At 52.4% G+C, this 216,879-nt stretch carries 184 protein-coding genes, 3 tRNA genes, 1 other RNA gene and 4 pseudogenes (1 of these 192 cut by a window edge); 94 read left to right on the forward strand and 98 right to left on the reverse strand.

What is annotated here, in order from left to right; genetic code table 11:
- A protein-coding gene (locus V7775_RS11705; RefSeq protein ID WP_335752082.1) for a GntR family transcriptional regulator crosses the window boundary here: on the reverse strand, positions 1-561 show its 5' portion. 108 nt of this gene lie to the left of the window's left edge; the window shows 561 of its 669 coding nt (coding positions 1-561); the start codon lies at positions 559-561; its stop codon lies beyond the left edge, outside the window.
- Between the two features lie 322 nt (positions 562-883).
- On the opposite strand from V7775_RS11705, the gene V7775_RS11710 reads away from it, so the two are divergent.
- The 5 genes from V7775_RS11710 to V7775_RS11730 all read left to right on the forward strand — a co-directional run bounded on the left by V7775_RS11710 (position 884) and on the right by V7775_RS11730 (position 5,128).
- Positions 884-1,858, forward strand: a complete 975-nt coding sequence (locus V7775_RS11710; protein WP_335752083.1) for a TRAP transporter substrate-binding protein — start codon at positions 884-886, stop codon at positions 1,856-1,858.
- Between the two features lie 80 nt (positions 1,859-1,938).
- A complete protein-coding gene (locus V7775_RS11715; RefSeq protein WP_335752084.1) occupies positions 1,939-2,472 on the forward strand; it encodes a TRAP transporter small permease in 534 nt (177 codons plus the stop codon).
- A gap of 2 nt (positions 2,473-2,474) precedes the next feature.
- Positions 2,475-3,758 carry a TRAP transporter large permease gene (locus V7775_RS11720; RefSeq protein ID WP_335752085.1) on the forward strand — a complete coding sequence of 428 codons (1,284 nt, stop codon included), beginning with the start codon at positions 2,475-2,477 and terminating at the stop codon, positions 3,756-3,758.
- Between the two features lie 43 nt (positions 3,759-3,801).
- Positions 3,802-4,227: a GlcG/HbpS family heme-binding protein gene (locus tag V7775_RS11725; RefSeq protein WP_335752086.1), complete on the forward strand. Its 426-nt coding sequence runs from the start codon at positions 3,802-3,804 to the stop codon at positions 4,225-4,227.
- A gap of 22 nt (positions 4,228-4,249) precedes the next feature.
- The gene (locus V7775_RS11730) at positions 4,250-5,128 is read left to right on the forward strand and encodes an NAD(P)-dependent oxidoreductase (protein ID WP_335752087.1); all 879 of its coding nucleotides are present in this window, start codon (positions 4,250-4,252) and stop codon (positions 5,126-5,128) included.
- Positions 5,129-5,661: 533 nt separating this feature from the next.
- On the opposite strand, the gene V7775_RS11735 is transcribed toward V7775_RS11730, so the two are convergent.
- Positions 5,662-7,431 carry a helix-turn-helix transcriptional regulator gene (locus V7775_RS11735; protein ID WP_335752088.1) on the reverse strand — a complete coding sequence of 590 codons (1,770 nt, stop codon included), beginning with the start codon at positions 7,429-7,431 and terminating at the stop codon, positions 5,662-5,664.
- 306 nt (positions 7,432-7,737) lie between these two features.
- Between V7775_RS11735 and V7775_RS11740 the strand changes: the two genes are divergently transcribed.
- The 3 genes from V7775_RS11740 (at position 7,738) to V7775_RS11750 (ending at position 9,938) form a co-directional block, all read left to right on the forward strand.
- Positions 7,738-8,055, forward strand: a complete 318-nt coding sequence (locus tag V7775_RS11740; RefSeq protein ID WP_335752089.1) for a hypothetical protein — start codon at positions 7,738-7,740, stop codon at positions 8,053-8,055.
- 28 nt (positions 8,056-8,083) lie between these two features.
- Positions 8,084-8,398, forward strand: a complete 315-nt coding sequence (locus V7775_RS11745) for a hypothetical protein (RefSeq protein ID WP_335752090.1) — start codon at positions 8,084-8,086, stop codon at positions 8,396-8,398.
- A gap of 1,249 nt (positions 8,399-9,647) precedes the next feature.
- A complete protein-coding gene (locus tag V7775_RS11750) occupies positions 9,648-9,938 on the forward strand; it encodes an ABC transporter permease subunit (RefSeq protein ID WP_335752091.1) in 291 nt (96 codons plus the stop codon).
- Positions 9,939-10,024: 86 nt separating this feature from the next.
- On the opposite strand, the gene V7775_RS11755 is transcribed toward V7775_RS11750, so the two are convergent.
- Together V7775_RS11755 and V7775_RS11760 are read right to left on the reverse strand one after the other, a co-directional pair.
- Positions 10,025-10,663 carry a VOC family protein gene (locus V7775_RS11755; RefSeq protein WP_335752092.1) on the reverse strand — a complete coding sequence of 213 codons (639 nt, stop codon included), beginning with the start codon at positions 10,661-10,663 and terminating at the stop codon, positions 10,025-10,027.
- Between the two features lie 12 nt (positions 10,664-10,675).
- Positions 10,676-11,164, reverse strand: coding sequence for a PLP-dependent transferase (locus tag V7775_RS11760; RefSeq protein ID WP_335752262.1), 489 nt, complete (start codon positions 11,162-11,164; stop codon positions 10,676-10,678).
- Between the two features lie 337 nt (positions 11,165-11,501).
- Between V7775_RS11760 and V7775_RS11765 the strand changes: the two genes are divergently transcribed.
- Both V7775_RS11765 and V7775_RS11770 read left to right on the forward strand, forming a co-directional pair.
- A complete protein-coding gene (locus V7775_RS11765) occupies positions 11,502-13,814 on the forward strand; it encodes a molybdopterin-dependent oxidoreductase (protein WP_335752093.1) in 2,313 nt (770 codons plus the stop codon).
- An 11-nt stretch (positions 13,815-13,825) separates the two neighbouring features.
- Positions 13,826-14,611, forward strand: coding sequence for an IclR family transcriptional regulator (locus tag V7775_RS11770; protein ID WP_335752094.1), 786 nt, complete (start codon positions 13,826-13,828; stop codon positions 14,609-14,611).
- A gap of 2 nt (positions 14,612-14,613) precedes the next feature.
- On the opposite strand, the gene V7775_RS11775 is transcribed toward V7775_RS11770, so the two are convergent.
- Entirely contained in the window at positions 14,614-15,015 is a 402-nt protein-coding gene (locus V7775_RS11775) for a rhodanese-like domain-containing protein (protein ID WP_335752095.1), read from the reverse strand.
- A 116-nt stretch (positions 15,016-15,131) separates the two neighbouring features.
- Here V7775_RS11775 and V7775_RS11780 point away from each other — a divergent pair, with 116 nt between their 5' ends.
- The 7 genes and pseudogenes from V7775_RS11780 (at position 15,132) to V7775_RS11810 (ending at position 23,166) form a co-directional block, all read left to right on the forward strand.
- Entirely contained in the window at positions 15,132-16,406 is a 1,275-nt protein-coding gene (locus V7775_RS11780) for an NAD(P)/FAD-dependent oxidoreductase (protein WP_335752096.1), read from the forward strand.
- Positions 16,407-16,409: 3 nt separating this feature from the next.
- Positions 16,410-18,119 (forward strand): hydantoinase/oxoprolinase family protein, encoded by a 1,710-nt coding sequence (locus tag V7775_RS11785; protein WP_335752097.1) that lies wholly within the window; start codon positions 16,410-16,412, stop codon positions 18,117-18,119.
- Positions 18,120-18,137: 18 nt separating this feature from the next.
- Entirely contained in the window at positions 18,138-18,494 is a 357-nt protein-coding gene (locus tag V7775_RS11790) for a hypothetical protein (protein WP_335752098.1), read from the forward strand.
- Positions 18,494-20,140 (forward strand): hydantoinase B/oxoprolinase family protein, encoded by a 1,647-nt coding sequence (locus V7775_RS11795; protein ID WP_335752099.1) that lies wholly within the window; start codon positions 18,494-18,496, stop codon positions 20,138-20,140. The genes V7775_RS11790 and V7775_RS11795 overlap by 1 nt, the downstream gene beginning before the upstream one ends.
- Positions 20,141-20,144: 4 nt before the next feature.
- Positions 20,145-20,894, forward strand: coding sequence for an SDR family NAD(P)-dependent oxidoreductase (locus tag V7775_RS11800; RefSeq protein WP_335752100.1), 750 nt, complete (start codon positions 20,145-20,147; stop codon positions 20,892-20,894).
- A gap of 11 nt (positions 20,895-20,905) precedes the next feature.
- Positions 20,906-22,819: pseudogene (locus tag V7775_RS11805) on the forward strand (AMP-binding protein).
- On the forward strand, positions 22,816-23,166 hold the full coding sequence (locus V7775_RS11810; protein WP_335752101.1) for a RidA family protein: 351 nt from the start codon (positions 22,816-22,818) through the stop codon (positions 23,164-23,166). Before V7775_RS11805 ends, V7775_RS11810 begins: the two are co-directional and overlap by 4 nt.
- A gap of 549 nt (positions 23,167-23,715) precedes the next feature.
- Here the strand turns inward: V7775_RS11810 and V7775_RS11815 are convergent.
- The 4 genes from V7775_RS11815 to V7775_RS11830 all read right to left on the reverse strand — a co-directional run bounded on the left by V7775_RS11815 (position 23,716) and on the right by V7775_RS11830 (position 27,370).
- Entirely contained in the window at positions 23,716-24,165 is a 450-nt protein-coding gene (locus V7775_RS11815; RefSeq protein ID WP_335752102.1) for a hypothetical protein, read from the reverse strand.
- The gene (locus V7775_RS11820) at positions 24,162-24,626 is read right to left on the reverse strand and encodes a hypothetical protein (RefSeq protein WP_335752103.1); all 465 of its coding nucleotides are present in this window, start codon (positions 24,624-24,626) and stop codon (positions 24,162-24,164) included. The genes V7775_RS11815 and V7775_RS11820 overlap by 4 nt, the downstream gene beginning before the upstream one ends.
- 678 nt (positions 24,627-25,304) lie before the next feature.
- Positions 25,305-26,192, reverse strand: coding sequence for a DMT family transporter (locus V7775_RS11825; RefSeq protein WP_335752104.1), 888 nt, complete (start codon positions 26,190-26,192; stop codon positions 25,305-25,307).
- Between the two features lie 524 nt (positions 26,193-26,716).
- On the reverse strand, positions 26,717-27,370 hold the full coding sequence (locus tag V7775_RS11830) for a DUF2461 domain-containing protein (protein WP_335752105.1): 654 nt from the start codon (positions 27,368-27,370) through the stop codon (positions 26,717-26,719).
- 529 nt (positions 27,371-27,899) lie between these two features.
- Between V7775_RS11830 and V7775_RS11835 the strand changes: the two genes are divergently transcribed.
- Positions 27,900-31,850, forward strand: coding sequence for a DUF2891 family protein (locus V7775_RS11835; RefSeq protein ID WP_335752106.1), 3,951 nt, complete (start codon positions 27,900-27,902; stop codon positions 31,848-31,850).
- 375 nt (positions 31,851-32,225) lie between these two features.
- On the opposite strand, the gene V7775_RS11840 is transcribed toward V7775_RS11835, so the two are convergent.
- From V7775_RS11840 to V7775_RS11890, 11 genes are all read right to left on the reverse strand, one after another.
- Positions 32,226-32,414 carry a hypothetical protein gene (locus V7775_RS11840; RefSeq protein ID WP_335752107.1) on the reverse strand — a complete coding sequence of 63 codons (189 nt, stop codon included), beginning with the start codon at positions 32,412-32,414 and terminating at the stop codon, positions 32,226-32,228.
- A 273-nt stretch (positions 32,415-32,687) separates the two neighbouring features.
- A complete protein-coding gene (locus tag V7775_RS11845) occupies positions 32,688-33,806 on the reverse strand; it encodes an alanine racemase (protein WP_335752108.1) in 1,119 nt (372 codons plus the stop codon).
- 2 nt (positions 33,807-33,808) lie between these two features.
- Positions 33,809-34,963 (reverse strand): amidohydrolase, encoded by a 1,155-nt coding sequence (locus V7775_RS11850; protein ID WP_335752109.1) that lies wholly within the window; start codon positions 34,961-34,963, stop codon positions 33,809-33,811.
- A 51-nt stretch (positions 34,964-35,014) separates the two neighbouring features.
- Positions 35,015-36,307: an ArgE/DapE family deacylase gene (locus V7775_RS11855; protein ID WP_335752110.1), complete on the reverse strand. Its 1,293-nt coding sequence runs from the start codon at positions 36,305-36,307 to the stop codon at positions 35,015-35,017.
- 8 nt (positions 36,308-36,315) lie between these two features.
- Positions 36,316-36,969 (reverse strand): 3-oxoacid CoA-transferase subunit B, encoded by a 654-nt coding sequence (locus tag V7775_RS11860; protein ID WP_443070118.1) that lies wholly within the window; start codon positions 36,967-36,969, stop codon positions 36,316-36,318.
- A complete protein-coding gene (locus V7775_RS11865) occupies positions 36,956-37,648 on the reverse strand; it encodes a CoA transferase subunit A (RefSeq protein ID WP_335752112.1) in 693 nt (230 codons plus the stop codon). The genes V7775_RS11860 and V7775_RS11865 overlap by 14 nt, the downstream gene beginning before the upstream one ends.
- Positions 37,645-39,000 (reverse strand): aminotransferase family protein, encoded by a 1,356-nt coding sequence (locus V7775_RS11870; protein WP_335752113.1) that lies wholly within the window; start codon positions 38,998-39,000, stop codon positions 37,645-37,647. Before V7775_RS11870 ends, V7775_RS11865 begins: the two co-directional genes overlap by 4 nt.
- Positions 38,997-39,767: an amino acid ABC transporter ATP-binding protein gene (locus V7775_RS11875; protein ID WP_335752114.1), complete on the reverse strand. Its 771-nt coding sequence runs from the start codon at positions 39,765-39,767 to the stop codon at positions 38,997-38,999. The genes V7775_RS11870 and V7775_RS11875 overlap by 4 nt, the downstream gene beginning before the upstream one ends.
- A gap of 15 nt (positions 39,768-39,782) precedes the next feature.
- Positions 39,783-40,439, reverse strand: coding sequence for an amino acid ABC transporter permease (locus tag V7775_RS11880; protein ID WP_335752115.1), 657 nt, complete (start codon positions 40,437-40,439; stop codon positions 39,783-39,785).
- An 18-nt stretch (positions 40,440-40,457) separates the two neighbouring features.
- The gene (locus V7775_RS11885) at positions 40,458-41,105 is read right to left on the reverse strand and encodes an amino acid ABC transporter permease (RefSeq protein ID WP_335752116.1); all 648 of its coding nucleotides are present in this window, start codon (positions 41,103-41,105) and stop codon (positions 40,458-40,460) included.
- A 117-nt stretch (positions 41,106-41,222) separates the two neighbouring features.
- The gene (locus V7775_RS11890) at positions 41,223-41,996 is read right to left on the reverse strand and encodes a transporter substrate-binding domain-containing protein (protein WP_335752117.1); all 774 of its coding nucleotides are present in this window, start codon (positions 41,994-41,996) and stop codon (positions 41,223-41,225) included.
- Between the two features lie 140 nt (positions 41,997-42,136).
- Here V7775_RS11890 and V7775_RS11895 point away from each other — a divergent pair, with 140 nt between their 5' ends.
- The 7 genes from V7775_RS11895 (at position 42,137) to V7775_RS11920 (ending at position 47,655) form a co-directional block, all read left to right on the forward strand.
- On the forward strand, positions 42,137-43,102 hold the full coding sequence (locus V7775_RS11895; protein WP_335752118.1) for a LysR family transcriptional regulator: 966 nt from the start codon (positions 42,137-42,139) through the stop codon (positions 43,100-43,102).
- A 469-nt stretch (positions 43,103-43,571) separates the two neighbouring features.
- Positions 43,572-43,739 (forward strand): transposase, encoded by a 168-nt coding sequence (locus V7775_RS24760; protein WP_443070121.1) that lies wholly within the window; start codon positions 43,572-43,574, stop codon positions 43,737-43,739.
- Between the two features lie 853 nt (positions 43,740-44,592).
- Positions 44,593-44,877 (forward strand): hypothetical protein, encoded by a 285-nt coding sequence (locus tag V7775_RS11900; RefSeq protein ID WP_335752119.1) that lies wholly within the window; start codon positions 44,593-44,595, stop codon positions 44,875-44,877.
- Positions 44,878-44,973: 96 nt separating this feature from the next.
- Positions 44,974-45,342 carry a hypothetical protein gene (locus V7775_RS11905; RefSeq protein WP_335752120.1) on the forward strand — a complete coding sequence of 123 codons (369 nt, stop codon included), beginning with the start codon at positions 44,974-44,976 and terminating at the stop codon, positions 45,340-45,342.
- The gene (locus tag V7775_RS11910; protein WP_335752121.1) at positions 45,339-46,547 is read left to right on the forward strand and encodes a hypothetical protein; all 1,209 of its coding nucleotides are present in this window, start codon (positions 45,339-45,341) and stop codon (positions 46,545-46,547) included. Before V7775_RS11905 ends, V7775_RS11910 begins: the two co-directional genes overlap by 4 nt.
- A gap of 26 nt (positions 46,548-46,573) precedes the next feature.
- Positions 46,574-47,341, forward strand: a complete 768-nt coding sequence (locus V7775_RS11915; protein WP_335752122.1) for a hypothetical protein — start codon at positions 46,574-46,576, stop codon at positions 47,339-47,341.
- A gap of 29 nt (positions 47,342-47,370) precedes the next feature.
- Positions 47,371-47,655 (forward strand): formate/nitrite transporter family protein, encoded by a 285-nt coding sequence (locus V7775_RS11920; RefSeq protein ID WP_335752123.1) that lies wholly within the window; start codon positions 47,371-47,373, stop codon positions 47,653-47,655.
- Between the two features lie 39 nt (positions 47,656-47,694).
- Here the strand turns inward: V7775_RS11920 and V7775_RS11925 are convergent, their stop codons facing one another.
- Complete coding sequence (locus V7775_RS11925; RefSeq protein WP_335752124.1) at positions 47,695-48,108, reverse strand: c-type cytochrome; 414 nt, start codon at positions 48,106-48,108, stop codon at positions 47,695-47,697.
- Between the two features lie 230 nt (positions 48,109-48,338).
- Here V7775_RS11925 and V7775_RS11930 point away from each other — a divergent pair, with 230 nt between their 5' ends.
- Complete coding sequence (locus V7775_RS11930) at positions 48,339-48,740, forward strand: STAS/SEC14 domain-containing protein (protein WP_335752125.1); 402 nt, start codon at positions 48,339-48,341, stop codon at positions 48,738-48,740.
- A gap of 168 nt (positions 48,741-48,908) precedes the next feature.
- On the forward strand, positions 48,909-49,316 hold the full coding sequence (locus V7775_RS11935) for a universal stress protein (protein ID WP_335752126.1): 408 nt from the start codon (positions 48,909-48,911) through the stop codon (positions 49,314-49,316).
- Between the two features lie 351 nt (positions 49,317-49,667).
- Here V7775_RS11935 and V7775_RS11940 read toward each other — a convergent pair.
- Positions 49,668-50,298 (reverse strand): annotated as a pseudogene (locus V7775_RS11940) (tyrosine-type recombinase/integrase).
- Positions 50,299-50,534: 236 nt separating this feature from the next.
- On the reverse strand, positions 50,535-51,269 hold the full coding sequence (locus V7775_RS11945) for an alpha/beta fold hydrolase (protein WP_335752127.1): 735 nt from the start codon (positions 51,267-51,269) through the stop codon (positions 50,535-50,537).
- Between the two features lie 99 nt (positions 51,270-51,368).
- Between V7775_RS11945 and V7775_RS11950 the strand changes: the two genes are divergently transcribed.
- Positions 51,369-52,400 (forward strand): helix-turn-helix domain-containing protein, encoded by a 1,032-nt coding sequence (locus tag V7775_RS11950; protein WP_335752128.1) that lies wholly within the window; start codon positions 51,369-51,371, stop codon positions 52,398-52,400.
- Positions 52,401-52,585: 185 nt separating this feature from the next.
- Here V7775_RS11950 and V7775_RS11955 read toward each other — a convergent pair whose 3' ends face one another.
- The 5 genes from V7775_RS11955 to V7775_RS11975 form a co-directional block, all read right to left on the reverse strand.
- On the reverse strand, positions 52,586-53,278 hold the full coding sequence (locus V7775_RS11955; RefSeq protein ID WP_335752129.1) for a D-lyxose/D-mannose family sugar isomerase: 693 nt from the start codon (positions 53,276-53,278) through the stop codon (positions 52,586-52,588).
- Between the two features lie 149 nt (positions 53,279-53,427).
- Entirely contained in the window at positions 53,428-54,063 is a 636-nt protein-coding gene (locus tag V7775_RS11960) for an HAD family hydrolase (protein ID WP_335752130.1), read from the reverse strand.
- 19 nt (positions 54,064-54,082) lie between these two features.
- Positions 54,083-55,144, reverse strand: coding sequence for an ABC transporter ATP-binding protein (locus V7775_RS11965; protein ID WP_335752131.1), 1,062 nt, complete (start codon positions 55,142-55,144; stop codon positions 54,083-54,085).
- 27 nt (positions 55,145-55,171) lie between these two features.
- Positions 55,172-57,334, reverse strand: a complete 2,163-nt coding sequence (locus V7775_RS11970) for an ABC transporter permease (RefSeq protein ID WP_335752132.1) — start codon at positions 57,332-57,334, stop codon at positions 55,172-55,174.
- 94 nt (positions 57,335-57,428) lie between these two features.
- Positions 57,429-58,448: an ABC transporter substrate-binding protein gene (locus tag V7775_RS11975; protein ID WP_335752133.1), complete on the reverse strand. Its 1,020-nt coding sequence runs from the start codon at positions 58,446-58,448 to the stop codon at positions 57,429-57,431.
- 237 nt (positions 58,449-58,685) lie between these two features.
- Between V7775_RS11975 and V7775_RS11980 the strand changes: the two genes are divergently transcribed.
- Positions 58,686-59,414: a response regulator transcription factor gene (locus V7775_RS11980; protein WP_335752134.1), complete on the forward strand. Its 729-nt coding sequence runs from the start codon at positions 58,686-58,688 to the stop codon at positions 59,412-59,414.
- Complete coding sequence (locus V7775_RS11985; protein WP_335752135.1) at positions 59,411-61,930, forward strand: ATP-binding protein; 2,520 nt, start codon at positions 59,411-59,413, stop codon at positions 61,928-61,930. Before V7775_RS11980 ends, V7775_RS11985 begins: the two co-directional genes overlap by 4 nt.
- A gap of 443 nt (positions 61,931-62,373) precedes the next feature.
- Here the strand turns inward: V7775_RS11985 and V7775_RS11990 are convergent, their stop codons facing one another.
- Both V7775_RS11990 and V7775_RS11995 read right to left on the reverse strand, forming a co-directional pair.
- On the reverse strand, positions 62,374-63,318 hold the full coding sequence (locus V7775_RS11990; RefSeq protein WP_335752136.1) for a retron St85 family RNA-directed DNA polymerase: 945 nt from the start codon (positions 63,316-63,318) through the stop codon (positions 62,374-62,376).
- Positions 63,305-64,276 carry a retron St85 family effector protein gene (locus tag V7775_RS11995; protein WP_335752137.1) on the reverse strand — a complete coding sequence of 324 codons (972 nt, stop codon included), beginning with the start codon at positions 64,274-64,276 and terminating at the stop codon, positions 63,305-63,307. The genes V7775_RS11990 and V7775_RS11995 overlap by 14 nt, the downstream gene beginning before the upstream one ends.
- Before the next feature lie 480 nt (positions 64,277-64,756).
- Here V7775_RS11995 and V7775_RS12000 point away from each other — a divergent pair, with 480 nt between their 5' ends.
- The gene (locus V7775_RS12000; RefSeq protein WP_335752138.1) at positions 64,757-65,881 is read left to right on the forward strand and encodes a hypothetical protein; all 1,125 of its coding nucleotides are present in this window, start codon (positions 64,757-64,759) and stop codon (positions 65,879-65,881) included.
- A gap of 278 nt (positions 65,882-66,159) precedes the next feature.
- Here V7775_RS12000 and V7775_RS12005 read toward each other — a convergent pair whose 3' ends face one another.
- Genes V7775_RS12005 through V7775_RS12015 form a run of 3 tightly spaced genes read right to left on the reverse strand, consistent with a single transcriptional unit; the run spans position 66,160 to position 66,952 of the window.
- Positions 66,160-66,384 carry a GDCCVxC domain-containing (seleno)protein gene (locus V7775_RS12005; protein ID WP_335752139.1) on the reverse strand — a complete coding sequence of 75 codons (225 nt, stop codon included), beginning with the start codon at positions 66,382-66,384 and terminating at the stop codon, positions 66,160-66,162.
- The gene (gene merF, locus V7775_RS12010) at positions 66,360-66,569 is read right to left on the reverse strand and encodes a mercury resistance system transport protein MerF (protein ID WP_335752140.1); all 210 of its coding nucleotides are present in this window, start codon (positions 66,567-66,569) and stop codon (positions 66,360-66,362) included. The genes V7775_RS12005 and merF overlap by 25 nt, the downstream gene beginning before the upstream one ends.
- Positions 66,566-66,952, reverse strand: coding sequence for a mercuric transporter MerT family protein (locus V7775_RS12015; RefSeq protein ID WP_335752141.1), 387 nt, complete (start codon positions 66,950-66,952; stop codon positions 66,566-66,568). Before V7775_RS12015 ends, merF begins: the two co-directional genes overlap by 4 nt.
- Before the next feature lie 42 nt (positions 66,953-66,994).
- On the opposite strand from V7775_RS12015, the gene V7775_RS12020 reads away from it, so the two are divergent.
- The 3 genes from V7775_RS12020 (at position 66,995) to V7775_RS12030 (ending at position 70,484) form a co-directional block, all read left to right on the forward strand.
- Positions 66,995-67,399 (forward strand): MerR family transcriptional regulator, encoded by a 405-nt coding sequence (locus V7775_RS12020; protein ID WP_335752142.1) that lies wholly within the window; start codon positions 66,995-66,997, stop codon positions 67,397-67,399.
- Between the two features lie 1,523 nt (positions 67,400-68,922).
- A complete protein-coding gene (locus tag V7775_RS12025; protein WP_335752143.1) occupies positions 68,923-69,825 on the forward strand; it encodes an oxidoreductase in 903 nt (300 codons plus the stop codon).
- Positions 69,826-69,923: 98 nt separating this feature from the next.
- Complete coding sequence (locus tag V7775_RS12030) at positions 69,924-70,484, forward strand: hypothetical protein (protein ID WP_335752144.1); 561 nt, start codon at positions 69,924-69,926, stop codon at positions 70,482-70,484.
- A 383-nt stretch (positions 70,485-70,867) separates the two neighbouring features.
- Here V7775_RS12030 and V7775_RS12035 read toward each other — a convergent pair whose 3' ends face one another.
- The 4 genes and pseudogenes from V7775_RS12035 to V7775_RS12050 all read right to left on the reverse strand — a co-directional run.
- The gene (locus V7775_RS12035) at positions 70,868-72,838 is read right to left on the reverse strand and encodes a DUF262 domain-containing protein (protein ID WP_335752145.1); all 1,971 of its coding nucleotides are present in this window, start codon (positions 72,836-72,838) and stop codon (positions 70,868-70,870) included.
- 481 nt (positions 72,839-73,319) lie between these two features.
- Positions 73,320-75,431, reverse strand: a complete 2,112-nt coding sequence (locus tag V7775_RS12040; protein WP_335752146.1) for a peroxidase family protein — start codon at positions 75,429-75,431, stop codon at positions 73,320-73,322.
- A 281-nt stretch (positions 75,432-75,712) separates the two neighbouring features.
- The gene (locus V7775_RS12045) at positions 75,713-77,062 is read right to left on the reverse strand and encodes an IS1380 family transposase (RefSeq protein WP_335752147.1); all 1,350 of its coding nucleotides are present in this window, start codon (positions 77,060-77,062) and stop codon (positions 75,713-75,715) included.
- A 488-nt stretch (positions 77,063-77,550) separates the two neighbouring features.
- Positions 77,551-77,688, reverse strand: a pseudogene (locus V7775_RS12050) (IS3 family transposase); the annotation flags it as partial.
- 396 nt (positions 77,689-78,084) lie between these two features.
- On the opposite strand from V7775_RS12050, the gene V7775_RS12055 reads away from it, so the two are divergent.
- The 7 genes from V7775_RS12055 to V7775_RS12085 all read left to right on the forward strand — a co-directional run bounded on the left by V7775_RS12055 (position 78,085) and on the right by V7775_RS12085 (position 88,965).
- On the forward strand, positions 78,085-81,336 hold the full coding sequence (locus V7775_RS12055) for a calcium-binding protein (protein ID WP_335752148.1): 3,252 nt from the start codon (positions 78,085-78,087) through the stop codon (positions 81,334-81,336).
- 749 nt (positions 81,337-82,085) lie between these two features.
- Positions 82,086-83,093, forward strand: coding sequence for a BMP family protein (locus V7775_RS12060; protein ID WP_443070119.1), 1,008 nt, complete (start codon positions 82,086-82,088; stop codon positions 83,091-83,093).
- Between the two features lie 6 nt (positions 83,094-83,099).
- Positions 83,100-84,641, forward strand: a complete 1,542-nt coding sequence (locus tag V7775_RS12065) for an ABC transporter ATP-binding protein (RefSeq protein WP_335752149.1) — start codon at positions 83,100-83,102, stop codon at positions 84,639-84,641.
- A complete protein-coding gene (locus V7775_RS12070) occupies positions 84,631-85,680 on the forward strand; it encodes an ABC transporter permease (RefSeq protein WP_335752150.1) in 1,050 nt (349 codons plus the stop codon). The genes V7775_RS12065 and V7775_RS12070 overlap by 11 nt, the downstream gene beginning before the upstream one ends.
- A 4-nt stretch (positions 85,681-85,684) precedes the next feature.
- Positions 85,685-86,629, forward strand: coding sequence for an ABC transporter permease (locus tag V7775_RS12075; protein ID WP_335752151.1), 945 nt, complete (start codon positions 85,685-85,687; stop codon positions 86,627-86,629).
- Positions 86,629-87,912 (forward strand): amidohydrolase family protein, encoded by a 1,284-nt coding sequence (locus tag V7775_RS12080; RefSeq protein WP_335752152.1) that lies wholly within the window; start codon positions 86,629-86,631, stop codon positions 87,910-87,912. Before V7775_RS12075 ends, V7775_RS12080 begins: the two co-directional genes overlap by 1 nt.
- 231 nt (positions 87,913-88,143) lie before the next feature.
- Entirely contained in the window at positions 88,144-88,965 is an 822-nt protein-coding gene (locus V7775_RS12085; protein ID WP_335752153.1) for a DUF6635 family protein, read from the forward strand.
- 281 nt (positions 88,966-89,246) lie between these two features.
- Here V7775_RS12085 and V7775_RS12090 read toward each other — a convergent pair whose 3' ends face one another.
- From V7775_RS12090 to V7775_RS12110, 5 genes are all read right to left on the reverse strand, one after another.
- Positions 89,247-89,453, reverse strand: coding sequence for a hypothetical protein (locus V7775_RS12090; protein ID WP_335752154.1), 207 nt, complete (start codon positions 89,451-89,453; stop codon positions 89,247-89,249).
- A gap of 116 nt (positions 89,454-89,569) precedes the next feature.
- Positions 89,570-90,406 (reverse strand): site-specific integrase, encoded by an 837-nt coding sequence (locus tag V7775_RS12095; RefSeq protein ID WP_335752155.1) that lies wholly within the window; start codon positions 90,404-90,406, stop codon positions 89,570-89,572.
- Between the two features lie 65 nt (positions 90,407-90,471).
- Positions 90,472-90,762 (reverse strand): hypothetical protein, encoded by a 291-nt coding sequence (locus V7775_RS12100; RefSeq protein WP_335752156.1) that lies wholly within the window; start codon positions 90,760-90,762, stop codon positions 90,472-90,474.
- Positions 90,763-91,393: 631 nt separating this feature from the next.
- A tRNA-Asn gene (locus V7775_RS12105) sits at positions 91,394-91,468 on the reverse strand.
- Between the two features lie 78 nt (positions 91,469-91,546).
- Complete coding sequence (locus tag V7775_RS12110) at positions 91,547-92,458, reverse strand: MBL fold metallo-hydrolase (RefSeq protein WP_335752157.1); 912 nt, start codon at positions 92,456-92,458, stop codon at positions 91,547-91,549.
- A 44-nt stretch (positions 92,459-92,502) separates the two neighbouring features.
- Here V7775_RS12110 and V7775_RS12115 point away from each other — a divergent pair, with 44 nt between their 5' ends.
- Both V7775_RS12115 and V7775_RS12120 read left to right on the forward strand, forming a co-directional pair.
- Positions 92,503-93,822: an ATP-binding protein gene (locus V7775_RS12115; protein WP_335752158.1), complete on the forward strand. Its 1,320-nt coding sequence runs from the start codon at positions 92,503-92,505 to the stop codon at positions 93,820-93,822.
- A gap of 74 nt (positions 93,823-93,896) precedes the next feature.
- A complete protein-coding gene (locus tag V7775_RS12120; RefSeq protein ID WP_335752159.1) occupies positions 93,897-94,349 on the forward strand; it encodes a DUF4442 domain-containing protein in 453 nt (150 codons plus the stop codon).
- A 39-nt stretch (positions 94,350-94,388) separates the two neighbouring features.
- Here V7775_RS12120 and V7775_RS12125 read toward each other — a convergent pair whose 3' ends face one another.
- Together V7775_RS12125 and V7775_RS12130 are read right to left on the reverse strand one after the other, a co-directional pair.
- Positions 94,389-95,174, reverse strand: coding sequence for an ATP-grasp domain-containing protein (locus tag V7775_RS12125; RefSeq protein ID WP_335752160.1), 786 nt, complete (start codon positions 95,172-95,174; stop codon positions 94,389-94,391).
- A 241-nt stretch (positions 95,175-95,415) separates the two neighbouring features.
- Positions 95,416-95,492 (reverse strand) — tRNA-Ile (locus V7775_RS12130).
- Between the two features lie 115 nt (positions 95,493-95,607).
- On the opposite strand from V7775_RS12130, the gene purM reads away from it, so the two are divergent.
- Genes purM through rnd form a run of 3 tightly spaced genes read left to right on the forward strand, consistent with a single transcriptional unit; the run spans position 95,608 to position 98,465 of the window.
- Positions 95,608-96,654 (forward strand): phosphoribosylformylglycinamidine cyclo-ligase, encoded by a 1,047-nt coding sequence (purM, locus tag V7775_RS12135; RefSeq protein ID WP_335752161.1) that lies wholly within the window; start codon positions 95,608-95,610, stop codon positions 96,652-96,654.
- Positions 96,654-97,250, forward strand: coding sequence for a phosphoribosylglycinamide formyltransferase (gene purN, locus V7775_RS12140; protein WP_335752162.1), 597 nt, complete (start codon positions 96,654-96,656; stop codon positions 97,248-97,250). Before purM ends, purN begins: the two co-directional genes overlap by 1 nt.
- A gap of 57 nt (positions 97,251-97,307) precedes the next feature.
- Positions 97,308-98,465, forward strand: coding sequence for a ribonuclease D (gene rnd / locus V7775_RS12145; protein WP_335752163.1), 1,158 nt, complete (start codon positions 97,308-97,310; stop codon positions 98,463-98,465).
- A 55-nt stretch (positions 98,466-98,520) separates the two neighbouring features.
- Here the strand turns inward: rnd and V7775_RS12150 are convergent, their stop codons facing one another.
- A complete protein-coding gene (locus tag V7775_RS12150) occupies positions 98,521-99,081 on the reverse strand; it encodes a hypothetical protein (RefSeq protein WP_335752164.1) in 561 nt (186 codons plus the stop codon).
- 95 nt (positions 99,082-99,176) lie between these two features.
- On the opposite strand from V7775_RS12150, the gene V7775_RS12155 reads away from it, so the two are divergent.
- Positions 99,177-99,587, forward strand: a complete 411-nt coding sequence (locus V7775_RS12155; RefSeq protein ID WP_335752165.1) for a SufE family protein — start codon at positions 99,177-99,179, stop codon at positions 99,585-99,587.
- An 18-nt stretch (positions 99,588-99,605) separates the two neighbouring features.
- Here the strand turns inward: V7775_RS12155 and V7775_RS12160 are convergent, their stop codons facing one another.
- The 5 genes from V7775_RS12160 to bmt all read right to left on the reverse strand — a co-directional run bounded on the left by V7775_RS12160 (position 99,606) and on the right by bmt (position 102,737).
- A complete protein-coding gene (locus tag V7775_RS12160; protein WP_335752166.1) occupies positions 99,606-100,241 on the reverse strand; it encodes a DUF1638 domain-containing protein in 636 nt (211 codons plus the stop codon).
- Positions 100,225-100,548: a YbjQ family protein gene (locus V7775_RS12165; protein WP_335752167.1), complete on the reverse strand. Its 324-nt coding sequence runs from the start codon at positions 100,546-100,548 to the stop codon at positions 100,225-100,227. Before V7775_RS12165 ends, V7775_RS12160 begins: the two co-directional genes overlap by 17 nt.
- Positions 100,548-100,763 (reverse strand): hypothetical protein, encoded by a 216-nt coding sequence (locus tag V7775_RS12170; protein ID WP_335752168.1) that lies wholly within the window; start codon positions 100,761-100,763, stop codon positions 100,548-100,550. Before V7775_RS12170 ends, V7775_RS12165 begins: the two co-directional genes overlap by 1 nt.
- A gap of 96 nt (positions 100,764-100,859) precedes the next feature.
- A complete protein-coding gene (locus V7775_RS12175; RefSeq protein ID WP_335752169.1) occupies positions 100,860-101,558 on the reverse strand; it encodes a corrinoid protein in 699 nt (232 codons plus the stop codon).
- Between the two features lie 165 nt (positions 101,559-101,723).
- Complete coding sequence (bmt, locus tag V7775_RS12180) at positions 101,724-102,737, reverse strand: betaine--homocysteine S-methyltransferase (RefSeq protein ID WP_335752170.1); 1,014 nt, start codon at positions 102,735-102,737, stop codon at positions 101,724-101,726.
- 217 nt (positions 102,738-102,954) lie between these two features.
- Here bmt and purC point away from each other — a divergent pair, with 217 nt between their 5' ends.
- From purC to V7775_RS12205, 5 genes are read left to right on the forward strand one after another with little or no spacing between them, the layout of a single operon-like run.
- Complete coding sequence (gene purC, locus V7775_RS12185) at positions 102,955-103,716, forward strand: phosphoribosylaminoimidazolesuccinocarboxamide synthase (RefSeq protein ID WP_335752171.1); 762 nt, start codon at positions 102,955-102,957, stop codon at positions 103,714-103,716.
- 24 nt (positions 103,717-103,740) lie between these two features.
- Entirely contained in the window at positions 103,741-103,971 is a 231-nt protein-coding gene (gene purS / locus V7775_RS12190; RefSeq protein WP_335752172.1) for a phosphoribosylformylglycinamidine synthase subunit PurS, read from the forward strand.
- Positions 103,971-104,639 (forward strand): phosphoribosylformylglycinamidine synthase subunit PurQ, encoded by a 669-nt coding sequence (gene purQ / locus V7775_RS12195; RefSeq protein ID WP_335752173.1) that lies wholly within the window; start codon positions 103,971-103,973, stop codon positions 104,637-104,639. Before purS ends, purQ begins: the two co-directional genes overlap by 1 nt.
- A 34-nt stretch (positions 104,640-104,673) precedes the next feature.
- A complete protein-coding gene (locus tag V7775_RS12200; protein WP_335752174.1) occupies positions 104,674-106,446 on the forward strand; it encodes an ATP-binding protein in 1,773 nt (590 codons plus the stop codon).
- Between the two features lie 3 nt (positions 106,447-106,449).
- Positions 106,450-107,784 (forward strand): sigma-54-dependent transcriptional regulator, encoded by a 1,335-nt coding sequence (locus V7775_RS12205; protein WP_335752175.1) that lies wholly within the window; start codon positions 106,450-106,452, stop codon positions 107,782-107,784.
- 78 nt (positions 107,785-107,862) lie between these two features.
- On the opposite strand, the gene V7775_RS12210 is transcribed toward V7775_RS12205, so the two are convergent.
- Complete coding sequence (locus tag V7775_RS12210; protein WP_335752176.1) at positions 107,863-108,159, reverse strand: hypothetical protein; 297 nt, start codon at positions 108,157-108,159, stop codon at positions 107,863-107,865.
- A 570-nt stretch (positions 108,160-108,729) separates the two neighbouring features.
- Between V7775_RS12210 and V7775_RS12215 the strand changes: the two genes are divergently transcribed.
- Entirely contained in the window at positions 108,730-111,714 is a 2,985-nt protein-coding gene (locus V7775_RS12215) for an Rne/Rng family ribonuclease (protein ID WP_335752177.1), read from the forward strand.
- A 63-nt stretch (positions 111,715-111,777) separates the two neighbouring features.
- On the opposite strand, the gene V7775_RS12220 is transcribed toward V7775_RS12215, so the two are convergent.
- The gene (locus tag V7775_RS12220; protein WP_335752178.1) at positions 111,778-112,023 is read right to left on the reverse strand and encodes a sulfurtransferase TusA family protein; all 246 of its coding nucleotides are present in this window, start codon (positions 112,021-112,023) and stop codon (positions 111,778-111,780) included.
- Positions 112,024-112,095: 72 nt separating this feature from the next.
- On the opposite strand from V7775_RS12220, the gene V7775_RS12225 reads away from it, so the two are divergent.
- The 4 genes from V7775_RS12225 (at position 112,096) to V7775_RS12240 (ending at position 116,475) form a co-directional block, all read left to right on the forward strand.
- Positions 112,096-112,848 (forward strand): cytochrome c biogenesis CcdA family protein, encoded by a 753-nt coding sequence (locus V7775_RS12225; RefSeq protein ID WP_335752179.1) that lies wholly within the window; start codon positions 112,096-112,098, stop codon positions 112,846-112,848.
- Positions 112,849-112,918: 70 nt separating this feature from the next.
- Positions 112,919-114,151: a hypothetical protein gene (locus V7775_RS12230; RefSeq protein WP_335752180.1), complete on the forward strand. Its 1,233-nt coding sequence runs from the start codon at positions 112,919-112,921 to the stop codon at positions 114,149-114,151.
- Positions 114,148-115,500 carry a cytochrome P450 gene (locus V7775_RS12235; protein ID WP_335752181.1) on the forward strand — a complete coding sequence of 451 codons (1,353 nt, stop codon included), beginning with the start codon at positions 114,148-114,150 and terminating at the stop codon, positions 115,498-115,500. Before V7775_RS12230 ends, V7775_RS12235 begins: the two co-directional genes overlap by 4 nt.
- A gap of 81 nt (positions 115,501-115,581) precedes the next feature.
- Positions 115,582-116,475, forward strand: coding sequence for a fructose bisphosphate aldolase (locus tag V7775_RS12240; RefSeq protein WP_335752182.1), 894 nt, complete (start codon positions 115,582-115,584; stop codon positions 116,473-116,475).
- 66 nt (positions 116,476-116,541) lie between these two features.
- Here V7775_RS12240 and V7775_RS12245 read toward each other — a convergent pair whose 3' ends face one another.
- The 8 genes from V7775_RS12245 to V7775_RS12280 form a co-directional block, all read right to left on the reverse strand.
- The gene (locus V7775_RS12245) at positions 116,542-116,775 is read right to left on the reverse strand and encodes a ribbon-helix-helix domain-containing protein (RefSeq protein WP_335752183.1); all 234 of its coding nucleotides are present in this window, start codon (positions 116,773-116,775) and stop codon (positions 116,542-116,544) included.
- Positions 116,772-116,948: a DUF4169 family protein gene (locus tag V7775_RS12250; protein ID WP_335752184.1), complete on the reverse strand. Its 177-nt coding sequence runs from the start codon at positions 116,946-116,948 to the stop codon at positions 116,772-116,774. Before V7775_RS12250 ends, V7775_RS12245 begins: the two co-directional genes overlap by 4 nt.
- Positions 116,945-118,336, reverse strand: coding sequence for a class II fumarate hydratase (fumC, locus tag V7775_RS12255; RefSeq protein ID WP_335752185.1), 1,392 nt, complete (start codon positions 118,334-118,336; stop codon positions 116,945-116,947). Before fumC ends, V7775_RS12250 begins: the two co-directional genes overlap by 4 nt.
- Before the next feature lie 64 nt (positions 118,337-118,400).
- Positions 118,401-118,889 (reverse strand): SspB family protein, encoded by a 489-nt coding sequence (locus V7775_RS12260; RefSeq protein ID WP_335752186.1) that lies wholly within the window; start codon positions 118,887-118,889, stop codon positions 118,401-118,403.
- Between the two features lie 68 nt (positions 118,890-118,957).
- A complete protein-coding gene (gene chrA, locus V7775_RS12265) occupies positions 118,958-120,202 on the reverse strand; it encodes a chromate efflux transporter (protein ID WP_335752187.1) in 1,245 nt (414 codons plus the stop codon).
- Entirely contained in the window at positions 120,199-121,014 is an 816-nt protein-coding gene (locus tag V7775_RS12270; protein WP_335752188.1) for a sulfurtransferase/chromate resistance protein, read from the reverse strand. The genes chrA and V7775_RS12270 overlap by 4 nt, the downstream gene beginning before the upstream one ends.
- A 159-nt stretch (positions 121,015-121,173) precedes the next feature.
- Positions 121,174-121,523, reverse strand: a transfer-messenger RNA (tmRNA) gene (ssrA, locus tag V7775_RS12275).
- 152 nt (positions 121,524-121,675) lie between these two features.
- Positions 121,676-122,407: a FadR/GntR family transcriptional regulator gene (locus tag V7775_RS12280; RefSeq protein WP_335752189.1), complete on the reverse strand. Its 732-nt coding sequence runs from the start codon at positions 122,405-122,407 to the stop codon at positions 121,676-121,678.
- A gap of 160 nt (positions 122,408-122,567) precedes the next feature.
- Between V7775_RS12280 and V7775_RS12285 the strand changes: the two genes are divergently transcribed.
- The 17 genes from V7775_RS12285 to V7775_RS12360 all read left to right on the forward strand — a co-directional run bounded on the left by V7775_RS12285 (position 122,568) and on the right by V7775_RS12360 (position 139,216).
- Positions 122,568-123,077: a DinB family protein gene (locus V7775_RS12285; protein ID WP_335752190.1), complete on the forward strand. Its 510-nt coding sequence runs from the start codon at positions 122,568-122,570 to the stop codon at positions 123,075-123,077.
- Between the two features lie 96 nt (positions 123,078-123,173).
- Complete coding sequence (gene acuI / locus V7775_RS12290; protein WP_335752191.1) at positions 123,174-124,160, forward strand: acryloyl-CoA reductase; 987 nt, start codon at positions 123,174-123,176, stop codon at positions 124,158-124,160.
- Positions 124,157-124,645 carry a hypothetical protein gene (locus V7775_RS12295; protein ID WP_335752192.1) on the forward strand — a complete coding sequence of 163 codons (489 nt, stop codon included), beginning with the start codon at positions 124,157-124,159 and terminating at the stop codon, positions 124,643-124,645. The genes acuI and V7775_RS12295 overlap by 4 nt, the downstream gene beginning before the upstream one ends.
- 156 nt (positions 124,646-124,801) lie before the next feature.
- The gene (locus V7775_RS12300; protein ID WP_335752193.1) at positions 124,802-126,025 is read left to right on the forward strand and encodes an aminotransferase class V-fold PLP-dependent enzyme; all 1,224 of its coding nucleotides are present in this window, start codon (positions 124,802-124,804) and stop codon (positions 126,023-126,025) included.
- 67 nt (positions 126,026-126,092) lie between these two features.
- Positions 126,093-127,517, forward strand: coding sequence for a cryptochrome/photolyase family protein (locus tag V7775_RS12305; RefSeq protein WP_335752194.1), 1,425 nt, complete (start codon positions 126,093-126,095; stop codon positions 127,515-127,517).
- A 168-nt stretch (positions 127,518-127,685) separates the two neighbouring features.
- Entirely contained in the window at positions 127,686-128,126 is a 441-nt protein-coding gene (locus V7775_RS12310) for a TrgA family protein (RefSeq protein ID WP_335752195.1), read from the forward strand.
- Positions 128,127-128,129: 3 nt separating this feature from the next.
- The gene (locus tag V7775_RS12315) at positions 128,130-129,236 is read left to right on the forward strand and encodes an NUDIX domain-containing protein (protein ID WP_335752196.1); all 1,107 of its coding nucleotides are present in this window, start codon (positions 128,130-128,132) and stop codon (positions 129,234-129,236) included.
- A gap of 45 nt (positions 129,237-129,281) precedes the next feature.
- Positions 129,282-130,316, forward strand: coding sequence for a cysteine synthase A (locus V7775_RS12320; protein ID WP_335752197.1), 1,035 nt, complete (start codon positions 129,282-129,284; stop codon positions 130,314-130,316).
- Positions 130,313-132,751, forward strand: coding sequence for a DUF3772 domain-containing protein (locus tag V7775_RS12325; protein ID WP_335752198.1), 2,439 nt, complete (start codon positions 130,313-130,315; stop codon positions 132,749-132,751). Before V7775_RS12320 ends, V7775_RS12325 begins: the two co-directional genes overlap by 4 nt.
- Entirely contained in the window at positions 132,748-133,467 is a 720-nt protein-coding gene (locus V7775_RS12330) for an alanyl-tRNA editing protein (RefSeq protein WP_335752199.1), read from the forward strand. The genes V7775_RS12325 and V7775_RS12330 overlap by 4 nt, the downstream gene beginning before the upstream one ends.
- A gap of 70 nt (positions 133,468-133,537) precedes the next feature.
- A tRNA-Ser gene (locus tag V7775_RS12335) sits at positions 133,538-133,627 on the forward strand.
- A gap of 217 nt (positions 133,628-133,844) precedes the next feature.
- Positions 133,845-134,042 (forward strand): hypothetical protein, encoded by a 198-nt coding sequence (locus tag V7775_RS12340; protein WP_335752200.1) that lies wholly within the window; start codon positions 133,845-133,847, stop codon positions 134,040-134,042.
- A gap of 337 nt (positions 134,043-134,379) precedes the next feature.
- The gene (locus V7775_RS24765) at positions 134,380-134,688 is read left to right on the forward strand and encodes a helix-turn-helix transcriptional regulator (protein ID WP_443070120.1); all 309 of its coding nucleotides are present in this window, start codon (positions 134,380-134,382) and stop codon (positions 134,686-134,688) included.
- A 726-nt stretch (positions 134,689-135,414) separates the two neighbouring features.
- Positions 135,415-135,645, forward strand: coding sequence for a hypothetical protein (locus V7775_RS12345; RefSeq protein ID WP_335752201.1), 231 nt, complete (start codon positions 135,415-135,417; stop codon positions 135,643-135,645).
- 126 nt (positions 135,646-135,771) lie between these two features.
- The gene (locus V7775_RS12350) at positions 135,772-136,569 is read left to right on the forward strand and encodes a hypothetical protein (protein WP_335752202.1); all 798 of its coding nucleotides are present in this window, start codon (positions 135,772-135,774) and stop codon (positions 136,567-136,569) included.
- A gap of 138 nt (positions 136,570-136,707) precedes the next feature.
- On the forward strand, positions 136,708-137,814 hold the full coding sequence (locus tag V7775_RS12355; protein WP_335752203.1) for a calcium-binding protein: 1,107 nt from the start codon (positions 136,708-136,710) through the stop codon (positions 137,812-137,814).
- Between the two features lie 175 nt (positions 137,815-137,989).
- Positions 137,990-139,216 carry a calcium-binding protein gene (locus V7775_RS12360; protein WP_335752204.1) on the forward strand — a complete coding sequence of 409 codons (1,227 nt, stop codon included), beginning with the start codon at positions 137,990-137,992 and terminating at the stop codon, positions 139,214-139,216.
- A 263-nt stretch (positions 139,217-139,479) separates the two neighbouring features.
- On the opposite strand, the pseudogene V7775_RS12365 reads toward V7775_RS12360, so the two are convergent.
- Together V7775_RS12365 and V7775_RS12370 are read right to left on the reverse strand one after the other, a co-directional pair.
- Positions 139,480-140,304, reverse strand: a pseudogene (locus tag V7775_RS12365) (IS30 family transposase); the annotation flags it as partial.
- 90 nt (positions 140,305-140,394) lie between these two features.
- Positions 140,395-140,841 carry a universal stress protein gene (locus tag V7775_RS12370; RefSeq protein ID WP_335752206.1) on the reverse strand — a complete coding sequence of 149 codons (447 nt, stop codon included), beginning with the start codon at positions 140,839-140,841 and terminating at the stop codon, positions 140,395-140,397.
- A gap of 154 nt (positions 140,842-140,995) precedes the next feature.
- On the opposite strand from V7775_RS12370, the gene V7775_RS12375 reads away from it, so the two are divergent.
- Positions 140,996-142,540, forward strand: a complete 1,545-nt coding sequence (locus tag V7775_RS12375) for a PAS domain S-box protein (RefSeq protein ID WP_335752207.1) — start codon at positions 140,996-140,998, stop codon at positions 142,538-142,540.
- 5 nt (positions 142,541-142,545) lie between these two features.
- Here the strand turns inward: V7775_RS12375 and V7775_RS12380 are convergent, their stop codons facing one another.
- Positions 142,546-143,292 (reverse strand): response regulator, encoded by a 747-nt coding sequence (locus tag V7775_RS12380; protein WP_335752208.1) that lies wholly within the window; start codon positions 143,290-143,292, stop codon positions 142,546-142,548.
- 164 nt (positions 143,293-143,456) lie between these two features.
- On the opposite strand from V7775_RS12380, the gene V7775_RS12385 reads away from it, so the two are divergent.
- The 3 genes from V7775_RS12385 to V7775_RS12395 all read left to right on the forward strand — a co-directional run bounded on the left by V7775_RS12385 (position 143,457) and on the right by V7775_RS12395 (position 146,207).
- A complete protein-coding gene (locus V7775_RS12385; protein ID WP_335752209.1) occupies positions 143,457-144,134 on the forward strand; it encodes a helix-turn-helix domain-containing protein in 678 nt (225 codons plus the stop codon).
- Between the two features lie 190 nt (positions 144,135-144,324).
- The gene (locus V7775_RS12390) at positions 144,325-145,164 is read left to right on the forward strand and encodes a universal stress protein (RefSeq protein ID WP_335752210.1); all 840 of its coding nucleotides are present in this window, start codon (positions 144,325-144,327) and stop codon (positions 145,162-145,164) included.
- Positions 145,165-145,361: 197 nt separating this feature from the next.
- Entirely contained in the window at positions 145,362-146,207 is an 846-nt protein-coding gene (locus tag V7775_RS12395; protein ID WP_335752211.1) for a universal stress protein, read from the forward strand.
- Between the two features lie 214 nt (positions 146,208-146,421).
- Here V7775_RS12395 and V7775_RS12400 read toward each other — a convergent pair whose 3' ends face one another.
- Entirely contained in the window at positions 146,422-146,613 is a 192-nt protein-coding gene (locus V7775_RS12400) for a hypothetical protein (protein WP_335752212.1), read from the reverse strand.
- A 450-nt stretch (positions 146,614-147,063) separates the two neighbouring features.
- On the opposite strand from V7775_RS12400, the gene aroQ reads away from it, so the two are divergent.
- On the forward strand, positions 147,064-147,504 hold the full coding sequence (aroQ, locus tag V7775_RS12405; RefSeq protein ID WP_335752213.1) for a type II 3-dehydroquinate dehydratase: 441 nt from the start codon (positions 147,064-147,066) through the stop codon (positions 147,502-147,504).
- Positions 147,501-148,274, forward strand: coding sequence for a LuxR family transcriptional regulator (locus V7775_RS12410; RefSeq protein ID WP_335752214.1), 774 nt, complete (start codon positions 147,501-147,503; stop codon positions 148,272-148,274). The genes aroQ and V7775_RS12410 overlap by 4 nt, the downstream gene beginning before the upstream one ends.
- A 269-nt stretch (positions 148,275-148,543) precedes the next feature.
- Here V7775_RS12410 and V7775_RS12415 read toward each other — a convergent pair whose 3' ends face one another.
- Positions 148,544-149,404 (reverse strand): LysR substrate-binding domain-containing protein, encoded by an 861-nt coding sequence (locus V7775_RS12415; RefSeq protein ID WP_335752215.1) that lies wholly within the window; start codon positions 149,402-149,404, stop codon positions 148,544-148,546.
- A 108-nt stretch (positions 149,405-149,512) separates the two neighbouring features.
- Here V7775_RS12415 and V7775_RS12420 point away from each other — a divergent pair, with 108 nt between their 5' ends.
- On the forward strand, positions 149,513-149,743 hold the full coding sequence (locus tag V7775_RS12420; RefSeq protein WP_335752216.1) for a DUF6552 family protein: 231 nt from the start codon (positions 149,513-149,515) through the stop codon (positions 149,741-149,743).
- 56 nt (positions 149,744-149,799) lie between these two features.
- Here the strand turns inward: V7775_RS12420 and tsf are convergent, their stop codons facing one another.
- From tsf to V7775_RS12445, 5 genes are all read right to left on the reverse strand, one after another.
- The gene (tsf, locus tag V7775_RS12425; protein WP_335752217.1) at positions 149,800-150,675 is read right to left on the reverse strand and encodes a translation elongation factor Ts; all 876 of its coding nucleotides are present in this window, start codon (positions 150,673-150,675) and stop codon (positions 149,800-149,802) included.
- 79 nt (positions 150,676-150,754) lie between these two features.
- Positions 150,755-151,540: a 30S ribosomal protein S2 gene (rpsB, locus tag V7775_RS12430; RefSeq protein ID WP_335752218.1), complete on the reverse strand. Its 786-nt coding sequence runs from the start codon at positions 151,538-151,540 to the stop codon at positions 150,755-150,757.
- Between the two features lie 226 nt (positions 151,541-151,766).
- Positions 151,767-152,600 (reverse strand): lysophospholipid acyltransferase family protein, encoded by an 834-nt coding sequence (locus V7775_RS12435; RefSeq protein ID WP_335752219.1) that lies wholly within the window; start codon positions 152,598-152,600, stop codon positions 151,767-151,769.
- Positions 152,597-153,361, reverse strand: a complete 765-nt coding sequence (locus tag V7775_RS12440; RefSeq protein ID WP_335752220.1) for a GNAT family N-acetyltransferase — start codon at positions 153,359-153,361, stop codon at positions 152,597-152,599. The genes V7775_RS12435 and V7775_RS12440 overlap by 4 nt, the downstream gene beginning before the upstream one ends.
- Positions 153,362-153,517: 156 nt before the next feature.
- On the reverse strand, positions 153,518-153,700 hold the full coding sequence (locus V7775_RS12445) for a DUF3553 domain-containing protein (RefSeq protein ID WP_335752221.1): 183 nt from the start codon (positions 153,698-153,700) through the stop codon (positions 153,518-153,520).
- Positions 153,701-153,828: 128 nt separating this feature from the next.
- Between V7775_RS12445 and V7775_RS12450 the strand changes: the two genes are divergently transcribed.
- Positions 153,829-154,326, forward strand: a complete 498-nt coding sequence (locus V7775_RS12450) for a histidine phosphotransferase family protein (protein ID WP_335752222.1) — start codon at positions 153,829-153,831, stop codon at positions 154,324-154,326.
- On the opposite strand, the gene V7775_RS12455 is transcribed toward V7775_RS12450, so the two are convergent.
- From V7775_RS12455 to V7775_RS12525, 15 genes are all read right to left on the reverse strand, one after another.
- Positions 154,323-155,588, reverse strand: a complete 1,266-nt coding sequence (locus V7775_RS12455) for a glutamate-5-semialdehyde dehydrogenase (RefSeq protein ID WP_335752223.1) — start codon at positions 155,586-155,588, stop codon at positions 154,323-154,325. The two genes, V7775_RS12450 and V7775_RS12455, sit on opposite strands and share 4 nt — an antisense overlap.
- An 11-nt stretch (positions 155,589-155,599) precedes the next feature.
- A complete protein-coding gene (gene proB, locus V7775_RS12460; RefSeq protein WP_335752224.1) occupies positions 155,600-156,706 on the reverse strand; it encodes a glutamate 5-kinase in 1,107 nt (368 codons plus the stop codon).
- Positions 156,694-157,728 carry a GTPase ObgE gene (gene obgE, locus V7775_RS12465; protein WP_335752225.1) on the reverse strand — a complete coding sequence of 345 codons (1,035 nt, stop codon included), beginning with the start codon at positions 157,726-157,728 and terminating at the stop codon, positions 156,694-156,696. Before obgE ends, proB begins: the two co-directional genes overlap by 13 nt.
- 16 nt (positions 157,729-157,744) lie before the next feature.
- The gene (locus V7775_RS12470) at positions 157,745-158,278 is read right to left on the reverse strand and encodes a GNAT family N-acetyltransferase (protein ID WP_335752226.1); all 534 of its coding nucleotides are present in this window, start codon (positions 158,276-158,278) and stop codon (positions 157,745-157,747) included.
- 3 nt (positions 158,279-158,281) lie between these two features.
- Complete coding sequence (locus V7775_RS12475; RefSeq protein WP_335752227.1) at positions 158,282-158,884, reverse strand: LysE family translocator; 603 nt, start codon at positions 158,882-158,884, stop codon at positions 158,282-158,284.
- Positions 158,885-159,084: 200 nt separating this feature from the next.
- The gene (gene rpmA / locus V7775_RS12480; protein ID WP_335752228.1) at positions 159,085-159,354 is read right to left on the reverse strand and encodes a 50S ribosomal protein L27; all 270 of its coding nucleotides are present in this window, start codon (positions 159,352-159,354) and stop codon (positions 159,085-159,087) included.
- A gap of 11 nt (positions 159,355-159,365) precedes the next feature.
- Positions 159,366-160,076, reverse strand: coding sequence for a 50S ribosomal protein L21 (locus tag V7775_RS12485; protein WP_335752229.1), 711 nt, complete (start codon positions 160,074-160,076; stop codon positions 159,366-159,368).
- A gap of 444 nt (positions 160,077-160,520) precedes the next feature.
- A complete protein-coding gene (locus V7775_RS12490; protein WP_335752230.1) occupies positions 160,521-161,150 on the reverse strand; it encodes an imm11 family protein in 630 nt (209 codons plus the stop codon).
- A 279-nt stretch (positions 161,151-161,429) separates the two neighbouring features.
- Positions 161,430-162,239 (reverse strand): DUF2059 domain-containing protein, encoded by an 810-nt coding sequence (locus V7775_RS12495; protein WP_335752231.1) that lies wholly within the window; start codon positions 162,237-162,239, stop codon positions 161,430-161,432.
- Positions 162,240-163,082: a DUF2059 domain-containing protein gene (locus V7775_RS12500; RefSeq protein ID WP_335752232.1), complete on the reverse strand. Its 843-nt coding sequence runs from the start codon at positions 163,080-163,082 to the stop codon at positions 162,240-162,242. It abuts the gene before it with no gap.
- A gap of 442 nt (positions 163,083-163,524) precedes the next feature.
- Positions 163,525-178,593 (reverse strand): beta strand repeat-containing protein, encoded by a 15,069-nt coding sequence (locus V7775_RS12505; RefSeq protein WP_335752233.1) that lies wholly within the window; start codon positions 178,591-178,593, stop codon positions 163,525-163,527.
- 1,428 nt (positions 178,594-180,021) lie between these two features.
- Positions 180,022-180,432: a thioredoxin family protein gene (locus tag V7775_RS12510; protein WP_335752234.1), complete on the reverse strand. Its 411-nt coding sequence runs from the start codon at positions 180,430-180,432 to the stop codon at positions 180,022-180,024.
- Between the two features lie 16 nt (positions 180,433-180,448).
- Positions 180,449-181,162 carry a cytochrome c biogenesis CcdA family protein gene (locus V7775_RS12515; RefSeq protein ID WP_335752235.1) on the reverse strand — a complete coding sequence of 238 codons (714 nt, stop codon included), beginning with the start codon at positions 181,160-181,162 and terminating at the stop codon, positions 180,449-180,451.
- A gap of 114 nt (positions 181,163-181,276) precedes the next feature.
- Positions 181,277-182,014: an RlmE family RNA methyltransferase gene (locus V7775_RS12520; RefSeq protein ID WP_335752236.1), complete on the reverse strand. Its 738-nt coding sequence runs from the start codon at positions 182,012-182,014 to the stop codon at positions 181,277-181,279.
- A complete protein-coding gene (locus V7775_RS12525; RefSeq protein WP_335752237.1) occupies positions 182,014-183,135 on the reverse strand; it encodes a Ppx/GppA phosphatase family protein in 1,122 nt (373 codons plus the stop codon). Before V7775_RS12525 ends, V7775_RS12520 begins: the two co-directional genes overlap by 1 nt.
- Before the next feature lie 265 nt (positions 183,136-183,400).
- Between V7775_RS12525 and V7775_RS12530 the strand changes: the two genes are divergently transcribed.
- The 5 genes from V7775_RS12530 (at position 183,401) to V7775_RS12550 (ending at position 187,049) form a co-directional block, all read left to right on the forward strand.
- Positions 183,401-183,697 carry a virulence factor gene (locus V7775_RS12530; protein ID WP_335752238.1) on the forward strand — a complete coding sequence of 99 codons (297 nt, stop codon included), beginning with the start codon at positions 183,401-183,403 and terminating at the stop codon, positions 183,695-183,697.
- Positions 183,698-183,732: 35 nt separating this feature from the next.
- The gene (locus V7775_RS12535; protein WP_335752239.1) at positions 183,733-184,656 is read left to right on the forward strand and encodes a methylenetetrahydrofolate reductase; all 924 of its coding nucleotides are present in this window, start codon (positions 183,733-183,735) and stop codon (positions 184,654-184,656) included.
- A gap of 13 nt (positions 184,657-184,669) precedes the next feature.
- Complete coding sequence (locus tag V7775_RS12540) at positions 184,670-185,749, forward strand: methyltetrahydrofolate cobalamin methyltransferase (protein ID WP_335752240.1); 1,080 nt, start codon at positions 184,670-184,672, stop codon at positions 185,747-185,749.
- 408 nt (positions 185,750-186,157) lie between these two features.
- Positions 186,158-186,664, forward strand: a complete 507-nt coding sequence (locus tag V7775_RS12545) for a calcium-binding protein (RefSeq protein ID WP_335752241.1) — start codon at positions 186,158-186,160, stop codon at positions 186,662-186,664.
- On the forward strand, positions 186,633-187,049 hold the full coding sequence (locus V7775_RS12550) for a M10 family metallopeptidase C-terminal domain-containing protein (protein ID WP_335752242.1): 417 nt from the start codon (positions 186,633-186,635) through the stop codon (positions 187,047-187,049). The genes V7775_RS12545 and V7775_RS12550 overlap by 32 nt, the downstream gene beginning before the upstream one ends.
- A gap of 36 nt (positions 187,050-187,085) precedes the next feature.
- Here V7775_RS12550 and V7775_RS12555 read toward each other — a convergent pair whose 3' ends face one another.
- Positions 187,086-188,207 carry a glycosyltransferase family 61 protein gene (locus V7775_RS12555; RefSeq protein ID WP_335752243.1) on the reverse strand — a complete coding sequence of 374 codons (1,122 nt, stop codon included), beginning with the start codon at positions 188,205-188,207 and terminating at the stop codon, positions 187,086-187,088.
- On the opposite strand from V7775_RS12555, the gene V7775_RS12560 reads away from it, so the two are divergent.
- Positions 188,202-189,242, forward strand: a complete 1,041-nt coding sequence (locus V7775_RS12560; RefSeq protein WP_335752244.1) for a hypothetical protein — start codon at positions 188,202-188,204, stop codon at positions 189,240-189,242. The two genes, V7775_RS12555 and V7775_RS12560, sit on opposite strands and share 6 nt — an antisense overlap.
- A gap of 587 nt (positions 189,243-189,829) precedes the next feature.
- Positions 189,830-193,975, forward strand: a complete 4,146-nt coding sequence (locus V7775_RS12565) for a beta strand repeat-containing protein (protein ID WP_335752245.1) — start codon at positions 189,830-189,832, stop codon at positions 193,973-193,975.
- Between the two features lie 108 nt (positions 193,976-194,083).
- Here V7775_RS12565 and V7775_RS12570 read toward each other — a convergent pair whose 3' ends face one another.
- Positions 194,084-199,294: a S8 family serine peptidase gene (locus V7775_RS12570; RefSeq protein ID WP_335752246.1), complete on the reverse strand. Its 5,211-nt coding sequence runs from the start codon at positions 199,292-199,294 to the stop codon at positions 194,084-194,086.
- A gap of 558 nt (positions 199,295-199,852) precedes the next feature.
- Here V7775_RS12570 and V7775_RS12575 point away from each other — a divergent pair.
- Together V7775_RS12575 and V7775_RS12580 are read left to right on the forward strand one after the other, a co-directional pair.
- Complete coding sequence (locus V7775_RS12575; protein WP_335752247.1) at positions 199,853-202,036, forward strand: dehydrogenase E1 component subunit alpha/beta; 2,184 nt, start codon at positions 199,853-199,855, stop codon at positions 202,034-202,036.
- Positions 202,033-203,064, forward strand: a complete 1,032-nt coding sequence (locus tag V7775_RS12580) for an ACP S-malonyltransferase (RefSeq protein WP_335752248.1) — start codon at positions 202,033-202,035, stop codon at positions 203,062-203,064. Before V7775_RS12575 ends, V7775_RS12580 begins: the two co-directional genes overlap by 4 nt.
- On the opposite strand, the gene phoB is transcribed toward V7775_RS12580, so the two are convergent.
- The 10 genes from phoB to V7775_RS12630 form a co-directional block, all read right to left on the reverse strand.
- A complete protein-coding gene (phoB, locus tag V7775_RS12585) occupies positions 203,061-203,750 on the reverse strand; it encodes a phosphate regulon transcriptional regulator PhoB (RefSeq protein WP_335752249.1) in 690 nt (229 codons plus the stop codon). The two genes, V7775_RS12580 and phoB, sit on opposite strands and share 4 nt — an antisense overlap.
- Positions 203,751-203,755: 5 nt before the next feature.
- Positions 203,756-204,466, reverse strand: coding sequence for a phosphate signaling complex protein PhoU (gene phoU / locus V7775_RS12590; protein WP_335752250.1), 711 nt, complete (start codon positions 204,464-204,466; stop codon positions 203,756-203,758).
- Between the two features lie 4 nt (positions 204,467-204,470).
- Positions 204,471-205,268 (reverse strand): phosphate ABC transporter ATP-binding protein PstB, encoded by a 798-nt coding sequence (gene pstB, locus V7775_RS12595; RefSeq protein WP_335752251.1) that lies wholly within the window; start codon positions 205,266-205,268, stop codon positions 204,471-204,473.
- Between the two features lie 11 nt (positions 205,269-205,279).
- Complete coding sequence (gene pstA, locus V7775_RS12600) at positions 205,280-206,605, reverse strand: phosphate ABC transporter permease PstA (RefSeq protein ID WP_335752252.1); 1,326 nt, start codon at positions 206,603-206,605, stop codon at positions 205,280-205,282.
- A complete protein-coding gene (gene pstC, locus V7775_RS12605; protein WP_335752253.1) occupies positions 206,602-208,113 on the reverse strand; it encodes a phosphate ABC transporter permease subunit PstC in 1,512 nt (503 codons plus the stop codon). Before pstC ends, pstA begins: the two co-directional genes overlap by 4 nt.
- A 75-nt stretch (positions 208,114-208,188) precedes the next feature.
- Positions 208,189-209,244: a substrate-binding domain-containing protein gene (locus tag V7775_RS12610; protein ID WP_335752254.1), complete on the reverse strand. Its 1,056-nt coding sequence runs from the start codon at positions 209,242-209,244 to the stop codon at positions 208,189-208,191.
- Positions 209,245-209,387: 143 nt separating this feature from the next.
- Entirely contained in the window at positions 209,388-210,428 is a 1,041-nt protein-coding gene (locus tag V7775_RS12615) for an ATP-binding protein (RefSeq protein WP_335752255.1), read from the reverse strand.
- A 4-nt stretch (positions 210,429-210,432) separates the two neighbouring features.
- Entirely contained in the window at positions 210,433-210,954 is a 522-nt protein-coding gene (locus V7775_RS12620) for a gamma carbonic anhydrase family protein (RefSeq protein ID WP_335752256.1), read from the reverse strand.
- Positions 210,951-211,592, reverse strand: a complete 642-nt coding sequence (gene gmk / locus V7775_RS12625; protein ID WP_335752257.1) for a guanylate kinase — start codon at positions 211,590-211,592, stop codon at positions 210,951-210,953. The genes V7775_RS12620 and gmk overlap by 4 nt, the downstream gene beginning before the upstream one ends.
- Positions 211,593-211,595: 3 nt before the next feature.
- Entirely contained in the window at positions 211,596-212,486 is an 891-nt protein-coding gene (locus V7775_RS12630) for a YicC/YloC family endoribonuclease (protein ID WP_335752258.1), read from the reverse strand.
- 277 nt (positions 212,487-212,763) lie between these two features.
- On the opposite strand from V7775_RS12630, the gene V7775_RS12635 reads away from it, so the two are divergent.
- A complete protein-coding gene (locus V7775_RS12635; protein WP_335752259.1) occupies positions 212,764-213,477 on the forward strand; it encodes a PAS domain-containing protein in 714 nt (237 codons plus the stop codon).
- A gap of 52 nt (positions 213,478-213,529) precedes the next feature.
- Here V7775_RS12635 and V7775_RS12640 read toward each other — a convergent pair whose 3' ends face one another.
- A complete protein-coding gene (locus V7775_RS12640; protein WP_335752260.1) occupies positions 213,530-214,900 on the reverse strand; it encodes a class II 3-deoxy-7-phosphoheptulonate synthase in 1,371 nt (456 codons plus the stop codon).
- A 186-nt stretch (positions 214,901-215,086) separates the two neighbouring features.
- Here V7775_RS12640 and V7775_RS12645 point away from each other — a divergent pair, with 186 nt between their 5' ends.
- Both V7775_RS12645 and V7775_RS12650 read left to right on the forward strand, forming a co-directional pair.
- Positions 215,087-216,091: a GlxA family transcriptional regulator gene (locus V7775_RS12645; RefSeq protein WP_335752261.1), complete on the forward strand. Its 1,005-nt coding sequence runs from the start codon at positions 215,087-215,089 to the stop codon at positions 216,089-216,091.
- 280 nt (positions 216,092-216,371) lie between these two features.
- A complete protein-coding gene (locus V7775_RS12650; RefSeq protein WP_335752264.1) occupies positions 216,372-216,770 on the forward strand; it encodes a GNAT family N-acetyltransferase in 399 nt (132 codons plus the stop codon).
- Positions 216,771-216,879 lie beyond the last annotated feature (109 nt).

Below are 216,879 nucleotides of genomic sequence, written 5' to 3' on the forward strand. Positions count from 1 at the left end.
CATTCCTTTGGCAATTTCACGATGATCGGCCAATACCGCCGCAGCCTTGCTGTCTGTCTTCAGCCCGAGCATGCAAAGACGTTCGACCTTTTGTTTGCAGTCAAGAATCACTTCGAACGCCAGAGGATTGCCACTTAGGACACAAATCAAACGGTGAAATTCGTAATCTAGGGCATGAAACTTTGGCATGTCATCACTAGCGACGGCCTGTTCTTGAAGTTTCAGATTTTCCTCTAGCTTCGCTTGGCCTTGTGGGGTCCACACCTCAATCGCGTGTCTGGTTATCTCTAGTTCAAGGGCCAGCCTGACAAGTCGGGCAAGCGCAACGCGGTCCATCGAAAAACCACGCACCTCGGTCGCTCTTTGAGGTCGAATGACAATCAAATCCTCATTGCCCAGTTTTGTAAACGCGTTACGCACGGGCTGACGGGACACGCCAAACCGGCGTGCAACTTCGGTTTCCGATAGCTTCGTCCCCGGAAGGATTTCCAGCGAAATTATCTCTTCATGAAGTTTTTCATAGACCGCATCGGTCGAGGTTCGTCTGATAAAGTCTTCCACAGGTTTCTACACTAGTCCCTTTTTTAGCTTTGTTGTTTCCAAGGTTTAGCCCAAGAGAGAGGTAATATCCCACAATAAATCATATGTTTAATTACATACAATCCCCAAGGCATGGTCAGCTTCCATCAAATGCGGAGTAGTGCCCCTCTGTCAAGTCATCTGGGATACTAGATGACTAGTGTTGACAAAACTTGGATACTAGTCTCCCTATTGGGGCAGCAGTGATTCCGGTTCTGGGGGGCGAGGGTGATCTTAAAAGCTTGTTCCTCCCTTCATCTTTGATGACCAGATGCTGTCCCAATTTTAACGGGGAGGAGAACCCATGACATTTTCGAAATCGCTTTTTGCGACAGCCACGGCTGTAGCGCTTATTGCAACCTCAGCATCCGCCGATAATTGGCGTGCGTGGAATGTTCACCACGATGGACACCCAAACACGGCGGCAATGGACCGCTTTGCAGAGCTGGTTGATGCGGCAACAAACGGTGAAGTTACCGTTGACGTATTCCACGGTGGTGTACTTGGTTCGCAGCCAGACGCGCTGGAACAAGTTCGTATCGGTGCAATCGAAGTAGGTAACTTTAACCTTGGTCCAATCGGTCCAATGGTAAAAGAAGCTAACCTTGTATCACTGCCGTTTATCTTCAAAAGCGTGCCACACATGTTCCGCGTTCTGGACGGCGAAGCGGGTGAGATTGTTGCCAAAGGTATGGCTGACGCAGGTCTGTTGCCATTGGCATATTTCGACGCGGGCGCACGTTCATTCTACAGCCAAAAGCCAATCAACACGCCAGCCGATGTTGAAGGCATGAAGATCCGTGTAATGAACAACAGTCTCTACACGTCGATGATTTCGGCAATGGGCGGCAACCCGTCACCAATGGCATTCTCCGAGGTTCAACAAGCGTTGAAAACCGGCGTTGTTGATGGTGCGGAAAATAACTTCCCGTCGTTCAAGAACGTTGGCCACTACGAAGTGACAACACACTACTCACTCAGCGAACACCTGATCATTCCTGAGTGCGTTTGCGTAAACACAACAAAGTTCAACGCACTGTCACCTGAGCTTCAAGATGCTGTTCGTGGTGCTGCGGTAGAAGCTGCTGCTTTTCAGCGCGAACTGTGGTCCGTTCAATCTGGTCAAGCGCGTAAAGACGTTGAAGCTTCAGGCATCACCGTCAACGAAATCGCAGACAAAGGTCCGTTTCAGTCCGCGATGGTCGCCGTTTATGACGAGTATCTGACTGCGAACCCTGACATGCGCAAACTGGTCGATATCGCTCAATCTACTGAGTAATTTCTGACCACAAAGCGAACTAAGAGCGCCCGGCTCCAGGATATGGATGTCGGGCGTTTTGCACCTAGGGGAGGGAACCCATGCACAACTCACAAAATCCACCAACATTTTTAAGAATGATGGACAGGGTATTCGACTTTATTGCACGGATCTGCACCATAATAGCAGGTACAGCTATCGTCGTGATGACGGTGATCTTTGCGTGGTTGGTGTTTGGCCGCTACGTACTGAATGACACCCCAACATGGGTCGAGCAGGTCTCGCTTTTGCTCATGATGGTGATGGCGTTTTTCGGTGCGGCAGTGGGAATACATGAACATACGCATCTGTCTGTTGTGGTCTTTCGCAACATCGTCCCTACACGCATCCGTATCGTTTTTGTTGTGGTTACTGATTTTCTTTTGGCTGGCTTCGGCGGCATGATGTTCTGGTACGGCATCGAACTTACGCGTTTCAAATGGAGCGCGCTTATTCCACTGATCCAAGTGTCTGAGGGTTTACGCTCTTTGCCTTTGACGATCTGTGGCGCACTCATTTTCCTATTTTCCACCGGCCATCTGTTCCGTCTCTTTATGGGGCAGGACAAACGGCAAGATAACATAGATCAGGGCTAATCATGGGACTTATGCTTCTTCTTGGGGTTTTTGCCCTATGTGTCGTCATTGGCACGCCAGTTGCTTTTGCACTGGGAATTGCGGCGCTTTCGGCGTTCTGGTTTGAAGGCCTGCCGCTGTTTGTCGGATTTCAGCGCATCGTCGCAGGGATTAACGTCTTTTCACTGATGGCGATCCCGTTCTTCATCTTTGCGGGTGATCTGATGTTCCACGGTGGTATCGCGATACGTTTGGTGCGGTTTGCCCAAGCTGCTGTTGGTGCAATGCGCGGCGGTCTTGGCATCGTGAACGTTTTCTCGTCCATGCTGTTTGGCGGAATTTCTGGTTCCGCCGTTGCGGATATCTCGGCTTTGGGGTCGATCTTGATCCCTGTGATGAAAGACAAAGGATATGACGCCGACTATGCGGTAAACGTCACAGTTACGTCCTCAATTGCGGGCATCATCATTCCGCCAAGCCACAACATGATTATCTTCGCACTTGCCACAGGCGGGGCGGTATCGATCTCCAAGCTGTTCCTTGCAGGTGTTGTTCCGGGTATCTTGATGTGTAGCTGTCTGGCGATTGCGGCCTATGTGGTTGCCGTTAAACGCGGATATAAAGCCGAACAGTTCCCAGGTTGGAATGCGCTTGCGTTTGCATTTATCGGCTCCATCCCCGGTTTGATGACGGCTGTGATCATTGTTGGCGGTGTTCTTTCCGGTGTTTTCACCGTGACAGAATCCGGTGCCTTCGGTGCGATCTATGCGTTTGCCGTGACGTTCTTTGTGTACCGCAGCATCACATGGAATAACTTCAAGGCTGCGGTCGTTTCCTCAGTGCGTACGACGTCGATGGTGATGATCTTGATCGCCTGTGCGGGCGCATTTGCCTATATGCTCACTTTCTACCGTGTTCCCAGCAAAACTGTTGAGTTCCTGTTGGGGATTACCGAAAACCCGATCCTAATCCTTTTAATGATCAATGCTGTGTTGCTGTTATTGGGCATGATTATGGACATGGCTGCACTGATCCTGATCTGTACACCTATCTTCTTACCCGTGATGAATACGCTTGGAATTGATCCATTGCAGTTTGGCATGATCCTCTTAGTCAACCTTGGTCTTGGCCTATGTACGCCACCTGTGGGGACTTGTTTGTTTGTCGGTTGCGCGGTTGGGAAACTACCAATGGAGAAGGCTATTAAAACGATCTGGCCCTTCTACTTCGCGATCTTTGCGGCGCTGATGCTGATCACTTTTGTACCGGCAATTTCGCTAACATTGCCAAACCTTCTTGGACAGTGATCGGGAGCGTCAAATTGGAAAAATCACGACTTAGGAGTACATTATGCTGACCATCACCCGTCTTGATATAGATGATGCATATGCGCTGATCGCTGGGGCACGTGCCAAAGCAGAAGAAATCGGTGTGCCGATGTGTATTGCCGTCACTGACGAAAGCGGAAACCTGATCGCATTTGAGAGGATGGATGGTGGCAAGATCACCAGCATCACTCTTGCGATCGACAAAAGCTTTACTGCTACTGGCATCAAAAAGAGTACCCATGCCCTTGGTAAGGTGAGCCAACCGGGCCAACCTGCGCATGGTATTTCCTCTACTTTGGGGGGGCGTATGGTGGTGGTTGCTGGTGGTCTTCCTGTGCTGTCTTACGGTGAAGTTGTAGGCGGCATCGGGGTGAGTTCAGGCTCCCCCGCACAAGATCTGGCCGTCGCTGAAGCGGGTGTTCAGGCGTTTTCCGAAATCCAATCATAAATTAACTTTCTAGGAGTCAGATATGACAAAACCTGTCATCGGTTTCATTGGCCTTGGCCTAATGGGCGGCAACATGGCCGAGTGCCTGCAAAACAACGGTTTTGACCTTGTTGTCATGGGCCGAAATAAACAGGCGGTTGCCGCCACGGTTGCGCGCGGCGCCACCGAGGTATCCACACCCAAAGATTTGGCGCAGGCCAGTGACATTGTGATGCTCTGCGTCACAACCTCCGAAGTGGTCGAGGGGCTGGTGTACGGCGATAACGGCATTTTGGCGGGCATCAAAGCGGGTGCGGTTGTGATCGACTACGGCACTTCCATCCCTGCCTCGACCCAAAAAATTGGCGCTGACCTTGCGGCAAAAGGTGCTGGCATGATCGACGCGCCACTGGGCCGCACACCTGCCCATGCCAAAGACGGCCTTTTGAATATTATGGCTGCCGGCGACATGAAAACCTATGAAAAGGTGAAGCCAGTCCTTGATGTACAGGGAGAGAATGTCTTTCACCTTGGTGCGTTAGGCGCGGGCCATGTGACAAAACTGATCAATAACTTCATGGGCATGACAACAGCGGTCACAATGAGCCAAGCCTTTGCTGTAGCACAGCGTGCAGGCGTTGATCGCCAGCAGCTGTTTGACATCATGTCAGCAGGCCCCTCAAATTCGCCGTTCATGCAGTTTTGCAAGAACTACGCAGTGGACGGTGTTAGCAATCTTGGTTTTTCAATTGCCAATGCCACAAAGGACATCGGATATTTTGTGCAAATGGCCGATGATTTGGGGACACGTGCGCAAATTGCTGAAGGGACGTCAGCCAACCTTCAGGCTGCGCTGGACGCGGGTATGGGCGACGGGAATGTCCCTGAGATATTCGATTATTTCCTGAAGCTAGATAAGTAACTGGAAGGCTCTGCTGTGCGGGTGATTTCACGCAATAGCGGAGCACGACCATAAAGAAAGAGGCGACCCGAAGGCCGCCTCTTTGATACATGCTAAAAAGTTCTTCTAAAATTTGGTCTGTATAGATAGAGCGAAAGCTGATCTTGGTGCCCAAGCGACGAACAAGAAGTTCAACTGGGTCAAACAAGCCCTTCGCCTGTGTTTGGCGTGCCGTAATGCTAATCCCAATGTGGCTATCCTAAATAAGGAGAGAAGCCAGATTGTAAGCACTGAACAATCCGATAAGAGCACGGGATGTTACGATCACTTGAGTTGTAGATAAATAATTCTATCTCCTCACAAGTGCCCTATGAAATGATGTAGAAGCTTCAGCTTAATGCGTGAAACGGACAACATCGTTCACCTAGAGTGCTTTTGGATACGCCTCGAAGTCCTAATGAATTCCCTCATAATTTAACTGACTTAGTCTTAATAGGTTAACGCTATGCGATCCGTTTGGGCGCGTCATACCCCATATTGGGTAAAATTCGGGCTCATTTCATAAAAGGGGCCAAAACCTTTAGGACGTCTTGCCAATGGCGGAAGAATATCAGCTGTCCGGCATCGTCATAGACGCGGTAATCAATCCAATCAAAGTCACGTTTGAAATCCTGCAAAGTATCTTTAGGTACTTGCGGGTCATGCGTTCCGTTCATGAAAATGATAGGCAGTTGGCCGTTCAATGCATGCACATCCGCTGACCAATCGACATTTTGACGCCCCAGTAACATCCGCGAAAAGCTATCATGCGCGGAATGTGTTTCCGAGAGAGAGACCTCAGAGCCTGTAACCATTGCTTCAAAAACCTCGGGGTTTTCAAAGGTATCCACATCCGCAGGAGAGTTGCCGTACACTGCATGAATAAATCCGCGTTTGCCGATTTTCCGAGCCAGAAGGAAACCCGCCTTAACCATAAATGGCAACAGATGTGGGGTGTATTTAGCGCCTGCCAGAATGAAACGGTGCCATTTTTCCATGCGCTCAAACTGTTCACGTTTCGTCATGGGCAAGACACCCGCACAAGCGATCAGCGCCGTGAACGTATTGGGATGAAGTTTTGCCAATTGCATTCCATAGAACGAGTCACTGCCCATTGAAATTATAGGACAGCGTTTGACTTTTTCCGCCTGTAGGATCTGCATCGTATCTTCGATGAGCGCATCATCAATATCGGCGCGTTTGGATAGGGTGTCGGATTGGCCGTATCCTGCACGCACAGGCACGATAACACGCCAGCCCCGTTTGGCGGCTTCAGCCTCAGCAGAGGCAGGCCAACGCACAAGACCATAATCAAGCGGTAGAAACAAAACGGGTTTGCCAGTTGGGGACCCCAGAATCAAATAATCCAAGCGGCGCCCGTCTGGTGTGGTCAGGCTTTGATAGTTCCGCGATTCCAGCGTTGAATATCCTTTGCTGACAAGACGCGGTTCCAGTTGTGTGTTCAACGTCAGATTTGCCATATCCATGACGGACAATGCCAACCGGACAAGCTCAACCTGGGAGTGTGTTTCGGTTTTGGATAAAATCGACTTTACTTGCGCGCGTATGGTATCAACAGAGCGGCCACGCTGGGCGGCGATATCGCTGACGGTGCAACATTCAACCAAGCTTTGGACAACGTCGGTTTCTGCCCCAGTCAGACTAAATGCGCGGCGTAAGATATCGTTGAACCCTTCAGGCCAACCGACCTCACTTGAGGCTGCCAACACCAGTGGAGTGCCTTTCCCAGTCAGGCATCTTTGAAAACGCAATACAACAAAATGGCCCTTCTTTTTTGCTCGGGCTCTTAAAACAGTGGTGTCTTGTTCTGAGTTTTGCAACAGCGAGCGAACAGTTCTTCCGATTGCTTCAATATCTTCGGAATGCACGGCAAGGTCAGATAGCTTTGAGTTCTGGTGAAGGGAAAGCCGTTCGGTGCCAGCAGAGTTCACCGCCTGAACCATCAAAGTATCGTCCAAAACAAACGCGGAGACATTGCCAAATGGCGCAAGAATACTTTGAATGTCATCCGCTTTGCTGGTTAGATCAACGCGGTCTAAGAACTCACTTGCGCGATCAAAATGGCCTGTGATCAATGGATCTTCGAGCAGGCGCGGGGCAGTAAAATCTACCTGCGCACGAAGCGGCATGACGGCACTTTCCCAGACATCCAACAAGGTTTCATAGCGTTCAGGATCAAGTGCTACATCATACAATCTGTCGATTGCTTGATCACGATCTTGATCAGACATGTTGCCTTGTGTGGTTTCGCGTTCGGAGGTCATGCGGCTTCCTTAACTTGTTGCAATAACTATAGCAAAATTGGCCTGTCCGGCAAAGTATGGAAAACCACACTTTATTTGGCTGCGTGGCCTTCGTTGTTAGCGGCATGGGGAGGTTGGGGGGTGTGCCGACACTCCAGGTCAGGACGGCAAATTGAATGCGTCATTCCCGCTAGAAACCTATCGCTTAGAAAAATTGGTTTTCCACATGGAAACCATTTATCTGCTGAGCGCGCTAAATATCTGTTGGCTCTGCGGTGCATTGGTTTTCATACTGTATATCAGTACGTTATCGTTGATATGCAGCACATGTATAAAGGGATCGATGAAGACATATATTGCGATCGAGGCGGCGATTTTCGCACTTATAACGCTACTGACAACTACGGCATCTGCACAAACGCGACAGTCATTGAAATCATGGATCACGGTACAATGCTGTGCTCGGGATATAACGGCAGCTATTTTGGCTTTGTCGAAGTGAATGACAAAAACGATTGGATGGGTCTCGATGTTGACCTGTGCCGCGCTCTGACGACGGTGATCCTTGGGGGGGGGCGACAAGGCGCAGATTGCACCCCTTATCTCAGGGTAACGGTTTCATGCGCTGCAGTTGGGCGACGTTAATGTCATCATCAAAGCCACGGGTTGCACAATGGGCCGTGACACCGAATTGGGCCTTCAGTTCAGCCTGCCGTATTTCTTTGGCGGTGCACCGGTCATGGCGCACGGGGATCTCGGAATTCCCGACGCTACAGGTCTTGAGGGCAGAACAGTATGTGTCCAAGCAGGCACCACAATCGAACGCATCATCGCCAACTATTTGCAGACCAATGGTGTCACCACAAATATCATCTCCTATGAAAGCACGGCAGAGCTACAGTCGGCCTATTTGGCAAACCTTGCGACGCATTTTCTGGCTGGGGCCGAACCTTGCAGTGTTGCGCGCTACAGAAACCGACAATCCTGACGCGCATGTCATTTAGAACGATCAACTGTCCAGCGAGCTGATTGCAGCGGCCCCAATTTTTTATTTGGGATGATAAATATGACAACGACCCCAGAACTGTGAACCAAAACCAAGTGCGGCAAGCCGATCATCCGGGTGGTCCTGACAACGATTGTATTGTTGGATGCGGCGTAGTGCGCAGATCAACCTTGCGGCATTGGGCATCAGATGTGGATTTGGAACGCGGAACTGTCTGGAACTACAGCTTTTCACTCGTCGAACATTCTATCATTGATCCCTATTCGCACACGTTTTTAATTGGCTTTGGCAATACGCTGCTATTAGGATTATTCTATCGACGTTTTGGGTTTGATCATCGGGACAACGCGGGATGCATACCATCCGGCAATCAATGCCGCAGCGACGGTCTATGTTTAGGAATTTTGATAAATTCCGACGATGTTACAGGCTGTTCTGCTCTATTCAGTGTTGATTCACTTTTCTGGCGCACAGCAGGCCGTAAACGTGCTGATAGGGTATTTGTCCCCAGCCGTGGATTGATAATGCCGGGCTTAAACCTGTCATTTGGCTTTGCGCTGGGGCTTTGTTGGCGGTCATTGCAATCGTCATTGTTTTGATCTTGCGGAAGGTAGGTTTCTGCGAGGGCTTGGGATTTGCGTGGGGTCATCTATTTGGCTGGTGGCTGCCGCAGCGGTCTTTTTACGCCCCGAAGCGGGGACGCTGCTATCTATTCCAACCCCTAAGGGGTTGCGATCTGTAGGGGCATCACTGTGCCAATTGAGCTGGTGGCCATGATCGTTTTGATCACGCAGCATGGCAGCGCCTACAGCGCCGAAGTTGTGTGCGGAGGGTTAAATCAGGTGCCGCGTGGGTTGACCGAAGCAGGGCAAGTGTTGGGAGCAAGCCGACGCGTCATTTGGAGGCGGATTAAGGTGCTAATGGCGCTCGACCCTTGCGAGCATCGTAATTGTCGCCATTATGATCTTGTCCTACTGTCGAGCCGCACGGAGTGCCAAGAGGCTGGCATGCCTTTGGATAGTCGGGTTTGTCACCCACTATCTGTTGATGAAGGGCAGACTGTTGGGGTGCGTCAGGTCAAAACCGATGGTTGGGGTGGCTTGTCGCTCAGGTCGTTTCTATTTTCGGCTGTGGTTTTGCTCGGCATGCCGAGGGGGTTAGGCCTTGCCTTGATGTGTCGTCCCGAGATGCCAGCAGTCCGGGTGTTTCGGGGCGGGTTTAAGAAATCCCAATGGGGCAGTTTGAAGCGGGAAAAGCGCTGGGATTGGGGTGTTGGGCCATCATGTTCCGGTTGATCTTGCCACAGGTGTTTAGCCATGCCTTGCCCAGCCCGATCAACATGGTTTTGGTGACGTTCAAGGAAACCGCGATTGCAATCATCATCGGGTTTTTCGATGTGCTTGCGTCGGCCAAGGCGGCGTTTGGCGTCGGCGAATGGTCGCCTCATTACCTTGAGGTCTATATCTTTGTGGCCGCGATTTATTGGGTGTATGTCTTATCACTCCGCCAGTACGGCGACTAGCTGACAGGCCGGATGGCGATTGCAGAACGTTAAGTTCTGCAGGCCGCCAACAGATGTTTTGAAGGGTGTGAGGCTGGGCTGTCTGCTCAGTCGATCACAACGCTACCTTTGGGGGTGTCCAGTGCAAATGACAGTGCGCTTGGGCCTTCAGTGACCTGCGCAAGGTGATCCACATTCAATATCTTTAGGATTGTGCGCAAGGCGTCTGGGTCTGGATGGCTTAGCTGAACTGCTGATAGGCGAACGTCCAGATTTTGTTGTCCCGTGCTTGGATGTGGGCCGGGGGACCATTCGATAAAGGCCGGCAGCAGACCGTTCATTGGCAGGTTGCCGTCTTTTGGCACAGTCAAACGCCACGAACGATCGCCACGGGTAAACAGAACTACTTCGCCCAGATCAACGGGGCTGGCGGCGATCACAGCGTCCAGATCATCGGTGCCAACAACCCAGGACAACGCACGCGGGCGATGGGCGAGGCGTGCTTGGGTTGCAGGATCATCCAGCGTGAACCACCGGACCCGACCGGGATCAGCAGGTGCATCCGGGTCAATTGCAATCAGCTCAAGAAAGCTCTCGTTGCCAGATTGCATGACACAGTTATGAGTGCTCATCGCGTCGTGCTTGCCACCGCGCGGAACGGACACGCCAAGGACGGCCTCCATGGCCTCAATCCCTTGTTCAAGGCTGTCTGCGCCAATGGCGAAATGGTCAATCTTATTATGCATTTGGGTCTCCGGTTAGGTGTTTAATAAGGGGAGGGCGGCGGCAACGTCCGCTTTGAGGGTATCAAGGTCTTCGAGACCGATATTGAACCGCACCAATTGGTCGCCTTCCGGCCACGGTGTTGCGTTTCTAACGGGCTTAACGGGCAAGACGAGGCTTTCGTAGCCACCCCAGCTGACGCCGATCCCGAAATGGTGGAGTGCTTCAACGAACGCGCGGATCTGGGCATCGCTACAGGGCTGAAAGACAATCCCAAATAACCCTGCGGCGCCTGTGAAATCACGTTTCCAATTGGCATGCTCGGGGCACGAGGCGAATGCTGGATGCAGCACGGTTTTAACCTTCGGCTGCCTGCCAAACCATTCAGCCATATCGCGACCCGCAAGGTCAAAATGCTCCATCGGCATTTTCAACGTGCGCAGTCCGCGCAGCGCTAGGAACACTTCCTGTGATCCGGATTTGTCACCAAAAGAAAAGGTGGTTTGACGGATTTTAACGCCAATACCGCAAGCAGGGCCTCAAGATCAAAGCTGGCGGAGTTGCCATAGCGTCCGAATATAGTGTCCCGCTGTCATATCGTTGATCGCGCGCCTTTTCAAAGGCCGTAAGCGTGTCGAAAACGACGGTTGTCCCCATTTTGACAGGAAAATTCACCTGTCTGGGTTCCTGTTTGGGTGAGCGACCTAATTGGACTAGATCGTTGCTTAAAATTCCGGTTTTTTGTGTCATGTTTATCTCTCGATGAACTCTATAGATTTCATGACAGTTGGAATTATGCGTGTCAATATACGGTAAATATGTGCTATATATTAGCACGATACATTGCGTAGGAGCATTAAGGTGAAAAAGACCACAGCCAGCCACTGGGGTGTTGGGGTTGCCACTGTCGAAAATGGCAAAGTAACCGATGTTCAAGGCCACCCTAACGACCCCGCTGCATCCGAAATCAACCGGAATATCCCAGGCAGTCTGCATGGGACGGCTCGCGTTTTGCGACCGGCAATTCGCAAAAGCTGGTTGGACGGGCAGGCGCATGCAGTGCCACGGGGGCAGGATGTATTTGTTGAGGTCAGCTGGGAACGTGCGTTAGACCTGATTGCCAAAGACTTAACCCGCGTTAAAAAGGATCACGGCAACCAGTCGATTTTTGCCGGTTCGTACGGATGGTCCAGTGCAGGCCGTTTTCACCATGCCCAAAGCCAACTGAAACGTTTCTTGAATACGCAGGGGGGGTTTACCCGCTCTGAGGGGAACTACAGCTATAACGCCGCGCTTGGGCTGATGCCTCATATTGTTGGCCCGTACCGAGCCCATGTGGCGCAGGCAACGCGCTGGGGTGTGATTGCAAAACACTCTGATCTGGTTGTGATGTTCGGCGGAATGGCAGAACGAAATACCCAAGTCAGCGATGGCGGGGTGGCGCGCCACCGCATGGCTGGAAACTTACAAGCCTGCGCAGATGCGGGCGTTGAGTTTGTGAACATATCACCGCTGCGCAGCGACGCATCAGATGTAGTGAACGCAGATTGGCTGCCTGCAATACCCGGTACTGATACAGCCTTTATGATGGGGCTTGCCCATACCCTGTTGATCGAAGGCCTGTATGATCAGGCGTTTTTGGACCGCTACACTGTAGGGTTTGCGCAGGTGCGCGACTACCTTTTGGGTGCGCAGGACGGCCAAGTCAAAGATGCCAATTGGGCGGCGGAAATATGTGAGGTCGACGCGGAGGAAATCAAAGCACTTGCACGTAAAATGGCGGCAGGGCGTACGATGGTCACTGTTGCTGCGGGTGTTCAACGTACGGATTTCGGCGAACAACCGTTGTGGATGGCGGTAACGCTGGCCTCTATGCTGGGTCAAATTGGCCTGCCGGGTGGCGGCTATGTCATCGGATACGGTGTAAACGCCAACATCGGAAATATCGAAAGGCCATTCCGCTGGGGGACATTGTCCCAAAGGGTTAATCCGGTGGCGGGTTTCATCCCTGTGGCGATGGTCACTGAAATGCTGATGAACCCCGGCGGCAATTACCAATATCAAGGCCAGACAAAAACCTTTCCTGATGCGCGGCTGGTCTGGTGGGCAGGCGGCAATCCTTTCCACCATCACCAAGATCTGAACAGGCTGCATGACGCATTTCAACGGCCCGAAACAGTGATTGTGAACGAAGTGAACTGGACCGCCACCGCGCGGCACGCCGATATCGTCCTGCCTGTGGCCATGGCTCAAGAGCGTATGGATTTTGGCGCAGGAAAATCGGACAACGCCCTTGTTCCCATGCCGCAACTGGTGGCACCAGCGGGGGATGCGCGGATCGAATATGAGGTCTACGCAGAATTGGCCACGCTATTGGGGAATGGAGACGACTTTACCGAGGGTAAAACGGCTGATGACTGGATCGAAAACATCTGGGAGGTCACGCGCACCCGGGCGGCTGAGGCGGGCGTAACCTTGCCGGAATGGGCCAGTTTCATAGAGGGTGATGTGATTGATGTGCCAGACCCCAGCCCTGAACAGGTATTCCTTGCGGAGTTCCGGGCCGATCCTGATACGCACCACCTGCCAACGCCAAGCGGCAAGATCGAGCTATTTTCTGAAACCATTTCCGGCTTTGATTTGGACGATTGCAAGGGGCAGGCGACGTGGTTCCCGGCCCGCGATGTGAGTGCAGGAAAACAGCAGCGCTATCCGCTTGCGATGTTGTCGGGCCAACCCAAGACGCGGCTGCACAGTCAGCTTGATAATGGCGCTTATAGCCTTAGTCACAAGGTGAACGGACGCGAACCAGTGCTTATTCATCCCAGCGATGCCGCCGCGCGGGGCATCTGCAGCGGTGATGTGGTTGAGCTGTTTAATGACCGCGGGCGGTGCCTTGCTGGTGCAAAGGTCAGCGACGAAGTGCGGTTTGGCTGTGTCTTTTTGTGGACAGGTGCGTGGTTTGACCCCGACTTTTCCGCTCAGCAATCGCGTGACCGCCATGGCAACCCAAATGTGCTGACCCATGACATGCGAACATCCTCCCTTACACAAAGTCCCGCCGCGCATTCCGCGCTGATTGAAATACACAAATTCGAAGGGCCAGTCCCCGCGATTACAGTGCATGAGCAACCTCGCTTTCAGTCCAGTGATGATACGGGTAAGGTGCTGTAACGGAGGACGAGATGACCACAGAGAGCGAAACGCCAAAAACCCCAAAACCGCCACGTGTCGATTCCACCTTGTCCAAGGGACTATCCATTCTGGAGAATTTGGCAGGATCAGCCAGTGGGAAAGGTGTGACCGAACTTTCAATTGAATTAGGTTTGACCAAATCCAATACCTTCCGTTTGCTGCAAACGCTTACGACACTTGGATATACAAAACATCTTGAGGACAAAACATACGGTGCCACGCTGAAAACTTGGCAAATTGGTCGCGCATCCGTCGAGAACCTGAACCTTCGTGAAATCGCGGCAAGCGAATTGGCATATCTGTCTCAGGAAACAGGTGAGACCGTCTATTTGGCTGTGCGGGAGAACCTCTCGGTGGTCTATATCGATAAAATCGAGAGCCAAAAACCGATCAGATCTTGGAATACAGTAGGGGGAATGGCGCCTCTGCATTGTGTTGGGACTGGTAAAGCGATCCTTGCGGCAGATTACAACACTTTGCGCGATCAGGTTGCCATGTCTTTAACCCAACATACCGAGCGCACAATTACCACGCTTGAGGCTCTGGACGCTGATGTGGCTGAAACGCGCAAACGCGGATTTGCGTATGACACCGGCGAATTTAGGGAGCGTATTCTGAGCTTTGGCGGGGCGATAACCCTGCCGAGCGGTGAAGCTGTGGGTGCGTTGGGCATTTCTCTTCCTGATGTCAATCTGACCGACAACGGCGCAGAAAAACTGGGCGGACTGGTGTACCACTCCGCCCAAAGCGTCAGCCGAAAGCTCAGTAAAGCTTGACGTCAGTCTTTCTTTTCTGGGAATTCTACAGGTCCGCCCTGTTTCTCCCAAGTTGAAAACCCTTCTTTTAGGTGGGCGGCATCAAAACCCATGTCCTGAAGGGTGGCTGTGGTAATGGCTGAACGCCATCCAGATGCACAATGGAAGACGAATTTTTTGCCGTTTTGTGCGAAGATGTCCTTGAAATACGGGCTATCTGGGTCGATCCAAAATTCGATCATGCCGCGTGGTGCATGAAAACTGCCAGGAATATAACCGCTCCGCTGACGTTCACGGACGTCCCGGATATCAATCACCACAACGTCTGGATCGTCTAACATTGCAATTAGATCGGGTGTTTCGATTTCTGTGATCCGCGCGCGAGCGTTCTGAACCATCTGTTCAGATGAAAGTTTCAGGGCCATTTTACACCTCGTGTTGATATGTGGAACAATTATATCGTATATTGACACGATATATCGACTATTGCAACCTCGTCTCAGGGTGCTTCGGCACAGCAAACCAACGGGGTCATCTGATCATGTCAGTACAGGACGCAATCTCACTCTGGGACGCAACATCAACAGAAGGCGACTATTCGGCACCTATGCCAAATGACGTTTCAGTTGACGTTGCCATCGTCGGGGGGGGCTTTACAGGGCTATCTACTGCGCTGCATTGCGCTGAAAAGGGTCTATCAACGCATGTAATTGAGGCCGAACATATCGGTTATGGCGGGTCGGGTCGAAACTGTGGTCTTGTAAATGCCGCGCTTTGGGTGCCGCCACAGGATGTGCGTAAAATGCTTGGACCCGACTATGGTCCACGCTTTATCAAGAAATTCGGCAGTGGCCCTGACTATGTTTTTTCGTTGATCGAAAAACACCAAATCCGTTGTGAAGTCACCAAAACAGGTACAATCCATGCCGCGCACTCCCCAAAGGGGTATCGCGATTTGCAAGGTCGCCATGCGGAGTGGCAACGCCTTGGCGAACCTGTTGATCTGTTAAGCCGAGAAGAGATTTCTGAAATGATCGGTACGGATCATTTCCACGGCGGTCTGGTTGATCAGCGGGCTGGAACGCTTAATCCGATGGGCTATTGTCGGGGCTTGGCACGCGCGGCGCGCGGCGCTGGGGCTGAAATAAGTACTGGTGTTCGTGCCAAAAAGCTGCGGCGCGACGGCGATGTTTGGAAGGTCGAAACCGACCAAGGCACCGTAACGGCCAAGGCCGTTGTTCTGGGCACAAATGCGTATACCGATGATCTGTGGCCGGGGCTGTCGCAGATTTTTACATTAATCCACTATTTCCAACTGGCGACCAAACCATTGGGCCCCGAAGCCGCCAAAATCCTGCCGGGCAAACAAGGGCTTTGGGACACGGGCCAAATCATGTTCAACATCCGGCGCGATTCCTATGACCGCCTGCTTGTTGGGTCCATGGGCAAGGTCCATGGCAGCAAGGATCGCGGTCTGTCGCACCGCTGGGCGAAAAAGCAGATCGCGCGGATCTTTCCGTCGCTTGGCCCTGTTGAATTTGACGAGGCATGGCACGGGAAAATCGCGATGACCCCAGATCATTTGCCGCGCATTCATGAATTGGACACCAACCTGTTTACGCCCATCGGGTATAACGGGCGCGGGATCACCACGGGCACAATGTTTGGGGAAACGATGGCCGGCTTGCTTACGGGCATGGACCGTGCCGACCTTCCGCTGCCAATGACCAGGATGACAGCAGTGCCCTCTGCACCATTTGTGTCTCGCATCTATCAATCAGCCTTTGCTGCAAATCAAATTCTCAAGAGCATCTGACCCATGAAAAATTCAATGACCCGCGTTGGTGTGGATATTGGCGGCACCTTTACGGATGTGGCGCTTGCGCATCCAGGTGGCATGTCGACCTGCAAGGTACTGACAAACTACAGCCAACCTGAACAAGCTATTCTAGACGGGATCGGCATCGCAGCCGAGCAGGCGGGGATCGAACTAAGCACAATCAGTCAGGTGATCCACGGTACAACCCTTGTGACCAACGCATTGATTGAACGGCGTGGTGCCAAGCTGGCATTTATCACCACTGAGGGCTTTCGTGATGTTATCGAAATGCGGTCCGAAAACCGGTCTGAGCAATATGACCTGAACCTGACATTGCCCGAGCCGATGGTTCCGCGTGAGGACCGCCTGACCTTGAGCGAACGTATGGGACCAAATGGAGAGGTCTTGTTGCCGCTTGATCCGGCGGATGTCAGTGCAATTGTTGATGTTGTTTTGGCTGGCGGATATGAGGCGGTGGCGATCGGCCTGATGCATTCCTACGCAAATGACGCCCACGAAGTACAAATGGCCCAAGCATTGCGCGCGGCCAAACCTGATTTGCCTGTTTCGCTTTCTTCGGTGATCTCACCGCAAATGCGCGAATTGCCCCGCTTTAACACCGTGATTGCAAACGCTTACGTCCAGCCACAGGTTGCGGACTATTTGGGCCGTTTGGTAACGCGCTTGCGTGAGGCCGATGTTACGGCTCCTGTGTTTATGTTGCACTCTGGGGGTGGACTTATCTCTGTTGAGACAGCGTCAGAACAACCTGTGCGTCTGCTTGAATCCGGTCCGGCAGGGGGCGCTATTTTTGCGGCCGATTTTGCACGGGCACATGGGCTGGACAAGGTATTGTCCTTTGACATGGGCGGCACCACCGCCAAGATTTGCCTGATTGAAGATGGCGCGCCCAAGACCGCCAATACGTTTGAGGTCGCGCGGACCTACCGTTTCAAAAAAGGGTCAGGCATGACCGTTTCCACCCCCGTGGTTGAGATGGTCGAGATCGGTGCAGGCGGGGGGTCGATTGCCTCGATTGATACGCTTGGCCGTATTCAGGTTGGTCCGCGTTCCGCGGCCTCGGAACCGGGGCCTGCGTGTTATGGCAAGGGCGGGGAAGAGCCCACGGTTACAGATGCAAATCTGTTGTTGGGGCGGCTTGACCCCGAAAATTTTGCTGGCGGTACGATCCCTTTATCTGTTGAGGCATCCCAAAAGGTTGTCTCGGCAAGCCTTGCAGATGCCTTGGTTATCGACGCCAGTGAGGCCGCCTTTGGTGTGACCGAAATGGTTGATGAAAACATGGCCAATGCGGCGCGTGTCCATACGGTAGAGAATGGTCGTGACATTGAACATTTCACGATGATTGGTTTTGGCGGCGGCGCGCCACTGCACGCTTGCCGTTTGTGTGAAAAACTGGGTATTCGCGAATTGCTGGTGCCACCGGGGGCTGGGGTTGGATCTGCCATCGGGTTCCTGAAGGCGCCATTTAGCTATGAGGCAAGCCAAGGTTTGTTCCAGCGGATTGATGCTTTTGATGCTCAGGCTGTGAATGCGACGTTGAAAGATCTTGAGGCAGAGGCCCGCAGTTTTGTTGATAAAGGTGCAAAAGGTGCCGAGACCACAACCAAGCTGACGGCGTTTATGCGTTATGCGGGGCAGGGATGGGAAATTCCGGTGCCGTTGGACTATGTAATATTTGCCCAATAGGATGCCGCAGCTATCAAATTGGCATTTGAGGCGGCCTATCAGACATTGTTTGGCCGGACCATTGAAGGGTTGGCAATCGAAATTACTAACTGGTCGCTGGTTGTGGCCTCTCTGTTGCCTGATGTAGCACCCGCCACGCGCCATGATAGGGGCGCAGATGTTACCGCGCTGCGGACCCGCCAGTTCTATGACGCCGCACTGCGCCGTATGGTTGATGCACAAGAAGTAGATCGCAGCGCGATGACTGCAGGCCAAGCGGTCGAAGGTCCGGCGGTGATTATTGAAACCGAAACCACAACCATTGTCACATCTGCCTACTGCGCGATCGGGCAGGGCGATGGCAGTTTGCTTTTGCGCCGCAAGGAGGCCGTGTGATGACCCCGACAGATATCGACTATCAGATCATGTGGAACCGCCTGATTGCGGTTGTCGAAGAACAAGCCACCACACTTATCCGGACCGCGTTTTCAACCTCGGTTCGGGAGGCGGGCGATCTATCGGCAGGCCTGTTTGACCGCCAAGGCCGCATGATGGCGCAGGCTGTCACGGGGACGCCGGGCCACGTAAATGCAATGGCTGAAAGCGTCACACATTTTGTGCGTGAAATCGGATCACAGAACATCTTTGACGGGGATGTCTTTATCACCAATGATCCTTGGCTTGGCACGGGGCACTTGCATGACATTACGGTTGTCTCTCCGGCCTTTCGGGGTGGGCAACACATCGGATTTTTTGCCTGCACGGCGCATGTGGTTGATATTGGCGGACGCGGCTTTGGCCCTGATGCGAATGAAGTCTACGAGGAAGGCCTACTGATCCCGATTATGAAGTTCGCAAATCGGGGTGAGGTTGGCCAGGATTTGATCCGCTTGGTGCGCGCCAACGTGCGTGAACCTGATCAAGTTGTTGGTGATTTGTATTCTTTGGCGGCCTGTAACGCTGTTGGGGATCGCCGTTTGCAAACAATGATGGGCGAATTTGGCATTGCCGATCTGGACGGCCTTTCCGATTTTGTAATCGAGACGAGCCGCAAGGCAACTCACGCGGCGATTTCAGAAGTGCCAGATGGCAGTTTTAGCCACCAAATGCAGGTTGATGGCTATGATGCTCCGGTTCTTATGGTGGTGCAGTTGGATATTGCTGGTGACCGGATCAAAGCGGATTTTGCAGGCACTTCAGGCATGAGCCGCTTTGGCGTGAATGTGCCCGAAGTCTACACCCGTGCCTATGCTTGTTACGGTTTGAAATGCGCCATTGCGCCGGATGTGCCAAACAATACAGGCTCCCTAGAACCGTTTGAGATTACCGCGCCTGAAGGGTGTATCCTAGCGGCGCGCCGCCCCGCACCTGTTTCGGTTCGCCACGTATTGGGGCACCTTGTACCCGATGTCGTGTTGGGGGCGTTGCACAAGGCACTGCCTTCAACGGTGCCTGCTGAGGGGGCGAGCGCCTTATGGAACATCCAGATTTCAGCACGCCCAAGTGACCCGCAAAGCGATCTACGCAATGCGGAGGTTCTGATGTTTAACTCTGGTGGCACTGGTGCGCGTCCCGCGTTTGACGGGCTGTCGGCGACGGCCTTCCCATCTGGTGTTTCGACCATGAGCGTGGAAGCAACAGAGCATGTCGGACCAATTACCGTTTGGCGCAAGGACCTGCGTGAAGGGTCTGGCGGTGCTGGCACCTTCCGGGGTGGATTGGGCCAGATCATCGAAATCGAACCACGTGAAGGATATAATTTCTATTTCAACGCCATGTTTGACCGCGTCGAAAACCCGGCACGGGGGCGTGATGGGGGTGGCTCTGGTGCCGCTGGACGGGTTGAGCTGAGTGATGGCACAAAATTACGCAGCAAGGGGCGTCAGTTGATTGAAAACGGACAACGTTTACGGCTTAGCCTGCCGGGCGGCGGCGGATACGGAGCGCCCCAAGCACGTGATACAACACTGATCAAAAAGGACCTGAGAGCAGGCAAAATCACACCTGCGCAGGCCGAAGAAGACTATGGATATAAAGGATAAAACGATGGGCGATAAACCTTTGGCACTTATCACGGGCGCGGCGCAAGGCATTGGATATGCCTGTGCAGAAGCTTTGGCAGAAGATGGCTACGGTGTTATTCTAGCTGACATCAATGAAGACGGCGTGATGGCGGCGGGCAAAGCATTGGGCGCGGTTGCTTCTTATGCATGCGATTTGGGTGACACTGCCCAGATCATTGCCATGTTTGACGTTATAGCAAAGGATCACGGCGTTGTGGCGGCGCTGGTCAATAATGCAGGGGTCGCCATGCCCGGTGATTTCCTGACCTATGATTTGGCGGATTTTGAACGGGTGATCGATATCAACCTGCGCGGCGTGTTTACCGCAACGCAATTGGCTGGGCGCGCCATGGTCGAACACGGCATTGAGGGGGCCATCGTCAATATGTCCTCGGTGAATGCTCAGCTCGCCATTCCCGCAATTCCAGCCTATTGCGCCTCAAAGGGCGGTGTGATGCAGTTGACCAAGGTTGCGGCACTGGCGCTTGCCAAATACAACATTCGCGTGAATGCGGTTGGGCCCGGTTCAATTGATACCGAGATGATGGCAGGCGTAAATGCCAACCCCGATGCCTTTAAAACGGCCATGTCACGCACCCCATTGGGACGTGCAGGCAGCGCGCGTGAGGTCGGGGATGTGGTTGCGTTCTTATGTTCAAAAAAGGCCAGCTATGTCACCGGCGAGACGATCTATGTTGATGGTGGTCGCCTTGGTCTGAATTACACCTGTTAGGAAGCATCGACATGTCGCGTTACGAAGAAACCTATCAAGACTGGCAAGATGATCCCGTGGCGTTCTGGGCCAAAGCCGGAGAGCAGATCGACTGATTCACGCCTGCAACGGCTGTATTTAACCCGGATAGCGGGGTTTATGGACGCTGGTTTGATGGAGCGACATGCAACACTTGCTACAACTGCGTAGACCGCCATGTCGATGCGGGGCATGGCGCGCGCACAGCGCTGATCTATGACAGTTCAGTCACGGGCAGTCAGGCCACCTATACTTATGCAGAGCTGCGGACGCAGGTCGGAGCCTTGGCATCGGTGTTGCGCGGCCTTGGTGTTACAAAAGGTGATCGTGTGGTGATCTATATGCCCATGGTTGCACAGGCCATATTTGCGATGCTGGCCTTTGCACGGTTGGGGGCTGTGCATTCCGTGGTGTTCGGTGGCTTTGCGGCGCAGGAAATGGCGACGCGGATTGATGATGCCGCGCCGCGGGTGGTGATTTCGGCATCTTGCGGGATCGAACCTGCCCGCGTTGTCGCGTATAAACCGCTGTTGGATTAGGTAATTGAGCTGTCACAGAACAAGCCGGATCATTATGTGATCCTTCAACGTGACGCGCAAGCCTGTGATCTGATCGAGGGACGCGATGTCGATTATGCGCACGCGGTGGATGCTGCCATTGCGGCGGGCGAAAGCGCGGAATGTGTGCCCGTGGCGGCGACTGACCTGCTCTATATTTTGTATACCTCTGGCACGACGGGCCAACCTAAAGGTGTGGTGCGTGACAATGGGGGCCATATGGTCGCCCTGAAATGGACGATCGAGCATCACTACGGGATAAAACCGGGTGAGGTTTTCTGGGCGGCCTCTGATGTGGGATGGGTCGTGGGCCATTCCTATATCTGCTATGCACCGCTGCTGCACGGTGCGACAATATTGGTGTTTGAAGGCAAGCCTGTTGGAACCCCCGATGCCGGAGCATTCTGGCGTGTCCTGCAAGAACACAAAGTGGTTGCGATGTTCGGTGCGCCAACGGCCTTTCGCGCAATTAAAAAAGTCGACCCGACAGGTGCATTGATCGCGGACTACGACTTTAGTAATTTCCGCACGCTTTTTCTGGCTGGTGAACGCTCTGATCCTGCAAAGGTTGAATGGCTTCAGGGCAAGTTGAACCGGCCTGTGATTGACCACTGGTGGCAGACTGAAATGGGTTGGCCGATGTCGGGCAATCCCGTTGGCCTTGGGGCATTTCCTGTCAAATTGGGATCACCCGGCAAACCGATGCCGGGGTATGACATTCGTGTTTTAGATGATGATGGCCACGATGTACCTGCCGGAACGCTGGGCAATATTGTTTGCAAACTGCCTCTTCCGCCCTCAGGCTTTCCAACACTTTGGAACGCGCCTGAACAGTTTATGTCATCCTATATGGAGGAATACCCCGGGTTTTACGCCACATCTGACGCGGGCATTATTGATGAGGACGGCTATGTCTTTATCATGGCGCGGACCGACGATATCATCAATGTCGCCGGACACCGTCTGTCGACGGGGGCAATGGAAGAGGTCATTGCACAACACCCTGATATTGCTGAATGCGCAGTGGTTGGCAAAGCAGATCCACTAAAAGGCCAGATGCCTTTGGGCCTGTTTGTGACCAACGACGGGGCAGGGCGCGCCGAGGCTGATCTGGAGCGCGAATTGGTTCAACTTGTGCGGGCCAAGATCGGGGCGGTGGCCACCTTTAAACACGCGGTAGAGGTTAAGCACCTTCCTAAAACGCGGTCAGGCAAGGTCTTGCGGGGGACAGTCCAGAAAATTGCGGGTAACGCGGCCTATAAAATGCCAGCCGCTATTGATGATTCCGACATTATAGATGAAATTACTCAAGCCCTGAATACGCGCAATCTAATCGGAGACGTGACATGATTAAACGCCAACACACCAACCAACGGATGAGTAAGATCGTTACTCATAACGGTACAATTTATCTTTGTGGTCAAGTCGGCGCTGGGGAAGACATTGCAGAGCAGACCGCCGATTGCCTCAGCCGGATTGATGCATTGCTGACTGAGGCAGGATCAGGACGCGAGCATATCTTGCAGGCCATCATCTGGCTGTCGGATATGAAGTATTTTGCACAAATGAATGAGGTCTGGGATGCATGGGTGCCAGAGGGCCATGCGCCTGCGCGCGCTTGTGGTGAGGCAAAACTGGCCCGTGAAGCGCTTAAGGTCGAAATTATCATCACTGCCGCTTTACCGTCTGCGGATTGAAGGAGACATGCTCTGGCTACCGCTGTTGAGATGAAAAGCGTTTAGCTGATCGCGTGGCCTTTTGGGATGCATGAGAGAATATAGTAGAGAACGACTCCGAGAGCCTTTTTACGCCCCGAAAAGCCTCTGGACATGGGGTTTTTGGAAATATTCCTCACGCATTGTTGGGGCTAAAAGAGCCACTAACGTTCAGCGCGTTGAGCACCATGGGAGCGACCACTACATACTCCATTTGTAGTGTTGAATATGTCTGTATCAGACAGAAAAACCGCGCGGACTATTGAACCATCAACTGCTGGGATATGAACTCACCATGAAAGTACTTTATTGCTCGGCAATTTTTCTTGCTATGGTCTGTCTTTGTTTTGCCTTCCTAAATGCGTATGACTTCTTTTTTCGCAGTGACTTGCCTTGGAAAGAGGGTGACTTCAGGGCGGTCATGCTGCGGTGTATTGGCGGCGCAGTGTTGTTTGCTGCGACGGCAATTTTTGTGCGTAACATGTTGAAAAAGAATCTCTAAACCTTGTGGCTCTTGGCTCAAGGAAGGCGTTAGGGGCGAGTTGAGCGCACCAATTTACTAAGGTTCACTGGCAACTTGGAACTCGAAGCAGCGTATTGGCTTGACGTTATTTTCCAACCCCCATCGATGTACTTTAATATTGAGAGAGCTGGATAAGAGTTCTGTATCTCCATCTGATCGGTAATCAACCGTGTCTCGTGGCCTGCACTAATTGTCTCATCGTCAACAAACCTTGCAATTGCACAGTGTCTTGCAAAATCTCGAATGTTTTCGAGGGCAAGATTGTGTCTTGTTTTATCAAATATGACAGCAAGTTCTTCTTCGGTAGCGATGGAGAATTGAGCATCAAATGTTTCTACTAAATGGGGTAGTGCGAAATAGGATGCGTAGGCACTGAAGTTATTTTCATTGAGCGCAAATCGTATTTTCTCTAATAACCCTTGATAGATTGATCGAGCCAGTTCTTCACTATTGTTCAAGGTTCGACCCTCGCAGCATTGCTGGGTAAATTGGGTGTATCGATGGAAGCCTTTGCGGCCATCCAGATGGGGCCGTAGGGGTTAATATCCAACCATTCTAGAGCATCATTTTTGCGTTCAAATATCTTGATCGACATTAATTTTTGACCCGACATTAAGGATGAAAACATACGGCAAACCCCATAGCCTAAGCTTGAAGGAGCGTACATGGCTACACGAACGGGTTCATCAACGGGGCCGTACTTGCGCAGATAAAAATTACGCAAAGTAAAGACATCCATAAAACGGGCTTTTGCGTCGGTTAAGGCCTCCAAGTCAATGAGCTGACTTTGCTCCAAAGAGAATAATGGATCATCTAAATAGTTACGTGCTAAATCACGTAACTCTGCGAGGTTTGTTGAACCTGATATCGTCACATACTTCAAATTCAGAGAGTCGATAATTTCATATTTGGCAGCCATTTAGGAGATGCCTCTGAAAATGTTTAGAATATGAAGTCTCCATTCGAATTGAGTACGTGCCTTCTAAGCAGACGCTTAATGTGGGTTGTCATATACAGTGTTTTACTTAGATTTCCAAGAAATCAGAACTACTTTGTGTCTGCAAGTGTGTGGGGTCAATTCTCTCTACTGAAAGAACGGTTCCCTCCGAAGTTTGATAGATGGTTGAGGCGCTGCAACATGCTAATTTTATTCGACTTATTAGCAGCGAACCGTGCCTGAACCCATGGTGTGTCACACCTGAATTATTCATTTGTGCCTTTGCGCAAGATTTTTTCATATGGTTGCTTAAGTAAGAACGTAACATGTGAATATCAATTCAACTGGCCTGTTCGGCTGTCGGTATTTTTGTCGTAACCCGACTGTCTGACGTCAGCACCTAAGGGCCCAAATATCGATATTTGATAAGAGGGTGTTCTTGGCTCACCTAAACCACTGAGGAGTAGAAGTTGAGACAGACAATTTGGCACATTTAAACAAGCTATGGTGAGAAAATCGTCAAAGACATCAAACGGGCGATCTGCAAGCATCAATCATCTAAAGAGAAGATTTGCATCGACATGGATGACCCGTAGTGTCGTTCCCAAGAGGTTGCTCTGTTGTCATCGCCATTGATGAGTTGGCCGCTACATCTTTCAGCTATTCAACTGATTTGCGGCGCCAAAGAATGAATAGTCCAGAAAAGACAATCAGGCCGGACCCAACTATCATTGCAGTGCTCAGTTGTTCATCAAACAGTATAACACCTAGCGTGATCCCAAAGAGCAACCTTGTGTATCTGAAAGGCGTCACAGCAGAGACCTCGCCAGTGCGCATCGCTTTCATGAGGCATGAATATGCGGCGACGCCTGCCACAACCGCCCCAATTAGAAAAAAAGAAATGCGAATGTCGGGTGCTACGAATGATTTCCCTTGCCAGACTGAAAACGCCGCCCCCGCAACCACAATAGATAGGAAACCATAAAGGCCGAGAATAGATGTACTGAGCGTGGCAGGTGCAGCACGGCTTGCTAAATCGCGACCAGCAAAACCGATCATGCCGACAATCGCCAAAATCGATAACATCGAAAAACTGTTGGTCCCGGGTTGAACAATGATGATGACGCCAACCAGACCGATAAAGATTGCAGACCATCTGCGCCATCCGACTTTTTCTCCAAACACCAAGGCGGCACCTGCAACGACAACCAAGGGCGTTGCTTGCAAGATCACAGTCGCGGATGACAACGGTGTTAAAGCAATGGCGAGGACATAGAATAGGCGGCCGAATATTTCGAAGATTGCGCGTATGCGCATTGGCCTGGAGACAACATCATTAATGAACAAGGGCTCATTGTTCAGGCGCGCCAAACAGGCGAACGCCACGGCCCCGCCCAAACCGAAGAAGATCAAGACTTGGCCGACGGGCAGCGTAACAGACGCCGCTTTGACGAACGCGTCTTCGATCGCAAAAATGGCCATCGCTGCAACCATCCAAATGCTGCCAAGCAGGTTTGCTTTGCGATCAATTGCAACGTTTGCGATCATTTGCGTTCCGATACAGACGTCAGATTGGTCGACACCTAATGCATCGCTTTTCACTCCCAAGAGTGGCTTGAACTAGTGACGTAAACGTTCTGTGCAGTCAATCTGGACACATCACAACCAGCAACAGGTTTGCTTTTAACAAACGGATGCAAAGCCCACACAGCTGACTGCTGCGCTCTTCGCAACAAAAATCCACTATCGGCGCACTTGATGGACGTTGGTGTGCTAAACGTCTAATAATCACTTTCAACCCAAAGCGGACATAGCTTCAAAACTCAGCTGCCAAAATACGCCGCAATGTCATTCGTCGAGTGTCAGTTTGCCGCAAATGCTGTTCGTTTGAGTGTTTCGCAGCGTTCAAATGACCCTTAAGAAACCAACAGCACCAGTAAGTACTGTCTGAAAGCGCTCAATAAGGTCTATGATTTCGGGATTAACCAATGGTCTGCCTTTTCATTAGGAATGAAAGAGAAGGATGCATCGCGCCGATTGATTATGTAAAAGCCTAACTTAATGAACGGCATTCACTCAAAATACCGGACCAGCGGGCTGGCTGAACGAAAGATATCAACTAATTGCTCAATCACGTCGTCTTCCAGTAAAAGCGCATCTGGCAGGTCCTTGCGGCACCCTAAGCCGACCATTTTTAAATACTTCGCGGCCGGATCGTTATTGTCAAAACCGTCTGGAACAGTATTCAGGGCTTTGCGTGTGACAATCCCGTCTGAAAATACCTCTTTGAATTCTGGATCGTTCACGAGTTCTTTAAATCCCTGCAGGTCGTCAACCAGACGTGCGCGCAGGCTTGCAAGTGTCGCCTTTGAGGGATGGAAAAGCCCAGCCCCTGCGTGGCAATTTCCGGGTTCGATATGCAGGTAATATCCGACATCCTCAGATGGGTTGCCCGCATTGGCGAATACGTCAACATCCGTGCGGTACAAGCCGGGCCCGACACGATCACGCGCTTCCTGAAAGAACTTGGAATAACTTTGCTTTGGTTTGATCCTTGCGTCAGCCACGTTATGGTCAAAACGATCCGCATAATCATGGAGTGTCGTCGCGATTCCCGTAAAATTGCGCAAAGCGTCGTCACGTCCCTCGCGGTGTGCATCCATCCAAACCTTGCGGTTGTTCGTTGTAAGATCTGCAAGGAACGTAAATGTCTCTGGCTCAACCATATCCGCAGCTCCTGAATTGCAGCAGTCACGAGGCGTGTCTGCGTTTGCGTAGCACCATTGTAAGATCGTTTGGTGCCAAGGGCTATGAGTTTGTGAATTTCCGCCCCGGACTTAAAGGTCCGCTGATCGAAAACCGGCAGAAATTTGTCGATACAATCGAATGACAGCGTTAGGTCGTTCGCGTTCTTCGACGCAACGGACGGATGTCGGACCTTTGTTGCAAGATGACACATTGGGATTGAGGTGTTGCAGCTGGCCTTCTTTGGAACGGGGAGGTTGCTCGATTTGGTCCGTTCCCTTACCGAAAGAATCACTGAACTAACCCAAGATCATGGCGTCGAACGACGTGCATTGTGTCTGTAACGAAGACAAATTGGCGCTGTTTCACACATTGAGCGCGGCGCACGGACAGCTTTTGTGAAATTAGTGAAAAATACCAAGAATAGACACCTTAGGACAATTTGCGTGATAGAGATGCGGAATTATTCAGTCGCCACTATGCACATCATTAATTACCTGAGGTATCCGCATGCCAATTGACCCAACTGCACCCGTTACAGGAAGCGAAAACGGCGACACGATACAAGGTACTGATGGTGCAGATACACTGCTGGGGCTTGGTGGAGACGACAGCCTTGTTGGGGATCTGGGGGACGATTCATTGGTGGGTGGCAGCGGCAACGATACGCTGCGCGGTGGCTACGGAGACGATACACTTGAAGGCGGCGACGGAGACGACGAGATTGAGGGCCTGTACGGCAATGATGTGATCGACACCGGCGCGGGCAACGACCATGTTTTTGGTCGTGATGGGGATGACCTTATTTATGGCCGCGAGGGCGACGACCATCTGATTGGCAGCATGGGCACGGATACTGTCTATGGTGGCGCGGGCAATGACGTCTTAGCGGGCAGCCAAGGTAACGATGAAATCCATGGCGGTGACGGAAATGATCTAGCGTTCATCGGCGTATTCGAAGATTCTGACCGGATTTTTATGGATGCGGGCAATGATTTTGTTGACGGTGACTCTGCGGGATCGTCGTTTTATGCCGAAGGCGGGTCGGGTAACGACACGTTGAACGCTGGCGTTGGCGATGACACGCTTTTGGGCGGCAGTGGCAATGATGTTTTGAGCGGTGGCAGCGGCAACGACACGCTTTCTGGCGGCGGTGACGATGACGTTGTTTCGGGTGGTGATGGTGACGATGTGTTCATCGTACAGGACGTGCCGGGCAGTCTGCTGATTACTGATTTTGGCGCCAATGGCGCGGCGGACCTGATCGATCTATCTGAGCTTGCTGGCTATGATACAGCCGAGGCAGTTTCCTCTCAGATGACGTTTGGACCATTCCAGACTACATTGAATTTGGATGTCACGGGAGGTTCTCTTGTCATTACAATTCATCATGAAAGCCCCCTTACAGCAGAAAATCTGGGTCTTTCTGGCGCATTGGCGGGCACGGACACTGGCGAAGGCCCGACCGAGTTTGGCGGTGGTGGCGATGGCGGTGGTTCGGGCGGTGATCCGGATGACACGAGCATGGATACCTTTGTACTTGAGGGGCCAGACGCAGGGTATTTCCTTGTAGACGCGGACGACGGTTCAATCAGTAATATCGACTGGTTCACGCCGCAATACAGTGAGGTCTGGGATGCCAATAGCGACCGCACCTATGAAGTCTCCGTTGTTGAGCGTGACACTGATGGGGTCGAAATAGACCGCAGCAATCTTGAACTGGTCGTCACCCAAACGGGCGTGTCGTGGTTCGATGCTGATAATGGCGAGATGATAGGTGAAGAAACCCTGACGGGTGGCAACGGCGAGGACACTATCGACGGCGGCGGTGATACTGGTGGCGACGGAACCGTATATACCCTTGCAGGCGCAGACGCAGGTGTTTTTACCGTTGATGCGACAACAGGCGATCTGGCCTATCAAAATTGGTTTACGCCCAATTATGACGAAGTTTGGGACATGGACCGCGATCATATCTACGAAGTGTCCGTCATCGGAACGGATGCCGATGGCGTCGAAATTAGTGCGCAACACCTGGAGCTTGTCGTCAGCGAAACTGATGCCGTTTGGCAAGATGCTGTGATCGATGATGGAACAGGCGATGGGGGCGGCGAAACGGACGATGGCGAGCCGGGTGAAGATACCTATGCTGGCGACAACGTTGATGGTGTGACCTATTCACTGACCGGGGATGATGCTGCGATTTTTGTCATCGATCCAGATACTGGCGATGTCTCCTATCAAAATTGGTTTACGCCCAACTATGACGAAGTTTGGGATGCGGACCGAGATCATATTTATGAAGTGTCCGTTGTGGGCACCGACGCGAATGGTGATGAAGTTAGCCGACAGGGCATCGAGTTGGCCGTAAGCGAAACAGAAGTCGTATGGCAAGAAGCGGTTGAGGGCGAAAACCCCGATGACGGGGACGGCCCCACTGATCCCACCGCAGACGACAACACCTTTGCTGGCCCAAACGTTGATGGTTTGACCTATACGCTCATTGGTGAAGACACAGGCGTTTTTGTGATAGATGCTGATACGGGTGATGTGTCCTACCAGAATTGGTTTAATCCCAATTTTGACGAGGTCTGGGATATGGACCGCGATCACATCTACGAGGTGTCAGTCATTGGCGCTGATGCGGATGGTATCGAGGTCAGCCGGCACGACATTGAGTTGGTCGTGACGGAAACAGAAGTGCTGTGGCAGGACGCAGGCGCACCTCCTGTCGATCCTGAAACGCCTGAGGAGCCTGTCGTTGCGGCACCCTACCTGAACGGTGTTGTTGATATTGATTTACTCGAAACCTTTGATGCTGCGGCGGACCTCTATATCGATGCTCAAGGCAATTCCAGCGCACCAATTTTCGACGGATCGATTGATTGGCATTCTAGCGTCCATGGACATCTTGCTAATGTCGCAGCTTTTGAGGCGACTGGTGATCAAGCAGGCTTGCAGGCCTTTGCGGATGAACGTTTTTCAACCGAAGATGTTCAAAGTGAAATCGAGCTGAATTTTGACGATCCGTACGGCTGGGCGTGGCTTTTGAAGTTGGACACCAAGCTGCAGGACAATGGCATCGACAATTTGGCTCCCGCCGGAGAGCATTTTGCCGCCGAGCTTGAAGCAGATCTGGTTCAGCAAATAGCAAACGGTTCCTCCAATCTGGGGGACGGGTCCTATAATGATGCAAACTGGAAAGTCGCGAACCTCATCCAATATGCACAACATCAAGGAGATACCGAAGCTGAGGCACGGTATTTGGATATCTTTGATCAAATACAGGCCGATACAGATGTGAATGGCGACACTTCAATCGCGGAGGGTGATTTCTTTTCGTCGCTATCCCTGTCTGCCTATGCTCATGTGACTGCCGGATCGACAGACACGCAATTGTACCAGGATATTCACAACCAAATGCTGGAAAGTGTGACCGACGGATCGCTCGATGCGTTGTTGGATACCGAAGGCGCCCGTCTGGACGCTGGGATTGGGTTCTCGCATTCCGCAGGTATCGCAATTTCATCTGCTTACGGGTATTGGGCGATGTTTGTTGAGACGGAGAACCCCGCATTTCATGACGCTTACTCCAATGTTATGGAGTGGACGGAAACCTATGCTGCTGAAATGGGCGAAAGCATCGGACCAGGTCATTGGCTGCCGAATTTTGCGTCCTTCGGAGCGGACCTACCTGATCAAATTCCAGTCGATGACCCGGACGGGAGTTTGACCGCAGAAATAGAAGACTGGCAGGCGACTGGTTCTAACCCCGTTGATCCTGAAGAACCAACTGTGCCAGAAGTGTCGGATCTGGTGCTGACTGGTGGCGCAGGTGATGATGAACTTACAGGCGGTGCTGGCGATGACGTACTGGATGGTTCGGGCGGAAAAGACACGCTGGATGGCGGGGCAGGTGATGACACGCTGCTGGCCGGGTTTGATGATGGCACCGGGGATGTCTTTATTGGTGGTTCGGGCAACGACACCTATGACATCGAGAATTCCCCAGTCAGCGCTTTCGATTTTAACATCGATCTTGCCGCTGGATCGGATCAACATGGCAACATCTATACGGGAATAGAAAATATATTGGCTGGCGGCGGAGATGATACGCTTGTTGGGGACGCTGAGGACAACTTGCTCAATGGTGGCAGCGGCAATGACGTGTTGAGTGCTGGTGCAGGTAATGACACGTTGACTGGCGGATCCGGTGACGACATCTTTTCTGTAACCGCCGAAGCAGGCGCATTGCAGATCACTGACTTTGGGTACAACGCAGAGGTTGATCAAATTGATGTCTCAACATTGGGGTCGATATTTTCAGACCCCGCAGAATTGATGGAAGCGCTGAGCTTTGATGGAAGCGTAACCACCTTCAACCTCGACATAGGAGACGAAAGCAGGTTGGTCACCATTCAATCCGAAGAAGAACTTGAGGAAGAAGATTTCCTGTTCTGAACAAGTTAATCCGCGGGCACGGTTTTATTATTTGGCAACAAAAATAGATCGCGTTTTTAGTTCAAGACGCTGAGGTCTTCTTGATATTGTTTTCTGTGAACAGTGGTTCTTTTCGCGTCTATCTTAGGCGATATCTCCTGCGCGGCGCAGTTCCTCAATCAATTGTATGAATGGTCGCGTGCATGGCTTGCAGATGGTGGATGGCGATAAGCCATCCTTCTAACAATTCATGGCAATCCTCATAGCGCCTCAAGCGTGCGTCTGCTGGATCAACATTGTGGCTCTGCGCTGGGAAAGTACCTCTGCGGTCGAACAATAAACCGTTAGCGAACCAAGTTATGAACCCGCGGACGAACTGCGGGTACACATCGCTACCTATTGGCGCCCCTGTTCAGATTTGTAGAACACGCCTGCCAAGGTCGGAATTATCAGCACGGATTTCTGCGCATAGCTGCCGTTGATGCAAATGGCGTCTAACGGCAGCTCCCAGCCCAAAGCAGACCCACTGTCTTCGATGCTAATTTGCGACAGCCGACCTTCGCTGCGCAGGTCGCGAACTAACACAATGCGGGACTTTCCGGACTTTTGCAGGCGCAGCTATTGCTCACGCAGAAAACCCTCGCATCTGCGGCATGGCTGTTGCTGCGTTGCAGCCCATGCCGCCGAAGCAGTCATTGAACCCCGCCAAGAAACACCGAATCCAATCCGCCCTTTCGCTGCGATCGGTTTCAACAACCGAGGCACGGACGCAGTATGGATCAGCTGCCTGTACGCCAACGGACTGTTCCGGTCATCGCAACTGAACTGTTCCGTGAGCGTCGAATACACGCCTTTGCGTCATCGGTAGATTCGTGGGTTACGGATACCCCAATCAGAAAAGAGATCCGGGAGAATTGTTCCGAATTTATCCATTGTTCCCTTGGGGTCAATCGCTTGAGCAGAATTGCTTCCAAATACCGTCGCAATATCACCAATCCGGACATGGGGGATCTCAGTCACATCAGCGACGATGGAATTCATTGAAATCTTTCCTAGAACAGGAGCCAGCTTATCGCAGATCAGGACGGTACCACGACCCTTCGCAATTCGGCTGTACCCAGCGGCGTACCCGATTGAAATACATGCCAGACGGCGGTCTGAATCTAAGCGGCTATCGCGGTCATAACCCACGGTAGCCCCCTTGGGGTAAACGCCCACGTGAACCACATTTGCCTTCAACTCCATGGTCGGACGAAATCCCAATTCAGAGTTCAGAATGCCGTAAAGGATAGCGCCACATCGATACATATCCGTTTCAACCCTTTCTCCCGAAAGGAGTGTGAGAGTGCTTCCTGCATGGACGAGAAGCTCTGAACGGTTCAGGTCACTGTTGTCACAGACCCATGCTACTTCCTGCTTGAACAGGTCCGAACTGCGCTTAAGGCCTGCAGGTTCATTTGTGGAGAAATGGGTAGAGATACCAACGATATTCTGGCCAATTTCATCAAGGATTTCCCAGCAGTTTTTCTGACCGACAGTCGTTGAAATATCCAGCCCATCGCGAGACATACCACCTGCGTTGAGGGCGAGGTGAACACGGGAATGTGCGAGCCCACTACCCAGGAGTCTGCGCAACTGCTTTGCAGCCCAAAGTGAGCCCACCTGCTCTTCAACATGGTCAGGAAATGCGGCTTCTATTTCCTGTGGCGTAGCCGCGCGAAGGCGGATCAATGTGCCCGAGAATCCACTATCCCGTACAGAGCGCGCCTCCGCGTTAGAGGTAATGCCAACGCAGGTTATTTTTTGTTCCGAAAGCAACGGCACAATGCGACTGATGCCATGCCCGTAGGCATCAGCCTTCATAACTGCGCAGAATGCAGCGCCTTTGGGCAGAAGTCCGAGGGTCAGCTCCAGGTTCTTTGAGACGCGGTCAAGGTGGATTTCACACCATGAGCTTGGGATGGGATCCGCTGACATCTTCAGGCCGACGGGCCAAGGATGTCTGCAATAATGCCAGAGAACAGATCTGTTACCAGCGGGATCAAAGCATCGGGAAAATCATAGTCGGGGTTGTGCAGTTGCGGGTGGGTTTCGCCAGCACCGATATATAGCAACGTCGCTTTGGTTCCGTCGCCGGCGTAGCGACCGAAATCTTCGGACCAACGCAGCGGTGTCGGCATCTCATAACGCGGGTGGCCCTGACGCGTTGCCACCCGCCGCGCGATATCTGTTGCTTCGGCGTCATTTTTTACCGACAGAAAGATGTCGTGCCAGAGAACCTTGATCGCAAGATCAGCAGTGTGCGTGGTGACCAGTGCATTGGCATCGGAAACCAACGCCTCCATTCTTTCGTCGGTCATGCAACGCAAGGTCACGCGCAGCTCTCCGTGTCCCGGCGCGATACCATAAGTTGGCTCACCCAGCTTGGCATGTGTCAGGGTGCTCAGCGCAAAGGTATTGTCCCCGATTGTTCCAGTGCTGAGCTCTGGCAAGGCCTGCATCAACGCCGCCATTGCCGCACTTGGCGAGAGCCCATCTTCAGGCGCAGCAGCATGGGAACTTTTGCCCACCAGCAGGATTTGCATGCCCCGCGACGCACAGTTGCCCGGCCCCGGCCGCAGGCCGATCTCTCCCAGCGGGCGGCCTGGGACGTTGTGATAGGCAAAGGCAAAATCGGGCCGAAGCTCGGGCCAGCGCTTGTCCTCAATGACTGCCTTGGCACCTGCGCCAGTTTCCTCAGCAGGTTGAAAGAGTAAAATGACGCGGCCGCGTGCAGGCCGTTGAGCAAGCCTCATGGCGACGCCCAACATGGACACCATATGCCCGTCATGACCACATAGGTGCCCTTTACCGTCAATATCTGAGCGGTACGAAATATCGGAAACCTCATGGATTGGCAGACCGTCCAGCTCACACCGCAACAGCACGGTGGGGCCGACCTGCGCACCTTTGAATTCGGCAGCAACTCCATGCCCACCAAGATCACTCCAGATACGATCTGCTCCTAAGGCTGTAAGTTCTTTTGCCATGCGGTTTGCAGTTGCGGACTCGTTTCCTGACAGTTCCGGACGCCGGTGCAACGCATGGCGAAGATCCACAAGCGCTGTGATTTGTTCTTGGGTCAGAACTGCCATTGAAACACCCCTTTAAAAAGTTACGAACAGTCCAGAAGCACCTTGTCGGGCTTATTGGTCTTCGGTGCCGCACCAATCAGCAATGAACAGGGCAGTCGCCTTGGTGACCCGGCGCATGCTTTCCAGATCGACCCGCTCGTTGAAGCCGTGGATCGCCTCTGCGCGCGGACCGTAAACCAGTGCGGGCGTATCCGCATAAAGGCCAAAAAACCGCGCATCGGTCGTGGCGGTGATCGCCTCATGCACAAGGTCTTCTCCGGTCGTGATCCTATGGGCCTGATCCAGCGCGTGGATGGCTGATGTGGCCTTGGCCGAGCTGTCTTGTGACAGGGCGTAACCTTCAGCGTGAAAGCCGTGATAGACGATCTCGGGTAGGGAATTGCGCAAGAAATCATTGTCGCGGGCCGCATCCAGAATGACCTGCTCGATTTCGGCCTTGGCGGCGTCGATGGATTGGCCCGGAAAGATCGCCATACGCACATCGAAGACGCTCCACGCAGGCACAGAACTGGTCCAGTCTCCACCCTCGAACTTGCCCACATTAAGGTTCAGCGCGTGGTCCATGTGGGCGTAGTCGGCGGGGCGGTTTTCAGCTACGTTCCAGCGATGCTCCATCTCGTGTAGAGCCGAGATGAGCGGGATCGCCGCCTCGATTGCATTGGCACCCGTGCCGGCATAGGCGACGTGTGTGGGCAGGCCCTTGAGGTGAACCTGAAACCAGATTACGCCAAGCTGTGCGGTTACCAGATGCTCGGCAAAGGGTTCGGGAATGAGGGCCGCATCCGCCTTATACCCCCGCGCAAGACAGGCCAGCGCGCCATTGCCTGTGCATTCTTCCTCGACCACGGATTGATAAAACACATCCGCCGCTGGTGCGAGGCCACAGGCGGCGAGCGCATCCAGCGCAAAGAGGTTGGAGGCGAGTCCGGCCTTCATATCGCCCCCGCCGCGCCCGTAGAGCCAGCCATCCGCGACAGTGGGCTCAAACGGTGGGCTGTCCCACATGTCCAGCGGGCCTGCGGGCACCACGTCAATGTGACCGTTCAGGATCAATGACCTGCCTTGGTTGGTTTTGGAGCGGTGTGTTCCGACCACATTCACCGCGTCATCATAGGGGGCAAGGACAGGGGAGAATCCGGGCAGGTGCTGAATGTCGGCCACGTCGATCTGCCAGCGATCCAGCGCGTAGCCGCGCTTTGTCAGTTCAGCCGCCATGAAGTCTTGCGCTGATTGTTCCTGACCACGGATGGAAGGGTGCGAGGTCAGCTCTAACAGGAAGGCAATCTGGGTGTCGAATGCGGCATCTACGGCGGCAGCCAATCGGTGTTGTAGGGTATCTGGCATGAAAGACCTCAAAAATTCGGGGGCTGTGTATCAGGGACGTACAGCTGAGCGTCTGTGGCATCGATGACTTCGGCCACGGTCACGCCTTCGGCGGTCTCAACGAGCGAGAAGCCATAAGGCCCCACGTCAATCACTGCCATGTCCGTGAATATCCGCGCCACGCAGGCCTGAGCCGTCAGGGGCAGCGTGCACTGCTCCTTGAGCTTGGAATTGCCCGCACGGTCTGTGTGTGTGGTCAGCACCGCCACGCGCCTCGCCTTTTGTGCAAGCTCGATGCCTCCGCCCACCCCGGGAGAGAACTTGCCGGGGATTTTCCAATTCGCCAGATCGCCATTGGCTGCAACTTGAAACGCGCCGAGCATGGTGAGATCAAGCCGACCGGAGCGGACCAGCGCAAAGCTGGTGGCGCTGTCGAAAAAGGCCGAGCCAGGGATGGTCGAGACATAGGCACCGCCGGCGTCAATGAGGTTCCGGTCTGCCTCATCCGGTGGCAGGGTGGGCCCGATGCCCGTCAGCCCGTTTTCGGTGTGCAGGCAGACGGGGAAATCAGGGGCCAAATAATTGACGACTTTGGTGGGCAGCCCAATACCAAGGTTGACGACCATACCGGGCTGGATTTCACGGGCAGCGCGCGCGACCATTCTGTCTCTAGCGTTGGACAACGGCATATTCCTTTGACAGTGCACCCAGTGCTGCGACGTGATCGACAAAGACGCCTGTGGTTTGGACATCATCTGGCGCAAGCCCGCCCAAAGGCAGCACGGCTTCGGCTTCGGCAATCACACAATCGGCGGCCATGGCCATCAGAGGGTTGAAGTTCCGCGCAGTAGCGACATAGGCCAGATTGCCAAAACTATCGGCGCGGGCTGCATGCAGCAGGGCAACGTTGGCACGCAAGGCAGGCTCAACGAGGTAGGTCTTGCCATTCTGTTCAAGCACCTGTTTGCCCTCGGCGAGCTCAGTCCCGATCCCGATGTCGCTGAGGAAACCGCCAAGCCCGGCACCGCCTGCGCGGATGCGTTCGGCCAAAATGCCCTGCGCGTTGAACTCGACCTTGAGCTGGCCACTGTTCATCAGCCCGATCGCATGGGCGTTGAGGCCTAGATGGGTGGTGATGAGGCGCGACACCAGCCCGCTTTGCAACAGATGGTCGACGCCCATGTTCGGCTCGTTGGCGTCGTTTTTGACAATTGTGAGATTGCGCGCGCCGTGGCGTACCAATTCATGGATGAGTGTAAAAGGTGTACCCGGCACACCGAAACCGCCCAACATCACCGTATCGCCGTCTTTGACATGGGCGATGGAGGCCTCAACGCTGCTTTGCTTGTCGGGAAGCTTCACGCCGCGTCCTCCAGAACTGGCAAACCCGCTTGTGCAGCAAAAGTGTCAAGAGCGTCGCGCAGGATGGTCATCATCTCGGAAATCTGGGCCTCAGTGATGATCAGCGGCGGGGCCAACAGGAAATGATCGCCCGAAGTGCCACCACGGGTGCGGCGCGAATAGATGATCAGGCCACGGGCATAGGCAAGCTCGACCAGCCGGTCATAGGCGTTCAGGGCGGGCGGCAACGGCTCCATCGTCTCGCGGTCTGCGACAAACTCGAAGGCAGTTAACAGGCCCTTGCCGCGCACATCTCCGATGAAGGGGTAGCGGTCCATCAGCGATTGCAACTGGGCCATCAACACGTCGCCCATACGGGCGGCGTTCTCAATCAGGTTCTGGTCTTCCATTTCTTCAAGAACAGCGAGCCCTGCGGCGCAGGCCATCGGGTTGCCCGCGTAGGTAAAGCCATGCAGAAAACCGCCTCCATCAAGGACCGGTTCAACCAGCCGCGCACCTGCAACGATGGCCCCCAGCGGCGCATAGCCTGCGCCGAATCCTTTGGACATGGCAACGATATCGGGAGTGATGCCCCAATGCTCCGCCGCGAGGAATTTGCCGGTGCGGCCTGCACCTGTCATCACCTCATCATAGATCAGCAGTACGCCGAATTCGTCACAGATATCGCGGATGCGCCCGTAATAGCTGTCGGGGGCCACCAACGCGCCAGTGGATGCGCCGCCGACAGGTTCCATGATAAAGGCCAGCACCGTGTCTGGACCTTCCTCGATGATCTTGTCGCGCAACAGCTCTGCGTATTTCAGGCCACGTTGTTCTTCGGTCAGGTTGTCGCGGTCGAGGTAAGTCGCGGGGGCAGCGATCTTGGGCATGCCCTCCATCATGGGCGCAAAAGGTTCGCGCAGCGGGTCATATCCGGTCAGATCAAGCGCGCCTAACGTGCAGCCGTGATAAGATGGAAATCGCGAGATAACTTTGTAGCGGGAGCCTTCGCCTTGGGTCAGGGCGTACTGCCGCGCCAGTTTCATGGCACTTTCCACAGCCTCGGACCCGCCAGAGACAAAAAAAACACGGTCCAGCCCCTCTGGCATGAGTGACACTGTCTTTGCTGCAAGATCCTCGGACGCATGGGTGCGGAAGTGCAGACGGTAGCCGAAGGTGGCTTTGTCCATCTGAGCCTTGATCTTGGCCAGAACACGCGGGTTTGAATGGCCAATGTTCGATACCATAGCCCCCGACGAACCGTCGATGTAGCGATTTCCACTTTCGTCGATCAGATATATCCCCTCGCCGTAATCCAGAAAGGGGCGCGGATTGCGGGTTTGGTAGAAGAGATGGGAAGCGGTGTCGTTCATTTTGCACTTTCCAGATGCTTGCGCAGAAATTCGCGGGTTCGGGGTTGTGAGGGAGTCTTGAACAGGATTTCTGGCGGGCCTTCCTCGACCACCACACCCTGATCCATGAATAGAACGCGGTCACAGACAGAGGCGGCAAAATCCATCTCATGGGTGACAATGATCATGGTCATGTGTTGCTCGGCCAGCTTGCGCATGACCTGATTGACCTCCTCGACAAGTTCGGGATCAAGCGCAGAAGTCGCCTCATCGAAAAGCATCAGCTTGGGCTGCATGGCCAATGCGCGGGCGATCGCCACCCGCTGCTTTTGCCCGCCCGAAAGCTGGGAGGGATAGTAATCAATCCGCTCCAGCATCCCGACATGGTCAAGCTGCACCTCGGCCAAAGCATTGGCCTCGTCCTTTGATATGCCTTTGAGCATGATCGGAGCCATGCTCACGTTCTCGCGGGCGGTCATATGGGGGAAGAGATTGAAGTGCTGGAACACCATACCCACCTGCTGACGCATCTGGTTGATATGCTTTTCATAGGCGCGATGCGGTAAGGTTTGGTTTACCCGCACACCGTCAAGCCAGACCTCCCCGCCGCTGAGTGGATCAAGATCGTTGATGGCGCGGAGCAGGGTAGATTTACCCGATCCTGACGAGCCAATGATGCCCACGATCTGCCCACGATCGACGCTCAGGCTGATATCTTTGAGCACCTCGACGTCCCCAAAAGATTTTTGGGCATGGCGGATTTCAACGAAGCTTTTTCCATCTGTCATATCTGGCTCCAATGCTCAGCGGGAAATCGAAATGCGGCGTTCAATCTTGCGCTGCACCCATTCCATCCCGAGGTTGATGACGTAGTAGAAGGCGGCGGCGAGCAGGTAGAACTCGAACGGACGGTAGGTTGCGCCGATTGCCCTTTGCGCCGAAAGGGTCAGCTCGCTCACCCCGATCACCGAGACCAGCGCGCTGTCTTTCAGCAAAGCGATCATGTTGTTGCTGATGGGTGGTATTACGGCACGGATGGCCTGAGGGATGACCACTTTGCGCAGGGCTTCGCTGCGGCTCAGGCCCAATGTGCGCGCGGCTTCCATCTGGCCTTTGTCGACAGACAGGATCGCAGTCTGGATTAATTCGGAGTTATAGACCGCAAAATGTAGGCCCAGCCCAATGATGCCCGCAACAATTGCGGGAAGGTCGATGCCGACCTGAACGAGGCCAAAGTAAATCAAGAAGAGCTGTAGCAACAGGGGCGTGCCCATGAATATCCAAGCGACCAAACGGATGGGCTGGCGAATGATCAATGGGGCATAAAGCGCGACTACGGCGAAGACGATACCGCCGAAGAAGCTGAGGATTGCAGCGGCGACTGTAATCCCGATTGTGTAAGCGCAGCCCAATAGGATGATGTCGAAATATTGGGGGATCACTGTGAAATCGAGGCCCATTGGCTTATCCTTCCAACATCATGTTATCTGCACTTTACGATCAAGCCAGGCTACGCCACGGCCAGTCACATAGATGATGATCATGTAGAGAATACCCGCGAGCAGGAACATCTCGAACGGCTTGTAGGTGGAGCCGATGTAGCGCTGCGCGGTGTAGGTCAGCTCGACCACCGAGATGGCCGCAACTAGCGCCGTGGCCTTAATCAGCATGTTCAAATTCACTCCCAATGGGCGCACCATAAGGCGGGCAGCTTGCGGTAAGATTACCTTGTACATGGCTTGCCACTGACTAAGGCCCAATGTGCGGGCGGCTTCGCGCTGGCCTTTGTCGATGGAGATCACCGCACCGCGGATCGTCTCGGTCATATAGGCGCCTGCGTTGATGCCTAGGCCAATGACACCTGCCTCAAAAGCATCCAGCTGAATGCCGATTTGCGGTCCGCCGAAGTATAAAATGAAAAGTTGGATCAGTGCGGGTGTGCCGCGAAATACGCTGACATATGCAGCACCTAGAAAGCGTACGATTGCAAAACGCGACAGCCTTGCAAAAGCACCCAACGTGCCGCAAATCAATCCTATGATCGCTGTCAGAACCGACAGCACAATCGTGACCCATGCGGCCTCCAGAAAGAACGGATAGACCTTGAGTATGAGTTCGAAGTCCATGTTCCCCCCTTGGACGCAAAGCAAAGGCCAGCCTCCAAACGGGTGCGGGCGGTCGATCATCATGGTGACAAAAACTGCCCTTGCCGCGCATTAGGCGGACGGCAAGGGCGGCGGGGTTTAGCGGATGTCTGCGCCGATCCACTCGTTGGCAAGGGCGAGATAGGTGCCGTCATCCATCATGGATTGCAGTGCCGCTTGCATCTCGGCGGCCAGTTTCGGGCTGCCTTCACGAATGGCGATGCCTGCGCCGAAAGGCTCGGTGGTTGGGTCGCCGAACATCTCGAATTCCTGCCCTTTGGCACCCATGGCCAGAATGGCGGCAATCGAGTCGTTCACAATTGCGTCCACGCGGCCGTTTTCCAGCTCGAGCAGTAGTTCTGGCAGGCCTTTGTAGGTGTTGATGTCGTAGCCCTTTTCACGTGCCCATTCCTCATGAGTCTCTCCAAGGGTCAAGCCGACCTTCTTACCTTCGAGGTCTTCGAGGCTCCCAATGCCGGAGCCTTTCTGAGTAAAGATCGCACGTTTATCGGAATAATAGGGGCCGACAAAATCAACAACTTCGTCGCGCTTGGCTGTGATGGTCATTGAGCCGACAATGGCATCGTATTTGTTGGCCAGAAGGCCGCCAATGATACCGTCCCATGCGGTGGTCACGATCTCGGCTTCCATTCCCATGCGCTTGGCAATTTCCGTCCCTATTGCGGGATCAAAGCCGACGACTTTGTTCTCATCGTTCACAAAGTTGAACGGAGGATAGGCACCCGACATGGCAATGCGGATCACACCCTTTTCTTTCAATACGTCGAGTTCTTCTGCGGCAACACTTGTGCCCAGCATGGCCAAGCTTGCTACGGCGAATGCAGATTTCAAAATAGTACGGCGAATAGTCATTTTGGTACTCCCTGATATTACTTAATTCGAAGCTGGTTTCGGCTTCATTGTGGTGGGTATTCCGCTCTCAATAAAAGCCTTGCATGTAGGACCAGTATTGCGCAAATAGATATTAGGTATCTTCAATATAGATTTGATTAATGAGCGAGCCGTACAAACAGCGCTTTCCCTGGAACCTTGACTGGAACCTGTTGCGGACCTTCATGGTCGTGGTTGAGCAGCAGGGCATCTCCAAGGCGGCGCATTTTCTGGGACTTAAGCAGCCGACGATTTCGGCCGCCCTTAAACGCCTTGAAGAGCATACAGGCCGAACGCTTATCATACGGAAACCAAACGAATTTTCTCTCACCCGCTCTGGCCAGGTGCTTTATACGGAATGTGCCAAAATCTTTGGGTCGGTGTCGCAGCTTCCATCGCTGCTTGATTTGGCGCATGCAGAACTTCGCGGCCATGTAGCCATCGCCACAACAAGTCACGTTATCTCGGAGCACTTTGACGCGTTTCTGAACAGGTTTTCCAACCGGCATCCGCAGGTCACTTACTCCTTCACGGTCAGTGAAAGTGATGAAGTAAAGACCATTGTGTCGCAAAATCGGGCGAGTTTTGGAATTTGTCTGCTGCATGGTCCGTCCACGCCGCTAGATTCGATGATCCTGTACCGCGAATATTTCGGTTTGTTTTGCGGCAAGCGGCATTCGTTATTCGATAAACCCGAAATCGCTCCAGAAGACCTACAGGGTGAGCCATTTGTGGCGTTCCAGACCGAGGCTGAAGGGGGGCCTTTGGAAGTCATCTCCCGCCTGCGGTCGCATCTCGGCCTCGCCAATAACAGACGGGGCAGTTCGTCGAGCCTCAATGAAATCCGGCGGATGATCATGGCAAATATCGGCATAGGTGCGCTGCCGCTTCATGTCGCCCAGCAGGATGTAGGGGCGGGTCATCTGCGCCAGTTGCCACCATATGACGATCTGCCGCTGGTGAACATCTATCTTATAAGCAATCCGGCCCGCCGCCAGTCTGATGCCGAAGCCACTTTTTTGTCTGCCTGCATGGCGGAATTATCGGCAATTGATCTCGTAGAACGTACCTATGCAGCCGAGGGGTAATATGGTCGGGTCAGAAGACATCAGATTGGCGGTCTCGGTAGATGCCGAGGCTATCACCGAAATGCTGGCCTATCCGGCCAAGGACATGGGCGACCGGGCAGCGTTCGCGTCAACACCAGAGGCGATCCGGAAATTTGGTTTTGGACCAAGGCCGCTCTTTTCAGTATTGATTGCTTCCGGTGCTGGCCTATGTCCGTTTTTTTCGCATTTCTCTACGACACGCGGATGCCCCTGGGTCTATGGGCTCAGAGCCGACCTTCGCCGGACCTTGCATGAAGGTCCGCTACGGGTTTTACATGTTCGCAAAGAACATGCCCCGAAGCCATGATGTCTACCAAGCATAAAACCGCAATGAGAAGGATGGAGGGTGCAAGTCGTGCAGGCCTTGGGCTGATCGGCGCTACTACCAGGTGGTTTGAGTTTGGGTAACACCGATACTCTCGATCACTGGCACCAACTGTTGCGCGCCTTGCCACCAGGCGGGATCAACCAGCATTTCAAGACTGAAGCGCAGCGCGTACGGCGGTTAAAATCAGTGCGATGGCCCAAAGGTGTGCGATGCGAAGCATGTGGTTCGAGTGACATCGGCAAAATCAAAACGCGAAAATACTACCAGTGCCGGGAATGCCGCCGTTAGTTTTCGGTCACGTCGGATACAATTTGCCACCGGACACACTTGGATTTGAAGGTGTGGTTCACCGCAGCCGAGCTGATAATCGAGGCTTCTAAAAGTGAGCGGTCCCGCGAATTGCTTACCTCTAAGAGGCTCAGTGCAGAGTTCAGCGTTACTTATAAGGTCGGATACGAACTTCGCAAAAGGTTGCGTGCGGATCTCGCTTTGCCAGATGGCGGCCTTATCGGGCGCTGTATCTGCATCAACATTAATCTCGTCTAACAATATCTGGTAGTGCGGCCTACGGGCGTGATTTTCAGTAGAGGGACGTGTTCGATTTAGATGAGTTAAAGGGACAACTACTTTCAAGCAAATTTGAAAAAAATATATTATCGAGAATTTCGGTGCATAGTTCCATTTTGAGAGGAAAGAGAGGGCGCGGGAAAAAGAGCAGCACCGGAGCGCGGCAAATATTACTCGAGTGAAGAGAATCAGAAGATGAAACCTGTTATTTTTGAGCTTTTCGCACTAACACATTGAAAATATTAAATAATTAACTTGAATCGATTGGTCGGTAATGCTCGAATTTGGTCAATGCAAAAAAGCGCCGAGCTGGTGTTTTACAAAAAGAGAGGATTGAAAAACGAAAATAGGCGCAGCCGCGCTGGGAAGATCGCCAGTAGATAGATTACTTCGTTTGCAACGTGAAAGTAGTCGATCTGCTCATGAGCGACAAGGCTCGAAGAGTCTAAAAAGCTATATTTTTGCTTCCCTATTGTGTGCTGCACCATCCGAAATACCGTCGATCACCACCAACCAACTCAACAGCATTCACGCATCGTTTTTTAGGAATGACGCGAACAGGAGAGAAGTATCTATGACTACGAATTTTACGGAAGGGGATCACCCCTACAAGGACCAAGCGCACCTTTGGAATGCCACCTTCACACCGCCCCCGCTTGCCGACCTTGATGAGCCACAGCGGGTCGTACGGACAGCGCTGGAAAAGATCGAACTGGGAAAATCCAGCAGCTCTTGCAAGGTTTCACTGGTAACTCGTCTCCACCGCACGACTGCGCTTCAGGAATTCTGGTGCGCGTCTTTTGAAGAAGCGCAGGTTTATCTCAACCTCGCTGCGCATCCTGACGTCATCAATTTTTAGGAGCAGCTGACGAGGGTCGACTTTTTCAAGGAAGATGGCAGCCCGTCATTCACGCGGGTGGATGCGCACGTCCTTTTGCGGGACGGTACTGAAACGTTGGTATCGGTAAAGTACGACGAAAAAGCAAACCGCCAGTCTTATCAGGATGAAGTATCGGGTATTGCAGCGCAGTGTTCTCGCGAAATCGCAGACCGTTTCATCATCGCATCCAGGTATAGCTTTCATCCGGCTTACAGGTCCTGCGCGAAAGCCATTCATGAGGCTCGTCGGGAGGCAGATCAGATTGTGTTGAAGGCTGCAAACGATCTGGGAGCGCGCTTTTCCTTCAAGGATCTTGTTGACCACTCTGATCTGAAAGGTCGGGGGCACCGTGCAGCCATTCGCCTGATTGGCGACAGTAATATCGGAAAGGATCTCCTGGATCCGATTGCTGACGAGACTGAGCTTTGGAGGGCAGTAGCATGATGATTTTTGGGAATATCACCAGCTCGGATCTCATGACGTTCGAGGGTCGCACCGTTGAGCGGATCGACCCTATTCAGGACAAAAAGAGTAAGGAGATCACGCACTACCGCCTGAGGGTTGTCAGCAATGACGGCAATATCGAGCTGCGCAAATTCCGTGTCGAAGGAATCTGGCATTTGCTGGAAAACGAGGTTCTGATCATTGATCGTGGATATCACAATCGGCAGCGCCAGATGGATCGCGTTATTTATGGTCACAACGAGCTGTCAGGAGCGACAAAAGCGCAGCGGGAAAAGGTGGATTTGATGGTCTTTCGCTCGTCGATGATGGGCAGGTTTCACACGATGGGCATGAAGCTGACGCGGGCAGGAGTCGAAGAGTATCGTCCGCTCATGGAAGCTGACTACCGTTCCTATCAGGCGCGTAAGAATTACGGGATTGAGAAGGCGAATGCGGCCCAGTTTCATAAACCTCTGCCCAGCTCTGACACCTTGCTCACAAACTTTCGTAAATTCCGTAAGGCAGATGGTAACCCCAACGCGTTTCTGATCCCCCGCGCGGAGCCTATTGATCTCGAGCTTCAGGCCAGCGCAGATTTTTGTTTTAGCATGGAATATTTGGGACGTTATGCTGACGCAACGCGTCCTTCGAAAACCGAAATCTGCAGGGGTCTCATCGACGAACTCGAGAAAATTAATCGGGAGAGGACAGAGGTACACCATCCGGTCTTAATCAAAGTCATGAGCCAGAGGACGTATGAGCGCTGGATTGATGCCTACCTTGATCCGTTTTTGACCTGCCTGCAACGGGACGGCCTCGCCGCCGTGCAGAAGAAATTTGGTTTTGTCGAGGATGGGCGGACCTCAACTGTGATTGGGGGAAGTGTTCAGGCCGACGCATGGAAATTCCATCTGGTCACCCTAGATACCACGCGTGAAAAATACAATCGGATGACGGAGGAGGAGCGCAAAGCGATTAAGAAAGTTCGCCGTTGGGTGGTTGTCATTATTGATGTCGCAACACGCTGCATTCTTGGGTTTTCTATCTGCCGTACTCCGAACGAGCGGGCCTCTCTTAAGGCACTGCGGATGGTGTTCATGGATAAGACCTATTTGTTCCGCTCAGCGGGCATCAAGAAGTCTGATTGGAACAAGCGTTGCCCTTTCTATGAGATGGTCAATGACTGCGGATCAGAATTCGGCTAACATCCCTTCGGTGAGGCGTTGCTGTCTTGCGCGGACACATTGAGCGCTTTTTCTGGACGGTTGACCTGCAGTGGGCTCGTAAGCTTCCGGGGTATACCGCGAACAATCCCCAGAGCAGCAATGACCGCAAGCCAGGGGCTGAGGCGTGCATTGCAGATGATGAGCTCCAGAACCTTTTCACTCATTTCGTCGCGAAGTATCACGCGACACCTCACCGCGGTTTGAATTTCCGGACGCCGAATGCGGTCTGGGATGAAAAGTCTGAAGGGGTCGATTTCGACATGTCTCAGATGCCTTCACCTGGTCAGCTTCGGGAAGCGTGTGGCTTTTATACGAAAGCCACAGTCGGTGAGGCAGGCATTAAGTTCGCTGGCGCGATCTATCGGAATAACTTCATTCGGGACCAGCGCAAGACGAGACAGGCGGACCGGATCGCTAAATCGGGCGAAACAATCGAAATCAAGGTCGATCCTTTCGATTTTGGCGCGATTTCTGTTGTTGTCGGAGGTGAAATGATCTCCGTCCCCTGCGCAAATCCCGAGATGAGAGGGAAAAACCTGCGGCAGTGGCAGCAAGAGAAGTGGTTCAACAAACAGAAGGCTGAAGCGGAGGCCTGCTCGCAGAAAGGCGCTCGCGATGAGGCCGAAGCGCTCTATCGCAATCTGTCGGCTTCAATCGCACGGGAAGCAGATATTGGTATGATCGGCTACACCCAGAAAGAAATCGACCGCATCCGACTGCAGGAAGAATTTGGCAAGGGCAGGGTCAAGGTCTGCAGTGCGGACTTAGCGTAGGTTCGCTGCGGCTGCACCAATGGCCGCTATTGGCAAACGGTGATCGATTTGGAGTACTAGCTTTCGCCCTTGGTACCGCAGCAGGGAAAGTATTAGCGATACTTTGGCAAGTCAGTGCTTTTGTAATGCTTGACCTCGAGCATTCCGTTGCGAATATGTACTTCTTTCCTCAAGGCTGGATGGCTGGGTCCGGTGTGACGCCGAATGATGCTATGACAAATTTGATTTGGGTCACGTTCGGGAATGTTGCAGGCGGTGCGGGCGGCGTCGCTTTGGCGTATTGCTTTGCTTTTCACGGTGAATTCACACGCTAGCAGGACATCGCTTACCCTTAAACGGCAAGTGATATCTCGTCAGGGTATATACCGTGTTGGTCGCGGATCTTGTAAGGATTCCAGGTAATTTACTACCTCAATCAGCTTAATCGGCACCAAGGCGGTCAACCCGTTTCCCGTATCAAATTCGACCATGTCGTTGTCCAGAAGATCTTCGACTATCGGCATGTCCTCGCGCGGGTTGGTGGCTTTTAGATAACCATCCAGAATCGACATGACCTCTAGCATCGGCCAGACGCCATCCCGTCTTGAGGCAATCTGTGTCAGGTCTGCCGGTGCCGTCCCCAAATCTGCGGAAAGTGGACCGTCGCCTTGGCCAGTGAAACCATGGCAGGAGACGCAATTCTCCTTGAACAGAATCTCCCCTACACTTTGAGCGTCAAGCGAAGATCCCACAAAAAGAATGGGGATCAACAGTAAGATTCGCTTCATGGTAATCTGCCTTTTTATGCCTTCGAGTGAAGTTAGAGCACCAGGCTATAAAGTGGATTGATCTCTGTCAAATGTGGCGTTTGCCAAGCGGTGACGTCAAAAGCGGACAGCATACCAATCATCGGCTTTCATCGGTCAAAGAACATAAGATGGCTTGCAGTTGATGTGGATCAACAAGACCAAGCGCAAGATCGGGTATCGTTTCAACATTGTAAAATGAGGATCTGAGCATGCTGAACGTTTCAAAAATCTCCGCCAACCGTCTAGATATCGAGCTTTCTGGTGCTTTGGATGCTGACGCAATGCGCTCAGCCCTCGATAGCCTTGTTGAGAAATCTGAAGGCGTCACAGATGGAAAGATGCTCTACAGGATTTCAGATTTCGAGATGCCGACCTTGGGTGCAATGGCCGTTGAACTGTACCAGATGCCAAAGCTGCTCGGCTTGATTGGCAAATTCGAGAAATGTGCGGTGATCTCTGATGTCGCCTGGATCAGAACCGCAGCAGAGATTGAAGGGGCAGTTTTCCGTTCGCTCGAGATAAAGAGCTTTGCACTTGCAGATACCGAGGCAGCAGAAGCTTGGCTCGATGGCAGGGTTAGGGATGACGACGATGAGAACTTCCCCGTCTAAAACGCTACCTTAGAGGCCATCAATTTCGAGACAAAGGCCTTAGCATCCATGTCCTTACCCGCCAAACCTTGCAGCGGGTGTTGTGAGTGCCGTCATTTGACTTGGATCAATACCGACATGTGAATTTGAAGGTATCTTAAACAGCAGGTAATTAAGGGAGACGGGTCTATGTACAAGAATATTCTTGTGCCAGTTATCGCAGACGAAGAGCATGACAATCATGCGTCGTTGCGAGCTGCGGAAAAACTGGCAGCCGATGGGGCGAAGTTCACCATTCTACATGTTATGGAGCCGATCCCAAGCTTTGTCCTCGCGGAAATACCCTCTGATGTGTTGAGCAGGACACGCGGAGAAATTGAGGTTGCAATGTCGCGAATGGCTCAATCCCTGCTGGATTGTGAAACCAAACTCATTTCTGGTCATGCTGGCCGCGCGATTATTGATTACGCGGACGAAAATGGCGTCGATTGCATCGTTGTGGCATCCCATCGACCGGGAGTTACTGACTACTTTTTTGGCTCCACCGCTGCTCGCGTTGTGCGCCACGCTAAGTGCTCTGTTCATGTCGTCAGGTAAAGGGGGGGCCAAGGTACAAATGGCTTTGGAAAGCCAACAACGTTCCGTTCGCTTCAATTCGTTACATTGATCGCTGTGGAGCTTGCTGCCTGCACTCCTCCATCCGCGCCCGAAACGGGCGGTGCTTTTCTTTATGCTAAGCACTGCGCCGACTGCCACAGAAAATCCGTTAAGGGCGATGGTCTTTTAAGCTTCATCAAGAATGACATCTGACGCTATCTGTTCATTCAGCATAGCCGACTTTCGCGCAGTGTGCAGAAAGCGTCAATATGGGCTCATTGCTGTCATCGAACGTCGATTACTGCATGGTTGCTTTCAGAAGGCGAACGGCGAGTGCCGCTCGCCTAAAGTTCAAATGTCGATCTTCTCAGCGATGCTTAGGGCATCTTCGACTTCGACGCCCAAGTAGCGCACCGTGCTATTGATCTTTGTGTGGCCAAGAAGCAGTTGTACCGCCCGCAAGTTCCCGGTTTTGCGGTAGATTTCAGCGGCCTTTGTCCGGCGCATCGAGTGCGTGCCGTAGCCACTTGATTCCAAGCCAATTGCAGTGACCCAGTCCCTGACAAGCTGGCCATATTGACGTGTAGAAATGTGTGGATGGTCGTGGAACCGACTTGGAAACATGAAACGGCCCCTCAACATTTCAGGGCTTCTGACCCAGTTGGTAACAGAAACACGTTTGTTCTCAGTCACTTCAACCTGAACCGGCCGCTTCGTTTTACTCTGTACGACGGCAACCCGTTCGCGAACCTGATCTGCATTGACGAGGTCGCTCACCTTGAGACAAACTAAATCGCATCCACTCAACTTGCTGTCGATTGCGACATTGAAGAGTGCCAGATCACGCAAATTGTTTGCCAGTTCGAGACGCCCGGATGGCCCAGACCTGTTTTGGCTGCAGAGGTCGCTTTTGTCCGATGAGACGGCCCTTGTTCCAGGCTCGGTGTTTTGGGGTGATTGCTGGAAGTTGTACTCTAGGCATATTTTGCCCTCCATACCGCCCTCCAAACCCAAACGTTAGCACCGCGCCGACGATGGATTATAGCACAATCTTCTATGACTGCTTTGGGCCTATCATGCAGATGTACCATTCCGCGTGTGCATCAGACCGCATCGAGCCCAATTTGATCGATGCTGCGCGGTGAACAAATGTCCGCAACGCGCACCAAGTTGGTGTTGCGTTACGGACGTTCTTTGCATGTAAAGAGAACTTTGGCGTTAGCCAGAGATTCCACTAATGATCTTTGCCAACACCTCGGGCTGCGAATAGAATGGCGAGTGGCTGGTTTCCATGCCGTGTATTTGCGTGCCTGGAACGTCATCACACATCTCATTTTGAGCCTGTAGCGAGATCGCGCGATCATTTGTACACTGAATATAATGCCGTTCATGGACCGCGATTTTCGTCGGTGTATAGATGTTCGGAATGGACGTGTTAATCACGGTCGCATTTTTCGCAGAAAGCGCCACATCCTCGTCAGAGCAATCACCATAGAATGCCTGACGAATCTGATCAGGTGCTTCTTCTTTCAAACGAATTCCAGCCCAATCATTTACGGGTTCCAACGCGCCAAACAGCGGGGCATTCACTGGATTTTCGGCATGGCCCATGATGTAGTCATTCGCCGTTTTTCCCGGAGCCGTCATGAACGCGGTCAGATAGATGAGCTTGGCAATCTTGCCCGGAATTTCTTCGGCCAAATAGCTTAGGCTTACACCACCCATTGAATGTCCAACCAGAACCACTGACTCAGACGATGCCTCGATCACAGCACGCAGGCTCGCCGTATAGGTTGCCATACTGTCGATTGCGTCCCACGCCGTGTTGTCATCGCCATGTGAGGCGTTGTTGATGCTCTGGGTCGTGTGACCCAATCCCTGCAATTGCTGCTCTAGTTTGTAAAAGCAGCCAGCCCAATGCCAAGACCCGTGTACGAGAATCATATTAGCCATGATGTTCCCTGTTCTCTTTGTGGTTTTTGAATTCGTTGTTTCGATTGCTCTAGAATGTTACGCTTACTCTGCCACAGGAAAAATGACTGGGAGTGCACAATGATTGACGGGGAAGGAACTGACGACCGCGGTTTACCGCCGGATGCACCCATCAATCCCAAAATCGACAAGCAATTTTGGTGTAGCTCGGATGTGGAGAGCTTTCGGGGATTCGAGTACTACAGAGACGGCATATGCCGCTCATTCATGGACCTGATCCCCGAGCCGGAGGCCCACAACGAGTGGAGTTTTCATGGATCAGTCGAGACAATGCCCATCGGTGTCGGGCGGCTCAATCGCGTCGTCGCAACATCGCATCTAGTCCGTCGCACAAAGGCAGAAATTGCGAATTCTAACGAGGAGTGTTTTTACCTCAACTATAAGACTCGCGGCGAATGCCAAATTCATCAATCCGATCACGTTTCTACGCTCAAGTCAGGTGATGTTGGTATATTTGACAGCGCTATACCCTTTGATCTGGAACACAGGCGCTGTCCCGAATTGGCGGTGTCATCCTTCATGCTGCCGCGACAATCGATAGAAGATCGTATGCGCGGGGATTTGCCGCGCAGGCCAATGATATTGTCGCGCCATCCCAAATTAGGGGCTCTTATCCGCGAAACGGCGTCAACATTGGCCCAAGAAGCTGACCGCATTTCTGTCGCAGAAGGTGCGCGCATGTACGACATGTTGCTGGACCTCGTGGCGATGGCCCTGTCATCGAATGAAGAAGCAGACAGCCTCCCTCGGACCAACCGCGCGCATGCACTTCTTCTTGCGGCAAAAAGCTATGTGGATCAGAACCACTTTCGGGGGGATATGAACCCAGATGTTGCGGCCAAAGCGCTTGGTATTTCAGTGAGATATTTGCACAAGGTTTTCGCTGAAAACGACGCGAGTTTCGCCGAGTACGTGCTTGGACGTCGGCTGGAGGCAGCTGCATCTACCCTCGCCACATCAGCATTTTTGCACCTCTCGATCTCTGAAGTTTCGCGGCGATGTGCGTTCTCCGACCCGGCGTATTTTCATCGCGTTTTCAAAAATTGTTTCGGATGCACCCCCGGCGATTGGCGCTCTAATCAACACCGATGATCAGATGGGGTGGCGTGAACACTCTTTCAGAAATAAGCGGACATTCCCCCGAGCACTTCGAACGGTAGCAAAGTCCGCAACTCGGTCATCGGGGTGGACCGAAGCGAATGGCAACGATGCATGGATCCAGCAGTTGGCCGGTCCAAACATGAATTCACAGACTGAGGGACAATGCGACCGGTTACTTAAGGAACGCTAAGCCACGTCTGATAGTCGCTCACCAGTAAATGTGAGGGCTGCACATCTTCTTCGACATTCGCAAAGCGGCCGATAGGTTCGCGAAAGATGTTGTCAGTTTCGTCGTCATTAACGGTCGAAACCTCGCCGATTAACACATCCCCACCTTCACCCCAGAACGCATGCCAATCGCCGGGCATCAAGGTCACACTTTCGCCAGGTGTGAGATGGAGCTTGTCACCCGCAGCGAAATCACGCCTGATGCCGTCACAAAACACGGAGCCCCCTCGATCTTCGGCGAACTTTCCCACATCGTCTGACCCGAACAGTTCAATAACCAGCGTCGCGCCGCCACGGTTGATGATATCTTCGGCCTTAAGAACATGGGTATGCATCGGGCTGAGTTGATCCTGTTTGGAGATCAGTAGCTTTTCAGCGTAACACATGCCCCCGCCCTGTTGCAGATCAGTCAAACGCCCGTTGCGCAGGGTAAAAAGGAACAGTCCCATCTTATCATATTCGCCCGCACCATAATCGGTGATGTCCCAGCCACAGCGCGAATCGATCACATTTTTTGCGTCAGCCCGTCGGGCTTTGAACTCGTCCGGTGACCAATAGGCAAATGGCGGCAAGGTGAAGCCGAACTGACGCATCATATCTTCGGATTGCGCAATAATGTCATTGATACGTGAGCGTTTCATGCCTTGGGTCTCCTGTGTTCAAACGCAGACGATCACATTTTGTGCTGCCGTTCGACTCCCATTTTGCCTAGTTTGGACATCGCCAGTTGCTGCGTCACCCTATGGCGGTTCAGAGCCCACAGTGACATTTTTCCGCAGCGTGGCGAATGTTAGTTATGAACAAGCTGAACGACGTCCGATCCCGCAGCGATGCCCGCGGACACACCTTCTGCGGAATCTTCAAAGACCAAGGTTTTGGCCGGTGGGAACCCCAGCTGCTGGATGGCATGAGCAAAAATATCTGGGGCAGGCTTTGGCAGGAGACTATCTGAGATTGAGACAATGGTGGCGAAGTAGTTAAGCAGACCCACGGCTTGCAAAGAGGCTGTTGCGATTTCGAATTCTGCGTTGGTTCCTACCGCCATTGGATGGGTTCGACCCAAGATGCGAACAAGTTCACCCGTTTCGGCAATCGGCGATACCACAGCCGTCGCACTAATAAACGCGTCAATGCTCTGTTTAGTGGCCAAGGCAATGTCCAAAGTCCCCGAGACCTCTAACGATAAGGCGGCCAAAAGCGATTGCCGATCAAGACCTGTACGCTGAGCGTACCAGATCCGATCCAAATCATGTCCTTGCGCGCGCACCGCGGTTCGAAACGACTGGAAATGCGCCTCACTGCTGTCGACCAATGTTCCGTCACAATCAAAAACCACGGCTTGGTAACCGCCTGCGATGACCTCAGAATGCCAGTTCTGTGGTGAGACGCGCCTTTGGCCACCACCGGAATGCAAGATACTATCCATAAGGCACACAATCTCCACTCTATGCCGCAACGAGACGTGCAAGATTAGCGTCGAACTGAATGGCCACGGTGTCGCCTTGTACAAAGGGTTTATCTGTCACGTTACTGATCACAAAGAGCGACCCGATCGCACTTTCTACGGTGTATTGGATTTCTTTCCCAAGGTAGGCTGCATAGCTGACCTCGCCTTTGATCCCTTGTTGGTCGGGAGGGGCAAGGAGTAAATTATGGGGGCGAAGCACCATTTTGGCATGGCCTTTTTGCAGCCCACCGTCACGGACCTTGTATTTTAGATTGTCCATGATGACGGTGGCTTCACCGTTCGTCACGCTCTCGATACTGCACTCTGGGAGATTGGCGTCCCCAATAAAATCGGCGATGAAAGCTGATTTCGGAGCCTCATAAAGATCGCTAGGCGATCCTTCCTGTGAAATCTCTGCGTTTTTCATCACGATAATGCGGTCCGAGACGGCCATCGCTTCTTCTTGATCATGGGTGACATAGACTGCCGTCAAACCAAGGCGCTGTTGGATTTGGCGAATTTCTTCGCGGACGTGGCGGCGTAATTTCGCGTCAAGGTTTGAAAGGGGTTCGTCCAAAAGCAGAACTTCGGGTTCCAGCACAATCGCACGTGCAACGGCAACACGCTGTTGTTGGCCACCCGAAAGTTCGCTTGGTAATCGGTCACCAAAACCTGCGAGGCCGACCAATTCCAACCCATGTTCCGCCCTTTGTGCAGCTTCCGCCTTGGGCATCGATTTTACAGTAAGCCCGTAAGCGACATTCTGTTCGACTGTCATGTGTGGAAACAAGGCGTAGGATTGGAACACCATCGACACCTTGCGGTAGGTTGCTGTTAAATGCGTGACGTCTTCGCCACCGATGTGGATTTTACCTGCGCTGGCCATTTCTAGCCCCGCAATGAGTCTTAAGGTGGTGGTTTTCCCGCATCCTGATGGGCCAAGCAGGGTGACTAGCTTACCGGGGTCAATGGTAAGATCGAGGCTGTTGAGGGCCGTGACCTCGCCGAATTTCTTGACGACGCTTTCGAAGCGCACGGAACCAGGGGTGGATTTTTTCATAAGTTTCTCCGGATGTTTGGCCTGGTTTCAAGCCGCTGTTTGGACGCGATCGGTGCGGCGCAAACGCCGCGATCCGACAAGAAGTTGAAGAAGCAGGATCACTGCGAGCATAGTGATGATCAACACAGCAGAATACGCAATCGCGAGGCCAAATTCACCATTCTCGACTCGTCCAACGATGAAGGAAGTCGCCATGTTGTGTTTAGCACTGACCAAGAAAATCACAGCACTGACCGAGGTGATAGCCCGCACAAAGCTGTAAGTCAGCGCCGCAAGGATTGCTGGCCCCATCAAGGGCAAGATCACGCGCCGCACTGTCGTAAAGCTGTTTGCGCCCAACGTGATCGAAGCCTCATCAAGGCTTTTGTCGAGTTGCGACATGGCCGCAATCCCGCCACGCACGCCGACGGGCATGTTGCGGAATACAAACACGATAATCAGGATGATGCTTGTGCCAGTGAGTTCAATTGGGGGAAAGTTGAACGCCATGATGTAGCTCACACCAATCACGGTGCCGGGAATGGCAAAACTGAGCATGGTTGAAAATTCAAACAGCTCTTTGCCCACGAACTTCTGGCGGACCAGAAGGTATGCGGTCGATAACCCAACGATCGCCGTCAACGGTGCCGCAATGGACGAAATGGTGAGCGTGGTAAAGTAACTGTCCCATGCCACGCCCGACAAGCGCCCCGTTGTGAAGTCGATCCCAAAGGCACGAATGTAGTGAGCGAAGGTAAAGCTGTGATCATAGCCCCAGAGTTTTACAAAGCTGCCAAACACGATCATCGAATAGACCACTGCTGTGAGGGCCGCCCAAGGCAACGCAGTGGCATAGCACAATGTTTTAACCATGGGGCTTAGCGATGCGTTCTGGCCGGAATCCGCTTTGCCTGTGATGGTCGCATAGGACTTCTTGCCCAACCACATACGCTGCAACAAGAACGCTGACAGCGTGAGAGTAAGGAGTGCGATTGCAAGAATCGCGGCCTTGGCAGGATCGGCTACAGCACCAACGATGGCGAAATATATCTCAGTTGATAGCACCGAGTAGCCGCTGCCTAGTACCAACGGATTGCCAAAGTCTGCGAGGCTTTCGATGAAACCTAACAGGAACGCATTGGCAAGACCGGGCCGCATGAGGGGCAGTGATACATAGCGGAAGGTTTGCCAGCGATCAGCATCCAGTGTTTGCGAAGCTTCTTCCATCGACGGGCTGACGCCTTGCACGACGCCAATCAACACGAGGAAAGCAATCGGTGTGAAAGACAATAATTGGGCGAAATAGACGCCCCAGAAACCATAAAGCCACCGCGTCTTCTCCATTCCAAATAGGTCAGCAGCAAAAGCGGTAACCGTGCCGTTCCGCCCGAACAATAAGATCAATGCGAGGCCGATAACGAAGGGTGGCGTTATGATCGGGATGACCGTAAGGACACGCAGCAGTTTCTTGGCCCGAAAGTCTGTACGGGTAAAGATCAGTGCAAACGAAAGGCCAAGCATCGTCGTGCCTAGGCCCGTAAGCACGGCAAGAAACACGGAATTGATTGCAACACCGCAGGACCGATCAGAGACGAGACACCTTAGCCCCCAGATATCACTACTGAAGAATCGCGGGAAAAAGCTGGTTAGGCTATAGCCGCCTTCAACTTCAAAGGCGCGAACCAGAATGTGCATGACAGGAAAAAATACAAAGACCCCGACAAGTGCGATAATCAAGCCGATGGTGCTGACGACGAAGGCATCGCCACGTCCTTTGCCGGTTTGCGACATGGAAACGGTCAGCGCGAACAATAGACCAGCGATGCACATGGCGGCACCGACGCCCATACCGGGCTGGCCTGCGGTGATGGCATCACCTGTCAAGAGACCCTCGAGAACGCGCGGACCTGCCCGCACAACGATTAGGCCTTGCAAGGCAGTCCAAAGGAGACCCATTGCCGCAAGTCCCAATGTGTTTTGGGCGCGTTGCACCGGACTTTTCATGCTAAATGCGGTGGCCATGGCGGCGAGCAACAGAAGTCCTATCGGTGCTAGCCACCATTGACCCGACATCGCCAGCCAAAGTCCGCTTGAAGGTGCCCCATCCATCAGCCATTCAAATGATAAGAAGCCAGCGTCCGTCATGTGCCAAGGCAGCACAGCAAAGCCAACCAACCCGGTTGCGAGCCAGACCAAAACCGTTCGTTTCATAATTAAGTCCAATGAAGTGAGAGAGAGGGTGCCCCAAAAATGCGGGGCACCCAATGGCCGGCGTTATGCAAAAGAGGCGCGCCGACAGGGAGGTCTACTGTGCAGGGTCACTTACGTCAGAGTCCCAGCGTGCCAACAACCGCGCCCGTGTCTCGCTCGATCCATAGGTTGCGAAATCGTAGTCGATCAATTTGATCGACGCGAGGTCGGGCGATTCCGGTGCAACTTCTGCATTGGAGTTTGAAGGGACTTGGAAAGATCCTGTTTCCGGTGCACGTGACTGGATATCAGCGCGAAGGGCAAATTCGACCCACGCCTTGGCACCTTCAAAGTTGCGCGCGCCTTCAATGATGCTAACAGCCCCGACCTCATAACCGGTGCCTTCGCATGGGGCGACTGCAACCAGCGGGAAACCTTGTGCGGCGAGGTTGACCATGTCATGCATGAAGCCAATGGACACACCAGTTTCGCCACGTGCGGCTGCCTTGGATGGGGCCGAACCTGACTTGGTATATGAGTTCACGTTCTCACCGATGGCGGCAAGTTTTATGTATGCTTCATCTTCGCCGAACAACTGAACGAATGTTGCAAGCTCCGTATACGCTGTGCCAGAACTGTTTGGGTTAGCCACCTGGATTTCGCCCACAAAACGGGAATCTTCCAAATCCGCCCAGCATGCTGGCGGAGCAATGTCCTTCTCTGCCAAAATCTCGGAATTATAGGCCATCGCTAAGGCACCAGCATAAATGCCGATGGTCTTACCTTCAGAAATGGTCGCCATGTTCTGCGCCCATCCAAGCAATTCTGACGTATCCACGCCCGAAGGCTGGCTTAACCCTTCTTCGGCTGCAATCAAATGTGGATCGCCGGTGCCACCCCACCATACATCAATCTTTGGATTGCCTGCTTCGGCCCGGATTTGCGCCAATGTCTCACCTGTCGATTTGCGGACCATCAGGACGTCGGTGTCAGGATTTTCAGCTTCAAAAGCTGCGACCATCAAATCGCACCAATCTTGTTCCGCGCTGCAGACAACGCTAATTTCGTCAGCAGATGCAGCCGTGGCACCCGCGATCATCAAAACGGCTGATGAGACCAAACCAAATTTATTCATGCCTTCCTCCCAGAAGTATTTCTGCCAACACGGATGTGTCTCCGATCGGCTTGGTCAGCTTAGGGGGTGATCGCGAAAACGCAGACTCTGCGTCCATTAACAATGCTACAGGTGCGAGGGTTTCTGGTTAACAGTATTACAAAGTGTCGGTGTTTTGTAATATTTGAAACGATTAAAGCTGAGACGGAAGGACAGTTTGTCAGTAGGCTCGGTATCAGGTCGACAGAAAGCTGATGAATGAATCGTGCTAAGATTGGGATTGTGGACGACGAAGTTGGCATGCGCGATGCGCTGGTTGCTTTGCTGACCGAAAACCAATTTGATCCAGTCCCCATGGAAAGCAGTGCTGATTTCTTGGTAATCCGCAAGTCCGTCGACTTTGATCTGGTCCTGATCGACCTGCAACTCAAGGGCGAAAGCGGTCTCGCGTTGGCGATGGACATTCGCCGCAAGGGTGATCTGCCCATCGTGATGTTGACTGGCCGGGGCGACGAAACCGACAAGATTGTCGGGCTAGAGGTGGGCGCGGATGACTATTTACTCAAACCCTTCAATCCACGCGAGTTGATTGCCCGTATTCGCGCAGTGTTGCGCAGGTATGGCAAAGGGGCCAGCGCGCCTGTGTCGCTGGATAGAAATGATCAGAATATCGCGTTGGGAGAGCTGGTCGTAGACCGGTCAAATAAGATTGTCAGCAGGCGAGACGGCGATGAAGTGCCTTTGACCAATGCTGAATATAGACTGCTCGATTTCTTTCTTGATCGGCCCAATCAGATCATTCCCCGTGTTGATTTACTCGCCGAAATTGGCAGTGATCTGACCCGTTATATGGACCGTACGATTGACGTTTTGATCCTGCGATTGCGCCGCAAGATTGAGGAAAATCCGTCAAAGCCAGTTCATCTTCAAACGCGCCGGGGCCAAGGGTATATCTTTGTCACCGAGACTATAAGACCAAGTCAGTGAGTTTTTTTAGTCTGCGGACTGTGCGCGGGAGACTCTGGGCGGCTTTGACGCTCTTGGCGATTGCCGTATTGGCGGCAAGTGCGGTGACTTGGCTTGCGTTGCAACGGGTTGATGCGCGTCTGCAGGATTTGCACCAAAAAACACTTAGTCAGGTGGCCCAAGCGCTCGATTTGTCGAAACGATCTTCTGATCTGGCGACATCTGCCCCGTATCTTTTGAACCAACGGTCGAATTTCCTGATCGAACAAGAAGGGGCAAAACTGCTGACGGTTCTGGATCGCGTTCGGACCGATTGGCCAGAGACCCGTTTTGATGAGACGCAAGATGCTCAACCACCCGTATCGGATATTCTGGATAATATGGCCGCAGGTGTCACCGATCTTGTCGCGGCGTCGAGTCGTCTTGATGCGTTGCAAGCGCAATTGCGCGATCACACAGCAGTTCTTGGTATTCTCAGGACTACAGCGACAAGTGCTACTGCTTCGCCGGGTGAAGATGATGCGACACGGCTGATCTGGTGGTCGCTGCAAAGTATGAACGCCGATGCGTTGAATGCAGCTTATGCTGGGAACCTAATAGGCGTTGGTGAAGAGCAACGGCATTATCTGCGGCAGCGCGAGAAACTTGGCGCGGCCCCACTTAACCCAAAACAAGTGTTGTTCCTTGGCCGTCTTGAGGATGTGGTCTGGGGAAATATAGGCGTTTTTGAACTGCGACGTCACGAGCTTTCCAGCAATCTGGAGGCTCAAAACGCGCTGTTTCGCATTCGCCATGATGCGAACCGCATTAATGAGCTTGCGGGCGAATACGCAGATCAAGCTGAGGCGTTTCTGGCCGGTGAGAGGGCTGCTTCATCTCGCACGATATGGGTGGCACGCATGTCCGTAGCCGCCATTAGCGTTGTCAGCCTTGTCTTGGCAATAACCGCGGCAATCTACGTTTCGCAATACGTGACGTTCAACATCACACGGGTCTCAGCGGCGATGGTCCGGCTTGCAAATGGGGACCGTGCGAGTGCGCTACCACGCCGCCTTGGCGGTAAGGACGAGATCGGAGACCTCTTTCGGTCTTTTCGAAGCTTCCGGGCAAACGCCTTGCGACTGGACCGGTCCAACCGGCAACTTGACCAGCGCAACGCGCTGTTTGAAAAGGTATTCACAAATATTTCGGACGGCATCGCCATTGCCGATCCAACGGGTCGCGTATCAGCTCGGAACCCAGCTTTCCTTAAAATCCTGCAACTGCCGGATAGATCGCCAGAGGTCGCTTCGTTTGTAGATTGGCTGTATCAAGGACGTTTTGCCGATGCTGCACAGCGCATTGGCCTCAAGCATGATCATCGTGGCCATTGCGAGTTGGTGTCGTCAGATGGACAGGTGTTAGACATACGTGCCAGCAAATTGCCCGACGATGGTCGCGTCTGGCTTTTGGCGGATGTCACGGAACGTCGTAAGATGTCAGATCGGCTGCAACAAATTGATCGTATCGAAACGCTTGGTAAGGTTGCAGGTGACACAGCCCATGATTTTGCCAACATCCTGTCAACCATTCGAACCCATGCGCATCTGCTTGAAACACGAGGCCATGACGACGCAAGCGAAAGCCTTGATGCTATTGGAAATGCTGTTGATTTTGGCGCATCGTTAACCGATCGCCTTTTGGCGTTTGCCCGCAAGCAAAGCCTGACACCTGAGTTAGTGAACCTTAACGCGTTGATTGAAGGGATGGTTGATCTGGTTGAGATTGGCCTCAAACCAAACGTACAGTTAGATATCACATTACCTGTGACCCCACTGCATGTACGTGTTGATCCGGGTCAGCTGGAAGCCGCGCTATTGAACCTGCTGTTGAACGCCAACAACGCGGTTCCTGACGATGGGCGCATCAAAGTCAAACTTGATCAACAGGGCACAAATCAAGCGCGTATTCTGATCGAAGACGACGGACATGGCATGCCTATGGATGTTCTCGATCGCGCGATTGAGCCCTTCTTCACTACGCGGGAAGGCGAAGGAGGAACAGGGCTTGGCCTATCCATTGTCTACGGTTTCATCCGGCAAACTGGCGGGCATTTGAATATCGAAAGTGAAGTCGCGCGTGGCACGCAAATTGAAGTTCTGTTGCCACTTGCGGTGGCTGATAAAGTGCAGACGCATGCAGCTTTTGCAAAGGCATGCTTGCTTGTAGAGGATGACCCAAGAACGCGAGTATCTGTCAGGAAGATTCTTGAAGATCTCGGATATGATGTCACAACAAGCGACACGGGCCAGTATGCGCAGACATTACTCCAGCAAAACCGTTTTGATCTGTTGCTAAGCGATCTTGATCTCGGCGGGGCCATCGATGGCCTTGATCTCGTCGAGACGGCTTGGGGCGCATCGCACAAAGTAAAGACCATCATCATGTCGGGCAATTCATCAGCGAAGAAGGTTGTACCGGATCATACGACGTTCATCGAAAAGCCAGTCACATGCGGCAAGCTTACTTATATTCTTGAAACGGAAGAGCACACCTGAAATTGTCAGAAGCGGATATAGGATCAATCGTAGCGAATTCACACTTTGTCCCGCAGCCTGTGAATTCGACCTCTGATCTTTGCTGCACTCTGCATGAATGTCTTGTTTCCCCGCTACGCGGCAGCACCCAGTTTTACGCTGACGCAGCATTTTCCACGCTGCGAGCGCACGCAGTAGGAAAACTGAATTCACACAATGGGCTCATTGCCAACTTTCGCCGCACGCCACACGAAAGGCCGCTGTCGAGGAATAGGTGAAACTTTGCAAAGGTCACTATCTGCGCAAAGCTGCCATTGATGCAAATGGCGTCTAACGGCAGCTCCCAGCCCAAAGCGGACATCGCCCTCAGGCATCTTCGGCGGATTGCGGTCGTTCGTTGCGATAGTTAACTATTGGAGGTCGCGGCGGAACAACCGTCATTTCATTCACAGAACCAATCCTTCTTAGGGGACCCGCCGAAGCAACATATCTACTATTTTGCTTCCGTATTTCTTACGGAGGCTATCAACGAAACTGGGTTCTACATCTATCGCAAATGCTATTAGACCACCTAACTTTGCGTAGTCTTCCACGGAAAGTTTGCCATGAAGGCTATGATGCACCATCGAACTGATTTTTCGTTTCCGCTCGCGTCCCAGCGATATCCTGTTGTCTGGAGTGAGTACTAATCCGGTTACTCGGCGGTTTGTCCTTTTGGAGACAAGTTTGGTTTTTTTTGCGTTGAGACGCAAATTGACCCATTTAGCGTCTGACAAGGCGCATTTTACCGCACCCATTGTCTCATCAAAATTCAAAAAACCTCGGCCAGAAAAAGTAATGTCGTCGGCATAGCGTGTATAAATGAGGTTTTGGGACACAGCAAATTCAGACAGTTTAGCGTCCACATCAAAAAGTAAGCAGTTTGAAAGTAATGGGGAGGAAGGTGCTCCAATTGCAAGATTAGTAGGTTCAACCGAACCTGCACCCCAGAATAGAATTTTGCTGGTGAAATTGATCTGTTCGGCGGTCCATTTTGGAAAGTGTGCTGAGGCAAACTGTTCCCAATTATCGACCACCAAATTATTGAAGAAATCTTCAAAATCCAACTTCATCACGACACGCGATTCTGCATGACGCTTAGCGTTCTCCTTTATTGAACTGCCAGCAACATATGCCATAGCAGATGGATGGACTGGCAACCCGCTCAGTACGCTTCGGACGAAGTACCGCTGAATAGCTTTCAATTCGCGCGCCGGGTGGCAAATTATCCGTTCACCACCTGATCTCTTCGGAATTTTCCAAACGTAATAACGCTTTGGAGCGGTTTCGACCAAAGAAAGCAACTCAGACTTTGTCAATCCACACTCTTTTGCAGTATTTAGGACAAGTAAGTTTTCAGGACTCTGCATTCTTGTGCTCCCAAAAAATTTCAACCCTATCCTTGTCGTCAATTTTCCCAGCGTCGGAGATTTCCCTTATCCATCGCAAGGTGTCCCGATCTTTGTCCGCAGTGCCCTTCTTCCAAGATATTTTAAGCGGCAGGTCAACGACTTGGGAAACGTAATAGTCGAGCTTTCCATGTTTTACAGGCTTTAGTAACTCACAAATTATGAGGATATCGAGGCAACGCCGAATATCATTGTCGTTGAACTTCTCTCCCACCACTTCGGACGCTTTGAGAGCCATCTTTATTTCCTTGAACTTCGCTGCTCTCAGAGCATGGCAGATTGCAAGCACAAGGTAGATTCTGTGACCAATGTTGTCCCTTTTAAAAATCTCTTCTTTTCCATTGGAAGCGACTGCCTTCATAGCTTCAGGAATGTCGGAGACCATTTTGTCCAAAACATATTCGGCGGCGCTAACTACGCCAGCCTTGCTAGTTTGCCAACTAAACCCCAGAACTTGAGGGTTATCATGATATTGATTGTAGTATCCAAGCGCACCACTCGTGATAAACGAGGCTGGATAGGAATGATCGCTGAGCATGATAATTACAAGCTTTTCGCTTATTTCTTCAACTTTCACAAAAGAACCAAGTTCACAGATTGAACCTGCGCTTTCTACTATCAAGAGAACATTACTCACAACGGCAGCTATGTACTCCTCTAGGTCTAGAAGGTTTTCAAAATGGCTGTCGGCTAGAGCGTTCACGGCTTCTTCTGCAAAAAGAATTCTAGAGCCCTGAAACTCGCCGGGTTCGCTCGTTTTACTGGAATGATTTATCAACAACTCGCGCATGGAAAACGGCGCAGATTCATTTCCGTTCGATTTGCCGCCACAAACAAAGACTAGTTTTCTCGGAAATACTATTCTCGATTTTGTGAAGTCAATCGCACCAAAAAAATTATGTACCAGCTCAGGAAACAATGGGCTTTACCTTAGCAAGGCTCGGAGGGGCCTTGGATTTTATTTGACTTGAGCGAGAGCGAATGGCGAAGGAAATACGAGGACCATTCGAGGCGACAATGTCGTTCAATTAATACATATCTGGCGAAGCGCCCGACAAGGCTTGTAGCCTAAACGCGTAAAGCAAATACAACTTCGAACATGCAAGTAACGAAGTCAAGGCCACATTGAACGAATGTCCGCTTCGGCTGGGCACGTCGCGGCACATCAATACTCAATGGCGGATTTGGGCCGGACGCGCGACTTTGCAAAGTACACTAACTGCGCAAAGCCGCCGTTAGTATGAAATGCGTCTAATGACTGTTCCCAGCCCAAAGCGGACACAACACTGTTTTCCTCACGTCATGAAAGCAGACCTTTGCTAAGCAACACAAACAATGCCTATTGATGGAGCGCAGATATAGAAATTGGCTGCGTCGTATCTAAGGGACGTTATTGAACATGCCAACAACCGCTTTTTCATCTCGCTTTAAGCGAGAACTCGACCCTGAGCAGCTTCTGATGTTGATGGGGGCAGATCCCATTGCAGCTATCTCGCCAGAACACCGAGAGTTTATCAGCAACGATGTAGTTTGTTCATCTTGCGGTGTCACTGGCGCTCAAATCGTAAGCCAAACAAAATCGCGAGCTACTGCAAAAGCAATTCGCCAACCTCATTTCAGGTTTCGGAGTCCAATCGGACAAGACGCACACAACAAATTCTGTGAATTTAACGAGGAAGCCACCCGCAGTTCTGAGCTTTTCCTGATCAATTTTGCGGATGAGCGTAGTGCAGAGACTCGGTTCATTCGGAGCCTCGTTTGTAAAGGCATAGAGAATGGTATCTTTGATCAACAATCGATCCGTGAAATGCGCCAATGGTTTTTCGAGCTGAAATGCAAAACTCGTATTCGAATGACCACGAAAACAGCCGCCATCAATTGGATGGAAGGGCTGGTCAGACACATAGGGTATCGCGAGCCATTCCAGCCGGGCAAGGCCGAAAAGTTGAATTTTAATTGGAAACAGGCAGCAAGGTTTAGTTTCGCGGAAGATCATTCTCAACTCTTGGAATTTCTACGGCAAAAACGCGTCGCGTCGCGTTTCCCGATTTCCTCCTTCACGCGGGCCAAGGCACTATCAAAGACGCACTTTGAACAGGATGTCTTGGATACCTCCATTTTACGACCATATTATACGAAAGCTGTCGATTTGGCCGCTTTTGTCGCAATTGGCCCTGATTCTCCTATTAAGAAAGCGTGCTCTGCTGGATACTATAAGTCTGGCGCACCGACTTACCTTCTTGCGCTCTGCGCGCTACTTCTCTTTGTTTCAAAATGGGAACTGGATGACGCCAAGGAGTTAGTCACAAAACTATTCCTTGCGCCAATGGCGAGCGACCAGACGTTAGGAAATGTAATGGGGTTAAACCCTTTCCATGACTATGGAGCCTGGGAAGTCCTAGCTATCGCTTCTGAACTTGCCGCCCTTAGCCCGGCTAACCCTGATCTAGATAAAATCCTAGAGGAGACTGAGGCGCGCTTACGTGAGGAGCACAGGCTTTGGCGAGAAGCTACAAACGAATGACAGCTTTCGGGAAGTATCCTCGACTTTGCAAAGTACACTTTCTGCGCATAGCTGCCGTTGGTGCAAATGGCGTCAAATGACCGCTCCCAGCCCAAAGGAGACATAGCCATTTGTCACATCGGCGGAGAGCAGCCCTTCGCTGCAAGCGCGAGATCGAAAAAGCGGCGCGAAGAAAGCGGACGCTCAGGGCATCTGCCCGTTTTTTCTGTTGTGCAAACGCGGCGAATGGCGGCAGTGAGCCCATACCTACCGACTTGCTGCGAAGTGTCGAAAGTCCGCTATGCGCAACAGGGCTTGCCTTCTTGGATCGGTGGGCAAGGCACTGTTGCGTATGAACAGTACACACAACAATCCCCTTCGAGCGGCTTCAAGACCGCCTGGCAAGACTTGCATTCATAGAACCACTGACACGCGTCGGTAGGCATGGTTTCAGTTTCCACGTGCCCGCAAGATGGACAGGTCAATGTGGATTCTAAAACTACTTTTGTTGTTTCCGTCGCCATAGCGCGTACCCCGTCAGTATGAGAAAACCTGCCAAGATCGGCAGCAAAACAGCGTCGTTGTAAAGTGCGCCAAGCAGGCCAGCCAGACCAAGCGCAGTAAGCACAATGGGCAACAACGGCGTGAAACAGCAAAGGATTGCGAGGATTGTTCCGCCCACTCCAAGTGCCAGTAATTTGTTCTTCATCGGGTCGATCTCCATAAATCCCACATAAACCGTTGTGCTGAGGCTTCCCAATATGGCGATGACAGCGCAACCAAGAATGCAATGGTGGCGAGGAATGCCCAGACGATCGCAGATCGCCTACGCTTTGCACAGGCTTTGGGCGATATCACACGATACCATGCCCAGATGAGCGCTATGGCGACAGCGACAAGGATAAAACCGCGATATGCTATGAAAAGCCCAAGCATGGTGAGCCATGTGCCGCCAAAACCGATGATGGACAGACCGATTGGCAACACGCAGCATGAAGCTGACAACAGTGCCAGAAGTGCCGCGAGTGGAATGACCAGCCGCGCGGCTACGCCGGTGTCAGTTTCGGTTTGTTGATTTGCGCTCAGGTCCATTTTGCGTTTCTAACTCCTGTAGTGGCTACAGGAGCAAGTAAAATGTTTACGATTGGCAAGGCATCAGGACAAAGCGGCGTTAACATCGAAACGATCCGCTATTATGAACGCGAAGGCATTGTTCCTAAGCCGGGCCGTTCAGCGGGTGGGCGTAGGCTCTATTCAACCGATGAAATTGCCACATTGAGGTTTGTGCGGCGATGTCGAGACTTGGGTTTCCCAATCTCAATCATCCAGACCTTCCTGTCGCTGACTGAACAAGATGATCGAAGTTGCGGCGAGGTGAAGACGTTGGCGGAAAATCATCTGGATGAAATCAACGCCAAGATCAAAACCCTGACACGCCTCCGTGAAGCGCTTCTGAGTTTGTCCGCGAATTGTGATGACGGGACTGCGGCTTGTCCGATGCTAAACTCTCTCATGAGAGATGGCTTTAGCGAAAAATGATCAGAGCAAAGCAGCCATTGGAGCAGCTGCAGCGAACGGCAGTTTCGTCCGCTGAGCAGACCTTAATACCTCAATAATGCTGCGGCGACGTATCAATGTCTGCTTCGTGGAAGCTGCGTCGCAGCGTGCGGGGCCAACGCGAGCGGTAATTTTGGGCCGTTCGCGCGACTTTGCAAAGTACGCTTTCTGCGCATAGCTGCCGTTGATCCAATTGGCGTCTAACGGCAACTCCCAGCCCAAAGGAGACATAGCCATTTGTCACATCGGCGGAGAGCAGCCCTTCGCTGCAAGCGCGAGATCGAAAGAGCCGCGCGAAGAAAGCGGACGCTCAGGGCATCAGCCCGTTTTTTCTGTTGTGCAAACGCGGCGAATGGCGGCAGTGAGCCCACTTCGACCGATGCTGCAAGCGGCACGGATGTCAGCATGCGATTGCCATACTGAGCTCGGGCAGTTGGTCGACATGCACTATGGCAAAGAAAATTGACTACGCTGCAGCCCTTGTGAGGTTCTGGTGTGGTTGAATTAGATCAGCTAGCCGTTTTGCGCTTACTAGAATGCCCTTTTAGGTGCTGACTCTGCCTTTGGTAGCGTTGGGTGGCTTAATGGCCTATGATTGTCGAACAACGGGCCTCTATGGCTTTGCGATTGGGGTGGGTATGTGAACTTTGCCGGGCAATGATGGATCAAATGACGAACAGGTTTGGTTGAATCTTCCTGTTAAGAATGGACTGCCTCGATTGGAGCGGCCTGAGGACATTTGCGATGAAAATTATAGTCGATGGATGTTCCTCATGCGAATGTACCATGATGCGGCATACGGGAACTACCTTGCCCAGTCTTATCTACTCTATGCTTCTTATCAGCTTGTTGAAGAGCTTGGGGGGGACGGTCAAATGTTTCGACGACGCGTGTACGAGGCACATTTGATAGGGTGGCCCAAGCCTAGAAATGGTTGGCCGTTCCCGTTTGAAGTCAAAATGCTCTAGCGGTTGTATCTGACGACTGGGAACCGAATTCTGGTGAGTCATCGCGCACTGTCTTTCAACCCTTCTTTCGTGGCGCGTTACATTCAGGGAGTGGTAGGTCAGTGTCCGTCGTAGGGGGTGTTTCCTTGGAGCTAAATCACGTTCTGAGTGGGCTAGAATGCCGCTTTAGGGGGTGTGGTTGCCTTTGGTGTAGGGTTAGCAGTCAAGGCGATGATGTTGGCTAATCGGCACTGGTACAGGCTTTATGCCTCATAGTGGCTGTTGGATCAGTTTCACTAAGCAACTTGGTGACATGAAGGGCGGAGAGCCGCCATTCACTGCGCCCGCAAATCCAATTGGGCAACATGATGAAAGCGGACGCTCGGGGCTGTGATCCAGTTTTTTCGATGTGCAAACGCAGCTAACGGCGGCAGTGAGCCCATTCTACCGGATGCTGCGGAAACGACCAATGGCAGTGAACCACAAGAAGCTGACATTTAAAGTTGGAACTGTTACGCAGATATACAGGCCAAAGAACCAATGTAGAAAGCTTCTTAAATGACCTCAGAATTCCAACATTGGATTGACCAAAATCTCCCAAGCCAAGACGGCAAGACAATCCTGATTACAGGGGGGAATTCCGGGATAGGCTACTATGCGGCCTTGGCTCTGGCGAAAGCCGGTGCGCACGTTGTTATTGCAGGTCGAAACCCCGGCAGGATCGAGCAAGCCATCAAAAGCATCGAAGCTGAAGGGGTAGCTGGACATGTTGAGGCCAGAATTGTCGATCTGGCAAGTTTGGCGTCCGTAAAGCAGTTCTCAGAACAATTTAGAATTTCCCATCCAAAGCTGGATGTTCTTATTAACAATGCAGGCGTGATGATGCCGCCTGAGGGCAAGACTGAAGACGGTTTCGAGAGCCAGTTCGGGGTCAACTTCTTGGGTCATTTTGCGCTGACCGGGCTCCTTTTTGATCGTTTGCAATCGACGGCTGGTTCAAGGGTTGTGACGCTCAGCAGCATTGCACATAGGGGCGCGCAGATCGATTTTGACAACTTGCGGCTGGAAAAACCCTACGATCAAAAGCGCGAGTACTACCAAAGTAAATTGGCTGACCTTCTGTTCACCTTGGAACTTGCGCGCCGCGTTGATGCAAAAGCGGCGTCCGTGCTATCCGTCGCCTGTCATCCCGGGTTCACAAAAACGGAACTGCAACGACATGTTGACCCTGCAATGCTTGCGAAAATGACTTTCATGGAGGCTTGGCAGGGTGCGCTGCCGACATTGCTCGCTGCGACAGGGGAGAATGTTATGCAGGGAGATTATTATGGGCCCGATGGTCCGGGCGAATTGGGCGGTTTCCCCGCGATTGGCGAGATCGACGCCTCCGCGCGGGATGCTGGCGTTGCGAAGCGGCTTTGGGAGGTTGGGCAGGACGCGACGGGCATTGCCTTTCCCTAAGAACTGCCAGAACATCGGCCAAGAGTATAACATTTTTTAATGAGGCAAGGTTTATGCGAGATCAGCAATTTGAACCGCCGCGCGTGTCTAGGCGCAGAGTGCTATCAACTGCGTTTGCAGGCGTTTGCGGTATTGCAACCTATGCTACCGTCTTGCCCACGGCGGCCAAAGCCGCAGGAAACGAAAGTGCTCAGATGAACCCAACCAATCTCATCACTGCTCTGCGATCAATTGGAACGCCTGGTTGTCTGGCTGCTGCTGATAGATTGGAAGCAGTAATCGGATCACAGGCCGGATTTGATCTGCATCTGCGGCGCGCAGGGTTAAAACAAGCAGATGCACAGGTTTTAGCGGACGGAATGTTGCGAGCTAATGCTGGAAATGCGCTTTCCCTTAGGTCCTTCAGCGCAAGCTATAACCCAGAATTGGGAGACGTTGGTGCTGCCACATTAGCCACTGCCTACCCGGCGTCCATGACAGCATTGGGACTTGTAGGGTGCTCTGTTGGAGATGCAGGTGCCCGCCCGATCTTGGAATGGGCTCGCAGTGCGCCTAATCTCAAGATGATTTGCGTAGAGGGAAACAATTTTTCGGCTGGTATAAAAATCCAGTTCCGAGATTTGGCGTCTCTTGGCGGTAATATGCTGGTGGTGGTTTGATCTTACCGAGCCTTTGAAGATCAGACAGAAAATGAGATCATAATTGTCGATAAATGCGTAAAGCCGCCATTGGCGCAGCTGCAGCGAATTCACACTTTGTCCGCACAGCCGACCTTAATTCCTCAATAATGCTGCGGCGACGTATCAATGTCTGCTTCGGGGAAGCTGCGTCGCAGCGTGCGGGGCCAACGCGAGCGGTAATTTTGGGCCGTTCGCGCGACTTTGCAAAGTACGCTTTCTGCGCAAAGCTGCCATCGATGCAAATGCCGTCTAATGGCAGCTCCCAGCCCAAAGCGGACATAGCCATTTGTCATATCGGCGAGAAACAGACGTTCGCTGCAACTGGACCCAATGTCAGCTTTCGATAACAAGCGTGGAAGGCATCATTCAAACGGCAGCGACCGTCCGTATTGCGAGTTGATCCGCTTTGAGATGTTTTTTTCCCTCTCACGGACAAATTCGGGCAGCTTCTCTACATTCCAGAGCGATTGATCCTCTGGTATCATCTGTTTCTGCACGAACTCTTCATCACGGCTAACGATCCAATGCTCGAATGGAGTGTCGCTTTTCTCACGGTTCTCTCTCCCAAGCAAAAGCTGCAGATTTCCGAGGCGGTCTACACTCGCAAGAATTTCAACAATTTTATGTTCTGGAATGTTCATTGCCATAAGTTTGTCTCGGTTGGCTAATGACCGAGGGATAATATGATCAATGTGATAGCCTGTAGTGCCCCACGGTTGACCTTCGTAGAGTAAGCTAAGCGCAAGAAAGCAGTTTCGCTTTCCATATGAAATTTCGAATAGGCTGTGAATATTGTCTTCGTTAAAGGACGCCAATCGGCCGCGGCGAGCCAGCCCTAATATAAGCTCAGAAGCGGGAAAGTCGTCATTGGTGCGTAGTGTTTCCTTGATCAATCCTCGAGAGACGGAGATCGCCTGGTCCGAGGTTCCGCTAAAGGCTCCGTTCAGCAAGCTTCCAAGCAAGAACTTTTGAACGAGGACAGCATTCCTGGCATCGAATGCAGATGTGCCATCCAAAGTTTGTCCGCTGTTGTGCAAGTAGTACGCGATAGGCATTAGCGCATTTGTAGAGGTTAGTGTTTCCTTGTCGATTCCGAGAGAGTTAACTAATCTGAGCGTTGCTTCGAGTGTCTTTTTAATTTTGGGCCAATTATCTTCTATTATCGATAGGTTCAAATTTGTAAAATTATTAACCTTATAAGTCACATCCAAATCGCTTAGGACTAACGATGCTTTCATCAGAAAGTCTTTGCTCAGATCGTTACGTGCATCCAATCCGTCATTGAGATAGTCTACGAGGTCAAAAATCTCTTGGCGGGCACTCACGCCTTTCCATTTCGAAGTAATCATGGACAACAACAGGTCCGATTTCGACAATTTTGTCCCCCCGTCATTTGCTCGAATGAAAATATCGAGAACACGGTCAAGAGATTGATCTTTCTCAGTGTAGTAGGCGATCACGTCATCCTTCCAAACCACCCTGTAGAGGCGATCAAGATTTTGCTCGATTGTGCGTTTTTCGAAACGCGTCAGTTCTTTTGGTAGGTCGTCGATGATGCCGTCGACCATAGCATAAAATGCATCATCAGACGTGCAGTCTAATATGGCACCTACCTTGAACCATAAATGGTCCGAGCTGTTTAGTGGCATGTGCTCAAAGAACTTCAATCCGTAAGAAATGCCAATATCAGATTCGCCGTCTTCATCGTCAGATTTCGGTGACTTTAGAAGGTCCAAATACAACCTTTGCTTTGTCCAAGCGTCTGGGTTTTTCTTTCGCGCATATTTTCTGCGAGTAGTGTATGTTCCACGAAGGCCAATCAGCAAAGAAGTCAGCCGCTGCTGTCCATCTAAAACTAAAGTGATTTCTCGACCATCTGTTTCTGCCAACTCGTTATGCATGCCCCCCTGGCGAAAATTATCAATGAACTTATAAATCTCCCAATCCGCACGTCTGGTCTCATCAAGCTCCCAAAAGAGAAAGGAGCTGATCGGATACCCCTTCAAGAGAGAGTCAAAAAGAGCGACAATCTGAGATGTTTCCCAAACATAGGGCCGTTGTATTGCAGGTAGAAATATTGAATTGTTAATTCGATCCACAATACCAGAGATTTTAGTTGAGGAATAAGCCTCGATTCTCAAAGCTACACCCTGCCCATTCTCAGCGTATCGCTCCCACATGCTTTCCGATTCAATGACAGGAGTTACACATAAAATACGATATCCTTGCATAAACTCATTGAGTTCTGAAATGAGTGTCTCGGATTTGTTCCTTAATTGGTCGACGTCAAATTCGCCATTATCCGTTGCTTTAGCGGGCATATTGCCTTTCATACAAAGAACCGTATCACTTTTTTCACTTGATAATCCAGTTTATGTCAAAGCGATTGGCTGAACGGAAGCCTGGGTAAGTGGAGAATTAGAGGATCGCTTTAACGATAAGAGAGTTCTAAACTCGCATTATCGCTGTGATAATTAAGCCTATAGGCCCAAGCAACGCGCCCAGTATCGCCCCGCGTCCACCGTCTAAAGCACCTCGATACCAGCACATATAAGTGCGACTACAACAAGAATTTCCAGAATCTACTCCAAAAGTTCAGTATCCAATATACTTAGAGTAATCAGACACCTTTAGGGGCCATTCTCTATATGACCTCAGCGATCGAACAATGCGGCTTCGTGTTTCCACAATACTTCACGCAATACTGATTTCGGAGCCAATTTTATTCTTCATCGTCCGTCTTGAAAGAACAAAACCAACTTTGCAAACCAATGAAGTGCACGAGATCACTGTGCAAAAAAAAATGGACCAAAGTTACGTATAACGCCCTTTCAAAGCAAAAGCGATTAAAGTCGACATGTTCCAAACACTGGTCTGCGAAGCAACGAGACTTGGCTTAAATGTTCCCGTTGCTCCGGCACCTGCGTTCAAAAATGATGTTTCATCAGCGTCTAACAGTCCGATCAGAACTTCTGCAACGATCCGACCACCAACGGGGCCAAGTCGATCGTGATCGCTTAAGAGACCTTCTGCTAAAATATAAGCCCAAAGTGGGGTCTCAGTCCCAAAAGCCTCTGTTAGACTAGTTTTAGTAAGGTCAGGGCGTTCGATTTTCGTTCCGCAAATCTTGTCAATCTCATCAGCAACTGACTGCCCAGACGGTAGCCCAAAGCTTTGTGATCGCAAGAGATTTCGTGCGGCAAGGGAGCGTTCGTCATTTGCAGCAATGAATGGTAGTTCCAGCAATGAATCTGCTAGCCGCGTATCGACTCCACCACTCTTTTGTGAACTTGGGCCAAAAAATAGATCCCAATTGATTGCACCAAGGCCCGTCGGGCTGGGATCAAACCCGCGCCCATAGATCGGATCGAAAATGGATTTTGTGCCGGAGCTTGAATTATATTGGATTTGATCTGGGATCATTGTGTGGCCAAATCGATAGGCCGCAACCGAAAACTCAACTGGCATTTGTGCATCCTGGGGAACATTGAATATTTTGCGCCCATTGTTCCGGATATCGTCGACCAACTCCTGTCCGACGATTTGAGGTAAAAACTCATGCACTACGATCCATTGGAAATGCCAACGTGTGAGATTGCGCGCCTCTTCAAACAATTTTTCGCGCGCTTCACTTTCACTCACATTGACAAATTCGGATTGTCGGTCGGCAACTGGATGCTCCGGCTTGTAAATTGATCCAACGCAATCTTGCAAAAGCGCGTCAACGACTTGGTTATGGAACTGCATGATCAACAGATGCAATTGGCTGACAAAACGATTGTCATCATTACGCGGATCACCGATCAGCGCCACACCATTATGGTTACGCGGCAAATCATTTTCACTCTCGTTCAAATACAACGTGGAGCGGGTTTTGATCAAATCGCGAAACACTGCGATATCCGAGGGATCGCCAGCTCGATTAGGGCTTTGGTAATACAGATCTCGGCTTGCCTCGGGTCCAGTGCGATAGACACAATCCAAATCGAGACGCGGGGTGCGCATGTTTTGGATAGCTTCGGGTGTGTTTTTGTGATCCAGCGCAGAAGTGACATCAAGCGTGATGTCGTGATCTATAAACTGGCCCAGAAATACAAATCCGAGCGGTAGCGAGCTGTCATTAGCGGGGCCGTTAAACGGGCCACCAAGACGACCAGCGGCTTTAAGAACAGATTTGTTAAGATCCAACGCCTCAAGTTTCGGGAATAGGCGTGAAAATCCTGACCCGAATTCCTTTGATCCATGGGGGGTGTTTACGACATATTTGGCTGGATCAAATCCCAGCCAATCGGTTGATATTTTTTTGGGAAACCCCGGATCAATCGCCCAGCGTTCAACATCCCAGCTGATAAATTTCTCACCCTTAAAGAAATAGATTTTGCGGTTCTTCCACGTTGCCGCTGCATCTACCCCGCCCTCAAAAAGCCCGGGCCATTCGTCCGAAATTTTGTGCAAAGTAGGTGTGCCAACCCCACCATCGCTGCCTTCATAGGATTTCCAAAATTCAGCGCCCTTAAAAAAGCAATTAAATGTTCTGTGTTCGGTTCGAATTTGGATGGCAGCATCCAAATCTTTAACCGAAATGTCCTGGAGACCAATCATGCTAGCTGCTGGATAATCCCAAGCCTGAATATTGCGGTTCTGTAGGTCGAGCTGACAAGCATATTCACCATAAAACAAATAGATGCTTCCTCCCAAACTTTCGCGATAAAAGGCAGCGTCAAAATGGGTTGGTGGTGGATCACCGTGGAATCGGCCGTATTCGGTATCCTTTATCTTTTGGACTGCGCCTCGCATTTGATCGGTTTCCAAATTCCAAATGATGACCTCGTCACGGCGAAACAAAATCAAATGTTCTTCGTCATCGATATAATCAGGAGTAGCGGCGTCAATGCTGGTCCATGGGCCGATTGTTTTAATTGACATAATTAGTCCTCAAATCATCGTGAATCTAACAAGGCATTTCAAGCGTCGCATGAGATTACTCCGACATTCCCGAAGTAGAATGCCTTCTCGTGCATGTTGGCGCTGTTTTGCGTCGCCATCAACCCTCTTTGGCCTGCTGGTTCCTTGCCCAAGCATCCAGCGCAGGACCTGAGCGCGATGTCTGGTCTCTGCGGCGTGGGTAATGTGGTTTTGTGTCTGTTTGACACCCATTTGGTCGGATCTGTGAAGCCGCGTTCGTTCGGTTTTGGCTGATAATACCGTCATGTTGAAGCCGGTGGCGCGCGGAGCCCGTGGATCGCCGTCAGTATGCGCCGGAAAAGGTCACCGCTGACGGCAACCTCAGCGAGTTGGAAGGTAATGGCGCGGGCGTGTCTAACAACTCGGGCACCAATCTTGATTAGACGGGTTTGCAGGCTGGTCAGCGACCATTCAGCCATCTCCTCAGGCAGATCAGTGCCTTGCAGGAAGACACCGAGATTGTAGGCCAGTGCGTGCAGCTGAAGGCGGACCTCGTTCTGCGCCTTGCCCTTGCAGGACAAGCGGGTCCAGTTGATTGCATGCTTGCCTTCCTTGATATGCTGCTCTGCGGTGCCACGCTGATTGTAAAACCGGATGATCCAGTCCGGCTCCATGGGTAGGTTGGTCACAACAAAGCCGACGCGCGGGAACAACTCGCCGGGATGCCACTCGACCTTGGCGACAACACGGCGGGATTTGTTCCAGGATGCCGCCTGATACTCAAAGTCGCCGTAGACGCGCTTCACGCCTTTTGGTGGGCGTCCGACTGGGCGCTTGAGCAGATGCCCAATCCTGCCCTGAAGGACACGATTGGCGCGAAGCCGGATGGCGTAGAAATAGCCCGCTGTTTCCAGAGTTTTGTATAGCTCCGGGATTGCGAAGGCGGAATCGGCCCGAAAGAACCGCATCAGGTGACCGTCTGCATATCGCGCGATGACCGGCTTCAGAACCGCCTGCCAATCACCCGCACTATGCACATTGCCGGGACGCAGGGCGCAACGTTCGAGGTGCCCGAATTGGTTGAACACGAACAGTGGATGATAACACATACAGCCAAAATGACCGTTCCAGGCGGTGCCCTCTTGCGCGCCGTGGGTTGGGCTGACGGAACTGTCCATGTCCAGCGTGATCCACTTCGGCGGCTTGCGCTCGTGAAAGCGGTCAATCCATTGTCCTGACATATCAGCCAGTTCTGTGCGATTATCAGTCGTCGCCAGCACCTCGGTCTCGAACCGTCCCATCTGGCTTGCAGAAGCGGCCTTGGCATCCACAGCCCGCCCGCCAACCACCTGCCGCATCACCGGATCAAGCGCCAGACGATCCGCATCATTTACGTCCTCATATCCGGCCAGCCGCCCGAAGACTGGCTGGCACAACAGACCAACCAGCGAGTGCAGACGATTATGGCCAGTGCGCGTATCTCTCAACAATCCGCCAGCAATGTCGTGCAGGCCGAGGACTTCATCGAGTTCTCGGAACAGCAGTAAACCGCCGTCTGAACTGATCTTAGAACCATGGAATTCCAGCCGCACCCGTCGGTCAAAACCAAGCTGAACATCACCCGTTTCGCTTGCACCCTCAGGGTGATCCATTACCTGCCGCCTTCAATCCAACTAACATGCTGAAATATAACACATTAGTAGCTGTCAGAGGCGCAAAAATGTCAAGTTACTTGGGGAATGCGGGATAAGACAAGGTAAACACACTCCAGCCCGAGTTGATATAATTATGGATTGTTCCCATCTATTCGATCAATGTTCAACCCAGCATACTAACATAAACAGGTTGCAAACGCGTTCAAATACCTAAAGTCGGACTTCATGCTCCAGTTGGCCCCGTTCGTCCACATCACAGCGTTCGATGGATTGGGATCGAAGGAGGCGTTCACTGCAAAAGTCACGAGGGTCTGCTATGGGCCGTTCGTGTCACTTTGCAAAGGTCGCTATCTGCGCATAGCTGCCATTAATGCACATGGCGTCTAACGGCAGCTCCCAGCCCAAAGCGGACATGCCGTTTTGACGTAAAGGGCGGATTCCGGACTTTCGCTGCGAGCGCGAATTACTTGCCTGTATTGGTTTCAAATGCTGTCCTCGCCCCGCAGACCATCCAGCACGATGCGGATCTTCTCTTCGGACGAATAATGTTTGCGGGTGGCTCGCTTGATGTCTTTGACGATCTTCTCGCCAGGACTTTTGCGTGTTCCAGGTGTCTGTCTCATCTTCCACTCCTCAGTGACTACGATGAGCCAAGAACACTCTCTTAGCAATTTACCCTATTTGGACCCATAGGCGCTGACGTTAGACATCATGGACTGGGGTAAAGTACCCCAATGTCCGGGAACAGGCACGAAGTTCACACATTAGAGGACTGGAAAATGGGGACGGCGCACCGCATACATAGAGCCTCATTTTAAATCAGACTTAAAGGGCAAGGTAGCGCTTGACTTCCTATCCTAAGGAATACCTTACATCTACTAATGCTGTAGTTTACCGCCCTATTAGAAATAGCTCTGAAGTGCTTCACAAGCTAAATTGGTTACAATTAACTTGGATTTGGCATTCGCTTCATACCCCCAAGAGTTGCTTTGAAGCCTGTCATACTTCGGAGAATGGCAATGAATTTACTGAATGAACAAAACGGTACATTTGAATTCAACACGCTAGACGGAACGGAAAATGCGGATTTGATTCTTGCCCTTTCTGGAAACGATATTATCAATTCTGGCAGTGGGGATGACATAGTCTATGGTGACTTTACTTCGCTGAATTTGCTCACAGGTACACAGGATGCCGCGAGCTTTGCGCAATACAACGCAACGGGCGCGTGGGCTATCAATCAAGAAGCTGATGGCCATACGAGCATGACGCAGTCAATAGACACGTTTACTGGCGAGACTTATAAAGTTAGCTTTGATTTGGCCTCAAATTCGGATGTCGAAGCATTAAGTGGCACAGTCGAGGTGTTATGGAACGGCGCGGTAATCGATAGCATTGATACCAACAGTGAAACATTTTCTACACACGAAATCACGTTCCAGGGTACTGGTGAAACTGGCGAATTGACGCTTCGTTCAACTGGTGTCTCAGACCCAACTCCCTCTGAAAACGTAACCACTGTGTCCGGTGGATTTGATATCGTTTCTGGTACCGCGGGAATTGACCGACTTATTGTGGACTACAGTGCAGGAATTGGAACAACAATTGGCTCAACAACCACCGGCTTCAATGGAGCTGGCGTTGGAGCAGTGACTATCACGGGAGGTGAGTTCGAGCATTTTACCATCTTGGCCGGAACCGGGGTTAATACACTTACCACAGCTGGTGGCGACGATATCATCATTGCCAACGGGCTTGGGGCCAATACGATCGTTGCGGGTGATGGTAACAATGAAATTGTTACTGGTGGGGGCATTGACACCATTAACGTTGGGTCGGGAAACGACACGGTTTTAACTGGTGATGGCGCAAGCACGATCGTGGCTACAGGTGGAGATAACTATATTGTAACTGGATCTGGCATCGATACCATCCTTGTGGGATCTGGCAGCGACACTGTCTTGGGCGGAGACGGTGCCAATACAATCACTGGTTTGGCTGGAAACAAGACGATCGTCACGGGTGCTGGCGTTGATACAATCACGGTCACATCCGGAAACAACACGATCATAACAGGCGAAGGGGCCAGCACGATTATCGCTACATTTGGTAACAATACCATATGTACAGGTGACGGTATCGATACGATTACGGTTACCAGCGGTAACAATTTGATTAACGTAGGTAATGGGGCCAACACAATAACTGCTACGTTTGGCCAAAATACCATTTTTGCTGGGAATGACGTTGATACCATTACAGTAACAGATGGTGGTAACTACATTGACGGTGGAAATGGGACCAACACGTTTACCAGTGGTGCAGGAAACGACACGATTGTTTCTGGGGTCGATGTAGATACCATTACGGTAGGTGGTGGTGATGATCTTATCCTAATTCGCGGTGGGACAGACGTAATTGCGGGCGGGATTGGCAGCGACACGCTGATTGTAGATTATTCTGCGGCAACAGCTGCTGTGATCAATAGTGTTCCAGCCGGCACCTTTACAGCTGGATACGCGGGATCCTTTACTGGATTGGGCGTAGTGACTTATGCTGGCATCGAAAACTTCGATATTACATCTGGCACCGGTAACGACTCGATTACGACGGGCGATGGCAATGACACGGTCGACAGTGGCACTGGAAGTGATACCGTGACCACGGGCGCTGGGATTGACTACATCTACGGGAATGCTGGAGATGTAATCGATGGCGGTTTTGGTGTGGACACGCTGAATCTGGGCTTGGGCCTAACATCTCTAAACCACACGATCGACTATGACCCAGCCAATGCACAGAACGGTACTGTTACATTTTTAGACACTGGTGAAACCCTTACCTTCTTTAACATTGAAAATGTGGTATACGAAGTGGCTCTGTCACCTACCGTGACCATTCTTGTCCCCGACCCAAGTATGTGCGCTTTACCAGAAGATCCGGTAGAACCAGCTGTTTTGATAGAACCAGCTGTTTTGATAGAACCAGCTGTTTTGATAGAAAATCTGAGTCTAGATTTTACGCCCGTCGCAGGGGTGAGCTATGACGATACTATCCAAAATGGCGCTGGTGCAGACCAGTCTTTCGGTGGCATTGGTGAAGATTCGATTGCAGGACAAAGTGGCAACGATACTTTGAGTGGCGGTGACGGAGATGATGAATTGTTTGGGGGGAATTCCGAACAACTCAGCCCCAATTCCGGAGATTTCTATGACGTTTTTGGGAATCGTTATGATGCCAATGGCAATTTAATGCCCGAAGAGAATGATGATTTGTCCGGTGGTGCTGGCAATGACATCATGCATGGTGGTTCAGGGAATGACGTCCTTGATGGTGGAACTGGAAACGACAATCTGAACGGTGGTTCGGGTTTTGATACGTTGTCGGGCGGAGAAGGTGACGACCTACTTGCCTCGGGCTCTGAAGATGATGTGGCCAATGGTGGCGCGGGCGATGACCAGCTTATTGGCGGTGATGGCGACGATGAATTGTCTGGTGATGAGGGCAGCGACGTTCTTCTTGGTGGCAGTGGGATGGACACTCTAATTGGTGGTGATGGGGATGATCAACTCAACGGCGGAATAGGTAATGATATATTGATCGGCGGCATTGGCGATGACGTTTTGGAGGGCAGCACAGGTGACGACACGTTGACTGACGTTGCTGGAAACAACACGATGAACGGTGGGTCTGGACACGACAATATGACTGGTGGGACCGGCGTGGATAATATCATCGGGGGTTCTGGGAATGATGTGTTGTCGGGTCACGAATCGCGCGATGTTCTAAAGGGCGGCAGTGGCAACGACACGCTAAATGGTGGCGATGAGAATGATAAGCTTTACGGCGGCAACGGTGATGATCTTATCAATGGCGATCAAGGCAATGATTATATTAATGCCGGTCACGGTGACGATGTAATCTATGGTGGCGAAGGCCGCGACAAGATACTGACAGGCACTGGATCGGACAACGTCTGGGGTGGCGCAGGTACCGATTGGTTTGTGTTCCGCACATCAGACGCCAACTCCAGCACTGACAGATTGCATGATTATACGAACGATGGAGTTGAAAGCGATCGAATTGATTTGCGCAGCTTTGATCATTTGGGCAATGGGGCTTCATCAGCAGAATGGATCAGCGATCACATACGCCAGAATGCAGACCATAGCGTAACGATTGATCTGGGTGACTTGTTGATAGAACTGATCGATCACGCAGATTTGCAGACTGAATTCTTTGGCCAGATTTTAGACGGTTTGGAATTTTAGAAACAAGTTGGTTCGGGAAACTGCACCGCAGCGTCGCGGCCCCCTGCGAATGTCCGCAAAAGGCCGTTCATGCCACTTTGCAAAGGTCGCTATCTGCGCTTAGCGGTCATTCGGATGAAGTGCAGAGAATGTCTGGTTCTTCCCAAGCGATCCTATTGTACCTAGTATTATTGATGCTAACGCAAGCTTCGTCCATGCAATCAATTGCACGGATCTCAAATTGTCCAATTTCAGATGCGTACTATGCGCCTAATAACAGATGTAGTGATTGAATGCCTCACATTCTTAACCTGCCAAGTGACCTAAAGTATTAGGTAAAATGGCTCCGACGGTAGGAGCCGGAGCTAACATCTCTTAAGTGCCTGATGTTGCTTTGCTATTTCAAGTCTCTTCGGCGTCGTAAAAGTGAGTGTATGATCATTCAGTATGGCACATTAAGTGTCAAGGCAAGCTAGACAAGTCGATACGAAGGGCGGAAACCGGACTTTCGCTGCGGCTGCGAGTTAATTTTGATGCAGAAGAGGAACCGGACATTCACTTCGATCGAGATGTGCTATGCAGACTGAACACGAGCTAATGGATGTGGCTTTCTAGGGAAACGGGATGTCTGCCTCATTTTGTGGCTAAGCGTATGGGGAATTCAGGCAAACTAACGTAGATGAGGGCGGCAGATCTCCAAAATGGAGAATTTTCTTGACCAATTGATCAAGAAGGCAGTTACTTTTCAAAACTCTGTTAGGGATATTCTGATGATGAAAACAAAAAATCTTAACCGCCGGCACTTCATGGCGACCACCGCAGCAACGTCGCTGATACTTGGGGCTGGGCGGGCAATGGCTGCAGAACCGATAAAAACGGCGGGCATTTATACTGTACCTGTCGAACAGCAGTGGGTCAGCCGCATTCATAAAGCGGCACTTGCGGCGCAGGATCGTGGCGACATTGATTATTCGTTCTCGGAAAATGTCAGTAATACTGATTATGCACGTGTGATGCGAGAATATGCTGAGGCAGGTAACACACTGATCATTGGCGAAGTCTTTGGTGCGGAACAAGAAGCACGTGAAGTCGCGGCTGAATATCCAAACGTAGCGTTCTTGATGGGCTCAAGCTTTAAAGAAGACGCAACGCTATCTAATTTCTCGGTTTTTGACAACTATATTCAAGACGCCTCTTATCTTTCAGGCATCATTGCAGGAGCGATGACAGAGTCTGGAAATATCGGCATGGTTGGTGGATTCCCAATTCCCGAAGTGAACCGCCTGATGCACGCATTCATGGCCGGTGCGCTTGAGATGAACCCAGATATTAAGTTCCAAGTCAGCTTTATCGGCAGCTGGTTCGACCCACCCAAGGCTAAGGAAACCGCGTTTGCGATGATCGAAAACGGTGTGGATGTACTTTATGCTGAGCGGTTTGGTGTTTCTGACGCCGCGCAGGAAAAAGGTATTCTAGCCATCGGTAACGTCATTGATACGCAGGCCGATTACCCTGAAACGGTTGTTGCTTCTGCGATTTGGCATTTTGAGCCGACGTTAGATAAAGCAATCGCCGAAGTGCAGGCGGGTAGCTTTTCCGCTGCGGACTACGGTGCTTATTCGTTCATGAACCAAGGCGGTACCAGTCTTGCGCCTTTGGGCACATTTGACGGCAAAGTTCCAGCAGCAGCACTTGCTTTGGTTGCCCAGCGTGAATCTGAGATTAAATCAGGTGCGTTCTCGGTCACGATTAACGACAACGAACCATCGTCGTCTTAATCGAACATGTCCAAGGATGCAGTTGAGGCACTTTCCCTTAATGCCATAACCAAACGATTTGGAGAGCTGACCGCAAATGACGCGGTCAGCCTTTCTGTGAACGTTGGTGAAGTTGTCGCTCTTTTGGGTGAGAACGGCGCGGGGAAAACCACACTCATGAATATTCTGTTCGGCCAATACACGGCCGATAGCGGAACTGTTCGCGTATTCGGCGATACATTGCCGCCCGGCAATTCCCGGGCGGCTTTGGATGCCGGTGTTGGTATGGTGCACCAACATTTTACGCTGGCCGATAATCTGACCGTCCAAGAGAACATCACGTTGGGTGTCCATTCGCTGTTGAAGCCAAGCTTGGGGCGGGCTGTGGCAAAGACACGGATTGCGGCTCTGTCAAAGAAATTCCACCTTGCTGTTGCGCCAGATGCGCGTGTCGGAACCTTGTCTGTGGGGGAGCGTCAGAGGGTTGAAATACTCAAAGCACTCTACCGCGATGTGCGGATTCTGATCCTTGATGAACCGACAGCCGTATTGACGCCACAAGAGACGGATGATCTGTTCGCAACGCTGAGGCTTGCCATCGAAGAAGGGCTTTCGATCATCTTCATATCGCATAAGTTGCATGAAGTTATGGCTATCGCGGATCGGGTTGTTGTGCTGCGGCACGGGAAAATGGCAGGCGGTGTGGATACAAAAGATACCGATAAAAACGCATTGGCCGCGATGATGATGGGGACTGAGGCGACAGCGCCGGAAGTCTCGCCTGCGAAACCGGGCGCGCCGTTGCTTGCGTTGCACAATGTTACGACTGCGGATGTTGGCAGCGTTCCCGGTTTGAAGTCAGTTTCATTGACCTTGAAAGCAGGTCAAATCGTCGGTCTTGCGGGTGTGTCTGGGAACGGACAGGCCGCGATGGCCGATGTTGTTGGTGGGCTGCTCGATCCAAATGACGGGCAAGTCGTTCTGGGGAATGACACGGTTCAGAAATGGACGCCTCGTATCGCGGTGCAAAGCGGTATCGCGCGTATCCCTGAGGACCGGCACAAGACCGGTACCATTGCTGACTTTGACCTTGTTGAGAACGCAATATTGGAACAATATAAATCCCCGGCTTTTAGCAATGGCGGTTGGCTGAACTGGCGTAAATCAAGGGCCTTTGCGGACGGTATTATCGATAAGTACGATGTGCGTTGCCCAGGATCAGACACACCGATCCGGCTTCTGTCTGGCGGTAACATGCAAAAGCTGATTCTCGGGCGTGTGCTTGAGGCTAACCCACAGATCATTTTGGCAAATCAACCGGTTCGCGGGCTTGATATCGGCGCAGTCAACTATGTGCACAGCCAATTGCTGGCGGCACGGGAACGGGGTGCAGCGGTGCTATTGATTTCTGAGGATTTGGATGAGGTTATGGCGCTTTCTGATGTGATCCACGTCATTTCAGATGGGCGACTTTCGCCAGAATTTAAGCGAGGCGAAATGACACCTGCGCAACTGGGGCTTTGGATGGCTGGTCAAGGGTTTGAAACGGACATTTCTCATGCGTCTTGAACCTATCAAGAACCCGACACTGGCCCGCAAGCTGGTCCCACCTGCAATCGCTCTTATCTCGACGATCGTGATCGCATCGCTTTTGGCTATGATCGCAGGTGCAAACCCGTTTTCTGTCATCGGATTGATCCTTAAAGGTTCGTTTGGATCGCAGTTCGCAATCCTTGAAACGCTAAATCGCGCAACACCTTTAATTTTCACGGGCCTCGCAGTCGCCGTCGCATTCCGTGCGAAGTTCTGGAACATCGGTGCAGAGGCACAGCTCTATGCAGGTGCGCTTATGACAGTTCTACTCGGGACCGGAGTTTTGCCGTGGCCCAGCTTTGCGATTCTACCGTTGATCATTGTCGCATCTATCTTAGCTGGGGCCATTGTCCTATTGGTTCCCGCGCTCCTTAAAACGCGGTTTGGCGTTGATGAAGTCGTCACGACATTGCTGTTTAACTTCATTTTCCTACTGTTTATCTCAATGCTCCTTGAAGGGGTGCTCAAAGACCCGATGGGCATGGGTTGGCCGAAATCTGCCCGTGTCATACCAGAGGCGCGATTGCCGCGAATTGTGGATGGGCTCCGCCTGCACTGGGGCTTCGGTCTTGCAATCTTCTCAGCTATTTGCATTTGGATTATCCAAACACGCAGCACCTTGGGTTACGAAATGCGCGCGGTTGGTTTAAACAAGGATGCCGCTGCCTTCGCCGGCATTCCAGTCAACGTGGTGATTGTGAAAACTGCGCTGCTTTCCGGTGGTCTTGCAGCATTGGCAGGGTTTTCTGAAGTGGCCGGACTAAAGGGCAGTCTCACGCTCGATCTGTCGCCTGGGTTTGGCTACACAGGGATCATCGTGGCGATGTTGGCGTTGCTCAATCCGCTTGGCGTGATCGTAGCCGCATTGTTTGTAGCTGGCATTTTTGTGGGTGCTGACAGTATGAGCCGTGCTGCTGATGTGCCGACGTATCTAGCGGACATCATGCTTGCGACAGCACTCCTTCTTATGGTGCTGGCCATCATGCTAACGCGGTTTCGTGTGGTGAGGGATTAGCGTCATGGAAGTTATCGAAATCCTCTTCACCGCAAGCTTTTGGGCCGCTGCAATTCGCATCGCTAGCCCGCTGATCTTTGCCACATTGGGAGAGTTGATCTGCGAACGTGCAGGCGTGTTGAACCTTGGTATCGAGGGCATCATGGTCGCGGGTGCATTTGCAGGTTGGATGGCGGTTTATTCCGGCACAGGACTTTGGACTGGCGTGTGCGTCGCGATGCTGGTGGGGATGCTATTTGGTCTGCTTCACAGCACGCTCACGGTGCCGTTCGGCTTGTCTCAGCATGTTGTGGGCCTTGGCGTGACCTTGCTGGCCACATCATCCACCTATTACGCTTATCGATTGGCGTTACCAGAAGTAACAAGTCCACCAAAAATCGAAGCATTCCAGCCATATGAAATCCCGATCCTATCGGACATCCCATTACTTGGACCGGCGTTGTTTTCACAAACACCACTGACGTATCTCGCCTTCATTCTTGTTGGGGTCGTTGGCGTGGTCCTCTACCGCACACCCCTTGGACTCGCCGTACGCGCAGCCGGTGAAAATCCCGCAGCGGTGGCGGCCCAAGGTCTATCCGTCACTGCAATCCGCATGGGGGCGGTTATGGTTGGCAGCGGTCTGATGGCAGTTGGCGGTGCGTTCTTGACCATGTCGGCATTCGACAGCTTCTTCTTTGAGATGGTCAATGGCCGCGGCTGGATTTGTATTGCACTGGTTGTCTTTGGATCGTGGCGGCCCGGTAAGGCTCTGCTCGGTGCGGTTCTTTTTGCAGCTTTTGACGCACTCCAAATTCGCGTGCAACAAACAAGTTTGGGCACACACATCCCTTACCAAATCTTCCTGATGATGCCGTATATCCTATCGATCTTCGCGCTTATTCTGATGTCGCGGCGCGCTGAAGTGCCTGCTGCGCTCATGGTTCCGTTCAATAAAGGAGAACGCTGATGTTTGATCTGATCGTCAAAGGTGGCACGCTGCCAGATGGGCAAGTTGCAGACATCGGGATTGTGGGTGATAAGATTACTGCAATCGGATCACTTGATTCAGCGCAAGCGGGTCAAGCGTTTGACGCGTCCGGCGATTTGGTTAGCCCGCCTTTTGTCGATCCGCATTTTCACATGGACGCAACACTGTCCTATGGCCTTCCGCGGATCAACACATCAGGCACGCTGCTTGAAGGGATTGGGCTTTGGGGTGAACTCAAGCAGGTCATGACCCAAGACGATATCATCGCCCGCGCACTGACCTATTGCGATTGGGCCGCGAGCATGGGGCTCTTGGCAATCCGCAGCCACGTCGATACCTGTGACGACCGGCTTTTGGGGGTAGAGGCGCTGCTTGAGGTGCGAGAGCAGGTTAAAGACTACATCGATCTGCAGCTTGTCGCCTTCCCACAAGACGGTTTTTACCGTGATCCCACCGCGCGTGAAAACACCATCCGTGCCCTGGACATGGGTGTCGATGTTGTTGGGGGGATCCCGCATTTTGAACGCACAATGTCGGATGGGGCGGCGTCGGTGAAAGAACTCTGCGAAATAGCCGCCGCGCGTGGTTTGCAAGTGGATATGCATTGCGACGAATCTGACGATCCACATTCACGCCACATCGAAACGCTCGCATTTGAGACACAGCGGTTAGGCCTCAATGGCAGAGTCGCGGGATCGCATCTGACGTCGATGCATTCGATGGACAACTACTATGTCTCGAAATTACTTCCGCTGATTGCCGAAGCTGAAATAAACGTGATCCCAAACCCGCTGATTAATATTGTCCTGCAAGGACGGCATGACACTTTTCCCAAACGTCGCGGTTTGACGCGCGTAAAAGAAATGTTGGCCATGGGAATCAATGTCGGGTGGGGTCAAGATTGCGTGCTTGACCCGTGGTATTCGCTTGGCACTGCGGACATGCTTGACGTGGCCTTCATGGGGCTGCATGTCGCACAAATGACCAGTCCTGCCGACATGCGGACATGCTTTGATATGGTTACGGTAAACAACGCTAAAACGATGGGTTTGAAAGACTACGGACTTCATGTCGGCGCTAAGGCTTCTTTGGTAGTCCTTGATGCCAACGATCCAATCGAAGCTCTTAGGCTTCGCGCTACCCGATTATGTGTTGTCTCAAATGGCCGTATTGTCAGTCAAACACCGCGGGCCGACGCAACGCTATCTTTGCCAGAACGCCCAAAATCATCGCGAAGAAGGCATGCTCCAAACACCGCATGATTTCATCAACGCTGGCGCATAGCACTTTAACAAGTCCGGTATCGCGCTTCTGCAAGTTTTTGAAATGCTGCTCTTTGCACGGATTGCTGCTACGACGGGCCGCACCGTAGCATTAGAAAGTCATGGTGTAGGTCCGCTAAGGACCATCTGTCACATTGGCGTCGGACACTTTGAATTGTGACACGATAACCCACATAAGATAGCGATGGGTGTGAATTGGGGGCCGCGATCATGAACAATCGGAATGCAGATGTTAATAGTCGCGCAGAGATGAGTGTTTTTGTGCGCACGACTTTCGGCCTGCGGGGAACGCTGCGCCTTCATCGTTCGGCTTTTGGCGCGGATCTTCTGCGTGCACCGGTAAATGTTATGCTTGCACCAGTTCTTATCATAACTCGACTGGCAGGTCTTTTGGCCAAGCTGCTGCGCTTTCATCGCATGGGAAACTGGTTGTCACACCGTAAGGTTTTGCTCGAAACCAACGTTTCACGGCAGGTTGCCGCACTTGTATTGGCTTTTGTTGTTGACCTTAAAGTCAGGGGCGACGGCGGCACCGTTTCTGATAGCGTGTTGGAACATGAAGTGGGTGACTATGCTGGCGTTCGCAGCGCCGTGGCAGAGATTACAACGACAGTCTTGGTCATGATAGCGGGCTTCATCGTGTTTCAGACTGCGACGCCAGGCTTGATCTCTCTCGCGGGGCCAGTGGCCGAAATGGGAGCGCACGCTCTTGCAGTAGAGCAATTCCCGTTCGGCCAAGGTTTGGGAAAAATGTACTACGGTGTTTTCTCGACTGGTCTCGAGGCTTGGCAAGTGGTGGTAACAGGTATCGGGCTGGCGATGTTGGCGTCTGTCGTAACGACATTCGCTGGGGTGATCGCCGATCCGCTACAGGTCATGACTGGTACGCACCGGCGCCGATTGTCCCGCCTGTTAGCCCGATTGGAGGTTGATCCGGATCACAGCGGTGGTCTTGCCCGAGAGCATATCACAGCCAGACTCGCAGATATCACTGACATCGTGCTCAACTTGTGGCGCGTCTTGCGCGGGTGAGGGCATTTGCTGAGATCTCTGATGGCCGAACAACAATGAATCCGAAAAATGCCGCGCTGTTTTTAAATGGCAGCAATCCGAAAGCTGCACCGCAGCGCTGGACGGCCAAGGCGTCTTCAAGTTCAACGCCAAGATATCGCACTGTACTGTCCATCTTGGTGTGACCCAGCAGAAGCTGAACGGCACGCAGGTTGGGAGCGGTCATTAGGCGCGTTTCGCACAGCGGTAGCAAAGACCCGTTCGTGGCATTTGGAATATGATGTCTTTTCTATATAGAGCGGTCATGGTGACTGGTCGGGCCGGCGTTGTTCGCTTTCGCTCACGCGCCCGATGAGATTGACCAGTTTCCGAAATAAGTTGCCGATTTTTGTGTGTGATGGCTTGGGTCCCAACAGGCGTTCAATGAATGAGGGCATGTCTTTCATGGTAATGTCGTCCTCGGTGACTTCTGCGTCTCCCGACGCGATCTGGGTCATCAGTTCATCCATTGCGGCGATTCCTATGCGGTCTCGTCGAGGTAAGGTGGATCAGCCACCACTGCGGATAGTTTCTTAAAGCATTTCCGCCCGTTGAAACGCCTCCTTGATAGGTAATGTATGCGAGATCAGGTGACTTTGGGGATGGCTTCAATAGCCCCTACAAGAGTCAGCATCGGAGACGCTTTTCGGTAGACCTTATCGTGGATGTCCTTGCCTTCATGTCCGGTGATATCGCGAACAACTTTGTCATCAATTCCAGCATGATCAAGCTGGTTTTGTACGTAGTGCCGAAAACTGTGGAAGGAGAGTTTTTTGCCTTCCGCGCCAAGTTTCTGATCAATGACCTGACGGATTCGGCGGCCCACCTTGCGGCCGAAAATGTTGTTTCCAGCTTCATAAAGCTCTGGGAAGAGGCAGTTTCGATCGTTCCCCTTAGCCTGTCGCACATGATCCAAAAAACCAAGATCAAGCAGGTGGGAATGGATTGGAACCAAACGGCGTGAAGACAGGTTTTTGACCCGGCGCAATTCTGAATCTTCGATTGAGAAGCACGTCACGCCATCGTTTTCGACAATGTCAGAGCGGGAAAGGCCTGCGATTTCTTCACGGCGAGCACCAGTATATGCGCCAATGAGTGGGCACCAATAGATGCCGTTTTTGAAGATCGTGCTTCCGGGTTCGGTCTGGTAGTGCTCTGAATGCGATCCGTTCCAGACCAGGCTGTGAAAGACCTGACGTAGCTGCTCCAGCGAGAAGGCATCGCGTTTATCACGGGCGCGGACAGTTTCTTTCCGGCGTAGTTTTGAGGGTTTGAGAATAGGATCAACGGGGTGGCCTTCATCCCGCGCCCAATCGGCAATTTGATTGAGGTGATCAAGGTGGCGGTTGATGGTCCCTACAGATAGGCCAACCTTATCAGTGGGACGCGCCGCGGCGTTTGCCATGACTTCATCGCGAGTCATAATTTTATCCTTGGGGCTTTTGCCCCAGCTTTTCGGCATCTGGGCGAGGTCGGCGCGGAAGGCCTTCACGTCCGGTTGGCGAATTTTGGTAAGTCATCAAGTCCGGTCAACATCGCGAATAGCACCGCAAAGCTCAGGTATTGGCGCAGTGTCTTTTCCTCAATGCCTTCAGTGTGTTTAATGGCGTTCATACGCTCAACGATGGCCCGCAGGGTAAGATCCATGTACAGAACGGTGAATGCTCGACGCAGCCGCATAGGTGCTGAGTTCAGAGACCGGGCAAACTGGCTTACTGAGGATGTTTCGATAACAAAGGCATCGGTTGAGTTCGCAAACAATAAAAACGAAGATGTCATTCTGGATTTGATGAGGAGTTTTTTTCAATCACAGGACCGGCATTTTCGAAGATGGGCAGTGTATTCGTCTCTTTTCTTCTTACTTCTGGGAGGGCTTTTATTGGCAATTCCATCTGCGGCATTCTCTCTCAGAGTGCTGTGCACAGTTTTCTCGAGCAAGTTGTTGCGCCAAATCGCTGAAACCGGCAACTGGTGCAACAGTTCTTAAACCGCTTGGGTATGCAAACTCAACGAACGGAGGCTACGTCCTGCACACTGACGTTTTCACCGACAAAATGCAGCGCTCTGCACGAATGGCCGCAATGACGGGCCGCGCCGCAGCATTTGATATGGTGGCCAAGGTCCGCAAAGGGCCGTTCGCTTGACTTTGCAAAGGTCACTATCTGCGCATAGCTGCCGTTGGTGCAAGACGCAGCGAAGGTCCGCTATCTGTCCATGTGGTTGAGGGAAAAAATAAGCGTTCCCCGTCAGTCAGGGTATCTCATTTTTTAGTGCAGCTGATGAAAAAATGGAACTCAAGCATCAAATGATCCCATCCAGCACGACTGACTACTATACGACTACTGGGGAAAACCTTATGCCAGAAAACCTTTGTTCATTTCAGGCAAGTGCATGAAATATTAAGGTAAAATGGCTCCGACGGTAGGGATCGAACCTACGACCAATTGATTAACAGTCAACTGCTCTACCGCTGAGCTACGTCGGAACGGTCTGCATCGTATAGCGGCGGTTTTTTCGGGCGTCTAGAGGGATTTGGTGTGATTTACGAAAAAAATTTATACGGTCAAAGTTGGGCGAATTTAGTGCTTTCGTGGAGTGGGCCATCGTGGCTCACTAGGCCACGTCCCTGCAGGTCTATCAGGTGGGCCAATACATTGCGGATCGCTGCGCCAAGTAGGGCAGGGGGTGTCTCGGTATAGATTTTCGACGCAAGAGTAGAGGCGTCCGCAGGACCTGCCACCAAATGCTCCAAAATCGATGTCTCTCGCGAAAGCCTGTGGGCAATGAGCCAGTTGAGCCGTGCAACTGGATCATCAACTTGTGGGCCATGGCCGGGATAGAAGACCCGCCAATCGCTTGATTGTAATCGGGTGCAGGACAGCATGAAATCGGTGAGGTCTCCATCTGGTGGGGACACCAGAGAAGATGCCCAGCCCATGACGTGATCGGCGGTAAAGCAGGCGTCTTTCCAGCCGAGGCTGATGTGGTTGCCGATGTGCCCTGGTGTGTGGATCACGTCTAGTTTCCAACCGTCTCCTGAGATTGTGCTGCTATCTGGCAACAACTCATCAGGGCGAAAATGTGTGTCCACGCCTTCGCCACCCCCAACAATACCTGATGCGGCAAGCTGTTGCATAACAGTCGATCGGCCTGCGTGTGCATCGCCGAACGCAAGAATAGGGGCACTTGTGTGTTTGGATAACGCCGAAGATAGGGGAGAGTGATCAAGGTGGGTGTGGGTCACGATGATGTGGCTAACGTGTTGGTCAGGGCCAACAGCCTCAAGGATCGCCGCAAGATGGGCGCTGCTGTCTGGTCCGGGGTCAATCACAGCTAAGCCTCGTTCGCCCAAAAGGTAAGTGTTGGTGCCACGATAAGTCATTGGCGAAGGGTTGGGGGCAACGATACGGCGCAATCCAGGTTCAAGGACTTCGGCGATGCCGACGGGTGGATCGAAGTCATCAGGAGCTTGCATCGTTTGACCTTTCGCTTGGAGCGTTGACGTATTAGGTTTTATGCATGTCATGGAACCTCCTTAAACACTATATGCCTCGCGGGATTTACGGACGGGCCGCATTGATTTTGCTGCTTCCGGTGGTCTTTTTGCAATTGGTCGTAACCGTTATTTTTGCCCAGCGTCATTTCGAAGGTGTGACCCATCAAATGACGGATACTGTCCTGCGGGAACTGGCTTTGGTGATGCAGGTCGTGAATGATGCCCCATCAGGCACCCTTGGGGGGCAGGCCGTTCAGGAACAGCTGGCTCCGTTGAGAATAACCGCGTTGGTGGCTGAAATGGCCGAACCCCAAAACCAACGCGCTTGGTATGACTATTCCGGTTCGGTGCTGACAGAGCGGCTGGCGAACCGACTTGAAGGGTTTGTTGCGGTTGATCTGGTCGATGGTGGCGTGGTCACGGTTTTCGTGAATGGCGCTCATGGTTTGATGAGGATTGAATTTAACAGACGCCGGATTTCAGCAGCCAACCCTCACCAGATGTTTGTTTATACAATCGCCTTTGGTGTTCTGATGACGCTTATTGCAATCATCTACCTGCGCAATCAATTACGTCCAATCAAACGCTTGGCACGCGCAGCGGAAGCTTTTGGGCGGGGCCGCCATGTACCCTATGCGCCTTCAGGAGCAATTGAATTACGTGCGGCAGGCAGCGCCTTTGTGGACATGCGTCACCGGATTGAACGTCACATTGAGCAACGTACATTAATGTTATCGGGTGTCAGTCACGACTTGCGCACACCTTTGACGCGATTGCGGCTGGGGCTTGCGATGTTGGATGAAGATGACGCCGAGCCATTGCTGCGAGATGTCGCTGACATGCAGGGAATGCTGGATGAATTTCTAGACTTTGCCAAAGGCGCTGCCGAGGGTGAGCCTGAGCCCGTTGATCCAATTGCGATGATCAAAGACATCGTGGAAGGCGCGCAAAGGGCAGGGCGCGATGTAACGCTCATGGTGCGTGACGGAGAGGGTCAAGGCACAGTGCAATTGCGAGAGGTCGCAATGCGGCGCGCAGTTGATAATCTGGTCTCAAATGGCGTTCGGTACGGTGCGCGGGCCGAAGTCTCCGTCATGCTGAGTGAGAAGACTTTGCGTATCCGCGTTGAGGATGACGGCCCCGGCATTCCCGAAGACCAACGGGAACAAGCGACACGTCCGTTCACACGGCTTGATCCCGCGCGCAATCAGGATAAGGGCGGGGGCGTGGGCCTTGGCCTTGCGATAGCCGTGGACGTCGCGCGAAGCCACGGAGGCGTTCTTCGCTTAGGCCGATCTGAGCGTCTGGGCGGTTTGCGGGCTGATATCGTCATTGCGCGTTAATCAGCCGACGGACTTGATACACGCATAGGTAGGGTGCATTGTGATATAAATTATATCAAAAGAGGTACTCGCGCATGGATCCTTATAAAATGATAACGTCCCATCAGGGGCTGGCAGTTCCCTATGCAACATTCACTGGTGTAGAACTAATCGATGTCACGGATGGCGTAGCAACCGCACGGATGGAACAACGCCGCAAGACCGAAAACAATGTTCAGGGCCAACATGCAGGTGCTATGTTCACGTTAGGTGAGGCCGCTGCTGGTGCGGCCGTTGCAGGGGCCTTAGCACCTGTAATCTTGAAAATGCGCCCGGTGGCAGAAATGGCCGAGATTACGTATCGAAAGTTTGCTCAAGGGACATTAACCGCAACTGCAAGCATGTCGCGAGACAGTGCAGAGCTGATGGCCGAGATCGAGGCGCGGGGTGAAACCGCGTTTGACGTGAACATCGACATTCGCGATGCATCGGGCGAAACCGTTGTTGAGATGAAAGTGAACTGGTGCGTTAGCCCAACGCGCAACTAGCGCGTCAATGCTGCGTGATTGAATTAGCTCTTTTGGTGCTCAAATCTCGGAGAGTTCATCGATTTTTGATGCCAATTTCATGAGGTCAGCGGCGTAAAAGCCAGCAGCATTGATGCAATTTGTTTCGAGCATCTTCAATCCTTCCGCAGTGCGGCAGATGTCTAGAACATAGGCTGGTGAATAGTCAGGATTTATATCTACTAAATGCTGAGCGAAGGCCAAAGCGTCGTCGTCAATCTCGTGCCGGTAGACGACACGAAATCCTTCTTTGTATAATGAGTACGTGACAATTTTTCCGCCAACAGCCCAAAGTCGCCATTCTTTTAGGATGCGTACAGGTTTAGTCAGCATTAACTGGGTGTCGTGACGAAGGGATCCATTGGGTATTTCAGCTTTATCAAGAGATAGCACCTTTTCGGCTAACTTTATGATTTCTAACGCCGAGTTCACACCACCTGCCACTTCTTTGCTGTCGTCGACAGGTCGAAAGAACCAGTCTTGTCCATCGTCGGTCAAATTATTCGGTATGTCGCTCAGGGAAACAAAAAACGCATCTGAACCATTTAGCAGGAAGGGATGCCACGCTGTTTCGTGAATAAAAGGTCTTAACTTGAACACGCCGGGATTCAGCTTTTTGTCCCGTGCGTATCTCCACAAGACATATGATCCAAACATCACAATAGCGTCTGGGTCATTCACAACGGGTTCAGGAATTAAATCACCTACAAAAGGCACAACTTTGTGCCAAGTATACGATATTTTGAGGCGGTCGAGCGCCTCGGCAAGCTTGTGAGTGTCTTCGAATTCTTGGAGCAACCACTGCATTGGCCTTGAACCTTTCAATTCTCAAATAAATATATGATTAAGCAGAGGTTTCTCAATCTCAATAGCAGACATTCGCGTGGCGGATTGAAATTTGCCCTCTGGGATATTTGCGGCCAACCGCAATGCGTCAGTACTAAAGGAGGATTTCCATGTCGAAAACTGGGAAAGGTCTTGTGATTTTTCAATACGCCAATACGTCATCCTGGTTCCCAGTGCAGAACCAAGCTGTTAGCGGAAGGATTGGTAGGCCCGGTAGGACTCGAACCTACGACCAAAGCGTTATGAGCGCTCTGCTCTAACCAACTGAGCTACAGGCCCGCCGCTGCTGCTGGTATTGTGCAATTCGGCTTTCGTCAAGGGTTTGCGTTGCGACTTTGGGCGGAATGATTTAGGTCGCGTGCAACAGAATTTTCGCAGCCAGAGGCTTTTTAGAATGACCGAGCAACAAAACGGGATCACATACGCAGACGCAGGTGTGGATATTGATGCAGGCAATGCACTGGTTGAACGCATTAAACCTGCGGCAAAGCGTACCTCACGTTCGGGTGTGATGTCGGGGCTAGGTGGCTTTGGCGCATTGTTTGACCTTAAGGCCGCTGGGTACAACGATCCGGTTCTTGTGGCGGCCACAGATGGTGTCGGCACCAAGTTGCGGATCGCGATCGATACAGGCAACGTGGATGGTGTTGGAATCGATCTGGTAGCCATGTGTGTGAACGACCTAGTGTGTCAGGGCGCAGAGCCACTTTTCTTCCTTGATTACTTTGCTACTGGTAAACTGGAGCTGGATACAGCGACGCGTATTATTGAAGGCATCGCAAAGGGCTGTGAATTGTCCGGCTGCGCATTGATCGGTGGTGAGACCGCCGAGATGCCTGGTATGTACCCCGAAGGCGACTTTGACCTTGCGGGCTTTAGTGTTGGCGCGATGGAACGTGGTGGCACGTTGCCGCGCGATGTAGCGGCGGGGGATGTATTGCTGGGCCTTGCCAGCGACGGCGTTCACTCCAACGGTTACAGCCTTGTGCGCGTGATTGTAGAACACTCTGGCCTGCAGTGGGATGATCCATGCCCATGGGATGCTGGAACATTGGGTGAGGCATTGCTGACCCCAACACGTCTTTACGTAAAGCCAGCACTTGCTGCAGCCCGTGAGGGTTTAGTGAATGCGCTGGCCCACATCACCGGCGGTGGTCTCACGGAGAACCTGCCGCGTGTCCTGCCCGAAGGGCTGGGTGCCAAGATTGATCTGAATGCATGGGAGCTGCCGCCGGTATTCCGTTGGTTAACAGCGCATGGCGGGATGGATGAAACTGAACTACTCAAGACGTATAATTCGGGCGTTGGCATGATCGTTGTTGTGCCTGCGGACAAAGCCGAAGCCGCAACCAAGTTGCTGAGCGACATGGGCGAGACAGTGTTTGCAATGGGTACTGTTGTTGAGGACGCGGGCGTCGCCTACGGGGGCAACCTCGTCTGATGGTGCGTGTTGCTGTGTTCATTTCGGGTGGTGGCTCCAATATGGTGAAGCTGCTGGATGATATGGCGCGCGATGGCCACAAGGGAACGCCATGTGTTGTTCTGGCCAATAATGCAGATGCAGGGGGTTTGGCGCGTGCTGCAGAGCGCGGCGTGCCAACCGTTGTCGTTGATCACCGTCCTTTCAAAGGCGACCGCCCCGCATTTGAAGCCGCAATAACCGCCGCACTAAAACCATACGCACCTGACCTGATATGCCTTGCCGGCTTCATGCGCATTCTGACGGGCGGCTTTATGGATCAATGGGCAGGGCGGATGATTAATATCCACCCCTCATTACTGCCCAAATATAAAGGGCTGCACACGCACGCCCGCGCAATTGAAGCAGGCGATACACTGCACGGCTGTACCGTTCATGAAGTCACGGCCTCATTGGATGATGGACCTATTTTAGGGCAGGCCAACGTTGACGTAACACCTGATGACACACCCGAAAGCCTTGCCGGTAAGGTGCTTGTACAGGAACATCGTTTGTATCCTGCAGTGCTGCGCCAGTTTGTGACGGGTGATCGCACGCCATTGATTTTACAATGTTGACTGGCCAAACGGCTGTTCATTCTGTACCGCTAAGGGAAGCCTGAGGAATTTAGCTATATGCGCACGATTACCACCACCGCCGAACTAGCAGAATATTGCCTAGAGGCAGCCAAACATCCCTTTGTCACAGTAGATACTGAGTTCCTGCGGGAGCGGACATATTATTCCAAACTGTGCTTGGTTCAACTGGCCATGCCAGGCACGGACGACAGCGGCGCAGTATTGGTTGATCCACTGATCGAGGATATGTCGATGGAACCGCTATACGAGCTGTTCCGCGATACATCGGTTGTAAAAGTATTCCATGCTGCGCGTCAGGATTTGGAAATTTTCTTTGTGGATGCTCAGGTGTTTCCAGAACCTTTGTTTGATACCCAAGTTGCAGCCATGGTGTGCGGCTTTGGCGAACAGGTCGGCTATGAGACATTGGTGCGCAAGATCGCAAAGGAAGGCGTGGACAAGACTTCCCGCTTTACTGATTGGTCACGTCGCCCGCTGACAGATGCCCAAAAGACCTATGCGTTGGCAGACGTCACGCACTTGCGTCAGGTGTATGAATTCCTTGCGGCAAAACTCGAAGAATCGGGCCGTCACAAGTGGGTCGAAGAAGAGCTTGAAGTTCTGACCAACCCCAATACGTACATCACAGCACCACGCGATGCATGGAAGCGGGTGAAGACACGGACCAACTCAACACGTTTCTTGGGAATTGTGCGTGAGCTGGCTGCCTTCCGTGAAACCTATGCTCAAGAACGCAACATCCCGCGTAATCGCGTTTATAAAGATGATGCAATGGTTGAGCTTGCCTCAAACAAACCAAAGAACCACGAAGAATTGGGCCGTGCGCGGCTGCTGCTGCGCGACGCCCGCAAAGGCGATATTGCTGACGGCATTCTAAAAGCAGTGGTTGCGGGGCTTGCCTGTCCTAACGATGATCTGCCCAAACCCGACCGCACCCGTGAAAAGCTACAGGTAAACCCTGCGTTGGCCGATCTGTTGCGTGTGTTGCTAAAGGCCAAAACAGAAAGCTCGGGGGTTGCGGCCAAGCTGATTGCAACTGCGGCTGATCTGGATGCAATAGCGGGAGGTGTCCGCGACGTGCAAGCGATGAGCGGCTGGCGGCTTGAGGTGTTCGGGAACGATGCTGTGGCGCTGTGTGAAGGTAAGATCGCCCTGACAGCAGTTGGCAATAACGTGAAGGCCGTGCAGGTTTAAGTCCCTGCAGGCTTTTTCATTTCACTAGATTTACAAGTCAGTGGTTGCGCAGAGCCTAGCGGCGCGCAACCCGTGCGTTGCGCACACCCTCAACTCGGATTGTGCTTACACCGCGTAGATCCTGGTCGGTTACTTTGCGCGCTACGGTGACTTCGCGTGTGGCACTTGCCCCAACTGCTGTATTGGCGTCAGGTTCGATACCTTCCAGACGATACGAAAGCACGCCGTCCACTGGGGTTTCATCTTCAACGACAGGTGTGAGGCGGACTGAATAGAGGCCCTGGCGATCTGCACGACCCGTTACCCGGATAATTGCGCCTCCGGCCACTCGTTCGATCGTTAGATCAACGATTTCATCAATGGGCTCGCCGAGATAGATCGCTGCATCCGCTCTGCTTTTTGCAAACAGTCCAGATTTCTTCGGAATAAGGAGGTTAACTGGTTTTTCGTCGACAACCTCGATTGGTTCAGATGTGCTCCGGTCAAACCAGTTTGTCGGGTTCAACGCGCTATTGCGGACAATGCCACATGCACCCAAAGAGACTGATGCAATTAAAAGAACCGTAAGGGAAATTCGCATAGGACCTGCCGTGAAATACTCTCGTTGTATAATCACTTAACCCATCCCTGCACGGTTGGGAAGAGGTTGGGCTGGACGTTTAGCCAATCAACGCCTACCTCATGCATCAACAGTGATCATAGGAGCGTCCGATGGCGACCGCAGCATTTGAAGAGCTTGTCGAAGATTTCGAATTTCTTGAAGATTGGGAAGACCGTTACCGGCATGTAATTGATCAAGGGAAATCAATGGATGCATTAGCCGAAGTGCTGTGTGTGCCTGCCACTAAGGTAGATGGCTGCGCCAGTCAGGTGTGGCTGCATGCCGAGATGCAAGACGGTAAGCTGCATTTTGACGGGGCATCTGATGCGATGATTGTGTCGGGCCTAATTGCCGTTTTGCGCACGCTTTATAATGGGCTAACGCCGAGCGAAGTGATGGCCGTGGATGCACGCGCTGAAATGGGACGTTTGGGGTTAAATGATCACCTGTCAGCGCAACGCTCAAACGGTCTTACGGCCATGATTGAACGTGTCCGCGAAACCGCCGCCCGCGAGGTGTAATTTGGCGTGCTGACGTGCTCAGATTTTGGCGAGCGCGTGCTCAAGGTCGCCGTATCCGGTAAAGCGATGTTCAAACGCTAGTCCTAATCGCTCAGCACAAGCCTGGGCCTTTAGGACAAGTGCGGGGTTATCGGTCTGGGCTTGATAGACCAGCTTCTCGTAGTTACCGAAATACATGTCTCGTAATTGAGGATGTCTGTCTAACCCCATGGGTTTTATGATAAACGCATCAAATTGGCGAACAAGAAAATCGGTGAGATAGAAGGTTGTGATCTCATCTTCGGATATCTCTGCAAAACGATCATTACCCTCAAAAAAGCTATAACAATGCGGCCCCGCTATCATGTGCACATCTAGCTCAGCGCAGGCTGCTTGTAGCAAACCACCCGTGCCACAATCGGCGTAAGCGACAAAAATATCATCATAGGAATCGCGGTGCTTGGCGACGCTATCGCGCACGGCATCGGTTATCTTGTCTGGATAGAGGTGATAATTGGCGGGCAAGCAGGTCAGGTCGAGATGGGTCCAGCCATTTGCCGCCTTGAGATCTAGAATTTCGCGGGCCAATGCACCACATGCGATGATCAAAATACGCCCGTTGGCCTGCGGCGGCAGGCCTTCGGAAGTTAGGGTTTCGTCACTCGGAAGTGCCAAGGCGAACCGCCGTTCCATACGCCACGATTTCGGATGATCCTTTGGCGATTGAGGAAGTTTGCATACGCATTCCGACAATTGCATTTGCGCCTTTGGCGGTTGCATCCGCTATCATCCGGTCTATCGCTTGTTCACGTGCGCCCGCCAAAAGGGAAGAATACCCTGTCAGCTCACCACCAACCAGTTGTTTGAGGCTTGCAACGATATCCGTGCCGATGTGTTTTGCCCTGACAGTTGCACCGCGCACAAGGCCCAGTGTTTCAATGATTTTATGTTCGGACACGGTGTCCGTTGTGACAATCAACATCAGTTTTCCATTTCATCGTAGTGGTCTTCGGTTTTGTTTCCTGCACGTTCAGCAATTACGCGAAAAACTACGTACCCGACCAGAGAGGCGGGGATTAACGCAAGCCATCCAAAAGGAACACTGAATGCAGTCAATAGAACCACGCCTAGCCATACAGTGACAGCGGCTGAGATAAGGACGCAAGCAATGATTAGAACTAAGCGGTCAAGTGGCATCTATAAGTCTCCTGTTGGAAACAACATAGTTATATTACCGTTCCGAATAAAGGGGCTCCGCCTCAAATAAGGAGGAGCCTCTTTGTTTTTAAAGGCTTACGCGCTCAAGCTGTTGTGCTTGCGGCCAACCCATTCTTTTGCTGTTTCAACCGCTACTGCGGCGTCACGGCAATAGGCGTCTGCGCCGATGGCTTTGCCGAACTCTTCATTCAGCGGTGCGCCACCTACCAACACGATGTAATCATCGCGAATGCCTTGTTCGATCATCGTGTCGATCACGACCTTCATGTAGGGCATTGTGGTGGTCAGCAGGGCAGACATGCCCAGAATGTCGGGGCCTTCATTTTCCAGCGCCTCAAGGTATGCTTCAACCGGGTTGTTGATGCCCAGATCGACCACTTCAAAACCAGCACCTTCCATCATCATCGAAACAAGGTTTTTGCCGATGTCATGAATGTCACCTTTGACTGTTCCAATGACCATTTTGCCCACGCGCGGCGCGCCTGTTTCTGCAAGCAACGGCTTGAGAATAAACATGCCGCCCTTCATGGCGTTTGCAGCCAGCAACACTTCGGGCACAAACAAAATGCCATCGCGGAAGTCCGCACCAACGATGGTCATGCCACCAACCAGTGCTTTGGTCAGCACATCGTAGGGGATCCAACCGCGTGCGATTAGGATGTTGACGGATTCTTCGATCTCTTCTTTGAGACCATCATAAAGATCGTCGAACATTTGTTGGACAAGTTCTTCATCATTGAGTTCGGACAGGATGATTTCGTCTTCGTCAGACATTAGGATTCCCTTTTCTTGGCGGGCTGGTTGACCGTTGTTTTTCTCATGTTTGTCAAACTGCGGCGAAATTACTAAAGCATTTGCGACAACAAACGCATTAGCCGCGACGCGGTGACGCAGTTTGTGTCAGATTTTTCATAATCAAAGGATAATCGAACAAACTGTTTAGCTACGTCTGCGGCCACGGCGGGGTGCGCGTGTGGGGCCTGCACCGTCTGTACCGTCACTGTCAGATGAAAACGCGCCAAGTGCGGCAGCGATTTCTTCCAGCTCGGGCGCAGCACCTTTGGCCGTTGTATCAAGCGCTTCGCGCATTTTTTCTAAGTGGTTGGGCATGGTGCCACAGCAACCGCCAACAATCTGTGCACCACAATTGCGCGCCATAACCGCGTAGGTGGCCATCAGTTCGGGTGTGCCATCATAATGGATGTGGCCATCGTGATATTTTGGGATGCCTGCATTGCCTTTGGCGACGATGGGCAGTGATCCACCCTTCGCGGCAAAGCCGAGCACAGTGCGCAGCAGGTCAGATGCCCCGGTGCCGCAATTGGCACCGTATGCAAGCGGCGTGTTTTCGATTTCTTCTACCATGTCGACCATTCCCGGAGAGGTAAGGCCCATCATCGTGCGTCCGGCCGTGTCAAAGCTCATGGTGCCGACCCACGGTAGACCTGCCAATGCAAACCCTTCGGCTGCGGCGCGGTATTCTTCGGGGGCGGAAATGGTTTCAAGCCAGCCAATGTCTGCACCGCCAGCCTTCAGGCCGTCAGCGGTTTCGTGAAACATCTCAACAGCGGACGCATGCGATAGGGTGCCCACGGGTTCCATGATTTCGCCTGTTGGTCCAACGGATCCCGCAACAATCACCTTTCGACCAGCAGTATCGGCTACTTCACGGCCAAGTTCAGCAGCAACACGGCTTAACTCATGGGCGCGGTTTTGAGCGTTGTGCAATTTTAAACGGGAGGCGTTTGCACCAAAGCTGTTGGTCAAAAACAGATCAGATCCCGCATTCACTGCGCCGCGATAAAGCGTCAGGATTTTTTCGGGTTCATCAGTGTTCCACATCTCGGGTGCATCACCTGACATCAAACCCATGTTGAACAGGTTGGTGCCTGTCGCACCATCGGCCAACAGCACACCTTTTTCGGCTAGCATCTGTGTAAACAGGTTCGACATTGGGACAGCACTCCATTCGCTATTACGTTGGCTTTTGTCACGCGCCTGAATTTGTAGCAATATTCATAATGTTCATCTTGATTATGAACAAACCCGCGAATTATGCGGCGAACTCATCTCTGCTCGTACCGTGCTTGCAGCAGAGTGAACTGTACACTAAGAGGGGCACAACAGGGCAGCGGGACTCCCCCGCGCCCGGCAACGACAGGGGACGCCCATGGCCCGCCGCAAGAAAATCTACGAAGGCAAAGCTAAGATTATCTATGAAGGCCCAGAGCCGGGAACAATCGTTCAATACTTCAAAGATGACGCCACTGCATTCAATGCAGAAAAGAAAGACGTCATTGATGGCAAAGGTGTTCTAAACAACCGTTTGTCCGAGTATTTTATGACGGGTTTGAACCAGATTGGTGTGCCAACACACTTTATCAAAAGCCTCAACATGCGTGAGCAGCTTTGCCGTCAGGTCGAGATTGTTCCGTTGGAAGTAATCGTGCGCAACTACGCTGCTGGCACAATGTCTACGCGTTTGGGCATTGAAGAGGGCACACAGCTGCCGCGCCCAATTGTCGAATATTGCTACAAAGACGATTCTCTTGGTGATCCGCTGGTCAGCGAAGAACATATCGCGGCCTTCGGTTGGGCCAGCCAGCAAGACATGGAAGACATCCTAAGCCTCGCGTTACGGGTGAACGATTTCATGTCCGGTATTATGTTTGGTGTCGGTATTAAACTGGTCGATTTCAAGATCGAAATCGGTCGCGTGTTTGAAGGTGACTTCCAGCGTTTGATTGTTGCAGATGAAATTTCGCCTGACAGCTGCCGCTTGTGGGATATGGAGACAGGTCAAAAGCTGGACAAGGATGTGTTCCGCCGCGATTTAGGTTCTCTTACGGATGCCTACACCGAAGTGGCGCGGCGTTTGGGCGTTATTCCAACACCATCCACGCCCATCACTAAGCCAACATTGATCAACTAAAGACTAAAATCAGGGGGACGCGCCATGAAAGCACGGGTGCATGTAATGTTAAAGAACGGTGTTCTGGATCCGCAAGGCGCGGCCGTGCGCCACGCTTTGGGTGCGATGGGCTTTGATGGCGTAGAAGGTGTTCGCCAAGGCAAAGTGATCGAGCTGGATCTAGCGGATGGGTCTACCCAAGCGGACGTCGAAAAGATGTGCGAAAAGCTGCTCGCGAATACAGTAATCGAGAGCTACACGGTGGAGATGTCCTAATGCGCGCAGCTGTTGTCGTATTTCCCGGCTCAAACTGTGACCGCGATCTTGCGGTTGCATTTGAGCAGGCGGGCGCCGAAGTCACCATGGTGTGGCACAAAGAGAGCGAACTGCCGCAAGGCGTTGATATCGTAGGTATCCCTGGTGGATTTTCCTATGGTGATTATCTGCGGTGTGGTGCGATTGCAGCCAATTCGCCCATTTGTAAATCCGTTGCAGCCCACGCTGGGCGCGGTGGGTACGTCATGGGCATCTGCAATGGTTTTCAGGTGCTCACGGAAACGGGTCTGTTGCCAGGCGCTTTGCTGCGCAACGCAGGATTAAAATACATCTGCAAAACCGTTGGTCTGAAGGTCGAGACATCGGCGTCCGATTTCACAACCGTTTATAACGCGGGCGACGTCGTAGATATTCCCATCGCACACCATGATGGTAACTATTTTGCGGATGCAGAAACAATTGCAGCCCTCAAAGGCGAAGACCGCATTGCGTTCACCTATACGGAAAATCCGAATGGCGCGCAGGCTGATATCGCAGGTATTTTGTCTGACAACCGCCGTGTACTTGGAATGATGCCGCACCCAGAACGTGCAGCGGACACCGGACATGGTGGCACAGACGGGACGGCGCTGTTCCGCGCATTGGCTGGGGCTTTGACCACAGCCTGACTTGAGGCCGCGCCGTACTCTGGTAGTGTGCGTTATGGAAGATGACCGCAGTTCGATAGATTCACGATGGCAGCCTGCCGCAATCAGTTGGCGGGTTCGCATCGCTTTAGCGGTCATGTTGGTTTTTGCGGTTGTGATCATTTCGGTCACTAACCGTTTGCTAACAGACCGTTTCACCGAAACCACACGCAACCGCGCGGAACTGCGTATCGCGCTCTATGGCGGTAATCTTTTGGCTGAACTGCGCCAAAATGCAATTGTACCGCAGTTGTTGGGCCGTGACCCGACGTTGATTGCAGCTTTGGAAAGCGCGGATTATTCGCTTTCGACCCAGCGCCTTATTTCTTTTGTCCAAGAAATCGGCGCCGCATCTTTGATGTTGTTGGATACGGATGGGCGTACGGTTGCAGCGACAGATCGTAATCGCATTGGATCAGCCCACCGCTCGGAGGCTTATTTCGTAGACGCGATCCGCTCGAATGCGACAATCTTTAGTGTCATCCAACGTGACACTGGCGATTACGGCTTTTTCTATTCCAGACGTATTCAAAATGGCGGCACGACGGTTGGTGTGATCGCTGTTGAGGTGGATCTTAAGAAATTTGAACGGGCGTGGGCAGGTATTTCTGACGCTGTCATCGTGACGAACAGCAATGGTGCGATCCTGCTTGCGACTGAATCGCGTTGGCGGGGCAGAACCGAAGATGAAGCGCTGACCAACGAAACACCGCAAGGCGCAATTGAACGCGCAATCCAAGCAACCGCTGACTGGACCGCTTTGCCACCCGATGCCTACCTAAAAGGTGAGGCCGTGATGCGGCTGGAGGCACGGGTGAATTTCCGCGGCTGGCGGATGATCAGCTACACCACCTATGCCTCTGTGCGCGAACGGGTTAATGGCGTCTTAGCGCTTGAGGTTATGGCATTTGCGATTCTTTTGGCACTGGCTTTTTATTTTCTCAGCCGCAAAACTGCGGGACGTGCAGCGATTTTCCAGCGCGAGTCGGCAGAGCTTCGCGCATTAAACGCCGCACTACAGCGGGAAATCGCTGAGCGAAAGCGGGTTCAAGAGACGCTTGCAGTGGCTGAACAGACGCTTGAACAATCCAGTAAATTGGCCGCCTTGGGCGAGATGTCTGCGGCGGTAAGCCACGAATTGAACCAACCGCTGGCGGCGATGAAAACCTACCTAGCGGGTGCGCGGCTTTTGCTGCGCCGCAACCGCCCCGAAGAAGCGCTGAGTTCTTTTGGCCGTATTGATGATTTGATTGAACGAATGGGGGCAATCACCCGACAGCTGAAATCCTATGCCCGTAAGGGCCAAGAGGCCCTTTCACCGGTGAATATGGCTGATGCTTTGGCGTCTTCCCTTAGCATGATGGAACCGCAGTTGCGCCAACGCCAAGTACAGATCTCGCGCATCCTACCAGAAGACTCGGTTTATACACTGGGTGACCGGATGCGGATCGAACAAGTTTTGGTCAATCTCTTGCGCAACGCATTGGACGCTACCAAGTCGGAAAGACATCCGTTGGTAGAGATCATTTTAAGCGCGGGAGAGACCGCAACTTTGACGGTGCGCGACAATGGTCCGGGCATTGAAGACTTGGACGCGCTCTTTGAGCCGTTTTATACAACCAAACAGCCCGGTGATGGTGTTGGCCTTGGTCTAGCCATTTCATCGGGGATCGTGAACGATCTGGGCGGGCGTCTAACGGCGCGTAACGGCCAGGGTGGTGGCGCGGTATTCGAAATGCAATTGCCGATCCTTGAGGGCGGCACAAAAGAAACACAGGCGGCGGAGTAAAATATGGCACAGGCGATGAAGATTGCGATTGTCGATGACGAGCAGGATATGCGTCAGTCGATCAGCCAATGGCTGGCTCTTTCTGGGTATGACACCGAAACATTCTCCTGCGCGGAAGACGCGCTGAAGGTGCTGGGGCCAGAATATCCGGGGATTGTGATCTCGGATATTAAAATGCCTGGCATGGACGGAATGCAGTTCCTGAAAAAATTGATGGGCAGCGATAGTGCATTGCCCGTGATCATGATCACAGGTCACGGCGATGTTCCGATGGCTGTTGAGGCCATGCGTGTTGGCGCCTTCGACTTTCTGGAAAAACCTTTCAACCCTGACCGGATGAGCGAGCTGGCCAAAAAGGCAACTGCATCGCGGCGTCTGGTGATGGACAACCGTTTGCTGCGCCGCGAGCTGAGCGATGGTGGCCAGCTGATGAAAAAGCTGATTGGCCAAAGCCCCGTGATGGACCGCTTGCGCGAGGATATCCTTGATTTGGGGCAGGCGGATGGTCACGTCCTGATTGATGGCGAAACAGGAACTGGCAAAACGCTGGTGGCCCATGCGCTGCATGCTGTTGGGTCGCGGGCGGGCAAAAAGTTTGTACTGGTCAGCGCATCTGCATTTGAAGAAGAAACGCTGAGCAAGCGCTTGTTTGGCCCAATGCAGCCTGAAGATGCCCAACTGCCTGCCATTGAAGAAGCGCGCGGCGGCACGCTTGTGCTTGAAGATGTTGAAGCACTGAGTGAAACACTGCAAGCACGGCTGTTGTCGGTGATCAACGAGCAGGGCACACCTGCCGAAACACGCATTGTTGCGATCTCTAACCTACAAGAAGCAGGCCGCACGTCTGAAGATGTACTGCGCTCTGATCTGTTCTACCGCTTGGCGGCGTTGCGGATCACGGTGCCACCATTGCGCCAGCGCGGCGAAGATATCCTGACGTTGTTCACACGCCTCAGCGAACAATTTGCGGATGAATATGGCTGTGTAGCGCCCCAAGTCTCTGCGCAAGAAGCCGCGCAACTGCTACAAGCTCCTTGGCCAGGCAATGTGCGTCAACTGATCAACGTAGCAGAGCGCGCAGTGCTACAGTCGCGCCGTGGGTCGGGTACAATTGCCTCGTTGTTGATGTCTGATCATGACGAAATGCAACCCGTGATGACAACCGAAGGCAAGCCGCTCAAGGAATATGTTGAAGCGTTTGAACGGATGTTGATCGATAACACGATGCGCCGGCACAAGGGCTCAATTGCCAGTGTGATGGATGAGCTGTGTCTGCCGCGCCGGACGTTGAATGAAAAGATGGCAAAATACCAGCTTCAACGCTCGGACTATTTGTAAGGCTTTAAATGCTTTGAGAAACGAAAAAGGGGCGCATCAGATGCGCCCCCTTTGAATTCCGAATGATCGTCGCTGGGGTTAACCGCCCAGTTTGTACATTTGGGTTGGTGTGCCTTCGTCATCAGTGCGGCACATCCAGCGTTCTTGATTGGCCGGAACGTCGATGATGTACTGATTGATTTCAACAACAGGCAAGGTCGTGTTGAGCTGTGCAGTTGCATCACCAGTTTGCTCTTTTACAGAAACGACACACTTACGGTTTGCACGCGCATCGCGGCGAACGTCAGGATCGGCATCAAATTCGGCCGGATCACAGGCCGCAAGGGCCATTGTTGCCATACATAGAATAAGGGCAGGGCGCGTAAAGCTTCGCATATTGTCTCCTAGAGTGATGCAATAGGTGCGACTGCACCCGAATTGTTGCCTCTAACAGTAAAGCCTATTCACAACTTCGGCAACACGACTCCTCGTCGTTTTATAGGGGCAATTTTATATGAGAATTCACCTTATCAGTGAGTTTTGAATCGTTTGAGTGTGATTGCCCATTGTGTTTGCTGTCTGCCTAGACTTATCTAGGGAGTGGAGCCGCCGCGATAAAACGCAACATGGTGGCCCATATTGAGTTTCGCTGTTGTCGTTTGCAAATTGCTAATGTGCAACAGACCGATCGTGCCGGAAACGGCAAAGAGACGCTGCTGGAAGTTGATGGCTTATTGCTTGATATTACACAGTTATTAATGGATGTGAGGCGCGCTCTGTATATCAGATGACACGCCCGTATCGGAGAAGAACCGCGATGACGCGCGCAAATACTGAGAACAGTTCTGGAAGTGGCCTACAGGGCCGCCCAGCTGTGCCGTCATACATCGCCCTGACAAGACACTTGGCGCACCGCGCAGCCCCCCAAGGGAGGTTGGCGCGGTCACGCCCGTGCAAAAGAGTAAAATGCCTAAGAAAATGCTTATCGATGCCACCCACGCGGAAGAAACCCGCGTTGTTGTGGTGGATGGAAACAAAGTCGAAGAATTCGATTTCGAATCCGAAAACAGACGCCAGCTTGCTGGTAATATTTATCTCGCCAAGGTAACCCGCGTCGAGCCGTCTTTGCAGGCGGCCTTTGTGGATTATGGTGGCAACCGCCACGGTTTCCTTGCGTTCTCGGAAATCCATCCTGATTACTATCAGATCCCTGTAGCAGACCGTGAGGCGCTGCTTGCAGAGGAGCGCGCCTATGCAGAAGCGCAGGCAGCCAAGGATGAAGAAGAACCAAAGCCAAAACGCCGCTCGCGGTCCCGTTCGCGCAAGCCTAAAGCTGAGGAAGCTGTAAGCGAAGACGCAAAAATCTCGACCGAGATTGAGGGTATGGAAACCGTTGATCTGGATGAAGATGAAGTAACGGTATCCGAGGACGAAGCGTCTTCGCCAATGGAACGTGTTAAAGAAACGCCCGTTGAAACGACGAACGACGAAGACGAAAGTGCTGAGGCTGAACAAGATGATTCAGCCGATGTTGAAGATTCTGATGAGGCTTCGGAAGAGTCAGACGACGACGATGGTAAAGCAGCAGACGCCACATCAAAAGATGACAGCATCGAGTCGGTTGCCGATGAAGATGACAGCGAAGACATTCGCCCTGTGCGCAAACCACGCCCGCGTCGTTATAAGATTCAAGAAGTTGTCAAAGTACGCCAGATCCTTTTGGTTCAGGTTGTTAAAGAAGAACGCGGTAACAAAGGCGCGGCACTTACGACTTATCTGTCTCTGGCAGGTCGTTACTGTGTGTTGATGCCAAACACTGCACGCGGTGGCGGGATTTCACGTAAAATCACCAACGTTGTGGACCGCAAGAAACTTAAAGAGATTGCGCAAGAGATCGAAGTGCCACAAGGTGCAGGCCTGATCGTGCGCACCGCAGGTGCCAAACGCACCAAAGCGGAGATCAAACGTGACTATGAATACCTGCAACGGATGTGGGAACAAATCCGCGAGCTGACGCTTAAATCCATCGCCCCTGCGAAGATTTACGAAGAAGGCGATCTGATCAAACGGTCGATTCGCGATTTGTACAACCGCGACATCGACGAAGTCTTTGTTGAAGGTGAGCGCGGCTACCGCATCGCTAAAGACTTTATGAAGATGATCATGCCGTCACACGCCAAAAACGTGAAGCGGTATACAGAAAATCTGCCACTGTTTGCGCGCTATCAGGTTGAGGCCTACCTTGCTGGTATGTTCAACCCGACAGTTCAACTGCCATCTGGCGGATATATTGTGATTGACGCAACCGAAGCTTTGGTTGCTGTGGATGTGAACTCGGGTCGTGCAACCAAAGAAGGCTCAATCGAGCAAACCGCCCTCAAAACCAACCTTGAGGCCGCTGCCGAGGTAGCACGCCAGTTACGCTTGCGTGACCTTGCGGGCCTGATTGTCATCGACTTTATCGACATGGACGAGCGTAAAAACAACGCCGCCGTCGAGAAGATGATGAAAGACAAGCTCAAGACGGATCGCGCACGTATTCAGGTTGGCCGCATTTCCGGCTTTGGCCTAATGGAAATGTCGCGCCAGCGTCTGCGTCCGGGTATGATTGAGGCCACAACACAGCCTTGTTCAGTTTGCCACGGTACGGGCCTCATTCGTTCGGATGACAATCTTGCACTGTCGATCTTACGTACCATCGAAGAAGAAGGCACACGCCGCCGTTCACGTGAGGTGCTGGTCAAAGCGCCTGTTGGCATCGCCAACTTCTTGATGAACCAAAAGCGTGAGCACATCGCCAATATTGAGGTCCGTTACGGACTGAGTGTGCGGATCGAAGGGGACCCCCATTTGATTAGTCCTGATTTCTCTATGGAGAAATTCAAGACAGCGACACGTGTTGTACAGCAGTCCTCACATGTTGTTTCTGTTGATACATCTTTGATGGATCAAATCGATCAAGCGGACGCTGCAGCAGCCGAAGCGGCGGAAGCCGCAGAGAAGGCCGAAGAAACACAGCAAAGCCCAGAAACACAGCAGAGCCAAACAACGTCGCCTGAACAAGAACATGTTGAGGGCGAAGACAAGCCCAAGCGCAAGCGCCGTCGGCGTCGTCGCAGCCGTGGTGGTCGTTCAACGTCGGACGAGACACAGGCGGACGAAAACCAAAGCGGTGAAGATGGCGAAGACAGCTCCGTTGCAACAGAGAGCAGCGAAGAGACAAAACCTGCTGAGGATGTTGTCGCGGCCGAACCCGATGCTATTCCTTCAGAGGTAGCCCCCAAGCCAAAGCCGCGCAGCCGTTCGCGTAGCCGCAAGCCAAAGGCAGAAGCTGTAGTTCCAAATGATGACGCGTCAGCGGCGGATGTTCCGGCACCCAGCGACGCGGCTGAGGTCGTCAAGGAAGAGACCGCGAAGGCAGAAGACGCGCCTGTAGCTGAAGAAAAGCCAAAGCCAAAGCGGACACGTGCGCCGCGCAAGCCAAAAGCTGCACCTGTGGCCAAAGCTGATGCTTCCGAACCAGCAGCAGAACCTGCGGCGGCTGTTGCTGATGCATCCGCTGATCCGGTAGCCAAAGCTGCACCAAAGCCACGTGCGCCTCGTAAGCCGCGTACACCCTCGAAAACAGCGGCAGCCAAAGCGGCAGCTGCAAAACTAGAGGCTGCTTCGGAGGCTGTGCCAGCTGTTGAAAAAGCAGCTGTAGCCGCACCGACGCCAGTGGCTGAACCGACGCCAATCGTTGAAACAGCACCAAAAGTTGAGGCCGCAGCAGTTGAAGCGGCCCCAAAAGTTGAGGTGGCGCCAGTTGTCGAGCCGGTAGCTGTTGAGGCACCGCAGGTTGTTGAAGTGACACCTGCTTCTGAACCAGTGGCAGAGCCAGCACCAATAGCGGCACCTGTTGAGGAAACAGCCAAGCCGCGCCGCAAGGGCTGGTGGTCCTTGGGACGGTAAGCTTTCTAAAATGAAAAACTTAAAAGGCAGGTCTTCGGGCCTGCCTTTTTTTGTCAGCGTAGTTTAGGTATTTTTTTCAATTAGATAGATCTGAACATCACCGTCTTGGGTGCTTTCTACCAGCCTATGACCAGCTTGCGCGCAAAAATGCGGCACGTCGATCACGGCGGCTGGATCATCCGCGCGCATGCGCAACTGATCTCCCGCGGTTAAGGCATTCAAACGTTTGCGTGCTTTGAGCACCGGCAGGGGGCACAACAGCCCCGTCGCATCAAGATCATGTATCATACAAACGGATGTAGGCCGCATGTTACAGTCTGTCCACAGCCTTGTGACATCGTGACAGGTGACGGCGTGCTGTGCAGCGTATAGCTGTGGCTTATGTTTGGAATCGATATCATTGACGCAAGTCTCTTACCCGCTATGACCGTTGCACTGCTTGCTGGTGTGATTAGTTTCTTGTCCCCCTGTGTGCTGCCGATTGTGCCGCCCTATTTGGCGTACATGAGTGGGGTCAGTCTCAACGATATGTCCTCAGAATCGGCGGCAAGGCGACGTGCGATCATTGCCGCGTTGTTCTTTGTGATGGGGCTGAGTACGGTTTTCCTGATCCTTGGGTTCACGGCCTCAGCCTTTGGCGCATTTTTCCTACAAAACCAGATATTGTTTTCCCAGATTTCCGGCATTGTGGTGATCATCTTTGGCATCCACTTTCTTGGGATTTACCGCATTTCTTTTCTGGACCGTGAGGCGCGGATGGATGCAGGCGATAAGGGGGGATCATCCTTTGGCGCCTATGTGCTGGGCCTAGCATTTGCATTTGGGTGGACGCCTTGCATCGGCCCACAGCTGGGTGCGATCTTGTCATTGGCAGCTGGTGAGGCTTCAGTGGCCCGCGGCACGTTGTTATTGGGCATCTACGCGCTTGGACTAGGTATTCCTTTCCTGCTGGCGGCGATGTTTATGACACGGGCTGTTGGTGTGATGAACCGCCTAAAACGTCACATGAAAGCTATTGAACGTGCCATGGGTGTGCTGCTGTTGATTGTAGGTATTGCGATGCTGACAGGTGCTTTCTCAACCTTCAGTTTCTGGCTTTTGGAAATCTTTCCTGCATTGGGCAACCTTGGCTAAGTCAAAAGACTTACTTTGGTCAAAAATGCACGATACCATAGGCTAAACAAGATGAGGCCTACGCAGATTCATGGCTGCTCCCGCAAAAACTGTATCCCGTCGGCGGGTATTTTACATACCGGGCTATGACCCGATCCATCCACGCCGCTACCGCGAGCTTTACAGGACTGAATCTGCCGCACAGTCCGAGATTTCCGACTATACAGTAACCTTATCCGCGCGTCAGGGAACTGAGCGTTATGGGTGGAATGTCAAAGGCTTGATGGACGGTGTGCATGTGGACGCTTCTGTGGATGTGTTGGTTTGGTCTGACATTGTGCGCGACAGTATGGATACCTCAATTCCCGCAACTTATCTGCAGCTTATGCGCACTGCATGGGTGTATATCGGCACCGGCGCGCTCTGGCGATTGATGCGCCTTCGCAAAGGGCCAGTGATTGCTGCGCTTTATCCTGTTGGAATGTTGCTAGGGCAGTTTATGATCGCACTGCTGTTGGCGGGCACCATTTCTATGGTTGGCAAGGCTGCGCTGATCCCACTTTTGGGGTTGTTTGGTCACATGATTTCACTTGCTTCTGCAGTTGGTGCGTTTGTTTGGCTCATGCGATGGTTCAAGGCCAAAGACGGTAAGTTTTTCGCATATTACCTAATGCATGATTACGCATATGGCGCCGCAACACGCGGTGCCAATACGCCAGCCCTTGAAACACGCATTGCGGAATTTTCGGATGCTGTTGCCGAGGCTCTCAATTCAGATGCCGATGAGGTCTTGGTTGTCGGTCATTCCTCAGGCGCGCATTTGGGGGTGTCGGTACTGGCGGACCTTATTCGTGCGGGACGCGTACCTGCGGATGGCCCTGCACTTGGGTTTCTCAGCTTAGGGCAGGTGGTCCCGATGGTTTCTTTTCTGCCTGATGCTCACCGCCTTCGGGCTGATCTTGCCTATCTCAGCACACAGGACGCTTTGACTTGGGTTGATGTCACAGCACCTGGTGATGGCTGTGCCTTTGCGCTGTGTGATCCCGTTGCTGTCAGCGGTGTTGCACCCGAAGGAAAGCGTTGGCCATTGGTGTTTTCAGCGGCTTTCACGCAATCGCTCAGCCCGGAACGTTGGAAGGCCCTGCGGTGGCGGTTTTTCCGGCTGCACTTTCAATATATGTGCGCCTTTGATAACCCCAAAGACTATGACTATTTTCGCATCACAGCGGGCCCGATGACATTGGCGCAGCGATACCGTGATCGCCCCGCATCAAAATCCCGCATCGTAAAACCCGTGAATAAATTCACAAGTATCGCCCCATGATCCAGCCTCCCAAACCCCCTAGCAGACCTGACAAGGTTTCCCTTTGGCAATATGCCAAGCTGTTTCGCGAGGATATTTTGTCTGCTCAACCTGCGCGGCTGTACCGTGCGTGGATGGCCGAATTTCGCACGCCGTTCTTCCGCAGCTATCTGATCAATCAGCCTGATCTGGTTAAACGGGTCCTAAAAGAGCGCCCAGATGATTTCCCGAAATCCACCCGCGTGAACGAAGGGTTGCGGCCCTTGCTGGGGAATTCGGTCTTTGTCACGAATGGCGATGTGTGGAAACGCCAGCGCCGCATCATTGACCCCGCATTTGAAGGCGGTCGCCTGCGCGAAACGTTTGCCGCGATGTGGGATGCTTCAGAAGCGGCGGCTGCACGTCTGGACACCAAAGTTGGTCAAGAAGTTGAGGTTGAAGCAGAAACAAGCCACGCCGCAGCAGATGTAATTTTTCGCACGTTGTTCTCACTGCCAATCGAACACCATCTTGCACGCGGTGTTTTTGAAGAATTCCGGGCCTATCAGCGTAGCCAGCCCATCCTCAATATTGCGGCGTTTATTCCATTACCAACATGGATGCCGCGTCTGTTTCGCAAAGACACCAAACAAAGCGCCGCACGTATTCGTGCGCTTATTACCGAACTTACCCAAACGCGCGCTGATGCGATAGCGGCGGGTACCGCGCCCAATGATCTGGCGACCAAGATCATGACAACTGCAGATCCAGAAACGGGTGAGCGGTTCTCAACCGAGGAAATGGTGGATCAGGTTGCGATCTTCTTTCTTGCTGGACATGAAACCAGCGCATCGACGTTGGCGTGGGCGCTGTATTTGATGGCATTGTATCCTGAGTGGCAGGATAAATTGGCAGATGAGGCTCAGGTGTTGGAAGCCTGTGATTTTGGCGTGATGAGTAAGCTAAAACTCAGCCGTGATGTGTTTCGTGAAACGCTGCGTCTATATCCGCCTGTACCCATGATGGTGCGGGAAAACAACTGCCCTGAAACCATGCGGAAACGGGACGTGCGCAAAGGATCGCAATTGGTGATCAGCCCGTGGCATTTACACAGGCATACGCGCCTGTGGGACAATCCAGATGGGTTTGATCCCGGACGTTGGCACACTGAAAACGGCAAAACCTGCCAGCGCGAGGCCTTCATTCCGTTTAGTGCTGGCGCGCGTGTTTGTCCGGGGGCAGGGTTTGCCATGATCGAGGGACCATTGATCCTCAGCCGTATTTTGCGCGATTACAACGTTACTGTTGGCCCAGAACCTGTGCCTGTTGCACATCTTACTGTGCGCTCAAAGAACGGCATCCACCTCAAGATCACCCGCCGTGAACGCTAACATGTTCAAAGCGGCTGGCGCTGTGCGATCTAACCGATTAGACAGAGCAGAACTGTTTCCCAGAGTATAAAGGCATCATTCATGTCCCCAAAAGACGCACAACGCACCCGCATTTCCACTGGCAACGGCTTTATTGCTGCACTTGATCAATCTGGTGGCTCAACACCAAAAGCATTGGCGCAATACGGTGTGGAACCGGCGGACTATTCCGGTGAAACAGAAATGTACGCAGCCGTGCATGCGATGCGCAGCCGGATCATTATGGCGGATGAATTCACTTCGGACAAAGTTCTAGGCGCGATTCTGTTTGAACGCACCATGGACAGCGACATCAATGGTAAGCCAACAGCACAGGTTTTGTGGGAAGATCGCGGCGTTGTGCCATTCTTGAAGATCGACAAGGGCCTCGCGGATGAGGCCAACGGCGTGCAGATGCTCAAACCTATGCCCGAGCTAGACGCGCTTTTGGCAAAGGCCAACGAAAAGGGCATTTTCGGCACCAAAGAACGCTCATTGGTTTTGGAAGCAAACGCAAAAGGCATCGCGGATGTTGTAGCGCAGCAGTTTGAAGTTGCAAAGCAAGTCTCAGCGGCTGGTTTGGTGCCAATTGTTGAACCAGAAGTTCACATTGATAGCGCGACAAAGGCCGAAGCCGAAGAGATTTTGAATTCTGAAATCATGAAGCAACTGAATGAGTTGTCTGATGATGTTAATGTGATTCTAAAGCTGACAATCCCAACCAATGCGGGTCTATATGATGTTGCAGCAGATCATCCACGCGTGTTGCGCGTTGTTGCATTGTCAGGTGGGTATTCCACAGATGTTGCCTGTGATCTGCTGGGCAAAAACCACAAGATGATCGCAAGCTTTAGCCGTGCATTGGCTGAAGGGCTGAGCGTGAAAATGTCTGATGGTGAATTCAACACAGCATTAGGCAAGAACATCAGCAAAATCCATGCTGCATCTGTTGCGTAAAACGACCTAAATACTCTGGCCCATGATTGTGAAACCAATCGAGGGCCAGAACGATGCCTTTCCAACCTATTCAGAGGTGGAAAGGCGCTCTTTCAAAACTTCCAAAACATAAACGCGGATGGCAGAGGCCAATCCACTATCCATGCCGCGCGCGGCGTCAATTTCGGCGACTAACGCATTGATGGGCAATGATTTGTCCCGTGCAATTGCGCGTAACTCGACCCAAAATGGCACCTCCAGAGAGATGGATGTGCGGTGCCCGTGCAACGTAACCGAGTGTTTTACGGGCCGCGCGCTCATGTCTCCTGCTTATGTCCGTCCAGATTGCGTGAAATCTGTTGCGCGCGCGCCTTCAACGCTTCTTTTTGGGTCTTTGTCTGGCCAAATTGCACTGCATTCTCATCAGAACGCACTTTGCGCGATGTGCGCCCGCGTTCTTTGCGAATTTTGTTGAGATTTAGGGGAGTGGTCATTTTGGTCCAATCATATTCTCCGGCCGCACAACGCGGTCGAATGTCTCTTCATCCACAAATCCAAGGGCAATTGCCTCTTCCTTGAGGGTGGTGCCGTTTTTATGTGCAGTCTTGGCGACTTTGGTTGCGTTGTCATAGCCAATCTCAGGCGCAAGTGCAGTTACCAACATCAGGGACTCACGCATCAGTTTTTCGATCCGTACTGGATCGGCCTTTAGATCAACCATTAGGTTGTCCGTAAATGCAGACGCCGCATCTCCCAAAAGTTGCATGGATTGCAGTACGTTATAAGCCATCATTGGCTTGTAAACGTTCAGTTCGAAATGACCCTGTGAGCCAGCAAAGCCAACGGCGGCGTCGTTGCCGAAAACATGTGCGCAAACCTGTGTCAGTGCTTCGCACTGGGTCGGGTTTACTTTGCCCGGCATGATCGATGAGCCGGGTTCGTTTTCGGGCAATACCAATTCACCCAAGCCGCAGCGCGGACCTGAACCAAGCAGGCGGATGTCATTAGCAATCTTAAACAGACTTGCCGCAACGGTTTTTAAATGCCCCGAGATTTCGACCATCGCATCATGCGCGGCAAGGGCTTCGAATTTGTTGGGCGCCGTCACAAAGGGCAGGCCAGAGATGCGTGCCATGTTGGCGGCAACTGTTTCTGCCCAGCCTATTTTGGTGTTCAGGCCCGTGCCAACCGCTGTGCCACCTTGGGCCAGTTCGTAAATACGGCCAAGGCCGTCTTCGACGCGGCGAATGCTCATGGCGACCTGATGGGTGTAGCCAGAAAATTCCTGAGACAAGGTAAGAGGCGTAGCATCCTGCGTGTGTGTGCGGCCGATCTTGATGATGCCTTCAAATTCTTCGACCTTGGCCTGAAGTGCCAAGTGCAGCTTTCTCAATCCGGGCAACAGAACGTCACGGGCTGTCATCGCGGTAGCAATGTGCATGGCTGTCGGGAAAGTATCGTTTGAGGATTGGCCCATGTTGCAATGATCATTCGGGTGCACGGGGTCTTTTGAACCAATCACGCCGCCCATGATTTCAATCGCGCGGTTGGCGATGACTTCATTGGAGTTCATGTTTGATTGTGTGCCGGAACCTGTCTGCCAAACAACCAGTGGGAAGTTGTCGTCAAATTTGCCCTCAATGACCTCGCCAGCAGCTTGAACAATGGCTTTGCCGCGCGCTTCGTCCAGACCGCCTTGGGCCATGTTAGCCTCGGCGCAGGCTTGTTTGATGATGCCAAGCGCGCGCACAATTGCGATGGGCTGTTTTTCCCAACCAATCGGAAAGTTGATGATCGAGCGCTGCGTTTGCGCGCCCCAATACTTGTCGGAAGGAACTTCCAGTGGGCCAAAGCTATCGGTTTCTGTACGGGTGTTGGCCATTGTCGGCGCTCCTGAAGTATTGGTGTTCAGGGCTGTTTAGCGTCTGGCGGCCCCCCGCGCAAACCTATGTTTTGCGAAAACTGTCCAAAGAGACGATTTCAGCCGCTTTTGAAGGCGCTTCTTCGACTTCCAGCTCAGATTCGTCTGTCTGAGGAAGCGGCGTGTCCTTGGTGACAGTTGTTCCTTTGATACCGTCTTCTTCTTGTTGCTCAAACCGCAGTCCAAATTCCACAGAAGGATCCACAAACGTGCGGATCGCATCATAGGGGATGTACAGGGGTTCTGGCGCATCGCCAAAGTTCAACGTGATGGAAAACCCGTCATTGGTGACTTCTAGGTTGTCATACCAGTGTTGCATAACCACCGTCATTTCACCGGGATAGCGGTCAGACAGCCAATCGGCTAGTTCGGCATCAGGGTGCGCGGTGTCGAAGGTAATAAAGAAGTGATGAGCACCCGGCAGGCCATTGTCGGCAACATCCAACAATACATTACGGATCAGGCTACGCATGGCATCATGCATGAGATTGCCGTAGTCGATGGTGTCGCTCATGTCATTTCCCTCTTGTGTGAAGTTGACGACACCATAGGCGATTCCGGTCGGGATGAAAGAGGAAGAAGTCAGAACATTCCAATCCCAAGTGCACAAATTGCCAGCACGACCATAGCTCTGACAAACCCCATGTGCATGCCAATCATCAAGATGGCAGCAAATACAGTAAGCCCTGCGGCGATTGGATCAAAACTGCTTAAATCGGGAAGGGGCATTGCCAAAGCACTCGCTGTGCCTACGTGACCAAATAACACATGCAGCGCGAACCAGATGGTCAGGTTACCGATCACCCCCACAACAGCGGCAGTAATCGCTTGAAGTCCAGCAGCTAAGCGAGGCTGTGCGCTGAGCTGGTCCAAATACGGACCTGCGAGGAATATCCACAAAAAGCACGGTGTGAAGGTTACCCATAGTGCAAGAAGGCCAGCCGCGATTGCGCCTTGTAGGCCGCTTTGGGCGAATCCGGCCAGTAGGGCAACAAATTCGGTTACCAAAATCAACGGACCGGGAGTGGTTTCGGCAAGACCCAATGCGTCGATCATCTGTTGCGTTGTAATCCAGCCCAGATCGGTCACAACAGTTTGGGTCATGTATCCCAATACCGCATAAGCGCCGCCAAAGGTCACAATGGCGAGCTTTGAGAAAAATAGCCCGAGGTCTAGAAGGAAGCTTTTATCCATCAGCCAGATCACCAAAAGCGGTGCACCCCAAAGGGCAGCCCAAACCGCCGTTACGCGGATTGGGTTTGCTTGCACGGGGGAAGGGGGCGTGTCTGGGGCAGTGTCATTGGTCTGCCACATTCCCCAAAGGCCTGCTGTGATTATGATCAAGGGAAATGGCAACCCAAAGAAAAACAATGCGATGAAAGACAGGACGGCCAGTGCCCAGCCCTGTGTCCCCACCAAAGCTTTGCTCGCGACTTTCTTTAGGGCTTGGAACACTACTATAATGACAGCTGCCTTGATGCCTAAGAATGCCGCTTGGACCAGCGGCAATTGGCCATAAGCTGCATACAGAAGCGCTAACAAGGCAATGATAATTGCTCCGGGGATGACGAATAGCAATCCGGCCAATAATCCGCCTGCTGTTCCACGTAACCGCCAACCCGAATAGGTGGCCAGTTGCATGGCCTCCGGTCCGGGCAGCAGCATGCACAGGCTTAAAGCGCGCAGATAGCTTTGCTCGCTTAGCCAATCGCGGGTTTCGACCAGTTCGCGGTGCATCAATGCGATTTGCGCGGCAGGACCGCCAAAGGACAACAGGCCGATGCGCCCAAACACGCGTGTCATCTCACGCCAACTTGGGGTGCTCATGATTTGCGCTCTGCGGGCCAGTCGTGCCCTTCATCAGAACCGTCACGCGCCCAGCGATACAGCGCGTCATAGATCGCCATACCAGCCTCTAGCTGCGCCTGATCATCGCGGTATTGCCGCGACAACCCAACAGAGAGCGCAAGTAAACCTTCGGCTTGCGGGGCAAGATCATGCGCGTTTGTGTCCGCTGCGCGTACAACCGTGGCCAGCCGTTGCAGTGCTGGCGTGTTTAGGCTAAATTCTGCCAGCATGGTATCAAAGGTGCAGTGTTCGCCGCGGTGAGACCAGAACACCCCTTCAACATCAAATGGAGTTGCGCTGTAGCGATCGGCAACGCCTGCGACCTCGGCAGGAGAGACAAACAGAATACGTGCATCTGCATCGACAAAGCGGCGGATCAGCCACGGGCAGGCGATGCGGTCAATCTTGGGGCGGTGGCGTGTGACCCACAGGGTTGCACCATCCACCAGTGGCGGGATCGTTGCGGCAGGCACGCGAGGCGCGTCTGCGTTGTCGCGCCAGCCATAGTTGCCACCTTGTAGGTACTCGGCGCGGTGCCCGTCTGCGCGCAGTCGCGCAACCAGCCCTTGGCTCAGTTTGATGCCCTGCTGACAGGTGATCACGCAGGCACGACCAGCCAGTCGTTCCTTTAGGCCAGCAATATCGGTGTGAGGGTGGCGAAACGCACCGGGGATCAGAAGGGGATCATCGGTGAAATCGGGATCAATGGAGATATCTACGATCACAGGCGCATCGGGCAAGCCGATAAGACGTAAAAGTTGGGAAACGGTTATTTCATTTGGGGCAGCCATAGCATGCATCCTTTTTCAGTTGGAAACATGCGAACCTCTGGCTTGCGCCTCACGGGGCGTTCGCAGATCGAACCCCATGGTCTAAGCGTGTCACGTCACGCAGCGGTGGTCAATACAGGGAAAAATTCAAGACCATGATAAATGCGGGGAGGGGTGGAAAGTGCAGGTTTCTGTTGCCAGGTACCTGCGAACCCCGCCTTAGGTCGCTAAACGTAAGGACTTAAGTTTCAATAGATCCGGTCGCTTACGCGGCCATCGCCATTGGAGCACGATTGTTATTTGCAATTGTACATGTTTCGCCGATAACGGTGGCAGACAGCCGAGATAAAGCATAACCCCTTTAGACGTTCGTCGATCCTATTTCGACCCCATGATCCCCAAATAAAGGATGTTTGGTGGAGTCGCCGGGTACCGCCCCCGGGTCCGAACCGTTTATTACGAGCGCGTTTATACCCATAGTCCCGAAGGACATCTTATAGATAGCGGGCGTTGCGTGCGATTTCAAGGGGATTGCGCGCAAATAGGATAAGCAAAAGATATTGAATTGGACTGTTTGAGGTCGCAACGGGCGGGAATACCCCGTCAGGGGTTTAATCGCTCGAACGAGCTTGTGCAGATTTGGTCGGACTGAACTACTGGATAACCCGCAGTTGCCGCCAGATCAGTGCTGCGCCGCGCGCTGTGCAAAAACGCCAGCGGCAAGGGTTTGGGTTTCGACTTCCAATGCGGTTAGCCCATCAAAGACCGCCGCGCCATCCTGCGCCTCAGTGGCATCCGCAATGTGTTCATGCAGTGCAATGATGCGTTCACGGTCGCGGGCAGAGAAGGTGATCATGTTCATAAGCGGCTGCATCGCCTCAACCGCGCCAGCCAGTTGATAGGACAGGACGGGATTATCGGCACCATCCACCAAGGCGCGGTGGAACGCGACATCAGAGGCGCAAAATGCTTCATCCGTAAGGCCAGGTTGTGACTGGCGGTGGATTTCCGCCCGCATGGCCGCCAGATGATCGGCGCTGCGGCGCTTGGCGGACAAGGTGGCACAGGATCGTTCCAACGCAAATCGCGCCTCACAGGCGGTTTCAAAGCTTACGTCGTTCATGGAGAGCAACAGGGTTGAAGTGGTGATTTGTTGTGCATAAGCTTCTTGAAAGCTGATGCGATTCACAAATGCGCCCCCCGATGCGCCGCGCTGGGTCCTAATGAGGGACTGGGCAGCCAAACGTTTTAACGCCTCGCGCACAGTTGGACGGGATACATTAAATTGATCCGCAAGCTCTGCCTCTGAGGGCAGGCGTTCATCCACGATGAGGCGACCTGCAATGATCTTGTCACGGATTTCCGTCGCGATTTGCGCTGAAAGGTTGGCGGGGTTTTTAGGATCAATTTTCATATGTCTTACATTTAACGTTTGGCAAAAGTCTAAATGTCTGACATTAAATTTGCAACGCCTGACTCGTTGGGGATTTATGTCATGTCGTATTTCTTAGGTTCAACACTTGGGCTCGATCTATTCGGCCTTACCCTAACGTTCATGGCAAAGGAAAATTCACATGATTAGTCAAGAATATGTATTGCAAATGTCGCGTTATAATATGTGGCAAAACAATCAATTGAATGACGTAGTTCAGTTGATGGATGAGGTTGATTTGGTGGCTGATCGTGGAGCGTTCTTTGGATCAATATTCGCCACGCTCAACCATATATTATGGGGTGATACCCTGTGGATGAACCGCTGGTGCAGCGATGTGCAAGCGTCCAAAGGGGGCAATGCAGTTCACAAAACCTTTACACCAAATATTGCCGCTTGGGCTGCGGCGCGCTCTGACCTTGATGGACATATTCGAAATTGGGCGCAGACATTGTCTAATGATGATCTTCGCGGTGATATTGAATGGTCTTCGGAAAGCCTTGGGAAAACGATGGTTCAACCATTGGGGTTGTGTGTCTTACACATGTTCAATCACCAAATCCATCACCGTGGTCAGATCAGTCAGATGTTATCTGCTGCAGGCCTAACACCGCCTGTTTCTGATTTGGTTTTTATGCCTGAGGATGTCTGATCTTTTGGCTCAAGGATGATCAAAATACGGACTGAAGTTCTTGGTCCGGAACAGTTTTTACGAAAATAGGGGCCATTGCCCCAGAGGGAGAGACAGATGTTTAATGCACTGATTGTAAACAAAGATGACGAGGGTAAAACCTCAGCCGAGATTACGCAGATTTCAGAAGACCAACTGCCCGAAGGTGAAGTGCTGGTGGCTGTTGAATACACCACCGTAAATTACAAAGACGGCCTGTGCATGAGCCCCGGTGGCGGTGGTCTGGTGCGCAACTATCCCCACGTACCGGGTATCGATTTTTCTGGCACCGTCGAGGCCTCCTCGGATGATCGTTACAAAGCAGGCGATAAGGTTGTTTTGACCGGCTGGCGTGTCGGTGAGGCCTACTGGGGTGGCTATGCGCAAAAGGCCCGTGTCAAAGCGGACTGGTTGGTGCCACTGCCAAAGGGCATCGATGCACGTCAGGCGATGGCTGTTGGGACAGCTGGCTTTACCTCTATGTTGTCGGTGATGGCGCTAGAGGATCATGGCATTAAATCTGGCCCTGTTTTGGTGACTGGTGCTGCGGGAGGTGTTGGCTCGGTTGCCGTCGCGATTTTGGCCAATTTAGGATATAAGGTTGCAGGCGTAACGGGGCGTCCTGAAACGGCAGATTACCTTACATCTCTGGGTGCGACGCAGATTGTTGCACGTGAAGAGTTGAATGAAACGGTCAAGCGTCCGCTGGAAGGCGAAACATGGGGCGGCTGTATTGATGCGGTAGGCGGCGCAATGCTTGCACGTGTGCTGGGCCAGATGGAATACGGTGCATCGGTTGCCTCTGTTGGTCTGGCTGGCGGTGCCGCATTGCCAACAACTGTCATCCCGTTTTTGCTACGCGGCGTGAACTTGCTGGGCATCGACAGTGTGATGCAACCCTATGAAAACCGTCTGCGCGCATGGGAGCGGATCGCAAAAGACCTGCCAATGGACAAACTGGAAGATATGGTTGTTCCCGCAACATTGTCCGATCTGCCAAAACTGACCGCTGACATCCTGAACGGTCAGGTCAAGGGCCGCGTTGTTGTTGACGTAAACGCATGAGTGCGCAGGCGTGCCCTGTTCCAGATAATGCGCTTCTGCAGCGTTATGTGGGGCAGGGTGCGACCTACACAGATTGCTACCGTGTAGAAGCGCAACAACAAGTGAGCATGAGCGAATTTGTAACGGCCTTCTATACGACGCCCCTTTTTCGGGCCGAACGGCTGATCTTGAGCATGGCACTGCGAAAACGGATTCACGACGGAGACATCGACGCGATGCTGTCGGGGCGTGCGCGGACGTTCGCCATTTGGCATGTTGAGGAACAAAGCGAAGACGAGCTGTTGGTCTGTGATGCCAAAGACGCCACGCGGTCGTGGTTTTCGGTCATGCCGTTGGCGCAGGGTGGTACAGCGCTCCATTTTGGGTCCGTTGTTGTGGCCCACCAAGGCCGTCCGTTGCCGAAAATAGTCCAGTACACAACGCCGCTGCATATATTTTACGCTAGATCGCTGCTGAATGCTGCGCGTAGACGGCTGTTGATGTGATGAGACCGATTTGCCGGACTTATCGTGCGTTTGGGCAGCGTGGGTGTCAGCGGACGAAGGATTAAAATTGGCTTGCCCTTTCAGGGCGTCTGGATGAACGTGAAGACTTCGGTGACTAAACGCCGGGATGTTTTGAATGTGACATGGAGTATGAGAATGGCGTTGGATATTGATTTTGTACGCGCGCAATTTCCGGCATTTGGGGAACCTTCCCTGCACGGGCAAGCATTTTTTGAAAACGCTGGCGGATCATATACGTGTGGTGCGGTGATCGATCGGCTCACCCGGTTTTACACCCAGCGCAAAGTTCAGCCATATGCGCCTTACGAGGCGTCTACTCTTGGCGGCGCAGAAATGGACGAAGCCCGCGCGCGGATGTCAGCGATATTGGGGGTAGAAGCAGATGAGCTGTCTTTTGGCCCCTCAACGACACAGAACACCTATGTTTTAGCACAAGCCTTTGGCCAGATGCTGGAGCCTGGAGAAGCGATCATTGTGACCAATCAGGATCATGAGGCCAATACAGGCCCATGGCGGCGGCTGGCAGATCGCGGGATTGAGGTGCGCGAATGGTGCATCGACCCTGAAACAGGTCATCTGAACCCCGCTGATTTGCAGGAGCTATTGGACGAAAAAGTGCGTCTAGTTTGCTTCCCGCATTGCTCCAATGTGGTGGGAGAGATTAATCCCGTGACCGAGATCACCGCACTGGCCCATTCGGCAGGTGCGTTTGTCTGTGTGGATGGCGTATCTTATGCCCCGCATGGGTTCGTCGATGTTGGTGCCTTGGGCCCTGATATCTATCTGTTTTCGGCCTATAAAACCTACGGTCCACACCAAGGGTTGATGGTGATGCGTCGTGCCTTGGGGGAGTTGTTGCCAAACCAAGGGCATTATTTCAACACAGGTAGCCTCTACAAACGTTTTACGCCTGCTGGCCCTGATCATGCTCAAATAGCGGCCTGCGCTGGAATGGCCGATTACATAGATGCTCTTTATGCGCATCATGGTGGCGAGGGTGCAGATGCAGCCGGGCGCGGCGTGGTGGTGCATGATTTGATGCGTGATCATGAAACTGGGCTGCTTCAACAATTGCTGGATGCCGTTAAAGACCGCAATTCAGTGCGCTTGATTGGCTCGGATCGCGCAGAGAGGCGGGCGCCAACAGTGGCTTTGGCGCTTAACCGTCCGGGGCTGGATGTTGCGACTGATTTGGCAGCAAAAGGTATCATGGCAGGGGGCGGTGATTTTTATGCTGTGCGCGCATTAAAGGCGATGGGGGTGGACCCTGATACAGGTGTTTTGCGTCTTAGCTTTACGCATTATACGTCTCAGGGTGAAATGGATCAGCTTTTGAACGCATTGGATGATGTTTTGTAGGGTATTGCCTTGATCATCCTGAAATTGGCCTAGTTCGGTACACAAAGACCATAAGAGGCCTATAAAATTGAGCGATACTTCTCCCATTCTGATATGGCTGCGCCGCGATTTGCGGCTCAGCGACCATCCTGCGTTTCATACGGCCTGTGCTACAGGGCAACCTGTGATCCCTGTTTACATTCTAGATGACCAATACGCGGGGCTGGCAGCTGCACCCAAGTACCGGCTTGGATTAGGGATTGGGCATTTTGCACAGGTGTTGGAGGAACAAGGCAGTCGTTTGATCCTGCGCAGTGGCGACACTGCATTGGAGGTTCTACAGAGCCTCATCCGTGAAACGGGGGCAAGCGCGGTTTATTGGTCGCGCCAATATGAGCCGGATGCAGTGGCACGCGACAGTGCGGTGAAATCAGCCCTTAAGGAGCAAGGCATTGATGCGCGTTCCTTTGGGGGGCATTTGATGTTTGAACCTTGGACTGTCGAAACTAAACTGGGGGGCTATTACAAAGTCTACACGCCCTTCTGGCGCTCAGTCAAAAATCGCGATGTTGAGGTGCCTTTGGCACCACCATCGAAATTACATGCACCTGATCAGTGGCCTGCTAGTGACGATTTGGCGGATTGGCACATGGACGCAGCCATGAACCGTGGTGCGGATGTTTTGCGCCCCTTTGTCCGGCTGGGTGAACAGGCAGCGCAGGCGCGCCTTGATGCGTTCCTAGACAATATCGTTGCTGGCTATAACACAACACGTGATCTTCCGGGCGTGGATGGCACCTCTAACCTTAGCGAAAACCTTGCCTTGGGTGAAATCAGCCCGCACCAATGCTGGCATGCAGGGTGGCGCGCGCTGGAAGAAGGTAAATCAGGCGCGGAAATATTCCTGAAAGAGCTGGTTTGGCGCGAGTTTGCCTACCACCTGATGCACCACACCCCGCGCATCCTATCCATAAGCTGGCGTGAGGGGTGGGAGGGATTTGATTGGAACACTGACGAGCAGAGCGCAGAAGTTATCGCTTGGAAACAAGGGCGTACTGGTATTCCGTTTGTGGATGCTGCGATGCGCGAAATGTATGTGACTGGGCGCATGCACAACCGTGGCCGCATGATTGTAGCCAGCTATCTGACCAAACATTTGTTGTGTCATTGGCGCATTGGGCAAAAGTGGTTCGAAGAGTGCCTTATTGATTGGGATGCCGCATCTAATGCAATGGGATGGCAGTGGTCAGCAGGCTCAGGCCCTGATGCAACGCCCTATTTCCGCGTCTTCAATCCGGTGACCCAGCTGGATAAATTCGACAAGAACCGCGATTACGCTGGCCGTTGGATTGCCGAGGGCCGCAGTGATCCGCACAGCGATGCATTGCGTTATTTTGATGCCATCCCGCGCAGTTGGGACATAGCGGCGAGCGACATCTATCCCAAACCAGTTGTTGATGCTGCAGATGGACGCAATCGAGCGCTGCAAGCTTATAAAACCAGAGGGTTTTGATGGTGTGTAGTGCAGCGGCACCAGTTTTTGGTGGTCAATTCAGGCCATGTGGAATTTTTACCTCACTTTTAACGTAGAAATATTTGAAGGTAGAAATTGTAATGTAACGCAGATTACGATGTGCCAAGTCTGGCTAATCTCAGCCGTGGCCATCGAAGGAAGATCGCAATGCCAACCGCCGCTCGCCTTGTCTCGGCTATATGTCTCGCCGTTTTGGCATGGTTTTTGTCTGAACTAGTCAAGCCGCTGTTGCCTGAGGGTACGGCCTTTGGGTCGTTCAATTACATCAATGTAGTGCTTGGTGTTTGTGCAGGTTGGAGCATAATGGGCCGCCGTGCTGGGCGTGGATTTGTGCAAGGAATTAACAATGGTATGACGGGGGTGGCTGTGCTGATCCTTTGGGCGATTGCGACCCACTCGACCATTGAAATGTTTCGCCTTGCCATGCGCAACCGCTATGACGGGCCTATGGAAGCGATCACCGCAATTTTCCTGATCGGGTCAGAATACGGACTGCTCATTATGACACCACTGGTGATGGGCACAGCGGTTGTGGGGGCTTTGCTTAGCGGTCCTGCGGCTGATTTTGCCGCAAAACACTGGCGCTGAGATATGACAACATCGCTGTTTTTCTACGGGACATTACGGCATGTGCCGCTTCTTAAGATTGCTTTGGGCCGCTCCCTAAAGGCCGACCAACTCACTGAGGCCGCTTTGCCTGACTACGCATCCTTCGCAGTGCAGGATGAACCGTTTCCAACGCTTATCGCCACAAAGGGAAGCTGTGCAGATGGCCTGCTGGCCTGCGGCCTGACGTCGGAAGACATTGCTCGGCTGGATTTTTATGAAGGTGGCTTTGACTATGACCTGATCGACGTGGTGCTGGAAGACGGCACACCTGCGCAGGTCTATGTCTGTGCGCCGGATGCTTGGACACCTGCTGAGGCGTGGGATTTTGATGCATGGAGCGCGCAATGGGCGCAAATGTCGTGTTTTGCCGCAACCGAAGTGATGGGGTATTATGGTCAGCGCAGCCGCGAATATGTTGCAGGGATATTTTCGCAAATCCGCGCGCGGGCATGGTCAAAAGTTCTGGGTGGGCAAACCATTGCGGGGCAGGGTGTCTTTAAGGGTAAGATTGATATCGAACGCAAAGCCCGCGCCTACACGGGTTATTTCGCTGTTGATGAAGTCAGCCTGCGCCATGAACGTTTTGACGCCAGTACGTCACCTCTGATTGAGCGGTCGTATTTTATCGCGGGGGATGCCGCGCTGGTCCTGCCCTATGATCCTGTGCGGGATCGGGTGTTGCTGGTTGAACAGATGCGCATGGGCCCGTTGGGGCGTGGTGATCCTGAAATTTGGCATCTTGAGCCAATTGCCGGACGAATTGATCCCGGCGAAACTGCTGAGCAGGCGGCGCGGCGCGAAGCAACCGAGGAAGCGTCACTGGAGCTAAGCGCGTTGGAAACTGTGGCGCGAGGATACCCTAGTCCGGGCGATTCAACAGGTTATTATCACATTTTTGTTGCCGTTACTGACCTACCAGATGGTGCGGCAGGTGTGGGTGGACTAGCAAATGAAGACGAAAATATCCGCTCTCGGTTGATTTCCTTCAATGATTTCATCGAAATGGCCGAGCAGCAGGCGCTTGCCAACACGCCACTTACTCTGTTGGCGTATTGGTTGGCTTATCATCGAAGCAGGTTGAGGTCTTGAGCGCGGACATATAGATAAAAGAGGCACAATAATTGAGGTCCTCTGATGCAAGTAGCGCGCGATCTGGAACAAGCTGTCGGCAATACGCCCCTTATCAAATTGCGCGGAGCCAGCGCACTCACTGGATGTGATATCTACGGCAAAGCCGAGTTCATGAATCCTGGCCAATCGGTCAAGGACCGTGCGGCCCTGTTTATCATCCGTGATGCCATCGCGCGCGGTGATCTCAAACCGGGTGGTACCATTGTCGAAGGTACTGCTGGTAACACCGGAATCGGGCTGGCGTTGGTTGGCGCGTCGATGGGATTTAAATCTGTCATCGTCATTCCTGAGACACAGTCAGAAGAAAAGAAAATGATGTTGCGTCTGGCTGGAGCCGAGCTCATTCAGGTGCCCGCAGCGCCCTACCGTAACCCCAATAACTTTATCCGTTATTCCGAGCGCTTGGCGAAGGCACTGGCGGGCAGCAACGACGCAGGTGTGATCTGGGCAAACCAGTTTGACAATATTGCCAACCGTCAGGCCCACATTGAAACAACTGGCCCTGAAATTTGGGCCCAGACTGATGGCAAGGTAGATGGGTTTATCTGTGCCGTTGGATCTGGTGGTACGTTGGTTGGCACTGCAATGGCACTGCAGCCCAAAGGCGTGAAAATTGGCTTGGCGGATCCAGACGGCGCTGCACTTCATAGCTTTTACACCAAAGGTGAGCTGTTGACCGAGGGTGGTTCGATTGCTGAGGGCATCGGACAGGTCCGTATTACGCGCAACCTTGAAGGATTTACGCCTGACTTCTCGTATAACATCTCTGACGCAGAAGCATTGCCAGTTGTGTTTGATATGCTTGAACATGAAGGCCTGTGCCTTGGGGCATCCTCTGGCGTGAACATTGCAGGCGCGATCCGTATGGCGCGCGAAATGGGTCCGGGGCATACGATTGTTACCGTGCTGTGCGATTTTGGGACACGCTATCAGTCCAAGTTGTTCAACCCATCCTTCTTGCGTGAAAAAGGTCTGCCTGTTCCTGAATGGCTGGATCGTGAAGCCGCAGAACTACCATCGGTGTTTGAGGACGTATGATCCGACTACTTGACCGCGGGGCTGCCTACGTAGCGGCTCTCATTACAGTGCTGGTGCTATGCGCCAGCGCTGTGTTCGCCCAAGATCTATCTGGTGTGGACATGGAGAAGTGGCGCGCGCTTGAGGTACGTGCTGAGGCGGCGGTTGATACTGCTGATACCAGTGACGAAACTCTGGATGAGTTGCGCAGCGAGCTGGTGGTTTATCGGGGGCAATTCAACATTGCGCGCGGCGCAAACGCGACACGCATCGCCAGCCTCAGAGATCAGATCACCCTGTTAGGATCTCCCTCAGAAGTCACAGGGGCTGCGCCAGAAGCTGCTGAAATTGTTGAAAAACGTACCGAACTTGAAGAGCAGCTGGCGACCTTGAATGCACCTGTACAGGTTGCCGATAGCGCGTTCACGAGCGCTGATGGCTTGGTCGGTGAGATAGATGCCGAGCTGCGCAACCGGCAAGCTGAAGCTCTTTTAGAAGTTGTCGAAACTCCTTTGAATCCGGTTCACTGGCCGGGAGCAATCGAAGAACTCAGAACATCGATATCAAAGCTATGGGTTATCGTGAGCCCAGATCAGTCCGTTCAGCGCAGTGCAAATTTGTTGCGAAATTTACCTGTCATTCTATTTGCGGCGATTGCCGGTTTGATTTTGATCGTGAGGGGCAGGCGTTGGTCGAAGATGATCGTCGAGCGGTTGCGCCAGTCGACTGCCAGAGGGCTTGGGGTTTGGCAATTTGTTGTTTCACTATTGCGGATTGTGTTCCCGTTGGTTGGCCTGTCGTTATGGGCCTATGCGGCGCGTTCTAGTGGATATCTGGGTGACCGGGGCGATCAGCTGATCGTTTTCATCCCAATTCTAGGAGCCTCAATGCTCGGCTTTCGTTGGGTGGCCGAACAGGTGTTCGCGCGCGAAGAAGACGATGCACTTATCGCCCTAAACGGAAAAGATCGCGCGCAAGCACGCTTTTATGTAGGGTGTATCACCGTATTACTGGTGATGAGTTCAATTCTCCAGCTTATCATCGATCTGGAAGACGGCTCTGTCCTGACTAAGACAATTATCAGTTTCCCCTTTACGGTTTTGATCGCACACGGGCTTTTCATGTTAGGGCGGTTGTTGCGCCGCTTTGGTGCTGAACCCGATGATGATGACACGGAAGAAACTGCCCGTGCCAGCACGCTGGGGCGTCTGATCCGGAGCATTGGGACGATAACCATAGCAGTCGCGATTGCGGCCCCGCTGTCACAGGCGGCGGGTTTTATGAATGCCAGCACCTCGATGTTGTTCCCAACGGTTCTGACGCTGGTTCTTTTGGGGCTTGTTCTTACTCTTCAAAGGTTTAGCGCAGATGTTTACGGTGCGATAACGGGGCAGGGTAAACAAGCTCGTGACGCGTTGCTGCCGATATTCTTTGGAATGATCTTATTGCTGTGCGCGTTGCCCGTTTTGGCGCTGGTTTGGGGCGCGCGGGTTGTTGATCTCACTGAAATTTGGTCTGCATTTCACCGTGGTTTCGCTGTTGGGGATGCGCGAATTTCACCAACGGACTTTATAACGTTTGCCGTGATATTCACCATTGGTTATCTCGCTACGCGGTTGGCCCAAGGTGCGTTGAAAACCAATGTGCTGCCCAAAACCAAAATCGACAAGGGGGGCCAAAACGCAATTGTTTCTGGCTTGGGCTATGTTGGTATTTTCCTTGCTGCATTGGCAGCGATTACAGGCGCGGGCATTGATCTCAGCTCGCTTGCGATAGTCGCTGGTGCGCTTTCAGTTGGTATTGGTTTTGGTCTGCAAAACATAGTATCCAACTTTGTGTCGGGGATTATCCTTTTGATAGAACGACCCATTTCCGAGGGCGACTGGATCGAGGTGAGTAGTGGGCAAATGGGCTACGTGCGCGATATTTCGGTGCGCTCAACTCGGATCGAAACCTTTGACCGGACGGATGTGATTGTTCCAAATGCCGATTTGGTCAGCGGTACTGTCACGAATTATACCCGTGGCAATACTCTTGGTCGCGTCATCATTCCAGTCGGCGTTGCATATGGGACCGATACCAGAAAAGTTGAAAGAATCTTGAGTGAGATTGCCAATGCCCAGCCCATGGCATTGGCCAATCCAGCCCCATCAGTATTGTTTGTAAACTTTGGGGCCAGCTCGCTTGATTTCGAGATCAGGATGTTTTTGCGTGATGTGAATTGGATGATGTCGGTGAAAAGTGACGTAAACCACGCTATTGCAGAACGGTTTGTTCAAGAGGGCATCGAGATCCCGTTTCCGCAGCAAGATGTTTGGCTGCGCAATCCCGAAAGCCTAAGAGAGAGCGCGCAAATGCAGCCAGCACCAAAAGCCAGTCAGACGGAAACTGATGCGTCAGATGCGCTTGGGGATGAATTGCCAAGCGTTGCAGCCAAGGGAGAAGCCGAGCAATGACGCGCATGCTCTTTCGTGAAGACCCGTACCAGCGGGATGCCAAAGCGCGCGTTGTAGCGCATACTGCCGAAGGTGGTGCGGTATTAGATGAGACGGTCTTTTATCCAACGGGTGGCGGGCAGCCCGGTGATAGTGGCTGGCTGGAATGGGATGGAAACAAATTGCCCATCGCAACAGCCGTGAAGGGGGAGGGCGCGCAGATCGTCCTTGTGCCCTCTGAGCCGTTGGCGCTGCCGCCCGTAGGAGCCCATGTTGTCCAGCATTTGGACTGGGACCGCAGGCACAGGCATATGCGCGTGCACACCGCATTACATTTGCTATCCGTTGCAGTGCCATTTGGGGTGACGGGGGGCTCAATTTCTGCCACCCACGGGCGGCTTGATTTTAATATGCCCGATGCGCCGGATGACCGGATGGCCCTTGAAGAGACAATGAGACTGTTTGTCGAGGGTGACGCGCGGGTGAGCGACGGTTGGATAACCGAGGAAGAGCTGGAGGCAGCGCCTTCACTAGTGAAGACGATGGCGGTCAAACCGCCACGTGGCACGGGCGATATTCGCTTGGTACGGATAGGTGAAGAAGACGACTGGATCGATCTACAACCCTGCGGCGGAACCCATGTAGCTCGCACAGGGGAGATCGGTGCATTACGGCTTGGAAAGATTGAAAAGAAGGGGCGGATGAACCGTCGAATCTACCTTCATCTGGACAGTTGAACATTTGACGCACTTACAGTGAATTTCGTGCTTGCATACCAAAGGCATCCCTTGCTAAAGACCCTCCAACGGATCGGTGGCCGAGTGGTCGAAGGCGCACGCCTGGAAAGTGTGTAGGCGGGAGACCGTCTCCAGGGTTCGAATCCCTGTCGATCCGCCATTACCCAAATGGCAAGATGGAGCAACGCCTCTAAGACGTTATTTTTATTGATTGCATGATGATCCCTACGGATCGGGCGTTTTCCGATCTTGGTGCAAATATTGGTACAGGGATATTGGGCAATGTGGGGTCTCCACATCAAACAGCGTGGTAAATGGTGGCATTACTATCGTGCCGTTGCGAACAGGTTTCGGGATGTAGACGCGCGGATTCAGATATGCTTCGCTTTGAAGACCACAGATTTTTTCGAGGCGAAGCTGCGCGCGGCGCAGATATCCCTGAAGCGAAGACCTTTGCATCAATTCTTGCGCTGAACAAAGCCATGGGCAGCTACGGACTGGGTCTGGTCTTATTAGATGCCGCTGCATTCAACAGATCATTGCTGGATATGGTGGCTTCTGTTGAAGGGTTATAGGTATGACGGACCGCTTCACCCCGAAGTTGGGCGTTGTCTGGCGCTGTGAGCGAGATGCGTTCAGGCCTACCTGGATGGTTCCTACTTGCTTGATCCGTTTCATGAACTATATATTTTAGAGGTTCCGGTCGGAGTATACTGCTCGCGTGAAGTAGCGCCCGACCATTTTGCGCGAAATCAACATTTTATCGAATACTTTTGTGAAACGACAATGGTCGATGAAATCGCTTTTGTGTGTTATCCACACCCCGGCGTCTCGCTGCAATTGTGCTTGGGAAGAGACAGGGCCAGTGATAAGTAGTTTTCAAAATCAGAGCTCAAAAAAGCACAGGAATTTGTGCCTGTTATTGCATCACTACTCACGCGCCAGTGGTCTGAACTGGATACATCGGGTTCTTTCGACGAGAGTAAGACAACGGAAAGAATCTCGGATTTGGCTAAAACGACCCATGGGTTTCACCTGACAACCCGGCAAGTTGAAGTCATTCTTCTTGTCCTAAAGGGGCATTCATCCACGTCTATTGGTTTAAAGTTAGGGATCACGTACGAGACGGTGAAAGTGTTTCGTCGCCAAGTATATAGGAAATGTAATATTTCGTCTCAGGCCGAGTTGTTCAGTCTAATTGTGCCCTTGATCTCTAAGTAGCACACTGGATCACCGTTGAATATTTAATGTCAGTTCTGGCCAACAACTCATAAGTGTCGCGCGTCAATTTTGGAACAAACCGCAACGATGGATCAGTTTGAAATCCGCTGAGAGCAGTAATGTTGTACGGTTTCTTCGACAGCCAGGGTCGCATCGAGGTTATTAATTTATGCGCCGTGAGGGAATGTTGCGTAAGAAAGTGCAGCCTATGAAACGGACCGTTTTTTCAGGACAGGGGCATATAATATTCTGCAAGCACATAACCACGTGTAGAAATCAACGAGATGTTTCCAAGCGAGAACTATGTGGTGGCGGGCGATTTTTAGATCACCCAAACACAGCCTTGGTCAAGAAGGAGAGGCCCTTCTACGTCAATTGTAGTGGAATTTCATCAAGTAACACTCAGTAAAAATGCCAGCCTCTGTTAATTCAGGGGCGGCTTCTCTGTTTTTTGAGGTTCGATGTGCTGCGGCCTACGGGTTTGCGCAACCCAGTTTGAAGGTCAGCATTTGTTCAAATAGCTGTTAGAACGTGTGAAAACTGGAATGATTATCTTGATGCAACAAGCATCAAGATAATAGGCTCTCCGCTAATGTTTAAAATTTAATTAGCACCACAAACTTTACACGCACGTCAGAACATGGGTGGACACACCATAGAAATGCTTTTGCCGTGAGATTTTTCAGTCTCTCAATTGGGACGCATACCTTTACAAGGACATAGCAGATGCCAGCAACACCAGAATTTTGGTCCAACAGCTTTACAGTAAATAACAATATCGCCGAAGACGCGACAGACCCGCAAGTTATCAAGCTGGCAAATGGCAATACGTTGATCGCGTGGGTAAGCGCAGATGACTCATCCCCGACAACCGTAAATGGCCTGGACTTGCGTGGTCAGCTATTTGATCCTTTGGGCAACGAGGTCGGCGTTGAATTTCGCCTGAACAGAACCTGAACGGCAGATACTGAATTCCAGCCTGCGATTGCAGCGCTTCCGGGCGGTGGTTTTGCCGTTACTTATCTGGATCTAGAAGTCGTCGCAGGTATACCAATCACCTTTGATAGCTCTATTGTTGTTGATGTGTTCTCGGACTCGGGTGCTTTTCTGCGCGAAGAGGTGTTGGTTGATAATGTTGGCCAATTTACGTTTGGTGCAAATGTACCAGATATCGCGGCGCTTAGGGATACTAATACGCTGATCACATGGGTGGATTTGGGGAATGGCGATGTGATTTCTCAGAACTACAATCCGCTTAATGACAGTCAGATCGGCACTCAGAATATAGTGTTTAACGGTGCAACTGGCACAGACCAGAGTATTCGCGGCCACGCGGTCACGGCCCTTAACAATGACGATGACTATGTCATTGTTTTCGTGAACGAAAACCTTAGTGATGATACCAATAAGTTTCAATTCGTTTCCGAAATTGGCTTGAATCAAGGAAGTCGTGTTACTGTTGGTACTTTCGCTGATGCCTATGATCCGTCGGTTACAACCTTGTCTGATGGCCGTTTCATCATTGCATATACGGTTGATTCATCTGGCGGTACCAACACCGGCGTTCGTGCGCATATTTATAACGAGGATGGCACGGTCTCTACGGGTGTGCTCAACTTTGCGACGACCGTTGCAGGGAACCAAGCGGAAACCGAAGTGGTCGCCTTACCTAATGGCGAGTCTATCGTATTTTGGATTGATTCCGAAACCTTCGATGTCCACGGTCAGCGGCTGTCTACCACAGGTACTAACATCGGCAGAGAATTCGATGTGCGAAACTTCAGCGCGACAGATACGAGCGGCATCTCCGCGACCCTGATGGATGATGGCCGTGTACAGGTCACATGGCAGGAAGAGTTTGCGACCGACCGCGTCACCTAGGCCTACTTTGATACACGCGACAATGCCAATAGCCCGGATGCGAACGGGTATCAGATTGGGACCATTGGCAATGATATCTTTGACGTCGAAACTGGCGCATTCGAGATTTATGGCTATGAGGGCAATGACCGGATCACTGTGGATCAGGATGAAGTGAATCCCGCCTCTGTGTTTGATGGTGGCGACGGGACAGGTGATGTCCTTGTGATTGCCGATACATCATTTGGGAATTGGAATTTTATTGGCGAAACACTAACAGGCTTTGAAGAGATCGAGTTCGATGCAATTAGTTTTGATTTTGATCGGATCGCTTCTTTCACGGACACGCAGGTTGCAGGTGTATCGATTTTCGGTTTTGACGGCGGCACTGATTCCGAAGAAACGCTGCGCATTTTCCTGACAAGCCTGACCACAGTGGATTATTCGACGGTTAACGTTCAGGGTTTTTCCACTGCAGATGATTCCATTAAAATCGCGGGCGATAGCAGCAGTGAGTCCATAACAGGTACATCGGTTGCGGATCAACTTCTTAGTGGTACGGGTTCGGATACACTGAACGGCGGTAACGGCGATGACACCCTTTTTGTGCAACAAGACGGCGTTGTGAATTTTTATATCGGTGGCACTGGCGTTGATACGCTCAACTTTTCAATATTTGGCGCGGCGGTAACCTTTTTCCACAATACACTCGCTGCCAGTGGTACGTTCGTATCGGGGGGCACAACCTCAATCTACACAGGCATCACAAACGTGATTGGCTCTGCGACCGATGATTTCCTGCGTGGTGCTGGTATCGTGGATGGCGGCGGCGGCGCGGATAGCCTGCGCGGCTTTGGGGACAACACAGTACTGGGTGGCAGCGGCAATGACATCCTGCGTCTAAGTGATGGGGATGGCAGCCCGAACTTTGACGGGGGCGCCGACACTGATACGTTCAGCACTGAGGACCTGTCGACCAATCTGACCTACGTCGAGCTTGGCGCAGGATACCGACAGGGCACAAACGTGGCAGGCGCATTCTCTGGGACATCGACCAACATCGAGAACTTTGTTGGCTCTTCCAGCAATGATATTGTTATCGGAACGGACGACGCGAACCTGATCCAAACGAACGGCGGCAATGATACCATTGAAGGCGGTACAGGCAACGACAGCTTGTATGGTGGCGGCGGCAACGACGTATTCATAGAAACAGGAATTTTCGATTTATTGAACAATAAAGTCCTCTTTGACGGGGGGAGATGACATTGATTTGCTAATTAGTGACGCAATTTGGAATTCAACTATACACTTCAATCTCCCAGCAGGCTTCGTCCAATTTTAAGGCACAAACTACCATCAACTGATTAGTATCGAAAACGTCTCATTCGGGGGCTCGGCACAAGCAACGGGTGACGGAGAAGATAACGTACTAATCGCGTTGAGTACTGCCGACAACGCAAACCTTATTGATGGTGCTGCTGGTAACGACAGCATTGAAGGGCGCGGGGGTGATGACACTATCATCGGTGGTGCGGGCAACGATACCGTGCTTGGCGGAGAAGGCGCGGACAGCATTTCAGGTTATGGCAATGACGACATTCTGTCAGGCGACGCAGGCAATGACGTGGTGCGCGGCAACGCGGGCAACGATGTTGTCGGTGCTGAGTCTGGGAATGACAGTGTCTATGGCGGCTCGGGCAATGATCTGCTCTCTGGCAGCACAGGTGACGACCTGCTCAACGGTGGGATTGGCTTTGATACGGCTGACTACTCCGAAGTGACTGACAACTTGGTGGCAAGCATCAACTTTGGAGGTGCGCAGTCGGTTTCAGCGCAGGCGGGTAAAGATACGTTTGTTTCCATCGAAGCGCTCATTGGCGGTTCAGGCAATGATCTGCTTGTCGGTAACTCTGCGGGCAACCTGATCGTTGGTGGTGAGGGCAACGACGAAATCTACGGCATCGGAGCAGGTGACATCCTGCGCGGCGGTATCGGCAATGACCAGATCGAAGGCTCCGGTGGTAATGACACCATGGAAGGCGGAGTGGGTGACGCAGACGTGCTGAGTTACTTCAACTCGGCTGGTGGCGTCACGGTCAACCTGCGCTTCCAAGGCGTGGCGAAAGCCGTTGGTGGCTCATCAGGTACCGATCTGTTCACTGGCTTTGAGGACCTTTTTGGCTCTAACGTCGGGGGGGACACCCTTGTCTGTAGCGTCGAGGATAACCGCATCCTTGGTTTTGCCGGTGACGATCTGATCTTTGGCTTTGACGGGGATGATGATCTTATCGGCATGACCGGTGCAGATACGCTGAACGGTGGTCTGGGCGCAGATATCCTGTCGGGCGGTGGTGCTGCGGATACGTTTGATTTCAACAATATCACCGACAGTAGCGGCACCTCACGCGATACAATTGCTGACTTCGGGGTAGGTGGTGCCGATCTGATTGATCTCAGTACAATCGATGCCAACCCAATTGTGGGCGGCAATCAGGCGGTCAGCTTTATCGGCGCGGCAGGCTTTTCTGAGGCGGGTCAGGTGCGCTTTGCCACAAACGGCACAAACGGGTTTGTGCTGGGGGATGTCGATGGTGACGGAAATGTTGATCTGAACATCCTACTGCTGGGCGTGACCTCGATAGGCGCAAGTGACTTCGTGCTCTGAAGGTAACTTTGCATTGATGCATGGAAAATGGCGCACCCCTTATTGGGTGCGCCATATCGTTTGAACTATGGCAATGCATATTGTTTGCTTTGTATGCTATGAGAGGGAATTCTACGGCGTTCTGTGACATGAAGCTGTGTGTGAATAAGTTGGGTGTGAATCGTTCCCATTTAGGTTATTATCGTTTAATAAGTTACTGTTTTCTAATAGGAGTCTCACTTCAAGGTGGTTGAACCCAAGTTAGGTAACGACGTTTCTCTATCCTATTTTCTGAGTTCTTCGGCGAATGCTTCGGCAGGTGTTCTCCATCGTGTGTATTTTCGAGGTATACCGTTCAGGCGTTCACAAATCGCTTTCATGTCGCGGTCTGAGAGCGTTGAGATCGGCCTATCTCTAGGTAGGAAGCGCCGCGCACGCTTGTTCAGGTTTTCAACGGACCCTTTCTGCTTTGGGGCTTGTAGACCGCAGAACCAAGCCTCGGTTTCGATACCTGATTTGAGCTTTCGCCAGCCCAAGAATTCAATTCCGCGATCGAAGGTGATCGATTGACAGGCGGTTTGGGGTAGGGGGTCCATCACCTTCATCAACTTTGCAATGAAGTGCTTTGAACTGCGATCGTTATTCCGGAACAAGACAGCATAACGCGTCTTGCGTTCGACCAACGACGCCACATTGGTCTTGCCATGTTTGCGCCTAAAGATCATAAAATCTCCCACCCAATCACCGAATGCCGAACGGTCTTGGATGTATTCCGGCCTGTTGTGGATCGGGCGTTTCAACGGGAACATCATGCCACGAGTAATGCGAGTATAGCGGGGTTTTCGCTTCTTGCAGCGATCCGGAAGGTATCGGGCCAGAGCCTGTGATTGACCATCCGGACTGTGGACATAAGAATAAATCATCTCATGACTGACGGTGGTTGTATGGCCTTCAATTTTCAGACGGCCTGCGATCTGTTCCGGAGACCAACCTTCTTGAAGCCGATCAATCACAGCCTCGCGGAGTTCCGGAATGCGCATTAATTTGCGGCGCCGTGCACGACGTTCAGCTGTAGATTTCTGCGCCGTCATTCCGTAGTAGCCATCCAATTAGAATGTACCCGATTGTCAGTAAGAAAGTGTATAATTAGTATTATGTAAATAAATGGCAATCATCAATACTGATTTAGGCTGCTAAACCTAAACTACCGATAAAGTAGCACATTTGGCCAAGTGATTGATCTGTTGTGTGGTACTGCCAAGGACAAGGCTAGCAATACCGTTCAAACCGCGACGCCCCGTGATGATCAGATCTGCGTCAATTTGTTCGGCGTGGCGTAGTATTTCCGCGGCGGCTGTGCCGTGTGGCATATGTGTCTTTACCGAAGTGAATGCAAAATCTTCAGCGATAGATAACGCATCATCCAGAATTTTTTGTCCTTCCTTTTCAACCTCCTCCATACTCATCTTCATGTCATTTGCGTGACACCCTGACACGGCTCCAACAATCATATTTGATGTTTCTATATGGGTCACATGTATCAACGTAACAGCACCAGAATAGTGTCTCGCCAGATCAAATCCCACGCGCGCAGCTTCATGAGCTTTGAGGGATCCATCTAATCCTACGATGATCTGTCTAAACATGTATTTCGTCCTTTCATTCGGCCAACAAACTGACCATCAGGCAGTTCTTGCCTCATCTCGCATATTGGCAATTTCAGGCTTTGATACATATCAATTCCCGCTTGCCCCTGATGCGGCATATTTGGCAATATGACGTATGAAAGAGGCCTTTCCTATGACCAAACCGAACCAAGACACTGCAGTCCTGCATGCGATACTTGATGCTGCAGTGGATGCGGTTGTCGTGTCAGATCAAATCGGCACTATTTTGCGGGCAAATACAGCGGCTGCGAAGTTATTTGGGTATGATGGCTCTGAAATGATTGGCCAAAATGTCGCGACGTTGATGCCAAAAGCACTGGCAGATATTCACGACAGATTCATGTCCCATCACGTCACTACAGGCGAAAAGCGGATCATCGGAATTGGCCGCGATGTCGAAGGGCTGCGCAAGGATAATTCGATCTTTCCCCTTCATTTGTCGATCGGCGAAACGCAGATTGATGGCGAGCAAATGTTTGTCGGAATTATGCACGATCTGACCAACCGCAAAGCAACTGAAGATGCGTTAGCCCGATCCCAACGGCTGGATGCTATCGGTAAGATGACTGGCGGTATTGCACATGATTTCAATAACTTACTTACCGTCATTATTGGTAACCTTGAGTTGCTGCAAATCCGCGGCGCTGACGCGGCCCAACTGGATTTGATCAAGGACGCGCTTGAGTCAGCCGAGATGGGCGCAGACCTGACCGCCCGGTTGATGGTCTTTGCGCGACGTGGCAATTTAAAACCTGTTGAGACGGACCTGCGCACGTTGTGCACACAAACGCTGAAGCTGCTAAATCGTACATTGGGTGAAGCGTACCGTATCACTACAAATTTCGCAGCTGATATAGATCCTGTGATGATCGATCCGATTCAATTGCAATCCGCGTTGATGAACCTCGCCCTCAATGCACGTGACGCTATGGGTGATGGCGGTGAGCTCCTAGTATCTATTGAAAATGTCGTGATTGACGATTCCTACATGGCGCAGGAAATCGACATTGAACCCGGTAATTATGTGCGCCTTTCCGTGAGTGATGATGGCGCGGGCATGAGCCTTGAGGCGCAGAAACGCGCATTTGAACCATTTTTCACCACAAAATTTAATAGTGGAGGCACGGGTTTGGGTCTTGCGATGGTGTATGGCTTTGTGCGCCAATCTGATGGTCACGTCACCCTGTATAGCGAGCTAGGACTGGGGACCAGTTTCGGCCTCTACTTCCCTGCCCTTGCCAAACCGGACACACAGGCGCGTATGAAATCACCGACCACTGGCACTGAGCAATCCGCGCCCCACGGAAATGCCGAGGTTGTTCTGGTAGTCGAAGACAACCCCAAGGTACGTAAATTGTCATTAGAACGCATCCGAGACCTAGGTTATCAGACAATCGAGGCCGAGAATGGCGACCAAGCCTACCAAATCCTCAAAGACGGAGCGCAGGTTGATTTGGTGTTCTCTGATCTTGTCATGCCCGGGAAGTTGAACGGGTATGATTTGGCGGCCAAAATCGCGGATGAATTCCCCAAATTAAAGGTGATCTTGACATCAGGGTACGCAAGCGATGTGATTTCGGGCACCCTCGCCCATAGTAAACCCTTTGAAATATTGCACAAACCCTATCGCCAGTATGAATTGGCACATCGGTTTCAGGCCATCTTGGAAAACCGATAGATCCTTTAATCTACCTGAACGTCATGGGCGAATGTATACCCGACACCACGCACAGTTTTGATCAGTTTTGGGTCAGATGGGTCGCGCTCGATCTTTTTGCGCAGGCGCGCAATCTGGTTGTCGATCGCACGATCCAGAGGTTGCCATTCAGCCCCGCCCGTAAGGTCCATCAACTGATCACGCGACAGAACCCGCTTTGGTCTCGTCAAAAACACACTTAGCAATTTAAAATCACCACTTGTGAGGCCGCTGGACGCTCCGTTTCTATCCAGTAGTTCCAACTGATCGGGGATCGCGGTCATGCCATCAAATCTGTACTGCACGCTCTCAGCGCCACTTATAGGCTGAGCTGCGACGAAAGCAGCTTCACGCGCTTGCGCAGAGATTTCAGACCTCCGTAAGACACTTCGGATACGCGCAATGACTTCGCGCACATGGAACGGTTTGGTTATGTAATCATCCGCTCCAACCTCAAGCCCGACAACGCGGTCAATGACATCATCCTTACCCGTTACCATGATGATAGGAACCTGAGAGATATGCCTGATCTGGCGTGCAACTTCGATGCCATTTTCCGACCCAAGGTGGATATCCAACGTCACGAGGCACAATGTCGAATTTTCCATAAATTCCATGACTTGCGCCGTGGTTTGCGCTTCGACAACAGAAAACCCCTCCCCTTCGAGCACATTGCGCAAGAGGTTCCGAATTTTTTTGTCATCATCAACAACAAGGACTGTCTGGTCGTTCATACACCACCTTCACGCCCGAACAGGGTCAATCAACGTATATTCTAAATACTGACACAGAATGTAATACACCGTTACAAAATGATACATAAACCTGCAAGTGCGCGATAATCGCCGATACATTAGCAGTGCAAAAACCCTTTAGTTCAATCAGAGGGTCGCCGATCATGTACGTTACCATCCCAACGGAAAATTCCAGCACCTTTGCCTTTTTGCCCCTTTGCGGAACGACCACGCCACAAACCATTCAAACCCACCTAGAACCTGGCGCGTACCTTTATTATGAGGGCGATGAAGTAGAATGGCTGTATCAGGTGACCAGTGGTGTTGTACGCCTTACCCGCTTACTTAGTGATGGCCGTCGTCAGGTAATCGCCTTTGGTTACCCCGGTGATATCATCGGCTTTCCTGCGTCTGGCAATCACCATACAGATTGCGAGGCACTTACTGACACGTACCTTCAGCCCTACAGACGTTCCATTCTTGAAGGTGGCGCAAGTGATCCGAAGCTCTATAGTGCGTTGTTGCATGCCGCCCTTAATGAAATTAGCGCCATGCAAGACCACTTTATGATGTTGGGCCGCAAATCTGCCAACGAAAAGCTGGCGTCATTCCTGTGTGTTTTAGCTGCCCGCGTTGGCACCGACTTGGGCGCATCGCGCAGTGTAAACCTCCCCATGAGCCGTTCGGACATTGCCGACTTTCTGGGGCTCACAACTGAAACCGTCAGCCGGACGTTTACTCAATTGCGCAACAGCAAAGTTATCACCATTGAAAACATTCACACGGTGATCATCCATCGCCCGACGGCCCTGCTTGCGCTCTCTCAAGGTCACCACACCTAGGTTAGGAGTGCGGCGTAATTATATATAATTATTATATTTTATATCTTTATGGTTGGTTGTTTAGCACATGATTTCCATCTGCACAGCATGCCATTCACATGGCACCGATTGACCCTGATCAATCAGCTTTCCGGTAACCTTGTTACGTTTGTGGTCAGTAGAAACAAAATCAAACAAAAGGACACATCCCATGGGCCCGAAAACAATTCTCGTTTGCCTCACCACGCCAGAGAACGCTGAAACCCTCATGAAAGTTGCTGTTCCGTTGGCGCGAAAACACGGCGCGCATTTGGTTGGGTTACATACAATCGAGGCATTATTGGTGTATCCAAGCATTGCCATGCACATTCCTGAACCAGCCTTTGCTGCATTTAACGCCAGCCAAAAGAAAGAGGCGCAAGGGATACGGGACATATTTACGAAACACACCCAGTCTGAAGATTTTGTGAGTGAATTCAGACTTGTACGCGCTGAAGCTGCTTCCGCAAACGAACGAATGATAGAATCTGCACGCGCAGCGGATCTGGTGATCATGGCCCATGAAGACAAGGACCGTGACCGCTATGATCAACGTCATGCACAGTCGTATGTAATCCGCGAAAGTGGGCGACCCGTCATTGTGGTGCCTCTTGATTATGAGGGTCCGGAAATTGGTGCTAATATATTGATGGGATGGAGCGACACGCGGGAAGCCACACGCGCAGCACATGACATGCTAGGTGTTGCTGATGATGGTGCCGCCCTCACAGTGTTGCGTGTGGAAAAACCGTCAAAGGACATTCTGCAAGATGATGATGCCGTAGACATTGCAGAAATGTTTGCACGCCACGGCCTGAAAACAACCCTCGAACGGCGCGCGCCCTCAGGTCATAGCATTGCGGATACCCTTAACAAGGTTGCGTTTGAAAAAGGTGCTGACCTGATCGTCACTGGTGCGTTTGGCCACTCAAAAGCCTATGATTTTGTGCTTGGCGCAACGACATATGCGCTTTTGAAAGAGCAGCAAATCCCAGTACTTTTCAGCAAGTGAGCCGCCGAAAAGTCTCCGCTGGGTCATAAAGGCAGAAGAACCCTTACCCGTGCTCTTTTCTGAAGGAGTGACGCTTCAAACCTACAGCCATTGACCTTTGTCAGTTCGGATTCCGAACGATCTGTCATTCTAATATCAGCCTAACATCAGCCGCCCCTTTCGTCGGAAATGGCCGTAGCTACACAATGGAGAACAATATGAAACGCCGGACGATACTTTTTGTGATGAATACCCAAACGCCTGACGCCCAAATACACGCCGCCGCCGAAAGTGCTGCTGCGGACAATGAGCATTTGTCTTGCCTGTTGATCGATATGGCGCCTGCGTTGCCGATGTACGCGTTTGGCGTTCCGCCCTACGGCGGTATGAACATACCAACCAATTGGGGTGATTTGGTTGAAAAAGCCCAACAAGCACAACACGCGCGCGTCCAGGACGTGGAAAAATTGCTGGCCAAGAGCAATGCGTCGGGGGATGTACAATCAACCATGTGTGCGACTGTTGATGTGAAACACATTGTAGCGCGTTCTGCGCGTGTCAGTGATGTCGCTCACCTCGCTCCTAACTTGCGCGATGCCCCAGAGATATTTAACGAAGCGGCAAGTGGCGTTTTGTTTCATTCCCCCATTGGCCTGCGCTTGAACGGCGCGGTTTCTCAATCCGATGAGCGAATTTTTGTAGCATGGGACAGCAGCAAAGCATCCGCTAGCGCGGTCCATGCCGCTCTTCCTGCTCTAAAGAGCGCAAAAGAAGTTGTGATTGCTTGCATTGATCCGTTCATGAGCCCCGATCGCAATGGTCAGGACCCCGGTGTTGATGTGGCTGCATGGCTCAGCCATCACGGGTGCAAGGTCACTGTATCACAGTTCCCCAGTGGCGGGCTTGATGTTGCTGAGTGCATTCATAACCGCGCAACAGAGTTTGGCGCAGATTTGATTGTTATGGGGGCTTATGGCCATGCAAGGATGATCCAAAGCGTCTTGGGCGGCACCACCCGTTCGATGATTGAGCAGACAAAGTTGCCCGTTCTTTTGGCTCACTGATATCCCAACTCGTTTGAACGAAAGGGCCTGCACCGACACTGCAGGCCTTTTTTGTGTTACGGCGTAGATTGCACCAAAGCGGCAGAACATTGGGGTTAGATTTGGGGATCACGCCGCAAGCAGTTTGGTTCTGATTTATAAGCGCGGTAGTGCGCATATCAGTTTGTTGTTTGAGGCGGCAAACTGGGTTTCTCCGATCTGCCGCTTCACGTTATCAAATGGGGAAATTACCATCGTCAAAAGGATCAGGCTCTTCGATGGGCGCATTTGGCTTAGGAGGTTTAGGCACCACCGGATCATTTTGCTGCGGTTCTCTCGGTGCCGGGGGTACCTTAACCGGGTCGTCCGGCAAGGCGGCAATCGGGAGTTGTTTATCTAAGGAGAGACTTATGCATTGTTGGTTCATTCTGCGTCCTTTCCATGTGTTCACCTCAACTTAGTTGGACTGGGGCCCGCAAGATTGATCAACATCAAAGCAAGCGGGCAAAACAGAACTGAAAAGTATCTTTCTCCCAGAATTTTTGAGGCCCAAAAGGTAGGCATCCCGTTTAGGCCCTGCCCTGGATATTCCGCACCAAATTCCGCAATAACTGCGGCAAAGCTGCCCTCAACTTAGTTTAGTCGTTCTAAAAATGTTTATTAACCAGTACCAATTGCACCGCTATCGACACGGTGCGCTATACTTGGTACTATATTGTCTGAAAAAGCCCCAATTAGTTCAAACCTAAATCTAAAAATCCAACTTAAAATAGATGCAATATCTCCGCAAATATGCGATCTAGTTCCTCTAAGAACTAGACAGTGTTAATTTGGACTGGCACAGTTTTTTTCACACACCTAATTATCGGAACATGTCATGTCATCGGTCCTTATTTTAAATGGTCCCAACCTAAATCTTCTGGGTCAGCGCCAACCAGAAGTATATGGCACAACCACGCTCGCAGATATCGAAGATATGTGCTTAACACGCGCTTTGGCGTTGAAATTGGACGTTAGCTTTTTGCAGTCCAACCATGAGGGTGTCATGATTGACGCAGTTCATGCGGCAAAGGGCACCCACGGCGGGCTAATTATTAATGCGGGCGCATACACGCATACCTCAATTGCGTTGATGGATGCCGTTGCTTCCGTTGAATTGCCCATGGTTGAGGTTCACCTGAGCAACATCCATGCACGCGAACCATTTCGCCATGTTTCGTATCTGTCAAAAGTGGCCATTGGCCAAATTTGTGGATTTGGTGCGCAGGGCTATCTTATGGCGCTAGACGCCTTGGCTGAAAGATTGGTGATTTCATGAGTTTACGTCGTTACCTTTTAGGTGTTGCTGACAGCAAAAGTATCGAAGAGCTGTGGAAAGACCATGTAATCAAAATGGCTCAATACGGGTTTGACCGGTTGCTCTATGGCTTTACCCATTACCGCACGTCTACTTCTTTAGGTGACCCTAGTGATTTCATTCTGCTGACCAACCACGCACGCGCCTACATTGATGTTTTTCTAGATGAAGGACACTATTTCCATGCACCCATGGTGCACTGGGCCCTTGAAAATGAGGGCGCAAAAAGCTGGAAGTTGCTGGCCGAAATGGAACGCACAAAAACCCTCAGCGCGCCAGAGCGGCGTGTTTTGGAGTTTAACCGCGATATGGGCGTCACAGCAGGCTATTCTATCAGTTTTAAATCGATCTCTGCGCGGTCCAAAGGTGCAATTGCCCTAACCGCAAAACGCGGCATGGATCAGGACGCTATTGATGCGGTCTGGGCTGAGCATGGTGCAGATATTACTTTGATGAACAATATCGTTCACCTGAAAATCCTGACACTCCCATATAGTGCGCCTAACCGCTCACTCACTTCACGCCAACGCGAAGCGTTGGAATGGGTAGGTGATGGCAAGACCACACAAGACATTGCGATGCTGATGGGCTTGACCTCTGCTACGGTTGAAAAGCACCTGCGCCTGGCCCGTGAGGCATTATCGGTCGAAACGACGGCTCACGCTGTTATGAAGGCAGCATTTGCAAATCAGATGTTTGTCCTAGATAGTTTGACACCCAAAAGGCCCTGACAAAGATAGGTAGGGTATACCTTACTTTCCCTAGGGGGAATTTTGATGCAAATTCACCTTGTCAGATCGTAACGGCTAAGCTGGTCTGGCAGACGACCTAGATAACTTTGGAATTACAAAGCGCTGTCGGGTCGCCGGACCCAGTGGGACTGTTTTAAATGTCTCACTGGCCGGAGCATATGAGGACCCTACTCTCCCCAGAGTCGTCAAATTTTTGGGTCTTCTGTACAGCACAGTCCCTTGTCCCAAGGCACTGTGCTGTTCGCTGTTCAAGGGCGTTGAAAACCAGTGATGAGCCAATTCCGAAACGTGACCATTGCTGGCGTGTCCACCCGTTGCTTTGACCAAACTAAATAGAACCCGCGTCCTTCTTGCTCTGCGACGCGTCTCATTTGTGTCAGCATATGGTCCTCTACAGGATCAAGGTAACAGCGCGGCACCAATGCAACCCCCTGCCCTCTGCGTGCCGCGTCCAAGGCTAATGATGTCTGATTGACCTTCAAAATTCTTACTTCATTTTGGATGGCAGCACCTTCAAGTGCCGCGGCCCATAATCGGTGACTGTCTTCAATCAACGGGTAAGATTCCAGCGGCGCATCTGACGGGTATTGCGCAATCAGCGAATGCGCGGCCACTGCCACCAGATCATGTGGCCCCAGAAAACACCACTCAACATCCTTCTGTTGCGGAGGCATTCCTTGCCGCACTGCCATGTCCATTCCGTCAGTCTTGAAATCGGTCACCTTTTGATCCGCAGTAATCTGCAAATCAATCTCTGGGTGTTCATCCATAAATGACGGCAATCGCGGGCCAAGCCATTTTGCCGCGAAAGAGGGCGTTACCGTCAACGCAACCGTGTTCGAAACTGCTGTCACCGCAGAAAGGGCTGCATCGATCTGCTGCAAGGCATGTGCAATTTCTTTAGATAGAGCTTCTCCTTGAGATGTAAGGCTAAGGCCACGCGCTTTTCGATGAAAAAGTTGCACACCTAACTCGGCCTCTAACGCGCGGATTTGTTGGGCTACAGCACCTTGCGTCACGTTCAGCACCTCAGCCGCATGGCCAAAGTTGAGGCATACCGCCGCTTGGTGAAACATGCGCAGACCGTTTAAATTGCGGTGGCGGATCATCATGCGCTTCCTTGGGTGTAGTTTTTCTACAGGCTTGCGCGAAAAACCATGATTGGTCAATCCAAACACCCACTGCCATTACAGCCTGAACACAGTCAGGAGGATGTAATGACGCAATTTTTAGAAGACAGAGTGACCGTTCTTAAGTGGATCGCATCGGTGATCCAGATCATGGGATATACTGCAACCGCATATGGACTAACGCCGTTGAACATCTATCTTTTCCTGATGGGATTGATCGGGTGGTTCGCCGTTGGCTGGATCTGGAAAGATCGTGCCATCATGCTCATCCACATCGTTGCCCTTGGCGCCATGATTGTCGGCCTGATGGGGCGCTAAACGTAAAAAGGCGGAGCAAATGCCCCGCCTTTCAAAACCTTAGTCGTCAAAGTAGCTTATGCGCCGCCGACTTTTGCAACTTCTGCTGCAAAGTCTTCTTTGATGACTTCAATGCCTTCGCCAACTTCCAAACGAACGAAGCCGGTAATTGTTGCGCCTGCTTCTTTCGCGGCATCAGCCACTGTCAAATCAGGGTTGATTACGAACTGTTGGTTCACAAGCGTGACTTCGGACATGTACTTCTTCATACGGCCAACGATCATCTTTTCGATCACAGCTTCCGGCTTGCCGGATTCACGTGCGATATCGATCTGAACCTGTTTTTCTTTTTCAACAACAGCCGCATCAAGATCAGCTTCGGACAAGGACACTGGGTTTACCGCTGCAATGTGCATCGCAACCTGTTTACCAAACGCTTCGTCGCCACCGGTCATTGCAACCAGAACACCGATGTTACCCATGCCAGGTGCAGCAGCGTTGTGCACATAAGACACAACAACGTCACCTTCGATGGCAGCCATACGGCGCACAGACATGTTTTCACCGATAACGGCTACCGCATCTGTCACAGTCTGCTCAACGGACTTGCCGTTCATGTCAGCTGCTTTCAGCGCGTCAAGGTCTGCTGCTGTCACTGCTGCGTCAGCAATGCCTGCAACCATGTTCTGGAAGTCGGCGTTTTTGCCAACAAAATCTGTCTCGGAGTTAACTTCAACCGCAACGCCGCGGCCGCCTTCAACTTTAACCGCCACAAGACCCTCTGCCGCTGTACGGCCGGATTTCTTTGCAGCTTTTGCCAGACCTTTGGTACGCAGCCAATCAACGGCCGCTTCCATGTCACCAGCTGTTTCTGTCAACGCTTTTTTGGCGTCCATCATGCCCGCGCCGGTCGAGTCGCGGAGTTCTTTGACCATGGATGCTGTAATTGCCATCGCTCTGGTTCTCCCAATCTATTTTGAAAAGTATGGGGCGGCTATACCCGCCCCATGTATCAACAGTGCAACAAAGCGCTTAGCTTGCTGCAGGTGTCTCTGCTACAACTTCTTCAGCGATAGCTTCTTCAACAGGTGCTTCTTCCATCGCGCCCAGATCAACGCCAGCGGCGCCCAGCTGTGCAGACATACCGTCAAGAGCAGCACGTGCCGCCAAATCGGTATAAAGAGCGATTGCGCGTGCCGCGTCATCGTTGCCTGGAATGATGTAATCGATGCCATCTGGGGAACAGTTGGTGTCAACCACAGCCACAACTGGAATACCCAGCTTGTTGGCTTCGGCAATTGCCAGCTGCTCTTTGCGGACGTCGATAACAAAGATCAGGTCAGGACGACCGCCCATTTCGCGGATACCGCCAAGGGAAGCCTGAAGTTTGCCTTGGTCACGTTCCATGCCCAGACGTTCTTTTTTGGTCAAACCACCAAAGCCCAGCTCGGATTGCTCGTCGATGTGCTTTAGGCGCTGGATGGATTTGGACACGGTCTGCCAGTTGGTCAGTGTGCCGCCGAGCCAGCGGTGGTTCATGTAATACTGTGCGCATTTTTCTGCGGCATCCGCGATAGGCTGTGCTGCCTGACGCTTGGTACCAACAAAAAGAACACTGCCGCCTTTGGCGACTGTATCACGGATGATTTTCAATGCTTCGTCCAACATTGGGACGGTCTGCGTCAAATCCATGATGTGGATGCCGTTACGCGCGCCATAGATGTACGGACCCATACGTGGGTTCCAGCGCTGCGTCTGGTGGCCAAAGTGTACGCCTGCTTCAAGCAGTTGGCGCATGGTGAACTCAGGAAGAGCCATGTCGTTATACCTTTCCGGTTTAGCCTCATCGGGGGAATGATACGCAGAATGCGAACCAACCGGCGGAACCTCTGGGATTTCTCCCCATTGGTCCCATCCCCGACTGCGGGATTAAGTAGGCTGCGATTAACTCAGGATGAACTATTCTGCAAGTGTAAAAGCACCTGTTTGGAGCCTTATGCGCCCTACTGGCTTGATCATTTCGTCAAACCGCGTGCACAGGCACTTAGTTAGATGGCAAAGCCGCAGTGTGTGCTTTGCGAACCGCTTGCTCACAGGCTGCGGCGATTGTTTTTCGGTTCTCAAATTCCGACACCTTTAGGGGCGTCCCGTAAACAACTTCAACTGATCCTTGGCGGGCGGGTGCTAGGGTCGCTAACAGATGCGTTGCAAACTCCATTGAGCCCCACCACCCATAAAACCGCGAATCCATCCCAGCCGGAGCGTGATAAATCACTGCAACAGGTTGTATCTGAATTTCATCCCGCAACTCATCCGCAAAGAACGACTGAAAAAGCGTGGTTTTGAACGGCAAGACCTGCAAGCCGTCTGTGCTGGTTCCCTCAGGGAAAAACAACAGCTTATGCCCTGCCAACATCCGCTGCTGGAACAACTCAGTTTGGGAGCGCGCGCGCGCTGGGTTTCGTTCGATGAAAACAGTCCCTGTTGCCCGCGCCAGCCAGCCAATTCCCGGCCATGATGCAACTTCGGATTTCGAGACAAAATAGATCCGCTTGGCCGCGTTCAATGAAAAGATATCTAACCAACTGGAATGATTTGCCACAACAGCACCGCGTCCCGCCATCGGCGTACCAGTTACCAATATGCGCATGCCAAGGACACGGAAAGCATTTCGGCAGACAAACTGTGTGATGAAGGGAGTCACCGGACGGTGTAGGCCATGCAAGGGCCGTTCAAACAGGCGGACCAACAGTAAGACAATCAATCCACCGAATACCAAAACGATCAGCACCGCCGCCCGCAACACAATCCGCATCCAGCCCACAGCAGTGACCTTTGGCATGTCCGGATGGCTGCCTTTGTCCCATGTTTCGCTCATTTGGCTTGTCCTGAATAAATCTTTGCCTGTCTGGCGTTTAGCAATGCAGTATCCATAATCAAACAAACATCCGTTGTATTAAATCTGTGGTCCACATAGGCTCCCTCGCCCACACATCCCCCTAATCGAAGATAGGCTTTGATCAGGCTCGGCACTTGAACCATCGCAGCACGACGATCAAGGGTTTTAACGTCGATCATGTCCATACGCTGGTAGCCTTCATCAAGCGCACGTACCCGCAGTTCCGTTGGCGCAAGGTGGCGATCGTGAAGCAACGACAAAGGCGCAGCAAGAGCGTCCGTATCTGTACCGTGAAAGCTGGCTACACCGAACAGAATGTCAATTTTATGGGCCACCACGTAGTCGGCCAGACCGTTCCAAAGACAATGCATCGCAACACCACCACGGTAATCAGGATGCAGGCACGAACGTCCTAGCTCCAACAATCGACGTCCCGACGCCTTAAGGCATGACAGGTCATACTCACCTTCAGAATAAAATCCACCTGCAACCTCTGCCTTGGCCCCGCGCAACAAGCGATATACGCCAATGACGGCGTTATCATCCGTTGTTGTCAAAATCATATGATCGAAATATGGGTCAAAACGGTCCCGCTCGAGCCGTTGCTCATGGTCAACCAGATCACCGCCACCGCCCAGCTCCGTTACAAAAACATCGTAACGCAACCGCTGAGCGGCCCTCAATTCGGTTTCGGTTTCAACAAGTTTTACTGCGAACTCTGTTCTGCCATGACGTGTCATGACGCTCCCCATCTATTGCTGTGTTTGCTTTCTGCGGGCAGATACGCGGGTCGATGTATATTTGCAACAGGTTGGTGAATACCAGACTCAATCAAAGGTTGTAATCGGTCATTACTGGTCAGAACGACACAACTTGTTAAGATATTATTGTAACTGTTAACCATCAAACACAGGGAGCAAGGATATCCGACTGCTATCGATAACAACTTTACCTGCTTCCCGGAAGTTCACAGTGAGTTTTCCAGCTATGTTGCTTTGTACCTGCCCCAGCCCCCAATCAGGCATATCCGGATGCCGCACCAACATGCCTGGGGTCAAGATAGCATTGAGATCCTCCATCACATCTTCCTTTTCTACTGAGAGGCCATAAATTGCACCACTCCATAAACATCGCTGAGCTAATTGGCAGCCGTATCTGCCATGATCTGATATCCCCGATCGGGGCAATCAACAATGGACTTGAGCTGATGGAAATGAGCACACCATCTAGCAGCCCTGAAATGGCCCTGATTTCAGACAGCGTAAGCAATGCTAGCGCACGCATCCGCTTTTTTCGCATCGCATTTGGGGCTGCAGGTGCTCAGTTGGTTGGCCGTCCTGAAGTTATATCAATCCTCAAGGATGTGTATTCTGATACCCGCCTGACAGTTAACTGGGGCCCTCTTGCTGGGGTGCCACGCTGTGATGTCCGGATGGCATTCCTAGCACTGCAATGTTTGGAGACGGGTATGCCCTACGGTGGTCGTATCGATGTTACGCAGGAAGGTGAACAAATTGTCCTCACTGGCCATGCGGATAAGCTGAAAATTGATGTAACCTTATGGGACATGCTCAAGGGTGAGCCGCGCGAAACAGAGCTTCACGCAGCACAGGTTCAGTTTGGCCTATTGCCTCAGATCGCAGAAGATGAATCTCGATCCATCAAAACAGAGATAATAGACAGCTGCATCACCATTCGAATTTAACTGCGCACAGTTCCATCACCTGTCACTAGGTATTTGAAACTGGTCAACTGCGCCGCGCCTACAGGTCCACGGGCATGCATTTTTCCCGTGGCGATACCGATCTCAGCGCCCATGCCAAACTCTCCGCCATCCGCAAACTGCGTTGAAGCATTGTGAATGATAATTGCGCTGTCCAACGTGTTCATAAACGTCACAGCCGCCTGTGCATCTTCGGTAATGATGCAATCCGTGTGGTTAGAACCATATTGCCGAATATGCGCCATCGCCTGCTCCAGATCGTCAACTTCGCGGGCTGCGATAATCATGTCCAGATACTCACGGCCCCAGTCGTCTTCCTTAGCGGGTATCACGCCTTGAATTGACTGCAGGCCAACGTCACCGCGGACCTCGACACTTGCATCAATCAATGCGCGGATAACAGCCATCCCAATCGTTTTTGAGACGTCTTTGTGGATCAACAAACATTCTGCTGCGCCACAAATTCCCGTGCGCCGCGTCTTTGCGTTCAGCACAATCTTTAGCGCCTTTTCCGCATCTGCGTCTTTGTCGATGTAGATGTGAACGATGCCCTCAAGGTGGGCAAAAACAGGCACACGTGCTTCGCGCTGCACCAATCCTACCAGTCCTTTACCACCCCGCGGAACAATCACATCGATCGTATCGGTCATGGTTAACATTTCCTGAACAGCGGCGCGGTCACGGGTGGGCACCAGCTGGATCGCATCTTCGGGTAGGTTTGCGTCCCGCAGACCCTCTTGCAAACAAGCGTGCAAGGCATGGCTGCTGTGAAAGCTCTCTGAACCGCCACGCAAAATCACTGCATTACCTGCCTTCAGGCATAACGCCCCGGCATCTGCGGTCACGTTGGGGCGCGATTCATAGATGACGCCAATCACCCCCAAAGGGGTGCGAACACGACGAATGTTTAGACCGCTTGGTTGGTCCCATTCCGCCAAAACCTCACCGACAGGATCGGCTTGCGCGGCAATCGCGCGCAAACCGTCGATGATACCTTGCAGGCGATCTTCATCCAGCTTGAGACGGTCCAGCATTGCAGGGCTCAACCCCTTCTCGGTACCAAATTTCATGTCTTCATCATTCGCGGCATAGATCGCTTCGCGGTTTTTCCAAACGGCATCAGCGGCAGAAATAAGGGCAGCATGTTTGCGCTCGGCAGTTGCAATGGCAAGGCTGGCCGCTGCGGCTTTTGCGCGTGTACCAATGTCCGTCATGAGGGCGGAAATATCTGATGTCTCGGTCATATCTTTTGTCCTTACAAAGCCATATCGTCGCGGTGAATGAGGGCCGCTCGCCCCGGATATCCCAATAGCGCTTCAATCTCTGCGCTGTGGTGGCCCTTGATTTGTGCAGCTTCACTAGCCGCGTAACGCGAAAGCCCAAAACCGATACCCTCACCGTCCGGCCCCAGTAACGCGACTGCATCTCCGCGCCCAAACGAACCGGAAACCCCTGTAATACCAGCAGGTAACAGGCTGTTCCCCCTGCGCACAGCGGCAACAGCACCAGTATCCAGCGTCAACTCACCCATCGGCTTCATTGCCGCGATCCAACTTTTGCGCGCTGTTTGAGGGTCGGTTTGCGCGGTGAACCAGGTGGCATTTGCTCCATTGGACAAAGCCGTCAGTGGGCGCATTACAAAACCCTCAGAAATCGCCATGGCGCAGCCTGCCGATACGGCTGTTTTGGCAGCCATCAGCTTGGTCTTCATCCCACCTTTGCTAAGGCCCGATCCGGCATCGCCCGCCATCGCTTCAATCTGCGGGGTAATACGGTCTATGACATCATAGCGCGTGGCGTTGGCATCAGTTGACGGGTTTGCGCTGTAGAAACCATCAACATCTGACAACAGAATCAATTGATCCGCGCCTACGGTTACGGCGATCTGCGCGGCAAGGCGGTCGTTGTCCCCAAAGCGAATTTCATCCGTGGCAACGGTATCGTTTTCGTTCACAATGGGCACAGCTCCAAACCCCAACAACGTACCAAGCGTGGCGCGACTATTAAGGTAACGCCGCCTGTCCGAGCTGTCCTCAAGCGTGACCAGCACCTGCGCAGTTGTGATGTTATGGGGCGCCAATACCTCTTCATAGGCGCGGGCAAGCCGGATTTGCCCAACTGCAGCCGCCGCTTGGGATTGCTCCAACGGTAATGTTCCTAGGCCAAGACCCAAAACACCCCGCCCCAAGGCGATCGACCCAGATGACACCAATACAACATCGGTGCCGTTCTGTTTGAGCCACGCAACGTCCTGCGCCAAAGATACCAGCCAATCAGCCCGCAAATCGCCAGTTGTGCGGTCCACCAAAAGGGCTGAACCGATCTTGATAACGATGCGTTTGGCGTCAGTTAGGGCTGCCAAGGCGCTTCCTCCTCGGCAGGTTTAAGGCGAATACGGTCATCATCGATTTCACTGCGCAGCGCACGCAGCACTTCAACCGTGTTGGTTTGCGCTACGCCAGACATCGGCATAACCACACCACCACAGGCTTTCTTCAATTCTTTCAATGCACTTGCCTGCTCATCTTCATCTAGCGCATCAATCTTGTTCAAGACAGTAATACGTGGCCGGTTGGCCAACTCACCGCCATATGCCTCAAGCTCTGAGATGATGGTTTGGTAATCCTCGACCATGGTTTCAGAGGTACCATCCACCAGATGCAACAGTACCGCACAGCGTTCGACATGGCCCAAAAAGCGGTGACCCAAACCGCGCCCGTCATGCGCGCCTTCAATCAAACCCGGTATGTCTGCAACAACAAATTCGGTATTATCCACGCCAACAACGCCCAAGTTAGGGTGCAAAGTTGTAAACGGATAATCCGCAATTTTAGGACGTGCGTTCGACGTAGCCGCCAGAAACGTAGACTTACCCGCGTTGGGCAGCCCAAGCAGACCCACGTCCGCAATCAGCTTCAGACGCAGCCAAAGCGTACGTTCAACGCCTTCCTGACCGGGGTTAGAACGGCGCGGCGCCTGATTGGTTGCGGATTTAAAGTGCAGGTTGCCCCAGCCACCGTTGCCGCCACGCGCCAGCTCAACCCGTTGGCCCAGCTCGGTCATATCAGCGATGACTGTTTCTTCATCTTCATCAAGGATTTCTGTGCCAACAGGAACACGCAGCAAAATCGCATCGCCATCTTTACCTGTGCGTTGCTTGCCCATGCCAGGCTGACCGTTTTTTGCAAAAAAGTGCGGCTGATAACGGAAATCAATAAGGGTATTTAGCCCATCCACCGCTTCGGCCCAAACAGAGCCACCGCCACCGCCATCACCGCCATCAGGACCGCCATATTCGATGTACTTTTCACGGCGGAACGACACACAGCCACCACCACCACCACCGGAGCGAATGTAAACTTTGGCAAGATCGAGGAACTTCATTTTATATCCTAAGGGTTTACCGCAGCTTGAGGCTGTAGGTCCAGGTTGGCACGGTTGCACCGCGCGCAAGGCAGAATGTTTCGGCATCACCTAAATAGGCAAAGCCAGTGTTAATCAGTACTTTGGCAGAGGCTGGATTGTCATGAAAGACCGAAGCGAACATCGCATCGTTGTCCAGCGGATTTCCCGCAACCAGTGCCTGCACAGCATCTGAGGCAACATGCGTGTTCCAAAACGGCGGAGCCACCCAATACGAAACTTCAGATTGGTTTCGGTCCAACCGCATCAAACTGATGACACCCATCACCTCGCCACCGTCATGATCGCCGCTGTCCATCACCCAGACGTCTTCTTCACGCTCAGGCAGTGTCGCGCGCTCAATGTAACCCGCAATCAAACCGGGCGGCAACGGATGCGGAATCCGTGGCGTACTGTTGGCCAGACGGATGTCACTTGCATAATGCTCAATTCGCGTAAGGTCGGACATACGCACAGGGCGCAGCGAAAAGCGCGTCGTATGAAGTGTCTCTTGTTGCGTCAAGGTTACCATTGTTCAGGATCCTCCGGCGAATAATACAAACAAGACCGATGCAACGGTTAGCGCTGCAAGTGTCCACATCAAATAGGGTTCACTGCGTGTTCCCGCAACTGTGCGTGCCATCGCTTCACCACCCAATGCCCAAAGCGGATGCACCACCACCTGACATGCAAAAAGAACGGCAGCAACGGTTGCTGTTGCAGTGAGGGTGGGAATGTCTGGCCCTACAAATGCTGTAAAGCTGCCGACGATCATCGCCCAAGCTTTTGGGTTAAGCGGATGCACAATGAGGCCCGCCATAAAACCGGGCGCGTTGGCGGCAGGTGAGCCCTGCCCCAGCCGAAGATTTGCCACCTTCCATGCAAGCCAAACGATATAGGCGGCAGAGATGTATTTGAGCGCTGTAAAGACTGCAGGCGCAGCCTCGGCCAGTTCCATCAAACCAAATCCGATGGGCCAAATGATCAATTGCTTGCCAAGCGCAACACCAGCCACAAACGGCAGTGCCGCACGAAAACCGTACCGTGCGCCCGTGGCCAATAGGGCCATATTGGCAGGACCAGGTGTGCTAATTTGCGAGGCCGCAAATATTGCGAAGGGGATGATCGCGATGCTCATGCTAACCACCTGTTCGCACAAGTGACGCTTAGCTGGTCACAAAGGACAGTCGCGCGTGCGACCGTGCCCCAATCCGTCAAAGAATGGCGTAGCTGATGTATTTGCATGCGCTCGCTCCTTTCCGGTGCTGGGGCATAAAACTAAAAAAGGGACCGGCGTTTCCGCCGATCCCTGATTTTCTATCATCTTACGGATACGGCTTATTCAGCAGCTTCCGCCACCGGTACGATTGAGATGAATGTGCGGTTTTTCAGGCCCTTGTGGAACTGAACGTTACCTTCAACAGTTGCGAAGAGCGTGTGATCTTTGCCCATGCCCATGTTGTCACCAGGCCAGAATTTTGTGCCGCGCTGACGCACAACAATGTTACCTGGGATGACAAGTTCGCCACCGTATTTTTTCACGCCAAGACGACGACCAGCTGAGTCGCGACCGTTCCGGGATGAACCACCTGCTTTTTTATGTGCCATTTGGTCTCTCCTTAACCTTTTGCCAGCTCGATGGCCTGTGCGATCCAGTCTTCACGACCCACACGACCTTTGAACGACAGTTTCTCTTCAATAGCTTCCACGTCTGCATCTGTCCATGCCGCGATCTGTGCGAATGTTGTGATGCCTTCAGCGTTCAGCTTGCCAACGATAACCGGGCCAACACCAGAGATGGTGGACAGATCGTCGCCGTCAGTTGTTGCAGCAGCTTTTTTCGCTTTGGCAGGCTTTTCAGCTTTCTCTGCTTTTGGCGCGTCGGCTTTTGCTACTTTAGCTTTTTTTGCTTTCTTCGCAGGTGCTGCATCTACGGATGCGCCTGTGATGGCTGCAACGGCTGCTGCGGAAACGGAACCAGTTCCGATTGCTGCTGCAACGCCAGATTTACCAGCGCCAGAGGCCAAGATCTCAGTGATCTTAACCAAGGTCAGTTTTTGACGGTGACCTTTGGTACGCTTGGAAGAGTGCTTCCGGCGACGTTTGACGAAGTGGATTACTTTTTCGCCTTTGATCTGGTCGACAACTTCGGCTTGAACGCCAGCGTCTTCGATCATCGGGGCGCCAACCTGTGGGTCGTCGCCGCCAAGCATCAGCACTTCGTTAAATTGAACAGTCTCACCGGCAGATGCCGCAATACGTTCCACGCGGAGCATGTCGCCCGCTTGAACTTTATATTGCTTACCGCCTGTTTTCAGGACCGCAAACATAGGTCTTCCTTCACTTTTGCCGCGTTCTTTGGCCCCCATTTACGGGTGTTTAGGATCCGGTCGTTGCCGTGATCCACCTGGAACAGCGCGCCCTTGGGGCGTCATTAAAAATAGTCCCGAAAACAGGATGACCTGTCGGGATGGCGGCTTATCGGGTGATTACCCCTGTAAGTCAAGCGGGTTTAGGTGCGTTTTAGCGGGTATACTGCGGATAATCATCAGATTTGTATGGGCTTCATCCCCTACCCTGAATGAGCCAACGCATCTCTGTTTGAAAGCCTATACTCTTATACTTTAGCGAGTGATGAAGTGTTCGTACACAACCACCTGAGAATTCAACGTCAAGAGCATCCAACTTTTCCTTTAACTGAGCAGTTATATCTGCAGGGGTTTTGGGTTTAGAAAGCTCTGAGCTCGTAATTTGGTCCGCCAATTTACTATACCCTAATTAATGTACTTAACAAAAGTCTGGATTTTCTCAAACAACGCATCGCCACGCGCTTCGATTGCATCCATAAATTCATCTGAGACATAGGTTTTTTCTTCTAGGTATTCGGCCGCCCAAAAATGGCGCCCGGCGATACTGGAAGACTTCCAAGTCAATTTTGGATTTCTAGGAATATTGTAAGATCGGATAACACCTTTCCTCATTATAGGTTTGATAACACCTTTCCTCATGATAGGTTTAACGTCAGAGTCCTCCATCACGAAGGCATCAGGGATGAAATCCTTAAACTTGTGCCAAAAATACTGATCCTTAATGACCTCACCGTTGCGCCAGTATAAAATTACCGGAATGTAAAATGAATGCCCCGGATCCCATTCCTCGATAAAGTCGCGGAAACTACTGCTGACCAAGGTGCTGCCAGAACTCTTCTGCATAAATCCATAAATTTTACCGTTTTCATGAATCTCATGAAGATGAAGTGGCAAATATTTCGGATCAGGCCATTTGCCCGGTAGGCTCATAAGAGTACGCATGATGTCATTTGGCTCGCTTCCATCGGCTTCTTTGTCATGCCAAATTGTCTTGCTGTCGAAATCCTTCAGGTCGTGGTGAAGTATCCAAGGCACTAGCAGTTCCCTTTCTGGGTGCTTGTCGCGCCCATCTTCTCCAACTCATCTTTATCGACCAACAGTGTGAGAATTGGATGACACAACTCCCCACAGCCCTTTGGGAAAGTGAAGTTTTCGCAGCAGAAAGAGGTTGAAGATACCAAACGGCGAGCCCTTTTCATCAGTCAGAAACACCACTCACAGCCTTCGCAAGCTTGGCTACGGCTTCAGCACACTGTTCTAAGGAAGTTGAATCCGTTTTGGGTGTGAAATCCAAAGTCACTTTTCGATAGGTGTTTAGAGTTCTTCCGCAGCCAAATTTAATGCCATCGCGCGCCCCAATGCATATGAAATATCTTCGTAGAGCGGATCAAAACCTGCAAACAGCCCCGCATTAAGGGCCTTGCCCGCAGGTGTTGTTGCAAAATCAGCATAAAGGGTTAGTTCCTCATTGCTCAGCGGACTATAGGCAAGCGTAAGGAATGCGCCGAGCCAGCTGGAGGTATCCGCTGCAATATCGTCACGTTCGGATAGGACATCCTCAAGGATCTCTTCATCGCTCATCGTATAGACATCGCCATCAACCAACGCGCGCAGGAATTGGTAGTTGGAATTAAGCGCAGAGGTAACGTTGCGGTTGACCAAATCACCCTCGGTGATCATCCGGTTGATTTGAACAAGCCGCGTGTCATTGGTTCCCTGACGTGCTGCATATTGCGCACGCGCCTGCTCTTCGATGGCAGGATCACTCATTGCGCGACGGGCCGCGTTCTCAAGTGAGATAATCCGCAGACCAAGATCAGAAGCAAAAAAAGCTATGGCGTCTTCCAGCAACTCGCCCTCTAATGCGGGCTCAAGTCCCGCACGAATGCCTTCGCTGATCCGTTCAGGGTCATAGATGCGCGTGACCTGCTGAGACCACGCAGGGCCACCCTGCCCGTCCAGCCAATCACGGTTCAATGTTGCTCCGAATTTGATGCCTTCTTCATGCAGAATGCTGCTGAGCTCTCTGACCTTGAGAACATCCATCAACACGGTGTGCCGCGCACCTGCCCACACAGGCAACGCTGTAACAAGGATCAAACATGCTGCTAACAGATGGCGCACTTACAAATCCTGACTTGGCTGCATGACACGCAGACGGTCGGCGACCGCCTCAAAACGGTTTGCCATAATTTCATATTGCACGGCATTCATCAGGCCATAAACATCTACCATTTTGGGGTTTTCTAGTGCCTCGGCATAGGTGACCATCTCGGCATCAGAGAACGCCTGATAGGTATAGGCCGCACCCTCTAATGCGCCTTGGCGCAAGTTTTGACGCAATTCGGGTTCTTGCGATTTTAATGCTTCGCGCAAATCGGGTTCTTCCATTTGCAATTCAATCACACCGGCACCCGCCGCCGCCAACAGGAACCTGATTTGCACTTCTTGGATTGAGCGCAACGAAGTTTCTTCACTGCCGCTGGCATTATTTAACCGTTCAAGGATACCAACACGTGGGGATCCGATGCCCTTAAGGCCCGCAATGATCTGCCCGCCACTTTCTTCCTTCAGCCCGTCTTCTTCTACCATATGCGAGCTGTTTTCGACGACAACCAGCCGCATACCCAAGTCGGAGGCGTAAAAATCTGAGGCATGCGTCAACAAATCCTGCGTCAGCGTTTTTCCGAGAATATCAATTGCCATGTCATGCATCAGCTTGGTGTCGAAAACCTCAGACACAAGCCGCTTCCACTCAGATCCAAAATCATCAGCCTGCAGGCCCAGCATTTGGGGGGCAGCATCCGCAGATAAACGAATACTCTCTAGTGCGACATCAAAACCGGTAACTTCCAGAAAATGCTCCAAGTCCTCATGTGCGGGTGTTTGAGCCGACGCCATGAGCGCAGAAAGCCCCAGCATCACCGCAAAAACGGGGACCATCAATGTTTGCCTGATCAAATGCATGCGCTTTCCTTTGCAACGTTCAACATCAAAATACCCGTTATATAAAGCGCTGCAATGAAAAATCCGTAAAGCGGCAAAGATGTGTAACCACGGCTTGTTGCCTGATATAATCCCGATTAACCGGCCGTTCCAAGATTTGGTGCGGACAGGTGCCGAAGTGACAGCAATGACTGAGTTTGTTGCCGCAGCAAGTTCACCCGCACCTTGTTTGCTCTCACGTAGGGCTGTTTTTTAATTGTTCCTGGCAGCATTTTTGGGGTTTGTCCGTGTTTTCTACGTCTATAACCCAGCAACCAAACGGGGTGGTATGGCCATATCAGAACTCTTGGCTTGTGGGTGAAAGGTCTTTGACCGCCCGAAAGGTCCAACACTTAAACGTCAAAGAGGACGGGCACCAAATGCTGCCCGTCCTCTCTCTCGTTTTTCCTCTGTTTATAGTGGTTTAGAGGATGAAATCGTCCTCGCTCAATGATGTGACACCCAATAGAATAATATTCAGATCTGCGTTTCCATCACCATCAACGTCAGCCAGTACAAAACCATCTGTACCGTTCTGGGCAAACCTAACCTGGCCTGCCCCGCTCAGTGCGGCGCTCCCAACAAAGGTGAAGGACTGATTACCCGCAAGTGATGTGTCAGCATCAATTGTGGACAGATCGATTTGGTCCGCTCCGCCTACACCAAAGTCGGCAATTACATCACGGCTGCTCGAGGTGCTCTCGTCGACCTGATTAAAGTCAAACGTATCCGTGCTGCCGCCACCAGTCAGGGTGTCCGCACCAAGTCCGCCTGTCAAGGTATCCGAACCTCTCATACCGAGCAGTTCATCGTCACCGCTGAAGCCAAACAACATGTCAGCGCCGTTGAAGCCGAGAATGGTGTTGCCGGCTCCGTTACCGACAATAACATCGGCCCCTGCGTTCGAACCATAGACATCCTCGAACCCTGTGAACAAATCTGTGCCGGACGAGCCGCCTACAGCCTGATCAAGGCCTTGGAAGCGCAAGTTAACAGTCACACCACTCGCTGAGCTGAAGTAGCTCAGAATGTCAGCATCACCAGCCCCGCCATCCATGGTGTCGTTGCCACCTGAACCTTCAATCAGGTCGTTGCCTGCGCCGCCGTTAAGGACGTCAGCGTCGCCAATACCGTAAATTTGATCTTCACCGTCTCCGCCGTTGATCTCATTGCTGCTTGCAGAGCCGACCAGCAGATCATTTCCGGAACCGCCATTGATGCCCTCGACTGAGATGAATGTATCGCTGCCTTCACCTGCCGAGACATTTTGTGCCCCTGCAAAGTTGATGTTGACCACGAGGTCTTCGGTCGAGAGGGAATAATCAGCCACATCGGTCCCGATGCCACCATCGAAGGTGTCGTCGCCTGCCCCCCCGATTATGACATCATCACCTTCAGAGCCAGCAAGCGTGTCATTGCCCGTGCCACCTGTCAGCGTATCATTTCCAGCAAGACCATCGATGTTATCGTTTCCAGCCTCACCATCCAGCACATCGTCGACCGCAGAGCCAGTAAAGATATCGTCACTGTCCCGCCCGAATACGTTGACTGACACAGTGGCCGTGCCGCCGTCCGTAAGAGTGTAGGTAAAGCTGTCCGTTACCGAAGTTATCGCCCCTCCAGAAGCCGAAGATGGCAAATAAGTAAACGCGTCATTTGTGTCGTAAACAAACGTCCCGTCCATCATCACAGTAAGGAGCGCACCCGAGGAGAGTGTAATCAGATTTCCGACCGAAGCTGTGTTGCCATTCACCGCCGCGATGCTCAGCAACGCTGTGTCGCGATCAACATCAGATCCCGATCCGTTGTCGGCAAAGAGATCCAGGCCATTAATTATGGTAAATTCGTCGATCGTAAAGGCATCGTTGGCGGCGTCAGCCGCGTCATCGACACCGTTGGCTGTGACCGTAAAGGACGCCGACGTAGTTTCCATCGCAGAATCTGTCGCCGTGAACACAAAGTCGTCTATCACATCGCTGATAGCTGCTTCGACCAGTGCATCATCAGGGCGGTACTCATAATCACCTGATGAGGAGTTCAAGAACACCGTGCCAGTTGCTCCGGACAGCTCAAGATCGAATGTCCCTTCTGTAGAAGTGATTGCACCAGTCAGACCGAACGCCACAGTATCACCGGTGTCCGGATCACTGGACGTTAGAACACCAGTTGTGGTCGTGAATGTGTCGTCCCCGGTGGTATCGGTCAGCGTTACACTGGAAATAGACACATCGAGGGTTGGCGCATCGTCCACCGCGTCGACAGTGACGGTGACTGTTCCATCGTCGAACAGTGCTCCGGTTGTGTCATCCGTAACGGTGTAGCTGATCGAAGCCGCGCCGTTGTAGTTGTCGGTTGGTGTGAAGGTGATCACCGTGCCCAAGACCGTAACAGTCCCCTGCGCCGGATCAACACTGGCTGTGACGGTCGTTGTGTCACCGTCCACTTCACCAATCAGGCTGGCCACATCGATGGTTGTCGCTGTGTCTTCGTCGGTTGATGCAGTTGTATCCGCAGCTGTTGGCGCATCGTCTACTGGAAGCAGATCAAGGCTGGCGTTGGCCGTAGCTGTGAGTAGGCCATCTGACGCGACATAGGAGAAGGTAACAGCACCATCGTCGTTCAAGTCAGGCTGATAGTTCCAAGTACCATCATTGTTATCAGTCAGTACACCGTTGCCCGAAGTCAAAGTAAGCGACGTGATCTCCAGAGAGGCATCTGCGTCGATATCGGTAACACCAAGGGCGATTATCTCGGCCTGAGTGATGACACGCAAAGTGTCTTCGTTAGATGCGATCAGCGTTACAGCTGCTGCTGTTGGCACATCATTATCGCCTGTCACTTCAACAACTACCGATGTGGTCGTTGATGAACCTCCGTCCTGAACGCTGTACTGGAAGTTGGCGGTATAGACCTGCCCGCCATTCAGACTTTCCGGTGCCGTAAGCGTATAAGCGCCATCGGTGCCGAGCGTTATAACCACGCCATCAACAGTTGTGATTTGATAGCCAGTTGCTGTGATTACCGCGGATGCAGACACCGAGCTGGTGATGTTTACGATTTCACGGGTATCGTTGGTATCCACGTCAGTGTCGTTATCAAGGATATTTCCGGTAATTGTACCTGCTGTATCTTCTGTAGCTTCGATCAGATCCGAGACAGCAACGATAGCGTCGTTGACCCCCGTGATTGTAACCGAAACCGTCGCGGTTGTTGATAAGCCAGCTTGGTCGGTGACCGTGTAGCTGAAGCTGTCAATCGCCGTCTCGGTCGCTGCCAAGCTATTGAATTTAGCAGTCGACGAAGTGAGGTTATAGAACAACTGGCCATTCTCTTGGAGCGTGATTTCGGCACCCCAATCAGTTGTAATAACACCAGCAGCAGCCGCGCTCACCACAGCTGAGCCACCATTGGGGTCCAAGGTATCAGCAATGTCTGCAACATTGGTAACTGTGAATGTATCACCGTTGTCCGGGTCGCTATCTGCTGTGCCAAGTGTTCTTACGTTAATCGCTGATGCAAAGGCCCCTTCAGTGGCACCAAAGCTATCATCTTCAGGTGTCGGGCTATCGTTGCTTGCTGTGATGTTTACGGCAACCGTCTGTTCTATCGCCGCAAGACCATCACCATCGGTGAGATTGAGCGTGATATTACGCGAAGCAGCTGGATTGTCGCTTGTGGTTACGTAGGTCAGCGCAGTTATGACCGCTTGAACCTGCGCACTTTGTGCACTGTCAGAGAAGGTCACGCTGAGCGCGGCAGTGCCACGTCCCGCGATGGATCCCACGCTGGTGCCTGAAACCGTGACATCGGTGCCTGAGATGGCAACGTTGCCCGCAGTATCAAGGTCCAACACATCCGTCGCGTCACCACCATCAACCGCAGCCGCAAACACACCTGTGTCATAGTCTAGTGCATCGACATCAGTCAGCGTTACGTCTGCTGCAACCGCCGTAGCGATTGGTGCTGCCGCATCAACTGCTTCGATGTGTCCGCTTGTTACTTGTGCGGTGGTATCGATTTCAGTGGAGTCGTTGACCGCCGCCACTGAGACAGAAACTGTTCCATCGTCAGACAACATCCCTGTTGTGTCGTCCATGACCGTGTAGCTGATCGTTGCCGCGCCGTTGTAATCGTCGGTTGGCGTGAAGGTGATCTGCGTGCCCGAGACCGTAACAGTCCCCTGCGCCGGATCAACACTGGCCGTGACCGTTGTTGTATCACCGTCCACTTCACCAATCAGGCTGGCCACATCGATGGTTGTCGCTGTGTCTTCGTCGGTTGATGCAGTTGTATCCGCAGCTGTTGGCGCATCGTCCACCGCGTCGACAGTGACGGTGACTGTTCCATCGTCGAACAGTGCTCCGGTTGTGTCATCCGTAACGGTGTAGCTGATCGAAGCCGCGCCGTTGTAGTTTGCGGTTGGCGTGAAGGTGATCTGCGTGCCCGAGACCGAGACAGTCCCGTGCGCCGGATTAACGCTGGCTATGACGGTTGTGGTGTCACCGTCCACTTCACCAATCAGGCTGGCCACGTCGATGGTGGTCGCTGTGTCCTCATCGGTTGATGCAACGTCATCCGCAGCGATTGGTGCATCGTCCACTGGTGCCACAGTGATTGTCACCGTATCGACATCTGTCAACGCACCACCGGAACCGGTGTTGCCACCATCGCTGGTGGAGATGGTCAGCGTGACATCCGCAACAGCATTCAATGCTGGGCTAAAGACTGGTGCGGAAGCCGTCAGATAGGTATTCAGATCGGCTAACGTACCGCTCAGCGTTACTAATGAGGTGCCGCTGTCGAGGACACTCACGCCACCGCTGGCAGTTGCAGCGATTGAGCCGCTGTCAACAGACAGGATCATTGTGATCGTGCCGCTAGCCGCATCCACATCTGCGACCGACAAACCAGTCAATGGCAGGTCCGTATCCTCGGTTGCAGAAAATGCTCCGGCAATTCCATTTTCCGGTGCATCATTCACCGCATCCACGATGACATTAACGGTAACCGTATCGGTCAGCAGACCATCGGTAACTTCGACAATGAAGCTGTCAGTGCCGTTGAAATCGCCTGTTGGAGTGTAAGTGTATGCGCCTTCAACGCCGAAGGTCACAGCACCGTTGCTTGGTGCACCACCTGCCGCAAGAGCGTAGTTGAGCATTGCGCCCGCATCTACATCAGCTGCCAGAATGGTTCCGGTGATGTCCGTTCCTTCATCACCACTGACGGCGACATCAGATGCAACTTCATCGATTTCAGGGGCTTCGTTTACACCCGTTACGTTCAGAACAAAACTGGCTGTAACACTAGATGATCCTGCAACTGTGGCGTCACGAACCTCAACGGTAACTTCATAGTCGCCGTCCATGTCTGCGTCGTTCGGATTCTCAAAGTCGGCTGGTCCTCCGTCAAACCGCAGCTCAGGACCGTTTTCGCCCTTTGCGATGCTGAACAGTGACGCGTCGGCACCAGTAAGCGTAATGTCGTTAAAGCCAATCGCATCATCGACAACTCCAATGTCCGCGACTTTCAGACCGCCAATCGGTGCAGAGGTGTTTTCGGCAATTGTTGTCTGCTGGTTGGTCAACACCACGTCAGTTGGTGCTTCGTTAACATCTGTAACCGTTACGCTGATGGCCTGCGTTGACAGGTTTCCAGCTGTATCAGTGGCTTGGACTATTACTTCGTAGATGTTGTTGGTATCCGCGTCCGCTTCGTTCTCGAAATCAGGCGCGTTGACGAATTGTAGTGTGTTCAATCCATCTGTGCTGATGGTGAAGGCTGTCTCATCTGCGCCCCCCACAATCGTGAAGCTGATGTCGCCAACTGGCGTGTCCACATCCGTAGCTGTCAGAGTAACAACATCGATTCCGTTCTCGGAATGGGTTTGCGCTGCAACCGTGAGGATAACGGGGTTCGTGTCATCCACATCAAGAACCGAGATGGTGAAGTCTTCTGTAACAGTAGACCCATCAATACTGGTGGCCAGGACAGTGATTGTATGGCTTTGCGCCGTCTCAAAATCAGGCGATGGCGCGCCAACTGTTTGCGCAAGACTGACTACACCTGTCGTATTAATCTCAAAGATGCCGCCGGCGTTGTTACTTAGCTGGAATATCACTCCGTTGTTCGTGGCATCCCCATCGAATGCGGTGGCGGTAACCCCGACAGTGCTGCCTGCAGTTGCATCTTCGGAAATCTCGTTTGCGTCTTGATCCCCGTCGCCAGTTGCCGCGACATCAAATTCGTCTACATCGTTGATATTGATGGTAAACGTCGAGGCCGTGCTTGCCGCACCATTTGCAGGTGTAGCGGTTACCTCGATGTCATAGCTTGCTGCCATTTCGCGGTTGATATCTGCTCCGGTTTTGACCGTGACAACACCCGTAGAGCTATCAATGTCAAACAGGCTTGCACCGTCGCCACCCGAGATCGAGTAGGCGATTGCGCCCGACGTGATGTCAGCATCGGTTGATAGTGCCGTCAGACCGACGGGCGAGCCACCTGCGGCGTTTTCGTCCACAGCATTGTTGGCACTGTCGTTATCTACGGCGGCAATCGTGAGGTTGTCATCCACATCAGTTACAGTAACCGTGACGCTTTGCGTGGTTGATGCAAGCTGGCTATCTGTAATGGTCACTTCCAATGTGTGGCTGGTAGACGTTTCCGCATCCAGATTGGCTCCATCCAAAAGTGAGATTTCACCTGTGGTGACATCAATCTCGAACAAACCAGAGGTGTCATCAGTGATCGCATAGGAATGAACATCGCTTTGATCTGAATCTGTCGCTGATGCCGTCGCAATTACGGATGTATCGGAAATGTCTTCGGCAACTGTCGCCGAAATACCCACAGCAACCGGCACGTCGTTTGTGCCCGTTATTGTAACCGTGACGGTCTGTGTATCTGACCCGTTGGACATGCCATTATACATGTCGTCAGCCGTCAGCAGATATTCGACAAGCAATGTCTCACCTGCCCCAAGGAAGTTGAAAGAGCTGTCGCCCGTGGCACCAGACGTAAAGGCCCAAGTGATGTCAGATCCCGCACCGTCCGCGTCCACAGTTACCGTATCGGCGAAACCCGTTGTGGCAGCGGCACCAGCGGCAACCTGCAACATTGATTTCAACGCTGCATCGCTCAAAGGAGACGTGCCTGTATAACTGCCCGTGGTTAGTGCTGTCGCGCTTGTCACCGTGAGGGTTACAGTATCCGAGGTGTCTTCGTCAGCAATGGTCAGTGTTCCGGACGTGTTCACGACGCCTTCTGGTGCCGCTTCGGTCACCGCACCTGCATCTGAACCAATTGCACCGCCAATAACTGGCGCGTCGTTTGTCCCGACAAGTGAAATCTCAACCCGTTGGGTTGTAACGCCACCTTCGTTATCGCTGATGGTAATGTCATAGATTTGCGGGCTGCTTCCGAGTGCTTCACCTTCGGAAAGCGCATTAAGATCGGCGTCGGGTACAACAATGCTCCAGCCAACCGTCCCAGCAGCAACTGTACCACCAGAGGGTGAGAAGGAAACTGTACCAGTGTAGCCGGATGCTGCTGCGATAAAACCAAAGGAAGGCAATGTTGTGCTATCCGCATCGGTAAACGCGATGGTACCTGAGGCACCAACTTGCACGCCCTCTGTTGGTCCTTCGGCCTGTTCTTTTACTTCGCTATAAACAACGCCATTCTGTGTTGGTGGGGTTGTCGCGCCAACCACTGGCGCATCGTTTTCGCCAGTCACCGAAATGGTCAACGATGCCTCGTCAAATCCAGCTTGCGGATCTGTTGCACGTACTGTCGCCACGATTTCGGGGTTCTCACCATCGCGTAGCATATCGATGCCGGCGCTATTTGGCTCAAAGTCGTAATTGCCATCGACATTGACCGTCAGCGTACCCAGCTCGATCAGGCCGGTGCCAGCTGTTGTGCCAACTGTCCCGGCACTGCGATCAAAGTAGAACGTTTGCGATGTCTCATCACCCTCAGGCACAGGCATTTGACCCGAAATTGTGTACTCCATCGCAGCCGCATGCCCGGCATCACGGTCCGTCGCAACGAACGCACCGTTCAACGTAGCTTGAGTATCGGCAGCGTCTGTATCCAGAATGCTGCCTGTTGCATCAGCCAATTCGGGCGTATCGTTTGCAGGCGTGATATCAACCGTCAGTGTTGCCGTGTTTGTGGCCATACCGTCAAAGACAACCACAGTGAACGTTTCCTGCGGATCTTCATTGGCCTCCAAAGCCTGCACTTTCGCCGTATCAACCACATAGTTGTAACCGCCAGTTTCTTGCAGTGTCAGCGTGCCGTATTTGCCGAGCAGCGATGTGGTTCCCATTGCAAGGGTTTCACCATCAATTGTATAGCTCAGCACGGAGTCATCATCTGCATCCGTACCCACAAGCGTGCCAGATACATCACCCAAGATGGTGTCGTTGCCAATCGTATCTACAACCGCTGGGGTTGTAGTAACATCCGCCAAGACAGGCACGTCATTGGTGCCAGTGATGGTGATCACCACGTCTTGTGTGGCGGTCGCAGGGGTTGGCATGGTGTCGTCGCTGGCTGTGATTGTGTAGGTCAGCTCAAGTTCTTCGCCGACTTTCAGGAAGTCGAAGAGCTCGCCGCCCGCGTTGAACGTCCACGTTACCGTGTCGCTGGCTTGCAAGCCATCAAGGCCATCGCCCGCCGCCATTGTCAGCATGCTACTTGTATCAACTGCCGTGCCGTCATTGGTGACCAAGCCACCGCCAGTCACCGCAAGGGAGACAATATCACTCACGTCAACATCCGCCAACGTCAGCGTTCCCGACGTGATCAGAGTGCCGTCTTCCGTCACAGCACCTTCCGCGTCAGTAGCAACTGCCGCCGTGATCGTCGGCGCATCGTTGGCCCCGTCGATCGTGACGGTGAGTACCTGTAACGCCGTGCCATCAAGAGAGGAAACCGTGATCGTATCGGTCAATGTATCATCCACACCCAGCGCCTGAACAGGTGCGTTTGTGCTGTCCAGCGTGTAGGTCCACACCCCGGCTGCCGTCAGCGTAAACGTGCCATACCCTGCGTCGCCAGCCGTGCCAGCATGCGCGATAAAGAGGGATTCCCCGTCATCTGCATCCACAGCCGTCAAGGTGCCACCTGCAGTAACCGCGTCCATATCTTCGGTAACAGTACCCGTCGCATCCCCAGAAATCATAGCCATGTCATTGGTGCCAGTGATGGTGATCACCACGTCTTGTGTGGCGGTCGCAGGGGTTGGCATGGTGTCGTCGCTGGCTGTGATTGTGTAGGTCAGCTCAAGTTCTTCGCCGACTTTCAGGAAGTCGAAGAGCTCGCCGCCCGCGTTGAACGTCCACGTTACCGTGTCGCTGGCTTGCAAGCCATCAAGGCCATCGCCCGCCGCCATTGTCAGCATGCTACTTGTATCAACTGCCGTGCCGTCATTGGTGACCAAGCCACCGCCAGTCACCGCAAGGGAGACAATATCACTCACGTCAACATCCGCCAACGTCAGCGTTCCCGACGTGATCAGAGTGCCGTCTTCCGTCACAGCACCTTCCGCGTCAGTAGCAACTGCCGCCGTGATCGTCGGCGCGTCGTTGGTGCCTACAAAGGTCAGTACAATGGGCCGAGCTGTTGTTGTTGTGCCGTCGGAGATTGAAATCAGGTACTCTTGAGTGAACACCTCGCCTTCGGCCAAATGGTCCAAGAGGCCATCCGAGATATCAAATTGGTAGAATACGACGCCAGCATCCGCTTCGGCAGTGCCTGTTGGCGCAAAGAAACCAGCAGAGAATGTGCCAGCATAATCTGCCAAGAGTGCGGCGTCTACGCCACCTCCCTGAACCGCGACCGTTGTTACCGAGAGGTTGCTGATATCACCCGGATCAACGTCATTGAAGGTGATCAATCCTGTTTCGGTTGGGCGTGCTGTGTTTTCCACGCCGATGTCGGCATCTGTGAATTCTGTGATGGTCCGAGCGAGATCGCCGCCGTCCAGAATGTAGGGGGCATCATTGGCACCATTGATGCGGATTGTGCTTGTGAGATCAACGGATTGCGTTGATCCATCCGGCGAAGTTGTGGTCACTTCATAGCTGATGACGATATTCAAGAACTCGGTGTCATCAAGCGCATCAAACACAGCCGCATTGCGGTCAAATGTGACCACTCCGGCAACGGTTGTTAGATCGAAGGCTGCTGCAACATCCGTCGCGGAGAAGCCTGCAGGGATTGTTCCTGCTACAGCCATTCCACCTAACATCTCACCAGATGCGGAGATTGCCGTGCTGGTAATAGCCCGCGTATCGCTTGCATCTTTTTCGGTGACGTCCGTGACATTAATGGTGTCGGTAGTCTCTGGGCCATCCCCAAGCAGGTTCACGGTTACTATGGCTGGTGTTACAACTTCGGGAACGCCGCCAACCAGAACGATTTGATCATCGACAAGCACAAGAGAGTCACCTTCGCTGAAGGCATTCTCGGTCTCGGCCAGGATTACAGGTGTATCGTTTGTCCCAATGATCGTGATTGTGACTTGTTGCACCGCAGACACGGAGGCCTCGTCAGCGCCCATACCGTCAAAGCTATTCTGATCATCAACATTTAGGTCATAGACAACCGTCAAGGTTTCGCCTTCGCCGAGGAAGTCGGCCAAGGCATCATCGAGACTGAAGCTCCAGTTGATTTGACGATCATCTGTCCCGTCAATCACGGCTGTGAAGGCATCAAGCGCGGCCTCAAGTCCGTCGGGAAGCGGTGTGGTTACCTCCGAAGCGGTCCCCAAGTTGTCGGCCCCGTTCACATCGGTCCAAGTAATGGAGGTGCGCGTGGCGCTCACTGCGTGCTCGTCGGATAAATCCGCATCAACAATGGCCAATGCGCCTGACGCCACGAGGTTGCCACCAACGAGTCCCGTCGACTCCGTAACAGTGCTCCCGATCGCTCCAGCACCGATTTCTGGACGGTCATTTGTTCCTGTCACTGTGACGGTCACAGTCTGGGAAACCGTTTCGTCGCCATCTGCCGCTTGGACAGTGTAGGCCAACGCAATGCTTTCACCGTTGGCAAGGAAATCGAATGTCTCCGTACCGCTGTCAAAGGTCCAAGTCGAAGTGCCCGTGGCATTGCCCGATCCGGTAACCAGCGTCGAACCATCGGTGATTGTCAGCATGTTTTCAAGCGCTTGTGCGTTTGAAGTGTAAGTTGTTCCAAGTACTCCAGTTGCCATAACCGAAGTGACGCTCACTGCAACGCTATCGGATGCATCCACATCCGAAATGGTCAAAGTGCCGGTTGTCGTCAGGTTTTGGGCATCGGATTCCGCGACGGACTTCGCGTCGGAATTGCCAGTTTCAACCGAAATGACCGGTGCATCGTTGCTGCCTGTTACGGTGACGGTAACGGGAAGCTCGTCATAACCGCCAAGCCCGTCTGCCACACGCACGGTAAAGACATCTGTTACCATCGCATTTTCGGCCAGCGCCTGTGTATCCGTGTCCGTATTCGCAAGCGTATAGATCCACGTGCCTGCATTGGTGAGTGACAGGCTGCCGTAAGTACCCTCAGCAGTGCTTGGGGTGCCGTTGGCAACAACAGGCATTTGAACAGCCGCGCCGTTGATTTCCGTGATTGACCAAAGCTTGGCATCATCGGCAGCCGTAGGAGCATCGACATCAATATCCGTTACGCTAAACGCGCCGGATGCAGTCACATCCCCCATCTCAGCGGCACCAACTTCGGTCACATTATTGTCTGGCATAACACCAGCATCAACCGTAACGACAGGTGCGTCATTTGTGCCAACAATCGTGAGCGTCACAAGTTGGATATCGAAGGCGGATTCATCGTCAGAGACCTGAACTTCAAAGGTCTCGCTGACGGATTGCCCCTCATGCAGTGCATCAACAGCTGCTGATCCATTGGCCAGCGCGAAGGTCCATACACCTGCCGCCGAGATGGTAAATGTGCCGTAAGTGCCTGTAATTTCAGTTGTGCCGTTGTTTGACTGTAGCCCCTGCGCGTTGGCAGAGAAGGTCAGCGCGGTATCGCTTGCATCGACATCAGTTGCGGTCAGCGTACCTGTCGCTGATGGCGTACCCGCATCTGCTGCGTTCATGGCATCCACGCCGGATTCGGTAACAGTGCCCAAATCGTTATCACCTGCGACACTGATTACAGGCGCATCATTTGCGCCGTCAACATTGATCGTAAGCGTATTGGTCGCCGTGTTGCCCGTACCGCCACCATTGTTGGCGATGGTATAGTTAAATGTCTCGGTTACATTTGAAGCACTGTCGAGCGCCTGTGTCGCAGCATTGGAATCGTCTAGTGCATAGCGATATGTACCGTCCGCATTTACGAACAGGCTACCATAGGTGCCGGTCACTTCGGCCTCGCCAGTTTTGTCGAATTCCAGCGTCTCCTGTGCCGTTGCGCCATGAGAGGCTTCAACTACGGCCAAAGCCGCGGCTTCGGTTGCGTCTGAATCAGTCCAATTGGCAGAAGCGGATAGATCGCCGGTTACCTGGTTGGTACCAGCAGTGCCATTTGCGGTGCCGCCCGCCTCTACAGCGGTAACTGCAGCGGTTGAATCGGCAATGATGACGGGCACATCATTAGTGCCTGTTACTGTGATTGTTACAATGTGATCGGCTGTGGCGTCACTGGTGCCTGATGAATCATCCGCACGCAGCGTGTAATTCAGGACCAGCGTTTCACCTGCGCGTAGGAAATCAAACGGCGATGTCGTTGCATCGCCCGCCTGAAAGCGCCACGTGAAATCGGACCCAGTGCCATCCGCGTCAAGCAAAGCTGTCGCTGACCCATACGTACCCGTACCGTCACCGGCAACAACCTGCATCATGTCCGCAAGGGCAGTTGGCGCTGTTCCAACAAAATTGCTGGACCCGTCTATTTCGACGCCAAAGACTGTCACGGTTACATCATCGCTGAAATCAGTATCTGCAACGCTAAGGGTTCCTTGCGTTTCAAGCTGCTGGTCGGACGCATCGTCAACGACCTCGGTCACGCTGGCGCTGGAAGACGTAGCCGAAATCACAGGCTGATCATTAGTGCCTTGAATTGTAACGGTAATCGTTTCAAGCAAGCTACCGCCCTGACCGTCGGAGATTGTAACATCATAGGTCTGAACAATCGTTTCCGTCGCACCGAGCGCATCAATAACCGCCATTTGCGTTGCTTGCGATCCCGCGGGTAGCGGGAAACCAATGGTGAAATCCCATCCAACGATGCCCTGACCATCGCCAGTAATTGGATCATCAAAGCCGGCAATCAGGACACCCAGATAACCAGTCCCATTGTTAGCCACATTGATAGAGTGGATATCGGTCAGATCATCGTCGCTGACAGTATAAGTGCCACTTGTGCCAAAGGGGGTGTCGTTTTCGCCGACTAAGCCATCCGCACGCTCTGTCGCTGTCGCACCCAGTGTATTTGTTCCCGCGCCCAAAATAGGGGCGTCATTTAGGTTTGTCAGCGTCAGTGTAATCGTCGAGGTCGTCGCGTTACCCCCGTTGTCGGTACCGATCACATCCACATCAATGGATACAGGCGTTGTGATGGTTCCGTTGCCGTCTGTAACACCGCCGCGTGCCTCAAAATCAAAGAATTCCCGAGCAGCTTGAGTATCGGAAATAACCAGATCGAAATCGTCCGCGTTTGCGACGATACTCACGGCGTCATAGACACCTCCGGTTCCACTTAACGCATACGTCGTGCCGTCGTCACCTAACAGCGAGTCAAGCACGATGGCGCCAGCGGTGGCGGCTTCCTGATCTGGTACTTCGGCTAATGTAACCGCATTTGTCTCTGACACGGACGCAATGGTATCAATGCCAGTTGAGGTCGCAACGGCCGCTGCCGTGGTCAACGTGTTGCCTGCTGCATCCTGGCCACCGGTGACACTGAACGTGATATTGAAATGGTCTGCCGTAGTGCCCGTCACATTGTAAGTAATTGCAAGTGTTGTATTTCCTGCATCCCACACACGTGCGGTCATTGCATCTTCGGTCAGGTTGGTTGCTGCATCGCCGTTCAAAACCACGGTCGGATCAACAGCGGGATTCATCGCTTCGTCAAATGTGATGGTTAACGTGACAGTGTTGTCATCAAGATTGATCTGCCCGTCAGTGCTTTCTCCGGTGAAATCACCAGATACGACCAACGGTCCGGTCACATCCAGATCATAGCCGTTGGACACAACCTGTGCCGTATTGCCAGCGTCGTCAGTAGCGACGAGCGTGACAGTCAGATTACCGTCTTTCAGCTGTAGCTTTTGTGCTGCGGTCAGCGTTACGGGACTGGATGCAAAGTCTGCAGGGCTCGTCAAAACAACGTCTGTACTGCCAATGCCATCCGATACGACCGTGATCGTGCCCGTTGCATCCGCGTCGATGCCGAAAAACGCAATCTGAATGGCTTCGGAGCCACTGAACGTCATATCAGCACCTGAATTTGTGAAACCCACGCTCAGCGTGGTTCCATCCGCATCGGCCGAGGTGTCCAACTCAAACGTCGGCGCAGTAGGCGCTGCGACGGAGTTGCCAGCGGCGTCAGTAACGACAAGCGTGACAGTCAGGGTACCGTCAGCCAGATCCGCTTTTTGTCCGGCGTTGAGCGGCAAAGGGTTGGTTGAGGAACTGGTTATGCCTGTCAAAACGACAGGCGTGCTGCCCGCCCCATCCGAGGTGATCGTGATTGTGCCCGTCGCATCGGCGTCGATGCCGGCAAACGCGATTTGAATGGCTTCGGTGCTGTTGAACGTTGTATCGCCACCGGAATTTGCGAAGCCCACGCTCAGCGCAGTTGCGTCCGCATCGGCCGAGGTGTCCAGCGTAAACGTCTGCGCAGCAGGCGCTGCGGCGGAGTTGCCAGCGGCGTCAGTAACGACGAGCGTGACAGTCAGGGTGCCGTCTCCCAGCATCGCTTTTTGTCCCACGGTCAGTTCCATAGGGTTGGTTGAGGAGTTGGTTATGCCTGTCAAAACGACGGGCGTGCTGCCGGCGCCATTCGAGGTGATCGTGATCGTGCCCGTCGCATCGGCGTCGATGCCGGAAAACGCGATTTGAATGGCTTCGGCGTCGTTAAACGTCGTATCGCCTGCGCCAGCGAAATTCACTGTTGGTTGGCTCGGCGGATCAAGGTCAATATCTATAGAGGTCGCCAGCGATACTGTTGTAGACCCATGAACTTCTGGCGTAACAGCGGTATTCTGCCCTCCCATCACTGAGATGCCCGCTACAGAGAAGGTTCCCGACATCCCTGTAACTTCATACGTGATTGTTACAGTATCAACCGAGTTCCAATTTGGGGCTGGCGTCGTCAAAGAAATCACAGAAGGAAGCGGTAATCCAAAGTCGAGAGTTGGAAACACTGATGGGTCCATCTGCTGATCAAAAACGACGACGACCGTAAAGGTTGTCGTGTCTCCGTTGATAACTGTGAGGCTTGGCGTGACGGATGTAACTTCGACCATGGGAATATTCTTTCATGCAAACAAGTGGAAACAGCCCAGCCAAAGGACTGAACTCAAATATATCTATCTTTAGATTGGGATTTAGGGGGTTCGGTGGTTTACCAACCGGAGCGCATCAAGGTGGAGTTTTAGTTCTCCAGCTAAAGCGTCAAAATTATTCATATTAACATCCCCCAAGACTTAAACAATTTGCTTCTCTGCACAAAAAAAACTGCGCCAACTCGAATAAAGTAACTATTCACAAACAAACCAACCAAGAATTACTTAGGACAAGTCTGGGTGTTAGCATCGTATTGGATTACCCCCACGTCAAGAAACAATTAACAGTTAGTTAACGCAATTAAGCCGAAAAAAACAAAAAATGACGCCCTTAAAAGTGACGATATAGACCTACTTTTGGCTCGCGTTTAATTCAATATTGAAACAGATATAGTGCCACAAAATCGTTACCTAACAGTACTAGATTTCGGCTGAGAACTTGTTGAGTTCACGGATGGTTCAAGGACTCTCAAGTATTTGTTATTAATGCGTTACTTTGCTCAATAATTTTCGTTATGCCGCCTAGGAAAAGCACTAGAATTTGATCAAATCCAACGTGCGTTGTAAGGGCAATATGAACCATACTAACCCGCTACGTTTAACAGGCCTTGGAAGGTTGGTTGCTGGGGCCTTACAACATCCAAAAGCTTCTCGTGATGGTGGGGATATTTATGAATACCAAAAATAGAAATGCGATCACAGGTTGAGTCATTCCCTCTAATATAGAACTTTAATTCATGTCGGGAATTTCAGTGGTATAAAACCTATTAGAATCAAAGTCAGCCGTCGAGAATCGCATCGTGCAAACAGGCCAATTCCCGTATTAGTATTTTATTTATGGAAATTTAAACCTGAAAGGGAATTTGGGTATATTCTATTATTCTCGTCCAATTGCCTGCCGTTCGTTAATGCGCAAAATATACTTCAACGGGTGCCTAATTCGTAAGCTATCAGATGATGTGATTTTGGTTTTTGGACCTACCGATATGTGCTGCCTTAACTTTAAACGTGAGATACGGCAGGCAACACCGCGGGCCCGTTATGCCGATCACTAGGTCGACATGCTGCAGGCCCCTGTACAGCAGTTCCCTGCCCTACATGGCGATGTTTTATAAACGAGAGGGCAATTGCATGATCAGCCTTACACCCACAAACGGTTCTTTGAGCGGCGGCAATGCCATTCTCCACCAAAGTGGATAGCCCAACCGTAAAACGCCAAAACGTACCGATAGCATCACAGATGACGCATTGCATAGCCCAGCCCACGGGATGAGCTAACTCTCTGTTGTTTATAATAGACTTGGCCCCATTAGGACCAGACGCCAGTCAATCATGGTGTCCAACGTCGTCGACCCTGAACACGCCGTTGCCCATTCGTTTTCGATGAATTCAGAGGTTGAGACCAGTATCCATCAACGCTTTGATATCGCTTTCTGACGTACCAGCAACGATGCGGCCCAGCTCTTTGTCACCGCGCAAAACCAGTAACGTCGAGCGGCGTGGAATATTGCGGGAGGTGGTGACTGCGTGGCGCGCAAAGTCATCCCAGTCGACCTTCACAAATGTCATGGCCTCATCATAGCTTGAGTTTGATGCCCGCAAGCCGTTCACAACCCGCTCTTGGCGTTTGCATGTGCTGCACCACGTGGCGGAATAATCTACAAAAACTGTCTTGCCGTCAGCTAGCGCCTTTTCAATAATCCCAGGCGCATAAGTTACGTAATCACCGGCTGAAGCTGCGGCAGGCAACAGGCCCATTGCGGCGGCAGTTGCTACAAAAGTACGACGGTTCATGGTCATAGTGTGTCTCCGGACATTAAAGTGCTACAGATAAATCTTGAAGCCAGATTGGCATGACATCGAGGGCCCATGCCTCAATGTAGTGGTTCAATTTGAAGTAGAGCATCACGCCCACAGCGATAAAGGTCACGCCCAAGATTGGTTTGGAGCGTGCGGCAAGGCTACGCAGCATTTGCGCCCGTGTGCGGATCGCCTCTCGTGCGCCAAACCCTAGTACGATGATTAGGGTCGAAACCCCCAATGCAAAGAACGCCATGATCATAGTGGTGTAGCCAAGGTTGCTCCCTTGGGAGGCCAAAGCAATAGCCCCGCCCAGCGTTGGACCAATACAAGGCGACCACACTGCGCCCAGCAAGACGCCGCCCATGAACTGCCCGCGCAATCCACCGTCATCAACCTGCCCTATCGTGGTATCAGCGCGTGCTGCCATGCCTGCTGTTGCGGCTTCAAACCGGTTCGCAAACATAGGTACAATCAGGATCACACCAAATACGATCATAAAAACCGCACCAATCTGCGCCAGACGTTCTTGGGTTAGCCCGATTGATGCGCCAAAGGCTGTGACCAGAACACCAAACACCACAAAAGATACGCTCATCCCTGCTGCAAGGGCCAGAGGGCCATAACGGTTGGCATTCAGCGCGCTTACCAAAACGATGGGCAAGACAGGCAAGACGCAGGGGTTGATCAGGGTCAGTAGACCCGCGAGATACGCAAATACAAATTCCATTTGGCAGATGTGAACGGTTGCACAAAAACTAGCAAGACAAACGCGATCAATAAGGTGTCACAAACGCGTCACCAGAATAGTACACCATTCAATAGCAAGGGTGCCCTACTTGCCCTACTCATCATCCTCAGGCACATCCGCCTTAAAGCCGCGTGCAACAACAAACTTCTCGGAACTGTCCTGACGGCTTGACGGGGGTTTAAAGTTTGACACTTTGGTAAAGCGTTTCTTGAGCAGTTTTTGCAGTTCGCCTTCAGCGCCGCCCGCTAGGGTCTTGGCAATAAACGTACCGCCGTCCTCAAGAACATCAAAAGCGAAATAAGCCGCAGCTTCGCACAAAGCGATAATCCGAATGTGATCCGTTTGTTTGTGACCCGACGAGGCGGCTGCCATGTCCGACATCACCACATCCGCCCTACCACCCAGCCATTCTTTGACCTTCAGGTCTGCATCATCTTCCATGAAATCAAGTTGGTGGATTTCGCAACCCGCAATGGGTTCCATTTCCTGCAAATCAACTGCCAGAATGGTACCAACCGCTTTGCCGCCCTTTTCACCCAAAATATTGGACCGTTTGACCGCAACCTGACACCAGCCACCGGGTGCGGCCCCCAAATCGACAATCCGCGCGCCTGGAACAAGGAAACGGTATTTGTCGTCGAGCTCCATGATCTTGAACGCTGCGCGACCGCGATAGCCTTCGGCCTTTGCGCGTTTAACGTAGGGATCATTCAACTGACGCTGCAACCAACGGGTTGAGCTAAGCTTGCGGCCGCGTGCTGATTTTACCTTTACTTTCAGTTCACGTTGTCCGCGGCCTGAAGTGTTTTTACCTGTTGGCGTCTTGCCCATTAGAACGTTCCTTCTTCGAGCACACCATCGGCGCTCATTTGTGCATATAACAGACCTTCGCGCAAACCGCGATCCGCCACGCTGAGGCGATCGGTCGGCCAGCAGCGCATCAAAGCCTGCAAAATCGCGGCGCCTGACATTATCAAAGCAGCGCGGTCGTGCCCGATGCACGGATCCACGCGGCGCCCTTCGGGACCCATCGCAAGATAATGATGGATCACCGTATCAATCTGTTTACTGGTCATGCTTAACCCGTCTACTTTTGTGCGGTCATAACGACGCAAACCCAAGTGGCTGGCCGCAACCGTGGTGACCGTGCCCGAGGTGCCTACAATCTGAAACCGTTCTTGCGGTTGGGCAGATTGATAAGGCGTGAAATCAGCAAGGTTCTCTTCAAAGAACCAACTCATCAATGCAAACCGCGCCGCATCGTCTTCGACATCCGAAAACTGATCCCGCAGGGTCGCCACCCCAAGTGGTACGCTGATCCAGTCTACAACGCGCGCCTCGGGAACATCCGTCTTGGCCTGATGAAACCCGTTATGCAGACGCATGATTGATTGCGCGCGGTCCTTTTTGGGAACTTTACTGATGTCGATCCACACCAGCTCGGTTGAACCACCGCCAATATCCACTACCAACAGGTTTTCCGTCTTTGGACTGACCAGCGGCGCACATGAGATCACAGCAAGCTGCGCCTCTTGTTCTGGCGCGATAATATCCAGCTTGAGCCCGGTTTCACGCGTTACGCGGCGCATGAACTCATCCCCGTTAAGCGCGCGGCGACAGGCCTCAGTTGCGACAAGACGCATGCGTTTCACTTTGTTACGGCGTAGCTTTTGCTGGCAAATGCGCAATGCCTGTACGGTGCGCGCCATCGATCCGCGCGATAATCGCCCGGTCTTCTCTAGGCCCGCCCCCAATTGGACGGACTTCGAGAAACTATCCACCACATGAAATCCCCCACCTTTCGGTTGAGCGATTAACATGCGACAGCTATTTGTGCCCAGATCTAGGGCCGCATATAGGTCGTTCGATCTGGACGAAACTGGCGCGGGGCTCAGAGCCGTCGATTTATTACGTTCGAGCGCGCCCGCACCTTTGGAGCGCTTTGGCGCCATGGTTTGCGCCTTTCATTTACGTGTTGCCCTGATGATACGCTTTGCACTGGTACGGCGCAAGGACCCGCAGGCACTCCGCGACCCTATTTTAACGAACCTCAAGATGTTCATGCTAATAATGATCCTTAGGCGCTGGTGCGATTACACAAGGCTTCGTGTACTCAAAGGTCGCGGACGGTGCCGTTTTTGTCGAAAACGACATTCGTGTGCTGCAGACCATCCGTTAGAGAGGTCTAAATACCAGTGAGGTTGGGAGGAATCGTAAATGGCAAACGTTGTGATCGTTTATTGGAGGGATATCCCTGCTCAGGTTATCGTGGGCAAAGGCCGTCGCGCTGAAAAACGCATTCTGCCTGAGCGTTTTGAACAGGCGATTGACCGCGCTGCAATGAAAGTGGGTGCTGGAGACAGTGACGCGTATCTCGCTGAATGGCGCAAGGCTGCTCCGGTCTCTGTTGAGGGTGAAGACGCCGCTGTTGCAGATACCGAGGTTGCGCGCATTGACGCTGAGTATGATCGCGAGCGCATCAAAGCGCTGATTGCAAATGATGGCTGGGCATAACCCCACCGCTCTTTTAGACCCGAGGGAGCCGTAGAATGGCACTTTTAAACTTCCGCAAAAAAGAAGATATCCGCACAGAGGTTAACCCACAGATCGAGAATTTCTTGCGGGATTTCTCGATTGAGGTAATGCCGCGCACCGCCGAAAAGGTCGAAGACTTTCGCGCGCTGCTGCCTGCGGGCACCCGCGTCTACATCGCCCACATCGAGGGCACCCCAATTGAGGAAATGGTCGCCACCGCCAAACGCCTAAAGGCTGACGGTTTTCAGGTTATGCCCCACTTCCCTGCCCGCATCATCAAAGACAGCGCCACATTGGCTGACTGGATTGCCCGCTACCAAGGCGAAGCAGACGTAAAGCAAGCACTGCTGCTGGCGGGCGGCGTAACCAAGCCCCATGGCGATTTCAGCGACAGCATGCAGCTGATGGAAACAGGTCTGTTTGATAAGGCCGGATTTACCAACTTGCATGTTGCGGGCCACCCAGAGGGCAACCGCGACATTGACGCCAAAGGTACTGAAGGCGTGGATGCGGCCCTGCGTTGGAAGAACGACTTCCAAACCCGCACAGATGCAAAAATGGCTATCGCCACACAATTTGCGTTTGAGGCCAAACCAATCATCACATGGGCAGACAGCCTTGCCGAGGCGGGCATCACTATCCCCGTGCACATCGGCATTGCTGGCCCTGCAAAACTGCAAACCTTGATCAAATTCGCGATCGCCTGCGGTGTTGGTCCCTCCCTCAAAGTGCTGCAAAAGCGCGCGATGGATGTAACCAAACTGCTGCTGCCCTACGAGCCAACAGATGTTGTCGCTGAATTGGCCGCGCACAAAGCTGCTAATCCCGATTTCAACATCTCCCACGTGCACTTTTTCCCACTTGGTGGGATCAAGACAAACGCCACATGGGCGCAAAACAACGGCGGCAAATCTGCCGTATCTGCTAACGCCTCCTGAAGGACTGACCAACATGACAAGAACGATCGTCGAATCCAAAACGAAAACCGCCATCATCGGCTTTGACCAGCCGTTCACTGTCATCGGCGAGCGGATCAACCCGACAGGCCGTAAAATTCTGGCCGAAGAGCTGGAGCGCGGCGATTTTTCCCGCGTTGAAGCAGACGCGATTGCACAGGTTGCTGCTGGTGCAAGCATCCTTGATGTGAACTCTGGCGCTGTTTTCTCGAACAAAATGGCCGAAGATCCACGTTATGCGGACAACAACTTTGTTGAGCCCATGCTGATGCCCGAAATGATCCGGCGTGTTCAGGCGGTTACCGATTGCCCAATTTGTATCGACAGCTCTGTTCCTGGCGCGCTGGAAAATGGCCTTGAGGCCTGCGAAGGCCGCCCGCTGCTCAACTCTGTCACCGGCGAAGAAGACCGCATGGAGCTGGTTCTGCCCTTGGTCAAAAAGTACAACGTGCCGGTTGTTGCGATCTCAAACGATGACACAGGCATTTCCGAAGACCCCGATGTGCGGTTTGAAGTGGCCAAAAAGATCGTCCAGCGCGCGGCTGATTTTGGCATTCCAGCGCATGATATCGTAGTTGATCCACTGGTAATGCCAATTGGCGCAATGGCAACAGCAGGCCATCAGGTGTTCACGCTGGTGCGCCGCTTGCGTGATGAGCTGGGCGTAAACACAACCTGCGGCGCGTCCAACATCAGCTTTGGCTTGCCCAACCGTCACGGTATCAACAACGCCTTCCTGCCGATGGCAATGGGCGCTGGCATGACCTCAGCAATCATGAACCCTGTCGCCCTGCCGATCAACGCCAAGAAGATCGCAGAAAAGAAAGCCGAGCTGGCTGCATTAGGTTTGGTCCTGCCCGAAGGCATGGATGACGAGGCATTTGTTCAGCTGTTCGGCATGGGTTCAACCCTGCCCAAACCCGGCAAAGAGATGGAAGCAATTCGCGCTGCGAACTTCCTGTTTGACCGTGACCCACACGGTGGCGACTGGATCAAATTCAACAAAGTAGCACCAAAAGCGGGCCAAGAAGGTCGTGGCCGCGCAGGCCGCGTGGGCGGACGCCGCCGCGGCTAATTGACTACACATTATTGAACCAATTCAAGGGGCAGCGGGTGACGCTGCCTTTTTTGATTTGAATCATAATAAGTTAAATTTCAGTAAGTTAGCGTTAAAAGTTAATGTACTAAATTACCTCAGACAGCATACGCCTAGATTGAGTGGTATGGTATCATCCTTGATTGTACCTCAATTTCTCCATTTGTGAGAAAAACCATTGTATCAATCAGCTAGAACTCCAAAATATCGTGAATTGAGTTTGGTCTCTCCGTGACCTCTGGCGGACTTCAAACCACACAATTGGCAACCCCGAGTTGTAACCCCCTGGTACCAGCGATAGGCTTGATTAAATTCATTCCACAGCCGCCGAGCGCCTCCCTGCCGGCCTTTATATTTATGACTATTCCCGTTTTGGAGACATTCCTGATGAGCACCGGCCCCACAAGCGGCCCCGACGATTCAACAACAACGGTGATCACCAGCGGTATCATCTCCGCTCGGTTAATACTCCAAGCCGGTCCAGGAGGCGATTTCCTGAATGGCAGTTCGGGCGACGATGTCCTGAATGGCGGTGCGGGCGATGATTTGATTGAAGGCATGCAGGGCGACGACACATTAGAGGGCAACGCCGGAACCGACGTGCTTAGCTATTACCACTCGGACGCGCCTGTGACTGTAAACCTTGGATCGCAAGGAACGGCGCAGAATGTTGGTGGGTCTGCTGGAACGGATACGTTTACCGGATTTGAAAACATCTACGGCTCAAACGCTGGCAATGATTCACTTGGTAACGGTGACTCGTTGGTCGGTAATGGACGTGAAAACCGGATTTTGGGCTATGACGGCGACGACATTATCCGTGGCGGCGGCGGGAACGATGATTTGCTCGGCATGAAAGGTAATGACTTTCTGGCGGGGGGGCGATGGAAATGACACCCTTGCAGGTGGTGGCGGTGTGGACCGTCTTTTCGGTGGTAACGGTGCGGACCGACTATTTGGCGGTGACGGTGCGGATGTTTTTGATTTCAATTCAGACGATGAAAATTCGCTCCTTTTGGCAGACGTCATCGTCGATTTTAGCATTGGTGAGGATTATATTGACCTCAGCGATATTGATGCCAACAGCGTAACCAGTGGCGCACAAACGTTTAACTTCCTTAACTCCGCCGCGTTTTCCGGTACAGCAGGTGAGCTGCGCTTTGGCACCAATGGCACCGACGGGTTCGTTCTGGCGGATGTCGACGGAGACGGCATCGTGGATATGAACATCCAACTGCTCGGCGTCACAGCGATTTCCGCATCCGATTTTGTGTTCTAAAGGTCAGTGGTGGCCGATGCGACCCCTACCATCATGCTAGCCCGCTTGGGCTAACATGACCTCTGGATTGACCTCAAAAACGGCAAAGTCGGGTATTGCTGAATCGCCGTTCGTTTCCCCATCATGGTATCTAAAATTCAACCCAAGGCCTTCCGCGATTTTCGCATAGGTGACACTCCCGCTCTTGGAGTTTCGTGCGCAAACGATACGTGTCTCAGGTCTGCAAAACACCAGGTTTGCAAATGCAGCTCCGGAAATTCCAGCAATCACATCGGCGTCGTAAAATAACGCAACCTGATCCGAGAAATTCAATGTCTCTGGGGATACAGCCGAGTATCCGTTTGCCACGAAGTAGTCGATAAATGCCTCTTCGTTTAGGCATCGGGCAATTGACGTTTTTGGTCTTCGTATTACGATCTTGGTCTTTTTCGGTCTCCGCGTAGGCCACGCCTTCTTGTAGAATGCTCTGGCTGCAATTGGATCCGAAAAGTGGCAGTTCTGATGGTCAGTCCCAGAAAGGTCTTTATTAAAATGGCTTGGTTCCCATACTCCGTGGGGCCGGACAAGCATTTTGCATTCAACTGTCCCCCATGCACCAGCAGGCACGATACGGTCAATGTACTTAGCCCCAAGAATTTGAAGAGCCTGCAGGAAGTTGCCCTTTAACGCCGATCGGTTCACCAATATACGCAGATTGCTTTCCCTAACTTCCGGCGCAGCAAGGAGGCTAACGACTTCGATCAAGAAATGAAACCAGTTATGTGCCCAAACATGTGTCAGGTCGATCACCTCTAGTCCAGACGCAACAACACGAGACGGGGCAAAGATCATTGCATCACAACCGTTGTGAACAAATATCCGGCGGCGAAAATGATCAAAAAACTGCGGGTCGGCACGCCAATGCGGGCAAAATGTTTGCTCCTTCATTGAGATCAGATTGGTTCCCAGATGCAGATCAACATTTGCGAACTCTATGGACTGAGTTGTCGAGATGGTGGTGGCGCGAAAATCAACAAAGTCAGTATCGCCTCCGCCGGAGTCTACGTGATAAAAGGCACGCGCGTAATCCTCTACATCGGACCAATTTCCATCATCGAGGCGCAGTGCTGCAACTTCTCTAATCGCTTCTAATGCCAAGAAATGGGAATTTGATTGCATGATTTAACAAACTTCATTGGTTGGGGAGGCACGCTACGCCCATTGATCCCTACCAAGATGGGCGCTTTGGGCAAGGCCAAATTATGTCAATCGGCAGCAGTCTGCCGCCTTGCAATACACGGCTGCCGATTGTCTATCATGCGTAAAGCCTCTTCAACGGAGCTCGTTATGCGAATTCTTCTTCATATCGGACGCCCCAGAACCGGAACCACCGCATTTCAATACGGCATTGCTAACAACAATTGCTATCGAAAAAGGCATAACATAAGGCTGCCGATTGATAGCGATCTTGCCCCTCGTTCAATGCAGCTTTTTTATGCTGCAGTAGGTGATCATCTGGGCAAAATTCACCCGTGGCACCAAACAAACTTTGACGGCAAAAGCCTTGAACACCATGTCGCAAAGGCCCTTGATAGTGCATCGCAAGACGATACCGTGGTGATCTCAAATGAGTGGTTTTCTATGAATTATGCCCCTGCCCAATTTGGGGGAATGATCAAGCTGTTAGAACAGCGAGCACCAGTTGAAGTTTTTGTCATCTTGAGGCCTCAAGGGGATGTTGCTGTTTCAGCCTGGAGCCGTTTAATCATGGATCGCGACGACCCAGGGCCATTGAGTGAAATGACAGCACGTAAAGCCGATTGGGGAAGAAAGCTCAAACCTCTCAATTACTTCTTCTTGATCAGCGAATGGTCTAAACTTGTAAATAAGATATCGATCCTTCCTTATCGCTCAGATGCTCCTGAACGGCTGCGCATAGCGATGGGGTTGCCGGACGGTCTGACGTATGACAACTCGTCGGCCTCTCCAGCACTAGAGCTTTGCGACTTTCTTAGGCAAAACCAACGTAACCATAGTACCTACGATAAGTGGCTTGAGTTCGTTAAGGCAGTGTCTGAGAACCCATCTGAGTACGCCGAGCACGCGAACTTTGGAACGTTGAAAGATGCTGAGGGTATTCGAACGCGCTTCAATACCGCGTTTGCTGCGTCTAACGACTTACTTGCAAAGCGGTTCGGCTGTGTTCTGAATTAAAGCTTTGCCGAACGAATGTCTTGTACCACTCGAACATCCATACACGGGTCAACCGTAGGCGGAGGTTAGGGAGATCAATTGCACGCCACTGCCTCAACACACTGCAAATGCTGATTTACCAATCGCAGAAAGCACAAAAACGTTCTTGGCACGCCTCAGATCGCAAGAGATACGTGCTCACACATTCTAGCGCGGTTTTGTATTTTTATCTTTTCCAGACAATGGAGACGCTTAAGGGGGCTGAAAGCATTACCAAAAAGTAAAAATGGTTGATTTGTGAACAATTGCAAAGCAGTGTACGGTTAATATCGCCGATTTTTAGCGCGATTTGCTGAAAATATGGATGATGCCCCCTGACTTTGTGCGGGGCACTGCAAATGGGGAACCGCCAATATAATTCATAGTTCCCTGCCCTATCCTGCGGATCCAGATCTGGTGCGCACGTCCATTCCCGCGCGCCTTTGGTTTTGGGATGCTCAGAGGATATTGCAGCAAACATCAATCGCTCCACCGCATTTATAGGCAGTGGCTCTCGTGTGCACAGAGGCAGCCAAAGTAGATAAGCATAAAAAATTTAGGATATTACCATGGCGACTCCAACAGTATGGCTCAACGAAATTCAATCCAACACTGGTACGGCATCCATCCCCACCACCAGTGATCCGCAAACCATCGGGTTGAGCAACGGTAATATTCTGGTTGCCTGGGTTGAGGCTGGCACCACGGGTGTTGGCTTCCATGTCGGTGATGATATCATCGGCACGATCTATGATGGTGCGGGCAATCTTGTCGTCGACAGTTTTCGCATTAACGATTCCCGCACTGCCGATGACGAGAATGATTTTGACATTGCTGCCACAAATGATGGCGGCTTTATGCTGGTCTATGTCGTCAATGACGCTGCTGGCACCCGCGTTGTTTGGGAGCGCAAGAACGCCGCAGGGGTCAACACCCATACAACTGATATCGTGTCCGAGATTGGTTTTGGCAATTATGCAAACCCTCAAATTGCGATCAACAACTTCGACAACAGCGCCTTTATCAGCTATACAGCGCTTAATCCGGCGGTATTCGTTGATCCCGAAGATGAAGATGTTATTGCCGTGTACATCGACGCGGTAGGTACAATCATTACAGCGGAATTCGAAGCGACCAATGACACGATCTTATTCAGCGGCGCGGACCAGACGCAAAACAGTGTGGCCATCAACATCAACGGTGAGATGGTCTCGGCCTACCGCGACGAGGGCGTTGTCAAAGTAAGTGTGCTCAGCACCACAGGCGTATTGCAGCACACCGTGACGGTGGATGGCACCGGATCGCCCAGTGATCCGCAGGTCGCAACCCTGACCAACGGCAATATTGTGGTTACATGGACAGATGACATCAGCGGCGGTTCTTCGGGGGATGTGAGCCGCGCTGTGTATGACGGCAATCTGATGGTTGTGCAGGCCAAGCTTTCGATCAACGACACGGATGCCAACGGAACCTCGATCGTTGCACTGCCCAGTGGCGAATTCCTTGTAATTTGGGATGACAATAGCGCGGACAACGACATCAAGGGGCAGAAATTCGACTCCAACGGCGTGGCGGACGGAGCGATCTTTACCGTGTCCATCTTTGGCGGGGCGTCTCCCAGTGTCGGGGTGACTGGTGATGGTCGCGTCATTTTTACGTATGAAGACCTCGGCGAGGTATGGACCTCGATCTGGGATCCGCGTGACGGCAACATCACCACGAACACCTATGACAGTCCACAAGAGCAGTTTGTCGTTGGTGATACCATCTGGGCCAAGACCACAGGTGGTAATATCTTTGGCGACAGTGGCACACCAGAGCGGATCATCGGCAGCGAAGTCGAAGATGTCTTGCGAGGCTTTGCTGGCAATGACACCCTGGAAGGGAACGGCGGCAACGATGTGTTGGATGGTTCAACTGGTAACGACAGCATGTCGGGCGGAGCTGGCGATGATGCTTTCTATTTCTTCGCAGGCGTGGCTGAAGGGGCCGATACGATTGATGGTGGTGCCGATTTTGATGCGCTGGTCCTCTTTGATCCAGGCACAACCGATCTAAGTGCGGCAGGCACACAATGGAGCGGGTTGGAGCAGATCAATTTTGCTGGCATTGGTAATGAGCCAGGTAGCAAAACCCTGATCGTGCGCGGGGATGAAGTGACGGATGGCTTTGTCTCTGGGGTGGCAGTTGAAGGTCAGTCAAATACGATATTGCGCGAAATCATTCAGGTTCAGATGGACAGTGACACCAGCATTGATTTGTCGAACACAAGCTTTATCCAGTGGACCGACGGGTTCGATTTCATCCGCATCGTTGGGGATACCTCGAACGAGACGATCACTGGCACCCTTGGATCTGATTCCGTATCTGCAGAGGACGGGGACGATGATATTATCCTGACTGCCGCGACCACTGGTTTGGAAGAAACCATTTCTGGTGGCAATGGTTACGATGAGATCGTGATCACTTCCACAGGCCTGATTGATTTGTCCAACGTGGGAACCCAGATTAGCGGCATCGAGGAAATTCGATTTGACGTACTCGGCGCGTCCACGGTTCGTCTGGGCTCAGAGGAGACGGATTCAGCGCTGGAGCTGCTGAATGTGATCATCGACGGTTATTCAGGGCCGGGAGGTGGCCGTAATCTGGTTGAAGTTGTGATGAACACAAGCAGCGCTAACTTGTCAGGATGGACCTTTCAGGATTGGGACACGAGTGGCTCGGATGAATTTATTCGCATTACAGGCGATTCCAGCTCTGAGTCTGTTGTCGGGTCTTCAGTCCGCGATCTGATTGAAGTGAAGGCAGGCAACGACACCGTTGATGCAGGCGCTGGCAATGACACAATCATCGCGACCTCTGGCCTGAACAATCTGGACGGCGGCGCTGACGACGATCTGTTCGAACTGTCTGGTGACTCACTTCTTAACCAGACCATTGTTGGTGGGTTGGGCAACGACACGATCGATTTCTCCACCTCCGCAGGTGGCAGTTCGGCCTTTGTCACAGGGATTGATCTTGATGGCGGTTATGCCGCCAATGGTGCGCCCGCTTCAGGCAGCTGGAGCGGCCTTGAAGGGGCTGTAGGTTTCACTGGAAATCGCAACGTTATCACTGGCAACGGCAGCGATAACGCCCTGACGGGTGGTGGCTTGGGCGATACAATTGACGGCGGGAACGGCGTAGATACGATCATGGGGCTGGGTGGTGATGACTTGCTGCTTGGTGGCAATGGTATTGACAGCATCGACGGCGGCGCGGGCGATGACACCATTAACGGTGGTAGCGGCAAAGACGAGCTCAGCGGCGGTCTTGGGGATGATGTCTTCCAAATCATCAACGCCGATTTCGCAGATGATATCGATGGCGGGGGCGACACTGACACCCTTGATCTCAGCGGTTGGACCGCTGTTGGTGTTGCTTGGGATGTCGATCTGGCCTCGGAAACCTATGAGCTCGCACCAAACACGATTGGCTCTATTGGCGTGTCTACGATCGCGAACGTCGAGAATGTAATCGGGTCAGATTTCAACGACTCGATTGTGGGCTCTGGCGGTGCGAATGAAATCTCTGGGGGCAGCGGCGCTGATACCATCTTTGGCTTTGGTGGCGAAGATACGCTGTCGGGCAATAGCGGCGCAGACGAAGTCCGCGGCAACGGTGGCGATGATATTGTCGGCGGCGAAGGCGGCAATGATGTGGTCTTTGGCGGTGAAGGTAACGACAGCGTTTACGGCGGTGCGGGCAATGATACGCTCAATGGCGGTACGGGCAATGACCTGCTCAACGGCGGTGGCAACTTTGATATTGCTGACTATTCCGACGCCACAACCAATCTGGTGGTCAACATCAACTTTGGAGGTGCACAGACGATCTCGGCCCAAATGGGCACTGATACGTTTGTCTCCATCGAAGGGATCAACGGCGGGTCGGGTAATGACCTGCTGGTCGGCACCAGCGGTGGCAACGTCATCGACGGCGGTGCGGGCAACGACGAGATCTACGGCATCGGCGCGGGCGATCTGCTGCGCGGCGGCATCGGGAATGACCAGATCGAGGGCTCTGGCGGCGATGACACCATGGAGGGTGGTGTGGGCGACGCGGATATCCTGAGCTACTTTAACTCCGGCGGGCCAGTTGCGGTTGATCTCCGCTTTCAGGGCACGGCGCAGGCTGTCGGCGGTTTCTCGGGGACGGATACGTTCACAGGCTTTGAGGATCTGTATGGTTCCAACGCGGCGGGCACCGATATTCTGATCGGCAACCACGACGATAGCCGCATCCTTGGGTTTGGTGGCGATGATCGTCTGTTCGGCTTTGACGGCGCGGATGAACTGTTTGGGATGCAGGGCAATGACTCCCTATCGGGGGGCAATGGCCAGGATACCTTGGCAGGCGGCGGCGGCGCTGATGCGTTCTTGTTCAACGATGTGCTGCACAGCACCTCGGCGGACCGCGATACCATCACCGACTTCGGTGTGGGCGGTGCAGACAGGATTAACCTGTCAGTGATTGATGCCAACACGATTGCTGGCGACAATCAGGCCTTCAACTTTGTCGGCTCTGCCGGGTTTGGTGCAGCGGGTGATTTGCGCTTTGCCACCAACGGCACCAACGGTTTTGTGTTGGGAGATGTGGACGGGGACGGTACAGCCGATCTCAACATCCTGCTGTTGGGTGTGACCGCCATGACCGCAGGTGACTTTGTTCTTTAAGATCTGATGGGCGAAACCAAAAACGGCGCCTCTGGGAAACAGAGGCGCCGTTTTGCGTTTTCGGGCAAGCCCGGATTTAGAAGGCGAAAAGATCAATCGCCGGATCGATCAGAAGACGAAATCACTCAGGTTCACCGACGTGATGCCCATCAACAAGATATTCAAGTCTGCGGTGCTGTCACCATCGATATCCCCAAGGACAAAACCATTTGTGCCATTGGTGGCAAAACGGATCTGACCTGCGCTGCTAAAGGCGCTGGACCCCACAAAGCTGAAGGCTTGGTTGCCCGCGATACTGCTGTTTGCGTCGATGGTGCTGAGGTCAATAAGGTTTGCGCCACCAGTACCAAAGTCCATGATCGTATCGCGCTGTGTCGAGGTACTATCACTCACGTTGTTGAAATCAAACGTATCGGCACCGCCGCCGCCCGTTAGAACGTCGACACCTTCACCACCCGACAGGGTGTCATTACCCGCCATCCCAAACAGATTATCCGCGCCGTCAAAGCCATAGATCAGGTCATTCCCTGCATACCCCAAGATACGGTTATCTTCGGTGCTGCCGACCAATGTATCGCCACCAGCGTTTGAGCCATAAAGATCTTCGAATTCCGTGAATGTATCGGTACCCGAGGAGCCGCCGACGGCTTGTGCCGTGCCTTGGAAGCGCAAGTTCACTTGTACGCCACCTGCGGAGTTGTAATAGCTCAGGACGTCGATACCAGCGCCGCCCGTCATTATATCGTTGCCACCAGAGCCTTCCACCAGATCAACACCGTCGCCGCCGTGCAGAATATCCCGGCCACCTGCGCCATAGACCTGATCATTGCCGCCACGACCCTCAAAGATGTTGCCCGCAGCGTCGCCCACAAGCAGGTCATTGCCGGACCCCCCAAGAATACCCTCAACAGAGTACAACGTATCCGTTCCAGCCAATGTTGATATGTTCTGGCCTGTTGTGAACTTAAGATTGATGACCAGATTATCCGTCACATAGGAATAATCGCCAGTATCAAAACCGGTGCCCCCGTTCAGGAGATCATTGCCCGTCCCGCCAGAGACAAGATCATTGCCCGCTCCGCCGTAAATACTGTCATTGCCTGCGCCACCAATAACCGTGTCATTACCCGCCTCACCGCTCACAAGGTCATCGCCAAGGTTGCCCCGCACAGCATCATTGCCGTCATTGCCAGCCAGCGTATCGTTGCCGCCAAAGCCATAAAGGGTGTCATTGCCAGTGCCGCCGGTGGCCTGATCATCATCGGCACCTGCAAGCAGGCTGTCGTTGCCTGCACCGCCCGCAATCGTATCGTTGCCAGCGCCGCCATCGATGATGTCATCGCCCGCAAGGCCCAGTAGAACGTTGGCTATGCCATCGCCGGTCAAGACGTCTAGTTGATTGGTGCCAGTGGCATTCTCAACATTTTGAATCCCAACTGTGTGGCCCCCACCAGCATTGCCACTATCAACCAAACCTGACGCCAGATTGATAACAAAGCCATTAATCAGCTCGTTACTGGCATCAAAGGTATCGATGTCGTCGCCCCCATCGAAGATATCGTTATCAAGGGTATCTGCATCACCGATTAGGGACTGGCTGCGGACCACAAATGTATCTGCGCCTGCCCCGCCCTCATTGATGCCTCCGCCAATGACTTCGATTACATCGTCGCCGGTACCGCCCCGCAAAGTGTTGTCAAACGATCCATTTGTGCCAAGTGTATCGTTACCAGAGCCGCCATCGATCAAGTCTCCCCCAAATTGCCCTTGCAAACTATCATTACCAAAGCCGCCAAGGATCGTATCGGCCAGCAGAGAGCCGACAATCGTGTCATTCCCGCTCCCGCCTACAACATACGTTAGACCGCCACCCATGATGATGGTGTTGCTTCCGAAATTGTCGTTGTAGCGCTCGATCCCGCTGACTGTTGTTGCCGCGTTTGTGGCGCGGTCTGTGAAGATAAACCCTTGCTCGAAATCGAGCGTGGCACCAGTAAAGGACCCAAACAGGCCCGTATGATCCAGCGTATCATTGCCATCACCGCCATGAACGCTATCGACAAAATCCGCGCCTGTCGCCACGATGATATCGTTGCCAGAGCCAGCATAGATTAGGTCACTGTCACTCCCGCCATCAATCCTGTCATTGCCGCTGCCGCCTTTGAGGGTATCAACACCATCACCGCCTAGGATCGTGTCGTTGCCGCCGCCGCCATTGATGCTGTCATTCCCCGCTTCCCCGCTCAGGCTGTCATCGCCCCCAAATCGGGTATACAAGTCGCCTTCAAACGGAGTGGCCGTAGCAGATTTTGGCGTCAGCGCTGCGGTGCCTGCTATATTATCAAAGCTCAGTGTCTCTGCATCAAGCTGCCAGTTGGCGACAAGCGACCGTTGATCGCGCAGATCTAGGGTTTCAAGCCGCTCAAACGCCAATTTTGCGATATCCGAAGCAAAACGCTCAGTATTCCAGATCCGCACATCGCCAATCTCACCGATTAAACGCTGTGTGGCGGAGAATGTGGATGCATCCCCCGGTATCGCGCCGTCTTGTTCTTGGCCCATGATAAACGAACCACCTGCCTCGATCGCAGTGCCCGAGGCGGTCTGAGGTCCAGAGGACAGACCAAATCCGCGAGATGCCTCAACCCCATCAATATATAGCGATATGCGTCCATTCGGTCCTGCGCCAGTGTTGACACTCACGGACATCCTGTGCACTTGCCCGTCCGTCACGAGACTGGTGAGCACACCTGTGTCAAAGTATTGATCATTCACCCATACCGAGATTGTTGTAGGCAGCTGGCCAAGCACAAGAAACTCGTTTGTTTCACCGGGCACACCGTAAGACACAAACGGAACCTCGGTTGCCATCCCTAACCCATCGCCGCGGTAAAGCCATTCCACCGTGAAATTCTCGGTTGGCATTTCATCAAAGTTTGCAACTTCAACGTATTGATCCGTCACGCCGTTTTCATTCATGGCAAGCAGGCCAAACGGGATTTCATCGCCTTCGATCTTATCGGCCCCGGCGCCACCAAGGACTGTATCGTCGCCTTTGCCAGCCACAAGATAATTTGCGTCCATGCTGCCGACGATGCGGTCATTCCCGTCACCCAGCAGCGCATTCTCAAAGCCTGCGAATGTGCCGCTATATGCGGTAAAAGACGCCGCGCTCAGGTCGATGGTTTGGAGGAAGTCAAAATTGATGGTATCGTTGCGCAAATCAAGCGTGTCGTTGCCTAGATCACCCGAATAGGTACCCGCGGTTACGTAGTGAACGATGATCAGGTCGTCCCCCAAGCCCCCTTCGATTGTATCGTTCCCTTCGGAATGGCCAAAGACCCCGTCGATGATCACGTCATCACCGCCGCCCGCAGAAATGTAGTCATTGCCGCGCCCGCCATTGATCAATTCGCCAAAGGCAGAGGCCGTGGCACCGGTGATTGAATCATTCCCGCGGCCCGTGAAAAACAGAGTGCTCGAGGTATCGCCGATAATGGTATCGTTGCCGTCGCCTGTATAGACTTCGTCAATCGAATAGACCTGAATCGCTACGCCATCAATCACACCAGTATTCGCCACGAAATCAAGGGTCGTGGCAGAGGTTACTGCGGCCGCATTGAACGTGCCCGTGGTACCACCAGCAGTTCCATTAACGAACAGGGCTGTGTGTTCACCGTCGCCCACAAAATCAGAATATTCATTGGTGAAAACATAGAGATTGTCCTCTTCCACCGGACGCCCTGTGAACGTCACATCGGCGTCGGTCACAAAGAAAATACCTTGGGCCGAGCCATCAATATTGCTGAGCTCCAACGTCCAATCGCCGGTAATGGCAGGACGCGATGCGCCCTCATTAACCGTCCCCATGAAGGCGGTTGTGCCAAACTCCCAACCATCCAGGCCCGCCTGGCTCGGGTCGAAGACATTAGTGCCTTGCGCGCCATCAACATAATGGATCAACTGGACCCGCGTGCCATCGGGCGACACCAAAAAGACGCTCATGTCATTGATGTTATCGACGTGGAATTTCAAGTTAACCGAGACATACTCGATGATGATATCTTCATCCAGCGAGGTGGAAAAAGATGTCACGCTGTTCCCGATGGATGTTGACCCTGCCCCGTTAATATCAAGCTCAAAACTCAGCTGATTTTCAGTGGTGGATTGACGATCCCATGTTTCAGCCAGACGAATGGCCGCTTTTGCATCCACAAGGCCATAGCCGTAATCGTTGGAAAAGTGCATCGAGCCACCGTTCCAGTCGCGTGCATCATTCCAAAACCAGGTGGACCCGTTGGATTGTGTTGCTATCTCATACCCGCGGTTCACACCGCCGGTTGTTGGCGCGCCAGTGTTTGCTGCACTGTCTACGGCAGAACCCACGTGGCGCGCGGAATAGGCCAAAATTTCCTGAACGTCACGCCAACCCAGATCTGGGTTGGCCTCCATTATCAAGGCCACAACGCCCGCAACGATAGGGGCAGACGCTGATGTGCCGTTGAAATTTGTGTAGTCACCCCCGTTGTCGTTGATGTCAATATTATAGCCGTCAACGCCGGAACGGTCCGTGGTATAGATACCTTTAACATCCGTAATGTCATCGGCAAACGCGGAAACCAGCAAATTTGCACCCGGGCTAGAATACCGCGCGACCCAACCATCAGCCCGCAAGGCCGCAACATTCAGAGTGCCTTGTAGCGAGTTTTCCAAAACGGCAGTGCCCTCCATGCCGATTTGCGTGGCTGTGGCAGGATAGGTATCGCGTGCATTACCGTTTGATTTAACAAAATTGGTCCCCAAGCCGCCCCGGCCGTGATCCACAATTGCATTGATTTCTAATACTTTTCCTGACGTCACAAAATTCGAGGAGCGACCGAAACTGCCGTTGATGACATCGCTGCCGTTATCATTGCCGCTGTCGTTGTAATACCCATCTCCAAGGCCCGCAGCATCCAGATAACCGCTCCCAAGGCCCTTGTATGCGACAATTTCGGCATCCCATGCGATCCCGACACCACCAATGCCGTTGCCCTCTTCCGCTCCGATGATCCCCGACACTGGCGTTCCATGCCTGTCTGTGCCCGTTTCATTTGGATCAAAGCTGACCCCGGGGTAGTCCATATCCAAATCAGTGCGAAATTTTCCAACCAGATCAGTATGGTAGAGATCAAACCCCTGATCGATCACCGTGACCTGAACACCATTCCCAGTGTAATCATCCCAAACGTCGATGACATTGATGTCCAACAGTCCGGCTGTCAGATTTCGTAGATACCATTGAAATGAAAAGAGCGGATCTGTTGGGATGGTGGGCATAAAATTGTCCTAGCACTGGTTTGAAATCGGGAAACCGCCAGAACTCAGCGGAAATCTAATGGTAAAGGTTTGCCGCAAGTAAACTTAACATCTGAAGTTTTAGACTGTTGGCGACAGTGCGGCGAATTTCCGCCTAAATCAACCCTATTGGTTAATTTCCGTTAAACACGGCCGGCACCATCACATCGCAATGACTGCGCAGAGTTTGCCGTATGTCCCCGTCAAATTGACCGTATGTCCATCAAGATATGAAGCGGATCATCATTGTTAATTGAACACTGATGGCTCTGGATCAGTACCATGATTGACTATGCGGCTTGGTTTTAATGTCGCGCGACTGCGGTGCAGTATGAGGAGGTTAAGAGAGTCACAATATTACTGTGATGTCAGTGGTCGCCCCGCCTTAACCTCAACAAAAGCTGGCACTCACGTATCACACGTTCGCCAAGACGTGCCTGCAAGCCCAATCTTACGCTTAAAAACTCCAACATTGGGCATTGACGTTTGCCTTTCTGGCATGAAACCTGCTCGCAGCTGTTCCCCCGTACCGGAGTCCCTATGGATCGCGCTGTTATTGTTCACGAAAACTTCTTGCGTCGACTTGCTGCTGATGATCTCCCCAGTGGTCCGGCGCCAGATCCAGGCATCCCTAAAACAAAACTGACCGAGTTGTTTCGCAGTCAAGTGCTGAGCCGTCAGTTGGACCGCACCAGCCGCGCCATGCAAGCCAGCGGCAAAGGGTTCTATACCATCGGGTCGTCCGGTCATGAAGGAATGGCTGCTGTTGCCGAGGCCCTGAGACCAACAGACATGGCGTTCTTACATTACCGCGACGCCGCTTTTCAAATTCAGCGCGCGGCTCAGGTTCCGGGCCAAAGCCCTGTGTGGGACATGCTGCTTAGCTTTCGCGCGGCTGCCGCTGATCCGATTTCTGGGGGCCGTCACAAGGTGCTTGGTTCACGTGCTTTGAATATTCCGCCCCAAACCTCAACCATCGCCAGCCATCTGCCCAAAGCAGTTGGCGCGGCATATTCGATTGGCCTTGCGCGGCGCAGCACGCCTGAGCATTGCCACCTGCCGGATGATAGCATTGTTATGTGTAGTTTCGGGGATGCCTCCTCAAACCATTCCACTGCTCAAGGTGCGATAAATACGGCCTGTTGGACCAGCTTCCAATCGGTGCCATTGCCTGTTTTATTTGTGTGCGAAGACAACGGTATAGGGATTTCTGTTCCCACGCCTCGCGGTTGGGTTGCAGCCAACTATTCTAACCGTCCAGGATTGCGGTATTTCAGCTGTGATGGTCTCGATATGGCCCAGACGTTGCGCGTTTCTCAGGCTGCGGCTGATTATGTCCGCCGCACACGCAAGCCCGCGTTTTTGCATGTCACAACTGTACGTCTTTATGGCCATGCGGGATCTGATGTGGAGATGACCTACCGCGACAAGGCCGCGATTGAGGCATCTGAGGCAAATGATCCGCTGTTACATTCTGCCCGGATTTTGCGCGATAGCGGTGCGAACACACCGATGGAAGCGCTTGAAATATATCATGAAACTGAACAGACGTGTAGCCGCGTTTCACAGGAAGTGATGAAGCAGGAAACGCTTGTAAACTCTGAACAAGTCATGGCCCGCATCATTCCCCCTGCTCGTGCCTGTGCACCCACAAATGGCCCAACACCTGATGCCCGTGCCGGCGTATTTGGCAACGACATCAAGCAGATGAAGGAACCACAGCCGATGAACCGGTTGATCGGATGGGCATTGGCTGATTTGATGCTGGAACATGGCGAAATTATCGTTGCAGGTGAGGACGTTGGCCGTAAAGGCGGTGTGTACGGCGTAACCCAAAAGCTGCAAAATCGTTTTGGCCCTGACCGAGTGATTGATACGCTGTTGGATGAACAATCCATCTTGGGTCTGGCCATGGGCATGGCGCATAACGGCTTTGTGCCGATCCCCGAAATTCAGTTTCTCGCTTATCTGCATAACGCCGAAGACCAGCTACGGGGCGAAGCTGCCACGTTGAGCTTCTTTTCGGATGGGCAGTACACCAACCCAATGGTTCTGCGGATCGCTGGTTTGGGCTATCAAAAAGGTTTTGGCGGACATTTTCACAACGACAACTCACTTGCCGTGCTGCGTGACATTCCGGGGCTAATAATTGCCTGCCCCTCAAACGGTGCAGATGCGGCGATGATGTTACGTGAATCTGTGCGGCTGGCGCGTGAGGAACAGCGCGTGGTGGTGTTTTTGGAACCAATCGCGCTTTATCCGATGCGTGACCTTCATGAAGCTGGCGATACGGGATGGATGACATCCTATCCCGCGCCAGACAGGCGGATAGCGCTTGGAGATGTTGGTATAGACGGTGACGGAACCGACCTTGCAATTATCAGCTACGCAAATGGATATTTCCTCTCAACACAGGCGAGTAAGACATTGAAAGAAATTGACATTGATGTCCGGCTGATTGATATGCGTTGGCTGGCTCCGATGCCTATTAATGCGCTTTTGGAAGCGACAAAAGACTGCAAAAACGTCCTGATCGTAGATGAATGTCGCAGTACAGGCAGTCAGTCAGAAGGGTTGATGGCAATGTTTGCAGAGGCAGGCCGCACCCGTGTCGCGAGAGTAACAGCCCAAGACAGCTTTATCGCAACAGGACCCGCCTATGCGGCAACCTTGCCCTCTACCGCTGAGATTATCGCGGCAGCAACCACATTGGTGGCATCATGAGCCACCCAACGGCCGTCCTTATTTGTCCGGGACGCGGGACCTATAACAAGGGTGAGCTTGGCACACTTACGCGTACGCATGGCGCTAACCCTTTGATTGCTGAGTGGGATGAAATGCGGGTGCAGGCCGGTCAGGATAGTTTGACCGAATTGGATTGCGCGGATCGGTTTTCCGCTGCGCGCCATACCACGGGTGATAACGCATCAGCACTGATATACGCATGTAGCTATCTGGATGCACAGGCGGTCTATGAAAGCCACGATGTGCTTGCGGTAACGGGAAATTCGCTGGGCTGGTACATTGCTCTCGCTGCGGGTGGCGGCGCAACTGCGCAAGGTGGCATGAGTATTGTGAACACCATGGGCACACTGATGCATCAGCATGCTCAAGGTGGGCAGATACTCATGCCATTTGTGGATGAGCACTGGCAGGCAATTGAGGGTGAAGAAAAGCGCCTTATGGATTTGATTGCGAAGATCAATGCGCAGGCCGGGCATACACTGGCGCTGTCTATTCATCTGGGTGGCATGTTGGTTGTTGCGGGCAACGATGCTGGTTTAGCGGCGTTTGAGAATGGTGTAAGCGGTGATGAAAACCGCAAACCACTGCGGCTCCCGAACCACGCGGCGTTCCACACGCCAATGATGGACGACGTCGCACAAATGGGCCGTGATGCACTGCCGCAAGAGCTGTTCCAAAACCCACAAACGGCCTTGATCGACGGGCGCGGCGCGGTTTGGCATCGCCACTCGACCGACCAAAACGCTTTGCGCGATTATACGCTGGGCCATCAGATCACGCAGACCTACGATTTCACAGCCTCAGTGCAATCTGCAGCCCGTAATTTTGCGCCAGATCGGTTTATCATCACCGGACCGGGCACGACACTGGGCGGTGCGGTGGCGCAGGCGCTAATTGGTATCCAATGGCAAGGCATTGACAGCAAGGAAGCGTTCCTTGCGCGGCAGGCGACTGATCAATTGGTGATCAGTATGGGGCGTGAAGATCAGCGCGGGCTGGTCGTTTAACCCAGCGCGTAACCCGTGCCGCGAACGGTGCGGATGGGGTCGCTGCCACCCTGCCCTGTAAGCGCCTTTCGCAGGCGCGCAACGTGTACGTCGACCGTGCGTGTATCCACATAAATGTCGCGGCCCCAGACCATGTCTAACAGCTGATCGCGGCTAAACACTCGGCCCGGTTTTTCCATCAAGGCGACAAGCAGGCGGTATTCTGTGGGCCCCAGCTTGATGTCGTGATCGGCGCGCGACACGCGGTGGGTTTCGGAATTGAGGGCAATGTCGTCAAAGTTCAGGATATCCCCAGAGGCCGACGGGTGTGCACGGCGCAATTGGGTTCGTACCCGCGCCATCAATTCGCGCAAGTTGTAGGGTTTGATCACATAGTCATCTGCCCCCGTATCCAAGCCCCGCACAGCGTCTACTTCTTCAGAACGCGCGCTGAGCATGATCACAGGAATTTCGCGTGTCTGTGGACGCGTTTTGACACGCCGGCAGACTTCGATCCCAGACAATAGAGGCATCATCCAATCCAGAATGATGAGGTCTGGTGCGGCCTCATTAATCAAAATCATAGCTTCTTCGCCGTTTTCGGCGCGTCGAACGGCATACCCTTCAGCCTCAAGGTTATACGCCAGCACTTCACGTTGTGCGGGCTCGTCTTCGACCAAAAGTACATGGAACTGTCCCACTGTCATGTGATCTACTCCTGTGTTCTAACAGATGTTTCATCTGCCTTTGGACGCGGTTCATCCGGATGGGCCCCTGTGACAAGATAGGTCACCTGCTCGGCCATTGATGTACAATGATCGCCCATGCGTTCAACGTTTTTAGCGATGAAATGCAAGTGCATACAGGCCGTGATGTTACGCGGATCTTCTAACATGTATGTCAGGAATTCGCGAAATAACGCGTTGTACATCTGGTCCAGCTCTTCGTCGCGCGCGATGACATCTGCGGCCAGTTCGGTGTCACGCCGAATGTAGGCATCCAACGAGTCCTTTAGCATTTCTTCGGCCAATCGCGCCATGCGCCGGATCGCGCCTGTGCTGTCACTGATGGGCGGCATTTGGGACAGAACGCTGGTACGTTTGGCCATGTTTTTGGCGTAATCCCCGATGCGTTCCAGATTGCCTGAGATTTTCATCACACTGAGGATCATCCGCAGATCAACGGCTGTGGGCGCACGTAGGGCAATCATGCGTGCCGCGTCTTCGTTAATTTGCGCTTCAAGGATGTCGATGGCTTTATCTGCATCGCGCACTTCTTGTGCCAGTGTTTGATCCCGTGTTTGGAGGCTTTTGGCAGCTTGTCGAATGCTATCTTCGACCAGCCCGCCCATTTTCATGATCTGGCTTTGGATTTTTTCGAGATCGCGGTCAAAGGCCGATGCGATGTGGACTTGTTCTTCCATGAAGTTAACCGATCCTTCCGGTAATATAGCTCTCAGTGCGTGGGTCTTCGGGGGTAGTGAATATTTTATCTGTATCGCCGAATTCAACAAGATTGCCGAGATGGAAAAACGCTGTGCGCTGGCTGACACGTGCGGCCTGCTGCATGGAGTGTGTGACAATCACTACCGAGTAGTTCTGGCGCAGCTCGTCGATCAGTTCCTCAACTTGGGCCGTGGCGATAGGATCTAGTGCGGAGCACGGCTCATCCATCAGCAAAATTTCCGGTTCGGTGGCAATAGCGCGGGCGATGCAAAGACGCTGCTGCTGCCCCCCCGACAGGCCAGTTCCAGGGGCATGCAGGCGGTCTTTAACCTCGTTCCAGATGGCCCCACGACGCAATGCGCGTTCAACAATCTCGTCTAGCTCTGCTTTGTTGCGGGAAAGCCCGTGAATGCGAGGACCATAGGCGACATTGTCATAGATCGACTTCGGGAACGGGTTGGGTTTTTGAAACACCATCCCGACCTTGGCGCGCAGCTGAACAGGATCAACTTTGGGATCATAGATGTCCTCGCCATCAATTAGGATGTCGCCCCTGACACTGCAGATATCAATTGTGTCATTCATCCGGTTGATGCACCGCAAAAACGTGGATTTCCCGCATCCTGAAGGCCCAATAAATGCGGTCACAGTTTTGTCTTCGATCTCGACGTTGACGTCTTTGATCGCGTGGGTATCACCGTAATGTACCTGCACATTGCGGGCAGATATCTTTGACTTGTGGACCACTTGTGCCTCCGGATTTGTTGTAATGTCTCGCATATTTTTTCTCCTTACCAGCGGCGTTCAAAGCGACGGCGCAGCAAGACTGCGATGGTGTTCATGCCGATCAGAAAAACCAGCAGGATCATGATGCCGCCCCAAGCGCGTTCATAGAACGCAGGGTCGGCGCGTTTAGCCCACTCATAGATTTGGGCAGGCATGGCAGAGTTCGGGCTGAGTAGCCCCTCGCTGATGCTGTCTGGACCGTTGGTCGCAATAAAGCCGACCATCCCGATCAACAGCAGCGGCGCTGTTTCACCCAATGCTTGGGCCAGACCAATGATTGTCCCTGTCAGGATACCCGGCGCAGCAAGTGGCAGCACGTGGTGGAACACTGACTGCATCTTGGACGCGCCAACACCTAATGCCGCGTCGCGGATCGAGGGAGGCACAGATTTAAGGGACGCTCGTGTTGAGATGATGATCGTCGGCAAGGTCATCAAGGTAAGCACCAAGCCCCCAACCAACGGTGCAGAGTTCGGTAAGTGCATGTAGTTGATGAAAACAGCCAGACCAAGAATACCAAATACAATCGACGGAACCGCCGCAAGGTTCGAGATGTTCACCTCAATAATATCGGTGATCCAGTTCTTGGGCGCAAATTCCTCAAGGTAGATCGACGCGGCAACGCCGATTGGCAAGGCAAGTGCCAGAACCACCAACATCATGAACAAAGACCCGGCCATGGACACCCCCATGCCAGCGGCTTCGGGTCGCGCGTCCGAGCTGTCAGCGCCGATGATAAAGGCCAGATTGAACTTCTTCTCCAGCACACCAGCAGCTAACAGTTGATCCACCAAATCAAGTTGCTCAGTATTGATGTTCTTGTCGTTGCCGATGCTGGCCCGCGTCACCCGCCCCTTAAGGTAGCCGTCAACACGGCCTGAGGCCAGAAAATCAAACGATACCCTTTGCCCGATCAGGGTAGGATCAGCGATCACTGCATTACGCATTTGTGCCTCGGCACCTTTTGACAGGATACCTGACATCTTTTTCGGCTTAAGTTCGGATGTGACCGCGCCTGATGCAACTAATTCCTCAAAAGCATTCACCAGCAATGGCTTATAGCCAAAAGTGGAAACCTTCTTGATGTCGGCAATGTCGCGGTTGCCTTTCTTGTCCAGCTTGGCCTCGTCTAATGTCACATCCAGCGTCAGATATGTCTGCTGAAACGCGCCTGAGCCGCGCCCGATGATGGACGTCAGTAGGATCACCAACATCAAAACACCGATGCCAATGGCGATTAGACCGTAGGTCTTGAAACGTGCCTCGGCGCGGTTTCGCTTTGCGGTGCGTTTGTCTTGAATAAGAAGCGAGGAGTGGGTGCTGTCGGTCATTCGTATTGTTCCCGATATTTACGGACAATGTAGAGGGCAACAACGTTGAGCCCTAATGTCAAAACAAAGAGCGTGAGCCCCAGTGCAAATGCCACCAGCGTTTCTGGGCTGGCAAAGTCTGTATCGCCTGTCAGCTGGCTAACGATGCGGGTTGTGATGGTTGTCATGGCTTCAAACGGGTTGCCCGAAATCTGCGCAATTGCCCCCGCCCCAAGCACCACAATCATGGTTTCACCGACGGCTCGTGAAGCCGCCAACAATATCGCGCCGACGATCCCGGGAAGGGCCGCAGGCAGCACAACATTGCGGATGGTTTCTGACGGGGTTGCGCCCAACCCGTATGAACCGTCGCGCAGAGACTGTGGCACTGCATTAATGATGTCATCACTCAGGGAGGATACAAACGGGATCAGCATGATGCCCATTACCAGCCCCGCCGTGATGACGGCCGTGGCGCCGGACATTACCGGATCGCCGTCACGCAGGCCTTCACCACTTAGGATACCACCAGCGCCAAACACATCGACCAGAAACGGACCAACCGTCAGCAAGGCAAATAGACCGTACACGATCGTTGGGATACCCGCGAGGATCTCTAGTAGCGGTTTAGCAATGGTGCGCAGTTTTGGGCCCGCATATTCGCTAAGGTAAATCGCGGCGAATAGGCCCACAGGCACCGCCACCAGTAGCGCGATGAACGAGATATACAGTGTCCCCCACAGAAGCGGCAGGATCGACAGATCGCTGTTGCCGCGAAAGTTAGGCGCCCAAGAGTTGCCAAGAAAGAAGTCCTGCCAAGGGTGCAGCGAGAAGAAGTTCACGGTCTCAAACAGCATGGACAAAATGATGCCCAGCGTTGTTAGGACCGCCAGAGAAGCGGCGATGACAAGGAGCGCTAATATCCCGCGTTCAACTACATTACGTGCGCGAAAATCAGGATCAGCGGCGCGAACTGCAACAGCGAGCCCCGCCAAAGCCAGCACAATCACAACAGCGACGCGGGCCTTGTCCCATTGCGCATCCAAAGCGCGTGATCTCTCAGCGGCGACCAACACAAAGGGCTTAACATCGGAGCCAAGGGCAACGCCAACACCTGCAAGTGTGGCGCGTAAGCTGGAGGGATCATCGCGCAGGGCGTCAATCGCTTGATCATCCAGCACTCCTTGGGTAACGGCGAGGTTTAGGCCATGTGCCACGCGGTTCACATCGCTCAAAACCAGTGAGGTTGTTCCGCTGCTGGCGGTAATATCGGAAGGCAACATAGGAACAATTGTATTTTGGATCATCATAGGCTGCGCCAGCAACCAAATCACCATGACACCCAGTGCAGGAATGCCTGCAAACATGGCGGCCGTCATGCCGTAGTAGTTGGGCAATGAGTGCAACAGCCGCGCATCGCCACCTGCCCGCGCCATCGCGCGTTTGCGTGCCATCACATATCCGACCACGGCAATCGCAAGCACAATCAGGACAAGCGTTGTTGGGTCACCTAGGAAAGAAAGAGGCATAGCCGCTCCGCTATTGATCGTCAAAAATAAGGGGCCACTGAAAAGCAGCCCCTCGTTTGTTTCATGTGCTTCAGCTTAAGAGCCGCCGCCGATGACGGCCTCATCGAAGACGACAGTTTGTGTTGTTTCCAACTCAGGGTCAGAAACGAGGCCGTATTCAGCCAATGGGCCGTCTGGGCCTGCGATCTCGTCCGCGACAAAGAATTCAGCAAATTCTTTGAGGCCGGGGATGACGCTGATGTGTGCTTTTTTCACATAAAAGAACAATGGGCGTGATACGGGGTATTCGCCTGTTGCGATGCTCTCGGTCGAGGGCACGATGCCGGACATTGTTGCAACTTGCAGCTTGTCTGTGTTGTTTTCATAGAACGCCAGACCAAACACGCCGATGCCGTCTTTGTTGCTCTCGATGCGGGCCAATGTTTCTGTGTAGTCCCCATCGATGTCTACGGATTTACCATCGGTGCGCAGGGAAATGCAGGCTTTTTCGGCTACTTTTTTCTTGGCTTTGTCAGTGTCGCCTTCAGCAGCAGCAAGGAAAACGTCAAAGTCGCCCGTTTCTTCGCAACCCGCGAGGATCACGTTATCCTCGAACACTTCGCGTGTGCCGTGCTTTGTGCCTGGAACAAATGCTTGGATCGGTTGCGCTGGGAAGGCAGGGTTCACGTCGTTCCACATGGTATAAGGATTTTCGACAACTTTGCCGTCTACAGCCACTGTGGCAGACAGTGCTTTGTACCAATCAATCGGTGTGAACTCGAATGAGTTGCCTGCAATGTCTGACGCGAAAACGATACCGTCATAGCCGATGCGAACTTCAATAATGTCCGTCACACCGTTCTCGGCGCAAACGTTGATTTCGCTGTCTTTGATTTTACGCGACGCGTTTGCGATGTCGATAGTGTTTTCGCCAACGCCTTCGCAGAAACGCTTGAGCCCCGCAGAGGAGCCACCAGATTCAACCACCGGTGTAGGGAAGTCAAAGTTTTCGCCAAATGCTTCGGCAACGATGGAGGCGTAGGGCAAAACAGTGGAAGAACCGGCAACCTGTACCTGATCGCGTGCAGCGCCAGCTGTTGCGGATACGGCCGCCATGGCCAGCGCGGATGTTGTGAGTTTTACGAAAGACATCAATGTCTCCTGTCAGCAGAAAAATTCAGTCACCCCATGGTGACTTGAGAGATTTCTAGAACCCCTGTGCTGAGCTTTTGTGACAGTAGCATTACAGTTTTATGACAGTGCCTTTTTCAACTGGCATTGATCGCGCTCAAACGTCACTCTGTAGTGCGTAAAAACACCTTAAATTCAGACCCTTCACCAACTTTGGAAGATATCTTTAGCCGCCCACGGTGACGGTTGAGGATATGTTTCACAATCGCCAACCCTAATCCTGTACCGCCAACTTCGCGGCTACGGTGGCTATCGGCGCGATAGAATCGTTCTGTCAGGCGCGGAAGGTGCCGATTTTCTATTCCTGCCCCCTCATCGCGTACATTCACCTCTACCCCAGCACAGCGTAGCGCACTAACGCGATCATGCTCTGTCAGGGTGACAAATACGTGTTTTCCTTGCCCGCCGTATTTGATCGCGTTCTCGATCAGGTTGGTAAACACCTGCATCAGCTGATCCATATCTGCGATCAGCATCACGGGAGTGTCGGGTATATCAGGCAAAAGGATTACGTCAGCTTGGGCAGCGACGGGCGCCAGAGTACGAAGCGTGCTGGCAAGGATACCTGCCACATCTACCTGCGTGGTGGGGCGCACACGTTCGTCGACTTCTACGCGGCTAAGCGACAGCAGATCACCAACAAGGCGGTTCATGCGTTCGGTTTCGGTTTGCATAATACCAAGGAAACGGTTGCGCGTCGGGGCATCATCACGTGCAGGCCCTTGCAGGGTCTCGATAAAGCCCATCAGAGCAGTCAAAGGTGTACGCAGTTCATGGCTAACGTTGGCAACAAAGTCGCGGCGCATCTGGCCCGCGGCAGTGACCATTGTAATATCTTGAAACGTCAACAGCGCGATCCCCGTCTCGCCAACCTGACTAACTGAAACGGTATAGGTCACATCATTGCCGCTCTCGCGGGCAAGATAGGTGGCAGTGGCTTGCGGTGTGCCCGTCAGGCAGGCCTCAACAGCCTCAACAACCGAAGGTTGACGCAGCACTGTAATAAAATGATCGCCTTTGACCTGTATCTCCAACAACCTTTGCGCATCAGTGTTAAACGCAATAACCCGTTCATCACTGGAGATAGCAAGTGCCGGCATTGGCATTGCCGCGATCACATCACTTACGGGCAATGAGGCGTTCATGATGTTAGACTTCTTTTAAGTCAGTCGCGAAACGGGCGGCGTTTTGTTGATAATGAATTGCGCTCATGGTGAGGCCTTGGATGGCGGCCTCGTCCAGCGTGCGGACAACTTTGCCAGGCGCGCCCATCACAAGGCTGCCATCAGGGATGACCTTATTCTCAGTGATCAACGCCCCTGCCCCGATAAGGCAGTTTTTACCGATCTTGGCACCGTTTAGAATGGTAGCCCCCATGCCTATCAACGAATTATCATCGATTGTGCAGCCATGCAGCATGACCTTGTGACCAATGGTACAATTCACACCGATGTTCAGGGGAAAGCCGATATCTGTGTGAAAAACGCAATTCTCTTGCACGTTTGATCCCGCACCCACTGTAATGCGCTCGTTATCTCCGCGCAGGGTACAGCTAAACCAAACCGACGTTTTTTCCTCAAGTACGACATCGCCAATAACGTTGGCGTCTGGCGCAACCCATGCGGTTGGATCAATCTGGGGTGCGATATCTGCAAGTGCGTAAATGGTCATTCGAGATCCTTGAATTGAGACTGCAGGCGGCGGGCAATTTCGCTCAGCTGTGGCTGTTGTGTGCGTTTAAGGCGTTCAGCGGCGATGATGGTTTTGAGCTTTTCTTCGGTGGCATCCAGATCGTCGTTCACCAGAACATAGTCATACCCGTCCCAGTGGCTGATTTCATCCCAGCTTTTTTGCATGCGCTTTGCGATCGTATCAGTATCGTCTTGCCCACGGCTAACCAGACGGCGGTGCAGCTCACTGATCGAGGGCGGTAGGATAAAGATAGACAGCGTATAGACACCCAAAGGTGAGTTGCGAATTTGCTGCGCGCCCTGCCAATCGATATCAAACAAAACATCCCTGCCCTCATTGATTCCCTTTTCAACAGGGCCTTTGGGAGAGCCATAGAAATTGCCAAACACGTGTGCGTGCTCCAGCATTTCGTCTTCAACCACCCATGTGCGAAAGGTATCTTCGGGGACAAACAGATAGTCTTTGCCATCCACTTCGCCTTCGCGCGGTTTACGGGTGGTGGCAGACACCGAAAAGCTAAGCGTTTCATCCCAAAGCATCAGGCGCTTTGCCAATGTGGATTTACCTGCACCAGAGGGCGAAGATAGAATAATCAAAAGGCCGCGTCGGTCGTTCATTGTTTACTCCACATTCTGGACTTGCTCACGCAGTTGGTCGATCACGGCCTTTAGGGCCAGACCGACACGCGTCAGATCACTATTTTGGGCTTTGGCGCATAGGGTGTTGGCCTCGCGGTTGAACTCTTGCATCAAGAAATCAAGCTTGCGCCCAATCGGGCCATCCTGTGTCAGTAGATCATGCGCAGCGTTCACATGCGCGCCCAAACGATCAATCTCTTCGGTGATATCTGCTTTTACCGCGATCATTGCCAGCTCGGCGGCGATCCTGTCTGGCTCGATCCCATCTACATTGTCGATGACGCGGGCAAGGTTGCGTTGCAGCGCCTCAGCCGTTTGCGCCTCACGGGCCTTCGCCAATGTTGTCGCCTGTGAGGTTAAGGTTTCGATTTGGTTCAACTGTTCGCGCAGAACCTTTTCCAACGCCGCACCTTCGGCTGCCCGCATGGCGTTGAAATCAGCGAGGACGCCCTCAAATTCGGCAATAAGTGCTGTGGCCAATGCATCATTGTCATCTTCGATAACGGCCTGTTCCAGAACGCCGCGCATTGTGACGATGTCAGTTGCCTTTGATGGCGCAAGCGAAACACCCGCATCCATTGCAGCCGTTTCAATTTGGCTCAGTGCGTCAAGGACTGTGTTGAGTTGGGCTTGATTGACCGCAAGACCACCGCCCCCGTCTTCACGCACAACGCGCAATCCCAAGGTCACATTCCCACGCGCAACCGAAGCGCCCAGTGTTTTACGCAAGCCAGCCTCTAGGCCAGGTATCCAGTCAGGGACCCGAATGCGCAAATCAAGACCCTTGCCATTCACTGCACGCAGCTCCCAACTCCAGCTGTGTGGCAGTAATGTACCTGATTTAGCAGCAAAACCCGTCATTGAATTCATCATGTCAGCGCTCTCCGTCGAATTATCTTGGGGTTTGGCATAGGGGTTTTTCCCCCTTACCGGCAAGCCCCCAGACCCTGATAATCAAACTAAGGGTGCCTTGAGATGATTAACCTTTTTGATCGAATTTTAGCCGAAGTGGAATCTTGCATGCTATTAATAGGTTATTAACGGAGATCGCCAGAACGGCATCAATGGGCAAAATACCGCCCGAAATGACACGGAACTTAGCTTTTCACCCTTTTTCCTTTCCTTTCACGTAATCTTGCAGAGAGCTTCAATGGACAATTCAGCCAAAACTCAACAAAACGTGGTTACCATGTCTGACTATCAACCTCATAGTGGTTTTGCCCCTCTTTCACTTGTTGAAGCCTATTGGGATGCCTTGAGTGCAGGGCGTGAAATGCCAAAACGTGCTGAAATCGACCCACGTGGAATTGAAAGTGCGTTAGAATATGCGTTCATCCTTGAGCGTGTTGCACCCGGCGTGGCGCGTATGCGCATTGCAGGATCACACCTTCATGACATTATGGGGATGGAAGCACGCGGTATGCCTTTGACAGCATTTTTCCTGCAAGATGTCCGTATCCGTATCGCGGGTCTGTTGGAGGAAGTCTTCCAAACGCCAGCCACTGCCGAGGTCAGGATGATTTGCGACGGTGAACCAGGCGAGCCTGCTTTAGATGCGCGTATGGTGTTGCTGCCACTCAAAAGTGATTTGGGAGATGTAAGCCGAATTTTGGGGTGCTTTGTCTGTCAAGGCAAACTGGGGGATGTCCCACGACGTTTTGATGTAACTGACATTAAGGTTCGCAAGTTGGGCCACTCAGCAGATATCCAAGAAGAACCAAAGTCCGCAGATGTGACGCAATTTCAAGGTTTTGCGGAGCAGCAGAGTAGCTTTGTTTCAGCCAAATCATTTGCAGATATTTCCGATGATACTGCCGACAATAACAAGCGACCGCCGTACCTGAAATTGGTTAAATCTGAATAATTACAAAAGGCGGAACAATATTTGCTCCGCCTTCTTACTTTTTGGACGTGAATTAGCCTGCGGCTTTGATGTCCGTTTTTTCGCGGCGCGCTGATAGTTCTTCAGCCACAAGGAACGCCAGTTCAAGGGACTGGCTTGCATTCAGGCGAGGATCACAGGCTGTGTGATACCGGGCTGACAGATCTTCGTCAGATACGGCACGCACGCCGCCAGTACATTCTGTCACGTCTTGGCCTGTCATCTCGAAATGTACACCACCGGGCACAGTGCCCTCCGCAGCATGAACGCCAAAGAACTCACGCACTTCGCGCAGAACACTTTCAAACGGCCGCGTCTTGTAGCCTGACGAGGATTTGATTGTGTTGCCGTGCATCGCGTCACAGGTCCAAACAACGTTGGCGCCTTCTTCTTGAACGGCCTTAACCAAACGCGGCAGATGATCGCCAACTGATCCCGCGCCAAACCGTGCGATGAGGGTCAAACGCCCCTCTTCGTTGTCAGGGTTCAGTTTTGTCATCAGTTTTTTCAGGTCATCCACTTCCATGGTAGGACCACATTTCAAACCAATCGGATTTTGAACGCCGGAGGCAAACTCGACATGAGCGCCATCAGGTTGGCGTGTACGATCCCCGATCCAGATCATGTGACCGGACCCAGCCAACCACTTGCCTGTCTCAGCTTCTTGGCGGCAAAGGGCTTCTTCATACTCCAGCAAGAGTGACTCGTGGCTGGTGTAGAATTCTACCGATTGCAGTGTGTGGGCATTTTCAGGTGAGACACCTGCCGCCGCCATAAAATCTAGCGTGTCAGAGATGCGCGTAGCCAAGTCGCGATATTTCGCGGCCTTTTCGCCATCCGTAAAGCCCAGCGTCCAACCGTGCACCTTGTGTACATCAGCGTAGCCACCTGTTGAGAACGCGCGCAGCAGGTTCAATGTTGCCGCTGCCTGTGTGTAGGCGCGCATCATATTGTCAGGGTTAGGAATACGGGATTCTGGCGTGAAGGCCAAATCGTTAATGATATCACCACGGTAGCTTGGCAATTCAACACCATCGATGGTCTCAGTGTTTGCAGAACGTGGTTTTGCAAACTGCCCCGCCATACGGCCCACTTTGATGACTGGCACTTTTGCACCGTAAGTCAAAACAACTGCCATTTGTAGCATCACCTTAAAGGTGTCGCGGATCATGTCGGATGAAAACTGCTCAAAGCTCTCTGCGCAATCACCACCCTGAAGCAGGAACGCTTCGCCACGGCCTGCCGCTGCAAGATGCTGGCGCAAACGGCGTGCTTCTCCTGCAAATACCAAGAGTGGATAACGAGACAGCTGTTCTTCAACAGCGTTAAGGGCTGCCTGATCTGGATAGTCGGGCATTTGAATCCGCGGCTTTGAACGCCAGCTTGATTTGCTCCAGGTCGTCATGTCATTCGCTCCGGTCGTTGTTGTTGCGCACAGGATGTTATCGCAAACTTAGGATGAGTAGACTTATATACAAATCCCTTGTCTGCAAGGCCATATGCAATTTCGATGCTTGACGCAGCTTTTAACCTGATGCCCTAGTAACTCGACAACAGTTTTAACGCCCCTTTTAACAACGGATTCGCGCCTATGGCTCAAGCTCTCCCTGCGCAACGCATACCCCAAAACCCCGACAAGCCGCGTCGTTTTGTATTTGTGTTGCTCGATAACTTTAGTTTGCTGTGTTTTTCTACTGCGGTAGAAAGTTTGCGGATTGCTAATCGAATGTCTGGGCGGAGCTTGTATGAGTGGACTATTATCGGTGAAGGCGGCGAAAGCGCTGCCTGCTCAGCTGGTACCGTCTTTCAACTAGATGATGATCTGGTGGACATGGGGCGCGACGACACAATCATGGTGTGTTCGGGCATTGATGTTCAGAATGCTACTACCAAAAAAGTTCTGGGATGGTTGCGCCGTGAAGCCCGCAAGGGGCTTGTGATTGGTGGGCTGTGTACGGGCGCATACTCGTTGGCCAAGGCCGGATTGTTGGACGGCCGCCGCGCCACGATCCATTGGGAAAACCAAGACAGCTTTAGCGAAGAATTTGATGAGGTTACGCTGACGAAGTCGGTTTTTGTGGTTGATAAAAACCGAATGACAACCGCGGGCGGGACATCATCAATTGATCTGATGCTCAAGATTATTGCCGACGATCACGGCGAAGATTTGGCCAACGCAGTTGCGGACCAATTGATTTATAGCTCGATCCGCACAGATCAGGACACTCAGCGTCTGAGCGTGCCAACACGGATTGGCGTGCGCCACCCTAAACTCAGCCAGGTTATCCAGATCATGGAAAACAACATCGAAGAGCCAATCAGCCCGTCGATCTTGGCTCAGGACGTTGGCATGTCCACCCGCCAGCTTGAACGCCTGTTCCGCAGGTATCTCAACCGATCACCAAAACGATATTATATGGAATTGCGCCTACAGAAAGCCCGCAACCTACTGATGCAAACGGACATGAGCGTGATCAATGTGGCGCTTGCCTGTGGCTTTGCCTCGCCATCGCATTTTTCAAAATGCTACCGCGCGCATTATGATACCACCCCCTACCGTGAACGCGGAAGCCACGCGGCGCGTTTGTCAATTTAAAGATAGCACGGTGTGTTGGATTTGTTGAAATGGAAGCGTTTTTTGGGTTTGTCCGCCATTTAATGGATTTCGCGTAGGTCGGTTATGCGGACAATGCCGCCTTCCAATTCGAGACCGAAGGTGGTGTGTTAGACTTGGCATCGCGGCTTATGTTGCCTGAAGCAATGTCTGAACGGAGTCCGATATGACTATACCTTTGACGTCTGCGCCAGTCCTTGAAACGGAACGCCTAATCCTACGTGGACCAATACAAAGCGACCTACCTGAGCTTACCCGATTCATGACAAGTTCGCCGAGGATGCAGTCTCAGGGAGAAACGGTCAGCAAAGAACAAGCTTGGTTTGGCTTCTTGATAGCGATTGGTCACTGGCAATGGCATGGGTTCGGATTCTTTACACTGATTTTACGTGGACGGAACCTGCCTATTGGTCGTGTTGGGCTGCTTAAGCACTCAAACTGGCCCGAAGTTGAGTTGGCGTGGCATCTTTTTGAAGGGGCCGAGGGCAACGGATACGCAACAGAAGCTGGGCAGGCAGTTCGTCGCTGGGCGTATCAAGCCCATGGAATTAACCAATTGGTAAGTTACATTGATTGCGAAAATCATCGCTCGCAAGGGGTTGCTAAACGTCTTGCGAGCGCAGACCGATGGCACACGTGCCGATCACGAACCAGATGCTGAGGTTTGGATTCACCTACCTGAACCTATTTGATCAAAATCGGCTCAAAGCATGCATCATTGGGCTGGCCTCTGTTCTGAGGTCGAGCTGCCGATAGGATCACAGAATAGC

This window comes from Sulfitobacter sp. (genome assembly GCF_036960155.1).
Taxonomy (GTDB): domain Bacteria; phylum Pseudomonadota; class Alphaproteobacteria; order Rhodobacterales; family Rhodobacteraceae; genus Sulfitobacter.

What these genes read in the sequence shown, in the direction of transcription:
- purQ (WP_335752173.1), top strand. Translation starts at nt 103,971, where the DNA reads ATGCGCGCAGCTGTTGTCGTATTTCCCGGCTCAAACTGTGACCGCGAT.
- V7775_RS12165 (WP_335752167.1), bottom strand. Translation starts at nt 100,548, where the DNA reads ATGTTGATTGTCACAACGGACACCGTGTCCGAACATAAAATCATTGAA.
- gmk (WP_335752257.1), bottom strand. Translation starts at nt 211,592, where the DNA reads ATGAACGACCGACGCGGCCTTTTGATTATTCTATCTTCGCCCTCTGGT.
- V7775_RS11890 (WP_335752117.1), bottom strand. Translation starts at nt 41,996, where the DNA reads ATGACTATTCGCCGTACTATTTTGAAATCTGCATTCGCCGTAGCAAGC.
- V7775_RS12400 (WP_335752212.1), bottom strand. Translation starts at nt 146,613, where the DNA reads ATGAACCAACAATGCATAAGTCTCTCCTTAGATAAACAACTCCCGATT.
- V7775_RS12080 (WP_335752152.1), top strand. Translation starts at nt 86,629, where the DNA reads ATGTTTGATCTGATCGTCAAAGGTGGCACGCTGCCAGATGGGCAAGTT.
- V7775_RS11825 (WP_335752104.1), bottom strand. Translation starts at nt 26,192, where the DNA reads ATGATCGCAAACGTTGCAATTGATCGCAAAGCAAACCTGCTTGGCAGC.
- V7775_RS12470 (WP_335752226.1), bottom strand. Translation starts at nt 158,278, where the DNA reads ATGGTAACCTTGACGCAACAAGAGACACTTCATACGACGCGCTTTTCG.
- V7775_RS12055 (WP_335752148.1), top strand. Translation starts at nt 78,085, where the DNA reads ATGAATTTACTGAATGAACAAAACGGTACATTTGAATTCAACACGCTA.
- V7775_RS11845 (WP_335752108.1), bottom strand. Translation starts at nt 33,806, where the DNA reads ATGTCAGCGGATCCCATCCCAAGCTCATGGTGTGAAATCCACCTTGAC.
- V7775_RS11880 (WP_335752115.1), bottom strand. Translation starts at nt 40,439, where the DNA reads ATGGGCCTCGATTTCACAGTGATCCCCCAATATTTCGACATCATCCTA.
- V7775_RS12005 (WP_335752139.1), bottom strand. Translation starts at nt 66,384, where the DNA reads ATGGCGACGGAAACAACAAAAGTAGTTTTAGAATCCACATTGACCTGT.
- purN (WP_335752162.1), top strand. Translation starts at nt 96,654, where the DNA reads ATGGTGCGTGTTGCTGTGTTCATTTCGGGTGGTGGCTCCAATATGGTG.
- V7775_RS12395 (WP_335752211.1), top strand. Translation starts at nt 145,362, where the DNA reads ATGAAACGCCGGACGATACTTTTTGTGATGAATACCCAAACGCCTGAC.
- V7775_RS12640 (WP_335752260.1), bottom strand. Translation starts at nt 214,900, where the DNA reads ATGACGACCTGGAGCAAATCAAGCTGGCGTTCAAAGCCGCGGATTCAA.
- V7775_RS12610 (WP_335752254.1), bottom strand. Translation starts at nt 209,244, where the DNA reads ATGTCTTTCGTAAAACTCACAACATCCGCGCTGGCCATGGCGGCCGTA.
- V7775_RS12380 (WP_335752208.1), bottom strand. Translation starts at nt 143,292, where the DNA reads ATGAACGACCAGACAGTCCTTGTTGTTGATGATGACAAAAAAATTCGG.
- V7775_RS11965 (WP_335752131.1), bottom strand. Translation starts at nt 55,144, where the DNA reads ATGAAAAAATCCACCCCTGGTTCCGTGCGCTTCGAAAGCGTCGTCAAG.
- V7775_RS12110 (WP_335752157.1), bottom strand. Translation starts at nt 92,458, where the DNA reads ATGCAAGCTCCTGATGACTTCGATCCACCCGTCGGCATCGCCGAAGTC.
- V7775_RS12415 (WP_335752215.1), bottom strand. Translation starts at nt 149,404, where the DNA reads ATGATCCGCCACCGCAATTTAAACGGTCTGCGCATGTTTCACCAAGCG.
- V7775_RS12455 (WP_335752223.1), bottom strand. Translation starts at nt 155,588, where the DNA reads ATGACCGAGACATCAGATATTTCCGCCCTCATGACGGACATTGGTACA.
- V7775_RS11795 (WP_335752099.1), top strand. Translation starts at nt 18,494, where the DNA reads ATGACCCCGACAGATATCGACTATCAGATCATGTGGAACCGCCTGATT.
- V7775_RS12075 (WP_335752151.1), top strand. Translation starts at nt 85,685, where the DNA reads ATGGAAGTTATCGAAATCCTCTTCACCGCAAGCTTTTGGGCCGCTGCA.
- V7775_RS12295 (WP_335752192.1), top strand. Translation starts at nt 124,157, where the DNA reads ATGAGTGCGCAGGCGTGCCCTGTTCCAGATAATGCGCTTCTGCAGCGT.
- purS (WP_335752172.1), top strand. Translation starts at nt 103,741, where the DNA reads ATGAAAGCACGGGTGCATGTAATGTTAAAGAACGGTGTTCTGGATCCG.
- V7775_RS11895 (WP_335752118.1), top strand. Translation starts at nt 42,137, where the DNA reads ATGAGCGAGCCGTACAAACAGCGCTTTCCCTGGAACCTTGACTGGAAC.
- V7775_RS12435 (WP_335752219.1), bottom strand. Translation starts at nt 152,600, where the DNA reads ATGAGCGAAACATGGGACAAAGGCAGCCATCCGGACATGCCAAAGGTC.
- V7775_RS11755 (WP_335752092.1), bottom strand. Translation starts at nt 10,663, where the DNA reads ATGCATAATAAGATTGACCATTTCGCCATTGGCGCAGACAGCCTTGAA.
- V7775_RS12320 (WP_335752197.1), top strand. Translation starts at nt 129,282, where the DNA reads ATGCAAGTAGCGCGCGATCTGGAACAAGCTGTCGGCAATACGCCCCTT.
- V7775_RS12370 (WP_335752206.1), bottom strand. Translation starts at nt 140,841, where the DNA reads ATGTTTAGACAGATCATCGTAGGATTAGATGGATCCCTCAAAGCTCAT.
- V7775_RS12345 (WP_335752201.1), top strand. Translation starts at nt 135,415, where the DNA reads ATGCCAGCAACACCAGAATTTTGGTCCAACAGCTTTACAGTAAATAAC.
- V7775_RS12170 (WP_335752168.1), bottom strand. Translation starts at nt 100,763, where the DNA reads ATGCCACTTGACCGCTTAGTTCTAATCATTGCTTGCGTCCTTATCTCA.
- V7775_RS12580 (WP_335752248.1), top strand. Translation starts at nt 202,033, where the DNA reads ATGAGCCACCCAACGGCCGTCCTTATTTGTCCGGGACGCGGGACCTAT.
- V7775_RS12385 (WP_335752209.1), top strand. Translation starts at nt 143,457, where the DNA reads ATGTACGTTACCATCCCAACGGAAAATTCCAGCACCTTTGCCTTTTTG.
- V7775_RS11770 (WP_335752094.1), top strand. Translation starts at nt 13,826, where the DNA reads ATGACCACAGAGAGCGAAACGCCAAAAACCCCAAAACCGCCACGTGTC.
- V7775_RS11875 (WP_335752114.1), bottom strand. Translation starts at nt 39,767, where the DNA reads ATGACAGATGGAAAAAGCTTCGTTGAAATCCGCCATGCCCAAAAATCT.
- V7775_RS12645 (WP_335752261.1), top strand. Translation starts at nt 215,087, where the DNA reads ATGGCTCAAGCTCTCCCTGCGCAACGCATACCCCAAAACCCCGACAAG.
- V7775_RS11945 (WP_335752127.1), bottom strand. Translation starts at nt 51,269, where the DNA reads ATGGCTAATATGATTCTCGTACACGGGTCTTGGCATTGGGCTGGCTGC.
- V7775_RS12210 (WP_335752176.1), bottom strand. Translation starts at nt 108,159, where the DNA reads ATGCGAAGCTTTACGCGCCCTGCCCTTATTCTATGTATGGCAACAATG.
- phoB (WP_335752249.1), bottom strand. Translation starts at nt 203,750, where the DNA reads ATGACAGTGGGACAGTTCCATGTACTTTTGGTCGAAGACGAGCCCGCA.
- V7775_RS12550 (WP_335752242.1), top strand. Translation starts at nt 186,633, where the DNA reads ATGACTTTCTGGCGGGGGGGCGATGGAAATGACACCCTTGCAGGTGGT.
- V7775_RS11710 (WP_335752083.1), top strand. Translation starts at nt 884, where the DNA reads ATGACATTTTCGAAATCGCTTTTTGCGACAGCCACGGCTGTAGCGCTT.
- V7775_RS12325 (WP_335752198.1), top strand. Translation starts at nt 130,313, where the DNA reads ATGATCCGACTACTTGACCGCGGGGCTGCCTACGTAGCGGCTCTCATT.
- V7775_RS12000 (WP_335752138.1), top strand. Translation starts at nt 64,757, where the DNA reads ATGCCAACAACCGCTTTTTCATCTCGCTTTAAGCGAGAACTCGACCCT.
- V7775_RS12410 (WP_335752214.1), top strand. Translation starts at nt 147,501, where the DNA reads ATGAGTTTACGTCGTTACCTTTTAGGTGTTGCTGACAGCAAAAGTATC.
- V7775_RS12095 (WP_335752155.1), bottom strand. Translation starts at nt 90,406, where the DNA reads ATGACTCGCGATGAAGTCATGGCAAACGCCGCGGCGCGTCCCACTGAT.
- V7775_RS12485 (WP_335752229.1), bottom strand. Translation starts at nt 160,076, where the DNA reads ATGTTTGCGGTCCTGAAAACAGGCGGTAAGCAATATAAAGTTCAAGCG.
- V7775_RS12235 (WP_335752181.1), top strand. Translation starts at nt 114,148, where the DNA reads ATGATCCAGCCTCCCAAACCCCCTAGCAGACCTGACAAGGTTTCCCTT.
- obgE (WP_335752225.1), bottom strand. Translation starts at nt 157,728, where the DNA reads ATGAAGTTCCTCGATCTTGCCAAAGTTTACATTCGCTCCGGTGGTGGT.
- V7775_RS12260 (WP_335752186.1), bottom strand. Translation starts at nt 118,889, where the DNA reads ATGAGCGACACCATCGACTACGGCAATCTCATGCATGATGCCATGCGT.
- V7775_RS12520 (WP_335752236.1), bottom strand. Translation starts at nt 182,014, where the DNA reads ATGGGCAAGACGCCAACAGGTAAAAACACTTCAGGCCGCGGACAACGT.
- V7775_RS11930 (WP_335752125.1), top strand. Translation starts at nt 48,339, where the DNA reads ATGCTGAACGTTTCAAAAATCTCCGCCAACCGTCTAGATATCGAGCTT.
- V7775_RS11730 (WP_335752087.1), top strand. Translation starts at nt 4,250, where the DNA reads ATGACAAAACCTGTCATCGGTTTCATTGGCCTTGGCCTAATGGGCGGC.
- V7775_RS12115 (WP_335752158.1), top strand. Translation starts at nt 92,503, where the DNA reads ATGTCATGGAACCTCCTTAAACACTATATGCCTCGCGGGATTTACGGA.
- V7775_RS12280 (WP_335752189.1), bottom strand. Translation starts at nt 122,407, where the DNA reads ATGAAAATTGATCCTAAAAACCCCGCCAACCTTTCAGCGCAAATCGCG.
- chrA (WP_335752187.1), bottom strand. Translation starts at nt 120,202, where the DNA reads ATGAGCACCCCAAGTTGGCGTGAGATGACACGCGTGTTTGGGCGCATC.
- V7775_RS11855 (WP_335752110.1), bottom strand. Translation starts at nt 36,307, where the DNA reads ATGCCAGATACCCTACAACACCGATTGGCTGCCGCCGTAGATGCCGCA.
- V7775_RS11950 (WP_335752128.1), top strand. Translation starts at nt 51,369, where the DNA reads ATGATTGACGGGGAAGGAACTGACGACCGCGGTTTACCGCCGGATGCA.
- tsf (WP_335752217.1), bottom strand. Translation starts at nt 150,675, where the DNA reads ATGGCAATTACAGCATCCATGGTCAAAGAACTCCGCGACTCGACCGGC.
- V7775_RS11810 (WP_335752101.1), top strand. Translation starts at nt 22,816, where the DNA reads ATGATTAAACGCCAACACACCAACCAACGGATGAGTAAGATCGTTACT.
- aroQ (WP_335752213.1), top strand. Translation starts at nt 147,064, where the DNA reads ATGTCATCGGTCCTTATTTTAAATGGTCCCAACCTAAATCTTCTGGGT.
- V7775_RS12500 (WP_335752232.1), bottom strand. Translation starts at nt 163,082, where the DNA reads ATGCATTTGATCAGGCAAACATTGATGGTCCCCGTTTTTGCGGTGATG.
- V7775_RS12125 (WP_335752160.1), bottom strand. Translation starts at nt 95,174, where the DNA reads ATGCAGTGGTTGCTCCAAGAATTCGAAGACACTCACAAGCTTGCCGAG.
- V7775_RS11960 (WP_335752130.1), bottom strand. Translation starts at nt 54,063, where the DNA reads ATGGATAGTATCTTGCATTCCGGTGGTGGCCAAAGGCGCGTCTCACCA.
- pstA (WP_335752252.1), bottom strand. Translation starts at nt 206,605, where the DNA reads ATGACCGACAGCACCCACTCCTCGCTTCTTATTCAAGACAAACGCACC.
- fumC (WP_335752185.1), bottom strand. Translation starts at nt 118,336, where the DNA reads ATGGCCAACACCCGTACAGAAACCGATAGCTTTGGCCCACTGGAAGTT.
- pstC (WP_335752253.1), bottom strand. Translation starts at nt 208,113, where the DNA reads ATGCCTCTTTCTTTCCTAGGTGACCCAACAACGCTTGTCCTGATTGTG.
- V7775_RS12635 (WP_335752259.1), top strand. Translation starts at nt 212,764, where the DNA reads ATGGACAATTCAGCCAAAACTCAACAAAACGTGGTTACCATGTCTGAC.
- V7775_RS12155 (WP_335752165.1), top strand. Translation starts at nt 99,177, where the DNA reads ATGGCGACCGCAGCATTTGAAGAGCTTGTCGAAGATTTCGAATTTCTT.
- V7775_RS12420 (WP_335752216.1), top strand. Translation starts at nt 149,513, where the DNA reads ATGACGCAATTTTTAGAAGACAGAGTGACCGTTCTTAAGTGGATCGCA.
- purC (WP_335752171.1), top strand. Translation starts at nt 102,955, where the DNA reads ATGGCCCGCCGCAAGAAAATCTACGAAGGCAAAGCTAAGATTATCTAT.
- V7775_RS12070 (WP_335752150.1), top strand. Translation starts at nt 84,631, where the DNA reads ATGCGTCTTGAACCTATCAAGAACCCGACACTGGCCCGCAAGCTGGTC.
- purM (WP_335752161.1), top strand. Translation starts at nt 95,608, where the DNA reads ATGACCGAGCAACAAAACGGGATCACATACGCAGACGCAGGTGTGGAT.
- V7775_RS12440 (WP_335752220.1), bottom strand. Translation starts at nt 153,361, where the DNA reads ATGACACGTCATGGCAGAACAGAGTTCGCAGTAAAACTTGTTGAAACC.
- V7775_RS12285 (WP_335752190.1), top strand. Translation starts at nt 122,568, where the DNA reads ATGATTAGTCAAGAATATGTATTGCAAATGTCGCGTTATAATATGTGG.
- V7775_RS11975 (WP_335752133.1), bottom strand. Translation starts at nt 58,448, where the DNA reads ATGAATAAATTTGGTTTGGTCTCATCAGCCGTTTTGATGATCGCGGGT.
- V7775_RS12015 (WP_335752141.1), bottom strand. Translation starts at nt 66,952, where the DNA reads ATGGACCTGAGCGCAAATCAACAAACCGAAACTGACACCGGCGTAGCC.
- V7775_RS12215 (WP_335752177.1), top strand. Translation starts at nt 108,730, where the DNA reads ATGCCTAAGAAAATGCTTATCGATGCCACCCACGCGGAAGAAACCCGC.
- V7775_RS12570 (WP_335752246.1), bottom strand. Translation starts at nt 199,294, where the DNA reads ATGCCCACCATCCCAACAGATCCGCTCTTTTCATTTCAATGGTATCTA.
- V7775_RS12045 (WP_335752147.1), bottom strand. Translation starts at nt 77,062, where the DNA reads ATGGATCACCCTGAGGGTGCAAGCGAAACGGGTGATGTTCAGCTTGGT.
- V7775_RS12025 (WP_335752143.1), top strand. Translation starts at nt 68,923, where the DNA reads ATGACCTCAGAATTCCAACATTGGATTGACCAAAATCTCCCAAGCCAA.
- V7775_RS12475 (WP_335752227.1), bottom strand. Translation starts at nt 158,884, where the DNA reads ATGAGCATCGCGATCATCCCCTTCGCAATATTTGCGGCCTCGCAAATT.
- V7775_RS12220 (WP_335752178.1), bottom strand. Translation starts at nt 112,023, where the DNA reads ATGCGGCCTACATCCGTTTGTATGATACATGATCTTGATGCGACGGGG.
- pstB (WP_335752251.1), bottom strand. Translation starts at nt 205,268, where the DNA reads ATGCGAGACATTACAACAAATCCGGAGGCACAAGTGGTCCACAAGTCA.
- V7775_RS12315 (WP_335752196.1), top strand. Translation starts at nt 128,130, where the DNA reads ATGACAACATCGCTGTTTTTCTACGGGACATTACGGCATGTGCCGCTT.
- rpmA (WP_335752228.1), bottom strand. Translation starts at nt 159,354, where the DNA reads ATGGCACATAAAAAAGCAGGTGGTTCATCCCGGAACGGTCGCGACTCA.
- V7775_RS12240 (WP_335752182.1), top strand. Translation starts at nt 115,582, where the DNA reads ATGTCCCCAAAAGACGCACAACGCACCCGCATTTCCACTGGCAACGGC.
- V7775_RS12230 (WP_335752180.1), top strand. Translation starts at nt 112,919, where the DNA reads ATGGCTGCTCCCGCAAAAACTGTATCCCGTCGGCGGGTATTTTACATA.
- V7775_RS12300 (WP_335752193.1), top strand. Translation starts at nt 124,802, where the DNA reads ATGGCGTTGGATATTGATTTTGTACGCGCGCAATTTCCGGCATTTGGG.
- V7775_RS12040 (WP_335752146.1), bottom strand. Translation starts at nt 75,431, where the DNA reads ATGTCAATTAAAACAATCGGCCCATGGACCAGCATTGACGCCGCTACT.
- V7775_RS11885 (WP_335752116.1), bottom strand. Translation starts at nt 41,105, where the DNA reads ATGGACTTCGAACTCATACTCAAGGTCTATCCGTTCTTTCTGGAGGCC.
- V7775_RS11955 (WP_335752129.1), bottom strand. Translation starts at nt 53,278, where the DNA reads ATGAAACGCTCACGTATCAATGACATTATTGCGCAATCCGAAGATATG.
- V7775_RS11745 (WP_335752090.1), top strand. Translation starts at nt 8,084, where the DNA reads ATGGGCCGTGACACCGAATTGGGCCTTCAGTTCAGCCTGCCGTATTTC.
- V7775_RS11785 (WP_335752097.1), top strand. Translation starts at nt 16,410, where the DNA reads ATGAAAAATTCAATGACCCGCGTTGGTGTGGATATTGGCGGCACCTTT.
- V7775_RS12505 (WP_335752233.1), bottom strand. Translation starts at nt 178,593, where the DNA reads ATGGTCGAAGTTACATCCGTCACGCCAAGCCTCACAGTTATCAACGGA.
- bmt (WP_335752170.1), bottom strand. Translation starts at nt 102,737, where the DNA reads ATGTCGAACCTGTTTACACAGATGCTAGCCGAAAAAGGTGTGCTGTTG.
- V7775_RS11935 (WP_335752126.1), top strand. Translation starts at nt 48,909, where the DNA reads ATGTACAAGAATATTCTTGTGCCAGTTATCGCAGACGAAGAGCATGAC.
- V7775_RS11775 (WP_335752095.1), bottom strand. Translation starts at nt 15,015, where the DNA reads ATGGCCCTGAAACTTTCATCTGAACAGATGGTTCAGAACGCTCGCGCG.
- V7775_RS12540 (WP_335752240.1), top strand. Translation starts at nt 184,670, where the DNA reads ATGACAAGAACGATCGTCGAATCCAAAACGAAAACCGCCATCATCGGC.
- V7775_RS12310 (WP_335752195.1), top strand. Translation starts at nt 127,686, where the DNA reads ATGCCAACCGCCGCTCGCCTTGTCTCGGCTATATGTCTCGCCGTTTTG.
- V7775_RS12630 (WP_335752258.1), bottom strand. Translation starts at nt 212,486, where the DNA reads ATGATGAATTCAATGACGGGTTTTGCTGCTAAATCAGGTACATTACTG.
- V7775_RS11800 (WP_335752100.1), top strand. Translation starts at nt 20,145, where the DNA reads ATGGGCGATAAACCTTTGGCACTTATCACGGGCGCGGCGCAAGGCATT.
- V7775_RS11835 (WP_335752106.1), top strand. Translation starts at nt 27,900, where the DNA reads ATGCCAATTGACCCAACTGCACCCGTTACAGGAAGCGAAAACGGCGAC.
- V7775_RS11850 (WP_335752109.1), bottom strand. Translation starts at nt 34,963, where the DNA reads ATGGCAGTTCTGACCCAAGAACAAATCACAGCGCTTGTGGATCTTCGC.
- V7775_RS11980 (WP_335752134.1), top strand. Translation starts at nt 58,686, where the DNA reads ATGAATCGTGCTAAGATTGGGATTGTGGACGACGAAGTTGGCATGCGC.
- V7775_RS12205 (WP_335752175.1), top strand. Translation starts at nt 106,450, where the DNA reads ATGGCACAGGCGATGAAGATTGCGATTGTCGATGACGAGCAGGATATG.
- V7775_RS12450 (WP_335752222.1), top strand. Translation starts at nt 153,829, where the DNA reads ATGGAAATGAGCACACCATCTAGCAGCCCTGAAATGGCCCTGATTTCA.
- phoU (WP_335752250.1), bottom strand. Translation starts at nt 204,466, where the DNA reads ATGGAAGAACAAGTCCACATCGCATCGGCCTTTGACCGCGATCTCGAA.
- V7775_RS12620 (WP_335752256.1), bottom strand. Translation starts at nt 210,954, where the DNA reads ATGACCATTTACGCACTTGCAGATATCGCACCCCAGATTGATCCAACC.
- V7775_RS12330 (WP_335752199.1), top strand. Translation starts at nt 132,748, where the DNA reads ATGACGCGCATGCTCTTTCGTGAAGACCCGTACCAGCGGGATGCCAAA.
- V7775_RS12555 (WP_335752243.1), bottom strand. Translation starts at nt 188,207, where the DNA reads ATGCAATCAAATTCCCATTTCTTGGCATTAGAAGCGATTAGAGAAGTT.
- V7775_RS12510 (WP_335752234.1), bottom strand. Translation starts at nt 180,432, where the DNA reads ATGACCATGAACCGTCGTACTTTTGTAGCAACTGCCGCCGCAATGGGC.
- V7775_RS11740 (WP_335752089.1), top strand. Translation starts at nt 7,738, where the DNA reads ATGTATAAAGGGATCGATGAAGACATATATTGCGATCGAGGCGGCGAT.
- V7775_RS12200 (WP_335752174.1), top strand. Translation starts at nt 104,674, where the DNA reads ATGGAAGATGACCGCAGTTCGATAGATTCACGATGGCAGCCTGCCGCA.
- V7775_RS12575 (WP_335752247.1), top strand. Translation starts at nt 199,853, where the DNA reads ATGGATCGCGCTGTTATTGTTCACGAAAACTTCTTGCGTCGACTTGCT.
- V7775_RS12530 (WP_335752238.1), top strand. Translation starts at nt 183,401, where the DNA reads ATGGCAAACGTTGTGATCGTTTATTGGAGGGATATCCCTGCTCAGGTT.
- V7775_RS12525 (WP_335752237.1), bottom strand. Translation starts at nt 183,135, where the DNA reads ATGGCGCCAAAGCGCTCCAAAGGTGCGGGCGCGCTCGAACGTAATAAA.
- rnd (WP_335752163.1), top strand. Translation starts at nt 97,308, where the DNA reads ATGCGCACGATTACCACCACCGCCGAACTAGCAGAATATTGCCTAGAG.
- V7775_RS11735 (WP_335752088.1), bottom strand. Translation starts at nt 7,431, where the DNA reads ATGACCTCCGAACGCGAAACCACACAAGGCAACATGTCTGATCAAGAT.
- V7775_RS12375 (WP_335752207.1), top strand. Translation starts at nt 140,996, where the DNA reads ATGACCAAACCGAACCAAGACACTGCAGTCCTGCATGCGATACTTGAT.
- V7775_RS11725 (WP_335752086.1), top strand. Translation starts at nt 3,802, where the DNA reads ATGCTGACCATCACCCGTCTTGATATAGATGATGCATATGCGCTGATC.
- V7775_RS11925 (WP_335752124.1), bottom strand. Translation starts at nt 48,108, where the DNA reads ATGAAGCGAATCTTACTGTTGATCCCCATTCTTTTTGTGGGATCTTCG.
- merF (WP_335752140.1), bottom strand. Translation starts at nt 66,569, where the DNA reads ATGAAGAACAAATTACTGGCACTTGGAGTGGGCGGAACAATCCTCGCA.
- V7775_RS12615 (WP_335752255.1), bottom strand. Translation starts at nt 210,428, where the DNA reads ATGAACGCCTCATTGCCCGTAAGTGATGTGATCGCGGCAATGCCAATG.
- V7775_RS12565 (WP_335752245.1), top strand. Translation starts at nt 189,830, where the DNA reads ATGGCGACTCCAACAGTATGGCTCAACGAAATTCAATCCAACACTGGT.
- V7775_RS11870 (WP_335752113.1), bottom strand. Translation starts at nt 39,000, where the DNA reads ATGAACGACACCGCTTCCCATCTCTTCTACCAAACCCGCAATCCGCGC.
- V7775_RS11970 (WP_335752132.1), bottom strand. Translation starts at nt 57,334, where the DNA reads ATGAAACGAACGGTTTTGGTCTGGCTCGCAACCGGGTTGGTTGGCTTT.
- V7775_RS11900 (WP_335752119.1), top strand. Translation starts at nt 44,593, where the DNA reads ATGACTACGAATTTTACGGAAGGGGATCACCCCTACAAGGACCAAGCG.
- V7775_RS12535 (WP_335752239.1), top strand. Translation starts at nt 183,733, where the DNA reads ATGGCACTTTTAAACTTCCGCAAAAAAGAAGATATCCGCACAGAGGTT.
- V7775_RS12100 (WP_335752156.1), bottom strand. Translation starts at nt 90,762, where the DNA reads ATGACATCTTCGTTTTTATTGTTTGCGAACTCAACCGATGCCTTTGTT.
- V7775_RS12020 (WP_335752142.1), top strand. Translation starts at nt 66,995, where the DNA reads ATGTTTACGATTGGCAAGGCATCAGGACAAAGCGGCGTTAACATCGAA.
- V7775_RS12120 (WP_335752159.1), top strand. Translation starts at nt 93,897, where the DNA reads ATGGATCCTTATAAAATGATAACGTCCCATCAGGGGCTGGCAGTTCCC.
- rpsB (WP_335752218.1), bottom strand. Translation starts at nt 151,540, where the DNA reads ATGGCTCTTCCTGAGTTCACCATGCGCCAACTGCTTGAAGCAGGCGTA.
- V7775_RS11990 (WP_335752136.1), bottom strand. Translation starts at nt 63,318, where the DNA reads ATGCAGAGTCCTGAAAACTTACTTGTCCTAAATACTGCAAAAGAGTGT.
- V7775_RS11720 (WP_335752085.1), top strand. Translation starts at nt 2,475, where the DNA reads ATGGGACTTATGCTTCTTCTTGGGGTTTTTGCCCTATGTGTCGTCATT.
- V7775_RS12060 (WP_443070119.1), top strand. Translation starts at nt 82,086, where the DNA reads ATGATGAAAACAAAAAATCTTAACCGCCGGCACTTCATGGCGACCACC.
- V7775_RS11820 (WP_335752103.1), bottom strand. Translation starts at nt 24,626, where the DNA reads ATGGCTGCCAAATATGAAATTATCGACTCTCTGAATTTGAAGTATGTG.
- V7775_RS12390 (WP_335752210.1), top strand. Translation starts at nt 144,325, where the DNA reads ATGGGCCCGAAAACAATTCTCGTTTGCCTCACCACGCCAGAGAACGCT.
- V7775_RS11715 (WP_335752084.1), top strand. Translation starts at nt 1,939, where the DNA reads ATGCACAACTCACAAAATCCACCAACATTTTTAAGAATGATGGACAGG.
- V7775_RS12090 (WP_335752154.1), bottom strand. Translation starts at nt 89,453, where the DNA reads ATGGATGAACTGATGACCCAGATCGCGTCGGGAGACGCAGAAGTCACC.
- V7775_RS12065 (WP_335752149.1), top strand. Translation starts at nt 83,100, where the DNA reads ATGTCCAAGGATGCAGTTGAGGCACTTTCCCTTAATGCCATAACCAAA.
- V7775_RS12270 (WP_335752188.1), bottom strand. Translation starts at nt 121,014, where the DNA reads ATGGCTGCCCCAAATGAAATAACCGTTTCCCAACTTTTACGTCTTATC.
- V7775_RS11910 (WP_335752121.1), top strand. Translation starts at nt 45,339, where the DNA reads ATGATGATTTTTGGGAATATCACCAGCTCGGATCTCATGACGTTCGAG.
- V7775_RS12250 (WP_335752184.1), bottom strand. Translation starts at nt 116,948, where the DNA reads ATGACCACTCCCCTAAATCTCAACAAAATTCGCAAAGAACGCGGGCGC.
- V7775_RS12175 (WP_335752169.1), bottom strand. Translation starts at nt 101,558, where the DNA reads ATGTCTGACGAAGACGAAATCATCCTGTCCGAACTCAATGATGAAGAA.
- V7775_RS12515 (WP_335752235.1), bottom strand. Translation starts at nt 181,162, where the DNA reads ATGGAATTTGTATTTGCGTATCTCGCGGGTCTACTGACCCTGATCAAC.
- V7775_RS11750 (WP_335752091.1), top strand. Translation starts at nt 9,648, where the DNA reads ATGGGGCAGTTTGAAGCGGGAAAAGCGCTGGGATTGGGGTGTTGGGCC.
- V7775_RS12340 (WP_335752200.1), top strand. Translation starts at nt 133,845, where the DNA reads ATGCTTCGCTTTGAAGACCACAGATTTTTTCGAGGCGAAGCTGCGCGC.
- V7775_RS12035 (WP_335752145.1), bottom strand. Translation starts at nt 72,838, where the DNA reads ATGAAAGGCAATATGCCCGCTAAAGCAACGGATAATGGCGAATTTGAC.
- V7775_RS12445 (WP_335752221.1), bottom strand. Translation starts at nt 153,700, where the DNA reads ATGGAGGATCTCAATGCTATCTTGACCCCAGGCATGTTGGTGCGGCAT.
- V7775_RS12545 (WP_335752241.1), top strand. Translation starts at nt 186,158, where the DNA reads ATGAGCACCGGCCCCACAAGCGGCCCCGACGATTCAACAACAACGGTG.
- V7775_RS11830 (WP_335752105.1), bottom strand. Translation starts at nt 27,370, where the DNA reads ATGGTTGAGCCAGAGACATTTACGTTCCTTGCAGATCTTACAACGAAC.
- V7775_RS11780 (WP_335752096.1), top strand. Translation starts at nt 15,132, where the DNA reads ATGTCAGTACAGGACGCAATCTCACTCTGGGACGCAACATCAACAGAA.
- V7775_RS12085 (WP_335752153.1), top strand. Translation starts at nt 88,144, where the DNA reads ATGAACAATCGGAATGCAGATGTTAATAGTCGCGCAGAGATGAGTGTT.
- V7775_RS12650 (WP_335752264.1), top strand. Translation starts at nt 216,372, where the DNA reads ATGACAAGTTCGCCGAGGATGCAGTCTCAGGGAGAAACGGTCAGCAAA.
- V7775_RS12225 (WP_335752179.1), top strand. Translation starts at nt 112,096, where the DNA reads ATGTTTGGAATCGATATCATTGACGCAAGTCTCTTACCCGCTATGACC.
- acuI (WP_335752191.1), top strand. Translation starts at nt 123,174, where the DNA reads ATGTTTAATGCACTGATTGTAAACAAAGATGACGAGGGTAAAACCTCA.
- V7775_RS12245 (WP_335752183.1), bottom strand. Translation starts at nt 116,775, where the DNA reads ATGAGCGCGCGGCCCGTAAAACACTCGGTTACGTTGCACGGGCACCGC.